Annotated in this window: 221 protein-coding genes, 4 tRNA genes, 2 other RNA genes, 4 pseudogenes and 1 riboswitch (1 of these 232 running past the window's edge); of the genes and pseudogenes, 129 read left to right on the forward strand and 102 right to left on the reverse strand. The window is 55.7% G+C overall.

Going from position 1 to position 224,661, the window contains the following annotated elements:
* Positions 1-194: 194 nt before the first annotated feature.
* Entirely contained in the window at positions 195-344 is a 150-nt protein-coding gene (locus ACR42C_RS08040) for a hypothetical protein (protein WP_163328609.1), read from the forward strand.
* Positions 345-419: 75 nt separating this feature from the next.
* Here ACR42C_RS08040 and asnS read toward each other — a convergent pair whose 3' ends face one another.
* A complete protein-coding gene (asnS, locus tag ACR42C_RS08045) occupies positions 420-1,820 on the reverse strand; it encodes an asparagine--tRNA ligase (protein ID WP_048960458.1) in 1,401 nt (466 codons plus the stop codon).
* Between the two features lie 165 nt (positions 1,821-1,985).
* Positions 1,986-3,188, reverse strand: coding sequence for a nicotinate phosphoribosyltransferase (pncB, locus tag ACR42C_RS08050; protein ID WP_163328611.1), 1,203 nt, complete (start codon positions 3,186-3,188; stop codon positions 1,986-1,988).
* 254 nt (positions 3,189-3,442) lie between these two features.
* Here pncB and pepN point away from each other — a divergent pair, with 254 nt between their 5' ends.
* Entirely contained in the window at positions 3,443-6,055 is a 2,613-nt protein-coding gene (pepN, locus tag ACR42C_RS08055) for an aminopeptidase N (protein WP_479984990.1), read from the forward strand.
* Positions 6,056-6,143: 88 nt separating this feature from the next.
* Here the strand turns inward: pepN and ssuB are convergent, their stop codons facing one another.
* From ssuB to ssuE, 5 genes are read right to left on the reverse strand one after another with little or no spacing between them, the layout of a single operon-like run.
* On the reverse strand, positions 6,144-6,914 hold the full coding sequence (gene ssuB, locus ACR42C_RS08060; RefSeq protein WP_116340924.1) for an aliphatic sulfonates ABC transporter ATP-binding protein: 771 nt from the start codon (positions 6,912-6,914) through the stop codon (positions 6,144-6,146).
* On the reverse strand, positions 6,911-7,702 hold the full coding sequence (gene ssuC, locus ACR42C_RS08065) for an aliphatic sulfonate ABC transporter permease SsuC (RefSeq protein ID WP_116340922.1): 792 nt from the start codon (positions 7,700-7,702) through the stop codon (positions 6,911-6,913). The genes ssuB and ssuC overlap by 4 nt, the downstream gene beginning before the upstream one ends.
* Positions 7,703-7,711: 9 nt before the next feature.
* Positions 7,712-8,857 carry an FMNH2-dependent alkanesulfonate monooxygenase gene (gene ssuD, locus ACR42C_RS08070; RefSeq protein ID WP_116340920.1) on the reverse strand — a complete coding sequence of 382 codons (1,146 nt, stop codon included), beginning with the start codon at positions 8,855-8,857 and terminating at the stop codon, positions 7,712-7,714.
* Positions 8,854-9,816 carry a sulfonate ABC transporter substrate-binding protein gene (locus ACR42C_RS08075; RefSeq protein ID WP_163328619.1) on the reverse strand — a complete coding sequence of 321 codons (963 nt, stop codon included), beginning with the start codon at positions 9,814-9,816 and terminating at the stop codon, positions 8,854-8,856. Before ACR42C_RS08075 ends, ssuD begins: the two co-directional genes overlap by 4 nt.
* Positions 9,809-10,384 carry an NADPH-dependent FMN reductase gene (ssuE, locus tag ACR42C_RS08080; RefSeq protein WP_116340916.1) on the reverse strand — a complete coding sequence of 192 codons (576 nt, stop codon included), beginning with the start codon at positions 10,382-10,384 and terminating at the stop codon, positions 9,809-9,811. The genes ACR42C_RS08075 and ssuE overlap by 8 nt, the downstream gene beginning before the upstream one ends.
* Before the next feature lie 248 nt (positions 10,385-10,632).
* Between ssuE and pyrD the strand changes: the two genes are divergently transcribed.
* Together pyrD and zapC are read left to right on the forward strand one after the other, a co-directional pair.
* On the forward strand, positions 10,633-11,643 hold the full coding sequence (pyrD, locus tag ACR42C_RS08085; RefSeq protein WP_479984991.1) for a quinone-dependent dihydroorotate dehydrogenase: 1,011 nt from the start codon (positions 10,633-10,635) through the stop codon (positions 11,641-11,643).
* A 165-nt stretch (positions 11,644-11,808) separates the two neighbouring features.
* A complete protein-coding gene (zapC, locus tag ACR42C_RS08090; protein ID WP_163328621.1) occupies positions 11,809-12,351 on the forward strand; it encodes a cell division protein ZapC in 543 nt (180 codons plus the stop codon).
* On the opposite strand, the gene ACR42C_RS08095 is transcribed toward zapC, so the two are convergent.
* Positions 12,348-13,457 (reverse strand): YcbX family protein, encoded by a 1,110-nt coding sequence (locus ACR42C_RS08095; protein ID WP_479984992.1) that lies wholly within the window; start codon positions 13,455-13,457, stop codon positions 12,348-12,350. The genes zapC and ACR42C_RS08095 overlap by 4 nt on opposite strands.
* Positions 13,458-13,555: 98 nt before the next feature.
* Here ACR42C_RS08095 and rlmKL point away from each other — a divergent pair, with 98 nt between their 5' ends.
* The 6 genes from rlmKL (at position 13,556) to rmf (ending at position 21,483) form a co-directional block, all read left to right on the forward strand.
* Positions 13,556-15,664 (forward strand): bifunctional 23S rRNA (guanine(2069)-N(7))-methyltransferase RlmK/23S rRNA (guanine(2445)-N(2))-methyltransferase RlmL, encoded by a 2,109-nt coding sequence (rlmKL, locus tag ACR42C_RS08100; RefSeq protein WP_479984993.1) that lies wholly within the window; start codon positions 13,556-13,558, stop codon positions 15,662-15,664.
* Positions 15,665-15,676: 12 nt separating this feature from the next.
* Entirely contained in the window at positions 15,677-17,584 is a 1,908-nt protein-coding gene (locus tag ACR42C_RS08105; RefSeq protein ID WP_028012596.1) for an ABC transporter ATP-binding protein, read from the forward strand.
* Between the two features lie 13 nt (positions 17,585-17,597).
* Entirely contained in the window at positions 17,598-18,851 is a 1,254-nt protein-coding gene (pqiA, locus tag ACR42C_RS08110) for a membrane integrity-associated transporter subunit PqiA (protein WP_479984994.1), read from the forward strand.
* A 4-nt stretch (positions 18,852-18,855) separates the two neighbouring features.
* The gene (gene pqiB / locus ACR42C_RS08115; protein WP_116340907.1) at positions 18,856-20,496 is read left to right on the forward strand and encodes an intermembrane transport protein PqiB; all 1,641 of its coding nucleotides are present in this window, start codon (positions 18,856-18,858) and stop codon (positions 20,494-20,496) included.
* Positions 20,493-21,059, forward strand: a complete 567-nt coding sequence (gene pqiC / locus ACR42C_RS08120) for a membrane integrity-associated transporter subunit PqiC (RefSeq protein WP_316380059.1) — start codon at positions 20,493-20,495, stop codon at positions 21,057-21,059. Before pqiB ends, pqiC begins: the two co-directional genes overlap by 4 nt.
* Before the next feature lie 256 nt (positions 21,060-21,315).
* Positions 21,316-21,483, forward strand: coding sequence for a ribosome modulation factor (rmf, locus tag ACR42C_RS08125; RefSeq protein WP_013097261.1), 168 nt, complete (start codon positions 21,316-21,318; stop codon positions 21,481-21,483).
* Positions 21,484-21,556: 73 nt separating this feature from the next.
* Here rmf and fabA read toward each other — a convergent pair whose 3' ends face one another.
* Positions 21,557-22,075, reverse strand: a complete 519-nt coding sequence (fabA, locus tag ACR42C_RS08130) for a bifunctional 3-hydroxydecanoyl-ACP dehydratase/trans-2-decenoyl-ACP isomerase (protein WP_000227926.1) — start codon at positions 22,073-22,075, stop codon at positions 21,557-21,559.
* Between the two features lie 68 nt (positions 22,076-22,143).
* Positions 22,144-23,904, reverse strand: coding sequence for an AAA family ATPase (locus ACR42C_RS08135; RefSeq protein ID WP_479984995.1), 1,761 nt, complete (start codon positions 23,902-23,904; stop codon positions 22,144-22,146).
* Between the two features lie 186 nt (positions 23,905-24,090).
* Here ACR42C_RS08135 and matP point away from each other — a divergent pair, with 186 nt between their 5' ends.
* Positions 24,091-24,543, forward strand: coding sequence for a macrodomain Ter protein MatP (matP, locus tag ACR42C_RS08140; RefSeq protein WP_023332611.1), 453 nt, complete (start codon positions 24,091-24,093; stop codon positions 24,541-24,543).
* 64 nt (positions 24,544-24,607) lie between these two features.
* On the opposite strand, the gene ompA is transcribed toward matP, so the two are convergent.
* Both ompA and sulA read right to left on the reverse strand, forming a co-directional pair.
* Complete coding sequence (ompA, locus tag ACR42C_RS08145) at positions 24,608-25,663, reverse strand: porin OmpA (protein WP_108780329.1); 1,056 nt, start codon at positions 25,661-25,663, stop codon at positions 24,608-24,610.
* 354 nt (positions 25,664-26,017) lie between these two features.
* Entirely contained in the window at positions 26,018-26,527 is a 510-nt protein-coding gene (sulA, locus tag ACR42C_RS08150; protein WP_116340904.1) for an SOS-induced cell division inhibitor SulA, read from the reverse strand.
* 217 nt (positions 26,528-26,744) lie between these two features.
* Between sulA and ACR42C_RS08155 the strand changes: the two genes are divergently transcribed.
* Positions 26,745-27,371 carry a TfoX/Sxy family DNA transformation protein gene (locus ACR42C_RS08155; protein ID WP_316380061.1) on the forward strand — a complete coding sequence of 209 codons (627 nt, stop codon included), beginning with the start codon at positions 26,745-26,747 and terminating at the stop codon, positions 27,369-27,371.
* Here the strand turns inward: ACR42C_RS08155 and yccS are convergent.
* Complete coding sequence (yccS, locus tag ACR42C_RS08160; protein ID WP_233002307.1) at positions 27,328-29,490, reverse strand: YccS family putative transporter; 2,163 nt, start codon at positions 29,488-29,490, stop codon at positions 27,328-27,330. The genes ACR42C_RS08155 and yccS overlap by 44 nt on opposite strands.
* A gap of 19 nt (positions 29,491-29,509) precedes the next feature.
* A complete protein-coding gene (locus tag ACR42C_RS08165) occupies positions 29,510-29,956 on the reverse strand; it encodes a YccF domain-containing protein (RefSeq protein ID WP_302220859.1) in 447 nt (148 codons plus the stop codon).
* A gap of 123 nt (positions 29,957-30,079) precedes the next feature.
* Here ACR42C_RS08165 and helD point away from each other — a divergent pair, with 123 nt between their 5' ends.
* A complete protein-coding gene (gene helD, locus ACR42C_RS08170; RefSeq protein WP_320720212.1) occupies positions 30,080-32,134 on the forward strand; it encodes a DNA helicase IV in 2,055 nt (684 codons plus the stop codon).
* A gap of 58 nt (positions 32,135-32,192) precedes the next feature.
* On the opposite strand, the gene mgsA is transcribed toward helD, so the two are convergent.
* Together mgsA and csgI are read right to left on the reverse strand one after the other, a co-directional pair.
* The gene (gene mgsA / locus ACR42C_RS08175) at positions 32,193-32,651 is read right to left on the reverse strand and encodes a methylglyoxal synthase (protein ID WP_116340896.1); all 459 of its coding nucleotides are present in this window, start codon (positions 32,649-32,651) and stop codon (positions 32,193-32,195) included.
* Positions 32,652-32,731: 80 nt separating this feature from the next.
* Positions 32,732-33,394, reverse strand: coding sequence for a curli synthesis inhibitor (gene csgI, locus ACR42C_RS08180; RefSeq protein ID WP_116340894.1), 663 nt, complete (start codon positions 33,392-33,394; stop codon positions 32,732-32,734).
* A 173-nt stretch (positions 33,395-33,567) separates the two neighbouring features.
* On the opposite strand from csgI, the gene ACR42C_RS08185 reads away from it, so the two are divergent.
* On the forward strand, positions 33,568-33,981 hold the full coding sequence (locus tag ACR42C_RS08185) for a CoA-binding protein (protein WP_028012609.1): 414 nt from the start codon (positions 33,568-33,570) through the stop codon (positions 33,979-33,981).
* 36 nt (positions 33,982-34,017) lie between these two features.
* Here ACR42C_RS08185 and hspQ read toward each other — a convergent pair whose 3' ends face one another.
* Together hspQ and rlmI are read right to left on the reverse strand one after the other, a co-directional pair.
* Positions 34,018-34,335, reverse strand: coding sequence for a heat shock protein HspQ (gene hspQ / locus ACR42C_RS08190; RefSeq protein ID WP_008499919.1), 318 nt, complete (start codon positions 34,333-34,335; stop codon positions 34,018-34,020).
* A gap of 60 nt (positions 34,336-34,395) precedes the next feature.
* Positions 34,396-35,625, reverse strand: a complete 1,230-nt coding sequence (gene rlmI, locus ACR42C_RS08195) for a 23S rRNA (cytosine(1962)-C(5))-methyltransferase RlmI (RefSeq protein ID WP_116340890.1) — start codon at positions 35,623-35,625, stop codon at positions 34,396-34,398.
* An 11-nt stretch (positions 35,626-35,636) separates the two neighbouring features.
* On the opposite strand from rlmI, the gene ACR42C_RS08200 reads away from it, so the two are divergent.
* Positions 35,637-35,948, forward strand: coding sequence for a recombinase family protein (locus ACR42C_RS08200; protein WP_479984996.1), 312 nt, complete (start codon positions 35,637-35,639; stop codon positions 35,946-35,948).
* A gap of 9 nt (positions 35,949-35,957) precedes the next feature.
* Here ACR42C_RS08200 and ACR42C_RS08205 read toward each other — a convergent pair.
* A pseudogene (locus ACR42C_RS08205) lies at positions 35,958-37,078 on the reverse strand (IS3 family transposase).
* A gap of 172 nt (positions 37,079-37,250) precedes the next feature.
* Between ACR42C_RS08205 and ACR42C_RS08210 the strand changes: the two are divergent.
* From ACR42C_RS08210 to ACR42C_RS08225, 4 genes are all read left to right on the forward strand, one after another.
* Positions 37,251-37,613, forward strand: coding sequence for a hypothetical protein (locus ACR42C_RS08210; protein WP_479984997.1), 363 nt, complete (start codon positions 37,251-37,253; stop codon positions 37,611-37,613).
* A gap of 593 nt (positions 37,614-38,206) precedes the next feature.
* Complete coding sequence (locus ACR42C_RS08215) at positions 38,207-38,497, forward strand: CPBP family intramembrane glutamic endopeptidase (RefSeq protein ID WP_479985182.1); 291 nt, start codon at positions 38,207-38,209, stop codon at positions 38,495-38,497.
* A 2-nt stretch (positions 38,498-38,499) separates the two neighbouring features.
* Positions 38,500-39,753: an HlyD family secretion protein gene (locus ACR42C_RS08220; protein ID WP_320720218.1), complete on the forward strand. Its 1,254-nt coding sequence runs from the start codon at positions 38,500-38,502 to the stop codon at positions 39,751-39,753.
* The gene (locus ACR42C_RS08225) at positions 39,753-41,957 is read left to right on the forward strand and encodes a peptidase domain-containing ABC transporter (protein ID WP_479984998.1); all 2,205 of its coding nucleotides are present in this window, start codon (positions 39,753-39,755) and stop codon (positions 41,955-41,957) included. Before ACR42C_RS08220 ends, ACR42C_RS08225 begins: the two co-directional genes overlap by 1 nt.
* A 129-nt stretch (positions 41,958-42,086) precedes the next feature.
* On the opposite strand, the pseudogene ACR42C_RS08230 reads toward ACR42C_RS08225, so the two are convergent.
* Positions 42,087-42,410, reverse strand: a pseudogene (locus tag ACR42C_RS08230) (recombinase family protein); the annotation flags it as partial.
* A 174-nt stretch (positions 42,411-42,584) separates the two neighbouring features.
* On the opposite strand from ACR42C_RS08230, the gene ACR42C_RS08235 reads away from it, so the two are divergent.
* The 3 genes from ACR42C_RS08235 to yccX are packed head-to-tail and all read left to right on the forward strand — an operon-like array spanning position 42,585 to position 44,234.
* A complete protein-coding gene (locus ACR42C_RS08235; protein ID WP_320720222.1) occupies positions 42,585-43,142 on the forward strand; it encodes a kinase inhibitor in 558 nt (185 codons plus the stop codon).
* Positions 43,143-43,152: 10 nt separating this feature from the next.
* On the forward strand, positions 43,153-43,941 hold the full coding sequence (locus ACR42C_RS08240) for a helix-turn-helix transcriptional regulator (protein ID WP_479984999.1): 789 nt from the start codon (positions 43,153-43,155) through the stop codon (positions 43,939-43,941).
* Positions 43,942-43,952: 11 nt separating this feature from the next.
* Positions 43,953-44,234, forward strand: a complete 282-nt coding sequence (gene yccX / locus ACR42C_RS08245; RefSeq protein ID WP_218728834.1) for an acylphosphatase — start codon at positions 43,953-43,955, stop codon at positions 44,232-44,234.
* On the opposite strand, the gene tusE is transcribed toward yccX, so the two are convergent.
* Positions 44,231-44,560: a sulfurtransferase TusE gene (tusE, locus tag ACR42C_RS08250; RefSeq protein WP_163329600.1), complete on the reverse strand. Its 330-nt coding sequence runs from the start codon at positions 44,558-44,560 to the stop codon at positions 44,231-44,233. The two genes, yccX and tusE, sit on opposite strands and share 4 nt — an antisense overlap.
* An 87-nt stretch (positions 44,561-44,647) precedes the next feature.
* Positions 44,648-45,307 (reverse strand): FtsH protease modulator YccA, encoded by a 660-nt coding sequence (yccA, locus tag ACR42C_RS08255; protein WP_013097244.1) that lies wholly within the window; start codon positions 45,305-45,307, stop codon positions 44,648-44,650.
* Positions 45,308-45,576: 269 nt separating this feature from the next.
* On the opposite strand from yccA, the gene ACR42C_RS08260 reads away from it, so the two are divergent.
* Both ACR42C_RS08260 and ACR42C_RS08265 read left to right on the forward strand, forming a co-directional pair.
* A complete protein-coding gene (locus ACR42C_RS08260) occupies positions 45,577-47,205 on the forward strand; it encodes an ABC transporter substrate-binding protein (protein ID WP_479985000.1) in 1,629 nt (542 codons plus the stop codon).
* Between the two features lie 144 nt (positions 47,206-47,349).
* Positions 47,350-47,437 (forward strand) — tRNA-Ser (locus ACR42C_RS08265).
* Positions 47,438-47,503: 66 nt separating this feature from the next.
* Here ACR42C_RS08265 and ACR42C_RS08270 read toward each other — a convergent pair.
* The 5 genes from ACR42C_RS08270 to ACR42C_RS08290 form a co-directional block, all read right to left on the reverse strand.
* Positions 47,504-48,340 (reverse strand): alpha/beta fold hydrolase, encoded by an 837-nt coding sequence (locus tag ACR42C_RS08270; protein WP_116340858.1) that lies wholly within the window; start codon positions 48,338-48,340, stop codon positions 47,504-47,506.
* A gap of 225 nt (positions 48,341-48,565) precedes the next feature.
* A complete protein-coding gene (locus ACR42C_RS08275; RefSeq protein WP_116340856.1) occupies positions 48,566-48,784 on the reverse strand; it encodes an acyl carrier protein in 219 nt (72 codons plus the stop codon).
* 17 nt (positions 48,785-48,801) lie between these two features.
* The gene (locus ACR42C_RS08280; protein WP_479985001.1) at positions 48,802-50,235 is read right to left on the reverse strand and encodes an AMP-binding protein; all 1,434 of its coding nucleotides are present in this window, start codon (positions 50,233-50,235) and stop codon (positions 48,802-48,804) included.
* Positions 50,232-51,350 carry an MBOAT family O-acyltransferase gene (locus tag ACR42C_RS08285; RefSeq protein ID WP_479985183.1) on the reverse strand — a complete coding sequence of 373 codons (1,119 nt, stop codon included), beginning with the start codon at positions 51,348-51,350 and terminating at the stop codon, positions 50,232-50,234. The genes ACR42C_RS08280 and ACR42C_RS08285 overlap by 4 nt, the downstream gene beginning before the upstream one ends.
* A 128-nt stretch (positions 51,351-51,478) precedes the next feature.
* A complete protein-coding gene (locus ACR42C_RS08290; protein ID WP_479985184.1) occupies positions 51,479-52,615 on the reverse strand; it encodes a D-alanyl-lipoteichoic acid biosynthesis protein DltD in 1,137 nt (378 codons plus the stop codon).
* Positions 52,616-52,893: 278 nt separating this feature from the next.
* On the opposite strand from ACR42C_RS08290, the gene ACR42C_RS08295 reads away from it, so the two are divergent.
* Positions 52,894-52,981 (forward strand) — tRNA-Ser (locus ACR42C_RS08295).
* Positions 52,982-53,113: 132 nt separating this feature from the next.
* Here the strand turns inward: ACR42C_RS08295 and ACR42C_RS08300 are convergent.
* Entirely contained in the window at positions 53,114-53,971 is an 858-nt protein-coding gene (locus ACR42C_RS08300; RefSeq protein ID WP_116340848.1) for an AraC family transcriptional regulator, read from the reverse strand.
* Between the two features lie 228 nt (positions 53,972-54,199).
* Here ACR42C_RS08300 and ACR42C_RS08305 point away from each other — a divergent pair, with 228 nt between their 5' ends.
* Genes ACR42C_RS08305 through ACR42C_RS08320 form a run of 4 tightly spaced genes read left to right on the forward strand, consistent with a single transcriptional unit; the run spans position 54,200 to position 59,114 of the window.
* Positions 54,200-56,038 (forward strand): DUF2264 domain-containing protein, encoded by a 1,839-nt coding sequence (locus ACR42C_RS08305; RefSeq protein ID WP_479985002.1) that lies wholly within the window; start codon positions 54,200-54,202, stop codon positions 56,036-56,038.
* On the forward strand, positions 56,035-57,315 hold the full coding sequence (locus ACR42C_RS08310; protein ID WP_192983003.1) for an oligosaccharide MFS transporter: 1,281 nt from the start codon (positions 56,035-56,037) through the stop codon (positions 57,313-57,315). The genes ACR42C_RS08305 and ACR42C_RS08310 overlap by 4 nt, the downstream gene beginning before the upstream one ends.
* A gap of 13 nt (positions 57,316-57,328) precedes the next feature.
* Positions 57,329-58,519, forward strand: coding sequence for a glycoside hydrolase family 88 protein (locus ACR42C_RS08315; RefSeq protein WP_166710671.1), 1,191 nt, complete (start codon positions 57,329-57,331; stop codon positions 58,517-58,519).
* Between the two features lie 22 nt (positions 58,520-58,541).
* Positions 58,542-59,114 (forward strand): DJ-1/PfpI family protein, encoded by a 573-nt coding sequence (locus ACR42C_RS08320; protein ID WP_316380079.1) that lies wholly within the window; start codon positions 58,542-58,544, stop codon positions 59,112-59,114.
* A gap of 63 nt (positions 59,115-59,177) precedes the next feature.
* On the opposite strand, the gene ACR42C_RS08325 is transcribed toward ACR42C_RS08320, so the two are convergent.
* The 3 genes from ACR42C_RS08325 to hpxO are packed head-to-tail and all read right to left on the reverse strand — an operon-like array spanning position 59,178 to position 62,331.
* Positions 59,178-60,113 (reverse strand): PDR/VanB family oxidoreductase, encoded by a 936-nt coding sequence (locus ACR42C_RS08325; RefSeq protein WP_479985003.1) that lies wholly within the window; start codon positions 60,111-60,113, stop codon positions 59,178-59,180.
* Between the two features lie 11 nt (positions 60,114-60,124).
* Complete coding sequence (hpxD, locus tag ACR42C_RS08330) at positions 60,125-61,159, reverse strand: molybdenum cofactor-independent xanthine hydroxylase subunit HpxD (RefSeq protein ID WP_479985004.1); 1,035 nt, start codon at positions 61,157-61,159, stop codon at positions 60,125-60,127.
* Between the two features lie 17 nt (positions 61,160-61,176).
* Positions 61,177-62,331, reverse strand: coding sequence for an FAD-dependent urate hydroxylase HpxO (hpxO, locus tag ACR42C_RS08335; RefSeq protein ID WP_479985005.1), 1,155 nt, complete (start codon positions 62,329-62,331; stop codon positions 61,177-61,179).
* Positions 62,332-62,570: 239 nt separating this feature from the next.
* Here hpxO and uraD point away from each other — a divergent pair, with 239 nt between their 5' ends.
* Positions 62,571-63,071, forward strand: a complete 501-nt coding sequence (gene uraD, locus ACR42C_RS08340) for a 2-oxo-4-hydroxy-4-carboxy-5-ureidoimidazoline decarboxylase (protein ID WP_479985006.1) — start codon at positions 62,571-62,573, stop codon at positions 63,069-63,071.
* Positions 63,068-63,391 (forward strand): hydroxyisourate hydrolase, encoded by a 324-nt coding sequence (gene uraH / locus ACR42C_RS08345; protein WP_116340830.1) that lies wholly within the window; start codon positions 63,068-63,070, stop codon positions 63,389-63,391. The genes uraD and uraH overlap by 4 nt, the downstream gene beginning before the upstream one ends.
* On the opposite strand, the gene guaD is transcribed toward uraH, so the two are convergent.
* Positions 63,371-64,690 carry a guanine deaminase gene (gene guaD / locus ACR42C_RS08350; protein WP_479985007.1) on the reverse strand — a complete coding sequence of 440 codons (1,320 nt, stop codon included), beginning with the start codon at positions 64,688-64,690 and terminating at the stop codon, positions 63,371-63,373. The genes uraH and guaD overlap by 21 nt on opposite strands.
* A gap of 98 nt (positions 64,691-64,788) precedes the next feature.
* Positions 64,789-66,285 carry an NCS1 family nucleobase:cation symporter-1 gene (locus ACR42C_RS08355; RefSeq protein ID WP_166710685.1) on the reverse strand — a complete coding sequence of 499 codons (1,497 nt, stop codon included), beginning with the start codon at positions 66,283-66,285 and terminating at the stop codon, positions 64,789-64,791.
* Positions 66,286-66,429: 144 nt separating this feature from the next.
* Here ACR42C_RS08355 and ACR42C_RS08360 point away from each other — a divergent pair, with 144 nt between their 5' ends.
* The 3 genes and pseudogenes from ACR42C_RS08360 to puuE all read left to right on the forward strand — a co-directional run bounded on the left by ACR42C_RS08360 (position 66,430) and on the right by puuE (position 68,836).
* Positions 66,430-67,146: a GntR family transcriptional regulator gene (locus ACR42C_RS08360; protein ID WP_116340824.1), complete on the forward strand. Its 717-nt coding sequence runs from the start codon at positions 66,430-66,432 to the stop codon at positions 67,144-67,146.
* Positions 67,146-68,019: pseudogene (hpxA, locus tag ACR42C_RS08365) on the forward strand (allantoin racemase). Before ACR42C_RS08360 ends, hpxA begins: the two are co-directional and overlap by 1 nt.
* Complete coding sequence (puuE, locus tag ACR42C_RS08370; protein ID WP_226857586.1) at positions 67,937-68,836, forward strand: allantoinase PuuE; 900 nt, start codon at positions 67,937-67,939, stop codon at positions 68,834-68,836. Before hpxA ends, puuE begins: the two are co-directional and overlap by 83 nt.
* Before the next feature lie 69 nt (positions 68,837-68,905).
* Here the strand turns inward: puuE and hpxZ are convergent, their stop codons facing one another.
* Genes hpxZ through hpxW form a run of 4 tightly spaced genes read right to left on the reverse strand, consistent with a single transcriptional unit; the run spans position 68,906 to position 72,465 of the window.
* The gene (hpxZ, locus tag ACR42C_RS08375; RefSeq protein WP_116340818.1) at positions 68,906-69,292 is read right to left on the reverse strand and encodes an oxalurate catabolism protein HpxZ; all 387 of its coding nucleotides are present in this window, start codon (positions 69,290-69,292) and stop codon (positions 68,906-68,908) included.
* Complete coding sequence (locus tag ACR42C_RS08380; protein ID WP_479985008.1) at positions 69,289-70,686, reverse strand: AtzE family amidohydrolase; 1,398 nt, start codon at positions 70,684-70,686, stop codon at positions 69,289-69,291. Before ACR42C_RS08380 ends, hpxZ begins: the two co-directional genes overlap by 4 nt.
* Complete coding sequence (gene hpxX, locus ACR42C_RS08385) at positions 70,683-70,871, reverse strand: oxalurate catabolism protein HpxX (RefSeq protein WP_116340814.1); 189 nt, start codon at positions 70,869-70,871, stop codon at positions 70,683-70,685. The genes ACR42C_RS08380 and hpxX overlap by 4 nt, the downstream gene beginning before the upstream one ends.
* Positions 70,872-70,881: 10 nt before the next feature.
* On the reverse strand, positions 70,882-72,465 hold the full coding sequence (gene hpxW / locus ACR42C_RS08390) for an oxamate amidohydrolase (RefSeq protein ID WP_479985009.1): 1,584 nt from the start codon (positions 72,463-72,465) through the stop codon (positions 70,882-70,884).
* Between the two features lie 142 nt (positions 72,466-72,607).
* On the opposite strand from hpxW, the gene hpxU reads away from it, so the two are divergent.
* The 7 genes from hpxU to hpxK all read left to right on the forward strand — a co-directional run bounded on the left by hpxU (position 72,608) and on the right by hpxK (position 78,980).
* Positions 72,608-73,447 carry a MurR/RpiR family transcriptional regulator HpxU gene (hpxU, locus tag ACR42C_RS08395; RefSeq protein WP_302220799.1) on the forward strand — a complete coding sequence of 280 codons (840 nt, stop codon included), beginning with the start codon at positions 72,608-72,610 and terminating at the stop codon, positions 73,445-73,447.
* A 192-nt stretch (positions 73,448-73,639) separates the two neighbouring features.
* Entirely contained in the window at positions 73,640-74,422 is a 783-nt protein-coding gene (locus ACR42C_RS08400; RefSeq protein WP_302220796.1) for a transporter substrate-binding domain-containing protein, read from the forward strand.
* A gap of 4 nt (positions 74,423-74,426) precedes the next feature.
* A complete protein-coding gene (locus ACR42C_RS08405; RefSeq protein ID WP_116340808.1) occupies positions 74,427-75,092 on the forward strand; it encodes an amino acid ABC transporter permease in 666 nt (221 codons plus the stop codon).
* Positions 75,092-75,748, forward strand: coding sequence for an amino acid ABC transporter permease (locus ACR42C_RS08410; RefSeq protein ID WP_302220882.1), 657 nt, complete (start codon positions 75,092-75,094; stop codon positions 75,746-75,748). Before ACR42C_RS08405 ends, ACR42C_RS08410 begins: the two co-directional genes overlap by 1 nt.
* Positions 75,729-76,466 carry an amino acid ABC transporter ATP-binding protein gene (locus ACR42C_RS08415; RefSeq protein WP_008499843.1) on the forward strand — a complete coding sequence of 246 codons (738 nt, stop codon included), beginning with the start codon at positions 75,729-75,731 and terminating at the stop codon, positions 76,464-76,466. The genes ACR42C_RS08410 and ACR42C_RS08415 overlap by 20 nt, the downstream gene beginning before the upstream one ends.
* Before the next feature lie 13 nt (positions 76,467-76,479).
* Positions 76,480-77,721: a pyridoxal-phosphate-dependent aminotransferase family protein gene (locus tag ACR42C_RS08420; protein ID WP_302220794.1), complete on the forward strand. Its 1,242-nt coding sequence runs from the start codon at positions 76,480-76,482 to the stop codon at positions 77,719-77,721.
* Positions 77,718-78,980, forward strand: a complete 1,263-nt coding sequence (gene hpxK / locus ACR42C_RS08425; protein ID WP_479985010.1) for an allantoate amidohydrolase — start codon at positions 77,718-77,720, stop codon at positions 78,978-78,980. Before ACR42C_RS08420 ends, hpxK begins: the two co-directional genes overlap by 4 nt.
* On the opposite strand, the gene ACR42C_RS08430 is transcribed toward hpxK, so the two are convergent.
* On the reverse strand, positions 78,946-79,947 hold the full coding sequence (locus ACR42C_RS08430; protein ID WP_166710703.1) for a magnesium transporter: 1,002 nt from the start codon (positions 79,945-79,947) through the stop codon (positions 78,946-78,948). The genes hpxK and ACR42C_RS08430 overlap by 35 nt on opposite strands.
* Positions 79,948-80,007: 60 nt before the next feature.
* Positions 80,008-80,177: riboswitch (M-box (ykoK) riboswitch) on the reverse strand.
* 155 nt (positions 80,178-80,332) lie between these two features.
* Between ACR42C_RS08430 and ACR42C_RS08435 the strand changes: the two genes are divergently transcribed.
* Positions 80,333-80,836 carry a DedA family protein gene (locus ACR42C_RS08435; RefSeq protein ID WP_163328682.1) on the forward strand — a complete coding sequence of 168 codons (504 nt, stop codon included), beginning with the start codon at positions 80,333-80,335 and terminating at the stop codon, positions 80,834-80,836.
* 1 nt (position 80,837) lies between these two features.
* On the opposite strand, the gene ACR42C_RS08440 is transcribed toward ACR42C_RS08435, so the two are convergent.
* Positions 80,838-81,587 (reverse strand): SDR family oxidoreductase, encoded by a 750-nt coding sequence (locus tag ACR42C_RS08440; RefSeq protein ID WP_163328684.1) that lies wholly within the window; start codon positions 81,585-81,587, stop codon positions 80,838-80,840.
* Between the two features lie 100 nt (positions 81,588-81,687).
* On the opposite strand from ACR42C_RS08440, the gene ACR42C_RS08445 reads away from it, so the two are divergent.
* Positions 81,688-82,047 carry a winged helix-turn-helix transcriptional regulator gene (locus ACR42C_RS08445; RefSeq protein WP_116340796.1) on the forward strand — a complete coding sequence of 120 codons (360 nt, stop codon included), beginning with the start codon at positions 81,688-81,690 and terminating at the stop codon, positions 82,045-82,047.
* 65 nt (positions 82,048-82,112) lie between these two features.
* Here the strand turns inward: ACR42C_RS08445 and ACR42C_RS08450 are convergent, their stop codons facing one another.
* Positions 82,113-82,604: a hypothetical protein gene (locus ACR42C_RS08450; protein WP_162874952.1), complete on the reverse strand. Its 492-nt coding sequence runs from the start codon at positions 82,602-82,604 to the stop codon at positions 82,113-82,115.
* Positions 82,582-83,424, reverse strand: a complete 843-nt coding sequence (locus tag ACR42C_RS08455; RefSeq protein WP_302220780.1) for a winged helix-turn-helix domain-containing protein — start codon at positions 83,422-83,424, stop codon at positions 82,582-82,584. The genes ACR42C_RS08450 and ACR42C_RS08455 overlap by 23 nt, the downstream gene beginning before the upstream one ends.
* A 721-nt stretch (positions 83,425-84,145) precedes the next feature.
* Between ACR42C_RS08455 and ACR42C_RS08460 the strand changes: the two genes are divergently transcribed.
* The 8 genes and pseudogenes from ACR42C_RS08460 to ACR42C_RS08495 all read left to right on the forward strand — a co-directional run bounded on the left by ACR42C_RS08460 (position 84,146) and on the right by ACR42C_RS08495 (position 93,910).
* Positions 84,146-84,580, forward strand: coding sequence for a winged helix-turn-helix domain-containing protein (locus ACR42C_RS08460; protein WP_116340790.1), 435 nt, complete (start codon positions 84,146-84,148; stop codon positions 84,578-84,580).
* A gap of 97 nt (positions 84,581-84,677) precedes the next feature.
* Complete coding sequence (locus tag ACR42C_RS08465) at positions 84,678-85,202, forward strand: OmpH/Skp family outer membrane protein (protein WP_302220777.1); 525 nt, start codon at positions 84,678-84,680, stop codon at positions 85,200-85,202.
* Positions 85,203-85,507: 305 nt separating this feature from the next.
* Positions 85,508-85,924, forward strand: a pseudogene (locus tag ACR42C_RS08470) (hypothetical protein); the annotation flags it as partial.
* 339 nt (positions 85,925-86,263) lie between these two features.
* Positions 86,264-90,958, forward strand: coding sequence for a YadA-like family protein (locus ACR42C_RS08475; RefSeq protein ID WP_479985185.1), 4,695 nt, complete (start codon positions 86,264-86,266; stop codon positions 90,956-90,958).
* A gap of 50 nt (positions 90,959-91,008) precedes the next feature.
* Positions 91,009-91,782 (forward strand): OmpA family protein, encoded by a 774-nt coding sequence (locus tag ACR42C_RS08480; protein WP_116340784.1) that lies wholly within the window; start codon positions 91,009-91,011, stop codon positions 91,780-91,782.
* Positions 91,783-91,792: 10 nt separating this feature from the next.
* Positions 91,793-92,698 carry a hypothetical protein gene (locus ACR42C_RS08485; protein WP_302220011.1) on the forward strand — a complete coding sequence of 302 codons (906 nt, stop codon included), beginning with the start codon at positions 91,793-91,795 and terminating at the stop codon, positions 92,696-92,698.
* 28 nt (positions 92,699-92,726) lie between these two features.
* The gene (locus tag ACR42C_RS08490; RefSeq protein WP_320721038.1) at positions 92,727-93,326 is read left to right on the forward strand and encodes a LuxR C-terminal-related transcriptional regulator; all 600 of its coding nucleotides are present in this window, start codon (positions 92,727-92,729) and stop codon (positions 93,324-93,326) included.
* Positions 93,327-93,355: 29 nt separating this feature from the next.
* Complete coding sequence (locus ACR42C_RS08495; RefSeq protein ID WP_116340778.1) at positions 93,356-93,910, forward strand: hypothetical protein; 555 nt, start codon at positions 93,356-93,358, stop codon at positions 93,908-93,910.
* Between the two features lie 189 nt (positions 93,911-94,099).
* Here ACR42C_RS08495 and ACR42C_RS08500 read toward each other — a convergent pair whose 3' ends face one another.
* Positions 94,100-94,663: an OmpH/Skp family outer membrane protein gene (locus tag ACR42C_RS08500; protein ID WP_320721039.1), complete on the reverse strand. Its 564-nt coding sequence runs from the start codon at positions 94,661-94,663 to the stop codon at positions 94,100-94,102.
* Between the two features lie 397 nt (positions 94,664-95,060).
* Here ACR42C_RS08500 and agp point away from each other — a divergent pair, with 397 nt between their 5' ends.
* Positions 95,061-96,302 (forward strand): bifunctional glucose-1-phosphatase/inositol phosphatase, encoded by a 1,242-nt coding sequence (gene agp, locus ACR42C_RS08505; protein ID WP_116340774.1) that lies wholly within the window; start codon positions 95,061-95,063, stop codon positions 96,300-96,302.
* 33 nt (positions 96,303-96,335) lie between these two features.
* On the opposite strand, the gene ACR42C_RS08510 is transcribed toward agp, so the two are convergent.
* Together ACR42C_RS08510 and wrbA are read right to left on the reverse strand one after the other, a co-directional pair.
* A complete protein-coding gene (locus ACR42C_RS08510) occupies positions 96,336-96,563 on the reverse strand; it encodes a YccJ family protein (protein WP_014883300.1) in 228 nt (75 codons plus the stop codon).
* A 20-nt stretch (positions 96,564-96,583) separates the two neighbouring features.
* Positions 96,584-97,180, reverse strand: a complete 597-nt coding sequence (wrbA, locus tag ACR42C_RS08515) for an NAD(P)H:quinone oxidoreductase (RefSeq protein ID WP_041910554.1) — start codon at positions 97,178-97,180, stop codon at positions 96,584-96,586.
* 390 nt (positions 97,181-97,570) lie between these two features.
* Here wrbA and ACR42C_RS08520 point away from each other — a divergent pair, with 390 nt between their 5' ends.
* From ACR42C_RS08520 to ACR42C_RS08535, 4 genes are all read left to right on the forward strand, one after another.
* Positions 97,571-97,741: a con-10 family general stress protein gene (locus ACR42C_RS08520; protein ID WP_023311077.1), complete on the forward strand. Its 171-nt coding sequence runs from the start codon at positions 97,571-97,573 to the stop codon at positions 97,739-97,741.
* A gap of 118 nt (positions 97,742-97,859) precedes the next feature.
* The gene (locus tag ACR42C_RS08525) at positions 97,860-98,777 is read left to right on the forward strand and encodes a DMT family transporter (RefSeq protein ID WP_320721040.1); all 918 of its coding nucleotides are present in this window, start codon (positions 97,860-97,862) and stop codon (positions 98,775-98,777) included.
* Positions 98,778-98,838: 61 nt separating this feature from the next.
* Entirely contained in the window at positions 98,839-99,108 is a 270-nt protein-coding gene (locus ACR42C_RS08530; RefSeq protein WP_008499829.1) for a type II toxin-antitoxin system TacA family antitoxin, read from the forward strand.
* A gap of 27 nt (positions 99,109-99,135) precedes the next feature.
* On the forward strand, positions 99,136-99,636 hold the full coding sequence (locus ACR42C_RS08535) for a GNAT family N-acetyltransferase (RefSeq protein WP_320721053.1): 501 nt from the start codon (positions 99,136-99,138) through the stop codon (positions 99,634-99,636).
* A 58-nt stretch (positions 99,637-99,694) separates the two neighbouring features.
* Here the strand turns inward: ACR42C_RS08535 and rutG are convergent, their stop codons facing one another.
* From rutG to rutA, 7 genes are read right to left on the reverse strand one after another with little or no spacing between them, the layout of a single operon-like run.
* Complete coding sequence (rutG, locus tag ACR42C_RS08540) at positions 99,695-101,017, reverse strand: pyrimidine utilization transport protein G (RefSeq protein WP_192983046.1); 1,323 nt, start codon at positions 101,015-101,017, stop codon at positions 99,695-99,697.
* Between the two features lie 21 nt (positions 101,018-101,038).
* Positions 101,039-101,530, reverse strand: coding sequence for an NADH-dependent FMN reductase RutF (gene rutF / locus ACR42C_RS08545; protein WP_479985186.1), 492 nt, complete (start codon positions 101,528-101,530; stop codon positions 101,039-101,041).
* A 12-nt stretch (positions 101,531-101,542) separates the two neighbouring features.
* Complete coding sequence (locus tag ACR42C_RS08550; protein WP_163328696.1) at positions 101,543-102,133, reverse strand: malonic semialdehyde reductase; 591 nt, start codon at positions 102,131-102,133, stop codon at positions 101,543-101,545.
* 9 nt (positions 102,134-102,142) lie between these two features.
* Positions 102,143-102,943, reverse strand: a complete 801-nt coding sequence (gene rutD / locus ACR42C_RS08555; protein WP_479985011.1) for a pyrimidine utilization protein D — start codon at positions 102,941-102,943, stop codon at positions 102,143-102,145.
* Between the two features lie 7 nt (positions 102,944-102,950).
* A complete protein-coding gene (rutC, locus tag ACR42C_RS08560; protein WP_008499822.1) occupies positions 102,951-103,337 on the reverse strand; it encodes a pyrimidine utilization protein C in 387 nt (128 codons plus the stop codon).
* A gap of 11 nt (positions 103,338-103,348) precedes the next feature.
* Positions 103,349-104,038, reverse strand: a complete 690-nt coding sequence (rutB, locus tag ACR42C_RS08565) for a pyrimidine utilization protein B (protein WP_320721042.1) — start codon at positions 104,036-104,038, stop codon at positions 103,349-103,351.
* Positions 104,038-105,129 carry a pyrimidine utilization protein A gene (gene rutA / locus ACR42C_RS08570; RefSeq protein WP_116340761.1) on the reverse strand — a complete coding sequence of 364 codons (1,092 nt, stop codon included), beginning with the start codon at positions 105,127-105,129 and terminating at the stop codon, positions 104,038-104,040. The genes rutB and rutA overlap by 1 nt, the downstream gene beginning before the upstream one ends.
* Positions 105,130-105,374: 245 nt before the next feature.
* On the opposite strand from rutA, the gene rutR reads away from it, so the two are divergent.
* Positions 105,375-106,013 (forward strand): HTH-type transcriptional regulator RutR, encoded by a 639-nt coding sequence (rutR, locus tag ACR42C_RS08575; RefSeq protein ID WP_116340759.1) that lies wholly within the window; start codon positions 105,375-105,377, stop codon positions 106,011-106,013.
* 211 nt (positions 106,014-106,224) lie between these two features.
* Here rutR and ACR42C_RS08580 read toward each other — a convergent pair whose 3' ends face one another.
* Both ACR42C_RS08580 and putA read right to left on the reverse strand, forming a co-directional pair.
* Positions 106,225-106,626 (reverse strand): lysozyme inhibitor LprI family protein, encoded by a 402-nt coding sequence (locus ACR42C_RS08580; RefSeq protein WP_163328702.1) that lies wholly within the window; start codon positions 106,624-106,626, stop codon positions 106,225-106,227.
* Positions 106,627-106,677: 51 nt separating this feature from the next.
* On the reverse strand, positions 106,678-110,640 hold the full coding sequence (gene putA, locus ACR42C_RS08585; RefSeq protein WP_479985012.1) for a trifunctional transcriptional regulator/proline dehydrogenase/L-glutamate gamma-semialdehyde dehydrogenase: 3,963 nt from the start codon (positions 110,638-110,640) through the stop codon (positions 106,678-106,680).
* 422 nt (positions 110,641-111,062) lie between these two features.
* Here putA and putP point away from each other — a divergent pair, with 422 nt between their 5' ends.
* Positions 111,063-112,571: a sodium/proline symporter PutP gene (gene putP / locus ACR42C_RS08590; protein WP_316378889.1), complete on the forward strand. Its 1,509-nt coding sequence runs from the start codon at positions 111,063-111,065 to the stop codon at positions 112,569-112,571.
* Between the two features lie 70 nt (positions 112,572-112,641).
* A complete protein-coding gene (locus ACR42C_RS08595; protein ID WP_479985013.1) occupies positions 112,642-113,061 on the forward strand; it encodes a DUF3574 domain-containing protein in 420 nt (139 codons plus the stop codon).
* A 48-nt stretch (positions 113,062-113,109) separates the two neighbouring features.
* On the opposite strand, the gene ACR42C_RS08600 is transcribed toward ACR42C_RS08595, so the two are convergent.
* The gene (locus ACR42C_RS08600; protein WP_479985014.1) at positions 113,110-114,294 is read right to left on the reverse strand and encodes a NupC/NupG family nucleoside CNT transporter; all 1,185 of its coding nucleotides are present in this window, start codon (positions 114,292-114,294) and stop codon (positions 113,110-113,112) included.
* 251 nt (positions 114,295-114,545) lie between these two features.
* Between ACR42C_RS08600 and efeU the strand changes: the two genes are divergently transcribed.
* The 5 genes from efeU (at position 114,546) to ACR42C_RS08625 (ending at position 121,016) form a co-directional block, all read left to right on the forward strand.
* Entirely contained in the window at positions 114,546-115,379 is an 834-nt protein-coding gene (gene efeU, locus ACR42C_RS08605) for an iron uptake transporter permease EfeU (RefSeq protein WP_192983067.1), read from the forward strand.
* A gap of 40 nt (positions 115,380-115,419) precedes the next feature.
* Positions 115,420-116,547, forward strand: coding sequence for an iron uptake system protein EfeO (efeO, locus tag ACR42C_RS08610; RefSeq protein ID WP_479985015.1), 1,128 nt, complete (start codon positions 115,420-115,422; stop codon positions 116,545-116,547).
* Between the two features lie 5 nt (positions 116,548-116,552).
* Positions 116,553-117,836: an iron uptake transporter deferrochelatase/peroxidase subunit gene (gene efeB, locus ACR42C_RS08615; RefSeq protein ID WP_320721048.1), complete on the forward strand. Its 1,284-nt coding sequence runs from the start codon at positions 116,553-116,555 to the stop codon at positions 117,834-117,836.
* A 499-nt stretch (positions 117,837-118,335) separates the two neighbouring features.
* A complete protein-coding gene (phoH, locus tag ACR42C_RS08620) occupies positions 118,336-119,127 on the forward strand; it encodes a phosphate starvation-inducible protein PhoH (RefSeq protein WP_029740192.1) in 792 nt (263 codons plus the stop codon).
* 383 nt (positions 119,128-119,510) lie between these two features.
* Positions 119,511-121,016 (forward strand): alanine/glycine:cation symporter family protein, encoded by a 1,506-nt coding sequence (locus tag ACR42C_RS08625; protein WP_320721049.1) that lies wholly within the window; start codon positions 119,511-119,513, stop codon positions 121,014-121,016.
* 61 nt (positions 121,017-121,077) lie between these two features.
* On the opposite strand, the gene ACR42C_RS08630 is transcribed toward ACR42C_RS08625, so the two are convergent.
* The 4 genes from ACR42C_RS08630 to ACR42C_RS08645 form a co-directional block, all read right to left on the reverse strand.
* A non-coding RNA gene (locus tag ACR42C_RS08630) (RtT sRNA) lies at positions 121,078-121,214 on the reverse strand.
* A gap of 44 nt (positions 121,215-121,258) precedes the next feature.
* A tRNA-Ser gene (locus ACR42C_RS08635) sits at positions 121,259-121,346 on the reverse strand.
* A 147-nt stretch (positions 121,347-121,493) separates the two neighbouring features.
* Positions 121,494-122,171, reverse strand: a complete 678-nt coding sequence (locus ACR42C_RS08640) for an isochorismatase family protein (protein WP_025755865.1) — start codon at positions 122,169-122,171, stop codon at positions 121,494-121,496.
* Positions 122,172-122,191: 20 nt separating this feature from the next.
* The gene (locus tag ACR42C_RS08645; RefSeq protein ID WP_479985016.1) at positions 122,192-123,052 is read right to left on the reverse strand and encodes a pirin family protein; all 861 of its coding nucleotides are present in this window, start codon (positions 123,050-123,052) and stop codon (positions 122,192-122,194) included.
* Positions 123,053-123,161: 109 nt separating this feature from the next.
* On the opposite strand from ACR42C_RS08645, the gene ACR42C_RS08650 reads away from it, so the two are divergent.
* Positions 123,162-124,067: a LysR family transcriptional regulator gene (locus tag ACR42C_RS08650; protein WP_116340736.1), complete on the forward strand. Its 906-nt coding sequence runs from the start codon at positions 123,162-123,164 to the stop codon at positions 124,065-124,067.
* A 297-nt stretch (positions 124,068-124,364) separates the two neighbouring features.
* On the opposite strand, the gene ACR42C_RS08655 is transcribed toward ACR42C_RS08650, so the two are convergent.
* Positions 124,365-124,501, reverse strand: a non-coding RNA gene (locus tag ACR42C_RS08655) — RtT sRNA.
* Positions 124,502-124,545: 44 nt separating this feature from the next.
* Positions 124,546-124,633 (reverse strand) — tRNA-Ser (locus tag ACR42C_RS08660).
* A 232-nt stretch (positions 124,634-124,865) separates the two neighbouring features.
* Here ACR42C_RS08660 and ghrA point away from each other — a divergent pair.
* The 4 genes from ghrA (at position 124,866) to ACR42C_RS08680 (ending at position 127,780) form a co-directional block, all read left to right on the forward strand.
* On the forward strand, positions 124,866-125,804 hold the full coding sequence (gene ghrA, locus ACR42C_RS08665; RefSeq protein WP_479985017.1) for a glyoxylate/hydroxypyruvate reductase GhrA: 939 nt from the start codon (positions 124,866-124,868) through the stop codon (positions 125,802-125,804).
* A gap of 84 nt (positions 125,805-125,888) precedes the next feature.
* Positions 125,889-126,626: a PHP domain-containing protein gene (locus ACR42C_RS08670; RefSeq protein WP_479985018.1), complete on the forward strand. Its 738-nt coding sequence runs from the start codon at positions 125,889-125,891 to the stop codon at positions 126,624-126,626.
* Between the two features lie 20 nt (positions 126,627-126,646).
* Positions 126,647-127,201 (forward strand): TorD/DmsD family molecular chaperone, encoded by a 555-nt coding sequence (locus ACR42C_RS08675; RefSeq protein WP_116340732.1) that lies wholly within the window; start codon positions 126,647-126,649, stop codon positions 127,199-127,201.
* A gap of 96 nt (positions 127,202-127,297) precedes the next feature.
* Complete coding sequence (locus ACR42C_RS08680) at positions 127,298-127,780, forward strand: DUF1097 domain-containing protein (RefSeq protein ID WP_302219980.1); 483 nt, start codon at positions 127,298-127,300, stop codon at positions 127,778-127,780.
* 43 nt (positions 127,781-127,823) lie between these two features.
* Here the strand turns inward: ACR42C_RS08680 and csgG are convergent, their stop codons facing one another.
* Genes csgG through csgD form a run of 4 tightly spaced genes read right to left on the reverse strand, consistent with a single transcriptional unit; the run spans position 127,824 to position 130,165 of the window.
* Positions 127,824-128,657: a curli production assembly/transport protein CsgG gene (gene csgG / locus ACR42C_RS08685; RefSeq protein ID WP_028012674.1), complete on the reverse strand. Its 834-nt coding sequence runs from the start codon at positions 128,655-128,657 to the stop codon at positions 127,824-127,826.
* 26 nt (positions 128,658-128,683) lie between these two features.
* Positions 128,684-129,097 carry a curli production assembly/transport protein CsgF gene (gene csgF, locus ACR42C_RS08690; RefSeq protein ID WP_116340728.1) on the reverse strand — a complete coding sequence of 138 codons (414 nt, stop codon included), beginning with the start codon at positions 129,095-129,097 and terminating at the stop codon, positions 128,684-128,686.
* Positions 129,098-129,120: 23 nt separating this feature from the next.
* Positions 129,121-129,510, reverse strand: a complete 390-nt coding sequence (csgE, locus tag ACR42C_RS08695; protein ID WP_048998812.1) for a curli production assembly/transport protein CsgE — start codon at positions 129,508-129,510, stop codon at positions 129,121-129,123.
* A gap of 4 nt (positions 129,511-129,514) precedes the next feature.
* Positions 129,515-130,165 (reverse strand): biofilm master transcriptional regulator CsgD, encoded by a 651-nt coding sequence (csgD, locus tag ACR42C_RS08700; protein ID WP_233002345.1) that lies wholly within the window; start codon positions 130,163-130,165, stop codon positions 129,515-129,517.
* Between the two features lie 435 nt (positions 130,166-130,600).
* On the opposite strand from csgD, the gene ACR42C_RS08705 reads away from it, so the two are divergent.
* From ACR42C_RS08705 to ymdB, 6 genes are all read left to right on the forward strand, one after another.
* The gene (locus tag ACR42C_RS08705) at positions 130,601-130,774 is read left to right on the forward strand and encodes a hypothetical protein (protein WP_479985019.1); all 174 of its coding nucleotides are present in this window, start codon (positions 130,601-130,603) and stop codon (positions 130,772-130,774) included.
* Positions 130,775-130,920: 146 nt separating this feature from the next.
* Positions 130,921-131,376 carry a curli minor subunit CsgB gene (gene csgB, locus ACR42C_RS08710; protein ID WP_479985020.1) on the forward strand — a complete coding sequence of 152 codons (456 nt, stop codon included), beginning with the start codon at positions 130,921-130,923 and terminating at the stop codon, positions 131,374-131,376.
* Between the two features lie 41 nt (positions 131,377-131,417).
* The gene (csgA, locus tag ACR42C_RS08715) at positions 131,418-131,876 is read left to right on the forward strand and encodes a curli major subunit CsgA (protein WP_080327570.1); all 459 of its coding nucleotides are present in this window, start codon (positions 131,418-131,420) and stop codon (positions 131,874-131,876) included.
* Positions 131,877-131,937: 61 nt separating this feature from the next.
* Positions 131,938-132,270 carry a curli assembly chaperone CsgC gene (csgC, locus tag ACR42C_RS08720; RefSeq protein WP_116340724.1) on the forward strand — a complete coding sequence of 111 codons (333 nt, stop codon included), beginning with the start codon at positions 131,938-131,940 and terminating at the stop codon, positions 132,268-132,270.
* Positions 132,271-132,420: 150 nt separating this feature from the next.
* Positions 132,421-132,741 (forward strand): type 1 fimbrial protein, encoded by a 321-nt coding sequence (locus tag ACR42C_RS08725; RefSeq protein ID WP_479985021.1) that lies wholly within the window; start codon positions 132,421-132,423, stop codon positions 132,739-132,741.
* Positions 132,742-132,843: 102 nt separating this feature from the next.
* Positions 132,844-133,386, forward strand: coding sequence for an O-acetyl-ADP-ribose deacetylase (gene ymdB / locus ACR42C_RS08730; protein ID WP_116340720.1), 543 nt, complete (start codon positions 132,844-132,846; stop codon positions 133,384-133,386).
* A gap of 33 nt (positions 133,387-133,419) precedes the next feature.
* Here ymdB and mdoC read toward each other — a convergent pair whose 3' ends face one another.
* Entirely contained in the window at positions 133,420-134,559 is a 1,140-nt protein-coding gene (gene mdoC / locus ACR42C_RS08735) for a glucans biosynthesis protein MdoC (protein ID WP_163328724.1), read from the reverse strand.
* Positions 134,560-134,813: 254 nt separating this feature from the next.
* On the opposite strand from mdoC, the gene mdoG reads away from it, so the two are divergent.
* From mdoG to ACR42C_RS08750, 3 genes are all read left to right on the forward strand, one after another.
* Positions 134,814-136,367, forward strand: a complete 1,554-nt coding sequence (mdoG, locus tag ACR42C_RS08740; protein ID WP_116340716.1) for a glucans biosynthesis protein MdoG — start codon at positions 134,814-134,816, stop codon at positions 136,365-136,367.
* Complete coding sequence (gene mdoH / locus ACR42C_RS08745; protein WP_116340714.1) at positions 136,360-138,888, forward strand: glucans biosynthesis glucosyltransferase MdoH; 2,529 nt, start codon at positions 136,360-136,362, stop codon at positions 138,886-138,888. The genes mdoG and mdoH overlap by 8 nt, the downstream gene beginning before the upstream one ends.
* A gap of 84 nt (positions 138,889-138,972) precedes the next feature.
* Positions 138,973-139,200, forward strand: coding sequence for a YceK/YidQ family lipoprotein (locus tag ACR42C_RS08750; RefSeq protein WP_116340712.1), 228 nt, complete (start codon positions 138,973-138,975; stop codon positions 139,198-139,200).
* 6 nt (positions 139,201-139,206) lie between these two features.
* Here the strand turns inward: ACR42C_RS08750 and ACR42C_RS08755 are convergent, their stop codons facing one another.
* The 3 genes from ACR42C_RS08755 to ACR42C_RS08765 all read right to left on the reverse strand — a co-directional run bounded on the left by ACR42C_RS08755 (position 139,207) and on the right by ACR42C_RS08765 (position 141,963).
* Entirely contained in the window at positions 139,207-139,581 is a 375-nt protein-coding gene (locus ACR42C_RS08755; protein ID WP_028012687.1) for a MysB family protein, read from the reverse strand.
* A 97-nt stretch (positions 139,582-139,678) separates the two neighbouring features.
* Positions 139,679-140,896 carry a multidrug efflux MFS transporter MdtG gene (mdtG, locus tag ACR42C_RS08760; protein WP_116340710.1) on the reverse strand — a complete coding sequence of 406 codons (1,218 nt, stop codon included), beginning with the start codon at positions 140,894-140,896 and terminating at the stop codon, positions 139,679-139,681.
* A 140-nt stretch (positions 140,897-141,036) separates the two neighbouring features.
* The gene (locus ACR42C_RS08765) at positions 141,037-141,963 is read right to left on the reverse strand and encodes a Kdo(2)-lipid IV(A) acyltransferase (protein ID WP_479985022.1); all 927 of its coding nucleotides are present in this window, start codon (positions 141,961-141,963) and stop codon (positions 141,037-141,039) included.
* Positions 141,964-142,185: 222 nt separating this feature from the next.
* Here ACR42C_RS08765 and trhO point away from each other — a divergent pair, with 222 nt between their 5' ends.
* Positions 142,186-143,235, forward strand: coding sequence for an oxygen-dependent tRNA uridine(34) hydroxylase TrhO (gene trhO / locus ACR42C_RS08770; RefSeq protein ID WP_479985023.1), 1,050 nt, complete (start codon positions 142,186-142,188; stop codon positions 143,233-143,235).
* Positions 143,236-143,276: 41 nt separating this feature from the next.
* Here trhO and ACR42C_RS08775 read toward each other — a convergent pair whose 3' ends face one another.
* The 9 genes from ACR42C_RS08775 to mdtH form a co-directional block, all read right to left on the reverse strand.
* On the reverse strand, positions 143,277-143,855 hold the full coding sequence (locus ACR42C_RS08775) for a YceI family protein (RefSeq protein ID WP_163328728.1): 579 nt from the start codon (positions 143,853-143,855) through the stop codon (positions 143,277-143,279).
* 1 nt (position 143,856) lies between these two features.
* A complete protein-coding gene (locus ACR42C_RS08780) occupies positions 143,857-144,423 on the reverse strand; it encodes a cytochrome b (RefSeq protein ID WP_316378901.1) in 567 nt (188 codons plus the stop codon).
* 218 nt (positions 144,424-144,641) lie between these two features.
* On the reverse strand, positions 144,642-144,755 hold the full coding sequence (locus tag ACR42C_RS08785; protein ID WP_116340701.1) for a YceO family protein: 114 nt from the start codon (positions 144,753-144,755) through the stop codon (positions 144,642-144,644).
* A gap of 60 nt (positions 144,756-144,815) precedes the next feature.
* Complete coding sequence (gene solA / locus ACR42C_RS08790; RefSeq protein WP_479985024.1) at positions 144,816-145,934, reverse strand: N-methyl-L-tryptophan oxidase; 1,119 nt, start codon at positions 145,932-145,934, stop codon at positions 144,816-144,818.
* 116 nt (positions 145,935-146,050) lie between these two features.
* The gene (bssS, locus tag ACR42C_RS08795) at positions 146,051-146,305 is read right to left on the reverse strand and encodes a biofilm formation regulator BssS (protein WP_023299782.1); all 255 of its coding nucleotides are present in this window, start codon (positions 146,303-146,305) and stop codon (positions 146,051-146,053) included.
* A gap of 273 nt (positions 146,306-146,578) precedes the next feature.
* The gene (dinI, locus tag ACR42C_RS08800; protein WP_028012694.1) at positions 146,579-146,824 is read right to left on the reverse strand and encodes a DNA damage-inducible protein I; all 246 of its coding nucleotides are present in this window, start codon (positions 146,822-146,824) and stop codon (positions 146,579-146,581) included.
* 74 nt (positions 146,825-146,898) lie between these two features.
* On the reverse strand, positions 146,899-147,945 hold the full coding sequence (gene pyrC / locus ACR42C_RS08805) for a dihydroorotase (protein WP_163328730.1): 1,047 nt from the start codon (positions 147,943-147,945) through the stop codon (positions 146,899-146,901).
* Between the two features lie 127 nt (positions 147,946-148,072).
* Positions 148,073-148,633 carry a lipoprotein gene (locus ACR42C_RS08810; protein ID WP_320720520.1) on the reverse strand — a complete coding sequence of 187 codons (561 nt, stop codon included), beginning with the start codon at positions 148,631-148,633 and terminating at the stop codon, positions 148,073-148,075.
* 124 nt (positions 148,634-148,757) lie between these two features.
* A complete protein-coding gene (gene mdtH / locus ACR42C_RS08815) occupies positions 148,758-149,966 on the reverse strand; it encodes a multidrug efflux MFS transporter MdtH (RefSeq protein ID WP_166710757.1) in 1,209 nt (402 codons plus the stop codon).
* Positions 149,967-150,202: 236 nt separating this feature from the next.
* On the opposite strand from mdtH, the gene rimJ reads away from it, so the two are divergent.
* The 4 genes from rimJ to murJ all read left to right on the forward strand — a co-directional run bounded on the left by rimJ (position 150,203) and on the right by murJ (position 154,035).
* Entirely contained in the window at positions 150,203-150,787 is a 585-nt protein-coding gene (rimJ, locus tag ACR42C_RS08820; RefSeq protein ID WP_163328734.1) for a ribosomal protein S5-alanine N-acetyltransferase, read from the forward strand.
* Positions 150,788-150,796: 9 nt separating this feature from the next.
* Positions 150,797-151,444, forward strand: coding sequence for a YceH family protein (locus ACR42C_RS08825; protein WP_163328736.1), 648 nt, complete (start codon positions 150,797-150,799; stop codon positions 151,442-151,444).
* Between the two features lie 2 nt (positions 151,445-151,446).
* Positions 151,447-152,370 carry a Gfo/Idh/MocA family protein gene (locus ACR42C_RS08830; protein WP_163328738.1) on the forward strand — a complete coding sequence of 308 codons (924 nt, stop codon included), beginning with the start codon at positions 151,447-151,449 and terminating at the stop codon, positions 152,368-152,370.
* Positions 152,371-152,499: 129 nt separating this feature from the next.
* Positions 152,500-154,035: a murein biosynthesis integral membrane protein MurJ gene (gene murJ / locus ACR42C_RS08835; RefSeq protein WP_116340686.1), complete on the forward strand. Its 1,536-nt coding sequence runs from the start codon at positions 152,500-152,502 to the stop codon at positions 154,033-154,035.
* A 59-nt stretch (positions 154,036-154,094) separates the two neighbouring features.
* On the opposite strand, the gene flgN is transcribed toward murJ, so the two are convergent.
* From flgN to flgA, 3 genes are all read right to left on the reverse strand, one after another.
* The gene (gene flgN, locus ACR42C_RS08840; RefSeq protein ID WP_025755834.1) at positions 154,095-154,520 is read right to left on the reverse strand and encodes a flagella biosynthesis chaperone FlgN; all 426 of its coding nucleotides are present in this window, start codon (positions 154,518-154,520) and stop codon (positions 154,095-154,097) included.
* A 4-nt stretch (positions 154,521-154,524) separates the two neighbouring features.
* On the reverse strand, positions 154,525-154,818 hold the full coding sequence (gene flgM, locus ACR42C_RS08845) for a flagellar biosynthesis anti-sigma factor FlgM (protein WP_014883360.1): 294 nt from the start codon (positions 154,816-154,818) through the stop codon (positions 154,525-154,527).
* Positions 154,819-154,911: 93 nt separating this feature from the next.
* Positions 154,912-155,571 carry a flagellar basal body P-ring formation chaperone FlgA gene (gene flgA, locus ACR42C_RS08850; protein WP_116340684.1) on the reverse strand — a complete coding sequence of 220 codons (660 nt, stop codon included), beginning with the start codon at positions 155,569-155,571 and terminating at the stop codon, positions 154,912-154,914.
* A 157-nt stretch (positions 155,572-155,728) separates the two neighbouring features.
* On the opposite strand from flgA, the gene flgB reads away from it, so the two are divergent.
* The 11 genes from flgB to flgL all read left to right on the forward strand — a co-directional run bounded on the left by flgB (position 155,729) and on the right by flgL (position 165,577).
* Positions 155,729-156,145, forward strand: coding sequence for a flagellar basal body rod protein FlgB (flgB, locus tag ACR42C_RS08855; protein ID WP_008500815.1), 417 nt, complete (start codon positions 155,729-155,731; stop codon positions 156,143-156,145).
* A 3-nt stretch (positions 156,146-156,148) separates the two neighbouring features.
* Positions 156,149-156,553 (forward strand): flagellar basal body rod protein FlgC, encoded by a 405-nt coding sequence (gene flgC / locus ACR42C_RS08860; protein ID WP_013097138.1) that lies wholly within the window; start codon positions 156,149-156,151, stop codon positions 156,551-156,553.
* Between the two features lie 11 nt (positions 156,554-156,564).
* On the forward strand, positions 156,565-157,275 hold the full coding sequence (gene flgD, locus ACR42C_RS08865) for a flagellar hook assembly protein FlgD (protein ID WP_045406631.1): 711 nt from the start codon (positions 156,565-156,567) through the stop codon (positions 157,273-157,275).
* A gap of 26 nt (positions 157,276-157,301) precedes the next feature.
* A complete protein-coding gene (gene flgE, locus ACR42C_RS08870) occupies positions 157,302-158,510 on the forward strand; it encodes a flagellar hook protein FlgE (RefSeq protein ID WP_061098580.1) in 1,209 nt (402 codons plus the stop codon).
* Positions 158,511-158,530: 20 nt separating this feature from the next.
* Positions 158,531-159,286 carry a flagellar basal body rod protein FlgF gene (locus tag ACR42C_RS08875; RefSeq protein WP_116340682.1) on the forward strand — a complete coding sequence of 252 codons (756 nt, stop codon included), beginning with the start codon at positions 158,531-158,533 and terminating at the stop codon, positions 159,284-159,286.
* A gap of 11 nt (positions 159,287-159,297) precedes the next feature.
* Complete coding sequence (gene flgG / locus ACR42C_RS08880) at positions 159,298-160,080, forward strand: flagellar basal-body rod protein FlgG (RefSeq protein ID WP_000625853.1); 783 nt, start codon at positions 159,298-159,300, stop codon at positions 160,078-160,080.
* Positions 160,081-160,137: 57 nt separating this feature from the next.
* Entirely contained in the window at positions 160,138-160,836 is a 699-nt protein-coding gene (gene flgH, locus ACR42C_RS08885; RefSeq protein ID WP_023311139.1) for a flagellar basal body L-ring protein FlgH, read from the forward strand.
* 12 nt (positions 160,837-160,848) lie between these two features.
* Positions 160,849-161,940 (forward strand): flagellar basal body P-ring protein FlgI, encoded by a 1,092-nt coding sequence (locus ACR42C_RS08890; RefSeq protein ID WP_045406630.1) that lies wholly within the window; start codon positions 160,849-160,851, stop codon positions 161,938-161,940.
* Positions 161,940-162,893 carry a flagellar assembly peptidoglycan hydrolase FlgJ gene (gene flgJ, locus ACR42C_RS08895; RefSeq protein ID WP_045406628.1) on the forward strand — a complete coding sequence of 318 codons (954 nt, stop codon included), beginning with the start codon at positions 161,940-161,942 and terminating at the stop codon, positions 162,891-162,893. The genes ACR42C_RS08890 and flgJ overlap by 1 nt, the downstream gene beginning before the upstream one ends.
* A 75-nt stretch (positions 162,894-162,968) precedes the next feature.
* Positions 162,969-164,609, forward strand: a complete 1,641-nt coding sequence (gene flgK / locus ACR42C_RS08900; protein WP_116340680.1) for a flagellar hook-associated protein FlgK — start codon at positions 162,969-162,971, stop codon at positions 164,607-164,609.
* Between the two features lie 14 nt (positions 164,610-164,623).
* Positions 164,624-165,577: a flagellar hook-associated protein FlgL gene (gene flgL, locus ACR42C_RS08905; RefSeq protein WP_116340678.1), complete on the forward strand. Its 954-nt coding sequence runs from the start codon at positions 164,624-164,626 to the stop codon at positions 165,575-165,577.
* Between the two features lie 75 nt (positions 165,578-165,652).
* Here flgL and ACR42C_RS08910 read toward each other — a convergent pair whose 3' ends face one another.
* A complete protein-coding gene (locus ACR42C_RS08910) occupies positions 165,653-166,867 on the reverse strand; it encodes an MFS transporter (RefSeq protein ID WP_320720519.1) in 1,215 nt (404 codons plus the stop codon).
* Between the two features lie 145 nt (positions 166,868-167,012).
* Between ACR42C_RS08910 and ACR42C_RS08915 the strand changes: the two genes are divergently transcribed.
* Positions 167,013-167,915 carry a LysR family transcriptional regulator gene (locus tag ACR42C_RS08915; RefSeq protein ID WP_395312682.1) on the forward strand — a complete coding sequence of 301 codons (903 nt, stop codon included), beginning with the start codon at positions 167,013-167,015 and terminating at the stop codon, positions 167,913-167,915.
* A gap of 40 nt (positions 167,916-167,955) precedes the next feature.
* On the opposite strand, the gene rne is transcribed toward ACR42C_RS08915, so the two are convergent.
* Complete coding sequence (gene rne / locus ACR42C_RS08920) at positions 167,956-171,063, reverse strand: ribonuclease E (protein ID WP_479985025.1); 3,108 nt, start codon at positions 171,061-171,063, stop codon at positions 167,956-167,958.
* Between the two features lie 572 nt (positions 171,064-171,635).
* Here rne and rluC point away from each other — a divergent pair.
* On the forward strand, positions 171,636-172,583 hold the full coding sequence (rluC, locus tag ACR42C_RS08925; protein WP_048999989.1) for a 23S rRNA pseudouridine(955/2504/2580) synthase RluC: 948 nt from the start codon (positions 171,636-171,638) through the stop codon (positions 172,581-172,583).
* A 94-nt stretch (positions 172,584-172,677) separates the two neighbouring features.
* Here the strand turns inward: rluC and ACR42C_RS08930 are convergent, their stop codons facing one another.
* Entirely contained in the window at positions 172,678-173,262 is a 585-nt protein-coding gene (locus tag ACR42C_RS08930) for a Maf family protein (protein ID WP_479985026.1), read from the reverse strand.
* Between the two features lie 140 nt (positions 173,263-173,402).
* Between ACR42C_RS08930 and yceD the strand changes: the two genes are divergently transcribed.
* From yceD to ptsG, 14 genes are all read left to right on the forward strand, one after another.
* The gene (gene yceD, locus ACR42C_RS08935) at positions 173,403-173,924 is read left to right on the forward strand and encodes a 23S rRNA accumulation protein YceD (RefSeq protein WP_021240759.1); all 522 of its coding nucleotides are present in this window, start codon (positions 173,403-173,405) and stop codon (positions 173,922-173,924) included.
* 16 nt (positions 173,925-173,940) lie between these two features.
* Positions 173,941-174,114: a 50S ribosomal protein L32 gene (gene rpmF / locus ACR42C_RS08940; protein WP_003857964.1), complete on the forward strand. Its 174-nt coding sequence runs from the start codon at positions 173,941-173,943 to the stop codon at positions 174,112-174,114.
* Positions 174,115-174,194: 80 nt separating this feature from the next.
* A complete protein-coding gene (plsX, locus tag ACR42C_RS08945) occupies positions 174,195-175,229 on the forward strand; it encodes a phosphate acyltransferase PlsX (RefSeq protein ID WP_116340668.1) in 1,035 nt (344 codons plus the stop codon).
* Positions 175,230-175,235: 6 nt separating this feature from the next.
* Complete coding sequence (locus ACR42C_RS08950; protein WP_116340666.1) at positions 175,236-176,189, forward strand: beta-ketoacyl-ACP synthase III; 954 nt, start codon at positions 175,236-175,238, stop codon at positions 176,187-176,189.
* Between the two features lie 15 nt (positions 176,190-176,204).
* The gene (gene fabD / locus ACR42C_RS08955) at positions 176,205-177,134 is read left to right on the forward strand and encodes an ACP S-malonyltransferase (protein WP_028012717.1); all 930 of its coding nucleotides are present in this window, start codon (positions 176,205-176,207) and stop codon (positions 177,132-177,134) included.
* Positions 177,135-177,146: 12 nt separating this feature from the next.
* Positions 177,147-177,881, forward strand: coding sequence for a 3-oxoacyl-ACP reductase FabG (gene fabG / locus ACR42C_RS08960; RefSeq protein WP_080327518.1), 735 nt, complete (start codon positions 177,147-177,149; stop codon positions 177,879-177,881).
* 154 nt (positions 177,882-178,035) lie between these two features.
* Positions 178,036-178,272, forward strand: a complete 237-nt coding sequence (acpP, locus tag ACR42C_RS08965; protein ID WP_003857954.1) for an acyl carrier protein — start codon at positions 178,036-178,038, stop codon at positions 178,270-178,272.
* A 91-nt stretch (positions 178,273-178,363) separates the two neighbouring features.
* Complete coding sequence (gene fabF / locus ACR42C_RS08970; RefSeq protein WP_045630098.1) at positions 178,364-179,605, forward strand: beta-ketoacyl-ACP synthase II; 1,242 nt, start codon at positions 178,364-178,366, stop codon at positions 179,603-179,605.
* Between the two features lie 121 nt (positions 179,606-179,726).
* Positions 179,727-180,536, forward strand: a complete 810-nt coding sequence (pabC, locus tag ACR42C_RS08975) for an aminodeoxychorismate lyase (protein WP_316378911.1) — start codon at positions 179,727-179,729, stop codon at positions 180,534-180,536.
* 2 nt (positions 180,537-180,538) lie between these two features.
* Positions 180,539-181,561, forward strand: coding sequence for a cell division protein YceG (gene yceG / locus ACR42C_RS08980; protein ID WP_479985027.1), 1,023 nt, complete (start codon positions 180,539-180,541; stop codon positions 181,559-181,561).
* Positions 181,551-182,192 carry a dTMP kinase gene (gene tmk / locus ACR42C_RS08985; protein ID WP_116340658.1) on the forward strand — a complete coding sequence of 214 codons (642 nt, stop codon included), beginning with the start codon at positions 181,551-181,553 and terminating at the stop codon, positions 182,190-182,192. Before yceG ends, tmk begins: the two co-directional genes overlap by 11 nt.
* Entirely contained in the window at positions 182,189-183,193 is a 1,005-nt protein-coding gene (gene holB, locus ACR42C_RS08990; RefSeq protein ID WP_479985028.1) for a DNA polymerase III subunit delta', read from the forward strand. The genes tmk and holB overlap by 4 nt, the downstream gene beginning before the upstream one ends.
* Before the next feature lie 10 nt (positions 183,194-183,203).
* Positions 183,204-183,998 carry a metal-dependent hydrolase gene (locus ACR42C_RS08995; RefSeq protein WP_116340654.1) on the forward strand — a complete coding sequence of 265 codons (795 nt, stop codon included), beginning with the start codon at positions 183,204-183,206 and terminating at the stop codon, positions 183,996-183,998.
* Between the two features lie 297 nt (positions 183,999-184,295).
* Positions 184,296-185,729 (forward strand): PTS glucose transporter subunit IIBC, encoded by a 1,434-nt coding sequence (gene ptsG, locus ACR42C_RS09000; RefSeq protein ID WP_028012724.1) that lies wholly within the window; start codon positions 184,296-184,298, stop codon positions 185,727-185,729.
* An 83-nt stretch (positions 185,730-185,812) separates the two neighbouring features.
* On the opposite strand, the gene fhuE is transcribed toward ptsG, so the two are convergent.
* Positions 185,813-188,002: a ferric-rhodotorulic acid/ferric-coprogen receptor FhuE gene (fhuE, locus tag ACR42C_RS09005; RefSeq protein ID WP_479985029.1), complete on the reverse strand. Its 2,190-nt coding sequence runs from the start codon at positions 188,000-188,002 to the stop codon at positions 185,813-185,815.
* 351 nt (positions 188,003-188,353) lie between these two features.
* On the opposite strand from fhuE, the gene hinT reads away from it, so the two are divergent.
* From hinT to ACR42C_RS09045, 8 genes are all read left to right on the forward strand, one after another.
* The gene (hinT, locus tag ACR42C_RS09010; RefSeq protein ID WP_006809243.1) at positions 188,354-188,713 is read left to right on the forward strand and encodes a purine nucleoside phosphoramidase; all 360 of its coding nucleotides are present in this window, start codon (positions 188,354-188,356) and stop codon (positions 188,711-188,713) included.
* A gap of 1 nt (position 188,714) precedes the next feature.
* Positions 188,715-189,089, forward strand: a complete 375-nt coding sequence (locus tag ACR42C_RS09015; protein ID WP_233002360.1) for a YcfL family putative periplasmic lipoprotein — start codon at positions 188,715-188,717, stop codon at positions 189,087-189,089.
* Between the two features lie 10 nt (positions 189,090-189,099).
* Entirely contained in the window at positions 189,100-189,747 is a 648-nt protein-coding gene (gene lpoB, locus ACR42C_RS09020; RefSeq protein WP_479985030.1) for a penicillin-binding protein activator LpoB, read from the forward strand.
* Entirely contained in the window at positions 189,728-190,552 is an 825-nt protein-coding gene (gene thiK, locus ACR42C_RS09025) for a thiamine kinase (RefSeq protein WP_479985031.1), read from the forward strand. Before lpoB ends, thiK begins: the two co-directional genes overlap by 20 nt.
* 11 nt (positions 190,553-190,563) lie before the next feature.
* On the forward strand, positions 190,564-191,589 hold the full coding sequence (gene nagZ / locus ACR42C_RS09030) for a beta-N-acetylhexosaminidase (RefSeq protein WP_302220016.1): 1,026 nt from the start codon (positions 190,564-190,566) through the stop codon (positions 191,587-191,589).
* Positions 191,590-191,623: 34 nt separating this feature from the next.
* Positions 191,624-192,166 carry an alpha/beta hydrolase YcfP gene (gene ycfP / locus ACR42C_RS09035; RefSeq protein WP_008500781.1) on the forward strand — a complete coding sequence of 181 codons (543 nt, stop codon included), beginning with the start codon at positions 191,624-191,626 and terminating at the stop codon, positions 192,164-192,166.
* Between the two features lie 237 nt (positions 192,167-192,403).
* Positions 192,404-193,708: an NAD(P)/FAD-dependent oxidoreductase gene (locus ACR42C_RS09040; RefSeq protein ID WP_479985032.1), complete on the forward strand. Its 1,305-nt coding sequence runs from the start codon at positions 192,404-192,406 to the stop codon at positions 193,706-193,708.
* Positions 193,709-193,901: 193 nt separating this feature from the next.
* Complete coding sequence (locus ACR42C_RS09045; protein WP_028012731.1) at positions 193,902-194,441, forward strand: glycine zipper 2TM domain-containing protein; 540 nt, start codon at positions 193,902-193,904, stop codon at positions 194,439-194,441.
* A 56-nt stretch (positions 194,442-194,497) separates the two neighbouring features.
* Here ACR42C_RS09045 and ACR42C_RS09050 read toward each other — a convergent pair whose 3' ends face one another.
* A complete protein-coding gene (locus tag ACR42C_RS09050; protein WP_479985033.1) occupies positions 194,498-195,133 on the reverse strand; it encodes a TetR/AcrR family transcriptional regulator in 636 nt (211 codons plus the stop codon).
* A 244-nt stretch (positions 195,134-195,377) separates the two neighbouring features.
* On the opposite strand from ACR42C_RS09050, the gene bhsA reads away from it, so the two are divergent.
* Positions 195,378-195,635 carry a multiple stress resistance protein BhsA gene (gene bhsA, locus ACR42C_RS09055; protein ID WP_023332711.1) on the forward strand — a complete coding sequence of 86 codons (258 nt, stop codon included), beginning with the start codon at positions 195,378-195,380 and terminating at the stop codon, positions 195,633-195,635.
* 74 nt (positions 195,636-195,709) lie between these two features.
* Here bhsA and ldtC read toward each other — a convergent pair whose 3' ends face one another.
* The 3 genes from ldtC to ACR42C_RS09070 all read right to left on the reverse strand — a co-directional run bounded on the left by ldtC (position 195,710) and on the right by ACR42C_RS09070 (position 201,494).
* Positions 195,710-196,675, reverse strand: a complete 966-nt coding sequence (gene ldtC, locus ACR42C_RS09060) for a L,D-transpeptidase LdtC (RefSeq protein ID WP_233002365.1) — start codon at positions 196,673-196,675, stop codon at positions 195,710-195,712.
* 150 nt (positions 196,676-196,825) lie between these two features.
* Positions 196,826-200,272 carry a transcription-repair coupling factor gene (mfd, locus tag ACR42C_RS09065; protein WP_320720512.1) on the reverse strand — a complete coding sequence of 1,149 codons (3,447 nt, stop codon included), beginning with the start codon at positions 200,270-200,272 and terminating at the stop codon, positions 196,826-196,828.
* Positions 200,273-200,420: 148 nt separating this feature from the next.
* Positions 200,421-201,494, reverse strand: a complete 1,074-nt coding sequence (locus ACR42C_RS09070) for an acyltransferase family protein (RefSeq protein WP_316378918.1) — start codon at positions 201,492-201,494, stop codon at positions 200,421-200,423.
* Positions 201,495-201,750: 256 nt separating this feature from the next.
* Here ACR42C_RS09070 and lolC point away from each other — a divergent pair, with 256 nt between their 5' ends.
* Genes lolC through cobB form a run of 5 tightly spaced genes read left to right on the forward strand, consistent with a single transcriptional unit; the run spans position 201,751 to position 206,690 of the window.
* Entirely contained in the window at positions 201,751-202,950 is a 1,200-nt protein-coding gene (gene lolC / locus ACR42C_RS09075; protein WP_479985034.1) for a lipoprotein-releasing ABC transporter permease subunit LolC, read from the forward strand.
* Positions 202,943-203,644 (forward strand): lipoprotein-releasing ABC transporter ATP-binding protein LolD, encoded by a 702-nt coding sequence (gene lolD, locus ACR42C_RS09080; RefSeq protein WP_112781858.1) that lies wholly within the window; start codon positions 202,943-202,945, stop codon positions 203,642-203,644. The genes lolC and lolD overlap by 8 nt, the downstream gene beginning before the upstream one ends.
* A complete protein-coding gene (gene lolE, locus ACR42C_RS09085; protein ID WP_116340629.1) occupies positions 203,644-204,888 on the forward strand; it encodes a lipoprotein-releasing ABC transporter permease subunit LolE in 1,245 nt (414 codons plus the stop codon). Before lolD ends, lolE begins: the two co-directional genes overlap by 1 nt.
* Positions 204,889-204,942: 54 nt before the next feature.
* Complete coding sequence (nagK, locus tag ACR42C_RS09090) at positions 204,943-205,854, forward strand: N-acetylglucosamine kinase (protein WP_116340627.1); 912 nt, start codon at positions 204,943-204,945, stop codon at positions 205,852-205,854.
* Between the two features lie 14 nt (positions 205,855-205,868).
* Positions 205,869-206,690, forward strand: a complete 822-nt coding sequence (gene cobB, locus ACR42C_RS09095) for a Sir2 family NAD+-dependent deacetylase (protein ID WP_041910499.1) — start codon at positions 205,869-205,871, stop codon at positions 206,688-206,690.
* 39 nt (positions 206,691-206,729) lie between these two features.
* Here cobB and potD read toward each other — a convergent pair whose 3' ends face one another.
* From potD to potA, 4 genes are read right to left on the reverse strand one after another with little or no spacing between them, the layout of a single operon-like run.
* A complete protein-coding gene (gene potD / locus ACR42C_RS09100) occupies positions 206,730-207,764 on the reverse strand; it encodes a spermidine/putrescine ABC transporter substrate-binding protein PotD (RefSeq protein ID WP_316378920.1) in 1,035 nt (344 codons plus the stop codon).
* Complete coding sequence (potC, locus tag ACR42C_RS09105) at positions 207,761-208,552, reverse strand: spermidine/putrescine ABC transporter permease PotC (RefSeq protein ID WP_163328777.1); 792 nt, start codon at positions 208,550-208,552, stop codon at positions 207,761-207,763. The genes potD and potC overlap by 4 nt, the downstream gene beginning before the upstream one ends.
* Entirely contained in the window at positions 208,549-209,406 is an 858-nt protein-coding gene (potB, locus tag ACR42C_RS09110; protein WP_316378922.1) for a spermidine/putrescine ABC transporter permease PotB, read from the reverse strand. Before potB ends, potC begins: the two co-directional genes overlap by 4 nt.
* The gene (gene potA, locus ACR42C_RS09115) at positions 209,390-210,538 is read right to left on the reverse strand and encodes a spermidine/putrescine ABC transporter ATP-binding protein PotA (RefSeq protein WP_316379295.1); all 1,149 of its coding nucleotides are present in this window, start codon (positions 210,536-210,538) and stop codon (positions 209,390-209,392) included. Before potA ends, potB begins: the two co-directional genes overlap by 17 nt.
* A gap of 237 nt (positions 210,539-210,775) precedes the next feature.
* On the opposite strand from potA, the gene pepT reads away from it, so the two are divergent.
* Positions 210,776-211,999: a peptidase T gene (gene pepT, locus ACR42C_RS09120; RefSeq protein ID WP_163328783.1), complete on the forward strand. Its 1,224-nt coding sequence runs from the start codon at positions 210,776-210,778 to the stop codon at positions 211,997-211,999.
* Between the two features lie 95 nt (positions 212,000-212,094).
* Complete coding sequence (locus ACR42C_RS09125) at positions 212,095-212,586, forward strand: REP-associated tyrosine transposase (protein WP_116340615.1); 492 nt, start codon at positions 212,095-212,097, stop codon at positions 212,584-212,586.
* 117 nt (positions 212,587-212,703) lie between these two features.
* Here ACR42C_RS09125 and ACR42C_RS09130 read toward each other — a convergent pair whose 3' ends face one another.
* The 9 genes from ACR42C_RS09130 to rluE form a co-directional block, all read right to left on the reverse strand.
* A complete protein-coding gene (locus ACR42C_RS09130; protein WP_316380356.1) occupies positions 212,704-213,861 on the reverse strand; it encodes a DDE-type integrase/transposase/recombinase in 1,158 nt (385 codons plus the stop codon).
* 109 nt (positions 213,862-213,970) lie between these two features.
* Positions 213,971-215,092, reverse strand: a complete 1,122-nt coding sequence (locus ACR42C_RS09135; protein ID WP_116340613.1) for a ribosomal protein uL16 3-hydroxylase — start codon at positions 215,090-215,092, stop codon at positions 213,971-213,973.
* Positions 215,093-215,183: 91 nt separating this feature from the next.
* Positions 215,184-216,647, reverse strand: coding sequence for a two-component system sensor histidine kinase PhoQ (gene phoQ, locus ACR42C_RS09140; protein ID WP_116340611.1), 1,464 nt, complete (start codon positions 216,645-216,647; stop codon positions 215,184-215,186).
* Positions 216,648-217,319 (reverse strand): two-component system response regulator PhoP, encoded by a 672-nt coding sequence (gene phoP, locus ACR42C_RS09145; RefSeq protein WP_116341160.1) that lies wholly within the window; start codon positions 217,317-217,319, stop codon positions 216,648-216,650.
* Between the two features lie 124 nt (positions 217,320-217,443).
* Complete coding sequence (purB, locus tag ACR42C_RS09150) at positions 217,444-218,814, reverse strand: adenylosuccinate lyase (protein WP_014883421.1); 1,371 nt, start codon at positions 218,812-218,814, stop codon at positions 217,444-217,446.
* 19 nt (positions 218,815-218,833) lie between these two features.
* Entirely contained in the window at positions 218,834-219,463 is a 630-nt protein-coding gene (gene hflD, locus ACR42C_RS09155; RefSeq protein ID WP_013097081.1) for a high frequency lysogenization protein HflD, read from the reverse strand.
* Positions 219,464-219,489: 26 nt separating this feature from the next.
* A complete protein-coding gene (gene mnmA / locus ACR42C_RS09160; RefSeq protein ID WP_028012751.1) occupies positions 219,490-220,602 on the reverse strand; it encodes a tRNA 2-thiouridine(34) synthase MnmA in 1,113 nt (370 codons plus the stop codon).
* Between the two features lie 40 nt (positions 220,603-220,642).
* A complete protein-coding gene (locus tag ACR42C_RS09165; RefSeq protein WP_316378925.1) occupies positions 220,643-221,116 on the reverse strand; it encodes an NUDIX hydrolase in 474 nt (157 codons plus the stop codon).
* Between the two features lie 9 nt (positions 221,117-221,125).
* Positions 221,126-221,779, reverse strand: coding sequence for a 23S rRNA pseudouridine(2457) synthase RluE (gene rluE, locus ACR42C_RS09170; RefSeq protein ID WP_163328871.1), 654 nt, complete (start codon positions 221,777-221,779; stop codon positions 221,126-221,128).
* A 117-nt stretch (positions 221,780-221,896) separates the two neighbouring features.
* Here rluE and icd point away from each other — a divergent pair, with 117 nt between their 5' ends.
* From icd to ACR42C_RS09185, 3 genes are all read left to right on the forward strand, one after another.
* Positions 221,897-223,147, forward strand: a complete 1,251-nt coding sequence (gene icd, locus ACR42C_RS09175) for an NADP-dependent isocitrate dehydrogenase (RefSeq protein WP_302218809.1) — start codon at positions 221,897-221,899, stop codon at positions 223,145-223,147.
* Positions 223,148-223,224: 77 nt separating this feature from the next.
* Positions 223,225-223,572, forward strand: a complete 348-nt coding sequence (locus tag ACR42C_RS09180; RefSeq protein WP_302218808.1) for a DUF1304 domain-containing protein — start codon at positions 223,225-223,227, stop codon at positions 223,570-223,572.
* A gap of 69 nt (positions 223,573-223,641) precedes the next feature.
* Entirely contained in the window at positions 223,642-223,887 is a 246-nt protein-coding gene (locus ACR42C_RS09185) for a DUF2543 family protein (protein WP_163328873.1), read from the forward strand.
* A gap of 1 nt (position 223,888) precedes the next feature.
* On the opposite strand, the gene ACR42C_RS09190 is transcribed toward ACR42C_RS09185, so the two are convergent.
* A protein-coding gene (locus ACR42C_RS09190; RefSeq protein WP_479985035.1) for an EAL domain-containing protein crosses the window boundary here: on the reverse strand, positions 223,889-224,661 show its 3' portion. It continues 727 nt past the right edge of the window; 773 of the gene's 1,500 nt are visible here — the last part of the coding sequence; its start codon lies off the right edge, out of view; it ends in the stop codon at positions 223,889-223,891.

Raw genomic sequence — 224,661 nt, forward strand, 5'->3', positions numbered from 1 at the left:
GAAAATATATGTAACTAAATATGTATTTTTAGGAACTTTGTGAACCATCTCAAATTTCAGAGCGGCCTGGCGAACTAAGCAACAGCACCTTTCCTATATATATGAATTCCTTATGTTTAATTTGAATAAAGGCAATTCCTATAAACGAATGTTAAACGACTCGTTTTTTCTTATGACCATAGAAAGACTTCTGGATGGCTGAAAAATTGGTTGAAATTTGTGCTATTACTTCAGGCTGTAATAATCGCAATAAGACTGAGGTTTATTTTTTGTGGCTGGATATTTCGCGGAAACAAAACGTAACAGGTAGTGGTTGTGACGGGGTGGTGGTTTATAAACGCTGACTTTACGCTGACAAAAACTGACAAGGCAGAATAAAATAATGGCCAGCAAATGCTGGCCATTGTCTGTTGTGTTACTTAGAAGCTGGCGTTGCGCGGAGTACGCGGGAACGGAATCACGTCACGCACGTTCTGAACACCGGTTACGTAGGCGATCAGACGCTCGAAGCCCAGACCGAACCCTGCGTGCGGAACGGTGCCATAACGGCGCAGATCGCGATACCAGCTGTAGTCCGCAGGGTTGAGACCCATCTCTTCCATGCGCGCGTCAAGCACGTCCAGACGTTCTTCACGCTGAGAACCACCGATGATTTCACCGATGCCCGGCGCCAGTACGTCCATCGCTGCCACGGTTTTCCCGTCTTCGTTAAGACGCATATAGAAGGCCTTAATGTCTTTCGGGTAGTTTTTAACGACAACCGGCGCTTTGAAATGTTTCTCGGCGAGATAGCGTTCGTGCTCAGACGCCAGATCGACGCCCCAGTAAACCGGGTTCTCGAACTTCTCACCGCATTTTTCAAGGATCGCTACCGCGTCGGTATAGTCCACCTGCGCAAAGTCGGCGGAGACGAAACGCTCCAGACGCGCCACCGCATCGCTGTCTACGCGCTCTGCGAAGAATTTCATGTCGTCAGGACGCTCTTCCAGAACCGCTTTGAATACGTACTTCAGCATCGCTTCTGCGAGACCTGCAACGTCATTCAGATCGGCAAACGCCACTTCCGGCTCCAGCATCCAGAACTCCGCCAGGTGGCGGCTGGTGTTGGAGTTTTCGGCGCGGAAGGTTGGGCCGAAGGTGTAGATCTTAGACAGCGCACAGGCGTAGGTTTCGCCGTTGAGCTGGCCGGATACCGTCAGGAAGGCTTCTTTACCAAAGAAGTCTTTGTCATAGTCCACTTTACCTTCCGGCGTGCGCGGCAGGTTTTCCATGTCCAGCGTCGAGACGCGGAACATTTCGCCTGCACCTTCCGTATCGGATGCGGTGATCAGCGGGGTAGACACCCAGAAATAACCCTGCTCATCGAAGAAGCGATGCAGCGCCTGGGCCAGCGTATGACGCACGCGGGCCACCGCACCAATCAGGTTGGTACGCGGACGCAGGTGCGCCACTTCACGCAGGTATTCAATGCTGTGACGTTTTGCCGCCATCGGGTAGGTGTCTGGATCTTCAACCCAGCCGGTCACTTCAATCGCAGAGGCCTGGATCTCGAAGCTCTGTCCCTGACCCGGGGATGCCACAACCACACCGGTGACGATAACGGAACAGCCCGTCGTCAGGCGCAGAACGTCATCATTGTAATTGGGCAGAGAATTATTAATGACGGCCTGTACAGGATCAAAGCAGGAACCGTCATAGACGGCAAGGAAGGAGATGCCAGCTTTAGAATCTCGGCGAGTACGCACCCATCCGCGCACGGTGACCTCCTGGTCAACGGCGACACGGCCCTGGAGTACGTCGGCTACAGGCACAACGCTCATAATATTCTCTCTGTTAATAGTCGGAAAAAATAAACACTTGTCCACCCTTATGGGGGGATATCTATGTTACCTGCCATCCGCTATCAGACAAGTAAATTTCGCAGTCAAAAGAGAAGAATTGAGAAATAAATAAGGGAAGGGAGCCCTGAAGGCTCCCGTAAGCGCTTAACTGGCTTTTTTGATCTGAGGGAGATCGAACGCTTTGCGCAATGCGCGGACAAACGCTTTGTCATGGCAGATGGTTTTACCCGGGCTGTCGGAAAGCTTTGCCACCGGCTTGCCGTTACATTCCACCAGCTTTATAACGATATTCAGAGGTTTTACCTGAGGAATGTCGCAGGTCAACCGGGTACCGATCCCGAAGCCCAGATTAATTCTGGCATTGAAATGACGATACAGTTCTACGGCTTTCGCCAGGTCGAGATTATCGGAGAAGACCAGCACCTTGCTCATCGGGTCAATACCGAGTTTTTGATAATGGGCAATCGCCTTTTCGCCCCATTCAACCGGATCCCCGGAGTCGTGGCGTAACCCCTGGTAACGTTCAGCGAACTCGGGACCAAAGTCGCGCAGGAAGGCATCCATCGTAATGCAGTCGGTCAGGGCGATCCCGAGTTGATTCGGGTACTCTTCAAGCCAGGCGGCCAGCGCCGCACGCTGGCTGTTAGCCAGGTCAGGGCTAATTTGCTGATGTGCCTGGAACCACTCGTGTGCCTGGGTGCCCATTGGCGTCAGGTTGAGGCGACGCGCCAGATCGTAGTTACTGGTGCCCACGAACCACGGCTCCTGCTGCAGACGTTCAACGATAGCCTGCTGAACCTCGCGAGAGAAGCGGCGACGGGTGCCGAAATCCATCAGGCGGAAGCGGGACATATCCAGCCCTTCGGTCAGGGTAGAGAATGCTGCAAGTTTGTTTTCCAGCGAGGCGACCGCCTGTTCGACGCCGGTTTCAGGCGAACGGTAGCGGTGAGCCAACTCGCTGATAACGGCGAGAAGCGGCACTTCCCACATGATCACTTCCCGCCACGGACCTTCAAGACGAATATCCAGCTTGCCGTTTTCGTTGGTCACGGTGACCTGTTCAGGCTTATAGCGGAAGTCGCGCAGCCAGTTCAGATAGTCCGCTTTGAAGAAAGGCAGGCCAGAAAGCCACTGGTATTCATCGTCCTGCAGCGTCAGATGCTGCATCGCATCGACCTGTTCACGAATGGAGTCTGCGTAGATACCGAGCAAGTCGTCACCACGGCAGCGGAATTCCGCCGCGACGTGAACGTCATAGTAATGGTGGAAAACGGCTTGCTGCATATGCAGTTTATACGCGTCGGTATCCAGCAACGTATGCAGAACCGGAGAAGCGAATTGAGTCATAGGTGCGCTGTAGCATCCTCTCACGGGAGCGTTTAGTACAATAAACAACTCCGGAGTATACCTTGTTTAGTGATTTATTGAACCCCGATCACAACATAAGCACACTTTATGGTCGAGCGCATTTCGTGCCCCGTGTTATACAAATGTAGCGAAAAAGGTGTTTCTGCCTGAAAAGATGAACATTCTGCATAGCGCGTTTTGCGCAACAGGAATATATTGAAACGTTACTCGACAAACGATGCATAAGGTTTTCTATGACACAACAGCCACAAGCCAAATACCGCCACGACTACCGCGCGCCGGAATACCTGATTAGCGATATCGATCTGACTTTTGACCTGGATGCCGCAAAAACCGTTGTGACAGCGATAAGCCAGGTGACGCGCCACAGCGCGACAGCCGTACCGCTGCGTCTGGATGGCGAAGATCTGACGCTGGTCTCCCTGCATATTAATGATGAACCCTGGTCAGACTATAAAGAAGAAGGCAACCAGCTGGTCATCGACAACCTGCCGGAACGCTTTACGCTGCGCATCGTGAATGAAATCAGCCCTGCCGCCAACACGGCGCTGGAAGGGCTTTACCAGTCAGGCGTGGCCCTGTGTACCCAGTGTGAAGCAGAAGGTTTCCGCCACATTACCTGGTATCTGGACCGCCCGGATGTGCTGGCGCGTTTTACGACGAAAATCATTGCCGATAAAACGCTCTACCCGTTCCTGCTCTCCAACGGCAACCGCGTCGGTGAGGGTGAGCTGGAAAATGGCCGTCACTGGGTGCAGTGGCAGGATCCATTCCCGAAACCATGCTACCTGTTTGCGCTGGTGGCCGGTGATTTCGACGTGCTGCGTGATACCTTTAAAACCCGCTCTGGCCGTGAAGTGGCGCTGGAACTGTTCGTTGACCGCGGCAACCTCGACCGCGCGCCGTGGGCGATGACCTCGCTCATCAACTCCATGAAGTGGGACGAAGAGCGCTTTGGTCTCGAATATGACCTCGACATCTATATGATCGTCGCCGTCGACTTCTTCAACATGGGCGCAATGGAGAACAAAGGCCTTAACGTCTTTAACTCCAAGTACGTGCTGGCACGTACGGATACCGCCACCGATAAAGACTACCTCGATATCGAGCGCGTGATCGGCCACGAATATTTCCACAACTGGACCGGTAACCGCGTCACCTGCCGCGACTGGTTCCAGCTGAGCCTGAAAGAGGGCCTGACCGTCTTCCGTGACCAGGAGTTCAGCTCCGATCTCGGCTCGCGGGCGGTCAACCGCATCAACAACGTGCGTACCATGCGCGGCCTGCAGTTTGCGGAAGATGCCAGCCCAATGGCGCACCCAATCCGTCCGGACAAAGTCATCGAGATGAACAACTTCTACACCCTGACGGTGTACGAGAAGGGCGCTGAAATTATCCGCATGATCCACACCCTGCTGGGTGAGGAGAACTTCCAGAAAGGGATGCAGCTCTATTTCGAGCGCCACGACGGCAGCGCGGCCACCTGCGATGACTTTGTGCAGGCGATGGAAGATGCGTCCAATGTTGATCTCTCGCACTTCCGCCGCTGGTACAGCCAGGCCGGGACCCCAATTGTCACCGTTAAGGACGACTACAATCCGGAAACCGAGCAGTACACTCTGACCATCAGCCAGCGCACGCCGCCAACCGCCGAGCAGGAAGAGAAATATCCGCTGCACATTCCGTTCAGCATTGAGCTGTACGACAATGAAGGCAACGTCATCCCGCTGCAGAAGGGCGGCCACCCGGTGCACCACGTGCTGAACGTGACTCAGGCAGAGCAGACCTTTATCTTCGACAACGTCTACTTCCAGCCGGTGCCTGCGCTGCTGTGCGAATTCTCCGCGCCGGTGAAGCTGGAGTACAAGTGGAGCGACCAGCAGCTGACGTTCCTGATGCGTCACGCGCGCAACGATTTCTCCCGCTGGGACGCCGCGCAAAGCCTGCTGGCAACCTACATCAAGCTCAACGTGAACCGCTACCAGCAGGGCCAGCCGCTGACGCTGCCGGTGCATGTGGCAGACGCTTTCCGCGCCATCCTGCTGGATGAGAAGATTGATCCGGCGCTGGCGGCTGAAATTCTGACCCTGCCGTCTGCGACGGAAATTGCGGAGCTGTTTGACATCATTGACCCGATTGCCATCGTGGCCGTGCGTGAAGCGCTGACCCGCACGCTGGCGACCGAACTGGCGGATGAGTTCCTGGCACTCTACAACGCCAACAAGCTTGACGCGTATCGCGTGGAACATGCGGACATCGGTAAACGTTCTCTGCGCAATACCTGCCTGCACTATCTTGCGTTTGGCGAGGCAGAGCTGGCGAACACGTTGGTGAGCAAGCAGTATCACGAAGCGGATAACATGACGGATGCGCTGGCCGCGCTGTCGGCAAGCGTTGCCGCCGAATTGCCGTGCCGCGATGCGCTGATGCAGGAGTACGACGACAGGTGGCACCAGGATGGCCTGGTGATGGACAAGTGGTTCATCCTGCAGGCGACCAGCCCGGCGGCGGATGCCCTCAGCAAGGTCCGCAGCCTGCTGAAGCACCGTTCGTTCACCATGAGCAACCCGAACCGCGTGCGCTCGCTGATTGGCGCATTTGCCAGCAGCAACCCGGCCGCGTTCCACGCCGAAGACGGCAGCGGCTATCAGTTTATGGTAGAAATGCTGACCGAGCTGAACAGCCGTAACCCGCAGGTGGCGTCCCGCCTGATTGAGCCGCTGATCCGTCTGAAACGCTACGACGCGAAGCGTCAGGCGAAGATGCGTGCCGCGCTTGAGCAGCTGAAAGGGCTGGAGAACCTGTCTGGCGATTTGTACGAGAAGATTGCTAAGGCCTTAGCGTAATACGAAAAAGTGCCCGGTGGCGCTACGCTTACCGGGCCTACATATGGTTTTCTCCCTCTCCCCGTGGGAGAGGGCCGGGGTGAGGGCATCAGGCATTAGCCTTAGCTCGTTCTAACTCCGTACCCCCGCGCTTCATCACCCGATCCAACACCTCCGCTTCCAGCTCAGCCAGTCTTGCTGAGCCCACGCGACGAGGCCGCGGAAGATCCACTGTTAGATCAAGACCTATTTTCCCATCCTCTATTAACAGCACCCGGTCAGCCATCGCCACGGCTTCGCTCACGTCATGCGTCACCAGCAGCACCGTAAATCCGTGCGCCTGCCAGAGCGATTCAATCAAATCCTGCATTTCGATCCGCGTCAGGGCGTCCAGCGCACCGAGCGGCTCGTCAAGCAGCAGCAGGCCGGGACGGTGAATCAATGCCCGCGCCAGCGCCACGCGCTGCTTTTGTCCTCCCGAGAGGGCCGCAGGCCATTCACCTGCGCGGTTTTCCAGCCCGACGGCGGCCAACGCCCGACGGGCTTCCTCCCGCCAGTTTCCTTTGAGCCCCAGCCCGACGTTATCAATCACCGTTTTCCACGGCAGCAGGCGCGCGTCCTGAAACATCATGCGGGTATCATCCTGAATATTGGCCAGCGGCGTTGTTCCCGCCAGAATGTCGCCGCCATTGGGGGCTTCCAGTCCGGCCAGAAGACGTAGCAGCGTACTCTTCCCACCGCCGCTTCGCCCGACAACGGCCACAAATTGCCCGGCGGGAATATGCAGATCCAGCCCGTTGAGAATGGTGTTTTCGCCGTAGCGTTTGGTTACGCCGTTCAGCAGCAGCGGCGTGCCCTGATTTAGTCGTGCAGTATTCATGCTTTCGCCTCCTGAAGGGTGTAGGCCGGGTTCCAGCGCAGCCAACTGCGCTCCAGCCACTGGGCGCTAACGTCAGCGAGTTTGCCGAGCAGGGCATAAAGAATAATGGCAACCACCACCACGTCCGTTTGCAGGAATTCGCGGGCGTTCATCGCCAGATACCCGATGCCGGAGTTGGCCGATATAGTTTCCGCCACAATCAGGGTCAGCCACATCAGGCCGAGCGCAAAGCGCACCCCGACCATGATGGAGGGCAGGGCGCCCGGCAGGATCACGTGAGTAAAGAGAGAAAAACCCGACAAGCCGTAGCTTCGTGCCATCTCCACCAGACCGCGATCGATATTGCGGATGCCGTGCCAGGTGTTGATGTAAATCGGGAACAGCGTGCCCAGCGCCACGAGGAAGATCTTGGCGCTTTCATCAATCCCAAACCATAAAATCACCAGCGGGATCAGCGCCAGATGCGGCACGTTGCGCAGCATCTGAATGGAGGTATCCAGCAGCCGCTCGCCCCAGCGGGAAAGGCCGCTGATCAACCCCAGCACCAGACCAATGCTGCCGCCGATGGAAAACCCAATCACCGCGCGCCAGGAGCTGATTGCCAGATGCTGCCACAACTCGCCGCTGACGCTCAGCGACCAGAACGCTTCGATTACGCCCTCGGGAGAGGGCAAAATGCGGCTCGACAACCAGCCGGTGGACGACGCGAGCTGCCAGAGAGCCACGATGCCGACGGGCAAAAACCACGGTGCGGCGCGCAGCAGCCATTTTTGTGAAGTGGCAGACATGGTCACTCCTTAGCTTTGTGCGGCTTTACGTGGAATAAACTCGTTTGCCACCGCTTCGCCCTGCAGCTGGAGCCGCTGCGGCTGCGGAATTTCTGGAATGGCGACGTCCAGATGTGGGAATAACAGCTCGCCCACCTTGTAGGCCTCTTCCAGGTGCGGATAGCCGGAGAGGATAAAGCTGTCGATGCCCAGGTCAGCGTATTCATTAATCCGCGCGGCCACGGTTGGCCCGTCGCCGACCAGCGCCGTGCCCGCGCCGCCGCGTACCAGACCGACGCCCGCCCACAGGTTCGGGCTGATTTCCAGATTCTCGCGCTTGCCGTTGTGCAGAGAGGCCATGCGGTGCTGCCCGACGGAATCGGTTTTGGCAAACGCAGCCTGCGCCTTTGCGATGGTCTCATCGTCCAGGTGGGAGATCAGACGGTCTGCCGCCTGCCAGGCTTCTTCATTGGTTTCACGCACAATCACGTGCAGGCGAATCCCAAAGCGTACCCTGCGGCCATGAGCGGCGGCTTTGGCCCGGACCTGGGCAATTTTCTCTTTCACCAGCTCCGGCGGCTCGCCCCAGGTCAGATAGAGATCGACCTGCTCGGCGGCCAGATCCTGAGCCACATCCGACGATCCGCCAAAATAGAGCGGAGGACGCGGCTGCTGCACCGGCGGGAAGTAAAGCTTCGCGTCGCGAACGTGAATATGCTTGCCTTCGAAGGTGACGGTCTCTCCTTCCAGCAGGCGCCGCCAGACGTGGGTAAACTCGGCGGAGGCTTCATAGCGCTCGGTATGGTCGAGGAACACGCCGTCGCCCGCCAGCTCCTGCGGATCGCTGCCCGTCACCAGGTTAAACAGGGCGCGGCCGTTGGAGAGTCTGTCCAGCGTTGCCGCCTGACGCGCCGCTACGGTGGGTGAAACGACGCTCGGGCGCAATGCAACCAGGAATTTAAGGCGCTGAGTGACCGGGATCATCGACGCAGCCACCAGCCAGGCATCCTCGCACGAGCGTCCGGTCGGGATCAGCACGCCGGTAAAACCTATTCGGTCCGCTGCCTGCGCAATCTGCTGCAGGTAAGCATGGTCAACGGGGCGCGAGCCCTCTTCTGTGCCAAGATAGTGTCCATCGCCGTGGGTGGGTAAAAACCAGAAAAGATTCAGACTCATGATTTAGCTCCTTCTTTGCCTGCGGGCTGCCAGATGCGTTCGCGGATATCGACCTGTTTTGGCACCAGGCGGTTTTGATAGAAGAGGTCAGCGGTTTGTTGCTGAAGCGCGGCGACGTGTGCATCCACGGGCGCAATGGTGGTGGGCGGACGGTGGTTGAGATAGCTCGCGATCACCGGTTCAGGCAAGCCCATGGTCTTCGCCAGCAGGGCAATGCTCGCCTGACGCTGGGTCTGGGTCAGCGCATCGGCCTGGGTAAAGGTATCCAGTACGCCCTGAATAAATGCGCCGTTCTTTTCCGCGTAAGGGCGCGCGGCGAGGTAGAACGAGCCGGTCTGTTTCAGCGTAGTGCCGTCCTTCAGAACCCGAACGCCCCCTTGCAGTAAGGCTGCGGAGTAGTACGGATCCCAGATAGCCCAGGCATCAACGTTCTTCTGCTGGAACGCGGCGCGCGCGTCGGCAGGCGTCAGGTAAACGGGCTGAATGTCCGTGAACTTGAGCCCGGCTTCCTGTAAGGCGCGCAGCAGCAGGTTGTGCGAGCTGGAACCTTTCTGGAAAGCGACCTTATGCCCTTTAAGGTCTGCGACGCTTTTAATCTCACTGTTTTCAGGTACCAGAATGACTTCGGCTTTCGGTTTAGCGGGTTCTACGCCGACATATACCAGGTCTGCCCCGGCAGCCTGAGCAAAAATAGGCGGGATATCGCCCGTGCTGCCCAGATCGATACTGCCGACGTTCAGCGCTTCAAGCATCTGTGGCCCTGCCGGGAACTCTACCCAGGAAAATTTGGTGTCCGGGAAGCGTTTTTCCAGCAGCTGGTGGCTTTTTGCCAGCACCATGCTGACGCTGCCTTTCTGATAGCCAATGCGTAAGCTGTCCGGTGCGGTTTCTGCAGCCTGCGCCAGCGCGGTAAACGCCATCAGGCCAGCCAGTCCGAGGTAGGTTAAGGTTTTAAACATGTGCGACTCCCTGCGGCGGATTAAAAGAAGGAACCTGGATATCCCGGCGATGCAGCGCGTGCCAGAAGGTTTCCAGCGCAGCATCAAGGCGGGTTTGCAGATTCGGCGTAAAGTGCGGCTTATGCTGGTAGTCAATGACCTGTGAATCATCCGCGAAAACCCCGTGGAGGATCTCCTGAGCCTTCAGGGCGTTCAGCACCGGCTTCAGGGCATAATCCACCGCCAGTAAATGGGCAACCGTACCGCCCGTTGCCAGCGGCAGAACCACTTTGCCGTCCAGTGCGCGCTCGGGGAGAAGATCGAGCAGGGTTTTCAGCGCGCCCGAAAAAGAGGCTTTATAAATCGGGGTCGCAACGATGAGGCCGTCCGCTTCCTTGAGCTGCTCAATGAGGGTTTTCAGCGCGGGGCTGTCGAAGCGGGCATACAGCAAATCTTCAGGTTCGAAGTTATGCAGATTCCAGTGGCACACTTCCACGTCGAGGGCGTTGAGCTTTTCACGAGCATATTCCAGCAGGGCGCTGGAGCGCGAAGGGAATCGTGGACTTCCGGCCAGGGTAATGACGCGCATACTTCCTCCTTATAACTAATTGTTTGTTTTTATCTAACATTCATAACAATTTTCAGGAGTGTGACATCGCGCGGTTATTCCACTAAATGATTTATCCGCAATTAAAATGCGAAAAAGCGCATAAGAAATAGACAGGGAGGTAAACGATTGCGTTTTACGCCGATTTTTTGCCGCAGGTCAATTCCCTTTCTGAGCGGGATCGCCCATAATCCCCTCCCGGTTTGCACACCGGGAATCCAGGAGAGTTCATGTACTACCCCTTCGTTCGTAAAGCCCTTTTCCAGCTCGACCCCGAGCGCGCTCATGAATTTACATTCCAGCAATTACGTCGTATTACCGGAACGCCTTTGGCCGCTCTGGTGCGTCAGAATGTGCCGGAAAAACCTGTGCAGTGCATGGGTCTGACCTTTAAAAACCCGCTGGGTCTGGCGGCGGGTCTGGACAAAAATGGCGAGTGCATTGATGCTCTGGGCGCGATGGGCTTTGGCTCTATCGAAATCGGTACCGTCACGCCGCGCCCACAGCCGGGAAATGACAAGCCGCGACTGTTCCGCCTGGTTGAAGCCGAAGGGCTGATCAACCGCATGGGCTTTAATAACCTCGGTGTTGATCACCTTGTTGAGAACGTAAAAAAAGCCCATTTTGACGGGATATTAGGCATCAATATCGGCAAAAATAAAGACACGCCGGTAGAGCAGGGTAAAGATGACTATCTGATTTGTATGGAAAAAGTCTACGCCTATGCCGATTATATTGCGGTGAATATTTCTTCACCCAATACCCCGGGGCTGCGTTCCTTACAATATGGCGAAGCGCTGGACGATCTTCTGAGTGCCATTAAAAATAAGCAAAATGAACTCCAGACGATCCATCATAAATATGTTCCGGTCGCGGTTAAGATCGCCCCGGATCTTTCTGCCGAAGAATTGATCCAGGTTGCCGACAGTTTGGTTCGCCATAATATTGACGGTGTGATTGCAACGAATACCACGCTCGATCGTTCGCTCGTTCAGGGAATGAAAAACTGTGACGAAGCGGGTGGGTTAAGCGGACGTCCGGTACAATTAAAAAGCACCGAAATTATTCGCGCTTTGTCTGCGGAATTAAAAGGCCGTTTACCGATTATCGGCGTCGGCGGTATCGACTCGGTGATTGCTGCGCGCGAGAAGATGGCGGCCGGTGCATCACTGGTGCAAATCTATTCCGGCTTTATTTTTAAAGGACCGCCGCTGATTAAAGAAATCGTTACTCATATCTAATCTTTTCTCTTAATCAGACAACCAGGGCTTTATTTCCAGCCCTGGTTGTTTTATATTCCGTCACTGTTGCTTATTTAGACATTATAGTCTTTTATTACTAATGTTATAAACGAAGCGGCGAACAGGACATTTTTAGTACAGGACGTTTGGGGACGGGAGAGACACATGCGAATTAAACCTGACGATAACTGGCGCTGGTATTTTTGCGACGAGCATGATCGTATGATGCTCGATTTAGCCAATGGCATGCTGTTTCGTTCTCGTTTTGCCCGTCGAATGTTAACCCCGGACGCGTTTTCCCCGTCGGGCTTTTGCGTTGATGATGCAGCGCTTTATTTCTCCTTTGAAGAAAAATGCCGCGATTTGATGCTCTCTAAAGAGCAGCGTGCCGAACTGGTATTAAATGCGCTGGTGGCTATCCGTTTCCTGAAACCGCAAATGCCGAAAAGCTGGCATTTCCTGCCTCACGGCATGGACTGGACGCCAGCAACGGGCGATGCGGCCAGCGTTAACCTGAGCGATACCGCCGAAGAGGTGAGTTTATTAGTCGTTGAGCCGGGCGAAAATGCCGCACTCTGTCTGCTGGCGCAGCCCGGCGTGACGATTGCCGGGCGGGTTATGCAGTTAGGTGATGCTATCAAAGTCATGAATGACAGGCTGAAGCCACAGCTGCGCGTAGATTCCTTCAGCCTCGAACAGGCGGTTTAAGCTTCCAGCTGTACCGACGTTTTCGGTACGCAGCTACAGCACAGAATTGTACCGTCATTTCCAATTGCAGATTTCTTCAGCGCACTCACTTCACCCTCCAGCAGCTTGATGCGGCAGCATCCGCAGATTCCCGCGCGGCAGGAATACGGTACGCGAATACCGGCTTGCTCCAGTTGCTCCAGCAGCACCTGCTGATTGTTGCCGCGAATAATCTTGCCCTGCCAGTGAATATCCACCGCAGAGGCGACGTTCGTCTCGGCCTCGACCATTTCTTCTTCCTGGCCTGCGCCATACACTCTGGCCGGCCCGCGGGCGAGAATTTCAACCTCATCGCCTACGCGAATCACGCCGCTGGAGCGGGGGATCAGGTTCTGGCCGAAATCGACATCACCGTTATCCTGCGCGGTACGGAATGATTGCAGGGTTTTCAGCGGCTCGCCGGAAGGGTGCTTCTGGCCTTTTTCAGGACTTACCGTCGTGAAAATGCAGCGACTGCAGGGCTTCACCACGTCGAAAATAACGCTGCCGATGCGGATCGTTTTCCAGGTGTCTTCTTCCCATGCGTTAGCCCCCGTTACCACCAGGTTTGGGCGGAACTGCTCCATCTGCACGCTGGCTTTGCAGCGGTTTTGTAAATCACGCAGCGACGCCTCATTGGTCAGCAGGAACGGGAAGCCATCGGCGAAGGAGAGCGGTACGGCCTCGTGGCGCTTCACGCGACGCGTCAGTTCCGGACCAACCCAGCGCAGCTGCACGTCGCGGGAGAAGAAACCGCTCAGCCAGCGGTTAATCTCATCCGGGGCGATGCGCGCGGTAAAATGATTACCCCATACTTCCGTTGGCGCGTCGACAGCCGCAAAATCAGCAAAGCGAATCACCGTGCTGGAACCGTCCGGCGCGGTCAGATGCAAACCGTCATGAAGCGGGGAAGGCGTAAAGCGAACCATCTGCGGGAACTGGCGTGCGGTAATGAACGTGCCGTCAGGCTCGGTGACCATAAAAATACGATCGAAGGCGAATCCGCTCATGTCGGCCAGCGCGTGAGAGACGCCGATGCCGCGCATGGATTTCACCGGATGAATAAAAAGCCTGGATAACGTCGCCACTGCACACTCCCACAAATGAAAATAAGCCTTCAACTTTATGACATACACGCCATATTAGCTATAATGCGCGACAATTTTCTAAGAGTAAAAGTGACGATATGAATTCTCTGTTTGCCAGTACGGCCCGTGGGCTGGAAGAGCTGTTAAAAACTGAACTGGAAGCCCTGGGCGCGCAAGAGTGCCAGGTGGTTCAGGGTGGTGTCCATTTTGAGGGCGACACGCGGCTTATTTACCAGAGCCTGATGTGGAGCCGTCTGGCGTCGCGCATCATGCTGCCGATGAAGGAGTGCAAGGTCTATAGCGACCTGGATCTCTACACCGGCGTACAGATGATCGACTGGACAGAGATCTTCACGCCGAACGCCACCTTCGCGGTGCATTTCAACGGCGTGAACGATGAGATCCGCAACAGCCAGTACGGCGCCCTGCGCGTCAAAGACGCCATTGTGGACTGCTTCACGCGTAAAAATAAGGAACGTCCGAACGTCGATCGCGAAAACCCGGACCTGCGCATCAACGTCTGGCTGAACGGCGACACGGCGAGTATTTCTCTCGATCTAAGCGGCGCAGGCCTGCACCTGCGCGGCTACCGCGATCGCACCGGTATGGCGCCGATCAAAGAAACCCTGGCCGCCGCCATCGTAATGCGCTCCGGCTGGCAGCCGGGCACGCCGCTGCTCGATCCGATGTGCGGTTCCGGTACGCTGCTGATTGAAGCGGCCATGCTGGCCACCGACCGTGCGCCGGGGCTGCACCGCGGCCACTGGGGCTTCAAAGGCTGGGCACAGCACGACGAAGCGCTCTGGAAAGAGGTTAAAGACGACGCGCAGACTCGCGCGCGTAAAGGCCTGGCGGAGTACACCTCGCATTTCTACGGTTCGGACAGCGATCCGCGCGTGATTGAACGTGCCCGCAGCAACGCCCGTCGCGCCGGTATCGGCGAGCTGGTGACCTTCGAGGTGAAAGACGTGGCGAACCTGACCAACCCGCTGCCGAAAGGCCCGTACGGTACTGTGATCAGCAACCCGCCATACGGCGAGCGTCTGGACAGCGAGCCGGCGTTGATTGCCCTGCACAGCCTGCTGGGACGCAACATGAAGGACTACTTCGGCGGCTGGAACCTGTCTCTGTTCAGCGCCTCGCCGGAGCTGCTGAGCTGCCTGCAGCTGCGTGCCGATCGCCAGTTTAAAGCGAAAAACGGCCCGCTGGACTGCGTGCAGAAAAACTACCATCTGGCGGAGAAAGCGGCGGACAGCAAGCCTACCGGCGTGGCGGAAGATTACGCCAACCGTCTGCGCAAGAATCTGAAGAAGTTTGAGAAGTGGGCTAAACAGGAAGGGATCGAGTGTTACCGCCTGTACGATGCCGACCTGCCGGAGTACAACGTGGCGGTTGACCGCTACGCGGACTGGGTGGTGATTCAGGAATATGCTCCGCCGAAAACCATTGATGCGCAAAAAGCGCGTCAGCGTATGCTGGACGTTATTGCGGCAACTATCGCCGTGCTGGGCATTGCGCCGAACAAGCTGGTGCTGAAAACCCGCGAGCGTCAGAAGGGTAAAAACCAGTACCAGAAAATGGGCGAAAAGGGCGACTTTATCGAAGTGGGCGAATACAACGCCCGCCTGTGGGTGAACCTGACTGACTATCTTGATACTGGCCTGTTCCTCGACCACCGTATCGCCCGCCGCATGCTCGGCCAGATGAGCAAGGGGAAAGATTTCCTCAACCTGTTCTCCTATACCGGGAGCGCGAGCGTGCACGCCGGTCTCGGCGGCGCGCGCAGCACCACTACGGTGGATATGTCCCGCACCTATCTGGAGTGGGCCGAGCGCAACCTGCGTCTCAATGGCCTGACCGGACGCCAGCATCGCCTGATGCAAGCCGACGTGCTGGGCTGGCTGCGCGATACCGACGAGCAGTTCGATCTGATCTTTATCGATCCGCCGACCTTCTCCAACTCCAAGCGCATGGAGGATAGCTTTGACGTTCAACGCGATCACCTGCGCCTGATGATCGACCTGAAGCGCCTGCTGCGCAAAGGCGGCACCATTATGTTCTCGAACAACAAACGCGGCTTCCGTATGGATCATGACGGCTTAGCGGCTCTGGGCCTGAAAGCACAAGAAATCAGCCAAAAAACGCTGTCTCAGGACTTCGCCCGCAACCGTCAAATTCATAACTGCTGGTTGATTACCGCGGTCTGAAAGGAAAAATAAATGTCATTAATTAGTATGCACGGCGCGTGGCTCTCTTTCAGCGACTCGCCGCTTCTCGATAATGCAGAGCTGCATATCGAAGATAACGAGCGCGTCTGTCTGGTGGGCCGTAACGGTGCGGGTAAATCCACGCTGATGAAAATTCTCAACCGCGAGCAGGGACTGGATGACGGCCGCATCGTGTACGAGCAGGATCTGATTGTCTCCCGCCTCCAGCAGGACCCGCCGCGTCATGTGACCGGCAGCGTGTACGATTTCGTGGCGGAAGGCATCTCTGAGCAGGCGGAATACCTGAAGCGCTATCACGAGATTTCGCATCTGGTGATGACCGACCCGAGCGATAAGAACCTTAACGAACTGGCGAAAGTGCAGGAGATGCTCGATCACCACGGCCTGTGGCAGCTGGAAAACCGCATTAATGAAGTGCTGGCCCAGCTCGGTCTGGAACCGGATATGGAGCTCTCGGCGCTCTCCGGCGGCTGGCTGCGTAAAGCGGCTCTGGGCCGCGCGCTGGTCAGCGGGCCGAAGGTGTTGCTGCTGGACGAACCAACGAACCACCTGGATATCGAAGCGATTGACTGGCTGGAAGGGTTCCTGAAAACCTTCAGTGGCACCATCATCTTTATCTCTCACGACCGTTCGTTTATTCGCAATATGGCGACGCGCATTGTCGACCTCGACCGCGGCAAGCTGGTCACCTATCCAGGCGATTACGACACCTATCTGCTGGAGAAAGAAGAAAACCTGCGCGTGGAAGAATTGCAGAACGCCGAGTTCGACCGCAAGCTGGCGCAGGAAGAGGTGTGGATCCGCCAGGGCATCAAGGCCCGTCGCACCCGTAACGAGGGCCGCGTGCGCGCGCTGAAGGCCATGCGCCGTGAGCGCAGCGAACGCCGTGAAGTGATGGGCAGCGCCAAAATGCAGGTGGAAGAGGCGTCCCGCTCTGGCAAGATCGTCTTCGAAATGGAAAACGTCAACTACCAGGTAGACGGCAAGGTGCTGGTGAAAGATTTCTCCGCGCAGGTTCAGCGCGGCGATAAAATTGCGCTGATTGGTCCGAACGGCTGCGGTAAAACCACGCTGCTTAAGCTAATGCTGGGCCAACTGCAGGCCGACAGCGGCCGCATTCACTGTGGCACGAAGCTGGAAGTGGCCTACTTCGACCAGCACCGCGCGGAGCTGGATCCGGATCGCACGGTAATGGATAACCTCGCTGAAGGTAAGCAGGAAGTGATGGTAAACGGTAAGCCGCGCCACGTGCTGGGCTACCTGCAGGACTTCCTGTTCCACCCGAAACGTGCGATGACGCCGGTGCGCGCGCTCTCCGGCGGGGAGCGTAACCGTCTTCTGCTGGCTCGTCTGTTCCTGAAGCCAAGCAACCTGCTGATCCTCGATGAACCGACGAACGATCTGGATGTCGAAACGCTGGAATTACTGGAAGAGCTGATCGACGGTTATCAGGGAACCGTGATGCTGGTTAGCCACGATCGTCAGTTCGTGGATAACACCGTGACCGAGTGCTGGATCTTCGAAGGTGAAGGGCGAATTGGCCAATACGTCGGCGGTTATCACGATGCAAAAGGCCAGCAGTCGCAGTCTCTGGCGCAGAAACAGTCGAAGTCCAGAACAAGTTCTGAACCTGCTGTAACAAAAGCAGAAACTGTCAAGAAAACCTCGGCTAAACTAAGCTATAACCTGCAGCGCGAACTGGAGGGGCTACCTCAGCGTCTCGAAGAGCTGGAGGCTGCGCTTGAGGAGCTGCAAGCGCAGGTGGCTGATGCGTCATTCTTCACCCAATCGCATGACTATACTCAGAAAGTACTGGCTGAAATGTCCGCGGCTGAAAAAGCCCTGGAAGAAGCATTTGAGCGCTGGGAGTACCTTGAGTCTCTGAAAAACGGCGCATAAACAGGGATTAAATATGTGTGACCAGCACCATGCCGACAGGCATATATTATGCTCGCAATGCGATATGCTCGTGGCGTTGCCAGAGCTTGGTCACGGACATAAAGCCCTGTGTCCACGCTGTGGCGCGACGTTGACAACCGAGTGGGACGCGCCGCGGCAGCGTCCCACTGCCTACGCGCTGGCAGCACTGTTCATGCTGCTGCTCTCCAATCTCTTCCCCTTCATCTATATGAAGATCGGTGGGATGACAAGCCAGGTGAATCTGCTTGAAATCCCGGGCGTGATGTTCTCGGAAGATTACGCCAGCCTCGGCACCTTTTTTCTGCTGTTTGTCCAGATAGTCCCGGCGTTTTGCCTGGTCGTCATCCTTTTGCTGGTCAACCGTGTCAGAATGCCGGCATCACTGAAAATCCGGCTCGCGCGTATCCTTTTTCAGCTCAAAAGCTGGGGGATGGCCGAGATTTTTCTGGCGGGGATACTGGTCAGTTTCGTGAAGCTGATGGCGTACGGCGATGTGGGGATTGGCAGCAGCTTTATTCCCTGGTGTCTGTATTGCGTTCTGCAGCTGCGCGCTTTCCAGTGCGTGGACAGGCGCTGGGCCTGGGATGATATCGCCCCGGCACCGACGCTCGCGCAGACGGTGAAGGTGGGCGTGCCGGGTATTCGTCAGGGGCTCCGTTCTTGTCCGTGCTGTACCGCCGTGCTGCCTGCCGATCTCGAGGTTTGTCCGCGCTGCGAAACGAAGGGCCATGTTCGCCGTAAAAACAGCCTGCAGTGGACGATGGCGCTGCTGGTGACCTCCGTCATGCTGTATCTGCCCGCCAATATTCTGCCGATTATGATCACCGATTTGCTCGGCGACAAAATGCCCTCGACGATCCTCGCCGGGGTCATACTGCTGTGGGGCGAAGGATCCTATCCTGTCGCCGGCGTGATTTTCATCGCCAGTATCATGGTGCCCACCTTGAAAATGATCGCGATTGCCTGGCTCTGCTGGGATGCAAAAGGCCACGGAAAGCGCGACAGCGAACGCATGCACCTGATTTACGAAGTGGTCGAATTTGTCGGTCGTTGGTCAATGATCGACGTGTTTGTAATTGCCGTTCTCTCTGCGCTGGTGCGGATGGGCGGTTTGATGAGTATTTATCCCGCGATGGGGGCTTTAATGTTTGCACTGGTCGTGATTATGACCATGTTTGCGGCCATGACCTTCGACCCTCGTTTATCGTGGGATCGTGAGCCTGAATCAAGCCATGAGGAAGAGTAAGAGCATGGAAAATAAGAGTGGAGAGGCGAAAGTGCAGAAGGTCAAAAACTGGTCGCCGGTGTGGATTTTTCCCATTGTGACTGCGCTGATCGGTGCCTGGATCCTGTTTTATCATTACAGCCATCAGGGGCCGGAAGTGACGCTGATTACCACCAATGCCGAGGGGATTGAGGGCGGTAAAACGACCATCAAAAGCCGTAGCGTGGATGTGGGCGTGGTGGAAAGCGCAACCCTGACCGACGATTTAACCCATGTGGAGATTAAGGCGCGCCTTAATGCCGGCATGGAAAAACTGCTGCACGGCGATTCTGTTTTCTGGGTAGTTAAACCGCAGGTGGGGCGTGAAGGGATCAGCGGCTTAGGGACGCTGCTTTCGGGTGCCTACATCGAGCTGCAGCCAGGTGCAAAAGGCAACCAGCCGGCGCAGTACCAGCTTCTGGATTCACCGCCGCTGGCACCGCCTGATGCAAAAGGTATCCGCGTGATCCTCGACAGTAAAAAAGCGGGCCAACTCACGGCGGGTGACCCGGTACTGTTCCGCGGCTATCGCGTGGGGTCGGTGGAGAAAAGCACGTTCGATCCTCAGAAAAGAGCTATCAGCTATCAGCTGTTCATCAATGCGCCTAACGATCGTCTGGTCACCAGCAACGTTCGTTTCTGGAAAGACAGCGGCATCGCGGTGGATCTGACCTCGGCGGGCATGCGCGTTGAAATGGGATCGCTGACAACGCTGTTTGGCGGCGGCGTGAGCTTTGACGTACCGGAAGGGCTCGACCTGGGGCAGCCGGTTGCGGAGAACACCGCTTTCCGCCTGTTCGACGATCAAAAAAGCATTCAGGATGCGCTCTACACCGATCACGTTGACTTCCTGATGTTCTTCAAAGATTCCGTCCGCGGTCTGCAGCCGGGAGCGCCTGTTGAGTTCCGCGGTATTCGCCTTGGTACGGTTGGACAAGTTCCGTTCTTTGTGCCTGGCCTGCAGCAGGTCCTGGATGATGATTACCGCATACCGGTGCTGATTCGTATTGAACCCGAACGCCTGATCAACCAGATTGGCGAGAATCAGGATATTGCCACCCACATCAGCCAGCTGATGGAACGCGGTCTGCGTGGATCGTTGAAGACGGGTAACCTGGTGACCGGTGCGCTGTATGTGGATATGGATTTCTACCCGAAAGCACCGCCGATTACCGGTATTCGTGAATTCGGTGGCTATAAGATCATCCCAACGGTGAGCAGCGGTCTGGCGCAGATCCAGCAGCGTCTGATGGAGACGCTGGATAAGATCAACAATCTGCCATTGAACCCAATGATTGAAGCAGCGACAGGTTCATTGCATCAAAGCCAGGCGACAATGCAACGCCTGCAGGCCACGCTGGATAACATCAATAAGATCACCGCCAGCCAGAGCATGCAGCAGCTGCCGCAGGATATGCAGAAAACGCTGCGTGAGCTGAACCGCAGTATGCAGGGCTTCCAGCCCGGCTCGGCGGCATACAACAAGATGGTCGCAGATATGCAGCGTCTCGATCAGGTCTTGCGCGAACTGCAGCCGGTTCTGAAAACGCTCAACGAGAAGAGCAATGCGCTGGTGTTCGAAGCGAAAGATAAAAAGGATCCTGAGCCGAAGAGGGCGAAACAATGAAAAAATGGCTAGCGATTGCAGGAGCGATGGTACTCACGGCCTGTAGCTCCGGGAGCGAAACGAAAAGCTACTACCAGCTACCGATGGGGACGCAGGCGGTTACGCAAAGTAGCGCCTCGCAGGGCAACCGTCTGCTGTGGGTTGAGCAGGTCGCCGTGCCAGATTACCTGGCCGGCAACGGAGTGGTCTATCAGACCAGCGATGTGCAGTACGTTATCGCCAACAACAACCTGTGGGCCAGTCCGCTGGATCAGCAGCTACGCAATACGCTGGTGGCGAATCTTGGCAGTCAGCTTCCGGGCTGGGTTGTTGCCTCCCAGCCTCTGGGAAGCGATCAGGACACGCTGAACGTCACGGTAACGGGCTTCCATGGTCGTTATGACGGTGCCGTTGTCATCAGCGGCGAGTGGCTGTTGAATCATCAGGGACAGCTGATTAAGCGTCCTTTCCATCTGGAGCTGAAGCAGCAGAAGGATGGCTATGATGAAATGGTGAAAGTGCTGGCCCAGGGCTGGGCGCAGGAATCAGCCAATATCGCCAGGGAAATTTCCCGGCTGCCATAAGTAAAATTCATCGTCAAAAACCGCAATCGGCCTGGTGCTGATTGCGGTTTTTTTTTCGTTTTGGCGTCAGGTTGTTACTTGTGCCGCGTCACAATTTTTGTACAAATGATCTTCTGGCTAGCTCACAAATATGACACCCGTATGAATTTTGAACATTGACGCTGGGACTAATTCGGGGTATTCGTTATCTGTGCCTGCGCATCTGGCGCAGACACTGTTTTCTTTCCACCAGACAAAAGAATGAGGGAAACGAGGCATGAAGAGACAGAAACGAGATCGCCTGGAACGGGCTCATCAACGTGGTTATCAGGCCGGCATCGCTGGACGTTCGAAAGAAATGTGTCCTTATCAGACGATAAACCAAAGGTCACAATGGCTGGGAGGCTGGCGAGAAGCCATCGGCGACAGGGCACTTATAGCCTGATAACGTCTCTTTAAAAAAAGAAACCTCCGCACTGCGGAGGTTTCGCCTTTCTGGATGGGGCTAAAAGCCGTTATCAGAAAGCAGAGGTATCCTGGAACAGACCCACTTTCAGGTCGTTAGCGGTATAGATCAGACGACCGTCTACCAGCACTTCGCCATCTGCCAGGCCCATAATCAGGCGACGGTTAACGATGCGCTTGAAGTGAATACGATAAGTCACTTTCTTCGCCGTAGGCAGAACCTGACCGGTGAATTTCACTTCGCCCACGCCCAGCGCGCGGCCTTTACCTTCACCACCCAGCCAGCCCAGATAGAAGCCAACCAGCTGCCACATGGCATCCAGGCCCAGGCAGCCAGGCATTACCGGATCGCCAATAAAGTGGCAACCGAAGAACCACAGGTCCGGGTTGATATCGAGTTCTGCTTCTACGTAACCCTTATCGAAGTTGCCGCCGGTTTCGGTCATTTTCACGACACGGTCCATCATCAGCATGTTCGGGGCCGGTAACTGTGGGCCTTTCGCGCCAAACAGTTCTCCGCGACCAGAGGCAAGAAGGTCTTCTTTTGTATAGGATTCGCGTTTATCTACCATGTTCTCAGTAAGCCTTATTTTAGTGAAGGACGCAGGATAGCTAACACGTGTACGCTGAACAAGTCCGATCAGTTCGAACTCAACCAACCCAGCCAGCGTAACGGCCATGGATAACGATGACGAGCATCCTGCTGTGTCGCCTGAGCAATGCGCTCCTGGATAGTCTGCATCAGGGTCGTCTGCCCCTCGCCATCCCATACCAGGTTTGTCAGTAAGGGTAGTGCATCCTCAATCCCTTCGATTGCCCAGATGGCGAATTGTTCCTGTTCAACCGCGTCCAGAATATCCTGGCTCAGGCTGAGATGGCGTACGTTGGGCGCGGGAATAATCACCCCCTGTTTGCCGTTTAAACCACGCTGCTGACAAATAGAGAAGAAGCCTTCAATTTTTTCGTTCAGACCGCCAACGGGCTGAGCACGACCAAACTGATCGACCGAACCGGTGATGGCAATATTCTGGTTGATCGGCACGTCCGCCAGGGCGCTGATTAAGGCGCACAGCTCTGCCATAGAGGCGCTATCGCCATCCACTTCGCTGTAGGACTGTTCGAACGTCAGCGAGGCGGAGAAGGGGATTTGCTGCTCGAGCTGCAGCTCGGACATCAAAAACGCCTGCATGATCATCATGCCTTTGGCGTGAATGTTTCCGCCCAGCTCGGCTTTGCGTTCAATATCGGTAAACTCGCCATCGCCAATATGCACAACGCAGCTGATACGGGACGGTTCACCGAACGCGCGCGGATGGCCGGGAAATTCAATCACCGACAGGGCGTTAATCTGACCGACGCGTTCGCCTTCGGTCTCGACCAGAATTTGTTCCAGCAGAATTTCATCCTGCATGCGGTCAGCAAGATAGCCTTCGCGCCACTCCCGCTGCGCCAGCATCTGGGTGAGCTGTTCGCCAGTAAAGGCGCCGTTACCGCCGATGGTACCCACCTCACGCAGCTGCTTGCCGATCCAGAGCGGGCAGAGCGGCAAGGTCTCCTGGTCACCGGTATAGCGAACGGCTTCACGGATCAAACCCGGCCACGCGTCGGCGGCAGGCGTTGGCAATGCAAAACGTTCCGCCACGGCCATCACCCACTGACACCACTGCGCCATGTCGTCAGCATCGGCAATCTGGATGTTGTCTTCATATTCGCTGTAAACTGCCTGCTCGGCCAGTTCCGGCTCCATTTCCTGGAAGTCCGCCAGCGATTCGCGGTCGCCCGTCAGCACGACGGTCAGCGACAGCGGCATTGACGGCACGGAGACAGGAAGAGGGCGAGACTCATCGTAACCGACCCAGTCAAAGCGCTGTTGGGTCACAATGGTTTTCAGGCGCATCCACAGCAGCGGCTGCGAGAGCAGGGTGCGCAGTGAGATGATGAGCACGCCGCCGTTTGCGCGATGCACCAGCCCCGGCTGCAGGGAAAGCTCGCCGTTAAACTGGCGCAGACAGCCAAAGAGCTGTTCAGCCTCGACCCAATTAGCGGTTATCACCTCGCCTTTAGCAGCAAAACGACCGTCGGCCTGGCCCGCCGGTTCGAAGGTAATATTATTCCCCGCGATACGATACTGGCCGCCAAAGACCGCGTTGGTGTCCGGCTGCAGCTGGCGCATGGCATCCCCAAGCAGCGTCAGATATTCCGCTTCTTCCGGGGCTTTCAGCAGCATGAAGGGCGATGTCGCCCACGGACTTAACGCCTGCTCCAGCGCATAATGTAAGCGTGGTTGCGTATCGCTAAGGATGAATTCGTGTTCTTTTGCGAGATCGGGCTGTGCAAACAGTTCCTGATAGCTCTCGGCATCCGGAACAAGGTCACGCCATGCTAGTTTCGTAATGGTCAAAGTTGATGTTTTTTAGTCAGATGTAAAAGCGTGGAGTATACCGTAAGCGGGGGGCTCTACCCAAGCAGGATCGGGTATTTCAGCAGGCGGATTGGCCGCATTCACTCACAGGATATGATTTCTTTTCAGCAGATTGCTAAAAAACTGATATTCTGAACAGAGTTACGTGGTAACACTGAGATCGCAATGAAATATCAACAACTGGAAAATCTCGAAAGCGGCTGGAAATGGAAGTACCTGGTCAAAAAGCACCGTGAAGGGGAGCTGATCACCTGCTACATCGAAGCCAGCGCTGCGCAAGAAGCCGTGGATATTTTGCTGACCCTCGAAAATGAACCGGTACAGGTTAATGGCTGGATTGAGAAGCACATTAATCCTGCGTTGCTAAACCGGATGAAGCAAACTATCCGCGCGCGACGTAAACGGCATTTTAATGCTGAGCATCAGCATACCCGGAAAAAGTCCATCGATCTTGAATTCGTGGTCTGGCAGCGTCTGGCTGGGCTGGCGCAACGGCGTGGTAAGACCCTGTCGGAAACCATCGTGCAGTTGATTGAGGATGCCGAACATAAAGAGAAGTACGCTAACCAGATGTCGTCGCTGAAAAACGACCTTCAGGCGTTGTTGGGCAAAAAGTAGATTTTTGTTTTCTTAAGACAATAAAAAACCCCGCATGGCGGGGTTTTTTTTATAAGACGATAACTTATGCCGCTGGCTGAGTTACAACGTCTTTAACGCCTTTAACTTCGATCTCTACGCGACGATCTGGTGCCAGGCAGTCGATCAGTGCAGCGCGAGCTTTAACGTTGTCACAGGTGTTGCCAGTAACTGGGTTAGATTCGCCCATACCACGTGGGGAGATCTTGTTAGCTGGGATACCTTTAGAGATCAGGTAATCAACAACAGACTGAGCACGTTTCTCAGACAGTTTCTGGTTGTAAGCGTCAGAACCGATGCGGTCGGTGAAGCCCAGAACCACTACAGAACCGTCTTTAGGATCCAGGTTGCTCAGCTGGGTGTACAGCTGATCCAGTGCCTGCTGACCTTCTGGTTTCAGGGTCGCTTTGTTGAAGTTGAACAGAACGTCAGACTTCAGAGTGAAGTGCTTGGTCTGTACTTCTGGAGCTGGAGCCGGCGCTGGAGCAACAACTGGTGCTGCATCTTCCTGCTGGCCGAAACGGTAGGAAACACCTACGCTCAGCATGCCGTTGTCTGGACGAACGCCAACGGTAGCACCGTCACCGATGTTGTTAACCCACTGGTATTCCAGACGGGTAGCGATGTCACGGGTCATAGCCCACTCAACGCCACCAGCGAATACTGGGGAAACGCCAGTGTCATGGTCGTCGCCAGCGATGTTGTTGCTGGAGTCTGCACGCCATACCATGCCGCCCAGACGGGTGTACACGTCCAGATCGTCAGTTACTGGGTAACCCAGTTTAGCGGTCAGCTGAACGCCCTGAGCTTTGAAAGCGCCATTGATGGTATCGCCTTTGTATGGCATACGACCTAACCAGTCGTAACCCATTTCAAAGCCAACATACGGGTTAACCTGATAGCCACCGAACGCACCTGCACCAAGCTGGCTCTCGTGAGTAGGGCCATCGTTGTTCAGGCTGCTGTTGTACCAGCCAGTGTCATGGAACTGAGACCAGCCCAGTTTACCACCTGCATACCAGGTATTATCTTTCGGAGCGGCCTGCGCTACGGTAGCGAAGCCAGCCAGTGCCACTGCAATCGCGATAGCTGTCTTTTTCATTTTTTGCGCCTCGTTATCATCCAAAATTCGCCATGAAGGTCTCAAGAGAGAATCACGGTTAAATCCTTCACCGGGGGGCGTGGTCAAATATAAATCTACCGATATCTTCGGCTTAGGCCGAGCACCCCTGGCGATGTAAAGTCTACAACGTAGCTGAAAACTTACAAGTGTGAAGTCTGTCAGGCATATGAAAAAAAAAGTTCCGTATACCTATTATTTAACATTTTTAGAACGAATTTTGTGCAATAAAATTAAGGAGAACCGCACCAGACAAGCCTTGCCGGAATTTTGAGGCCGGGAACTAAAACCGCATCTTGCGGTCAAAAAAAATTCCAGGAAAAATCTTAATTTCACTCAATGATACAAATTTGAGTGAATTTTTAGCCCAGAAAGTTGTCCTCTGCGATAAGAATCTGGACGAACCGGGCGCATGATAAACCCGATCGCATTCCCTTCTTCAGCCGCTTCGGTCAGACGAAAATGTTCCTCTTCCGTCAATTCTTCCGGTAACCACCCGATCACCACGCTGTAATTTCCGGTGCGCAACGCTCGAATCATCGACTCGACGGTATCACACGGTGAAAGTTGGTTGATCTGCATCACCTTAGCCAGGGGCAGGCCTGCGGACTGCACCCATTCACGGCTCAGTTTCTGCTGTGGCGTCAGCCAGAGTTGCCAGCGAGATTGCTGACCAAGCTGCTGTAATAGCGGCAGCAGCAGGAGTTGGGTCAACAGGGGCTGGTCTTCACGATAAACCACTTCACTAATAAGCCCCGTCGAAGCACCACCAACGGCGTTTTGCGCGACATTGCCCGCGGTAGAGGTGAGAGAAGTTGAGCGATTTGCATAGCCTGAAGTGTACATTTTCATTCCAGCCCTGTAGTTACTGTATGAATATACAGTAACCCCTGTATGCATAAAGATCAACCTCATTTTCGGAAAGCGACTCGCAAAATTCATTCAATATTGATGCCCTTCGAAAAATCATCTTGCTCAACGACGCTAAGTTGCCTATTTTCCTGCTAACGGATCCGCTAGTAAGAAACTTCGTTGTTACTTTATGATTTTGAAGGGAAATATCATGAAAAAGATATCTTATGAACGGATTTATAAATCCCAGGAATACCTCTCACCGCTGGGTGAAATTCATCATCGTGCGCTGTTCGGCGGCTATACCCTGGCGGTGGATGACGCGGTTTTTGCCATGGTGTCAGATGGCGAGCTTTACCTCCGAGCCTGTGAAGAAAGCGCCAAATACTGTGTAAAAAATGCTGCGTCTTTTTTGACCCTGATGAAGCGGGGTCGCCCGGTGCTTCTCAACTATTACCGGGTGGATGACGGGTTATGGCAGGACAGGGAGCGTCTGCTTCAGCTCTCTTCGTTCGCGCTCAATGCGGCGAGAAAAGAGCGTTATCAGCGCCATCAGCGCAATCGACTTAAAGATCTGCCAAACCTGACCTTTCAGCTGGAAGTGTTGCTCCTTGAAGCGGGCATTGCCAACGAAGAAACGCTGCGGGCGCTTGGTGCCAGGGAGAGCTGGCTGAAAATGCGGGCGAAAAATAAAGCGCTTAGTATCAAAGTGCTTTTCGCGCTGGAAGGGGCTATTGAAGGGCTACATGAGGCGGCACTCCCGGCCGGCATTCGCCGGGAGTTGACGGAGTGGTTTAATGCGCTGCCTGCGCCACAGGAAAATCACTCCTCAAGGTAGCGATTTGCTGTTGCAGCCGGCAAATTTCAGGCAGCAAGGCGATGAGCAGGCCAATCTGCTGTAACACCAGAGGCGCTTTGCTGTCGTTTCCGGGCTCCAGATGCGCTATACGTTGCGTCAGTTCATCCAGCGCTTGTCTCACGCGCGGTTCATCGGCTGGCCGGTGATGCAAAGCGTCATCGACATAACAGACCGCGTCATCCAGCAGGCTGAGGATACCCGGGTTGGTCAGTTTCTCGCGGTGGGCACCCAGCGTCGAAATATAGCTCGTGAAGGTATGGTTCAGGCAGAGCAGCCGGAAAGCCGTCTCACGGATCTCCGCCGTGGCGCGCGGCTCCGTTGACATGTTGGAGACGACCGAGGCCAGCTCGGCATCGCTGTTGTGCGCATCGCGGCGGGCTATACGGTAAGCCAGACGGTTATCGCGACCCTGATGGTATTGCTCAAGGATGGCATCCAGATATCGACAGTTGGCGTTCATGGCCCTGTCTAACACGCGCGGTAAGTTACGGAAACGCCAGTCCGGCCAGATAAAGCTGACCGCGGCCCAGGCGATGGCGCAGCCAATAAGGGTATCGATCACACGGGGCAGGGCGACCTCGAAACCTTCACCCAGCAGGTTAAAGCAGAGCAGAACCAGCAGCGTGATGAACATGGTGGCATGAGCGTACTGTACGTTGCGAAACGCGAAGAACAACACGCCGGTGATCACGATCAGGATCAGCTGTCCTTCAATAGACGGCACGAAATAGAGCACCGGAAGGCCGATTGCGACGCCGACCAGCGTGCCGATAATGCGCAGCGCCAGGCGGTGTCGGGTGGCGTTATAGTTCGGCTGGCAGACGAACAGGCTGGTCAGCAGGATCCAGTAGCCGTGGTGCAAACCGGTTATCTGGATAAAAGCATACCCCACGCATAAGACCACGGACATTCGCACCGCGTGGCGAAACAGCGCCGACTCCGGCGTAAAATTGCGGCTCAGCCGCAGCCACATATCGCTAACGCCATGCACGCTGTCATCAGCGAGCTGGTTGTCTATCTCATTGCCCGGCATTGCCATCGCCTGCTCGGACTCAATCGTCGCCAGCTGTGCATCAATCGCCCGCAGGTTGTTCAGCAGAAAACCCAGCGCTTTGATCTGTTCCGGTGACGTTCCACTGGCCTGCACGCGGTCGAGCGCCGCATCAAGATGGCTAAATACCCGTTCGAAGCGTGAGTCATGCTGATAGGGCGTGCGCAGCAGAATGGATCGTGCGAGCTGCTGGCATGCCTGAGACTGCATGGACAGCAGGCGCTGGAAGCGGAACATCACGTCGCTGTAGCGGAACTTCTCGCGCAGAGCGGCGTACTGAACGTGCGAAGAGCTGGCGCGTTCATGAATATCCTGAGCAGCAAAATAGTAGTGTAAGGTCCTTCGCGTTCCGCGCTGGCCGCGATCCCCGCGCAGACGGGTAAGCAGCGAGGCTTTCGTCTGGTTTAGGGTGGCGACCAGTTGGCCGTTGGCCAGCGCCAGATCGTAAAGCGGCGCCTGGCTTTCTTCCTCGATATCCGGGTCGAACAGTCGGGATTTCAGTTCCAGATAGTGGGCTAACTGCTCAAAGCTGCGGGCGAGATTATCCTGCAGAGGGCGAACCGGGAAGATCAGATGCCCGGTTAACGTCAGCAGGTTATACCAGATGGCCCCCAGCAAGAGCAGAACCGGCTGCTGATACCATTGGTCGTAAAGTGACACTCCCAGCATGGTATAGATGGCGATGAGCAAGGCACCGAAGGCGATAGTGGCATAGCGCTGCCCCAGACCGCCCAGCAAAATAAACCCGCTGGTTGAAAGCGTAAGGCCCAGGGCAAACAGCCAGGGCCAGGGAAAGAGCAACTCAACGGACGCGGAGGCGATAAAAAAACAGACGAGCGTAATCACCAGGTTACGCAAACGGCCAGCCAGGCGATCGTCCAGATCCGCCAGCGCTCCGGCCACCACCCCCAACGTGAGCGGGATGGTGAGTTTCACATCATTCAGCCACCACGGCAGGGCAGCCGTGCCGCAAAGCGCGATAAAAATCCTGACGTTGTAGAGCCAGGCGCTGTTCCAGGTATAACGGCGAAGCAGTGGGCTTAGCATAAACGCGGCCAGTCCTTATTTACTGAAAACGACGACGTGCGTTCGCTTCACGCGCCGCCTGGGCCACTTCGACCGGAACCACCCTGCGACCGACGGGCCAAAGGGCGATGGCGGCGATCTTAAAGTTTGCGAGCCCGACCGGAATACCAATTATTGAGATGCACTGCGCAATACCGGCAAAAATATGCATGATGCACAGCCACCAGCCGAAGAAAATCAGCCACAGAATGTTCAGCAAAGTTCCCCCCGTATTCATCAGGGCGCTCTTGCTCTCCGGGTTCAGTTCGTCTACGTGGATAGCTTCGTTACCGTAGGGGATGAACGAGAGTTTCGTGATTTCCCAGCAGGAACGAGTCAGGGGAAGCGTGAAAATCAGGACGATGCTCACCAGCGTGGCAAAAAGCCAGGAAAGGGTGGTGGCAAAACCGCCCAGCACAAAATTCAACACATTCAGAACGGTACGCATAAACCCTCACTTCCTTTCGATAAAATTAACGCCCAATGATTGTAACGTTTTTTTAGGCTGGAGCACCTTAAAACTGGCAGTTAAACTGTCAGGTAAATTATCTCTTCGTGGATTTGGCGGGACATGGAACTGAAAGCAACTTCATTAGGCAAACGCCTGGCGCAACACCCCTATGACAGAGTTGTTCTGCTCAATGCTGGGGTGAAAGTTACCGGAGAACGCCACGAATACCTTATTCCGTTTAATCAGCTTCTGGCTATTCACTGCAAGCGCGGGCTGGTGTGGGGCGAGCTGGAGTTTGTTCTGCCTGACGATAAAGTCGTGCGTCTTCACGGCACCGAGTGGGCGGAAACCCAGCGTTTCCATCATCACCTGAACGCGCTCTGGCAGCAGTGGAGTCACGACATGAGCGTCATTGCCGCTCAGGTACTGCAGCAGGTGCTGGACGATATTGCCCATAGCAACGCGCAACAAACGTGGCTGACACGTCAGCAGACCGCCGGGCTACAGCAAAAGATCCGGCAGGCGCTCTCGGCGCTGCCGCTCTCCGTGACGCGTCTTGATGAGTTCGACAACTGTCGCGACGCCTGGCGTCAGTGTCAGGCCTGGCTGAACGATATGGATAAAAGCCGGCTGGCGCATAATCAGGCCTGGACAGACGCCATGCTCACCCAATACGCCGACTTTTTCAGCACGGTGGAATCTTCACCGCTCAACCCTGCTCAGGCGCGCGCGGTGGTCAACGGCGAGCAGTCGCTGCTGGTGCTGGCGGGGGCCGGAAGCGGTAAAACGTCGGTGCTGGTGGCGCGTGCGGGCTGGCTTCTCACCACCGGGGAGGCCGTTGCCGAGCAGATCCTGCTTCTGGCCTTTGGCCGCAAGGCGGCACAGGAGATGGATGAACGTATCCAGGAACGCCTGCACACCCGGGATATCACGGCCAGAACCTTCCATGCCCTCGCGCTGCATATCATTCAGCAGGGCAGCAAAAAAGTGCCTGCCATCAGTAAACTGGAAAACGACGCGCAGGCGCGGCAGGCGTTGTTTATTAAAACGTGGCGTCAGCAGTGCAGTGAGAAAAAGGCGCAGGCGAAAGGGTGGCGCCAGTGGCTGGAGGAGGAACTCAACTGGGAGGTGCCGGAGGGCAGTTTCTGGCAGGATGAAAAACTGGCGCGTCGGCTCGGCTCGCGACTTGACCGCTGGGTCAGCCTGATGCGAATGCACGGCGGCTCACAGGCAGAGATGATTGAAAGCGCGCCGGAGGCGATCCGCGATCTGTTTTCGAAGCGGGTCAAGCTGATGGCTCCGCTGCTGAAAGGCTGGAAAACCGCGCTGAAAGAGGAAAATGCCGTCGATTTCTCCGGTTTGATCCATCAGGCTATCATCATTCTTGAGAAGGGGCGCTTTGTCAGCCCATGGAAACATATTCTGGTGGATGAGTTTCAGGACATCTCACCCCAGCGTGCTGCACTGCTCTCGGCGCTGCGGGCGCAAAATAAACATACCTCGCTGTTTGCGGTGGGGGACGACTGGCAGGCCATCTACCGCTTCAGCGGGGCGCAGCTTTCACTGACGACCGCGTTCCACCACTATTTTGGCGAGGGTGACCGCAGCGATCTGGACACGACATACCGCTTCAATTCACGAATTGGTGAGATCGCCAACCGCTTTATCCAGCAGAACCCGCATCAGCTGGCAAAGCCGCTCAATAGCCTGCGCCCGGGGGATAAAAAAGCGGTCACCCTGCTGGCGGATGATCAGCTGGAGCCGCTGCTGGACAAGCTCAGCGGCTATGCGAAGCCCAATGAGCGAATCCTTGTGCTTGCGCGCTACCATCACCTTAAACCCGCGGCGCTGGAAAAAGCCGCCACCCGTTGGCCGAAACTGCAGCTTGAATTTATGACCATTCACGCCAGCAAAGGGCAGCAGGCCGATTATGTGATTGTGGTGGGGCTGAAAGAGGGCAGCGACGGTTTCCCGGCCCCGGCTCGCGAGTCGGTCATGGAAGAGGCCCTGCTGCCGGTGCCGGAAGACTTTCCGGACGCCGAAGAGCGGCGTTTGCTGTACGTGGCCATCACCCGCGCACGTCATCGCGTGTGGCTGCTGTTCAATAAAGAAGAGCCATCCGTGTTTGTCGATATCCTGAAGAGTATTGATGTGCCGGTAGCGCGTAAACCATAACGATGTCAGGCAAGATTTTCCAGGCCGGGTAAGGCGTAGCCGCCGCCCGGCAAAAAAGCTACTTCAGTCTTTCGGACAGATAGCGCTGATAGTCCGGAATAAGGATCTCAACCGGCGAGTTAAACTGCGGCGATTCAATGATGAAATCCGCCGTCGACAGGTTCGTCGCCACCGGAATATTCCACACCGTCGCCAGGCGCAGCAGCGCTTTGACGTCCGGATCGTGCGGAACCGCGTTCAGCGGATCCCAGAAGAAGATCAGCACATCAATTTTCCCTTCGGAAATTTGCGCGCCGACCTGCTGATCGCCGCCCATCGGGCCGCTCAGCATCGCATTCACCTCCAGGCCCGTTTCGCGCTGGATCAGGTTACCGGTGGTACCGGTCGCCGAGAGGGCGTGCTTTTGCAGCAACGGCTGATGGCGGCGAACCCAGTTAAGCAGCATTTGTTTACAGTGATCGTGCGCCACCAGCGCAATGTGTTTACGTTCAGGCAGCGTGCGTGTTGTCAGTTCCATAATCATTTCCATCAGGTTAACTGACTACACGATGACGGGAACCGCCTGACCCTGCAAGAGAAAGGCGTAAAAAATGTGGCTTATGATGAAGGTTGCTGCTTTGCCCACTGTAAAAAGCGGGCCCGCGTGTCGGGATCGGCCTGCTGGAACCAGAATTTAAGACGCTGTTCCGTCAGCGTCTGGGACTGCGGCGGAATAACGTCCAGTTCCGAGACGCCGGATAACAGCGTACTGTCGTCCGCCATCATGGTGGCAAACTGCGGAAGGGAGGCACGTTTGCCGGCTTTGTTATAGACCTGCGTCGCGGCCTCGTAGTCCGGGCTTTTCGGGGAGTGGGTCAATGCCAGAATATCCAGCTTCACCGGAATCGGCATCGCGTTCCCGTCCAGCAGCTCAACGCGCGGCGAGGCGTCAAAGGCCGCTGATTCCTTCTCCGTTTCAAGGCGAGGCAGGGTAATGTTCACCTGACTGATTTGCCGGGTGTTAAAGCTGACAATCAGCGGCGGAGAGATGTACATCCGTTGCTCATGGTTGTTCAGGCCGATCGATTTTTCGACCCGGAACACCAGCTGATGCGGCCCGTTATCTAATTCAATGCTGTCAGCACCGCGCAATAACGAGCTGGAGACCTTTTTTCCGTCCAGTACCAGGAGATCAATATCGCCAGAAAGCCGGAGCGTGGTGGCAAATACGCAGACCGGCATCACTAACGCAATCAGAGCAGTGGCAATACCGGTTTTCATAGAAGGCTCCCGTCAGAAATCCTTTCGCCGCATTAATGTATCTAAATCTTTCTATAATCACGTTTACTAACATATAGACATATTTCGCCGTTTTGCCCTCATACAACTGTATGGGATGGATGGTTGAGATGTGCGCTTTGGCGTACACTTTTAAAAAAGCCAGGAGAAAAACCATGAAAGAGAACGATATTGCCGAGATTCTGACATCCACGCGTACCATTGCGCTGGTGGGCGCGAGCGATAAACCCGACCGTCCAAGCTATCGGGTGATGAAATACCTTCTCGATCAGGGCTATCACGTTATCCCGGTGTCGCCAAAAGTGGCGGGGAAAACATTGCTGGGTCAGCAGGGTTACGCCACGCTCGCTGACGTGCCGGAAAAAATCGATATGGTCGATGTCTTCCGTAATTCCGAGGCTGCATGGGAAGTGGCGCAGGACGCTATCGCCGTAGGGGCGAAAACGCTGTGGATGCAGTTAGGTGTAATTAACGAGCAGGCCGCCGTGCTGGCGCGTGATGCGGGATTGAAGGTCGTCATGGATCGCTGTCCGGCGATCGATATTCCCAGACTGGGTCTGGCGAAATAATAAAAAAAAGCCCGTCATCGGGCTTTTTTTACACGCTTAGTTCCGCAGGCGCGGAGCCTGTAACTGTTTGCGGATAGTCTGAGCAAGTTCATCCATCGTGGGTTGTTCCGGATGCTCTTCCTGCAGCTCGCTACTCAGCTGCGCTTCGGCAAGGTAGGTATGAACGGGTTGTCCGTCGTCACCTTCCATCACCACATGGTACCAGGGCGCAGCGCGAAGCTCTGCGTTCACCGCCAGCTCGTCTGCTGACGGTTCATCAAGGGAATACTCCGGGTCGATATCCACGACCACACCCAAATACCCTAGCAAAGTGTGGCGGACCTGCTGGCCGATACCGAATTTGCTGGCAATCATAGTCACCTCCCGGGAAACACTACTTACACATTACGTGTGGGCAATATTTCTCTTTTCAAGTTACATGACGCGACAGGCAAACCCTTTCAGATACAGTCCTTCCGGGTAGGTAGCAATCACGGGGTGATCGGCTGCCTGACGGAACTGCTCTATAAATTGTACATCACGCCCGGCATCTATTGCGGCATCGGCGATGATTTTTTGGAATAAATCGGTGGTCATCAGGCCGGAGCAGGAGAAGGTGAGCAGAACCCCGCCCGGATTCAGCAGCTGGATAGCCAGCATGTTGATATCTTTATACCCGCGGCACGCGCCCATCAGCTGGCTTTTGTTTTCCACAAACTTTGGCGGATCCATCACGATGACGTCGAACTTCTCGCCCTGATCGCGATATTTACGCAGCAGCTTGAACACATCATCGCGAACAAACTCCGCTTTGCTCAAGTCCAGCTTGTTTAGCTCGACGTTCTGTTTTGCCACGTCCAGCGCTTCCTGCGAGGTGTCCACGCTGACCACCTGAGCACAGCCTCCCATCAGCGCCGAAACGGCAAAACCGCCGGTGTAGGAGAAGCAGTTCAGCACGCGTTTGTCTGCAACGTACTGACGCGTAGCAAGACGGCTGTCGCGCTGGTCAAGGTAGTAACCCGTTTTGTGCCCGCCCTGAATATCCACCAGCAGTTTCATGCCGTGCTCTTCAATTGGCAGCAGGGCAGGCGGCAGCTCGCCAGTTACGGGCCCCTGAGTCAGCTCCATGCCTTCTTTTTTGCGCACCGCCACATCGCTGCGGTCGTAGATAGCGCATTCAGGGAACAGGGTTTGCAGCGCGCTAATCAGCGCGGCACGCTGGTATTCCGCCCCTGCGCTCAGGAGCTGCAGCACGAGGAAGTTACCGAAGCGGTCTATGGTGACGCCCGGCAGGCCGTCGGATTCACCTGCAATCAGGCGGTAGCTGTCCAGACCGTCGCGCTTTGCCAGCCAGTCGCGCCACTGCTGCGCCTGCTGCAGGCGGCGGACGAAGAAGTCGATATCAATGGTTTCATCTTTATCGAAGGTCCAGACGCGAGCACGGATCTGGGACGCTGGCGAGTAGGCGCCTCGCGCTAACCATTTCCCCTGATGGTCAACAATATCAATGGTTTCACCGAGGCTGGCTTTGCCTTCCATACGGGCAACCGCGCCGGAAAAGACCCAGGGATGGCGGCGCAGTAATGATTTCTCGCGCCCTTTGGTTAACACTAAACGGGAAAACCTTGTAAAATCTGTTTTTTGGCTTTCTTCTGATGTATTCATTAGGTACTCCCATGGAAAAACGCAAACTGTATAGTTATATACGTTGGTCAAGTGATAAACAGGCAAAACGTTCATCATTGCAACGACAGTTGGAAACGGCGCGTAGGGTAGCACATGAAAACGGTTTAGAGCTTGTTGAAATCATCGATGCCGGATTGTCTGCGTTTAAATCTAAGCATCTTGAAAAGGGCAGTTTAGGCGCATTTATCGAGGCAGTTAAAGAGGGGGAAGTCGCTAACGATTCATGGCTTACAGTCGAAAGTTTAGATCGGATAAGTCGCAATACAATTCTGAAAGCACAACTGATCTACCCCCAGGTTTAGATACAACCTTCAGTTAGTAATATCGGTTGGTTTTTCTTCATATTTCCTGTTTCGCCAGTCCGTTGCGAATTCAGCTGGTGTCTGGTAATCCAGCGATGAATGGGGACGGCACTCGTTATAATCCTGCCGCCAGTCATTAATCGTTTTCAGGGAATGAAGAATATCGCTGAACCCGTGTTCATTCAGACACTCATCGCGAAAGCGTCCGTTAAAACTCCCAATAAATCCGTTCTGCGTTGGCTTACCTGGCTGGATAAGCCGTAGTTCCACACCATGCTCAAAGGCCTATTGATCGAGCGCGCGGCAGGTAAATTCCGGGCCCTGATCGGTTCTTATTGTCGCCGGATAGCCCCTAAACAGCGCGATGCTGTCAAGAATACGCGTGACCTGAACGCCTGAAATACCGAAAGCAGCGGTGATCGTCAGACACTCCTTCGTGAAATCATCTACACAGGTCAGGCACTTGATCCTCCGACCGTTAGCCAGTGCGTCCATAACAAAATCCATCGACCAAGTTAGGTTCGGCGCATTCGGGCGCAGAAGCGAAAACCGTTCGGTTGCCAGCCCTTTACGGCGTCGTCTGCCTTTTACGCTCAGTCCATTAAGGTGGTAAATACGGTATACCCGCTTGTGATTGACGTGAAGGCCCTCCCGACGCAACCGCTGCCAGATTCGGCGGTAGCCAAAACGCCTGCGCTCCAGTGCCAGCTCAGTGTTGCGCCCTGATAAATGCGCATCAACTGCCGGACGCTGAGCCTCATAGCGGCAGGTCGAAAGGGACAAACCTGTAAGCCTGCAGGCACGACGTTGCGACAGACCGGTCGCATCACACATAAACTCAACGACTTCCCGCTTCTGGCTTGGCGTCAGTACTTTCGACCCAGAGCCACCTGAAGCGCCTCCTTATCCAGCATGGCTTCGGCGAGTAGCTTCCTGAGGCGGGCGTTCTCCTCTTCAAGAGATTTGAGCCGCTTCACCTCAGGAACTTCCATGCCACCAAACTTTTTGCGCCAGGTGTAGAAAGTGGCGTCGGAAAGGGCGTGCTTACGGCAGAGCTCACGGGCAGAAACTCCGGCTTCCGCTTCGCGAAGAATACTGATGATCTGATCGTCGGAAACACGCTTCTTCATGGGGATGTCCTCATGTGGCTTATGAAGAAATAACTAACATCGGGGTATATTAATCAACGGGGAGTAGGTCAGCTGCATTTACATTTATTTACATAAATTCACTTTATCCATACATTTCTGTCGTGTGATAGTGAAATAGCACTTTATGTTAAAATGGAAAAGAGGGATTTTTATGTCAAATATCAGAGAATTAACTTTAAGTGAAATAGAACTGGTCAGTGGTGGTGGAAACTCTGGCGACCATGAACACAACTACAACAAACAATCTCAAACTGGAGCACGTAACACTCTGGGACGGAATGCACCGACACATATTTACAGTGACCCAAGCACAGCTAAATGTGGTGATGCTGTCTTCAGTGGGATGGTAGGTGGTGCAATCAAAGGTGGCCTTGTTGGAATGGCCAGAGGAACTATTGGTGGAGCAGTTGTTGGCCAGTGTCTCTCCGGTGGTGGAAATGGTAACGGAGGGGGAAGCAAAGCTGGTTCCAGTAATTGTTCAGGAGGTAACTTTGGTGGTACCTGTAGCCGATAAGTAAGTATCAACGGAGGATGCTACAATGGTTATTAAAATAATGTCTTTTATCTTAAGTTTATTACTGGGTTTTGCGCTATTAAGTGGCTCCTCCATTATTGACCTATCTTGGTTTTCCTTTCCTGAGGAGTTTTCAAAGATAATAATTACATTGATCACCTTGTTTTCCACTGCTAAATTTACTGATATGATTTTAGCAAAAATAAAAACTTTCATAAAGTGACGCCCTTGTAATGAATGAGCGTACGAGCCAGTTTATATATAGTAAACAAAGCACTATCGTTTTTCTTGTAGTGGTTATTATATCAACCATTGTAACTCTATCCCCAGCCTTTACGCTGCGTTATGTCGGGCTGGACACAGCTTTTACTATTGTTTTCATTACAGAGATTCTAATTTCTACTTTCGTTTATTTGTTTTGCCTGAAAAATATCCCTGGGTGTCGAATAAAAGTAAGTGCAAGCCCAGCCTCAGTAAAATTTTCAGCTGCGTCATTTCTTATAATTATTTTTATACAACTTGCTGTTTATTGCTACAGAGACTATTTATACCATTACGAACCATCACAGATAAACTGGATCACAGTTTTAGTGATGACAATAGTAGTACCCTATTATGAGGAAATTATCTACAGAGGATGTGCCTTCGAAGTTGCATGCTCAATTTACCGGAAGAATCTGGTTATTCCGTGTGTAATAACATCTTTGTTTTTTTGTCTAATGCATGGACAGTATTATGATATGCTGGATCAGATCATTCTGTTTTTTGTTTCGATGTTATTGTTCGCGGTTAAAATAAAAAGCAAATCTCTTTTCTATCCTATATTGATACACTCAGGCATGAATGGGTTTGTTATATTGTTAAATATTCAGAACGTTTTATAACTATGAGTATATTCAGGGAGGAAGCATTAAATCATCATAATGATACCGGGTACGGAGATATTGTTTTACCCGCTTCATTCGGCATGTCAGTATGCGCCGTTACTACAATATTCTTGGTTCTGAGCGTCGCATTATTCGTTTATTTAGGTAGCTATACTCGCAAGGCACATCTTACAGGCATCGTTATGCCTTCATCCGGACTGGTGAAAATAACACCTCAATATGCAGGGTACGTCACCCGACAGACTGTTTCAGAAGGTCAGCACGTCATTGCTGGTGAGTCCGTTTACCATATCAGCGGCGAGCATTATAACGAACAGGGCACAGGTACGCTGGCTGCCATGAGCATATCCTTGAGAACTCAATATGCCATGCTGTCTTCTCAACAGGCTCTGGAATTGCGTGACAACAGTCAGCAGCAGCAAGCCATACAACAGCGAATTGTCTCCCTGAAACCTCAGATTAACAGTGCAGAGCAGCGTTTGTCGCTTGCCGAGCATCAGGTTGCGCTGGCTGTGTCCGTCATGGAGCGCTATAAAAAACTTGCCGGCACGCATTACGTTTCTGATATCGAATACCAGCAGAAACAGATTGACGTCTCCACGGCACAGCAAAACGTTGAGGATCAACGTCAGGGGCTTCTGCAACTACACACAGCAATGGAGTCTGCTGAAGATGATCTTACCCATCTCATCGTACAGGGCGAAAGCCGGAAAGCTGAACTGGACAGGCAGTTGCAGGGTATAAGACAACAGCAGGATGAACTGGCCGGACAGGAGCATTTTACGCTGACCGCTCCAGTATCCGGAACCGTTGCCGCCGTTCTGGTCAGACAGGGACAGTCGGTCAGGGCATCTGAACCTGTCATGACGCTTGTCCCCGACAATGCTCGTCTGCAGATAGAACTCTATGCCACCAGTCAGAACGCTGGCTTCGTCCAGCCGGGGCAACGTGTCGCCCTCCGATTCGCCGCTTTCCCCTATCAGAAGTTTGGTGTTCAGTACGGGACTATTCGAGAGATAAGCCGTACAACGCTGACGCCGTCAGATTTAATCTCCGTATCCCCTGTCACCTGGAAGGAGAATGAAGGGCACTACCGTGTCATTGTCGAACCTGAGAATACTTTTATTCTGGCTTATGGAAAAAAAGAACCTCTTCGACCCGGTATGACCCTTGAGGGGGACGTCAGCTTGGATACGCGTCATTTGTGGGAGTGGCTTACAGAACCGCTCTGGAGCCTGAAAGGAAAACTGTAATGGGATCACTGAACTGGACAGGGAAAAGACGGCTTCCCCTCATCCGCCAGACAGAGTCAGCGGAGTGTGGACTGGCGTGTCTGGCAATGATGGCCAGCTGGCACGGTCTGCAGACGGATCTACCCACGCTCCGTGAACGCTTCAGTATCAGTACTCAGGGAATGACCCTGCAGAGACTGATTGAATGTGCAGCCGGTATCCATTTGTCTTCCCGCGCCGTCAGGCTGGAGCCGGAAGACCTGAAGTCTCTTTCTTTACCCTGTATTCTCCACTGGAACATGAATCATTTCGTTGTACTTCATAAGGTTCGCGGTAGCAGGCTGGTTATACATGATCCCGATAAGGGGAAGGTGACAATTTCCCTGACGGACGCAGGGAAGCACTTCACCGGCGTCGCGCTGGAGCTGATGCCAGCCAGCGATTTCACCGCCAGGGATGAAAGAAAGAAAATTCGTCTGCGCCAGCTGACAGGAAAAACACCCGGCCTGCTGGCGGCAATGTCACGCATCATCGTTTTTGCCCTGGCACTGGAGATACTGACATTAGGAAGTCCTCTTCTCAACCAGTTGGTGATTGATGAGGTCCTGGTTGCCGCCGATCGAAGCCTGTTGACCGTTATTATCATCGCCCTGTTGTTGCTGTCACTTACCCAGATGCTGCTGTCGCTGGCCCGTCAGTGGGCCAGTCTCACCCTGTCTGTTAATTTTAATATGCAGTGGACTGCCCGGGTGTTCCATCATCTGGTCCGTCTCCCTCTCTCCTGGTACGATGCACGCAGTAAGGGGAGTATTAACGCGCGTTTTGATGCGGTAGATACCATCCAGCAGGCGCTGACCACGCAGGTACTTGAAGGCATTCTGGATGTGCTGCTTGTGGTGACTGCACTCTGTATGATGTTGTTATACAGTCCTGAAATGACGCTGATAGCGGTACTGGCAGCCGTCATCTACGGCGTGCTGAGAGTGCTCTGGTATCCGTCTCTTCGACAGTCTGCAGAAGACGCTTGGGATGCTGGTGCCAGGGAATCAGGATATTTTCTTGAAACCCTTAACGGGATCCTAAGCCTGAGAATAAACGGTGTGACTGCATTTCGGGAAGCCGCCTGGCTGAATCTCAACGTCACCCGGAGAAATACGCAGTTGCGCCAGAGTCGTCTGCTGATGTGCTATGACATTGCGCACACCTTGACCGGCAGTGTGGTATCGGCGGTTATTTTGTGGAAAGGTGCTGGCGAGGTGATGAATGGCACTTTTACTGTCGGTATGTTGGTTGCCTATTTGTCTTATCAGATGCGGTTTTCTTCGAGTATTAGCAGCCTTACTGACAAGTTTTTTTCCTGGCGAATGCTTGATGTTTATAATGAGCGTCTGGCTGACATTGTGCTAACCCAAACAGAAGGGCATCAGCAACGGTCCGTTCATGAAGATGTCAGTACTTCTGTCATTACCTCCGTAGTCAGTGGGACTCCGAAAGCTCATCCCCCGTTATCTATCGAGCACATCGTATTCAGCCACAAGGGTGGGAACAAACCGATACTTCGCGGAATTTCACTGGTGCTTCAGCCAGGTGAAGTAGTGGCCATTACGGGTAAATCTGGGTGCGGAAAATCGACGCTGGTAAAACTTATCCTGGGAATTCATATTCCTGATGAAGGGACAATCAGAACATTTGGCATACCGCAAACGCACCCCGATTATTTTCAGGTACGACGGCGGATTGGTACCGTATTGCAGGATGATCACCTTTTCAGAGGATCCATTGCAGATAACATCATTTTCTTCAGCGAAGACCGCAATCAGGAAAGAATGATCCAGTGCGCCCGTCTGGCGCTAATTGACACTGATATCATGGCAATGCCGATGGGATATCAGACATTAATCGGTGAAACCGGTGGTGTACTCTCCGGAGGGCAAAAGCAACGTATTTTGCTGGCAAGAGCGTTGTACAAACAACCGGGGTTTTTGTTACTGGACGAAGCGACCAGCCACCTTGATGTTGAGAGTGAAATACAGATAAGCCAGACACTACGCCAGTTGGGGCTACCTGTCCTGCTGGTTGCCCATCGCCCGGAAACCATTGCCTCTGCCGACCGGGTTCTGTATCTCGCAGATGGATATTTGGAAGAACAAAAATGCCAGTACACAGGTGATAACGATTATATAGTTTATGAAGCCAATGATGATAATGTGGTTAAGGAGACCTGACTATGGAATATGCTATATTCAGCGGGATATTTACACTCGCATGACCAAAAGAAAGTATGCAATATCTGCACCTTGCTCAGGGCGGGCGGTCATATCCGAGAGCATTATTCCGATCTAATTCAAATATAATTAGTTTACTAACTCCTTCTTGATGCGGTAGAACGTTGCACGGCTGATATCTGCAGCTTTCATGATGTGGGCTGGTTTAACATTCTGCGCCAGCATTTCACGCACTGTATCACGGGCTTCCATATCTTTTTCTTTTCCCGTATACAAGCCTGCCTGTTTTGCTCTTTCGATCCCCTGTGCCTGGCGTTTACGGCGGGTTTCATAATCTTGTCGTGCCATTGTCGCAAGGATATCGATCATCATAGCATTGACGGCCCGAAGAATGCCGCTGGTAACGTCGTTACCGTACATTTCAACCATCTGCCAGCTTGTTGGCAAATCCATTATTTGCTGTTCTGTCGATTTCAGGGAGATGGCGCGTAGAGTAGCACATTCAGCCAGGCGCAATCATCTGCGGATGCCGTTGAGCGTTTCGGCACAAAATCAAATCGCTTAAGCACATTACGATATTGCAGCCGGCATTACAGTGGGGCTTCCGGTACAGCAGAGGGAGCACCCATGAAAAAGCGAAGTGTGATCGCATTAGCCGCTCTGGCGGCAATCAGTTTTCAGGTTTCAGCGGCAACGCCTTTCAGCATCACCAGTCAGGATATTTCCGGCGAGCGCCATTTAGCGCAGCCGCAGGTATTCGAGGGATTCGGCTGCCACGGCGGTAACCAGTCCCCGCAACTGGCGTGGAAAAGCCCGCCCGCCGGTACGCAAAGTTTTGCCGTTACGGTCTATGACCCGGATGCCCCCACCGGCAGCGGCTGGTGGCACTGGACCGTAGCCAATATTCCCGCGAAGACAGCGACGCTGCCCGCTGGGGCCGGAAACCCTAATGGCGAGAAATTACCTGCCGGTGCGGTGCAGGGGCGTAATGATTTCGGTTATTCTGGATTCGGCGGCGCATGTCCGCCCGCAGGAGATAAGCCTCACCGTTATCAGATTACCGTCTGGGCGCTGGACGTGGATAAACTGCCTGTCGACAAAAATGCCAGCGGCGCGCTGGTCGGCTTTATGCTTAATAGTCACGTTCTGGCAAAGGCGCAGTTAACCGCAACCTACAGCAGATAAGGATGAACCGGTGCAGGAGTTCCATTTTCGACATAAACACCTGACGGCGGGTGAAGTGACCGCCAGCAAAATGCATCGCCTGCACCAGGTTAAGCTCTTTTTTCCGGCCATTTGTCATATCACGCATGGCAGCAAGGTGATTGTGCAGGACGACAATCGACTGGTGGCAACCCGGGATGAGCTGATTATTATCCCGGCCAATACGGCGATGGAGATTATCAATCAGCCTGTAAACGGTCTGTTTCACTCGGATTTGCTGATGTTGTCCCCGGAGATCGTCGCCGAGTTTAAGACGCATTACCTGAAATCCTGGCCGCGCACTACGCTGCATTCGCTTTGTGCTCCGCTGAGCGAAGGGCTGGCGTTTATGTGGGATAACCTGCTGCACGCCGTGCGTCAGGAGTTACCGGAGGCGCTGCAAAAGCATCAGGCCTTCGGTCTGTTGCTGGCCTTGCTGCATGACGGCATGGCAGGTCCGCTGCTTGTTGAGCGGAGCAGTAACCTGACCGAGCAGGTGCGGCAGTTCATTATGCTGTCGCCCGCCAGAGCCTGGACCGCGCAGGACGTCGCCAGCCGTCTCGCATTAAGCGTACCGACGCTGCGCAGGCGGTTACGCGAGGAGTCGCAGAGTTTTCGCCAGATTGTCGAGGAGGTGAGGATGGCCATTGCTTTGTCGCAGCTACAGTCAACCCGATTACCGATTGGCGAAATCGCATTACAATGTGGGTATCTTTCCAGCTCTCGTTTCACCGCCCGTTTCCGGCAGCACTACGGTTGTTTGCCGAAAACGCTACGTTAAGGAGAAGAAAAATGTCAAAAGTCTGCACCATTGCCTGGGTTCACGGCGTCGTTCAGGGCGTCGGGTTCCGCTACAGCACCCAGCGCGAAGCGATTGAGCTTGGGCTCACGGGATACGCGCGAAATATGGACGACGGCAGCGTTGAGGTGGTCGCCTGCGGCGACGCGGAGCAGGTTGAAAAACTGATGGCGTGGCTGAAAGCGGGCGGGCCGCGCAGCGCGCGGGTTGATAAAGTCTTAACGGAACCACATCAACCCGGCCGGGAGTACGTTAACTTCGGTATACGCTACTAAATGCACTTCACCGGTTTTGGCAGGCCGGCAATTTTGGTGGCCTGTTTTGCCGGGCCCTTCGGGAACAGACGATACAGATAGCGGCTGTTGCCTTTCTCTTCGCCGAACTTGTTGGCCATTGCTTTAACCAGCATGCGGATCGCCGGAGAGGTGTTGAATTCGAGATAGAATTCGCGCACGAAACGCACCACTTCCCAGTGTTCGGGGGAGAGGGTAATCCCTTCTTTCTCAGCAATCACTTCTGCCAGCGCTTCGCTCCACTGGCCACTCTCTTTCAGATAACCGTCATTATCGGTCTCAAACTCTTTGCCTTCAAAACTCAACATAGTCATTCACGCGTCAGTCAAAAACCGCAGCAGTGTACCAAAAAACAAAGCCCCGCATAAGCGGGGCCAGGTTCACAGCGCTGTGGATTAATCCCGGCTGGCGAAGCCCAGGATGCTCAGCAGGCTGACGAAGATATTGTACAGCGACACATAGAGGCTCACGGTCGCGCGAATGTAGTTGGTCTCACCGCCGTGAATGATGTTGCTGGTTTCGTACAGGATCGCGCCGGATGACAGCAGGATAAACACCGCGCTGATTGCCAGATGCAGGGCAGGCAGCTGCAGGAAGATGTTTGCCACCATGCCAATCAGCACCACCACGATACCCGCCATCAGCATACCGCCGAGGAAGGACATGTCCTTGCGCGTAGTCAGCACGTAGGCCGAGCAGCAGAAGAACACCAGCGCGGTGCCGCCCAGCGCCATGCCAATCACGTCACCCATGCCGGCAGACAGGTACGCGTTCAGGATCGGCCCCAGGATGTAGCCCAGGAAGCCGGTGAAGGCGAACGCGGAAAGAATACCGACCGGTTTGTCAGCGGTTTTGTAGGTCAGGAACATCAGACCATACATGCCCACCAGGGTCAGAATCAGCCCCGGAGACGGCAGCATCAGCACGGTGCTGGCGGTAGCGGTGATCGCCGAAAACGCCAGCGTCAGGCTGAGCATGAAGTAGGTGTTGCGCAGCACCTTGTGGGTACTGAGTAGCGATGTGCGGTCGCGTGAGGAAGTAATTATACGATCCATGAGTCACTCTCTTATGACAGATGTAATTAACGGAAAGAATAGGAAACGGCGCGTCAGTCTCAAAGTGGTTTTACCCATCTTTACTCAGCAGGTTAGCGCCGGAGCTGGTTATTTCTTCTGCAGAAATACGTTTCATCAGTATGAACAACGGTTTGTCGAGATTAATCAGATCAACCTCTTATAGGTTACTGAAAAATATTGCTTTATTACCATAAGGCCGCTAAGAGTTATTTCCGGATCGTCACAAAACAGACAATAAGGCGAAGGAAATGAAACCACAAACACGCACGCGCTTTACGCTCACTTTACTCACCGCAGGGATCCTGTGCGCCAGCACGGCGACCTGGGCGGCGAATGTGCCGGCAGGAACCGCGCTGGCCGAAAAACAGGAACTGGTCAGAAACAACGGTAGCGAACCGGCCTCGCTCGACCCGCATAAAGTCGAAAGCGATGTCGAATTTAATATTATCAGCGATTTATTCGAAGGTCTGGTGAGTGTTTCCCCGTCAGGGGAAATTCAACCACGGCTGGCAGAAAAATGGGAGAACAAGGACAACACCGTCTGGACGTTCCACTTGCGTCCGGGCATCACCTGGAGCGACGGCACGGCGATTACCGCAGAGGATGTGGTCTGGAGCTGGCAGCGCCTGATCGACCCTAAAACGGCTTCTCCCTATGCCAGCTATCCGGGCAACATGCATATCGCCAACGCGGCCGATATCGCTCAGGGGAAAAAATCCCCCGACACGCTGGGCGTAAAAGCAATTAACGACACCACGTTGGAAGTGACGCTCACCCAGCCCAACGCGGCGTTTCTGGCGATGCTGGCGCACCCGTCGCTGGTGCCAGTGGATAAAGTGCTGATTGGCCGTTTCGGCGAAAAGTGGACTAAACCGGAGCATTTCGTCAGCAGCGGGGCGTATAAACTGTCTCAGTGGGTGGTCAACGAACGCATTGTGGCGGAGCGTAACCCGCGCTACTGGGATAACGCGCATACCGTCATCAACAAGGTGACCTACCTGCCCATCACCTCGGAGGCCTCCGATGTGAACCGCTACAAAGCGGGCGAAATTGATATTGTGTACACGGTGCCGATTAACCAGTTTGCCCAGCTCAAGAAAAACCTGGGCAGCCAACTGGATGTCTCCCCGCAGTTGGCGACCTATTACTACGAATTCAACACCACCCGGCCGCCGTTCAACGACGCGCGGGTGCGTAAGGCGCTAAATATGGCGCTGGATAAAGACATCATTGCCGGAAAAGTGTTAGGGCAGGGACAGCGCCCGGCGTGGCTGATTAGCCAGCCGGACATTGGCGGGGTCAAGCTGCAGAATCCGGATTACGCCAGCTGGCCGCTGGACAAGCGCATTGCTGAGGCGAAAAAACTGCTCAACGAGGCCGGGTACAACGAAAGCCATCCTCTGCGCTTCAACCTGCTCTATAACACCTCTGAATCGCACCAGCGCATCGCGATTGCAGCCAGCTCTATGTGGAAGAAAAACCTTGGCGTAGACGCGAAGCTGCAAAACCAGGAGTGGAAAACCATGCTGGATACCATGCACACCCACAACTTTGACGCGGTACGTTACGCCTGGATTGCCGACTACGACGACGCGGCGACCTTCCTGAACAACTTCCGTACCGGCGACAGTGAAAATACCAGCCAGTACAGCAACCCGGACTACGATCAAGCCTTGATCAACGCCGCAAAGGCCAAAACGCCGGCAGCGCGGGGTAAGTTCTACCAGCAGGCGGAAGATCTGTTGGGCCGTGATGTGCCGGCCATTCCGGTTTATCACTACGTCCGTACGCACCTGGTCAAACCGTGGGTCGGTGGCTTTACGCCGGATAAGCTGGGGTACTACTTCACAAAAGATATGTACATCAAAAAGCACTAAGCGAGAGGGCTGGATTTTATGCTGATAAAATCGCCGATATGTTGTCAGTTCAACCGATTAAACACGTTTTGGCTATTTTTACAGCGAACGAGTACAGCCGCTCTTTACAGCATGCGGTGAGGTGTTTATAGTTCGCCTCACTCAGGAAGTGTGGCCGAGCGGTTGAAGGCACCGGTCTTGAAAACCGGCGACCCGAAAGGGTTCCAGAGTTCGAATCTCTGCGCTTCCGCCAGATATAAACCCCAGCTTACTCGTTAAGCTGGGGTTTTTCTTTTGCGCTTATCTGTAAACCTGACGTCTAGGAACGAATAAAGGCCAGGATGTCCGCGTTAATGGTATCCGCGTGCGTGGTATGCATCCCGTGCGGGAAGCCCGGATAGATTTTCAGCACGCTGTTCGCCAGCAGCTTATCCTGCAGAAGGGCGGCATTCTTATAAGGCACAACCTGATCGTCGTCGCCCTGCATCACCAGAACGGGAACCGTAATGGTTTTCAAATCCTCTGTCTGATCGGTTTCTGAAAACGCCTTGATCCCCTCATAGTGGGCTTTGGCGCTTCCGATCATCCCCTGACGCCACCAGTTCTGAATCGTACCCTGTGAAACCTCGGCTCCCTCCCGGTTAAAACCGTAAAAAGGACCGCTGGCGACGTCGAGGTAAAACTGGGCGCGATTAGCCGCCAGCGCTTTACGGAAGCCGTCGAAAACCTCAACGGGCGTCCCGCCGGGGTTAGTGTCCGTTTTGACCATCAGAGGAGGAACGGAACTGACGAGCACCGCTTTGGCGACGCGCCCCTGCGGCTGGCCGTACTTCGCAACATAACGGGCAACCTGACCACCGCCGGTCGAGTGGCCGACGTGCACGGCATTGTGCAGGTCCAGGCTTTCAACCACGGCTGACGCGTCGGCCGCATAATGATCCATATCGTGCCCTTCACTGACCTGATCAGAACGGCCGTGACCACGACGATCGATAGCGATAACGCGATAGCCTTCTGCAAGGAAGAAGAGCATCTGGTTATCCCAGTCATCGGCACTCAGCGGCCAGCCGTGATGGAAAACAATGGGCTGAGCCTCTTTCGGACCCCAGTCTTTGTAGTAAATGTTGACGCCGTCTTTCGTTGTTACGAATGCCATACCGCAGACTCCTCTGTGAAAGACACAACGATCGCTGGCTGAACGCATAGCGAACCATTATTGTCCTGATGATGTTGGCTTGTTTTTTTTCCCGTACCGACAGTACCCCTAAAGTGTAGGAGAAATAGTAAAAGCGGTGGGTTTCATTCCTGTGAAAGATATCCAGAAGGGGAGAGCGAATGATGGGCCCCGGTGAGATCCCCGGAGCCATCAGAGGAGCGGGCGTTAACGGTTCTCTTCAATATAGCGGGCGAGATCTGCCGGGGTTTTCAGCACCGTCGCCACGTCGGTCGGCGGGATCGTACAGCCGTAAACGTCCTGCACCTCCAGCACCATGTCGACCGCCAGAATGGAGTCGAGAATGTCAGATTCAATCAGTTCATCGTGAAAGCCCACCTTGCGGGATAACACTTTTTCAAACAGGGCGAGAATATCTTGTTCCATCATTTTTCCTGGGATAATTAATGTGTGCGGGCGTAAGCGTCCAGCAGCTTGCGGTCAATTTTGCCGTTAGGATTCAGCGGCAAAGCGTCTTTTACGATAATTTGTGAAGGCACCATATAGTGGGGAACCACCTTTGCCAGAGAGGTTTTGATCGCATCCGGTGCCATATCCGTCACGCAGAACGCGGCGATGCGCAGCACGCTGCCGCAGGGTTTCATCAGCGGCATCACCACCGCTTCGCTGATGCCGGACATAGCCAGCAGGCGGTTTTCGATCTCGTTGATCTCAATGCGGTAGCCATTCAGCTTGACCTGGCTGTCGTTGCGGCCCTGGCAGTAGATAAGCCCGTCTTCATAGCCCAGATCGCCGGTCCGGTAGCCGCGAAACGCGTCATTTTCCCGACGCAGCAGTTTTGCCGCGTTCTCCTGCGGCAGGCCGAGGTAGCCGCGCATGACGTTTTTGCCCCAGATAATCAGCTCGCCCTCGGCGGAAATTTCCATTCGGCTGTCAGGCATCATGACTCCCACCGGCAGCACGGCGCTGTCGCTATTCAGGATCTCATCCGTGATTTCAACCACGGTCGTTGCGATGGTCGCTTCCGTTGGGCCATAGGAGTTGATGATTCTGGCCAGCGGGAAGCGGCGGCGCAGCTGTTTAACCAGCACTTTATTGAGCACTTCGCCAATAAAGATAAAGACGCTGAGTGCAGGTAAATACTCGCTGTTAAAGTGCGGGGAAAGCAGCTGTTGGTAGGCAAAAGAGGGGGTGGAAACCCAGGCGGAAACCGCGTTGCTTTTCAGCCGCGCCAGCCAGTTCTCTTTCTGGATATCCTCTTTAGCGTTCAGCACGATGTGGCCCCCCATCGCCAGATTCGCCAGTAAAGGGATCAGGGAGAGGTCAAAGCTGAACACCGCGTGGTTCATCAGCACCGGTTTTTCCGGCAGCGAAAAGTCCTGACTGACCCACTTCATGAAGTGCCATACGCTTTCACGACCAATCTGCACGCCTTTCGGTTTGCCGGTGCTGCCTGAGGTAAACATGATATAGGCCAGATCTTGCTCCTCCAGCATCTTGCCCGCCTCGCCGGTGGCGAGGAACTGCCGCGTCGCCACGTCGTAATAGTAAGGGGCGCTGGCCAGATGGCAGATCTCCCGCAGGCGCTCCTGCGGGTAAATGCAGTCCACCGGAATGTACGGAATGTTGTGCAGCAGGCAGCTATAAATCGCCACGGCGAACTCGGCCTGCTGATGTCCGTACAATACGACCGGCGTACCGGCAACAGGCTGGCAACGCTCATAGCGCTGTGCCCAGTCCGTCACGGCAGCGGAAAGCTGCAGCCAGCTTAAGGCCTCGTCGCTGCCGCTGATGGCCAGCTGCTGCGGGGAGGCGGGATCGCATAATGCCGCACGCAAGAAATCCTGCAGTTCCTGCAGATCGGTGTGATTTTTCATAGAGGTGACATTCCACTAAAGATGTAAAGGGAGCCCGCGGCGCTTCCCAGCGTCAGAATTCGCCCTAAAAACGCAACGGCCGGATACTGCAAGCCACGCTGTAACGCCGGGCTGCGTTTGGCTGACCACAACAGCATGTTGTGCGCGACGGAAATCGCGCCAAACAGCGCGCCGCTAATCACGTAATGGCGTTCCAGGCCGTTCCACGCCCCCATGCAGAACAGGGTGCAAAAAATACCGATATTTTGCGCCAGCGTTTTGTTCTGGCGGAAAAAGTTGAACTTCATCAGGTTCATATAAACGGGCATAAAGACCACGTCGCGCAGCCATTCAGACAGGCTGATGTGGAAGCGGCGCCAGAAGTCCTGCGGATTTTTCGCCAGAAGCGGCATATTGAAGTTTGCCGGAATGTTCAACCCAAACAGGCGGCCTGCGCCGATGGCCATATTGCTGTAGCCCGCAAAATCAAAGTAGAGATAGGCGCTATAGGCAATCGACATCACCACGCCCACGGTCAGCGTAAACGGCTTATGGCTCCAGGGCTGCACGACAAGTGAATCAATCAGCATGGCAAACAGGAACTTCTGGATAATGCCGGTAATAATTTGCTCTAACGCGACTAAAAACTGCTCGCGATTAAGGGCAAAGACGGGCTTGCTGACGTCGCTCATCCATGTCCGCCAGCGGTACATTGGGCCAGCCAGAATAATAAAAGGCATAAACAGATAGCAGAAATAGTGCAGGAAATTCTGCCCTTCTTTTTTACTGCGATAGAGCAGAACGTCCACCGCGCGGAACGTCATAAAAGAGAGGCCGATCATGCCGAGATGATGATTAACGTGCAATTTCACCAAAAATAAAGGAAGCAGCGTTAACACAATAGCCTGCCAGGTTTTTAACCATCCTTTTTCTTTTAACGTGGCGACAAGGTAAAAACTGAAAAAAACGACCGCGGGAACACGGTAATCACCCTGAAAAATATAGCCCCAGCCTAGTGCAGCCAGGACGGATAAGGCCGATAAATAAGTCAGACGATGACGTAATACGCGATTGACCAGCGCAAACACCAGGGCAGATGAAAACAAATAGACAAAAAACATTCCTGAGCTATACATCATTCGGCCTCAGAACTTTTGATATTCAAAATGCAGCTGCATACTCATGCTGTCATCGACAGCGGTCCACGCGACGATGGTGATCGCCAGCAGGAGATAAAGGAAAAAAAGACGGATCGCGATTTTCATTATTTAAAGCTCTGTGCAATAAAGCGAATCATAGGAACCCAGGCCAGTTCGGAAGGGTGCAAACGATCCCAGTTCCAGCCATTCTGATAAGGCATGGCGTACATATCTAAATAAGGGATCTGGTTCTCTTTCAGAATGGTTTGAATTTGCTTATCAACCGGGCGGAAGGTGTCGGTATTGTAAAGCGCCCAGGGGTTTACCGGGTCGACGATCGCAATCACCTGCACGTGACGGTCTTTCAGCAGCTGGACGGTTTTTCTGAATGCGGCGATTTGCGCAGGTACGACCGGCGTGTCATCCCACTGCTGCCGTGTACCGTCCTCCTCGTAAATCGTTTTGTCCATCCACAGGGTGGCCGCGCTCTGCTGGCGTTTTTTATTTAACTCGCGGGCATTCGCCAGCTCTTTATCCCAGTCAGGGGCAATGTGGGTGGTTGGCTGCGGCGGCCAGGGTTGCGCCGTTTTTGGCGTAATGTTGAGCAGCGACAGCCAGTCGTTTTTTATCAGGGTGCAAAAATTTGCAAATTGAAAACTGAGTTCATCCCAAATCAGGTCGGGGTGCCAGCCGTAGATACGCATTTGGCCAAAGGTTAAATGGCTTATCCCTTTAGGATCAATATGCTTTACGTCATTCACCAGTATCGGACGCGCTTGCGGATCTTTCATCAGAGGATTAAAAACAGAACCCGGGAAATTATCCGCATAGATAGCGGGCGGCAGACCTTTTGAGTAAAAGGCATCGGGTGCGAGAAGCAATACCACTTTGCTGTTTGCATTAAAGCTATTTTTAAAACGCGAGAGAAGTAAAAATTGCGTTTCGTCATCGACAAACGCATCGCCATAGGCCACGACGGGCTGGTGTAATTGCTTATTAAAATAATTATATACGGCGTAATGTTCATCTTCTGAGGTGGCAACCTCAGACGCGCCGATGAAAAAAATAGCGTTCCCTTCGAGGGCATGAGAAATGGTGGCTATTTTTTCCGCCTGTTCTTTAGCCGTCCCCGCCATGGATTTGATCAACGGCTGGAATGTAAGCGGCGGATCAAAGCTTGTCACCAGCGGGTGAAAGCTCAGGGCTAAAATGGCCAAAACCGCCATCAGGATATGTAAGCAAAACGTATTTTTGATTTTCATCATCAACCAGTAAGGTTATATGGCGGTAATGCGTTAAAACCCGCGTTACCCGGGTTTATTACAATTACACAACAATTGACCGTCTATTTTTGGGGCATTCTATACCACGGTGATTTAAAAGAATGAGCGTTGCTGTGTAACGGTATGTACAAGGTAGGAGGAAGCGATGGAAGGGCGGCGTCCGGGTGACTTTTTGCGCAGTCAAACGCCTGTGGGGAAAAATAGAAAAATTCCTGCTTTACAAGGCGCTAATAGATGTTTATAGTGCGCCTCACTTTGGAAGCGTGGCCGAGCGGTTGAAGGCACCGGTCTTGAAAACCGGCGACCCGAAAGGGTTCTAGAGTTCGAATCTCTACGCTTCCGCCAAATTCGAAACCCAGGTCGTTATGCGACCTGGGTTTTTTTGTGCACAGAAGACCCCCGGCCAGGCTGGAGGTTCAGCAAACCCGTCCGCTTTGATCCAGCGTTCAAAATCCCCTTTGATTTGTTAAAACCGCCCTAACAGGGAATTCTGGTGCAGCGGATACTGCGTCGATACTGCAGTGGCGTCTGACGCATCATCTTTTTAAAGCAGGTGATGAAATAGGTCACCTCGCTAAACCCGACTGCCAGGGCGATGGCGTCAATAGGCTCATCGCTGTACCGTAACAGCTCGCAGCTGCTTTTTATTCGCCGGGTCAGCAAATATTCGTGGATAGTACCGCCGGTCTGCTGGCGGAAAATGCGTGAGGTATAGCTGCGCGAAAGCCCCAGGTCGTGCGCTAGCTGGTCGAGCGAAAACTTGCTGGCATAGTGGGCTTCGACCCAGCTCATAATCCGCGAGGCGACGGTCTGCTGGCGCGGAGGGTAGGGCTGCGGCTGCTCGGGCAGAAACGTCATGAGCTGCATCACCAAAAATGCAACCTCGCAGGCCTCGGTCTGCTCGTTGCCCTCCAGGCGCTGAAACTGTTCAAGGATCCTCTCGATAAACGCCGCGTGATTGCTGAGATCGTAAATCTGTGCTGGCAGATTGCTGGCGGCCAGCGCGGCGAACCGGGCCTGATGGCGCGGGAAGGCGCTGAGCGCACTTTCGACGACCGATTGCTCAATGTGCATGGTAGTGCGGTGATAGGGGTTCTTATCGCTATGATCCACCTGCACTTTGTGCAAGCGGAAGGGTGGGAAGATAAATAATCGCCCCGGACGGGCGGTGTAGTGCTGATTATCCACCACCACGATGCCGTAGCCGCTGGAGATATAGAGCAATTCAACGCATTGATGCCAGTGGTAGTAAATCGCGCTGGTGGTGTACATGCGGTTGAAAGAAATGGCCTGCCGATCGAGCGTAATGCGTTCCAGCAGCTGCGCTTCACCCATTTTACCTCCAGAACAACAGATTTAAATTTTTAGGCCATCATTTGTAATTTATCCCCCTCGCGTTCGACAAAATCCAGTAAAAATGAAATGGCGGTTTAATTTTGTGAGTCGGCTCACTCAGCGCCGGGAATAAAAGCAGATACTCTTCATTCAGACGTCGCCCTCGTGGCTTTAAAAAGCCTAATAACAATAACTTATCTCTACCCTCGTGTAATGCGGGAGGACCCTGTGCAACCTGAAAATATTCATCTGGATAATCCACTGACAAGCCGGGAAGAGGTGCAACGGCTGGTCAACGATATGCTGAACGCGGTGGCGCCCTGGTTTAAAAAAGACGCCAGCCGCATTGATTTAGCGAACTTTACCGCTCACTACGGCCAGCGTGTCGCGAGCATGGAAACGTTTTCCCGCCTGCTGTGGGGCGTGACGCCGCTGTTGGCTGGCGGCAGCGAGCCGCAGCACTTCTCATTCTATTTACAGGCAATAAAAAACGGCACCAATCCGCACCATGCCGATTACTGGGGCGATGTCGGGCCTTACGATCAGCGAATCGTCGAGATGGCGGCCTACGGGCTGCTGCTGGCGCTGGCGGGTGAAACCGTACTGGCACACTTCACCGAGACGGAGAAAGAGAATTTATGGCGCTGGCTAAAGCAGTGCGAGACCCAGGATATCCCCGATAACAACTGGCACTTCTTTCCGATTCTGGTGCAGGTCGGCTTCCATTATTGCGGCATGCCAACCAACCCGCAGGCGCTGGAAGCTCATTTTGCTGCCATGGAGCACTACTACCTCGGCGATGGCTGGTACTCCGATGGTCCGGGCCGGCCGCGCGACTATTACATTTCGATGGGCTTCCATTTCTATGGCCTGATTTACGCGAAGCTCATGGCCGGGGTCGATCCAAAGCGTTGTGCAACGCTGCGTGACCGGGCCGCGCGTTTCTCCTCTGACTTCATCCATTTCTTTGCCGAAGACGGCGCGGCGATCCCGTTTGGCCGCAGCCTGACCTACCGCTTTGCTGAGGCGGCGTTCTGGAGTGCGGCGGCCTTCGCCGGGCTGGAGGTTTTTTCGCCCGGCGTGATTAAGGGCATCGTTCTGCGCCATCTGCGCTGGTGGCTGAAGCAGCCGATGTTCGACCGCGACGGCGTACTTAGCGTTGGCTACAGCTACCCGAATCTGGCGATGGCGGAAGACTACAACGCGCCGGGTTCACCGTACTGGGGCCTGAAGACCCTGCTGGTGCTGGCATTAGATGAGGGCAATGCCTTCTGGCAGGCGGCTGAGCTGCCGCTGCCGCCGTTGCCCGCGCAGCACACGATAGCCCACGCGGATCAGGTGGTGGTGCATCAGGCCGACCACCTGTGGATGCTGACTTCCGGCCAGCTGGAGCTGAACAACTTCGTCAATACCGAAGCGAAATACTGCAAATTTGCCTATTCCACCCGCTTTGGCTTCACCATTGAACGCGGGCGCTACGGCCTGAACCATGCCGCGCCTGATTCGATGCTGCTGCTGGCCGAAAAGGATAACTACTGGCGTGGCCGCCGCGAATGCCAGCACGTGGTCACCGCAAACGGCACCATTTACAGCCGCTGGCTGCCGTGGCGCGATGTGGTGATTGAGACCTGGTTGCTGGCGCTGGGTGACTGGCAGCTGCGCGTCCATCGTATCGATACCCGGCGCGCGCTGGACTGCGCGGAAGGTGGCTTTAGCCTGGCAAACCGCCCGCAGCCGCAGGTCCACGAGAGTGACAGCGCCTGCTGGTTACGCAATGTCCGGGATGTATCAGCCATTTTCTGTCTCCATCCGCACGCCCGCCGCGGCGAGACGGTGTTGACGCCGCCAAACAGCAATCTTTTGTTCGCCGAGCGCGCGGCGGTGCCGCTGCTGCGCGGTGAACTCGACCCCGGCAAGCATGTGTTAATCAGCGCGGTGTGGGCGGGAAATGCCGCCGACTTCGATCCGCAACGCTGCCCACAGGCCATCATTAGCGATGACGCGGTACGCTTCGTGACGGCACGACAAGAAACGACGCTCGTTCTGGCTCCGGAGGCATCACTATGAGCACATCATCGTCCGTACGCGCCGCGCAGTACAAAATGAGTACCTTTATTTTCCTTTACTTCTTCACGTGGTCATCCAGCTTTGGCCTGTATGCCCTGTGGCTGAGCCAGAAAGTGGGCCTTGATAGCGTCACCATCGGCAGCGTGTTCGCTATTAATGGCGTCTTCGCGGTGGTCCTGAAGCCGGTGTACGGCTACATCATGGACAAAATCGGCATGAGCAAGTGGCTGCTCTATTTTGTCTGCGCCATTTCTGCGCTGATGGCGCCGTTTTTTGCGCTGGTATACCAGCCGCTGCTGCAAAGCCATGCGATGGCGGGGATTATCATCGGCGCGCTGTATCTGAGCCTGGGCTGGTACGCCGGCGTGGCGGCGTCTGAATCTTACGCCGACCGCTTTAGCCGCCTGTACGGGCTGGAGTTTGGCCGCATCAGAATGTGGGGCTCGCTGGGCTGGGCGATGGCGGCTTCGGTCTCCGGGCTGTTGTTTAACGTCACGCCGCTGGCCAACTTTCTGCTCAGCAGCGGTACCTCGGTAGTGATGCTGCTGGTGCTGATTAGCCTCAAAATCGGCGACGAGCAGCTGCGCAACAACAGCGTCATTTCCGCCAATAAGATCGTTTTTGCCGACGTGCTGATGCTGCTGAAAAACCGCAAATTCTGGATGTTCAGCCTCTACGTCGCCGGGGTGGCGTGGATGATGTTTATCGCCGAGCAGCAGTTCCCGCGCTACTTCGTGTCGTTCTTCGCCACCAAAGAGCAGGGGAATGCCTGGTACGGCTACCTGAGCACCGTCCAGTCGGGGATGGAGTTCGTGATGATGATGTTTATCCCGTGGCTGGTGAACCACTACGGCGCTAAGCGCGGCCTGCTGTTCTGCGGCTGTGTGGTCGGAGCACGGCTGATCGCCTCCGGACTGACCAGCGACCCGATTGTTATCTCCATCATCAAACCGTTTTATGGCGTCGAGATCGCGCTGCTGCTGATTTCGGTCTTCAAATACATCGCCGAACATTTCCATCGTCGGGTTAACGCCACGATGTACCTGCTGGGCTACCAGGCGATGATTTACGTTGGCTCGATTGTGGTCGCCCCGCCTGCCGGCTACCTGTACGACAGGATAGGCTTTGAGCATACCTATCTGCTGATGGGCTGCTGCGCCCTGATATTTACGCTGATTTCCGCCTTTACGCTGTCGCGCTGCCAGTCGACGCGCGATGACTCACGACCCTTTGCTCCGGCTTTAGATACCGCCCCGGTTGAACCGGCCAAACATTAATTCAGGAGTTGTTATGACCAAATCTGTTATCACCGAAGCGCTGCGGCCGATCGAGCTGCTTCAGGTCGATCGCCTGGCGCTGAGCCAGAAGCTGGAAGCGGCGTTATCCCGCGTCACGCGCAAGCTCGACAAGAATATTGTCGCCTTCGGCGATAAGTTCCCCGGCGAAGCCTGTGAGAAGGGGGTCTGGCCGCGCACCGATAACGTGGAATGGACCACCAGCTTTTGGCCCGGCCAGCTGTGGCTGGCGTGGGAGATGACCGGCAAAGCGCATTATCGCGAAGCCGCCGAGCGCTATTTACCGTCGTTCGCCCGGCGTATTGAGCAGCGTATCGACACCGCCACGCACGATCTCGGGTTCCTCTATTCGCTCTCCTGCATCAGCGCCTGGCGGCTCACCGGCAACGAAGCCGCTCGCCAGTCGGCGCTGCTGGCGGCAGAGCGCCTGATGGAGCGTTTTAATCCGACGGCCAACATTATTCAGGCGTGGGGTGATTTAAACGACCCGGAGCAGCAGGGACGAATGATCATCGACTGCAATATGAACCTGCCGCTGCTGTACTGGGCCAGCGAACAGACCGGGGATCCGCGCTATGCGCAAGCGGCGACGGCGCACGCCGGACAGGCAGCGAAGTATATCGTGCGTGAAGATGCCTCGACTTATCACACTTACTATATGGATGTGCAGACGGGTGAGCCGCGCTTTGGCAATACCCATCAGGGCTACAGCGATACCTCGTGCTGGTCGCGCGGCCAGGCATGGGGCATTTACGGCTTTCTGCTCAGCTATCAGCACACCGGCGATAAGCAGATGGTTGAGCTGTCACGCAGCCTGGCGCATTACTTCCTCAACCGTCTGCCGGAAGATGATATTTGCCACTGGGATCTGGCCCTGCTCGGTACCGACGCCGTGCGCGACAGTTCAGCGGCGGCGATTGCCGCCTGTGGCCTTCTGGAGCTGGTCAAGGCGCTGCCGACGCTCGACGCAAACCGCGCGTATTATGAAGAGATGGCGCTGCGTATTGCGCAGTCGCTGACCGATAACTACCTTGCCCATGACGACGATCCGACCGAAGGGCTGCTGCAGCACTCGGTTTATCACATGGGCAGCGGTAAGGGCGTCGATCAGTGCTGTAGCTGGGGTGACTATTTCTATCTTGAGCTGCTGGCGCGGTTGCGACAGATTTGGCATCCGTACTGGTAAGCCTTAAGCAATGGAGAGCAAGATGAAAAGCGTAGCCGTGCTATTAGCCCCCGGTTTTGAAGAAGGGGAAGCGATCGTCACTGTCGATATCCTGCGCCGCCTGAATATTACGGTGCAGACAATTGCCTGCGGCGAGAGTCGCGAAGTGGTGAGCTATCACGCCATCTCTGTGATGGCGGACAGCACTCTGCAGGTCAGCCTCGACCAGACCTTTGACGCCGTGGTGTTACCGGGAGGCCCGCAAGGCAGCGTTAACCTGGCGAAAAGCGCGGAGGTTATTGCCTTCGTCCGCCGCCACGATGAAGCGGGCAAATATATCTGCCCGATCTGCTCCGCCGCCGCTCGCGTGCTGGGCGGCAACGGACTGCTGAAGGGGCGTCGCTATGTCTGCTCCGGCGAGTTGTGGAAAACGGTCAGCGATGGCATGTACGTCAACGCCGACGTGGTGGAGGATGGCAATCTGCTGAGCGGCCGCGGGCTGGGTAAAGTATTTGATTTCGCTTTTACCCTGGCGGCGCGATTGCAGGGCGATGAAGCGTTGGCGCGCGAGCAGGCCAACCATATTGATTACGCGTGGCAGCCGGGACGCGTCTGATAACAAAGCCTTACCGGCACATCTGAAAAACCTCCGGCTGTGCCGGAGGATATTTATTTCGTTTTACAGCCCAATCACCAGCTCCCTGGAATGGCTCCGAGAACAGCACAGCGCCACCTGCTGGTCCGGCGAGCTTTTTTCCGCCTCCGACTGCACGCTATCCCGGTGATCCACCACGCCGTCAATCACTGGCGTCAGGCAGGCACCGCAGATCCCCATCTCGCAGGACAGCGGCACGTCCACGCCGTTTTCCTGCAGTACCCGGGCGATGGTTTTATCCGCAGGAACCGGCCAGCGCTCCCCGGTGGAGGCGAGTTTGACCGTAAAGATCTCGCCCGCGATACCGCCCGTGACAGGCGCAGCGGGCTGAAACGCCTCGCTGTGGATATGGTCGTCCTCCCATCCCTTCGCCGTCGCCACCTCACGCACTTTTTCCATAAAGCCCGCCGGTCCGCACACCCAGGCGCGCAAACCTGCCTCGGGCGCGGGAAGGTGCTCTGCCAGGGTGGATCGCGGGCTGGCGGTATGAATAATGCACTCACCATGCTGCGAGAGTTCGCGCGCAAACGCCGCGCTTTGACGGTATTTGACGTAATAGTGCAGCGTAAACGGCGTACCGGACGCCTTCAGCTGCAGGGCCATCGCATACAGCGGCGTAATGCCAATCCCCGCCGCCAGCAGCAACACCCGCTCAGCCTGATGTAGCGGAAACAGGTTGCGCGGGGCAGAGATCGAAAGCGTCTGTCCGGGACGCAGCGTCTCGTGAACGTAGCGCGACCCGCCGCGCGAGGCGGCTTCACGCCCCACGCAGATAAGATAGCTCTCGTCCTGACATGCCCCGGTCAGGGAGTACTGGCGTACCACGCCGCTGGGCAGGTGGACATCAATATGCGCGCCGGGCTGCCAGGACGGCAGCGTTTCGCCGTTTTCGGCCACCAGCCTGACGGCAAGGCTTTTATCCCCCTCACGCCACAGCCCGTCGACAATCACGTTCAGCATATCGGCCTCCGTCATACCAGGAAAAATTCGCCAAAGCCCATTTTTTTCAGTCCCCGGCGGTAGGCAATTGAGCTTTTATCGGCGGGAATATGGGCTTCCAGCGTCAGATCCAGCGGCAAACTTTCCGGGCGCTGGGTTTCCACCATCAGTCGATCTTCCTCGAAGATGCGCAGGTTAAAGGCATGCACGTCCTCCACCGGAATATGCAGGTCAAAGTTGCGCGCAATAGGGGCGAACATGCGGGTCACGCGCGATGACACGGGCGAGGCGGCGTTCATAATCACCAGCCGCGATTCACCCGGAAAATGAATCGTCAGCGTGGCGGTAAACGGCAGATGCATCTCGAAATGACGCAGCCACTGGAAGCCGTCCGGAGCCTGCACGTCAGAGCTGGCTGGGTAATTGCTCACGGAGCTCCAGTAATCGGCCTCGAAGCCGAACGGCGTCTCCTGCGGCTGATAGGTGGGAACCAGCTGATTATTGGGATCCGCAAAGGTATCGGTGTGGATCCACGCAAAGTGTGCCACGTCCAGAAACCCCTCCACCTGACGCCCGGCGAAGCCGTTCACCTCAAACGCCGGGCAGTTAATCTGCTGAAATCCATCGTCATCCCAGTGCGGCATGGCGGGCAGCGGCGCAGGATTGTCCGGGTCAAACGCCAGGCAGGTCCAGATCAGGCCGAAGCGCTCCTCCACGGCATAGTTAATCAGGTTCAGCTTCGCCGGAACGGGCTGGTCAGGGCTGGACGGAATACGGTTGCAGCGTCCGTCTTCCCCAAAGCGGAGGCCGTGGTAGGGGCATATAATCCCGTGCTCGTCGTGAAAGCCGAGCGTCAGCGGCACGCCGCGGTGCGGGCACACGTCACGGGCGACCACGACCTGGTCGTGGATCCGGTAAATCACCAGCTGTTCATCCAGCAGGGTCGCTTTGACCGGCGCCGGGCCGACGTCGCAGGCGCGCGCAACCGGGTGCCAGCATTTCGCCAGGCGCAGCCAGTCCTCTGGCTCAAACGTGCAGTGGGCGGGTGGTGTCGGTTCTCTTTTCATCGTTGTCCCTCTTGCGTTCAGCCTAACGGGCCGCCCTGAATGGTCTCGCACAGACCGTTGATAATGCGCTCCCCGGTCTCCTCTTTGAGCTCCTGATACCAGGCCTGCGTCAACGCCATGTCTTTCCCGTGGGTGACGTCGCAGCGTTTACGCGCCTTCAGCACCAGGTCACGCACCCGGTCGCAGCGCAGCGCTTCGTACTGCCGCAGCGCCAGCGTAATGTTGTGGTTTTCACGCAGGCATTCCCCCAGCACCACGGCATCTTCCATCGCCGCACAGCCGCCCTGGCCGATATCAGGCGTGGTGCTGTGCCCGGCATCACCGAGCAGCGCGACGTTGCCGCGCACCAGGCTGTCGAACGGCTCAATGTCGTGGATTTCAATGCGGTTGGTCGTTTCAGGATCCAGCGCCGCGATAAGCCTTTGCACCGGCGGCGCCCAGCCGCGGAAGTAGCCAGTGAGGTCGGCGCGCAGGGTGGTACGATCCTCCGCCAGGCCCGCGGGCAGCGGCACGTCAAAAAAGAAGTAGAAGCGGCCGCCGGAAACGGGCATCAGCGACACGCGCTTACCCTCGCCAACGAAGGTGGTCCACTGGTGCGCCGGGGCAATCTCTTCGTCAATTTTCACCAGCCCGTTCCAGTTCACGTACCCGGCGTAGCGGCGCTCCGGGGTGTATCCCAGCACATACGGGCGAACCGCCGAGTGGCTGCCGTCGGCGGCAATCAGGAAATCCCCGGCTGCCGTGGTGCCATCGGTGAAGGTGACGCTCACGCCCGCGTCGTCTTCATGCACATGTTCCACGCGCTTGCCGAACTGCACCCTGTCGCGTCCCCAGAAGTCCAGCATTTCGCGCTGGAGTTCAGCGCGCGAGACGGGGCAGGGGCGTCCGCCGGTACGCTCAACCAGCGGGGCAAGACTGAAGCGGGTCAGGGTGTCGCCGCGCCGGTAATCCTTGTAGGCCATAAAACGCATCGGCCCGCCGTACGTCTCGATGATGTCGCCCATGCCGAGGTGCTGCATGCATTTCACGCCGTTCGGCCAGATGGAGATGGCCGCCCCGACGGGCCTGATCTCTTTTACGGCTTCAAACACGGTACAGTCGATGCCCGCTCTCTTCAGCGCGACGGCGGCGCTCAGACCGCCAATACCCGCGCCAATCACGATTGCTTTCATGCTTCTCTCCTTTTGCAGGGTGTAAAGGCATTCAGCAATTTGCGTACCAGGCTGCAGAGTGGCGAAAACGGCGTTGTGAGGGAGACGTTTGCACTGCTAAGGTGCGCAAACGCGGTGAGCGTGCCTTTTTATGAATCAAAAATTTCCAGTTGCGCTACAGGGAATCGACTGTTTCACGCCTGCGCTCAAGGTGGCGTGGTTTGTGCAATAGCCTGGAGAAGGACAATAAAGGAGACACTATGATCGCACTGCACGACTTCAATCATCTTCCCCACAAAAAGGCGTTAGCGCTGATTCACCCCTGCGTGGCGCTCCCCGACTGGGTCGATGCGCTGGTTCACGGGCGGCCTTACGCCAGCCGGGACGAATTGTTCAGTACGGCAAAATCGCTGATGCAAAACTGGGACGAAGCGGCGCTGGCGCAAGCCCTGAGCGCCCATCCGCGCATAGGGGAAAAGCCCGCGGGCTCACAGGCGGAGGCGGCGCTGTCGCGCCAGGAGCAGGGCGCGGTGAATGACCGCGATGCTGACCTTGCCCGGGCGCTGCGCGAAGGCAATGCCCGCTACGAGGCCCGCTTCGGACGCGTCTTTCTGATCCGCGCGAAGGGCCGCAGCGGCGAAGAGATTTTACAGGCGCTGCGCGCGCGGCTGGAGAACAGCGACGCTCAGGAAGTTCGTGCCGCGCTGGAACAGTTGCGGGAAATTACGCTGCTACGGCTGGAAGGAGCTATTAGCGAATGAGCACGCTCAGCACCCATATTCTCGATATCTCAACCGGCAAACCCGCAGCGGGTGTGACGGTCCATCTGCAACAGGAGGGGGGCACGCTGGCCACGGGCGTGACCAACGCGCAGGGTCGCATCACTGCGTTCGTTCCCTCTCTGCCCGCGGGCCGCTATCGGCTGGTGGCGGAGATCGGCGCGTGGTTTAGCGAAACCGGTCGCGATACGCTCTATCCCTGCGCGCAAATTGATTTTGTGACGGGAGAGGCGGCAGACGAACACTACCATCTGCCTTTTGTGATTGCCCCTGGCGGGTGGTCAACCTACCGGGGTAGCTGACCACACCCGCTCGCCGTTGACCCAGGTCTCGCTGATGTTGCGCTCGTCGCCCAGGGTCATCAGCACGAAAAGCTGCTCGTAAATATCCTTGCAGCGGGAGTTGCGCAGGCGCTGCAGCGGCGTTACGTCAGGGTCGATAACCACAAAATCCGCCTCTTTGCCGGGCGCGAAGTTGCCAATCTTATCGTCCAGCCTGAGGGCATGCGCGCCGCCCAGCGTGGCGTGGTAAAACGCCTCGCTGGCGCGCAGGCGGTAGCTCTGCAGCTGGCCCACCTTGTAGGCTTCCCCCAGAGTGCGCAGCATGCTGAAGGTGGTGCCCGCGCCGACGTCGGTACCGATGCCCATCCGCACCCTGTGCTGCCAGCAGGCGGGCAGGCGAAACAGCCCGCTGCCGAGAAACAGGTTAGAGGTGGGGCAAAACGCTACCGCCGAACCGGTGTCATGCAGGCACTGCCACTCGCTGTGGTGAAGGTGAATCGCGTGGGCAAATACGCTGCGCTCGCCGGTCAGGCCGTAGTGGTGATACACGTCCAGATAGCGCTCATGCTCCGGCCAGAGATCGCTTACCCAGGCCACTTCGTTGGGGTTTTCGCTCAGATGGGTCTGCAGCCAGGTATCCGGGAACTCCTCTCTGAGCAGGCTGACCGCGGCAAGCAGCTCGGGGGATGAGGTCGGGGCAAAGCGCGGCGTGATGGCATACCCCAGCCGCCCCCGGTGATGCCAGCGCTGGATCAGCGCCCGCGTCTGCCGGTAGCTCTGCTTCGCGTCTTCGCTCAGGTAGTCCGGCGTGTGTCTGTCCATCATCACCTTTCCGGCGATAAGGCGCATGTTCAGGCGCAGGGCCTCGGTAAACAGCGCCTCGACCGATTCCGGATGCAGCGTGCAAAACACCAGCGCGGTAGTGGTGCCGTTGCTCACCAGCTGCTGAATGAAAAATTCGGCGATCTCTTTCGCGTAGGCTTCATCGGCAAACTGGCTCTCCACCGGGAAGGTGTAGGTAGTCAGCCACTCCAGCAGCTGTTCGCCAAAGGCACCGATCATCTCCGTTTGCGGATAATGGACGTGGGTGTCTACAAAACCGGGCAGCAGCAGCCTGCCGCGCAGGTCGGTGTAGCCCTTGCGGGGGTCAAGGTACTGCTCGCCCTCCTGCCACGGCACGTGCGCCAGAATTTTTCCGTGCTGGATAAACAGCAGGCCGTCCTCAAGGTAGCGCGCGTGTTGGGCGATGGCGTCTGCGCTGTCGCAGACCCGGGCAATATCGAAAAATGCACCGCGTATCGCAGTCTGGTATTCCATCATGGTTCCTGCCTTAGTGTTTGCGTAGCGGGGTAAGAAGGCTCAGCAAGAACGGTGCCAGAATGAACGGGCCGCAGATAAACTGCGGCCGGAGGAAGGGGTTACTCTTTTTGCGTCGCCACGCGGGAGCTGAACGAGGTCGCGCCTGCCGTCTCGCGCTCTTCCCGCGCCAGCCAGCGGTAGGTCACGCCGCCCAGGAAGACGCCGATAAACCAGCTGAAGTTTGCCACCTCATGCAGGGCCGGGATAAAGCCAATCACCAGCCCCACGGCAACGGACGGGATTAGCGCGCCAATGGCTTTCGGGTTGAAACCGTTGCGGTACCAGTATTTGCCCTTTGGCGTGTCGTCGAACAGATCGTCCACCGACACCTTGCCGCGCTTAATCAGGTAGAAATCGGCAATCAGAATGCCGAACAGCGGGCCGATAAACGCCCCGAGCACGTCCAGGGTGTAGTGAATAAGCTCCGGCGAGTTGAACAGGTTCCACGGGGTGAGCAGGATCGAGCCGACGGCGGCAATCATCCCCCCGGTGCGGAAGCTGATTTTCTGCGGCGAGCAGTTAGAGAAATCAAACGCCGGGGAGACGAAGTTCGCGACGATGTTAATCCCGATGGTGGCGGTGATCATCGTCAGCAGGCCAATCGCCACGGCCAGATCGTTACCCACGCGGCTGACGGTTTCAATTGGGTCGGTGATCATGCGGCCAAACAGCGACTGGGTGCCGGAGACAATGACCACGGTGACGATGGAGAACAGCAGGAAGTTAAACGGCAGGCCCCAGCGGTTGCCGCGGCGGATCTCGCCCATGCTTTTGCCGTAGCGGGAGAAGTCGCCAAAGTTGAGCAGCGGGCCGGAGAAGTAAGAAACCACCAGCGCGGTCGCGGTGATCATCTGCCAGGTCTGCTCGCCCGCGCTAAGGGATTTGCTGGCGAGGGTGAAGGAAATGCCGTCAAAGCCGGTCTTGTATACAATCCAGCCTGCGAGGGCCAGCATCACCACATAAACCGCCGGACCGGCGATATCAATAAAGCGCTTGATGGCGCTCATGCCGTGCCAGAAGACCATCGCCTGGAGTACCCACATGATGGCAAAGCAGATCCAGCCCAGCGGCGACAGGCCCAGGAAGGCACCGATGGTAAGGCTCGCCAGAGAAGGCCAAAACTTCAGCACCACCAGCATCAGCGCGTTGGCGGCCAGCCAGGTCTGGATGCCGTACCACGCAAAGGCAATTAGCCCGCGGATGACCGCCGGAATATTGGCCCCGAAGACGCCAAAGGCCTGACGGCTGATCACCGCGTAGGGCACGCCCGCCATCTGGCTCGGTTTGGCTACCAGGTTAGCGCACAGCTGCACGATGCAGATCCCCACCAGCAGGCAGAGCAGCACCTGCCAGCTTGCCAGCCCGAGCGTGAAGAAGCTCGCGGCGACAACATAACCCCCCATGCTGTGGACGTCCGACATCCAGAACGAAAAGATGTTGTACCAGCTCCAGTTCTGGTCACGCGTCGGTGCCAGATCCTCATTGCAAAGACGTGGGCTGTAAACCGCACCGGAATCAGCGGCCGTACCTTGCTGCGCGTTTTGACTGTTTGGCATGAAACCTGCTCCTGTGTGTGAAAACCCGTTAAGTGGGAGTGGAATCGGTGTTGCAGGATCCAGGCCAAAATATTAAATCTTGTATGCAATATTTTAATTTTATGTATACGATTCGATAAAGAAGAGTAAAAGACGGAGTGGTGAATGAATAACGTAAATGCCCTGCAGACCGCGCCAGACCTGCATGACAAAGACGAATCGATCTTTCAGGCGCTGATGACCGCGATTGTCGAACATCAGCTGCTGCCGGGGAGCAAACTGCCGGAAGAGGCGCTGGCCGAGGTGTTTGGCGTAAGCCGCACGGGCATCCGTAAGGTGCTGCAGCGACTCGCCGCTGTGCAAATGGTCACCTTAACGCCCAAGCGTGGTGCACACGTCGCCAGCCCGACGGTGGAAGAGGCGCAGCACATCTTTCGCACCCGCGCCCTGCTGGAGGTCGCCAACCTGCCGGACGTGCTGGCCCACTGTCAGCCGCCGCATCTCGCCGCGCTGGAGGCCATTATTCGCCAGGAGCAGCAGGCGCACGAGGCGTACGACGGGCCGGCGGCGATCCGTCACTCCGCCAATTTCCACATACAGCTGCAGGCCATCTCCGGCAACCAGGTGCTGACGGAGATGGTGACAAGCCTGAGCCAGCGATCCTCGCTGGTGATTGCCGCCTGGGGCGCGCCGTGGCGCCAGGGCTGCCGCTGCAACGACCACGAAAAGCTGGTGGAACTGTTGCGCCAGAAGGCGCTTGAGCCGCTCAGCGATGCCTTAATGCACCATTTTGAACATATCGTCGCCAGCCTCTGCTTCGAGCGGGCGGGCGAGTGCCTGCCGGATTTTGCCCGGCTGTTTGCCGGCCACAAGGAGTCGTAATGTCGTCTGTCTGTATACAAGTGATCAACCCCAACACCAGCCTCGCGATGACGGAAACCATCGGCGCGGCGGCCCGCGCGGTGGCGGCGCCAGGTACGGAGATCCTCGCGGTCTGTCCGGGCGCGGGCGTGCCGTCTATCGAGGGCCACTTTGATGAAGCCATCGCCGCCGTGGGGGTTCTTGAGCAGGTCAGGCTCGGCAGAGAGCAGGGCGTGGACGGTCACGTCATCGCCTGCTTTGGCGATCCGGGCCTGCTGGCGGCGCGTGAGCTGGCGCACGGGCCGGTGGTGGGCATTGCGGAAGCCGCCATGCATATGGCGACGCTGGTGGCGACGCGCTTTTCGGTGGTGACCACGCTGCCGCGCACGCTGATTATTGCCCGTCATCTGCTGCACCAGTATGGCTTTCACGATCGCTGCGCGGCGCTGCACGCTATCGATCTCCCGGTGCTGGCGCTGGAAGACGGCAGCGGTCTGGCGCAGGAGAAGGTGCGCGCGCGCTGTATTCAGGCGCTGAAAGAGGATGGCTGCGGCGCCATCGTGCTCGGCTGCGGCGGCATGGCGACGCTGGCGCAGGAGCTGACCCGCGAGCTGCGCGTGCCGGTGATCGACGGCGTCAGCGCGGCGGTGAAGATGGTGGAGTCGCTGGTGGCGCTGGGGCTCTCGACCAGCAAGCACGGGGATCTGGCATTTCCGGAGAAAAAAGCGTTAAGCGGACATTTTCAGGCATTGAATCCATTTTAATTTTTGGGGGGGCAATGGGACTTTTTGAACAGGATTACCCGCGGGATCTGCGCGGCTACGCGGGCAACCCGCCGCACGCGCGGTGGCCAAATCAGGCGCGCATCGCCGTGCAGTTTGTGCTCAATTATGAGGAAGGGGCGGAAAACCATGTTCTGCACGGCGATGCCGGATCCGAGCAGTTCCTGTCGGACATCATCGGCGCGGCCAGCTACCCGGACAAACACATGTCGATGGACTCCCTCTACGAATACGGCAGCCGCGCCGGATTCTGGCGGATCCACAGTGAATTTCAAAAGCGTGGCCTGCCGCTGACGGTCTTCGGCGTGGCGATGGCGCTGGCGCGTCACCCGGAGATCGTCGAGGCAATCAGGGCAGCGGATTACGACGTGGTGAGCCACGGCTGGCGCTGGATCCACTATCAGCACATGGATATCCAACAGGAGCGCGAACATCTGCACAAGGCGGTGCACGTGCTGACCGACCTGTTCGGCAAGCCGCCGACGGGCTGGTACACCGGACGCGACAGCCCCAACACGCGCCAGCTGGTGGTGGAGCACGGCGGCTTCGACTACGACAGCGACTACTATGGCGACGACCTGCCCTTCTGGACGGAAGTGGCCTGCGGTGACGGCACCCAAAAACCTCACCTGATCGTGCCGTATACGCTGGATGCTAACGACATGCGCTTCGCGACCGCGCAGGGGTTTAACACCGCCGAGCAGTTTTACACTTATCTGAAGGACAGTTTTGACGTGCTGTACGAAGAGGGGGAAAGCGCGCCGAAGATGATGTCCATCGGCATGCACTGCCGTCTGCTGGGGCGGCCGGGGCGTTTTCGCGCGCTGCAGCGCTTCCTGGATTACGTGCAGCAGCATGAGCAGGTGTGGGTCTGTACCCGCCAGCAGATTGCCGACCACTGGCGGGAGGTGCATCCGTTTCAGAAGTAAGTGTGCCGTGTTTAGCCGGGAGGCGGCTGCGCCTTGCCCGGCCTACGGAACCATGTATTCCCGGTGGGGTTACACCATCAAACTCACCTGCGCTGCAACAATGCGCCACCCGTAGGCAAACCGCACCCACGTCTGCTGCTGGCGGCCAATCCGCTCCGTGCCCTCCCGGGTAAACTCGGTGCTGCACACCGCGTAATCCTCCCCGAAGGTGGTGATGACGGTGTGGCGCAACGTCCGCTGCAACCCGGCGGCGGGGCGCGCCGCCCGGAAGGCGCGAATTTCATCAATCCCGTACAGGTTTTCACCCGCCCCCAGACGCACCGTGTTTTTGTCGTGCCAGAACAGCTCGTCCAGCACCGCAATGTTGTTGCTCACCAGCGCGTCTTCATAGCGGTAAAACGCGGCGGTCACCTCGGCGACTACCCACGGCAGGTTAATGTCATCGTGATTCATCATGCGGCCACCTCCGCCGGACGCGCGTCGGCGATGCCGCTCTCTTCCAGCACGTGCGCGACGCGCAGGCAGGCCTGCTCGTTAAACGGCGCGGCAATCAGTTGCAGGCCAATAGGCGCACCCTGCGCGGTACGCAGCGGAACGGTGGTCACGGGCAGACCCAAAAATGATATCGGCTGGGTCAGCATGCCCATGCTGGCGCGAATGGGAAGCGGCTGACCGTTAATCTCCATGGTTTGTTCGCCAATCCGCGTGGCGCTGCGCGGCGTCGCGGGGGCGATCAGCACGTCGGCCTGGGCAAACAGCGTGTGAAACGCCTGCCGGGCCTGCGCGCGGAACCGCTGGGCCTGAATATACCAGGCGGAGGGGATCATCGCCCCGGCCAGCAGTCGTTCGCGGGAGTGCGGCTCAAAACGCTCGGGCTCGCGGCGAAGCGCGGGCAGATACTGATTTCCGCCCTCGGAGGCGCTGATGATAAACGCCGCCGAGCGCGCCAGTTCCGCGTCCGGGAACTGCAGCTCATCCTGCACGTCCATCGCCTTCGCCACCCGCGCCACGGCGTCTCTGGCATCCGTGTCGCACCAGGTGGTGAAGTAGCCGCCGAGCACCGCGCAGCGCAGGCCGTCAAGCCCGCGATCGAGCAGGGGGCGCGTCTGCTCGCGCGAGCTCTCTGCCTGAAAACCGTCGCTGCTGTCCCGACCCTGCAGCGCGTCGTACACGGACGCCAGGTCGCACACGCGGCGGGCGAAGGGCCCGATATGATCCAGGCTCGCGACAAATGGATGGCTGCCGGAGCGCGACAGGCGGCCAAAGGTGGGCTTCAGGCCGTAGATGCCGCACAGGGAGGCCGGAACGCGAATCGACCCGTTGGTATCGGTGCCGAGCGAAAAGTTCACCAGCCCGGCGGCCACGGCGGCAGCTGAACCGCCGGAGGACCCGCCCGCAATGCGTGTCAGGTCGTGTGGGTTACGCGTCGCGCCGTAGCGGCTGTTCTCGGTGGTAAAGCCGTAGGCGTAGGCGTCCATATTCACCATCCCGGACAGCAGCCCACCCGCGCTGCGCAACTGGCGCACGGCGAAGCTGTCGGCGGCCGCGGCGGGGCGCTGGCTGAACAGCTCTGCCCCCGCGAGGGTGGTGTGTCCGGCAACGTCGAACAGGTTTTTCACCGCGTAGGGCACGCCCGCCAGCGGCGGCAGGGGGCGCTTCTCGCGCCGCAGGGTGTCGATGTTCTCAGCCTCGGCGAGCATGCGTGCTTCCGTCACGGCGGTCCAGGCGTTGATCTGCGGGTTAACGCGCGCAATGGCCTCCAGCGTCTGGCGGGCAATCTCATGGGCGCTCAGCTCGCCCGCGCTCAGCGCCTGCTGAATGTCGCTGATACTCATCTCATGTAGCGTCATGCTTTATACACTCCTGCGATCTCCAGACGGTCGTCGAGCGGCAGCGCCATCAGTGGGGCGGCCATGCTGGCAATGCGGCTGAACTGCACATGCAGCTCGGCGCGGCGGGCATCGTCCAGCTCTACGCCTAGCACAGACTCCATTTGCGCAAGATAGGCCTGCCAGTTGGGTTGTGGTGTCGTCATTTTTTTCTCCTCAGAATCCGGCGGCTGCGCCGTTGCTGCGCGGGTCAAATGCCCCTTCGAACAGCCCGTTGGGATGGCGGACAATCGCGCCCGCGTGGCCCATCGCTTCACTGAAATCAGGGAATATTTCCACCTCATGTCCCCGCGAGCGGAGCTGCGAGACCGTCTCAGCGGTAAAGCGTCCTTCCAGCTTTAACGTGTCAGAGGTTTGTCCCCAGGTGCGCCCCAGCAGCCAGCGCGGGCGGGAAATGCTTTCCTGTAAAGGCACGCCCTGAACCACGTAGCGGGTAAAAAGCGCGGCCTGGGTTTGCGGCTGTCCGTCACCGCCCATCGATCCGTAGACCATCACGCGCCCGTCCTTAAGACGCGCCGCCGCCGGGTTCAGGGTATGGAAAGGCTGCTTGCCCGGCGCGAGTGCCAGAAGATGATTGGGATCGAGGCTGAACGATGCCCCCCGGTTCTGCCAGACGATGCCGGTGTCGGGCAGCACCACGCCGCTGCCGAACTCGTGATAGATACTCTGGATAAACGACACGGCGAGCCCGCTGTTATCCATTACCCCCATCCACACCGTATCGCCGGGGCCTTTTCCGGTGCCCCACGGCGCGGCGCGGCCGTCGTCAACCCTCCCGGCAAGCGCCTGCAGAGCGGCGGGATCCAGCAGACCCTGAATATCGGTTTTCAGCTCGCGCGGGTCGGTGATGTGGGCATCGCGCAGGCCAAAGGCCAGCTTGGTGGCTTCAACGATGCGGTGAATGGTGTCGGCGTCGTCTGCCTCCGCCATGTTCAGGCGGTCGGTGATGCCGAGTATTGCCAGCGAGACCAGCCCCTGCGTCGGCGGGGCGTGGTTAAAGATCTCGCCCTGCTGATGTAGTAGCTTCAGCGGCGCGGTGCGCCGGGCTGCGTGCGCGTTAAGATCGGCCAGCGTCACGGGCAGGCCCAGCGTCTCCATGCCGTGCGCCAGCACGTCCGCCAGCGGGCCGCGGTAAAAGCTGTCCAGGCCGTCTTCCGCCAGGCGCGTCAGGGTTGAGGCCATGGCGGGCTGATAAAAGCGGCTCCCGACCTGCGGCGGCCTACCGTCCACCAGCCAGGTTTCCGCGAAGCCGGGGACGTCTTTCAGCTCGTCGAATTTGCTGGCCGTGGCATGGGCCTGTGAGGCCGTGACCGGCGTGCCGTTCTGCGCATACTCAATGGCGTCGGCCAGCAGGCGAGCCAGCGGCAGCGACTTGCCGGTCATCTCGCGGGAGACCTTCAGCGCCTCGTCCCAGCCGCTTACCGTGCCGGCGACGGTCAGCGCCGCCTGCGGCCCGCGATGGGGAATATGCGTTAGCCCCTCGTAGGCGGCGAGCGTTGCCCGCGAACCCGCCGCGCCGCTGGCATCAATGGCGACAGGTTCGCCTTCCGGCGGCACGATAAGCCAGAAGCCATCGCCGCCCAGCCCGTTCATGTGTGGATACACCACGGCGATGGTGGCCGCCGCGGCGACCATCGCTTCTATCGCGCTGCCGCCTTCGCGCAGCACCGCCAGCGCGCTCTGGCTGGCAAGATGATGGGGCGCTACGGCCATGCCGTGCGTGGAGACATTACTTTGCATGAGGAGTCCTCGTAACCCTGAAAGTCACAAGGTGCTGCAAAAGCTGTTCCAGTTCTGAAAGAAAAGTTTCAGTAAACTGGCACGTATAATGAAAGGTAGAATGAAAGGCAAAATGTGATGAAACAAAAGTTACAGAGGCGCTATGGAACAACTGGATGAACGTCTGAAAGCACAGTACCCGTCGCTGTCGCCGCAGGAGCAGCGGGTGGCGGATTTTATATTCGACCATTTTGACGACCTGATCAGCTACAACAGCGCCGAGCTGGCGCAGCTGAGCGGGGTGTCGAAAGCCACGGTCAGCCGTCTGTTTAAGCGTCTGGGCTACGAGAAATATAAGGATATGCGCGACGAGCTGCGCACCCTGCGCCAGAGCGGGATGCCGCTCACCGATAACCGCGACGCGGTGCAGGGCAACACGCTGCTGGCGCGCCACTATAAGCAGGAGATGGCGAACCTGACCCAGTGGGTCAATGCCCTCGACGCGCAGCAGTTTGCCGACGCCATGGCCTGCATGGTCAAGGCGCGGCGCATCGTCATTATCGGCATGCGTAACGCCTATCCTGCGGCACTCCACCTGCGCCAGCAGCTGCTGCAGGCGCGCGGTCAGGTGCTGGTCCTGCCGCAGCCGGGGCAGAGCCTGAGCGAGGAGATGGTGGACTTAACGCCGGACGATCTGGTGGTGATGATGGCCTTTCGCCGCCGCCCACGCATTATCCGTCCGCTGATGCAGCAGCTTCAGAGCAGCGGTATTCCGGTGCTGCTGATGTGCGAGCCGCAGGCGCACAGCCTGTTTCCGCTGGCGAGCTGGCAGCTCTGCGCCCCGCTGGACAGCGTCTCGGCCTATGACAGCTACTCCTCGGTCAACAGCCTGATTAACCTGCTGGCGAATGCCTTCCTGCATGAAATTCTCGATAAAGGGCGCCCGCGTATTCACGAGATTGCCTCCCTCTATCAGCAGCTGGACGAACTCGAACAACGATAATGGGGCATCAGGCTGGTGCTTTTGCATTGAAATGGTGCAGATGACGGATCGGGGAAAAGCACATTTTTCCGACCCGTCCGTGTTTTATCAGGCTTCACAAGAATATTCCCCGCTTCGCCTTATCTGGCACATTAGTTGCAAAAACACATTCAAAGAATCTTTTGTTTCATGTTAACGTTACGGGGAAGCACCATGAAAAAATTGTTAATTGCACTGGCCGGGGCCGCATGTCTCTTCACACAGCTGTCGGCAAAGGCTGACCAGCTTCAGGATATCGAGAAGCGCGGCACTATCCGCATTGCCGTTCCGCAGGACTTCCCGCCGTTTGGCTCGGTGGGGACCGATCTGCAGCCGCAGGGCTATGACATCGACATGGCGCGCTATCTGGCCAAACAGATGAAGCTCAAGCTGCAGCTGGTGCCGGTGACCAGCGCCAACCGCGTGCCGTACCTGCAAACCGATAAGGTGGATCTGGTTATTTCAAGCCTCGGTAAAAACCCGGAGCGCGAGAAGGTGATCGACTTCAGCCGCGCCTACGCGCCGTTCTTCCTCGGCGTGTTTGGTCCGAAAGGGGCCGAGCTGAAGGACGCCGCCGCGCTGAGCGGAAAAACCATCGGCGTGACGCGCGGGGCGGTGGAGGACATGGTGCTGACCGGCCTGGCGCCGAAAGATGCCAACGTGAAACGCTACGAAGACAACAACACCACGCTCTCCGCCTACCTCTCCGGCCAGGTGCAGTATGTGGCAACAGGTAACCTCGTGGTGGCAGCCATTTCGCGCCAGAACGCGGATAAAGCCCCGGTGCCGAGCTTTATGCTGAAAGACTCGCCGTGCTTTATCGGCCTGAAGAAAAACGAACCGGCTCTGAAGGCAAAAGTGGATGCGCTGATTGAGCAGGGCATCAAGGACGGCACGCTGAACGGCCTGTCTGAGCAATGGCTGAAGGCCCCGCTGCCGGCAAACCTTGGCGCCTGAGCCGATGACGGAGCAACTTGATTTTTCAGCCCTCTGGCCGCACTGGCCGGAGCTGCTGGCGGGATTGTGGGTCACCATTCAGCTGACGGTAATGGCGACCGTCGGCGGGCTGGCAATCGGGATTTTCGGGGCGGCGATCCGCAGCGGACGCACCACCTGGTACAGCCGGATCTGGGGCGCGTACGTGGAAATCATCCGCAACACGCCGTTTGTGGTGCAGCTGTTTTTCATCGTCTTCGGTCTGCCGAATCTTGGCCTGAAGATGACGGCGGGGGAAGCGGCGCTATTGGCAATGGTGGTGAACCTGGGCGCGTACAGCACCGAAATTATCCGCGCGGGCATTCAGGTCACGCCGAAAGGGCAGTGGGAGGCCGGGCGCGTGCTGGGGCTGACCCGTCTGCAGACCTTTATTCGCGTGGTGCTGCCGCCCGCGCTGCAGCGCATTTATCCGGCGCTGGTGAGCCAGTGCATCATCGTGATGCTCGGCTCGTCGGTGGTGTCGCAGGTCTCGTATGAAGAGCTGACCTTCGCCGCCAACCTGATCCAGTCCAGAACGTTTCTGAGCTTTGAGGTTTATCTGGTGACAACCGGGATTTACTTAGCGCTGTCGATTACCCTGCGCCAACTGATGATGGCGGCGGGACGCAAATGGCTGGGGGTGCAGGCATGATGACCACCTTTACCGACTGGGACATTATTCGCAACCTGCTGCTGGCCGGACGCTGGACGGTGCTGCTGTCGCTGGTGGCGTTTGTCGGCGGGGCGGTGGTAACGCTGCCGCTCCTGCTGCTGCGCCTGACGGGCGGACGCACGGTGAAGCGCATCATCCGCGGCTATATTGAGCTCTTTCAGGGCACGCCGCTGCTGATGCAGTTGTTCCTGGCCTTCTTCGGCGTGGCGCTGTTCGGCATCGACGTCTCGCCGTGGACCGCCGCCTCGCTGGCGCTGACGTTTTACACCAGCGCGTTTCTGCTCGATATCTGGTACGGCAGCATTCGCGCGCTGCCGAAGGGGCAGTGGGAAGCCTCGCGCTGTCTGGGGCTGACCTTTGCCCAGACCCTGTTTCGCGTGGTCGCCCCGCAGGCGCTGCGCATCGGCATTGCGCCGACGGTCGGCTTTGCCGTGCAGGTGATCAAGGGGACCGCGCTGGCGTCGATTATCGGCTTTATCGAGCTGACCAAGGCCGGGACCATGCTGACCAACGTGACGTATCAGCCGTTTAAGGTCTTTGCGCTGGTGGCGCTCGGCTACTTTATTCTGTGTTATCCGCTGTCGCGCTACAGCCGCTATCTGGAGACGAAATTCAATGCCTCTCATCACCATTAATCAGGTGCAGAAATACTACGGTGATAACCACGTGCTCAAGGGCGTCGATCTGGATATCGACATGGGCCAGGTGATCTCCATTATCGGGCGCAGCGGGTCGGGCAAAAGCACGCTGCTGCGCTGCATCAACGGGCTGGAAGGCTATCAGGACGGCAGCATCAAGCTGGGCGGTATGACCATTACCGACCGGGATTCCCAGGCGCGTGAAATCAGCCGCTCGGTCGGGATGGTGTTCCAGAGCTTCAACCTGTTCCCGCACATGACGGCGCTGGAAAACGTAATGCTCGCCCCGCGTCGGGTGCTGAAGAAAAGCGCCGCTGAATGCCGCGAGCTGGCGCAGCGCATGCTGGAGAAAGTGGGCTTAGGCGATCGTCTGGATTACTACCCGTCGAGCCTCTCCGGCGGCCAGCAGCAGCGCGTGGCGATTGCCCGCGCGCTGGCGATGTCGCCTAAAGTTTTACTCTGTGACGAGATCACCTCCGCGCTCGACCCGGAGCTGGTGGGCGAAGTGCTCAAGGTGCTGGAGCAGCTGGCGGCCGAGGGGATGACCCTGATCCTCGTGACCCATGAAATGAATTTTGCCCGCGAAGTGGGCGACCGCGTGGTGTTTATGCACCAGGGGAAAGTCTGGGAGCAGGGCGACAGCAAAACGCTGTTCGCCAACCCGCAGACCACGGAACTGAAGCAGTTCATCTCCTCCGTGCGCGGCCTCAACTGATAAGGACTGATAAATGGATATCGCACGCTTTCCGCAAATCAACCCGCCCCAGCGTCTGCTGATGGGGCCGGGCCCGATCAACGCCGACCCGCGCGTGCTGCGCGCCATGTCGAGCCAGCTGATCGGCCAGTACGATCCGGCTATGACCCACTACATGAACGAGGTGATGGCGCTCTACCGGGGGGTGTTCCGCACCGAGAACCGCTGGACGATGCTGGTGGACGGCACCTCCCGCGCGGGGATTGAAGCCATTCTGGTCTCCGCCATCCGCCCGGGAGATAAGGTGCTGGTGCCGGTCTTTGGCCGCTTTGGTCATCTGCTGTGCGAAATTGCCCGCCGCTGCCGCGCGGAGGTGCATACCATTGAGGTGCCGTGGGGCGAGGTGTTTACCCCGGATCAGGTCGAGGATGCGATTAAGCGCATTCGTCCGCGCCTGCTGCTGACCGTGCAGGGCGACACCTCCACCACCATGCTGCAGCCGCTCGCCGAGCTTGGCGCCATCTGCCGCCGCTACGACGTGCTGTTTTACACCGACGCCACCGCGTCGCTCGGCGGCAACGCGCTGGAGACCGACGCCTGGGGGCTGGATGCTGTGTCAGCCGGGATGCAGAAGTGCCTCGGCGGCCCGTCGGGCACGTCGCCGATCACCCTGAGCGCGCGCATGGAGGAGGCGATCCGCCGCCGCAAATGCGTTGAGGAGGGCATTCGCACCGACGCCCACCGCGACGGGGACGAGGAGATGATTTACTCCAACTATTTCGATCTCGGCATGGTGATGGACTACTGGGGGCCAGAGCGTCTTAACCACCACACCGAAGCCACCACCGCGCTGTTTGGCGCCCGCGAATGTGCGCGTCTGATCCTACAGGAAGGGCTGGATAACGGCATCGCCCGCCACAAGCTGCACGGCGATGCGCTGCTGAAAGGCATTCAGGCGATGGGGCTGGAGACCTTCGGCGCTCTGAAGCACAAGATGAACAACGTGTTGGGCGTGGTAATCCCGCAGGGCGTCAATGGCGACCAGGTGCGTAAGCTGATGCTGGAGGATTTCGGGATTGAAATCGGCACCTCGTTTGGCCCGCTGCACGGCAAAGTGTGGCGCATCGGCACTATGGGCTATAACGCGCGCAAGGACTGCGTGATGACCACCCTGAGCGCGCTGGAGTCGGTGCTCAACTACCTGAAATTCACCACTACGCAGGGGGCCGCCATGCAGGCCGCGTGGGACCACTATCACCGCGAGACGCCGCAATGAGCCCGGCGGCAGAACGGGTGATGGCCCGCGCCGACGCGCTGGCCGCCATCAGCGAAACCCCGGATGCGCTGACAAGGGTCTATCTCTCCACGCAGCATCTGCAGGCCAACCAGCTGGTGGGGCAATGGATGAGCCAGGCGGGAATGACCGTCTGGCAGGACAGCGTGGGCAATATCTGCGGCCGCTATGAGGGCGCGCAGGAAGGGGCGCAGGCGGTGCTGCTCGGCTCGCATCTGGATACCGTGCGCAACGCCGGGCGCTACGACGGCATGCTCGGGGTACTCACCGCCATCGAAGTGGTGGACAGCCTGCACCAGCAGGGTGTGCATCTGGCACAGGCCATCGAGATTGTCGGCTTTTGCGACGAAGAGGGCACCCGCTTCGGCATTACGCTGTTAGGCAGCCGGGGGCTGACGGGCACCTGGCCGCAGGGCTGGCTGGAAAAAGCCGACGCCAGCGGCATCAGCGTGGCGCAGGCGATGACCGAGGTGGGGCTCGATCCCGCCCGCGTGTCGAATGCCGCGCGCCGTCAGGAGGATTTCAGCGCCTATCTGGAGCTGCATATTGAGCAGGGGCCGTGTCTTGAGCAGGAGACGCTCGCGCTTGGCGTGGTGGAAGCCATTAACGGCGCGCGTCGTCTGAACTGCCGCTTCACCGGCGAGGCCGGGCACGCGGGAACCGTGCCGATGCACCACCGCAGGGACGCGCTGGCCGCCGCCGCCGAGTGGATGGTTATCATTGAAAACGCTACCCGACAGCAGGGCGGCAACCTGGTGGCGACGGTCGGGGAATTGCGCTGCCTGCCGGGGGCGGTGAACGTGATCCCCGGCGAGGTTGCGCTCTCGCTGGATATTCGCGGCCCGCAGGATGTGCCGCTGGATCGGTTGCTTGACGACCTGCTGGAACATGCCCAGGCGATCGCATCGCGCCGCGGGCTGGCGTTTAGCGCCGAGGAGTTTTACCGCATTGCTGCCACGCCGTGCGATCGCCACCTGCAGAGCGTGCTGGGGGAGGCCGTTAAATCGGTACAGGAGCGGTCGCTCTCGCTGCCAAGCGGTGCGGGCCACGATGCGATTGCTATCGCGGAACGCTGGCCGGTAGGCATGCTCTTCGTACGCTGCAGGGGAGGCGTCAGCCACCATCCGGCGGAATCGGTGATGGCTGAGGATGTCGCGCTGGCGATTGAGGCGTTTTCGCGCGCGGTGATTCAGCTGGCGGACCGCGTTACTCCAGCCCCAGCGTATATTGCGCGATCTTGAAGTAGATAATCAGCCCGGTACCGTCGATAAGCGTCGCGATAAACGGCGCGGAGACGACCGCCGGGTCAATGCCGCAGCGCTTGAGCACCATTGGAATGACGGACGACACGATCGCGCTCCAGAGCGTAATGCACACCAGCGTCAGGCTGACGATAAGCGTAATTTCCAGCCCAATCCCCATCATCCAGGCGCGGATACACCCGGCGATACCGAGCGTCACGGCAATCATTAGCGAGGTGGTCATCTCTTTGCGCAGCACGCGGCCCACGTCGCGCAGACGCACTTCACCCAGCGCCATGGCGCGCACCAGCGTGGAGGTGATCTGCGTTCCGCTGTTGCCGCCCGTGCCGATCAGCAGCGGAATAAAGAACGCCAGCGCGATGGCGGACTCCAGCGCCTCTTCAAAGTGCTGGATCACCGAGCTGGTGTAGGCTTCCGCGACAAACAGCAGCAGCAGCCAGACGGAGCGTTTCTTCCACAGGCTGAAGGCGCTGGTTTCCAGATAGGGCTTCTCCAGCGGCAGCGTCGCCCCCTGAAGCTGGGCGTCTTCGGTGACGTCGTCTTCCAGCAGGTGGGCGATTTCGCGCTCGGTCAGGCAACCGACGAGCTTGCCGTGGGTGACCACGGGCACGACGTCCGCCTCGCCGTGGGCCAGCAGCCCGGCAACATCGGCACGTTCATCCTCCGGTTTAACCTGCAAAAACTGCGAAATCATCAGGCTTTTAATTGGCTGCACGGTATCCGTGACCTGCAATAATTTGCGCACGGCAATCATGCCCGCCAGGCGTCCATGGTCTTCAATAAAAATATGCGACGGAATATCATCGTCTTTTAATTTTTCGAAGAATTGCTCGCGCGCCAGCGCGACGCATAATGAAATGTCGAGGACGATAAAATCGGTATTCATATATTGCGCGACCGCGCTGTCATTGAATGCCAGGTTCTGGTTGTGAATAGCGTAAGACATAGTGAATTCCCTTTGAATAATAACATCTCTCAGGGGCGAGCAAGACAGGGCATGTCGGAGAGGAGATCCCCACGTCCTGGGTTCAGCACTGTACACCGTATCCCGCAAGGGAAGTTATACTGACAAAGCCTTGATTCGACAGTGCCTGTTTTACCCTGTGCCGGTTCTCTCGAACCCACCAGAGCGATAACGTGTATTTGTACAGGAGCCTCGCCATAACGAGATCGTTGTAAAACGTGAGAAATAATACGCTTATTTGATATTACCGCTTGGGAAATTAAATAATGTTTAAGAATGGTTTAGATAAATCTTATTAGTAAAATGTTGAGGGTTTATTTAAGGTTATTCCTTTTAAATGGAGGATTAATTAACGGGGGGACGGAAAATGGCGTGGTTTGATAATCTGCTGAATCATTTTGCGCTGTATCCGGCACATCTGTTCGCGCTGTTATTCGTGATGGCGCTGAGCAAGTCGACGGTGCTGGTCTCCTCCGTGTTGCCGCCCGCCTCGGTGATGCTGCTGGCGGGCATAACCGTCAGCCACGGGAGCATGCATCCTGCGCTGGCGTGGCTCGCCGTGGTGCTGGGGGCAACGGCGGGGTCGGTGCTGAATTACCATATCGGCCAGCTGATGGGGCACACCCGGCTGGTCACGCGTTTCACCTCAAAGCATGCCGATAAGTTCTTGCGGGTACAGCATCAGCTGCAAAAGAACGGCGTTGTTGTGCTGTTTACGTCGCGCTTTCTGGCGGTGTTGCGTTATATCGTGCCGCTGGCGGCGGGGATGCTCAGGCTGAACGCCGTCAAGGTCTACGCCGTCAGCCTGCTTTCCGCCTGCGCGTGGGCGGCGCTGTATGTCGGCGCGGTCACCGGCATCAGCGCCTTTTGAGTTACAGACTTCCCATACCGCCGTCCACCAGCAGCTCCGTCCCTACCGTGTAGCTCGACTCGTCTGACGCCAGATAGAGCGCGGCTTTCGCCAGCTCCGTCGTCGAGCCCATTCTGCCGAGCGGCACCAGCTTGATGATGTCTGCCATCATCGCGCTAAGCGTCTCTTCGCTTAAGCCCGTCTTCGTAAACGCCGGGGTTTCCACCGGGCCGGGGCTCAGGCCGTTGACGCGGATCCCGCGCGGCAGCAGCTCCGCCGACAGGGTGCGCGCCAGCGACAGCAGGGCGGCCTTGCTCGCGGCATACACGCTGCTGGTGGGCAGGCCGATGCGCGCGCTCACGGAGCCGCAGAGGATCACCGACGACGGGTTATTCAGCAGCGGCAGCAGCGCCTGAATTAAAAAGAACGGTCCCTTCAGGTTGATGCCCATCAGGCGGTCCCAGGCTTCTTCCTGCCACGCTTCCAGCGGCGCGTGCGTCACGTCGCCTGCGTTGAGAAACACCGCGTCCAGGCGCGGCCAGCGGGCGGCGAGGGTTTCCGCCAGCGCGCGTTGCGCTGTGATATCTCCCGCATCGGTCGGGATCACCCAGGCCTTATCGCCCAGAATACGTTCTGCTTCGGCAAGGGTGGCCGGGTTGCGTCCGGTCACGGCGACGTGCGCCCCTTCGGCGATAAACGCCTGCGCGGTGGCAAGACCAATACCGCTGGTGCCGCCGGTAATCAGCGTATATTTATCTGTTAAACGACCCATGTTCTTCTCCTGAAAAGTCACTGGAGAAAGCACTATAGAAACGTTAGTATCGAAAGGAAACCAGGTACCAAATGGATACTAAAGAGGCAAGAGGTGTGCTATGGCGGAAATGCTGACTGAGTGCTGTGAAAAAAAATCTGAGGTTTATACCTGCCCGATGACGCAGTTTGTCAACCTGATTTCCGGCAAGTGGGCAATCCCGATCCTCTATCGCCTGATTGTGATCAACGCGCCCGTCCGCTTCGGCGATCTGCTGCGGGCGGCTGCCCCCATCACCCAGAAAGAGCTGACGAAGCAGCTGCGCCTGTTTGAACAGCGCGGGCTGGTGACGCGGACGGTCTACCCGGAGATCCCGCCGCGCGTGGAGTATCAGATAACCGGGCTGGGGTTAACCCTTCAGGACGCACTCTCCCCGCTGGCCGCCTGGATGAGCGAGTACGGCGACCAGCTGGAGCGTTAGCCAGCGTTTCTGGAGTGGGGGTGGTGATGTAGCGTAAGAACCGGCCCCCTTGGGGGCTGGTATCGTTACCGCATTTTATTAATGCATAGAGCAAAAGGCGACTGCACGTTGCCGATTAGCCACGCGTTTTTCAACGGGCTGAGCCGCAGCTGTCTGCTGGCCCCTTTCGGAGCATATAAAAAGCTTTTTTTGAATATTTCATCCCTTGCACTGTCTTTGATGTTCTTTATATAGGCAAAACTGTGCAAGGTAATTTCATCGGGAGAGAGTGCGTCCCAGGCAAACGCAATGCTGCGGGAAATTGTCTGCCTCTCTCCTGGAGTGTTGATCGTGCCCGATAGCGTTGCTCTGCCCGTATTATTTTTAAATAGGCGAAAATTAACTTCAACGACAGACGTAAAGTCCGGTTCCCGGTGGTCATACTGGATTAAGGCAGAGCAGTTAACCCTTATGCCAGGAGAGGTATGGTGGTGATAAAGAACCGCACCGCAGCCAGCTAACAATATGGCTGTCAGGGCGGCTATAAAAGCGTATTTAAATCTCATCATTACTTTCATGCCCGGACCAGTAGAAGTTGAGGCACGAGAGATAGTTATTTTCATCAGAAGTGCAGCTACTGATGAACGCTCGTCCTTTTTTTCCAAAAATATAAGACTCTGAAGCCTGATAAAGAAAAGAGGTGCCGCTCAGGCATAATATATTTTCTTTCGCAGCAAGTTCGAGGAAAAGCTTCTTTTTCTTTTCAGAAAGGGCCACTGAGTTTTTTTGCACGGTATAGACAGGGCAGCTTTGATAGTTAAATAAGAAAAAGCGCGGAATATCCTCTCTGTTGATCACAACGGACTGCGAGAGCAGATAGCCACAAGCGGTTAATAAAACGCCCATAGCGGCGATCGACAAGATGAAGATCAAATAGTTTAGGGAGGAATAACGCGCGAAGTTGCTTACCTTGTCTGCAAATCCGGATTCACTCTTCCCGGCGTTGTCTTGCTTTTCCGAAGAGAGCACGGGTATTTGTGCGTCTGCCTTGCTCGTCTCACTCAGTTGAAACTGTACATCAATATCTGCATTAAACATAAACCCTACGCGGGGTATGGTTACAATGCATTCGCGCCTCATTCCTAACTGCGTTAAGTACTTTCTTAACTCAGAAATATATTTATTCAGCGTATGGCCTGAAGAGCGAAGGCCGTTTGCATCCCAGACGCACTCCAGCAGTTTGTCCCGGGTCAGCGTGTGACCTCGCATTTCCAGCAGCAGCGTGAGGAGGCGCTTCATGGTCAGGGTCAGAACGATAGCTGAACTCTCGTCTTCGTAAGACCACAAACACCCATCCTCCGGGCGAAATCGTACCGTCGAATCAATCCAGAAAACCATTCCAGCGTCCTGTTTGCCCGTTAAGGGGGGTTAAAAAAAATGCTTTATCTGATTATTAAAGCGCCAAATTCAAGATTGCGGCAGTTTAGCACAATCTGAATATCCCCCCTTATACCAGAGTTAATTTTTGTAAAAATCCGTTTTACTGGATTATTTATTTGTAAATTAATCAATTGGCGATACATGTAGCTTTATGACATCTGACGTTGCTAGGCTAGGTCGCAGAAGTGATTGAACGCGAGGCACTAGCGGAACTGGTGGGATGCATTAGCCCCTGCCAGCAACGGAATATCGACTTATCACTGTGGCTTCGGACTTATTGACCAAAACCGTGGTAACCGATCTAAACAGGAGGGGATAAAAACCGTGTTAATAAACTGTGGGATGTGGAGCTGTTATGCATGTTAATAGCCGACGTTATTATAAAACATTCTTCTTTTTTTGAGATGAATAAAGGAGATAGAACTTCATGATTATAACTGGAGGTTTAACTGCAATGAATTTACGTTAATGCTACTTATTGGAATAATGTACTGGTTTTTTGTTTTTAAATGGTGTTATGTGCTGTTTTTGGCGTTGGGTGTTAACATTTAGACTTATGGTTTACATAAATTGATGTTTTGATTCTCCCAGATCTATATTAGCCGCATAGCATCTAAAGGTTTTATTAAAACGGAATGAACACTGTAATTTTCCAGCGGTTTAGTGGAGGTGCAGCACAATGAAACGATTAGGTTATTTACTGGGGAGCGATTCTGAAGGGGTGTTCTTCATGAAAGAGCAGTCCCTGTTGATACCTTTAAACATTGTATCAAAACCCGTTCGTTTGAGAAGGACGATGTTTCATTTGCTGGATTTTATCCTGGAGAAAGCAAATACGGGTCTCATACCTGATGACGAGATCATGCGCAATGTCTGGGAGGGGTATGGCCTTAAAGCATCCACTCCACGTTTATGGCAAGTCATGAACGAATTAAAGAAAAAACTGACGAATCTGGGGGTTGAACCAAATTTTATCACCCGCGTAGAAGGTAAAGGCTATATTGCAAACCGTGCAATTATGGAACCTGTTTACATCAGGGCATCCTTTATCTGGCAAAGCAGTATGGTGAGTGATAATAAAGAATCGTTATTACTGAAATCTTCAATAAATTAGCGTCTTCTGCATGAAGTTATCACCGTTACGGTTAATCGTACAAGGTGAGGGGTTAGCATGCCTGGCTGATGCGAAGGCGAATATTTCAAGAGTGTGAATGATGAAAAAATACAATTCTGGATTTATTAAGATCTATATTTTGACCCTGGTTATCATCGGCCTGATTACAGGCTGGTGTTTTGTAAACTTCAAAAAACCGACGTTCGTGATTGTTGATACCGACAGGGTGCTTGCGTCCTCCTCACTGAGTGAACAGGAACAGGCGCGAATGAATGCGGTACTCGATTCGGTGCGTAATTCTGAGCAGGAGGCTGAAAGCCTCTACTCCACGCTGTCGGCTGACGTAGCCAGAGAGACAAAAATGGTCGATCAGCAGATTTTGCGTCAGGTCATTGAAAAAAACCGTCAGCTGGCCCGGCAGGCGACGATGCTTGAAATTAACAAGGCCGTTAAAAACGTTATCACTGCCAGGGGTTATCCGTTGGCGGTAGACAGTTCGCTGGTGCTAACCAACGATCAAAGCCTGGATATTACCGATCAGGTTATTGCGGCGTTATCTGTTACCGAAGTCAATTTTGGACCATTGCCTGAAATTAAAGTCACTCGCTCTGAGGAGGAGTAATTCCTGCAACTGATGAACAGGGCCGCGCCAATCCGTTGTTGGCGCGTTTCAGGGTATTTAACGCGGAGTATAACGAACGTAATAAAGTTAATTATTTAGCCACCAATATTAGCGGTATCCGGTCTGACAGCACTTTTGTATGAGCGATGCAATGCCTGGCATTACGCATCTGCACGCATGTGTTGTGAGTTTGTATTTATCTGTACTAACGCATGGCAGGGATATTTCTCTGCCCTCAGGGATTTTTTAATCGAGAATAAGCTATGAATAAAATATATAGACTCGTCTGGGATAGTTCTCGTCAAATGTTAATACCGGTTAGTGAACTTTCTCCCTCTCATGGTAAAAGCAGCGTTGTGGGTGCCGTTAAGGAAAAAGGGCACGCAGTATTCCGTCTGAAGAAATTATATATTGTACTGGCTGCATTGCAGGGGCTGCTGTTTGTGCCTCAGACTCAGGCGTTTGTGCAATCCGGAGGGGCATATTGCACAAATGGTACTCAAGATAAGGGGGGGACTACAGTAACTGCTGGAAATTGTGTACTCTCAAATACAGCCGATGCAAATGCGAGCATCGCTATTGGTACCGGTGCACGCTCTTCAAATTTATCTGTAGCACTTGGATTAAATGCTCTGGCCGGTAACACGCGTACAATTGCATTTGGTGATAATGCGCAAGCTCTGGGACAAGAGTCTGTTGCCATCGGATATAATTCTACAGCCAGAGGTACCAAGAGCGTTGTAATTGGAGCGGGTGCTTCAAGCGTATTAACGGATGCGGGTGTTTCTATTGGCTACCATAACCAACTTTTAAATACCGTATCCTCAACGGCAGATGATTACAATTCTAATATGCTCGCAGTAGGTAATGAAAATACCATTGATGCCCCGGGCAGGAGCATGACGTTTGGCTCATGGAATAAAATTAGTGACTCTTCTTTACATGGTGGGCCTACAGACGGCGGTAGCCTTGTGATGGGGTTCCAGAATACTGTTACAAATTCGCATAACGCCTACGTTTTTTCTGGTCAGGGGCTAGTGAATAATTCCGCCAAGAGTGTTGTGATAGGTCAACACGCAACGGTTGAAAATTCAGACAGCGCAATTGTTATCGGCGGCGGGACTTTCGATGTAGCAACGCAAAAAGCGATCTCCAGTAAGGTATCCAACTCCGCGAAAGGTATTGCTGTTGGCGAACTGAGTGAGCTTACGAATGCCAGCGGCGGTATTATCCTCGGTAATAATGGTGCGGTTACGGCATCTAACGGATTGATCCTCGGAAACAGCGGTAGCGTCTCAGCTGCCAGTGGAGTACTGCTGGGGAATAACGGTAAAGTAACCGCTGCCAACGGTCTGGCGCTGGGCAACAATACCAGTGTAGCTAATGCCAATTCCGTGGCTTTAGGATCCGGGTCTGTAACGAGTGCTGCAATTAAAACTGCCAGCGTCACGCTGGGCGGTAAGAGCTATTCTTTTGCGGGGGCGGCCCCCGGCAGTACAGTGAGTATTGGCACATCCGGGATGGAAAGAACGCTGACAAATCTCGCGGCGGGTCAATTGACTGCAGCGAGTACTGACGGTGTAAACGGCTCGCAGCTTTACGCCACTAACACGGCGCTCAACACCCTGTATGGTGACGTCAACGCTCTGGCCGACGACGCCCTGCTCTGGGATGCCAGTAAAAATGCCTACAGCGCTACGCATGGTACTGCGACCACAAATAAAATAACCAATGTGGCTGCTGGGGCGCTTAACAGTTCCAGTACCGACGCAGTGAATGGGTCCCAGCTGTTCACAACAAATCAGAACGTGGCGACGAACACGACCAATATTACAAAAAATACCCAGGCGATCTCCACACTCGCAGATACGCCGTTAACATTCAAAGGTAATACCGGTTCGGTGATAAAAAAACTGGGCGATACGGTAAACATTGTTGGCGGTGCGTCAACGGCGGGGTCATTCTCTTCCGCAAATATCAGTACGAGCGTTGATAACCAGACGGGTAATCTGATTATACAGATGGCAGATAATCCGGTATTTACCTCCGCAACGATCGGCGGAACTGCAGGTAATACCAAACTGGATAATACAGGTCTGACTATTAGCAACGGGCCGACTGTCACAACGTCTGGAATTAGTGCAGGCAGTAAGAAGATTACTAACGTTGCCGCTGCCGCACTGAATAGTAACAGTACGGAAGGGGTCAATGGTTCCCAGCTTTATGCCACGAATCAAAATGTAGCAAGCAATACAACCAATATTACCAACCTTGGTAACACGATTCAGAATATTAATAACACAGGCACTAAATACTTCCATGCAAATTCAACGGGTACTGATTCAAACGCCACAGGTAATGATTCCGTTGCTATTGGCATGGGGGCAATAGCGACTAACGCGAACGACGTTGCTCTGGGGGCCGGCTCCGTTACGGCCAGTGCTGTAGGAACGTCTGGGGCGACAATCGCCGGTAGCAGCTACACGTTTGCAGGGGTGTCGCCAAAAAGCACCGTAAGTGTCGGCACGTTAAACAATGAGCGCACCATCACCAACGTGGCTGCCGGGCGCCTGACGGATACCAGCACCGATGCCGTCAACGGTTCACAGCTGTATGCCACTAATTCAGCGCTGAATACGCTCAATAACAACGTGAGCGGATTGCAGAACGATGCGCTGCTGTGGGACCCGACTCTGAATGCGTTCAGCGCCAGCCACGGCACCACTGCGGTCAACAAGATCACCAACGTAAAGGACGGCGATCTGACGGCTAACAGTACCGATGCGGTAAACGGTTCGCAGCTTAAGGCCACCAACGATCAGGTTGCGACCAATACGCAGAATATTACGCAAAACACGAAGGATATCGGCGATGTCGATAACCGGGTGACCAATATCTACGACACGGGTACGAAGTACTTCCATGCTAATTCCGTTGGTAGTGACTCCAGCGCGCAGGGGCTGGACTCCGTCGCCATTGGTATGGGGGCCGTCGCCCTGCACGCTAACGATATTGCGTTGGGAGCAGGCTCAAAGACGGCGAAGGCTGTAGGAACGGATAAAACCACCCTGGCAGGTACTGAATATACATTTGCCGGTACCAATCCGCTAAGCACGCTAAGTATCGGCGACGTTGGCAGCGAACGTACCATCACCAACGTGGCTGCCGGGCGCCTGACGGATACCAGCACCGATGCCGTCAACGGTTCACAGCTGTATGCCACTAATTCAGCGCTGAATACGCTCAATAACAACGTGAGCGGATTGCAGAACGATGCGCTGCTGTGGGACCCGACTCTGAATGCGTTCAGCGCCAGCCACGGCACCACTGCGGTCAACAAGATCACCAACGTGAAGGACGGCGATCTGACGGCTAACAGTACCGATGCGGTAAACGGTTCGCAGCTTAAGGCCACCAACGATCAGGTTGCGACCAATACGCAGAATATTACGCAAAACACGAAGGATATCGGCGATGTCGATAACCGGGTGACCAATATCTACGACACGGGTACGAAGTACTTCCATGCTAATTCCGTTGGTAGTGACTCCAGCGCGCAGGGGCTGGACTCCGTCGCCATTGGTATGGGGGCCGTCGCCCTGCACGCTAACGATATTGCGTTGGGAGCAGGCTCAAAGACGGCGAAGGCTGTAGGAACGGATAAAACCACCCTGGCAGGTACTGAATATACATTTGCCGGTACCAATCCGCTAAGCACGCTAAGTATCGGCGACGTTGGCAGCGAACGTACCATCACCAACGTGGCTGCCGGGCGCCTGACGGATACCAGCACCGATGCCGTCAACGGTTCACAGCTGTATGCCACTAATTCAGCGCTGAATACGCTCAATAACAACGTGAGCGGATTGCAGAACGATGCGCTGCTGTGGGACCCGACTCTGAATGCGTTCAGCGCCAGCCACGGCACCACTGCGGTCAACAAGATCACCAACGTCATGGACGGTGAGCTGTCGGATACCAGTACCGATGCGGTGAACGGTTCGCAGCTTAAGGCCACCAACGATCAGGTTGCGACCAATACGCAAAATATCACACAAAACACGCAGGATATCGCCAACGTTGATAACAGAGTAACGAATATCTACGACACGGGTACGAAGTACTTCCATGCTAACTCGACCGGGAAGGATTCCAGCGCCTTAGGTGATGATTCCGTTGCTATCGGTATGGGCGCCGTTGCTAACAACGATAATGATATTGCGTTGGGAGCAGGCTCAAAGACGGCGAAGGCGGTTAAAACGGAAAAAACGACCCTGGCAGGAACCGAGTACTATTTTGCTGGAATAGACCCGCAAAGCACGCTCAGCATTGGCGACGTCGGCAGCGAGCGTACCATCACCAACGTGGCTGCCGGGCGGCTGACGGAGACCAGCACCGATGCCGTCAACGGTTCGCAGCTGTTCGCAACGAACAGCGCTATTGAGAACATTTATGGCGATGTGCAGGGCCTGCAAAATGATGCCTTACTGTGGGATCCCGCCCTGAATGCCTTCAGTGCCAGCCACGGCAGCAAGGTGATCAACAAGATCACTAACGTGGCTGAAGGCGAACTGTCTGCAACCAGTACCGATGCCGTCAATGGTTCACAGCTTTATGCGACCAACGTCAAGGTAGAAAATATTGATAACCGTCTGATTGGCGTCGAAGACGTTGTCTACGGCAGCATCGTACCGACAATGCGCTATCTGAAGGTGAACTCGACGGGAACAGAAGCGATGGCGATCGGCGCCGATGCCGTGGCGCTGGGTCAAGGAACCCTGGCATCGGGTGATAATTCGGTGGCGACGGGTAATGGTGCCCAGGCCACCGGAAATGGGGCAATTGCTAATGGCCACAACGCGAATGCCGCAGGTGAAGGAAGCGTGGCGATAGGTGAAAACGCCAGCGTGATGGCCAACAACTCCGTCGCCCTCGGTGCGGGATCCGTTGCCGATCGCGACAATACCGTTTCTGTAGGCGCTAAAGATAATGAACGTCAGATTACCAATGTTGCCGCCGGTACCGAAGATACCGACGCGGTAAACGTTGCGCAGCTGAAAGAGGTAAGTGGCGATGTCTCCAACATCGGCAACACGGTGAATAATATTGCCAACGGAACGGAAGGGATGTTCCAGGTGAATAATACCGATAACTACGCCAAGCCAGTGGTTAAAGGGAATAACGCCGTCGCAGGGGGGGCGGGCTCGAAAGCGTCGGGAAGCAATAGCATGGCAATCGGCACGCTCGCATCTTCGACGGCGGAAAATAGCGTTGCGCTGGGTAACGGTTCTTCCGCTACGGCCACCAACTCAGTGGCCCTGGGCGCAAACTCGGTTGCCGATCGCATGAATACAGTATCCGTAGGGGTTGCCGGGGGGGAACGTCAAATCACGAACGTTGCCGCCGGTACGGAACTAACGGATGCCGTAAACGTAGGCCAGCTTAAGCAGACGGAAGCGAATGCTAACCAGTATACGAACAACCAGTTCAAAGCCTTAAAAAATATGGTGAACGACCAGAAGGATAAATTAAGCGCGGGTATTGCAGGCGCGATGGCGATGTCTGGTCTGCCTCAGCCTTATTCTCCTGGCGCCAGCATGGTCGGTATGGCGGGGGGGACCTATCAGGGGCAGTCTGCCATTGCCTTAGGTGTTTCCACGATTTCTGATAACGGCAAATGGGTAACAAAATTGTCTGGCTCGACAAACAGTCAGGGTGATTTTGGCGCGGCTATCGGCGTAGGCTATCAGTGGTAATTATATTTCCCCGCCTCCGGGCGGGGAATATAAAAATTAAAGGACACAAAATGAAACTGCACATTAATAAACTGGCCATTGCCTTTTCAATGGCGCTGGTCGGCTGTACTCACTCTATCAGCGACGTGGATAAAGCAGGAAAAACGGCTTCACCTATTTTCCCGGATTTAAACCAGGCGGTAGTCGGAGAGGGGAGTTACGTTACGCTGGAGAATATTTCCAGAATAAAACCCGGCATGACCAAGCATAATTTATATGAAATGATTGGCGTTCCACATTTCAATGAGGGTGTATTAGGCGTAAAAGAATGGGATTACATTGTCCATATTCCCAACGCTGAAGGCGAAGAAATTACATGCCAATATAAGGTTCTATTTGATTCCCGTATGAAAATTGGCAGCACCTGGTTTAAACCAGAAAATTGCCTGACGTTAGCGGGCCAAAAAACAAAAGGCAATACGTATAATAAAGATATCTCGGCGGAAGCCTTGTTCGCCTTCGCAGAGAGCAGATTAAGCCCGCAGGGTGTGCGTACAATTCGCCAGGTTGCGGAGGAGATTCAACAGACGAGTAACAAGCCTCAGAGTATCAAGGTCACTGGCCATACGGACAGAATTGGTTCGCAGGAGAAAAATTACCTGCTTTCAATGGCCCGTGCGCAGGCAGTAAAAGAAATTCTTATCGAACAAGGCATTTCTCCTTCTGTGATCGCGATTGAAGGTATGGGATCGATGATGCCACGCGTGATGTGTCCAGGGCCTGTATCACCAACCGTGATCGCCTGCCTGGCAGAAAACCGTCGAATTACAATAGAAGTAAAATAAGGAATAGCATATGAGCGCAAAAATGGCCTTGATTTCATCACAATTACTGTTAAATCCTGCGAATGCCGTTGCTGAGCAGGATTACAGACCGTTCAATACGATCAGCATGCCGGCCTATACGGTAATCAATGATGCACTCAAGAGCGCCTTTCCGCTGGTTAATGGAAAAGAGAATAAGCCACTGATGCGCCTCATATGCGATCTTGCCCGCGGTGTAAAACGTCAGGATGAGATCAATTTCATCCTGACGAAAAATAATGTCAATATCTCTTCCATTCCCGCTTCGGGGAACCCGCTTTCGCTGCTGGTGAATAGAGACAGTAAACATCAGCAAAAAGCTTGTGCATCGTGGCTTGCGATCTCCCTGCACAATAAAATGAATCTGGATGCATATAAGATCAAAAAGACGAAAGACGCAGATAATAATAAGAGCAAAACGTGGTCATTCTGGCCACTGATGAATCAAAGCAATAAACAGGAACCATCCGTGACTATCGAATGGGATAAAGCACGTTTCAACGAACTGGCCATCGATCAAATGGCCGTGGCGAAATCCACGGCCCAGTTTTATTCGTTAATAGCCAATGATTTGCAACAGAAATCTGAATATTCTTTTTCTGAGCTTAAAAAAGATCTTGATACGTCAATTGCTAGCTACGCCGCCCAATATTTAAATGCGATTAAAATTAATGCTGAAACACTTCGGTCTGCTGGTGTTGAAGTGAGTGAACTCTCAAGCGCAGGGTACAAAATAACTGATAATCAAGGGACTTCCCTTTCAAAAGAAGGTGACGGTTTTCTTCTGGCTTATCAGCAAATCCCATGGCTTGGGAACGGGAAAATCATGGGTAAAGATTATTACATAACCGTTAATCTGGCTGCTGACGCAAAAGTGACTACGATACCCGCTGAATGATTATGTTTCATTCCATACAGGAAGTTTTATGAACCGTTCAATACTCATAGCCATACATTGCAAAAATCCCTATTTTACGCATGGGTTGAAATGCTTAATTGAGGAGCGCATCGCACCGAAATTAAGCCGCGATGGCCTGAAGATTGCCGTGGCCGAGAACCCTGCATTGTTAACGAAGCACCATGGGGCCTCGCGAATTATCAACCTTATTGATGTGCGTTACAATGGGGTAAATGAATTTATTACACCCCGCAGTGTCACCAGGGAGTCATTTATATTCGCAATCATTCGTGATATTGTCAGGATTCAGGTTAGAGGCAATGTCTACCTAATCAAAAATACCTTAAATTGTTTTCTGAAGGCAATCTGTAATGTATTAACCAATAAGGTAATAGCTTCAGATCACATTACTTCGTTTGCAAGTTTGTACTTAACATTTACAGAGCGATACATCATGAATGCGATCATCGCGGGAAGGAGTATTCATGATATTGCACGAAGTCTGAATATGTGTGTGAAAACCGTCTATACCTACAAATATAGAGTCTTCACCAAGTGTGGAATCAAGACCCTGGCTGATGTTTTCATTGTTAAGAACACGATATTAAATACTGACAGTAAGCTGTAAATATTTTCTCTAACAGGGAGATCGATCCGATGTACGATGAAGATAAAAACATTGAGTTAACGGTTTCTGGAATAGACAGGGATGTGCTTTACGCCCTAAGTGCTATATCCAGAACCTTAGGCAAGACCAAGAATGAAGTTATTCTGGGATTGATAAACAAGGAGTTTCTCAATCCGATTACCACCTACGCAAAAAACAGTTTGCTCGTAAAGGCTATGGACAAGGATCTGTGTGAAAGGTTTGGCTGTACGTTAATGAGTGCCGATACCGTAAATGAACATGCGATTATCTCTGACCGATTTTACAAGGAAATTTTAGATTTGAAGACCGAGAGAGATGTTGATCTCCTCTTCAAAAAGAATATCTCTCTTATCGAGTTCAGGGCTAACCAGGTATGTAGTCGAAGAGCTTACACCCATCTGCCTGAAGGGATTTCACTTATCTTTGCACTGTTTATTGAGGTTGCCGTTTCCACGCCAGAGGTCATTAACCAGATTTGGGAAAATATTTTCAAACCGACTGACGTGGAAGGATATTTCCACAGCGACCTGCAGGAGATTGAGATGAAGATCGCATCCGTTTAAAGCCTGATGAGTAAGCCATCATTACCGCCGGCGCTGACCTACAAGGCACGTCAACCTACCCGCTTTCAAAGGATTTCTGAGTCGACCGTTTGTACCCCCGTAGGAAGCGGGGTTATCCGGGACGGGGCACATGACCAACCTCATACTGGTGCTGCTGGAGTCGAAAGGGCTTAAGGCTCCAGCATATTTTTACCACATTGAGTGCGAAGCCTTATAGTTGATGAAATCAGTTTCACCCGAGAAATAGGGGAGAGGACCAAATTCAATTTTACTCTCTTTTAATTCATTAATGACCAGGTCGGTAATATCAATATCATCAGAACCTGACAAAATCAGAGAACCATATCTGACAAGGCGTAATCCATTTATATTACCGATCGCCTCGGCTGTCTCAATGGCCTGGTTGATAATCCTGGTTTTCGCCGTCCGTTTGGCCGTCGTCAACAGCTTATGAAGCCTTATCGCATTAGATTCCAGAGCCGCTATACGTGCTTCTTCTTCCAGATTTTCGTACCGTTTCAAGGCATTTATCTCTTCTTGCTTTACGACTTCTATAACTGAATCTAGCCACGCCCTCTCCTGCTGCCTAAGTTCTGGCAAACTCATAACCTTCGCCAGATCAAAATAAGCAACGTTCTGCTCCGCCTGGCTCTTGCCGCAGCCAGAAAAAAGAGAGAGCAGTAGTACTATAGTTGTTGCGTAAAAAGAGTATGATTTATTTATCATCTTTATTCCCTGTTTGTGGGCGATCATGTTAAATAAAATCCTGTGGCTTCCTGAGTATTATTTTCATGGTAAGCCTGAAGGCCCTTGTATATTACTTTTATGCTGAATTAAATTTCAAAAAACCTGTTTCATAAAAACAATTGACCAGCAGAGTAGGGTGAGGCAGTACTACGCTCTGAAAGAATGAAGTTTATGCATGTTAAGGTCTGAATAGCCTTGCATTTCACGCGCGGTAAGTTGGTGAAAGGAAATTTATTAATGAAGCGTTTTATTCTTATTATTCCTGTCTGCTGATGTTTTATATCCTTCATACCGTTTTCGTTGCACTGGCGCACCCAACTCCGCACTTTGCGACCCCCATCCGCGCAATCTGTCACAAACCTGTCACACTCATTACGATGATTAAAAAAGCGAGGAATGAGGGATGAAAAAAGCACTACTGGCGATCGCCGTGGCAAGCAGCGTCGCGCTCAGCTCCGGGGTACAGGCGCAAACCGCGCCGGAAGGCTATCAACTGGAGCAGGTGTTAATCATGAGCCGTCACAACCTGCGTGCGCCGCTCGCCAATAACGGCAGTGTGCTGGAGCAGTCCACGCCGAAGCAGTGGCCGGAGTGGGAAGTGCCGGGCGGTCAGCTCACTACCAAGGGTGGCGTGCTGGAAGTCTATATGGGCCATTACATGCGCGAGTGGCTGGCGCAGCAGGGGATGGTGAAGACGGGAGAGTGCCCGCCAGCAGATAGCGTGTATGCTTACGCCAACAGCCTGCAGCGTACCGTCGCGACCGCGCAGTTCTTCATTACCGGTGCGTTCCCGGGCTGCGACGTTCCCGTGCATCATCAGGAAAAAATGGGCACCATGGACCCGACCTTTAATCCGGTGATTACCGACAACTCGCCGGAATTCCGCGAAAAAGCGCTCAAGGCGATGGAGACGGAACGGCAGAAAATGCAGCTTGGTGAAAGCTATAAGCTGCTTGAGCAGATGACGAACTACGCGGATTCCCCGTCCTGCAAGGAGAAAAAGGTCTGCTCGCTGGCAGACGCGAAAGATGCCTTCAGCGCCGACTATGAAAAAGAGCCTGGCGTGTCCGGGCCGCTGAAGGTGGGTAACTCGCTGGTGGACGCGTTCACGCTGCAGTATTACGAAGGCTTCCCGGCCGACCAGGTGGCCTGGGGCGAAATCAAAACCGACCAGCAGTGGCGCGTGCTGTCGAAGCTGAAGAACGGTTATCAGGACTCGCTGTTTACCTCGACCGAGGTGGCGCAAAACGTGGCGAAGCCGCTGGTGAAATATATCGATAAAACCCTGGTCACCGAACAGGCAAAAGCGCCGAAAATCACCCTGCTGGTGGGGCACGATTCGAACATCGCTTCCCTGCTCACCGCGCTGGATTTCAAGCCGTATCAGCTGCACGACCAGCAGGAGCGTACCCCGATTGGCGGCAAAATTGTCTTCCAGCGCTGGCATGACAAAAACAGCAATCAGGAGCTGATGAAAATTGAGTATGTCTATCAGAGCTCGGAGCAGCTGCGAAACGCCAGCGTGCTGTCGCTGCAGTCGCCCGCGCAGCGCGTGACGCTGGAGCTGAAGGGCTGCCCGGTGGATGCGAACGGCTTCTGTCCTGTCGATAAATTCAATGCGGTGATGAATAACGCGGCGAAGTAAAAGAGAACCCCCCGCTGCGGCGGGGGGAAACGCTTAGACGTTTTTACGTTCGATGGTTTGCTCGCCCCAGAAGAGCGAATCTTTGTCCGTTTTTTCGAAGGCGCGCACCAGCACTTCATCGCTGCCTTCTTCCCAAATCTGCTCCGCCAGCTTTTCATCGTACTTCGCGACTTCAAAGATAGCTTCGGCAATCTCCGGAGAGGTATTGCGTAAACTTGCCCATTCGCCCACGCGGTGGGCTTTGGATTCTTGAGTTGGCATGCTTGTCCTCCTGTTGGGTATTAGCCGTTGAGTTTTTTGGCGAGACCCGCGACGTATTCACCCTGATAGCGGGCGATAGAGAGTTCTTCATTGCTTGGCTGACGCGAGCCATCCCCACCGGCAATGGTGGTTGCGCCGTACGGCGTACCGCCGCGCACCTGGGAAACGTCAAACAGCTCCTGCGCGCCGTAGCCAATCGGCACGATTACCATCCCGTGATGGGCAAGGGTAGTCCAGGTTGAGGTAATCGTCTGCTCCTGGCCACCGCCGGTGCCGGTAGAGCTGAATACGCTGGCGAGTTTGCCGTAGAGCGCCCCGGACGCCCAAAGCCCGCCGGTTTGATCGAGGAAGGTTCGCATCTGGCCTGACATATTGCCGAAGCGGGTCGGGGTGCCGAAGATAATCGCATCATACTCCGCCAGCTCCTGCGGAGTGGCGACCGGGGCGTTTTGTGTTTTTCCCCCGGCTTTGGCGAAGGCTTCCGCCTGCATGGTTTCCGGTACGCGCTTCACCACAACCTCAACGCCGTCCACCCTGTTTGCGCCTTCTGCTACCGCGTGAGCCATGGTTTCAATGTGTCCATACATGGAATAATAGAGCACCAGAACTTTTGCCATTTTGCATCACTCCTCGTTGGTTTTTCTGACAGCGGATCGCTGCGTTCTTTTAAAGATATGTCATCACGGCCAGACTGCAAAAATGAACGGCATTTCTTTGATTTATAACAATATGGTGGGTAAACAGGTTTGTAGCAAAATGAAACAACTTTCTCGCCGCCGTTTTTTGAAATGATAAGAAAGGTTTATGAGTCTCCGTCGCGTCAACTCACCCGAAAGACTGAGATCATGTTGCAGGATATTACCTGTGACTTGCCGGATAGCCTCAGTCCACTAAGCTTAGTTTCACGCGGCACAGATAAAGGCGCTGTCCTTGAGCCGCGAGGTGAAAGAATCCTCTTTTACTGAATGCAATATGATGTCTAATGTTTCACACTCTGGAGGTTAGAGATGGCAAACCATCGTGGTGGTTCAGGTAATTTCGCTGAAGACCGTGAAAGAGCATCAGAAGCAGGTCGTAAAGGTGGCCAGCACAGCGGGGGGAACTTCAAAAATGACCCTCAGCGCGCATCAGAGGCTGGTAAAAAAGGGGGGAAAAACAGCCACGGCAGCAGTAAGTAACACGCCGGGTTGAATCCCTGCCGCCGGGTTTCCCCCGGCGGTTTTTTTATTTCTGCAACATTGAACTGTAACCAAAGGCGACGCACACTAGAGAATTGATCTCACTTGCTGGTGCCGCATGTCCGTCTCACGCTTTAAATTTTCCGTAAAACCGCAGGAAGCTATCCTCATTCTCATCACCATGTTCTGGGGCGGGACCTTTCTGGCCGTCCAGTACGCGGTGACCCTCAGCGATCCCTTCTTTTTCGTTGGCCTGCGCTTCGCGACGGCGGCGATAGCCGTGGGGCTGATATCCCTTAAAACGCTGCGGGGCCTGACGCTGAAAGAGCTCAAGGCGGGCGTGGCGATTGGGGTGGCAATAGCGATGGGCTACAGCCTGCAGACGTGGGGGTTGCAGACCATCTCCAGCAGCAAATCCGCGTTTATCACAGCGATGTATGTTCCGCTGGTGCCGCTTTTGCAGTGGCTCTGTCTCGGCAGAATTCCGGGTTTGATGTCCTGTATTGGCATCGTGCTGGCGTTTATCGGCCTGATCCTGCTGGCCGGGCCGGAAAATAATCTGCTGGCGCTGGGGCCGGGCGAAATCATCACCCTGATTGGGGCGATTGCCATTGCGGCGGAAATTATTCTGATTAGCGCCTGGGCGGGCAAGGTCGACGTCAAACGGGTGACGGTGGTGCAGCTCGCCACCGCGTCGCTGGTGGCGTTTGCGACGATGGTGCCGGCAGGGGAGTCCGTACCGCCGATCTCCACCGGGCTGGTGGTGGTCGCGCTTGGGTTGGGTATCTTCAGCGCCATTATTCAGGTCACCATGAACTGGGCGCAGCGCAGCGTATCGCCAACCCGCGCGACGGTGATTTATACCGGAGAACCGGTCTGGGCGGGGATTTTCGGACGTATTGCAGGTGAGCGTTTACCGCTGCTCGCGCTGGTGGGCGCGGCATTTATTGTCGCCGGGGTGCTGGTGAGCGAGTTAAAGCTCAGAAAGCGTCGGAGTGAAGCGAGTCATTTGACTGCTGAAAAAGGTTTAGATTGAAAAAAAGCGCAACGTTACTTAGGATATGTACGGATAAATACCGTACACGGTGAAGTAAACCATGCCAGCACTTAAAAAACAGCGTATCGATCTTCGCTTAACGGACGAAGACAAAACAATGATTGAAGAAGCGGCGGCGATGACGAATCAAACGATCACCCAATTTATGGTGAACAGCGCGTCAGAGCGTGCTGCTGAGGTCATCGAGCAGCACCGTCGTCTCGTATTAAACGAAGCCTCATGGAATGCGGTGATGGATGCCATCGACAATCCGCCTGAGCCAAATGAACGCCTGAAACGAGCAGCAAAACGTCTTCGAAACATGGAGTGAAGCGTCGTGGCAAATCTCACGATCGAAATGTTATCTGAGGGAACCGATTACGACTTCGAGGATTTTGATTGTGGTGAACCCTCGCTAAATGCCTTCCTTGCAGAACACCTGGTGCGTCAGCACAATGGGCGTATTTTACGAGCCTACCTGCTTAAAGAGCGCGATCGTCCGCGCGTCCTGGGCTATTACACGCTATCGGGAAGCTGCTTTGAAAGAGCGATGCTTCCTTCAAAGACTCAGCAGCGTCGGATCCCTTATAGCAACGTACCCAGCGTGACGCTGGGACGTCTGGCTATTCATAAAGAACTACAGGGAAACGAGTGGGGAACAACGCTTGTTGCACACGCTATGCGCGTGGTTTACCTGGCGTCGCAGGCTGTGGGAGTACACGGAATATTTGTTGATGCCCTTAGCGAGCAGGCTAAACGATTTTATCTGAAGCTGGGGTTTATCCCGCTGGCAGGCGACAACAGCCATTCTTTGTTCTTCCCGACAAAATCTATCGAACGGCTGTTTGAGCAGGCGTGATCGCTCTTAAGGAGCATGCAGGTCGGGTAAGGCGTAGCCGTCACCCGACATATCGATTTCACGAATCCTGATGTACCACCTCGCCCTGCGGCGCAGCGGCCATCCGGCGGCTCAACAGGGCGTTAAGCAGGATCGCGCCGAAGGTCGCCGTACCAATTCCGCCAATCGTAAACCCGCCCAGCGTCAGGGCAAAATCGCCCGCGCCCAGCACCAGCGTGACGGCCACCATGATCAGGTTGCTGTTCTGGCTGAGGTCGACCCGATGCTGCACCCAGATACGCGCGCCGGCCACGGCGATCAGCCCGAACACCACAATCGACGCGCCGCCGATGACCGGTGACGGAATGGTGTGGATCAGCGCGCCGAACTTCGGTGAGAAGCCGAGCAGCATCGCCATCACCGCCGCCGCCACGAAGACCAGCGTGGAGTAAACTTTGGTTACCGCCATCACGCCGATGTTTTCGGCATAGGTGGTGACGCCGCTGCCGCCCACGGAACCGGAGAGCATAGTCGCCAGCCCGTCGCCGACGAACGCGCGGCCCATGTACGGGTCCATGCTGCGCCCGGTCATCCCCGCCACAGCTTTCAGGTGCCCCAGGTTTTCCGCCACCAGGATCACCGCCACCGGGGCGATAAGCATCATCGCCTGGGTGTTAAAGGTGGGTGAGGTCACCTTCGGCAGGCCGAACCAGGCGGCCTGGTGAAGCAGGGTAAAATCAACCGGCTTGCCGAGGCCAAAAACGTTGGCCAGCAGCGCATAAACCAGACAGGCAACAATCAGCCCGACCAGAATCAGCAGCCGCTGGATCATCCCCCGCGTAAATACCGCCACCAGGCCAATGCACAGCACCGTGATCACCGCCATCCAGCTTTCAAACGGCGAGGCGGAGACGCTTTTTACCGCAATTGGCGCAAGGTTCAGGCCAATCGCCATCACCACGGCGCCCGTCACGACGGGGGGCATCATCCGTTCGATCCAGCGCGTGCCGATCTTCATTACCACCAGACCAATCAGGGTGTACACCAGACCGCAGGCGATGATGCCGCCGAGGGCCACGCTCAGGTTGGGGTTGATCCCCTGGCCGTTAAACCCGGTAGTGGCGATGACAACGCCGACAAAGGCGGCGCTGGATCCGAGGTAGCTGGGCACGCGCCCGCCGGTGACGAAAAAGAACAGCAGCGTGCCGATACCCGACATCAGAATAGAGAGGTTGGGGTCCAGCCCCATCAGCATTGGCATCAGTACCGTGGCGCCAAACATGGCGACCGCGTGCTGAACGCCCATCACCATCGTCTGCCCGAGCGGGAGGCGTTCATCCGGCGCGACCACGCCTGCTTCTGTAGAGGTCGATTTCAACTGCCAGTGGGGAAATCCGAACATGGTCTGTCTCCTTAGAGCGGGTTAACAGGCGGGTCGCATAAGCGCGTGGTAGCCGCGGTCAAACCACACCAGCCCTTGCGGCGCGGGGTGGCGAACAATCGAAACAATGTCGCAAAACAGAATGTCGTGGGTGCCGACGCTCACCACCTGGCTGATGCGGCAGTCAAACGAGGCCAGCGCATCCTCCAGGCGCGGGCAGCCCGTGTCGCCCGTCTGCCAGCGGGCAGCGGCAAAGCGTTCCTCCATCGGCGTTTTCCTGCCAAACAGATTGGACAGCGGCTCCTGCCCGGCGCTCAGGGTATTCACGCAAAGGGTGCGGTTTTCGCTAAACGTTGGCCAGACGGATGCGCCGCGGTTCAGGCACACCAGCAGGGTGGGCGGTGAATCCGTGACGCTGCACACCGCGCTGGCGGTGAAGCCTGCCATCCCCGCCGGGCCGTCGGTGGTGATGATGTTGACCGCCGCGCCAACGCAGGCCATGGCGTCGCGAAAGGTTTGTTTATCCGGTGTCATCACGATCGCTCCTTACGCCAGTCCGCAGGCATCGTCGAAGGCCAGGCGCGGCAGGCGCCCGTAGAGTTTGCGGGTATCGCCGTAGCCAATGTTGATCAGCAGATTGCTTTTAAGCGTTGTGCCGGTGAAAAAGGCCTCGTCAACCTTTTGGCGGTCAAAGCCCGACATCGGGCCGGTGTCCAGCCCCAGGGCGCGACAGGCGAAAATCAGGTAGGCGGCCTGCATTGAGCTGTTGCGAAAGGCGGTCTCTTCCGCCAGCGCGTGGCTTGCGGTAAACCAGCTTCTGGCATCGCCGTGCGGGAACAGTTCAGGCAGGCGCTCGTAGAATTCACCGTCCCAGGCGACAATTGCCGTAACCGGGGCGGTGAGCGTTTTCTCCAGGTTGCCGCTGGAGAGCGCCGGGCGCAGCTTCTCTTTTCCCTCTGCGCTTCGCACAAACACAATCCGTGCCGGGGAGCAGTTGGCGGATGTTGGCCCCCATTTCATCAGATGGTAGATCTCGCGCAGCGTCTCGTCGCTGACCGGAATATCCAGCCAGCCGTTGTGGGTGCGGGCGCTGGTAAACAGGGTTTCCAGCGCAGCGGGCGTAATGGCTTCGCTCATCAAGGCTCCTTATAAAGCGGGTTCAGGGCTGTGCAGCAGGCTGGCAAGCCCGTTCAGCAGCAGGGTGTTAAAGGTGTCCGGCTCGGTAACGTTGCAGGCATGCCCGCCCTGGCGCATTACCGCGCTGTGGCTGTGCGGGATCGCCGCCTGCAGCTCGGACGAGCAGACAGAGGGCACCAGCATGTCGTCGGCGGAACAGATGATCTGTACCGGGCAGCGGATCCGCGCGGCATGGCGGCTGAAGTCGGCCTTTTTCAGGGCGCTGAGCCTGTGCAGCAGGTTGTCTTTGCCCTGGAAATGGGCCAGCGCCAGCGCTTCTTCTGCCTCCAGGCGTGGCGCGCGGGCCGCCATCCAGTCTGCCGGATAAAGAAACAGCGGCTGCGCCTCGACCCACGCCTGGGCGCCGCCATAATGGAGCAGGCGCTCGCGGATCTGAAAGCAGCGGCGAGTGTGGGCGTTGAGGGTCAGCCAGCCGTTGACGCACACCAGCGCGGTGAGTGCTTCGGGCCTGTCGATGGCCAGCTGCAGGCCGACCAGCGCCCCCAGCGCGTGACCCACGACGCTGTAGCGGGCAATCCCGGCATCAGCCAGCGCCTGGGCCAGCTCGTCCGCCATCTGCGCAAGGCTGTACCCGTCCGGCAGGGTGTCAGGGTTATTGCCCGTTCCCCGCTGGTCATAGCACACCACCTGATACTCCGGCTCCAGCGCGGCCAGTTGGGGCAGCCAGTAGCTGCCGCTGCCGCCGAGACCGGAAATAAAGACCACTACTGGCGCGCCCTCATACGGGGGCGGCGAGACGGAGAGTTTCATGGCTGCCTCACTTCGCGATGTGCGCAACGGTGGCGATTTCAACCAGCGCGTCCGGCTTCACCAGCCCGCACTGAATGCAGAACCGGGCCGGTTTATCGCCGGGGAAGAACTCGGCGTAAATCTCGTTAATCGCGGCGTAGTTTTTCCAGTCGGTGATAAAGATGCTGTTGAAGGTCACGTCCTCCATGGTGCCACCCGCCGTTTCGATCACGGTTTTGATCGTCTCCAGCACGTGGCGGGTTTGCGCCTTTGGGTCGTTGATAAACACCACGTTGTTGTCTTTATCAAACGGCAGCGTGCCGGAGACATACACCACGCCGTCGGCGAGGGTGCCGGGAACAAACGGGGCAATCGGGGTGCTGGTCCCCGGCGGAATAATCACGGATTTTGGCATCAGGTGTCTCCTCAGGCGATACGGGCGAGCGGGGGATTCAGGGCGTCGCAAAAATCACTGACGTTACTGACCCAGCCAAAAAAGGTTTCGATATTGAACAGGGCCGCTTTCTGGGCGAATTCCGGCCCGGCCTGATGGGTCGCGTCTTCCAGCACCACGCCAAAATATTCGAGGAAAAAGCCGTCGCGCAGGGTCGACTCCACGCAGACGTTGGTGGCGATCCCGGTGAAGACCAGATGGCGAATGCCCCGGCTGCGCAGCAGGCTGTCGAGCGGGGTGTTAAAAAAGCCGCTATAGCGCGGTTTCGGCAGGACGAGATCACCCGCCTGCGGTACCAGTTCGTCCACCAGCTGATAGTCCCAGCCGCCTTTTGCCAACAGCTTGCCCTGCAGTTCGGGCCGCCTGCGCATGGTTTTCAGGGCGTTCGACTTGTGGAAGTTGGGCGAGCCGGGGCCGCCGGCCTCGACGTACTGGTCATCCCAGCCGTTCTGAAACCAGATGATGAGCATCCCCGCTTCGCGCGCGGCGGCGACGGCGGTTTTGATGTTCTCGATCACAGGCCTTGTGGCGGAGACGTCGAACCCCGCCAGGTCCAGATAGCCGCCTTTACTGGCGTAGGCGTTTTGCATATCCACCACGATCAGCGCGCTCTGCTCAGGCGCAAAGGTGATGGCTTCCGGGCGTGCGTTAAGGGTCGTCATTACGCCACCTCCTTCGTGACGGCAGGGATGTGGGCGCGGCACTGCATCAGCGGCTGGACGCGCTCGCCGAAGGTCTCCACGCCGGTGAGAAAATCATCGAAGGTAAGCAGGACGCCCTCGGCACCGGGCACGGCCGCCACTTCGTCAAGCATTCTGGCGACGCTGGCATACGAGCCAACCAGGGTGCCCATGTTGATATTGACGGCAGAGGTCGGGTCGGCCATCTGGCGCACGTTGGTATCCGCGCCGGAGCGGGTATCCTTCTGGCTCTGCTCCGTAAGCCAACTCAGGGCCTCCTCGTCGGCGCCGTCCTTATAGCGCTGCCATTTGGCGCGCGCGGCCTCGTCGGTTTCGTCGGCAATGACCATAAACAGCACGTAGGAGCCCACGTCGCGCCCGGTCCTGTCGGCGGCCTCTTTCATTCGCGCGGCGGTCGGTGCGAAGGCGGCAGGGGTGTTGACCCCTTTACCGAAGCAGAAATTGAAGTCGGCGTATTTGGCGGAAAATTCCATCCCCGCGTCGCTCTGCCCGGCGCAAATCACCTTCATCGGCACAGACGGCTGCGGGCTGACGCGACAGTCGTTCATGGTGAAGAAGTCGCCCTTGAAATCGCTTTTGCCGGTGCCCCACAGATCGCGCAGCACCTGCACGTATTCGGTCAGGTAGTCGTAGCGCCGGGAAAAGTAATCGTCACCCGGCCAGAGCCCCATCTGCTCGTACTCCGGTTTTTGCCAGCCGGTGACCAGGTTAACACCAAAGCGCCCGCCGGAGATGGAGTCGATGGTGGACGCCATGCGCGCCACGATCGCCGGGGGGAGAGTGAGGGTGGCGGCGGTGGCGTAGATTTGGATCCGCGAGGTGACCGCGGCCAGCCCGGCCATCAGGGTAAAGGACTCCAGGTTGTGATCCCAGAATTCGGTTTTACCGCCAAAGCCGCGCAGCTTGATCATCGAAAGCGCAAAGTCGAAATGGTAGTGCTCCGCTTTCTGCACGATGGCTTTATTCAGCTCGAAGGTCGGCATGTATTGCGGTGCAGTGGTCGAGATAAGCCAGCCGTTGTTGCCGATGGGTACAAATACGCCAATTTTCATCACGAACCTCTCTTCATTACGTCGCAGGTGTAACGGTGGTTTTGCAAAGGCGGTGCCAGTTTTGAAAATGGCTGTGTTATTAATGTGTTAATCAGAGGTTGGGGAATTGATGTCGGCAAATGTGGACTAACTGGTCAAAAACGTTGCACAGAAAACAGGCATTCATGCGCGATGGGAGTGCAGAATGTCGTGGCGAGACGGGGGTTTTGCTATGCTGAGGGCAACGCAGAATAAGGAGAGCGGGAATGGCACAAGGCGCAGTGAAAACACCAGGTAAACGTTCGCAGGCGGTGAGCGCCAAGAAGCAGGCGATCCTCAGCGCGGCGCTGGAGACCTTTTCGCAGTTTGGCATTCACGGCACGCGCCTGGAGCAGGTGGCGGAGCAGTCCGGGGTATCCAAAACCAATCTGCTCTACTATTACCCGTCGAAAGAGGCGCTGTACGTGGCGGTGATGCAGCAGATCCTCGATATCTGGCTGGCACCGCTGAAGGCCTTCCGTGAAGAGCTGGCCCCGCTGGTGGCGATCGAAGAGTATATTCGCCTGAAGCTGGAGGTGTCGCGCGATTACCCGCAGGCATCAAGGCTGTTCTGTCTTGAGATGCTACAGGGCGCGCCGCTGCTGCAGGCGGAATTAACCGGAGATTTAAAGCAGCTGGTTGACGATAAGTCGGCGATTATTGCCGGATGGGTAGCCAGCGGTAAGCTGGCCCCGGTCGACCCGCAGCACCTGATCTTTATGATTTGGGCCGCCACCCAGCATTACGCTGACTTTGCGGCCCAGGTTGAGGCGGTGACCGGCAAAACGCTCCAGGACGAGGCGTTTTTCCAGAGTACGCTGGAAAACGTGCAGCGGATGATTATTGAAGGGATCCGCGCGCGCTAGTTCTCCCCTCACCCTAACCCTCTCCCCAAAGGGGAGAGGGGACTGTTCTGTGCTGTCTTTTAGCCCTCGCCCCTATGGAGAGAGGGGGACTGCTCTGAGCTGTCTTTTCTCCCTCGCCCCTATGGGGAGAGGGGACTGTTCTGTGCTGTCTTTTAGCCCTCGCCCCTATGGAGAGAGGGAACTGCTCTGAGCTGTCTTTTCTCCCTCGCCCCTATGGGGAGAGGGCCGGGGTGAGGGGGCAGCTTAAGTCGCCCTCTTCACACTGCATCAGAGAGGCCAGAAACGCTTCACGCTCCACGGTTTTCTCCGCCAGGCACTGGTTAACAATCATTGGCTGGACGCTCCCGCCTTCCGTCCCCGAACCGATAAACGCGCAGTCCGCGTCGCGCAGGGCAATCCAGGCCTGCTGCGCCTTTTTCAGCAGGTCGCGCTGGGGAGCCGCTGCACGTTTAATGGCGGCCTGATAGGTCTGGTTGAGCTTTTTATCGGCAGCCTGGTACTGCTGCGCGCTACAGGTATTCATTTCAAGCTGGGTGGTGGCTTTGTCGCACTCGTTGGCCAGCGCGCTGGCGCTCAGCAGCAGTGCGGCACCGGCGATAAGATATCGTTTCATATACTCCCCAATAAAATAAGGCTCCGTCTCCGGAGCCTTATTAGCACAGCGTTAGCCGATTGTCATCAGGCTGGCGTTACCCCCCGCCGCCGCGGTGTTGACGCTGAGCGAGCGCTCCACGTACAGGCGCTCCAGCAGCAGGTTGGTTTCCCCGCGCGCAAAGCCCTGCACGGAAACGATGGCCCCGCTGCGAGCCGCAACCTGCTCGCACAGTTCGCGCAGCTGGTCGGAATCGCCGTGGTAAATCACGGCATCAAACGGCTGCGTCAGCAGCGCATCGGCCTTCGCAAAGCGAATACGGGCCGAGACCGCTTTCGGCAGCTGTTTGGCGAGATCGCGATGCAGCGCGTCTTCCGGCCACAGCACCTCACAGCCGGTTGCCATCGCCGCGGCCAGCTGCACCAGCGCGTCCTGCTCGTTATCGGCCACGCACAGCACGCGCTCGCGCGGCATCAGCGTCCAGGTGTTGCGCTCGCCGGTTGGCCCCGGCAGCAGGCGCTGGGTGCCCGCCTGCGCCAGCTCCCCGTACTGCCGGGCAACCGCACGCAGCTCAGGACGTTTTTCCGCCCAGGCGATCATCGCCTCCAGCGGCTGCGTCAGCACGGTTTTCACCTGCGTATCCACCGGATAACTTGCGTCCTGGCGCGCCAGGGTGACGCCCAGGGCGTTTTCCGGACGGTTCGCCAGCAGACGGTACAGGTAGAGCGGACCGCCCGCTTTTGGACCGGTGCCGGAGAGGCCTTCGCCGCCGAACGGCTGCACGCCCACGACCGCGCCAACCATGTTGCGGTTAACGTACAGGTTGCCGACTTTGGCATTGCCGGTGACCTGCGCAATGGTTTCGTCGATACGGGTATGCACGCCGAGCGTCAGACCATAGCCGGAGGCGTTGATCTGATCGATAAGCTCCTTGAGATTGTTACGGCTGTAGCGCACCACGTGCAGCACCGGGCCGAAGACCTCTTTTTTCAGCTCGTCGAAGCTTGCCAGCTCAATCAGCGTTGGTGGCACAAAGGTGCCGGTCCGCCATTCGCGGGCATCTTCGCTGTTCTCGCGCACCGCCTGGAACACCGGACGGCCTTTCGCGCGCATGGCCTGAATGTGGTTTTCAATGTTGGCTTTGGCTTCCGCGTCGATCACCGGCCCAATGTCGGTGGTGAGACGGCCCGGGTTGCCCATGCGGCATTCGGCCATCGCGCCGCGCAGCATCTTCAGCGTGTGGTCCGCCACGTCGTCCTGCAGGCACAGCACGCGCAGGGCGGAGCAGCGCTGACCAGCGCTGTCGAACGCGGAGGCCAGCACGTCGACCACTACCTGCTCGGTGAGGGCAGAGGAGTCAACGATCATGGCGTTCATGCCGCCGGTTTCCGCGATGAGCGGGGTAGGACGGCCCTGCGCATCCAGACGGGTGGCAATATTGCGCTGCAGCAGGGAGGCCACTTCGGTCGAACCGGTAAACATCACGCCACGCACGCGGTTATCGGAGGTCAGCTTAGCGCCGACGGTTTCACCGCGGCCCGGCAGCAACTGGACCACGCCCGCCGGCACGCCGGCTTCCAGAAGAATGTTGATGCCCTGCGCGGCAATCAGCGGGGTTTGCTCTGCCGGTTTTGCCAGCACGCTGTTGCCTGCGGCCAGAGCGGCGGCAATCTGGCCGGTGAAGATCGCCAGCGGGAAGTTCCACGGGCTGATACAGACGACCGGACCCAGCGGACGGTGGGTTTCGTTATCGAAATCATCGCGCACCTGACCGGCGTAGTAGTGCAGGAAGTCAACGGCCTCGCGCACTTCGGCGATGGCGTTGCTGAAGGTTTTACCCGCTTCGCGCACCAGAATGCCGATGAGCGACTGCATCTGATCTTCCATCAGCACCGCGGCGCGTTCCAGAATGGCGGCACGCTCCTGCGGCGGCGTGGCGAACCAGATTGGCGCGTTGTTCACCGCGCTGTCCAGCGCCTGGTCAACCTCCGCTTCGGTGGCTTCACGCACGTAGCCGACGATATCTTTTGGCTCTGCCGGGTTAATGACCGGCTGCATTTCGCCGTCCTCGACGGACTGCTCAAGGATCGGTTTGGCCTGCCATTTCTGCAATGCGCTGTTGAGCAGGGCAGAGGAGAGTGACGCCAGGCGGTGTTCGTTGGCGAGATCCAGACCCGCCGAGTTGACGCGGCCTGCGCCATACAGTTCGCGCGGCAGGGCAATCTTCGGATGCGGCAGGCCAATCTGGCCTTCCTGCGCCGCCATCTTCTCTACGGCCTGCACCGGATCGGCCACCAGCTCGTCCAGCGGCAGGGTGGTGTCGGCGATGCGGTTAACGAAGGAGGTGTTCGCGCCGTTTTCCAGCAGACGACGCACCAGGTACGCCAGCAGGGTTTCGTGGGTACCCACCGGAGCATAGATACGGCACGGGCGGTTCAGCTTGCCGTCCGCCACTTTACCGGTGACCTGCTCGTACAGCGGTTCACCCATGCCGTGCAGGCACTGGAACTCGTACTGGCCAGGATAGTAGTTTTGACCCGCGAGGCTGTAAATGGCGGCCAGGGTGTGGGCGTTGTGGGTGGCGAACTGCGGATAGATCAGGTTCGGCACGCCAAGCAGCTTTTTCGCACAGGCGAGGTAAGATACGTCGGTGTAAACCTTGCGGGTATAAACCGGATAGCCTTCCAGCCCTTCCATCTGGGCGCGTTTGATTTCGCTGTCCCAGTAGGCGCCCTTCACCAGACGGATCATCAGGCGACGGCGGCTGCGGCTGGCCAGGTCAATCAGGTAATCAATGACGAACGGGCAGCGCTTCTGGTAGGCCTGGATAACGAAACCAATGCCGTTCCAGCCTGCCAGCTCCGGCTCGAAGCACAGTTTTTCCAGCAGATCGAGAGAGATCTCCAGACGGTCGGCCTCTTCGGCGTCGATGTTAATGCCGATGTCATACTGGCGAGCCAGCAGTGTCAAAGACTTCAGGCGCGGGTAGAGCTCTTCCATTACGCGGTCATATTGCGCGCGGCTGTAGCGCGGGTGCAGGGCGGAGAGCTTAATAGAGATGCCCGGGCCTTCATAAATACCGCGACCGTTGGACGCTTTACCGATGGCGTGGATCGCCTGCTGGTAAGAGACCATGTAGGCCTGCGCGTCGGCGGCGGTCAGCGCCGCTTCGCCCAGCATGTCGTAAGAGTAGCGGAAACCTTTATCTTCCAGCTTGCGGGCGTTTGCCAGCGCTTCGGCAATGGTTTCCCCGGTGACGAACTGCTCGCCCATCAGGCGCATCGCCATGTCCACGCCCTTGCGGATCAGCGGCTCGCCGCTCTTGCCGATGATGCGGTTCAGGGAGCGGGAGAGGTTGGCTTCGTTATGGGTGGAGACCAGCTTGCCGGTAAACAGCAGGCCCCAGGTCGCCGCGTTGACGAACAGCGACGGGCTGCGGCCAATGTGGGAGTGCCAGTTGCCGTTGCTGATCTTGTCGCGGATCAGCGCGTCGCGGGTGGCTTTATCCGGAATACGCAGCAGCGCTTCCGCCAGACACATCAGCGCCACGCCTTCCTGTGAAGAGAGGGAAAACTCCTGCAGCAGACCCTGAACCATCCCGGCGCGGCCGGTGGCGGTTTTCTGGTTGCGCAGCTTGTCGGCTAACTGATACGCCAGGCTGTGCGCCTGGGCGGCAATGGCTTCCGGCAGGCGGGCCTGCTCCAGCAGCATCGGCACGGCATCGGTTTCTGCACGGCGGTAGGCGCCGGTAATGGCGGCGCGGCTGACGGACTGCGGCAGGATCTGCTCGGCAAATTCGAGGAACGGCTGGTGATTCTCTTCCACCGCCGTCGCGGCGTCGTCGCTTTCGTTCGCTGCGCCCGCCAGCAGTGCAGGCAGCTCCGGCAGACCTTCTTCGCTCTCCAGCCTTTCCAGATAGTTGAAAATCGCCTGCTTGATTAACCAGTGCGGTGTGCGGTCAATGCGGGTTGCTGCGGTCTTAATCCGTTCGCGGGTCGCGTCATCCAGCTTAACCCCCATGGTGGTCATCCCCATGCCAAAACTCCTGTTGTTCTGTAATAGCGTTCTGTAGATAGCGTGAAATATCCACCATGTTGCAACTTTGTGCAACCGTGTTAAATGTGACCTGGTTTGCAACCCGGAAAATGAATGGATTGTTAACGAATGGTTAGCTGGAAAAACGCGCTGGCTTTTGTGCGGGAAGCCTGTTTTTATGCGGGAGTTAACACTTTTCAAAGGTGCAACCCGTAAAAGCGTGAGCGAGTGCAACCTATAGGAAACTCGTATCAAACCGGGGATGAATTTGATGTAAATGCAGTGTTAAATCGTTTGTCAGCGGGATGCGCATACGGCAGGATAGCGCGCCCAACTGAAACACATACACACATCACTACGTTCCGGTGATGACATAACAAGGCAGCCCGGACGGCTGTCGCTCGACATTTTGGAGAATTTGAATGGCTATTAGCACACCGATGCTGGTGACATTTCTCGTTTATATTTTTGGCATGATCCTGATAGGGTTTTTGGCATGGCGTTCGACGAAGAACTTTGACGACTACATCCTGGGCGGCCGCAGTTTAGGCCCGATGGTGACCGCACTCTCTGCGGGCGCCTCCGACATGAGCGGCTGGCTGCTGATGGGGCTGCCGGGCGCGATTTTCATCTCTGGTATTTCCGAAAGCTGGATCGCCATCGGCCTGACCGTCGGCGCGTGGATCAACTGGAAGCTGGTGGCAGGCCGTCTGCGCGTGCATACCGAGGCCAACAACAACGCCCTGACGCTGCCGGACTACTTCACCGGACGTTTTGAAGACAACAGCCGCATCCTGCGCATTATCTCTGCGGTAGTCATCCTGCTGTTCTTCACCATCTACTGTGCCTCCGGCATTGTGGCCGGCGCGCGTCTGTTCGAAAGCACCTTCGGCATGAGTTACGAAACCGCCCTGTGGGCCGGTGCCGCGGCGACCATCCTCTATACCTTCGTGGGCGGTTTCCTGGCGGTAAGCTGGACCGATACCGTGCAGGCGAGCCTGATGATCTTCGCCCTGATCCTGACCCCGGTGATTGTGATTTTCACCGTCGGCGGCTTTGGCGAGTCGCTGGAAGTGATCAAGCAGAAGAGCATCGAAAACGTCGACATGCTGAAAGGGCTGAACTTCGTGGCCATCGTCTCCCTGATGGGCTGGGGGCTGGGCTACTTCGGTCAGCCGCACATTCTGGCGCGCTTTATGGCGGCGGATTCTCACCACACCATCGTGCATGCCCGTCGCATCAGCATGACGTGGATGATCCTGTGTCTGGCGGGGGCGTGCGCGGTCGGCTTCTTCGGTATCGCGTACTTCAACAACAACCCGGCGCAGGCGGGCGCGGTGAACCAGAACGCCGAACGCGTGTTCATCGAGCTGGCGCAAATTCTGTTCAACCCGTGGATTGCCGGCATTTTGCTCTCCGCGATCCTGGCGGCGGTGATGTCCACCCTGAGCTGCCAGCTGCTGGTCTGCTCCAGCGCAATCACCGAAGACCTCTACAAGGCCTTCCTGCGTAAAAACGCGAGCCAGAAAGAGCTGGTGTGGGTAGGGCGCTTTATGGTGCTGGTGGTGGCGCTGGTGGCGATTGCGCTGGCGGCCAACCCGGAAAACCGCGTGCTGGGACTCGTGAGCTACGCGTGGGCGGGCTTTGGCGCCGCGTTTGGTCCGGTCGTGCTGTTCTCCGTGCTGTGGTCACGCATGACCCGCAACGGCGCGCTGGCCGGGATGATTATCGGTGCGGTCACTGTTATCGTCTGGAAACAGTTCGCATGGCTGGGCCTGTACGAAATCATTCCGGGCTTCCTCTTCGGCAGCATCGGTATTGTGGTGTTCAGCCTGCTGGGTAAAGCGCCGTCAGCCTCCATGCAGAAGCGCTTTGCGGAAGCGGACGCGCATTACCACACTGCGCCGCCGACTAAGCTTCAGGCAGAGTAATTTTCCCCTCACCCTAACCCTCTCCCCAAAGGGGAGAGGGGACAGACCGTTCACCAGTTCGAGATGATAAATGATGATTAAAACAGGGTTAATGGTGGCAGCATTAGTGATGCTGGCGGGTTGTAACGCTCCCACGCAGCACGCGGCGGTAGAGATCTGCAAAGCGGATAACCAGATGCAGCAGACCACGCTCTATTTTGGCTTAAATCGGCCTGCAGGGGCGCAGATTACCGGCAGCGAGTGGCAGCAGTTTGTCGACCAGGACGTGACGCCGCGCTTTCGCGATGGCTTAACGGTGTTTGATGCGCGCGGCCAGTGGCTGGGGAATGATGGGAAAGTGGCGCGCGAGCCGAGCAAGGCGCTGATGCTGATCCACGGGAAAGATGCCCAGAGCGAGAAGAACATCGAAGCGTTGCGCGGGATTTATAAGTCACGCTTCGCGCAGGAGTCGGTGATGCGCGTCGACCAGCCGGTGTGCGTGCAGTTTTAATAAAAAACGGCGGGAAATCCCGCCGTTGTTGTTTTGTAGCAAAGCAATTTACAGCACTAATCCCGCAAAGCTCGCCGACAGCAGGCTCACCAGCGTCGCACCGTACACCAGGCGCAGACCAAACCGCGACACCACGTTGCCCTGCTGCTCGTTCAGCCCCTTAATCGCCCCGGCGACGATGCCGATGGAGGCGAAGTTCGCGAACGACACCAGGAAGACGGACAAAATGCCCAGCCCGCGCGGTGACATTTCATGGGCAATTTTTTGCAGCTCAATCATTGCCACAAATTCATTTGCCACCAGCTTGGTTGCCATAATGCTGCCCGCATTGAGCGCATCGCTCAGCGGAATACCGACAAGCCACGCCAGCGGATAAAACACATAGCCCAGGATCTGCTGGAAGCTCATGCCGAATACGCTGGAGAAGAGGGCGTTAACCGCGCTGATGAGGGCGATAAAGCCAATCAGCATTGCCAGAATAATCATCGCTACCTTAAAACCGGCCAGAATATACTCGCCGAGCATTTCAAAGAAGCTCTGGGATTCGTGCAGCTTCTCCAGCTTGATATCCGGCTCGGCTTCCGGACGCACCGGGTTAATAACCGAGAGAATAATAAAGGTGCTGAACATGTTCAGGATCAGCGCGGCAACGACAAATTTGGCGTCGAGCATGGTCATATAGGCGCCGACAATCGACAGGGAGACCGTCGACATGGCCGTGGCCGCCATGGTGAACAGGCGACGTGAGGAGAGATCCCCCAGCACGCCTTTGTAGGCAATAAAGTTTTCCGACTGGCCGAGGATCAGCGAGCTCACCGCATTGAAGGATTCCAGCTTGCCCATGCCGTTCAGTTTTGACAGCAGCGTCCCGATGATTCGAATAAAAATCGGCAGGATCCGCCAGTGCTGGAGAATACCAATCAGCGCCGAAATGAAAATAATCGGGCAAAGCACGCCGAGGAAAATAAACGCCAGCCCTTTTTCACCCATTCCGCCAAAGACGAAATTCGTCCCTTCCGAGGCAAATTTCAGCAGTGACTCAAAGAAGCCGGAAACATATTTAATCAGGAAAAGCCCGCTTTCGGCGTGCAGGAAAAAGAACGCCAGCGCAATTTCAATAATTATCAGCTGTAAAACATAACGAATGCGAATTTTTCGGCGGTCGAAACTCACCAGCCAGGCGAGCGCAAGAATAATCACCAGCGCCAGCAGGAAATGGACAATCTTAAACATGGGTTATTTTCAGTTGGTTTTTGAGGCGGATATTTAGCCACAGCGATGGTTAACCGTAAATGGGCATTTTTATTATAACTTATAAACTTAACGGTAACGGTGGTAACTATTAACAGGCTTTGCGTTTACAACTCGTCATCAAATCACCACACATTTCGCTTGTGTTTCTTTTCGCCGTAATGATAATCACTATCACAAGAATTTACCTTTCTTTGCATCAGTTGACCGCGATAAACATTTAAGGTGTCGGCATGTTTGTTCCATTTCTCATTATGTTACGTGAAGGCCTTGAAGCGGCCCTGATTGTCAGCCTTATCGCCAGTTATCTGAAGCGCACCCAGCGAGGGCGCTGGATTGGCGTGATGTGGGTTGGCGTTTTCCTTGCCGCGGCGCTCTGCCTGGGTTTAGGTATCCTCATCAATGAAACCACCGGCGAATTCCCGCAGAAAGAGCAAGAGCTGTTTGAAGGTATCGTCGCCGTGATTGCGGTGTTCATCCTGACGTGGATGGTGTTCTGGATGCGCAAAGTATCCCGCAACGTGAAGGTGCAGCTGGAGCAGGCGGTGGATAACGCCCTGCAGAAGGGGAATCACCACGGCTGGGCGCTGATTATGATGGTCTTTTTCGCCGTTGCGCGCGAGGGGCTGGAATCGGTCTTCTTCCTGCTGGCGGCATTCCAGCAGGACGTGGGTATCTGGCCGCCGCTGGGCGCCATGCTCGGTCTGGCAACGGCGGTGGTGCTGGGCTTCCTGCTCTACTGGGGCGGCATTCGCCTTAACCTGGGCGCCTTCTTTAAATGGACCAGCCTGTTCATTCTGCTGGTGGCCGCGGGGCTGGCGGCAGGGGCGATCCGCGCCTTCCACGAGGCGGGCCTGTGGAACCACTTCCAGGGCGTGGCGTTCGATCTCAGCAACGTCCTCTCCACCCATTCACTGACTGGCACCCTGCTTGAAGGGATTTTCGGCTACCAGGAAACGCCGAGCGTCAGCGAAGTGGCGATGTACTTTATCTATCTGGTTCCGGCGCTGGTGCTGTTTGCAATGCCGCCGCGTACCGGTTCGCAGACGTCGCGCGTTGCGCCGTAATTATCGTTTTAGTTACAACATACTTTTTAAGGGAAGAGTCATGGCAATTCAGTTTCGTCGTAGTGCATTGTGCGCAGGCATTGCCGCGCTGTTCGCTTCTGCCTTCACCGCGCAGGCTGCGGATATTCCGCAGGTGAAAGTCACCGTCAACGATAAGCAGTGCGATCCGATGACCATCACGGTTAAGAGCGGGAAAACCCAGTTTATCATTCAGAACCATAGCCAGAAGGCACTGGAGTGGGAGATCCTCAAAGGCGTGATGGTGGTGGAAGAGCGCGAGAATATCGCCCCGGGCTTCAGCCAGAAGATGACCGCCAACCTGCAGCCGGGTGAATACGACATGACCTGCGGCCTGCTGACCAATCCGAAAGGCAAGCTGATCGTCAAAGGTGCAGCGACGGCGGACGCCGCCAAAGGCACGGCCCTGCTGAGCCTGGGCGACGCCATCACCGCCTATAAATCCTACGTCACCAAACAGACGGCGGACCTGGTTACGGGCACCAAAGCCTTCACCGACGCGGTGAAAGCGGGCGATATCGAAAAAGCGAAATCCCTGTATGCGCCAACCCGCCAGCACTACGAGCGCATCGAGCCGATTGCCGAACTGTTCTCTGACCTTGACGGCAGCATTGATGCCCGTGAAGACGACTACGAGCAGAAGGCCGCCGATCCGAAATTCACCGGCTTCCACCGTCTGGAAAAAGCCCTGTTTGGCGATAACACCACCAAAGGAATGGAGAAATATGCCGGGCAGCTGAACGCCGACGTGCTGGAGCTGCAAAAGCGCATCAGCGAGCTGGCCTTCCCGCCGTCGAAAGTGGTGGGCGGCGCGGCGGGGCTGATTGAAGAAGTGGCCGCGAGCAAAATCAGCGGGGAAGAAGATCGCTACAGCCATACTGACCTGTGGGACTTCCAGGCCAACGTCGACGGCGCGCAGAAAATTGTCGACCTGCTGCGTCCTCAACTGCAGAAAGAGAACGGCGAACTGCTGGCGAAAGTGGATGCCAACTTCAAAAAAGTGGACACCATTCTGGCGAAATACCGCACCAAAGACGGGTTCGAAACCTACGACAAGTTGACCGACGCTGACCGTAATGCGCTGAAAGGCCCGATTACGACCCTGGCGGAAGATCTCTCCCTGCTGCGCGGCGTACTGGGTCTGGACTAAGCACGATGAACAAGCATGACGAGCACGACGTGGCGGAACCTTCCCGACGTCGTTTGTTAAAAGGGGTCGGGGCGCTGGGCGGCGCGCTTGCCCTGGCAGGTGGCTGCCCGGTTGCGCATGCGGCGAAACCGCAAAGCGCTCCCGGCACGCTGTCGCCGGATGCCCGGATGGAGACGCAGCCGTTTTACGGTGAGCACCAGGCGGGCATTCTGACGCCGCAGCAGGCTTCCATGATGCTGGTGGCCTTTGATTCGCTGGCCAGCGATAAGGCGGATCTGGAGCGGCTGTTCCGCCTGCTGACGGCGCGCATCGCGTTTCTTACCGCGGGCGGTCCGGCACCGGAGACGCCAAATCCGCGCCTGCCGCCGATGGATTCCGGTATCCTCGGGGCGTTTATCGCGCCGGATAACCTGACCATCACCGTGTCGGTGGGGGAGTCGATGTTTGATGGCCGCTATGGCCTGGCAAAGCAGAAGCCAAAAGCGCTGCAAAAAATGACGCGCTTCCCGAATGACTCCCTCGACGCGGCGCTGTGCCACGGCGACCTGCTCCTGCAAATTTGTGCCAATACCCAGGATACGGTGATCCACGCCCTGCGCGATATCATCAAGCACACGCCGGATCTGCTGAGCGTGCGCTGGAAGCGGGAAGGGTTTATCTCCGATCACGCCGCCCGCAGCAAGGGGAAAGAGACCCCGGTGAACCTGCTGGGCTTTAAGGACGGTACGGCCAACCCGGACAGTCACGATGGTGCGCTCATGAAGGAGGTGGTGTGGGTCACTGCCAATCAGGGCGAACCGGCGTGGGCGGTGGGCGGCAGCTACCAGGCGGTGCGGATTATCCAGTTCCACGTGGAGTTCTGGGACCGCACGCCGCTGAAAGAGCAGCAGACGATTTTCGGCCGCGACAAGCAGAGCGGGGCACCGCTGGGTATGAAGCACGAGCATGATGTGCCTGACTATGCGAGCGATCCGGATGGCGACGTTATCGCGCTCGACAGCCATATTCGCCTTGCTAACCCGCGCACCAAAGAGACGCAGTCCAGCCTGATGATGCGCCGTGGTTACAGCTATTCACTGGGCGTGACCAACTCCGGGCAGCTTGATATGGGGCTGCTGTTCGTCTGCTATCAGCACGATCTGGAGAAAGGTTTCCTGACGGTGCAGAAGCGGTTAAACGGTGAAGCGCTGGAAGAGTACATTAAGCCCATCGGCGGCGGGTATTTCTTTGCCCTGCCCGGCGCGCGCGATGCTGGTGCGTATCTCGCTCAAGGGCTGCTCGAAGCCTGATAATTGTCCCTGCGATAGTTCGCAGGGACATTATTTTTTCATATGACTAACATATTGTTATATTTCTGTAATATTTCTATATAAGACTGAATCCGCTGCAGGAGCAGTCTGAAAAGTTGCATTCAGGTAAAATAAATGTTGCATTTATGATAACTCCTGATGTACTTAAGATAAGACAGCGGTAGTTCCCGGCAGTGATGCTGAATCACTATGGAGATCGCGAATGGTTGCGTCCTGTACTGGACATGGTAAACATAACAACCGCAGCACCCGGCGCGGAGGCTCAGACTCCGGCAGCGATTTCCTCACCACTAAATTCTCCCCCACACCTCAAGAATCTGATTCGACCGACGTGCAGACCGGTGCGCGTAGCCGTTCTGTATCGTCATCTGATAAAGCAAGCAATGGCTTACAAGGAAGCCAACCCTCTGATGTTCGTGCGCATAATCGTGCCGAAGCTGGCGCGTGTGATGAATACCAACAACTCAAGGTGCTATCCATGGGAAGACAAAAAGCAGTGATCAAAGCTCGTCGCGAAGCAAAACGTGTGCTGAGACGGGACTCACGTAGCCATAAACAGCGTGAAGAAGAATCGGTCACCTCGCTTGTGCAGATGAGTGGCGTAGAAGCAATTGGCATGGCCCGAGACAGCCGTGATAATTCTCCAATTGTGGCGCGCAATGAGGCTCAGGCGCACTACCTGAATGCTATCGAGAGTAAACAGCTCATCTTTGCAACCGGTGAAGCCGGATGCGGGAAAACGTGGATCAGTGCGGCCAAAGCGGCGGAAGCGCTGATTCATAAGGACGTGGAGCGCATTATTGTTACCCGTCCGGTACTGCAGGCGGATGAAGATCTCGGCTTCCTGCCCGGAGACATTTCGGAGAAGTTTGCCCCTTACTTCAGGCCCGTCTATGACGTGCTGGTGAAGCGACTGGGTGCATCCTTTATGCAGTACTGCCTGCGGCCAGAGATTGGCAAGGTGGAAATCGCGCCGTTCGCCTATATGCGCGGACGTACATTTGAAAATGCGGTCGTCATTCTTGACGAGGCTCAGAACGTGACCGCTGCGCAAATGAAGATGTTCTTAACGCGCCTCGGGGAGAACGTGACGGTTATCGTTAACGGCGATATTACCCAGTGTGACCTGCCGTCCGGCGTAAAATCCGGGCTGAGCGACGCCATGTCACGTTTTGAGGAAGATGAGATGATTGGGGTGGTACGCTTCACCAAAGAGGACTGCGTGCGTTCAGCGCTGTGTCAGCGCACGCTGCAGGTCTATTCCGACTAAAGGTAAAGCATTATCGTTTTGCCGCTTTCCTGTAATTTCTTCCCGGCGTCATGCCGGGAAGCGTCTTTTATTCTTTGCAGAATTCACCTGTTATTGATAATTAACCATTTCGATTATTAATTTTTTTACGGCTGCTTTTTATTTGAGCGGTAGAAGTGTGACATGTGTTTATAATACCCACAAAATATCTATGAATATAATGATCCCGCTAATTGTTAGTTAAAAATTAAACGTGAATGTTGTCACAGATCATTACTACGAAGTAAAAATTAAGTTGGTGTCTGAAGGGGAGTTATCTATGTTTCGTACTTGTTCGAACAAAATTCTAAGAAGAAACACAACAGGGGATCCGTTCCCCCGAAACATCACGCTGAGGGTCATACATGAACGAACTGGTTGGTGCTATTAATGGTGTAATCTGGAGCCCTGCGTTAATATTTTTATGTCTGGGTGTTGGCCTCTATTTCTCACTGCGTAGTCGCTTTCTGCAATTACGTCATATCAAGCACATGATTACCCTGATGTTCCAGGGGCGTCCTACGGATGCAGGCGTGTCGTCGTTTCAGGCACTGACGATGACGCTGGCAGGCCGTGTGGGGACAGGGAATATCGCTGGTGTGGCCACGGCAATTACTTTTGGCGGTCCGGGCGCGCTTTTCTGGATGTGGATAGTCGCTTTTTTAGGCGCCAGTTCAGCATTTGTCGAATCCACCCTGGGCCAGGTTTATAAAGAAAAAATTAACGGCGAATATCGTGGTGGTCCTGCCTTTTATATTGAAAAAGGTTTAGGCGTTAAGTGGTACGCATGGTTATTTGCCATTGTGACTATTTTCTCCTGCGGGTTATTACTTCCGGGCGTGCAGGCAAACTCAATTGGTGCGAGCCTGGATATTGCCTTTGGTCTGAGTCCGAACGTGACGGCGGCATTACTTGCTGTGCTGTTAAGCTTTATTATTTTCGGCGGCGTGAAAAGGATCGCCAGCTTTAGCAGTATGGTCGTTCCATTTATGGCGCTGGGCTATATTATTGTCGCCTGCGTGATTATCGCCATTAATATTAACCAGCTCCCTTCGGTTATTCTGCTGATCTGGAAAAGCGCGTTCGGCCTGGAAGCAGGCTTTGGCGCCATCCTCGGTCAGGCGATTATGTGGGGTGTTAAGCGTGGCGTCTATTCTAACGAAGCGGCGCAGGGGACCGGGCCGCATGCGTCATCCGCGGCGGCGGTAAGCCATCCGGTGAAGCAGGGGCTGGTTCAGGCATTCTCGGTCTATATCGACACGCTGTTTGTCTGCTCCGCGACCGGGTTTATGCTGCTAATTACCGGGCTGTATAACGTCCAGGGCGTCGACGGCGCCGCGCTTTATACGGGAATTGCAGGCGTGGCCGCAGGTCCTGGCTACGTGCAGACGGCAATGGAAAGTATGATGCCGGGCTTTGGTAATTACTTTGTTGCTATTGCGCTGTTCTTCTTTGCCTTCACTACGATTATTGCTTACTACTATATTGCCGAAACCAATATCGCCTACATCAACCGCAAAATTCACCGCCCGTGGCTGACGTTCCTGCTTAAGTTATGTCTGATGGCGTCCACGGTCTACGGCACGGTTCGTACCGCGGATCTGGCCTGGGGACTGGGGGATATTGGCGTAGGGCTGATGGCATGGCTCAACATTATTGCCATTGTTCTGCTGCATAAAAAAGCGTTTGCCAGCCTGAAGGATTATGAAATCCAGAACGCGCAGGGGCTGGATCCACAGTTTGATCCGGTGCGTCTGGGGATTAAAAATGCGGATTACTGGCTGGAGGAGCGCAAGGATGAAGAGGGTTTGAATATCGGCCAGAGACCTGCTCCCGAGGGAAAGCAACCGGCTGGAAAGCTGAATAGCTGAGGAATGGTTGAGACCGGCCCGTGCTTTTGTACGGGCTTTTTTTTGTAGGTGGGGCAGCTCGTGTCGCACCGGGGGGGATTGACTCGCTTCGCTCGCCCTTCGGGCAGCCTGTTCGCTACGTTCTCAGTCTGTCCAACTGGCTGCGCCAGTTGTCGAACCCCAGTCGGGGGTTCTCATCCCCCCCTTACGGAGAATATAAAAGAAAAAAGCCCGTACTTTCGTACGAGCTCTCATCTCAAATATGGCGGTGAGGGGGGGATTCGAACCCCCGATACGTTGCCGTATACACACTTTCCAGGCGTGCTCCTTCAGCCACTCGGACACCTCACCATATTGTTTTGCTGCCTGACCGCTTGGGGGGCAACGGGGCGCTACTATAGGGAGTTGCGCTAACACGGTCAAGCAGATTTTCAGCTTTAGTGCCTGTTCGGTTAAGCATTAATCAGCTCCACGGTTTTTACGCCGTGGAGCAGGGGATTAACGCTGTGAATCGAGTACTTCGCTGTTTTTAACCACTTCCTGTGCTTTGCCGTAGCTTTCGATCAACAGCTGGTAAGCCGGGAAGATGTGGGTATACACCTCAGCCCATTCAGCCGCGTCCTCACGGTTCCAGGTGCGCTGGATCTCAGAGGCCACCGCGGCGGTATCCATTGGTACCACACCGGCCTGGACCACGCGTGCCAGGGTGATCTCCTGCGCCATTTTGCTGTAGGTGCCGGAAGCATCAATCACCGCAAACACTTTATAGCCGTCCGCCACCGCGCTGATGGACGGGAAGGCCATGCAGACGCTGGTGATTGTGCCGGCAATAATTAACGTCTTGCGACCGGTGGCTTTTACCGCCGCCACGAACTCCGGATTATCCCAGGCGTTGATCTCACCTTTGCGGGCCACATACTGCGCATGCGGCGCGTTGGCGTGGATCTCCGGGATAAGCGGGCCGTTCGGTCCCTGTGGAACGGAGGCCGTGGTGATCACCGGGATCTTCGCCAGCGTAGCAATTTTTGCCAGCGCCGCCGCACGGGCGCGCAGCTCCGGCATGGGCATGTCGCCGACGGTCTGGAACAGCCCGCTCTGGTGGTCGATAAGCAGCATGACGGCATCATTTACGTCAATGACCGGACGTGCACCGTTGAAGTTTGCAGGGGTAGACATATTGCGCTCCTTTATTACGTTCAGATCTGGCCGAAGCGGCCGGAATTGAAATCACGAATGGCTTCCGCGATCTCGGTTTTACTGTTCATCACAAACGGGCCGTAGCCCACAATCGGTTCATTCAGCGGCTCGCCGGCCATCAGCAGCACTTTCGCGTCGCTGTTCGCTTCCAGATGCAGCCTGTCACCGCTCTGGCTCAGCACGACCAGCTGCGCTTCACCCGCGGTCGTAGTGCCGTTCACCGCCACGCTGCCCTCAAGCACCACCAGCGCCGTGCTCCAGCCTTCGGGCTGATTGAGCGTCAGATGGCTGCCCTGGCGTAGCGTCAGATCCCACACGTTCAGCGGTGAGTAGGTATGTGCCGGGCCCGTCACGTCCTCAAAGCGACCGGCGATGACCCGCAGCGTGCCGCTGTTATCCGGCAGCGTAACCACCGGGATCTCCGCTTTGGTGATGCTCTGGTAGCCAGGCGTCGCCATTTTGTCTTTGGCAGGCAGGTTGACCCACAGCTGCATCATTTTCAGCTCGCCACCTTTCTGCGCGAAGGCGCTGGAGTGGAACTCCTCGTGCAGGATGCCTGCGCCTGCCGTCATCCACTGCACGTCGCCCGGGCCAATGACGCCGCCTCTGCCGGTTGAGTCGCGGTGCTCCACTTCCCCGGAGTAGACGATAGTGACCGTTTCAAAGCCGCGATGAGGATGCTCGCCCACGCCGCGTTTCGCGCCGTCCGCCGGGAAGGTGTACGGTCCGGCGTAGTCCAACAGCAGGAACGGGCTCAGCGGCTCGCCGTGCGTCTGGTAAGAAAACATTGAACGAACCGGGAAACCGTCACCGACCCAGTGCGGACGAGGTGCGGTATAAACGCCTGTTACGTTTTTCATGATGAGCTCCTGATGTTCTGTTGATGTAATTAGCTTATATTCAGGGTTAATATCCCGGTAGATAGTGAAATTGACATTCACTGTTCTGAAAATGGAACGATGAGGGCGTATGCAGGATCTCAATGATTTCGCGTGGTTTGTGAAGGTGGTGGACCATGGTGGGTTTGCGGCGGCGGGTCGGGCGCTCGATCAGCCCAAGTCGAAACTGAGCCGCCGGATTGCTCAGCTGGAAGAGCGCCTTGGCGTGCGGTTGATCCAGCGCACTACGCGGCAGTTTACGGTGACCGAAGTCGGGCAGACCTTCTATCAGCACTGTAAAGCGATGATGGTGGAGGCCGAAGCTGCGCAAGAGGCGGTGGCGGCTTTACAGGCCGAGCCGCGCGGTGTGGTCAGGATCACCTGCCCGGTAACCTTGCTGCACGTTCACGTGGGGCCGATGCTGGCACGGTTTATGGCACGCTATCCGGGGATCAATCTTCAGCTTGAGGCCACCAACCGGCGAGTCGATCTGGTGGGCGAGGGCATTGACGTGGCGATCCGCGTTCGTCCACGTCCCTTTGACGACAGCGATCTGGTGTTAAGAGTGCTGGCAGACAGGGGGCACTGCCTGGTGGCGAGCCCTGCGCTGATTGAGCAGATGGGCAACCCTGCCGTGCCCTCTGAGCTGAGCGAATGGCCGGGGTTGAGCATGGGGGCGGGAAAGCAGCTGCATAAATGGGAACTGGGCGGGCCGGACGGGGCAAAAGCGGAGATTCACTTTACGCCGCGCTTGATTACCACCGACATGCTGGCGCTGCGTGAAGCGGCAATGGCGGGGGTAGGGGTCGTGCAGCTGCCGATTTTGATGGTCAAGGATCAGCTGGCATCAGGGGAACTGGTGCGGGTGCTGGATGCATGGGAACCCAGACGGGAAGTGATTCACGCGGTTTATCCTTCCCGGCGTGGTTTACTGCCGTCGGTCAGAACGCTGGTGGATTTTCTTACCGAAGAATATGCCCGGATGGTGGAGGAGTAACAATCCCCTCGCCTTGCGGGCTGAGGAATCCCCCGAAACTAATGCGAGCAGTAAATAATTCCCTCGCCCCTTTGGGGAGAGGGTTAGGGTGAGGGGCTCAGGCCGCACCGAGCTGCTTATAGCTCAGGGGGGATTGACTCGCTTCGCTCGCCCTGCGGGCAGCCTGTTCGCTACGCTCTCAGTCTGTCCAACTGGCTGCGCCAGTTGTCGAACCCCGGTCGGGGATTCTCATCCTCCCCTTATGGAGAATATAAAAGAAAAAAGCCCGTACTTTCGTACGAGCTCTCATCTCAAATATGGCGGTGAGGGGGGGATTGACTCGCTTCGCTCGCCCTTCGGGCAGCCTGTTCGCTACGCTCTCAGTCTGTCCAACTGGCTGCGCCAGTTGTCGAACCCCGGTCGGGGGTTCTCATCCCCCCCTTATGGAGAATATAAAAGAAAAAAGCCCGTACTTTCGTACGAGCTCTCATCTCAAATATGGCGGTGAGGGGGGGATTCGAACCCCCGATACGTTGCCGTATACACACTTTCCAGGCGTGCTCCTTCAGCCACTCGGACACCTCACCATATTGTCATCCCGTTGTTGTCGGGACGGGCGCTAATGTAAGGAAAAGCCGAACTGCCGTCAACTCACTTTTTCAGTAATTTAGCGCGTTTAGACAAACTTCAGGCAACATGATTCTTAAATGTGCTGAAAGCGTCTTTTTTATCAACAACACAGTCGCGCAATAAATTTGCTATGCTGACCGTCCAGTTAAAAAGCAAACTAAATCAGCGCAATAAAAGGCAGGAATGACTATGGATATACTCTTCTATCACCCCACTTTTGATACGGCTTACTGGATTGAAGCACTTTCTGCGGCGCTGCCGGGCGCTCGCGTTCGTGAATGGAAGCGGGGTGATAACGAACATGCCGACTACGCGCTGGTCTGGCATCCTCCGGTGGAAATGCTTCAGGGCCGTAAGCTGAAGGCCGTTTTCGCGCTCGGGGCTGGCGTGGATTCCATTCTGAGCAAACTGAAGGCACACCCTGAAATGCTGCCGGAAGAGATCCCTCTGTTCCGCCTGGAAGATACCGGAATGGGGCAGCAAATGCAGGAATATGCCGTGAGCCAGGTGCTGCACTGGTTCCGCCGCTTCGACGATTATCAAGCCTTTAAACAGCAGGCCCACTGGGAGCCGCTGCCGGATTACCGTCGCGAAGATTTTACAATCGGCATCCTCGGCGCGGGTGTGCTCGGCTCAAAAGTGGCTGAAGCGCTTGCCCCGTGGGGCTTCCCGCTGCGCTGCTGGAGCCGCAGCCGTAAAGATTATCCGGGCGTTGAGAGTTTTGCCGGAACGGATGAGCTTCCGGCCTTCCTGAGCGGCACGCGCGTGCTGATCAACCTGCTTCCCAATACGGCGGAAACGGTAGGGATCATCAATGAAGCCTTGCTCAATCAGCTGGTCGATCAGAGCTACCTGATGAACCTGGCGCGCGGGGTTCATCTGGTCGAGCCGGATCTGCTGAGGGCACTGGACAGCGGGAAGCTTAAAGGCGCCATGCTGGATGTTTACAGCCGTGAACCGCTGCCGGAGGAAAGCCCGCTGTGGCGACATCCGCGCGTGGCCATGACGCCGCACGTGGCCGCCGTCACGCGACCGGCCGAGGCGGTGGCCTATATCTCGCACACGATCGGTGAAATAGAGAAGGGTAACCCGGTTACCGGACAGGTCGACAGACAGCGCGGCTACTGAGAGAAACCCGGCGTTCGCCGGGTTTTTGCTAATATTCGCCGCTGATAACTGCTATCCTTTGGAAAAAACGCAGAGGAGAGAAAGATGTATCCCGTTGACCTGCATATGCACACCGTCGCCAGTACCCACGCGTATAGCAACCTCCATGATTATATCGCTCAGGCGAAGCTTAAAGGCATCAAGCTATTTGCGATAACCGATCACGGCCCGGATATGGCGGATGCGCCGCACTACTGGCATTTTGTGAATATGCGTATCTGGCCGCGTCTGGTGGATGGCATCGGGATACTGCGCGGCATTGAGGCGAACATCAAAAACACCGACGGTGAAATTGACTGCACCGGCCCGATGCTGACCTCCTTAGATCTGATCCTCGCCGGTTTCCATGAGCCGGTTTTCCCGCCGCAGGATAAAGAGACCAATACCGCGGCGATGATTGCCACCATTGACAGCGGCAATGTGCATATCATTAGCCACCCGGGCAACCCGAAGTACCCGATTGATATTCAGGCCGTGGCGCAGGCCGCGGCGAAACACCGCGTGGCGCTGGAGATTAATAACTCCTCGTTCGTGCACTCGCGTAAGGGCAGTGAAGCCAACTGTCGCGAAGTGGCTGCCGCCGTGCGTGATGCGGGTGGCATGGTGGCGCTGGGCTCTGATTCGCACACGGCCTTCACGCTGGGGGATTTCAGCGAGTGCCTGAAAATATTGCAGGATGTGGATTTCCCGGAAGAACGCATCCTGAACGTCACGCCGCGTCGTATGCTCGATTTCCTTGAGTCGCGCGGCATGGCGCCGATTGATGAATTTGCCGATCTTTAATTGAATAACGGAATAAAATAATGAATGAATTCTCCATCCTTTGCCGCGTGCTGGGCTCCCTCTATTATCGCCAGCCGCAGGATCCGCTGCTGGTTCCGCTGTTTACGCTGATTCGCGAAGGTAAGCTGGCGCAGAACTGGCCGCTGGAACAGGATGAGTTACTGGAACGCCTGCAGAAAAGCTGCGATATGCAGCAGATCTCAACGGACTACAACGCGCTGTTCGTAGGCGAAGAGTGCCGCGTGTCGCCGTATCGTTCGGCCTGGCAGGAAGGGGCGACCGAAGCGGAAGTGCGGGCATTTCTCTCCGAACGCGGGATGCCGCTGAGCGATACGCCAGCCGATCATATCGGTACGCTGCTGCTGGCAGCCTCCTGGATCGAAGACAACGCAGGCGACGATGAAAATGAAGCCATCGGGATCCTCTTCGAGACGTATCTGCTGCCGTGGGTCGGAACCTTTCTGGGTAAAGTGGAAGCCCATGCCACCTCTCCGTTCTGGAGAACGCTGGCCCCGCTGACGCGTGACGCCATCGCAGCAATGTGGGACGAGCTGGAAGAAGAAGCTGAAGAGTGATTTTCATCACAAAAATCCTGCAACGATACATTTCCGCATGTGCGTAATGTGCTTCCGATCTCATTTCTATGGCGCGCATCTGTTAAGATGCGCGCCATGAACATATTACTTTGTATTGCGATCACGACAGGCATTCTCTCCGGTGTTTGGGGATGGGTAGCGGTGTCTCTCGGTTTATTAAGCTGGGCCGGTTTCCTGGGCTGCACGGCCTATTTCGCCTGTCCTCAGGGCGGGCTGAAAGGGCTCTTTATCTCAGGCTGCACGCTGATGAGCGGCGTGATCTGGGCGCTGGTCATCATGAAGGGCAGCGCGCTGGCGCCGCATCTGGAGATGCTGGGGTACGTCATGACGGGTGTGGTCGCCTTCCTGATGTGCATCCAGGCGAAGCATCTGCTGCTGTCGTTCGTGCCGGGCACCTTTATGGGGGCCTGCGCAACCTTCGCCGGGCAGGGGGACTGGAAGCTGGTGGTTCCTTCCCTGGCGCTGGGACTGCTGTTTGGCTACGCCATGAAGAACTGCGGTCTTTGGCTGGCGGCGCGACGGGAAAAAACGCAAAACATCACCGCGGTGAGTGAATAAAAAAAGGCGAGATAATCATCTCGCCTTTTTTATGCGCTGCCTGTCAGGATTCCGGAGGCACCGACATATCACGGTATTTCACCAGGATCGGGTTCTGCACGTCCGCTTTGTTTTGCAGATCCCACAGCCCGCGATCGATACCATCGTTAATTAAGAAGATCACGCCGGTTTCAATGGCTGACATCAGACACATCATGACCGGTTCGTTAGAGGTGTAGCCAATTTCACCCTCCAGCAGACGCTGGTAGTCGATGAAGCGGAATACCCCAGCCTGAACTTCGTAAGACAGTATCGTTTTGCTGGTGTTGACCGAAGAGAGCACTTCACCGGTACTGACGTTAACGACGCGCAGGTTAACCGCAATTTGGTCGAGCTGGTACTGGGTATCCGCGCCGATACCGAAGTAGCGCGCCCCAACACCGCCCGATTTTACGTTACTCTCGTAACCGATAATCGAACCCTCAATCATCACGTTTGCGGCGGCCAGAGACTGCAGAGGCATCCGGTTATTGTCCGCGACGGTGCCATTCTCCTGCGCGGCGCGAATGATTTTGCGTTCATTTAACAGGTTCTGAAGCCCCTGGCGTTCCAGCGGTATAAACCAGTGCGAATCCTTCAGTGCGGTCACCAGCATGGCGGTGGCGCTTTGCGGCACCGCGGTGGAGAAGTTACTTGCCGGGTAAGGCTTAAATTGCCCGGTTTCATCCTGAATGTTGTATACCGAGACAAATATCTTGCCCGTAGGTGAAGGCAAATGGGTTAAATCACGATAACTCTGGGCCCGGGGCATTAATGTTGGTTTTGCAGCTTCTTTAGGTGGAGCAGTTAAACAACCGCTCAATAAGCACACTGCAACAAATATCAGGAAGCGCTGCATGATCGTTGTCCTTATTTAGCTATTGTTTAAAAGTCAGTTGAATTATTTTGCAGGCCGGAAACCTCTATGGTGGAGGTTTTTCCGGTTTTACGATCGGTCACATTCAACTGGAGCTGTCCGTCCCTGTTGGCGATGTCGACAATAAAGTCGTTGGTCATCATTCGGCCGGGTTTGCCGGTATTAATGTTGGTCAGCAATCCCCCTAAAATCTGCGACTGGATAGCCTGGGTGAAGTTATCCAGTGCGGAAGGGGTATCAACGGTAAAATCCTGATAGCTCGGATCTTTATAAGAGTTTTGTGCCTGGGCTTGATTCAGCAGAAAGGCACCGTTGTTGGGGTTGCCGCCAAAGTTAGGGTTACGGAACTGGAAGGTCATATTTCCGGCCCAGCTCAGGGGAGCAATAAGCATGATCGAAACAACTGCATATGCAATACGCATGACAGCCTCCGCATATCGGTTCGCTAGAACTCATCTTTTGCTAAATCGCTGGTGCTTAATAGGGCTTTATCTATTTGCAGGCGATTAATAGCGTCTTCAGTTTGAGCCAGTGCTAAGGCTACGTTTTTATCGAAGTCTGTTTTCGAGGGGAATAAAAACGTTTGATAAATAACGTCCTGATTGGCCGTTATGGTTATCCAGCTTCCCCAACGTGCACTGGGCCGCTCGTTGATTGTTAAATTACCCGTGTAGGGACTGTCCCATTTATCGCTGAAGGCCCGGTAAAAACTGTGCCCGATCGATGAGACCGTGTGGTCAGTTAACAATCCGGGAACTTCGACCTCAACGGCCTGCAGGTTCCCAGCAGCGAGCAGGAGACTCGCTGCGGCGATCCAACTCAACGTGCGCTTCATGTCATTAACGCCTGAGGTTATCGTTTGCCCATGAAACAGCCTGAGTTCGGTTTTTAACAGCTATCTTCTTGAAAAGATTATAAAGGTGCGTCTTCACCGTATTTTCGCTGATAAATAACGAACGGGCGATTTCAATATTTGAAGCACCAATGCGTAATTTGTTCAGGATCTCTTTCTCACGGTGGGTGAGCAGCGCTGATTCCGAACTGTTATAGCGGTAATTTCCGGAGTGCGTGATGAGGTAGCTGGCCAGCTTTTGCGAGAAATAGCATTCGCCGCGCAATATGCCTTGCAGACCATCTACCACCCGAACCTCTTCTTCAGTGACGTAGAACACGCCATTGATATGCGGCCAGTTTTCAATATCTCTGAAAGGATATTCATCAGGCGTATTCAATAATAACACGCGGATATTATTGTTTTTCCTGCTTAAGTTATCTTGCCAGTAATGGATAAGCTTTTTATCGGCTTCCATCATATCAAACAGAATGATGCTGCCAGGCGCAATATCATCAAAAGAACGTTGAATATTATGCAATTTTCCGTTCAGTGATAAAGATTGCTTTAAATGTTGTAATAAAGCTGTCGCTTGCAGAGAAGGTTTTGTGATCAACAGTAATGTATGACCATGTAAACTATGGACTTCATTATACATGATGAAACCCCACTTATTTTTGGCACCTGACAGCCGCCCTCTCTGTAAAGAAGAGGGCACCAGAAGTACTGACAGATGTTGCACTGCTGTGTGTAGAAACAGAACATAACCTCCACAGGGAGGTAAATATAAAACCAATTTCGTACATCTAATTTCAATCTAGCTTTTACGAGTTTTAAAGCAAGTGTTAATCATGTAACAAGATGTAAAAATCAATATTAATTTGTGTAAATTACAGATTTTTAATGTTGTTATTTGATATGAAAGTTGTACATGTAAATAGTTGTGCATAGATTTTAAAAATCATACAAATATTATCAATCAATTGATATTTAAAAGTATTTATTATTTTCTTTGGTATGTGTCAAGGTATGAGTAACTGATACTTTCTAAGTCATACCGCTCTGGTTTTTCTGGCTTAAGAAAACTCGCCTTGTGTCACGCACTGAAGAAAATGTCATCCTGGCGTTACGCTTAAACAACGCGGGAAGGGGCATGGGCGGCTTTCTCGCCGTTGTACAGCATGCCACGCATAAATATTTCATAAAAAATAAAACCGGCCTGAGTAATGCCTTTTATGGTGCAAATTACAACTTTGTGGTGACCTGAAAAATAAAAATAAGCCGCGCGGGTGAGATATTTAAAATGTTTCAGCGGACATACTCTTCACCGTAACGACGCGTTAACAAAAAACGAGTCGTTTAATACGAAATACGATCAAGGTGTTTTCAGGTAGCCGGGTCCAGGGTGACAACATGAAAAACACAGCGTTATTTTTGATGTTTACATTACTGGGTGCGCCTGGATTTGTAACCGCATCGAATTCAGATTTGGCAAACGCTGAATATAATTTTGCGGTTAATGAATTAAGTCATTCATCATTAAATCAGGCAGCCATTATTGGTCAACAGGGCGTGTTTAATGACGCTCAGCTTCGCCAGGAAGGATCGAAACTCTTGTCCGTCATTTCCCAGGATGGGGCAGGCAACAGAGCGAGAGTTGATCAATCAGGGACTTATAATATTGCCTGGATCGATCAGAGCGGTAACGGGAACGGTGCAGGCATTACGCAGGATGGATATGGTAATAGTGCGAAAATTATCCAGAAAGGGTCGGGTAATAGAGCAAATATTACGCAGTACGGTACGCAGAAAACCGCAGTTGTAGTGCAGAAACAGTCGCAGATGGCAATTCGCGTTATTCAGCGCTAGTTATTTCGCGACGACGTTAATCAATCCGATGGGGGTTTACCATGAAATTTATCAAAGTGGCAGCACTTGCAGCAATCGTAGTTTCTGGTAGTGCTATGGCTGGTATGATTAATCAGGGCGGATGGGGTCATGGACACGGTCATGGTCAGGGCGGATACAGTGGTCCAAATTCAACTCTGAATATTTACCAGAACGGTGGCGGTAACTCAGCGCTGGCCCTGCAGACGGATGCCAGAAATTCCGTTCTGAATATTAGCCAGACCGGTGGTGGTAACGGGGCTGATGTCGGTCAGGGTTCTGACGACAGTAAAATCAACCTGACCCAGAACGGTTTCGGCAACAGTGCGACACTCGACCAGTGGAACAGCAAAAAATCCGTTATGAATGTTAGCCAGTACGGCGGCCTTAACGGTGCGCTCGTAGACCAGACGGCGTCTAACTCCACTGTCAACGTGACCCAGATTGGCTTTGGTAACCACGCGACAGCGCATCAGTACTGATACTGAAATCTGGAATACAAAAAAACAGGGCCGATGCCCTGTTTTTTTTCGGGAGTTCCTCATGAATACCTTCATTCTCCTTGCCGCGCTTTCCGGGCAGATCGCTTTTAAAACGTCACAGCAGGGAAATATGACAACCATTATTCCGCAGGTCATTTTGTCGGAACCGTGTGATTGTCAGGTTCAGATCCTCTCACTGAAAGAAGGGCAGAGTGGGCAAAGTGCTTCACGGCAGCAAAATACCCTTTTTATCCCCGCTAATCAGGCGATTGATTTAACGCGGTTGAGTTTAACTATTTCTGCGGGAGACACGGTAAAAATCGTCGTCACCGTCACGGATGGAAAAGCGCTTCATTTATCACAGCAGTGGTCGCCAGCCGGGGGTACGCTGTAAATATTCATGAAATCAATGCATTGCGAATATTTGCCGTTGAACTAAGCTGTTATCAGGAACTGCGTTGTTTGGTTCCGTAACGTCAGCCTTCGTTTGCATAATGAAGCGCGTTTGCCCCTCATGGACGATTTTCATTGAGGAGTACATATCGTGACCCACTATTTTGCTCATCTTATTTCAGGTCTGGGCCTGCTCGTTTCTGCTTTAATCGCTCCAGCTTATTCAGCCACTATTGCGGAAGGTGGTGTTATTCACTTTCGCGGTGCAATCGTTGCTGACCCTTGTGAAGTCACACCACAACAGCGGCAGCTTGCGCTGTCATGCCCGGAAAAAAACCGTATGCAAACGCGTACGATCAGTTTTGACGATGCGCTGAACGGCAAGTCGACTGCTTCCAGCCTGGCGACGGTCAATATGACGTACCTGAATCCTGAAAAAACGCTCGCGGTTGTTCAGATCCAGTACCGTTAATACCCGTGCGCGCCCGTCGGTGGGCGCGGTTTTATGCCTGTCATTTTTCTCAATAACCCCTCTGCGATACACTTATAAAAAAGCGGACAGCAGAGGGGCTTTATGAAACCGCAAATTGAAATTATTCATGGCGATATTACGACCGTCCATGTCGACGTCATCGTCAATGCGGCCAATCCTTCCCTGATGGGGGGAGGAGGAGTAGACGGCGCTATTCATCGGGCTGCCGGACCGCAGTTACTGGAAGCCTGTAAAATCGTGCGTCAGCAACAGGGTGAATGCCCTCCGGGACATGCGGTGATTACGCTTGCGGGCAACCTTCCCGCCAACGCGGTGATTCATGCTGTCGGGCCCGTGTGGCATGGCGGCGATCGGCATGAAGCGAGTCTTCTGGAAGAGGCATACCGGAACTGTCTGCGGCTTGCCGCCGACAACGGCTTCAAAACGATGGCGTTTCCGGCCATCAGCACCGGCGTGTATGGTTATCCAAAGGCGGCTGCGGCAGCCATCGCCGTAGATACCGTCTACCGTTATCTGTCACTCAAGCCGCTGCCAGAGAAGGTGATTTTTGTCTGCTTCGATGAAGACACCACGCATCTGTATCAGCGTCTTTTGACTCAGCGCAGGCAAGAGCTGGAAAGCTGAAGCAAGGGCGGCGCACGGAGTGCGCCGCGCTGCTCAGGCGGCTTTCGGCTGTGGTTTTCCTGAAAACAGGAAGCGCAGGAGAGGGATCCGCAGATGGATCTCATAGAGTACGACGGCAATCCCCACCACAAACACCAGCCCGGTAAAGAAGCCCAGCGTGTTGGATGCGATATGCGGCGTGATGTATGCCCCGAAGAACAGCGTCAGAGGATGATGCACCAGATAGATAAACAGTGAAGCGTTGACGAAGTAGGTCACGCGGCTGGACTTGAAGTTCAGCAAACGGTGGCCGAGGGCGAACACCACATTCACCATCCACAGGCCCAACAGCATAGTGATCACGCTTTCCGTTTCATACATCCAGGCATCGCCGCTCCCGTATCGCTGGTTCAGCAGATAGGCCACGAAGGCGATGGCAGCACCTACCGCGCACCACGGTGACGGGGTAGTAAACAGCGCTTTAAGCTTCGGATGAATAAAGGCCAGTGCGCCGATTAAAAAGAACGGAATGTAGAACAGCGACTGCATCACCACAAAATTGAACAGGCCGTCGCTTAGTATCGGTGGATAGACGATAAACAGCGTGCGTCTCACCGCGGCATAAGCGATCCCCAGCAGTAAGAAGAGCACCGACAGTCTGCCCAGCGTGATGTTGGTGAAGAAAGAGTCGGCCGTCGTGCTGAGATGGCGGCGCAGGCGGCTGAAAATCACCAGACTGACCGTGGTCAGCACCACCAGAACCAGCAGGAACCAGAGGTGAGACACCAGTTCCCAGACCAGCGTGTTGTACTTTTCGTACAGCGAGAGATTCGGCCAGTTTTCCGCCTTGCCTTTAACGTACTGCAGCATAATGAACTGCGGCAGCGTTAGCAGCGGGATGGCGGTTAACATGGGAATACCGACGCGCTCCACGCGCACTTTCCACCAGCGCTTAAGCGGGTAGCGTAAAAAAAGCATGTACGAAAAATAGCCGGATATGACAAAAAACACCTGCATGCGGAAAGCGTGAATAAAGTCATTAAACAGCGTCAGCCACCAGGAGGGCATCTGGCTATTAACATGCCACGTGTGGCTGGAGTAAATCAGTGAAATATGAAAGGGGATCCCCAATAGCATCAGCCATGCCCGGATCGAGTCGAGGAAATATTCCCGTTGTATCGGTGTTGTGCTCATATAACGTTGTGCATTCTCAGACTTTTCGCCTTATCCCTAAGACTCATATTGGTTACATTCGAAGCCAACCCTACACCAAGACCGACACACTGTCTCCAGGATAAGCACGCAAAGTGAATAGCGGGTTCTTTCATTTGCTTAATCCATGAGCCAGCAGCTGAACAAAGCAGTGATTATGTTGTCGGATTGCCTGAGTTTCCATTAAAATGGATCGGATCGATATAAGCACACAAAGGGGGAAGTGCTTACTTATTATGAAACATAAACCACAGATGATGAAAATGCGTTGGTTGGGTGCTGCAGTGGTGTTATCACTGTATACCTCATCGGCACTGGCCTTTAACATCGACGATGTCGCAAAACAGGCAAAATCGATGGCAGGCAAGAGCTACGAAGCGCCGAAAAGTAACTTGCCCTCCGTTTTCCGCGACATGAAGTATGCGGACTATCAGCAGATCCAGTTCAACCACGATAAAGCGTACTGGAACAACATTAAAACCCCGTTCAAGCTTGAATTTTATCATCAGGGTATGTACTTCGACACGCCTGTTGCCATCAATGAAGTGACGGCAACCGCGGTACGCAAGATCAAGTACAGCCCGGATTACTTCAATTTTGGCAATGTGCAACACGACAAAGATACGGTGAAAGACCTGGGCTTCGCAGGCTTCAAAGTCCTTTACCCGATCAACAGCAAAGATAAAAACGACGAAATCGTCAGCATGCTTGGCGCCAGCTACTTCCGCGTGATTGGCGCGGGTCAGGTGTACGGGCTTTCTGCGCGCGGTCTGGCTATTGATACCGCGCTGCCATCAGGTGAAGAGTTCCCGCGTTTCCGTGAGTTCTGGATTGAACGTCCAAAACCAACGGACAAACGTCTGACTATTTATGCGCTGCTCGACTCTCCGCGTGCAACCGGTGCCTATCGCTTTGTGATTATGCCGGGTCGTGACACGGTCGTTGACGTGCAGTCTAAGGTTTACCTGCGTGACAAAGTGGGCAAACTTGGCGTTGCACCGCTGACCAGTATGTTCCTGTTTGGGCCGAACCAGCCGTCACCAGCCACCAACTTCCGCCCGGAACTGCATGACTCCAACGGTCTGTCTATTCATGCCGGCAACGGTGAGTGGATCTGGCGTCCGCTGAATAACCCGAAACATCTGGCGGTCAGCAGCTTTGCGATGGAAAACCCGCAGGGCTTTGGCCTGCTGCAACGTGGCCGTCAGTTCTCTCGCTTTGAAGATCTTGACGACCGCTATGACCTGCGTCCAAGCGCCTGGGTTACGCCGAAAGGTGACTGGGGTAAAGGCAAGGTAGAGCTGGTTGAAATTCCAACCAACGACGAAACCAACGACAACATCGTTGCATACTGGACGCCGGATCAACTGCCGGAAGCCGGTAAAGAGATGAACTTCAAGTACACCATTACCTTCAGCCGCGACGAAGATAAGCTGCATGCGCCGGATAACGCGTATGTGACGCAGACTCGCCGCTCTACGGGGGACGTGAAGCAGTCTAACCTTATCCGTCAGCCTGACGGTACGGTGGCGTTTGTCGTGGACTTCACCGGCCAGGATATGAAGAAACTGGCTCCGGATACTGCGGTGTCGGCCCAGGCCAGCATCGGTGACAACGGTGAAATCGTAGAGAATACCGTGCGTTACAACCCGGTAACCAAAGGCTGGCGTCTGACCCTGCGCGTGAAAGTGAAAGATCCGAAACAGACCACTGAAATGCGTGCTGCGCTGGTCAGTGAAGATCAGCCGCTGAGTGAAACCTGGAGCTACCAGCTACCTGCCAATGAATAATACATCTGAATATATTGATGCCATGCCGCTGACGGATATCGAAAAAGCGGCGCTGCCTAAGAGCGACATCCGCGCGGTTCATACCGCGCTGGATGGCGAACATCGTCAGTTTTCCCGTGATGATGATACGCCGCTGGGGTCAGTCAAGGCTCGTCTGGAGCAGGCCTGGCCGGACTCGCTGGCAGAAGGGCAGTTGATTAAAGACGACGAAGGACGCGATCAGCTTCAGGCCATGCCGAAGGCGACGCGTTCCTCAATGTTCCCCGATCCATGGCGCACCAACCCGGTTGGTCGCTTCTGGGATCGCCTGCGCGGGCGTGACGTCACGCCGCGCTATCTGTCGCGCCTGACGAAAGAAGAGCAGGCCTCTGAACAGAAATGGCGTACCGTGGGCACAATCCGCCGTTATATCCTGCTGCTTCTGACGCTGGCGCAGACGGTTGTCGCGACCTGGTACATGAAAACCATTCTGCCTTACCAGGGCTGGGCGTTTATCAACCCCACTGACATGATGGGCCAGGATCTCTGGGTCTCCTTCATGCAGCTGCTGCCGTACATTCTGCAAAGCGGCATTCTCCTGCTGTTCGCGGTTCTCTTCTGCTGGGTATCGGCCGGTTTCTGGACCGCGCTGATGGGCTTCCTGCAGCTGCTGATGGGACGGGACAAATACAGCATTTCGGCGTCAACGGTCGGGGATGAACCCCTCAATCCTGAGCACCGTACCGCGCTAATTATGCCTATCTGTAACGAAGACGTTGACCGCGTATTTGCGGGCCTGCGTGCGACCTGGGAGTCGGTAAAGGCGACCGGTAACGCGGAGCATTTCGACGTTTACATCCTGAGCGACAGCTACAACCCGGATATCTGCGTGGCAGAGCAAAAAGCCTGGATGGAGCTGATTGCGGAAGTGCAGGGCGAAGGGCAGATCTTCTATCGCCGCCGCCGCCGTCGCGTGAAGCGTAAAAGCGGCAACATCGATGACTTCTGCCGTCGCTGGGGTAACCAGTATAGCTACATGGTCGTGCTGGATGCTGACTCCGTCATGAGCGGTGACTGCCTGAGCGGTCTGGTACGCCTGATGGAAGCCAACCCGAACGCGGGCATCATTCAGTCTTCGCCAAAAGCGTCCGGTATGGACACCCTGTACGCGCGCTGCCAGCAGTTCGCCACCCGTGTTTACGGGCCGCTATTTACCGCCGGTCTGCACTTCTGGCAGTTGGGTGAATCGCACTACTGGGGCCACAACGCTATTATCCGTGTGAAGCCGTTCATTGAGCACTGTGCGCTGGCGCCGCTGCCGGGCGAGGGTTCGTTTGCCGGTTCGATTCTGTCGCATGACTTCGTGGAAGCGGCGCTGATGCGTCGTGCTGGCTGGGGAGTCTGGATTGCCTACGACCTGCCGGGATCGTACGAAGAGCTGCCGCCGAACCTGCTGGACGAGCTCAAGCGAGACCGCCGCTGGTGTCACGGTAACCTGATGAACTTCCGCCTGTTCCTCGTGAAAGGGATGCACCCGGTTCACCGTGCGGTGTTCCTGACGGGCGTGATGTCTTATCTCTCCGCACCGCTGTGGTTTATGTTCCTCGCGCTCTCCACTGCGCTGCAGGTCGTCCATGCCCTGACGGAGCCGCAATACTTCCTGCAACCGCGCCAGCTGTTCCCGGTGTGGCCGCAGTGGCGTCCTGAGCTGGCGATTGCGCTGTTTGCTTCTACCATGGTGCTGCTGTTCCTGCCTAAACTGCTCAGTATCATCCTGATCTGGTGCAAAGGCTCGAAAGAGTATGGCGGTTTCTTCCGCGTGACCCTTTCTCTGCTGCTGGAAGTGCTGTTCTCCGTGCTGCTGGCGCCGGTGCGTATGCTGTTCCACACCGTTTTTGTGGTCAGTGCGTTCCTGGGCTGGGAAGTGGTCTGGAACTCACCGCAGCGTGATGACGACTCCACGCCATGGAGTGAAGCCTTTATGCGCCACGGTTCTCAGCTGCTGCTGGGGCTGGTGTGGGCGGCCGGAATGGCCTGGCTGGATCTGCGCTTCCTGTTCTGGCTGGCGCCGATTGTCTTCTCGCTGATCCTGTCGCCGTTTGTGTCCGTGATCTCCAGCCGGTCAACGGTGGGGCTGCGTACCAAGCGCTGGAAATTGTTCCTGATCCCGGAAGAGTATTCCCCGCCGCAGGTGCTGGTGGATACCGATACCTACCTGGAGCAGAACCGCAGCCGCACGCTGGATGATGGCTTTATGCACGCCGTGTTTAACCCGTCATTCAACGCCCTGGCGACGGCGATGGCCACTGCGCGCCACCGCGCAAGCCAGGTGCTGGAGATTGCCCGCGATCGTCACGTTGAGCAGGCGCTTAACGAGACCCCGGAAAAACTCAATCGCGACCGTCGTCTGGTGCTGCTGAGCGATCCGGTCACGATGGCAAGGCTTCACTATCGCGTATGGTCCGCTCCGGAGAAGTATTCTTCGTGGGTGAACTACTACAAAGAGCTGAAGCTGAACCCGCTGGCGCTGAAGGCCAAGTAAGTGGTTAAGCAGGGTGGGTAAGCATAGCGCCACCCTCCAGATAAAATACCGGCTGCGAGGCCGGTATTTTTTTAGAGGTTACTGATGAAAATAATCATCGTCGTTATGATGACATGCCTGCTAAGCGGCTGCGGCAGCATCATCAGCCGCACCATTCCAGGGCAGGGCCATGGCAACCAGTACTATCCGGGCGTGAAATGGGATGTACGCGATTCCGCATGGCGCTATCTGACGGTGCTCGATCTGCCGTTTTCGCTGATTTTCGACACGCTGTTGCTGCCGATTGATGCCAGCCACGGCCCGTACGAGTAGCGTAAATTAACGCTCGTCCCACTCATCGGCTGCGGTTTGACCTTCTTCCGTATCCAAAGGTGGCTCGAGCTGAAATTCGCCTTCATCCCACTCGTGCAGCGTATTCTCCTCCAGCCATTCCTGGCGTAACTCGATTTCGTCATAGTCGCCATCAAAGACGGCCTGCGCACCTGCACCGCTCAGGACCGGCAAACATTCCCCTTCTTCGCCTTCATCGGCAAAGAATTCGGCCTGCCACATAATATCCCCATCCTGCAGAACGTATTTTTGGATATTAAGTTGTTGCACGTCAGCATCTTCTTCCTCAACACCGGGATTATCGGCAAGGAACTCTTCACGAGCGGCATCAATAGCTTCTTCCAGCGTGGCGTACATGGTCATTGGTGTCTCCCTGTTTTCCAGAAGGTTTCAGGGAAAGAATAGCTGAATATCAGATTCTGCAAGTATGAATGCGAAAATAAGCCGTCAGGCGTTCGTCTTATTCCGTCACCGGCCGTAACGCGCGGGATAAACTGAACCACGAATAAATCGCGTTGAACAGCACCACGCCAGCCGTCACGATAAAGACGGCGCGAAAACCGAAGCTGGCGGAAATACCCGCGCCGAGAAGCGGCCCGGTGACGTTACCGATATCGCGAAATGACTGGTTATAGCTAAAGATTCGCCCGGCAATCTGGTTCGTGGAGTTGTAGACCAGCAGGGTCTGTACGGCGGGCAGCAACGCCCCGTCGGCGGCGCCCAGCAAAAAGCGAAGCACGCCCAGCTGCCACGGAGAGTGCACCATCGACATGGGGATGAGCAGCAGGACGGAGATAACCAGCGCACAAATCAGGATCTTCTCAGGACCCACGCGGTCCCCCAGCTTCCCCAGCCGCGGCGCACTAAGCAGTGCCGCCACGCCGGGCACGGAGGCAATTAGCCCGCTGATAAAGGCAATATTGCTAACGTTACCCGCCAGGTCGCGAACGTACAGGGTCAGAATAGGGGCAATCGATCCGGTTGCTACCTGAATGATCATTGTCGTTACGAACAGGCTCAGCACCAGCCTGGGATTTTTAAGCGAGGTCAGCACGTCTCTGGCGTGAAGCAGCTCTTTTTTGGCGACGGGCGTAAATTTTTCACGGATGCAGAGCAGGGTGACAATAAAGCACAGAAACAAAACGCTCGCGGTGATGAAAAAAACCGGGCGCAGGCCGTAGTTATCCGCCAGTAACCCCCCCGCCAGCGGCCCCAGCAGGGCACCGCTCACGCCACCGGTTGAGAGCGTTCCAAGCGCCCAGCCGCTCTTATGGCGAGGCATTTGCGTGGCGATCAGGGCGTTCGCGTTGGGAATAAATCCGCCCAATAAGCCCAGCAATGCGCGCAATATCAGAAACTGCCAGACGTTCTGCGCCACGCCCATCAGCGCCATGATAATGGCCATCCCCAGTGCCGAACGCAGCAGCATGATTTTACGTCCCTTGCGGTCAGCAAGGCCGCCCCAGAAGGGCGAGGCAATGGCGGAAAAGAGAAACGTGATGCTGAATACCAGGCCAGACCACATGTTGAGCGCGCCGTGGCCCGTCACGCCCAGCTGCTCGACGTAGAGCGGCAGGAAAGGCATGACCAGGCTAAACGCCGCGCCGGTAAGAAAACAGCCAAGCCACGCAACCGTGAGGTTACGCTTCCAGTTTATGGGGGCATCTGAGGGTGACATAACAATCCGCATAGTGAGGTGCAGAGCACCTGAAGCATGAAGTAATAAGCCTGCTAATTATGCGCCTGGGTTATGATTGCCGCAATGAGGGGGAGCTTTTAAAGCTAAAACAGCATGCGGCCCTGAAGGCCGCATAAGGATTAATAGCGGGACGGCGTGCCTTCTGGCCGCGTTTTAAAGCGGCGATGCAGCCACATGTATTGCTCTGGCGCCAGCATAATGCACTTCTCCACAACGCCGTTCATCCAGCGCGCGGTGGTTTCCGCATCTTCCAGCGGCGGCGCGAGTTCCGGCTCAAGCATCATCAGCTCGTAGCCTGAGCCATCCGGCATACGGCGGGGAACAAAGGGAACAATAGCGGCTTTGGACATCCGCGCCAGCATCCAGGTGCCGGTCGTGGTGGCGGCCTCGTCGACGGCGAAGAAGGGAACAAAGACGCTGGCCTGTGGGCCATAGTCGTGATCGGGGGCATACCAGACTACTTCACCGGACTTTAGCGCGCGGATCATGCCCTTCAGATCCTTACGGTCGATCATGCTTTTGTTGGAGCGCATGCGGCCGTTGGTCTGAATGAGATCGATAACCGGGTTGTCGTTAGGACGATAAACCCCGATGCCGGGCGCCTGCATGCCGAACATGCGCGCCCCGATTTCCAGCGTCAGGAAATGGACGCCGATCAGCAGCACGCCGGTCTGATTGGCCTGAAGGGTATGCACCGGCTCCATGCCGGTTCCGGTCACCTTGCTCCAGCGCGCCATGCGTTTGTCCGGCCAGAACCACGCCATGCCAGTTTCCATGAGCCCCATGCCGACGGATTCGAAATTCTTCGAGACCAAATCATGACGTTCTGCCTCGCTCATCTGCGGAAAGCACAGCTCAAGGTTACGATACGCGATGCGGGCGCGGCGCTTCATAAAGATTTGCGCGAGTCGGCCTAATGATTTACCTAACCGGAAGATAACAGGGTAGGGAAGCTGTACCAGTAGCCATAAAAAGCCAATGCCAAGCCAGGTCATCCAATAGCGGGGGTGCAAAAGGGCGACGGTAAATTTTGGTAACTGGGTCATGTCTTTCCTGTGTTCAAACGTCCTGTTTCGCTATTGTCGCATTTTTTGAGACGTAGCCAAAATATCTGCCGCCGAAACCTGCGCGACGACGGCAATTGTTAAGCCTGATTCATCAGGGTGTGTGAAATGTAGCGTAAATTGTGTGGATGTAAATTGGTTTTGTTTGCTATATGATGCCGACCGATTTTTCATTCTCTCTGACGATTGCAGGACTTGTACACCATGCCAGTGTTACACAACCGCGTTTCGAATGAGATGTTAAAGGCGCGTATGTTGGCTGAAACCGAACCGCGCACAACCATCTCTTTCTACAAATATTTCACGATCGACGATCCGCAGGCGACCCGCGATGCGCTTTATCAGGCCTTCACGGCGCTGAACGTCTTCGGGCGCGTCTATCTTGCCCGCGAAGGCATTAACGCACAGATTAGCGTACCGGAAAGCAAGGTGAACGCATTCCGTGACGTACTTTACAGCTTCGATCCGGCCCTCAACGGCCTGCGCCTGAACATTGCCCTGGATGACGACGGGAAATCGTTCTGGGTGCTGCGCATGAAGGTGCGTGAACGCATCGTGGCGGACGGTATCGACGATCCTGAGTTTAATCCGGCGGATGTCGGTGAATATCTGAAGGCCGCGGAAGTGAATGCGATGCTGGACGATCCGGATGCCGTATTCATTGATATGCGTAACCACTATGAGTACGAAGTGGGGCATTTCGAGAACGCGATGGAAATTCCGGCCGATACCTTCCGCGAGCAGCTGCCGAAAGCGGTGGAGATGATGCAGGAGCATAAGGATAAAAAAATCGTTATGTACTGCACCGGCGGTATCCGCTGCGAGAAGGCCAGCGCGTGGATGAAGCACAATGGGTTCAACAAGGTCTGGCACATTGAAGGCGGTATTATCGAGTACGCCCGCCGCGCCCGCGAGCAGGGCTTACCGGTACGCTTTATCGGTAAAAACTTCGTCTTTGACGAGCGCATGGGCGAGCGTATTTCTGAAGACGTGATTGCCCAGTGCCACCAGTGCGGCGCGCCGTGCGATACCCACACCAACTGCAAAAACGACGGTTGCCACCTGCTGTTTATCCAGTGTCCGGCCTGTGCCGAGAAGTTTAACGGCTGCTGTAGCGAGCTTTGCAGCGAGGAGAGTATCCTGCCGGAAGAAGAGCAGCGTCGTCGTCGCGCAGGACGTGAAAACGGCAATAAGATTTTTAATAAATCACGCGGCCGTCTGAATACTAAACTGGGCATTCCTGACCCGGAATAATAATAACGCCCGGCGCGGCGAGAGCCTGCCGGGCGAATCTATTACGACTTCTGTTGCACACCTTCAACGGAAATAACCAGCTCAACGTCCTGAGACGCCGGGCCTAAATCCGTTGTGATATTAAAATCTTTCAGGTGAATTTTACCCGCCGCTTCAAAACCTGCGCGTTTACCGCCCCACGGATCGTCACCCTGACCGATCAATTTTGCGTCCAGAGTGACGGGTTTGGTTACGCCATTCAGCGTCAGATTACCGGTAATAGCCAATTTATCACCCTCTTTCTTCACTTCCGTTGAGGTGAAGGTGGCCTGCGGGAATTTTGTGACGTTCAGGAACTCTGCGCTGCGCAGGTGTTTATCGCGCTCAGCATGGTTTGTGTCGACGCTGTTCGTATTAATGGTCACATTGACTTTATCTGCCGCAGGGTTTTTCTCATCAAAAGTGAATGTGCCGTCGAAATCTTTAAAGGTACCGTACAGCCAGCTGTATCCCAGATGCTGAATGCGGAAATTGACGAAAGCGTGCTGGCCCTCTTTATCAATTTTATAGTCAGCCGCCACGGCAGAACCGGCGGTGAATAACAGAGAGCCCAGGGCGATACCCAGCAGGTGTTTTTTCATTTTATGCTCCAGAGTCAACTGACGAGCGGCCAAGCATGCGCTTAAGCGTATCGTCTTTATCAATAAAATGGTGTTTAAGGGCGGCGAGCCCGTGCAGTACGGACAGGATCACCACGCTCCAGGCAAGCCAGAGGTGAACGACGCCCGCCGTGTCGGCCTGAGCCCCGGCATCGCTGAGCGTTGCCGGAACCTCGAACAGGCCAAAAACGCTAATCGGCTTACCGTCTGCCGTTGAAATGAGATAGCCGCTGATCAGAATGGCGAAGAGCAGTGCATACAGCACAATATGCGCGGCGACAGCGCTAACGCGGGTTATTTTACCGTATGTCTTTAGTGGCGCGGGCGGTGGAGAAACATGTCGCCAGATTACGCGAAATACCAGCCCCAGCATCAGGAGGACGCCAATGCTTTTATGCAGCTCGGGTGCCTGATGATACCAGCCATCGTAATAGCTGAGCGTGACCATCCAGAGTCCAAGTCCGAACATACCATAGACGGCAATGGCAAATATCCAGTGCAAGCTTATGGATATTATTCCGTAGCGCCGGGAGGAGTTACGCAATTGCATCAGAATGTCCATTTTCAAATTAACCGAAAGATAAAAATGAACGGGAAGGCGCGATATTGCAACTAAAATAATTGACTATTGATTTTTATTTTATTTATTTCAGCGATTTTGAAAAGGAACCGCAAATTTAATTCAGTGGCTTCGTGCAAGACGTATTTAGAAGAAGAAAAAAGCTTAAATAAACATAAAGTAACGTCAGCTAATGTCAGTTATCGCTTTCAATAAAACACAATGTAAATAACATCGACGATAGCGAGCAGCGCCCACAATAAGATATAGAGCATAAAGTGCTCGCGAATGTTATTGACGAGAAAACCCACGATCCTGCGCATATCGCCCCACAGTTGAGTACGAAAAAAACGGGTCCCGGTACCGCCGGAGCCCGTGGCCGATTATCCGTTAAAACGCGATAGTGAGAACGGTGTCAGATCAAACTGCGACGTGATACCCTGGGCAAACTGCGCGGCGATTTCACCCAACACCGAAGCGAACTTAAAGCCATGGCCGCTCAGCCCGGTAATCAGCAGGGTGTTGTCATGGCCCGGCAGCGTATCAATGATAAAATCTTCATCCGGGGTGTTGTCGTAGGTGCAGGCCGCGCCATAAAGCAGTCCACCGACGCCCGGGAGAATATTGCGCAGGAACGAGAAGGCTTCTGAGCCGTCCTGCGGGCACGCGCCAAAGGGTTTGCGCTCCTCCGGTGAGGAGATGACCTGCCCGCCGTTGTGTTTACCAATCTTGAGGGCGTCCTTCTCGGAAGGGAAACCGTAGAACTGATCGCCGTTGGGTAACTCGCCGGTAAACGCCGGGAATTTGTTTTGCGCGCTGTAACGCCCGTCCGACTGGAACCAGGAGAAGACCTTGCGCACTGGCTGGATCGGCAGGTCCGGGAGCAGGCGGGTAACCCAGGTTCCTGCGCTGATAAGCAGGCGGGAAGCCGAATACTCTCCGTCTACGGTTTTCACCGTAACGCCGTTTGCATTATGCGTGATAGCCTCTACGGGGCAATTGAACAGCTGCGCGCAGCCCGCTTTGGCGGCAAGATCGATCCAGGTTTTGATCGCCGTTTCACAGTGCAGGACGCCGGAGTTGGCTTCAAAGAGGCCGATATAATCCTCCGGGACGGTAATCTCAGGCCAGCGCGAGGTAATGGCTGCCACGTCCAGCTTCTCAACGTCAAGATTAAACGCCTTCGCGCTGCGTTCGACGTTGGCGAGAAATTCCGAACGAGCCGGACCAAGGTTGATGACTCCCGTCCGCTCGAAAACACGCTCTTCGGTCTGTTTTGCCAGCTCGTCCCACAACGTCTGGGCGCGAAGCACCAGCGGAACGTAGCGCTCGCCCTCGCCATAGGCGTGGCGAATGAGGCGGGTGTCGCCATGATGGCTGCCTTCGCTGTGCGGCGGCAGGTGGGCGTCAATCATCAGGACGTTTAGCCCTGCCTGCGTTGCGTAATAACCGGCGGCCGAACCAACGGAGCCGCTACCAATAATGATTAAGTCGTATCTCATATGCATCTCGTAAACTTACGGTTTGTTAGCAGAGTAATTAACAACGCGGGCGTAAACAAGCGGGAAATAAATAAGGCACCGCGAGGGTGCCTGTTGAGTGAAAAGTGGGCATACGGTTAGTGCCGTTTATACTCATTTTCCTGATAGTCGCCAGATTCTATTTTTGCAATGCCTGCCTCTAAAATAGAAATAAACTGACGGGCGACGTCTGTTGTTAGCCACAGCGTCTGTCCAACTTCCGCTTCGTCACGGTTGAGTTGATTTGGGGTCTGGTAGTGCAAACGCAGCATCAGCGCATCGTAGCTATCTACGGTACTGATATCCCAGCCTACAAGCGGATGGGTCTGGATGACTTCGTTATTCTTTTCCATTATAACCCCCTAAATGCGTGTTAGAAGACAACGGCTCTGAGGTTCAATGCATGTTTTTCTGAAAGCTTCTTCAGTATACCAAGTAATAAGGGTTCCAACGGGAAAAATAAACAGGTAGCAACACATTTTTCTGCTTTTTAGGATTGTTCGAACAATAAAACACCATATCGTTCACGATTTTCTAAGAAGATGCTGAATTAATTTGAACGTCAGGAATGACAGGCAAAAAAAAGCCGGGGCGACCCGGCAAAAAAACACAATGAGGGAGCAGTGTTAATCGGTAATGAACCAGTCGTCTGCGCTTTCCCACGTTTCCTGCAGGATTTCGCTTATGCGATCTTTATCTTCTTTTGCGGCACCCATGACGGAGAGGTTGTTCGCTGCGGCGTAACGAACCGTTACGGCGCCCGCGTTATCGGGAAAAGTGTTGTTAATACGACGGGATAATTCGCCTGCCAGTGCATCAAGCGCGCCGGCAGGCAGAACGGTAGTTTTGGCTATGGTGACTTCAATACGCATAAATGCCCCCTGTGTAATATACTGTTTATTTATACAGGCATATTATCGGTTTGACAACAAGGGGCGTTGATTTTTTAGCGTTTTACCGTCCAGTTTACGGTTTCACCTGCCAGGAAGGGGATCAGTGCGTCATCCGTCAGCGCAATGGACTCCTCAACCTGGCTCGCTTTGCGCTCCAGCTCAATGAAGGTCTCATTGACCGGCAGGCCGTAGAAGCGCGGGCCGTTGAGGGAGCAGAACGCTTCGAAATGCTCCAGCGCGTTCATCTCTTCAAATACGGTTGCGTAGCTGGCAAGGGCGGTTGGAGCGTTGAAACAGCCCGCGCAGCCGCAGCTTGCCTCTTTGCGATGGCGGGCGTGAGGCGCGGAGTCTGTGCCAAGGAACGCACGCGTGAATCCGCTGGCGACCAGCTCGCGCAGCGCCTGCTGGTGAACATTGCGCTTGAGGATCGGCAGGCAGTACAGGTGAGGGCGCACCCCGCCCACCAGCATATGGTTACGGTTAAACATCAGATGCTGTGGGGTGATGGTCGCGGCGATCAGCTCGTTGCCGTCGCGAACATACTCTGCCGCGTCTTTGGTGGTGATATGCTCAAAGACGACCTTAAGCGCCGGCAGACGCTGGCGCAGAGGCTCCATCACGGTCTCGATGAAACGGGCTTCACGGTCAAAGATGTCAATCTCCGCATGCGTTACTTCGCCGTGTACCAGCAGTGGCATGCCCAGCTTCTGCATACGCTCCAGCACCGGCATGATGGCATCAATGCTGGTGACGCCGTGGCTGGAGTTGGTGGTGGCGTTCGCCGGGTAGAGTTTCGCCGCCGTAAATACGCCTTCGTTAAACCCGCGTTCCACCTCGTTCGGGTCCAGCGAATCGGTCAGGTAGCAGGTCATCAACGGGGTGAAATCATGTCCTGCCGGAACGGCATCCAGGATGCGCTGGCGGTAGGCTATCGCGGCATCGACGGTGGTGACTGGCGGAACCAGGTTTGGCATGACAATCGCGCGGCCATAAATTTCACTGGTATAGGGCACGACGGTTTTCAGCATATCGCCATCACGCAGATGGATATGCCAGTCGTCAGGGCGGCGGATTTTAAGAACCTGGGGTTGTGCAGTCATGGAAGCTCCGGCTTGTCAGGAATCAGTCATAAGGATGGCTGTTTTTGCCGGACACAAATCATAAGCGGAAACGTTTTCGTTTGCACACTTTTCCGTAAAAAAAAAGGGCGCCGCAGCGCCCTTCAGGTTAATCGGTGAAAGGAATGATGATCTCTCCCGGCTTCACCTCTATCCCTTTTGCGTATTTCTTCGCGAGGGCTTCACCCTTGCTTTTGTCTTCGCTTAAGACGTACGCCGGCTGCTGATTAAAGTAGTTACGCAGCGACTGGTTCAGATAGGGCATCAGGGTTTGCAGAACCGGTGCCATCTTGTCCGGCGAAACCTGCGCATCGACCACTTCCATCTCCTGCAGGAAAATCGCCCCTTTCTCTTTATTGAAAACGGGGAGCGCCTTCAGCTTGAGCTTGATGTTGGCTTTCTGATTGCCAAATAGAGACGTCATATCAAGCGCGGCATCGCCTGCCAGCGTGACTTTATTCGGCTCTTCACGACCAATCTGGCTGGTGAGATTGGTGAGAACGATGTGGGCATCGGCCAGCCCCGGCACGCCAATGTCTTTAGAGAAATTGTTATGTTTTTCCAGCGCCTGATTAATTTCCTGCTCACTGACGGTATATTGCGTAAGCTGGTTACAGCCCACCAGCAGACCGCTGATGATAAGTGCGGCGGCAATGACAATTTTCTTCATAGTGTTCCTCAACGAAAAATCGGCGCTACTGTCCTGTTTCGTCAGTATGTCAGTGTGAAATGGCAGAAACCAGCAGAAAATACTGAGAAGTGTGGCGGGAGCATTCTCCCGCCGGAGGGAAGGGCTACGCGCCGGGTTCGAGCATGCCGCTCGCGCTGCGCTTCTGGCTGAACTGCCACCACAGGGCGAGAAGCGTCATGACGCCCACCACGCCGAGCATCATCCAGGGGAGCTCCGGCTGGTTCAGCGCTTTGCCGGCATCGAACAGCCAGCCGCCGCCGGCGTAACCCAGCGCACCGCCAAAGGCCAGTCCCAGGCGGCTGAAGCCCATATAGCTGCCGCGCGCACGCGCATCCGCAAGCGAGGCGCTCAGCGTTTCCCGGGCGGGCTCGGCGATGATAGAGCCGATGTAGAAGGTGCAGATCAGCATAAAAAGCTGCTGGAGCGTGTTTACCAGACCGATAGGCATCATGCTCAGCGTCATCAGAAACAGACCGGCCATCAGGCGATGCTCCAGGCGAAAACGCCGTTCACTCCAGCGGGCGATGGGGTAAAGCAGCGTCAGCGACAGGCAGGCTTCGATGGCGTACATCCATTTCACGGCGGCAGGCGTGCCCGCAATATCGTTCACCATGATTGGCAGCATCAGCATCACCTGTACGGCCAGCATGTAATAGCCGGTCAGGGTCAACACGTAGGTGACAAAACGCCTGTCGCGAAGCACCCTTCCGAGCCCCTCGCGTACCGGCGCTTTTACCGTAGACAGCTTCCAGGCCGGGAGATAGAGACCGTTAAACAGTGCGCACAGAATAAACAGCACCGCCCCGGCCGCGCAGACCAGACGGAAATCGTACTGCAGCAGCCAGCTGCCCAGCAGGGCGCCAACAACCGCCCCGGCGCTGTCCTGCATCATCAGAATGGAGAAGAAGCGGCCGCGGTGCTGCGGACGAATAAGCTTTACCACCAGCGCGGTGCGCGGCGGGTCAAACAGGGTGCCCCCGATTCCGGAGAGGAAGCAGGAGAACCACAGCAGCCAGGGCTCGTGGGCAACCGCCATCGTGGCAAAGCCTGCCGCGCGGAGCAGCATACCGGTAACGATCATCGGTTTAGCGCCAAAGCGGTCAGCAATCGCGCCGCCAAAGACGCCAAGACCCTGCTGGACAAACTGGCGTAGCCCCAGCGCAATGCCGACCATCAGCGCCGCCCAGCCCATTTGATCGACAAAGCGGATCGAGATGAGGGGGAACACGACAAAAAAGCCGAGCACGACCAGCATGTTATCGACGAGCAGGAAATATTTACCCAGGCTCCTGGCCTGTGATACGCGGGACATTTTCCCTCCAGGGAAAATAAGAAGGTGAGCACGCTAACATTCTGCGGTGTCGCCGCGCTTTTTCCCACCCCTGAGCGCGACAATATTTTTTTATCAAAACGGTGCTTTGATAGAGAGTTCTCATCGAAAAATGTGAAAAGAGGTCAAAATGGTATGTCACTGTTTTCACAGACGGCACAGGCGCAGGTATAGTAAAGCTAATGGGTAAGCTGAAGCGACGGGAAGGAGTGGTATTGATGTTTGGCTATCGCAGTAATGTGCCAAAAGTGCGTCTGACAACGGACAGGCTGGTCGTTCGTCTTGTGCATGAGCGTGATGCCTGGCGTCTGGCGGATTATTACGCCGAGAATCGCCAGTTTTTAAAACCCTGGGAACCCGTTCGGGATGAGAGCCATTGTTACCCCTCCGGCTGGCAGGCGCGCCTCAGCATGATCGCTGAATTTCATAAGCAGGGCAGCGCGTTTTATTTCGCGCTGCTCGATCCGGAAGAGAAAGAGATTATCGGAATTGCCAATTTTTCAAACGTGGTGCGGGGTTCGTTCCACGCTTGCTACCTTGGCTACTCTATCGGCCAGAAATGGCAGGGGCAGGGGATGATGTACGAGGCGTTAACGGTGGCCATTCGCTATATGCAGCGCACGCAGCATATCCATCGCATTATGGCGAACTACATGCCGCATAATCAGCGCAGCGGCAATTTGCTGGCGCGTTTAGGGTTCGAGAAAGAGGGTTATGCCAAAGATTATCTGCTGATAGACGGAGAGTGGCGCGACCACGTTCTGACGGCGTTAACCACCCGAGACTGGACCGCAGGTCGTTAAGGAGAAAAGATGAAGTATCAGCTAAACGGTACGGAAGCGCGCGTGATTGGGTGCTTACTCGAAAAACAGGTCACCACGCCGGAGCAGTATCCGCTCTCAGTTAACGCCGTGACCATGGCCTGCAACCAGAAGACCAACCGCGAGCCGGTGATGAACCTCAGCGAGCATGACGTTCAGGACGTGCTGGACGCGCTGGTAAAGCGCCACTATTTGCGCACCGTCAGCGGCTTTGGCAACCGCGTGACCAAATACGAGCAGCGCTTCTGTAACTCTGAATTTGGCGACCTGAAGCTGAGCAGTGCGGAAGTGGCGATTATCACCACGCTGCTGCTGCGCGGGGCGCAGACGCCGGGGGAACTGCGAACGCGCGCTTCCCGCATGCATGAGTTCAGCGACATGCAGGAGGTCGAGCAGACGCTGGAAGGGCTGGCCGCGCGTGAGGATGGCCCCTTTGTGGTGCGTATGGCGCGCGAGCCGGGCAAACGTGAAAGCCGCTATATGCACCTTTTCAGCGGTGACGTTGACGCCGCAAGCGTGGCGACGGAATCGGGCCCCGCAATCAGCGACGACCTTTCAGCACGCGTAGAGGCGCTGGAAGAAGAGGTAGCCGGGCTGAAGCAGCGGCTGGACGCGTTGCTCGCACATCTGGGAGACTGACGGTGAAAAAATTACGTATTGGCGTGGTGGGGCTGGGCGGTATTGCGCAAAAAGCCTGGCTGCCTGTTTTAGGTGCGGCGACAGACTGGACCCTGCAAGGGGCCTGGTCACCCACGCGCGAGAAGGCAGAGCGTATCTGCGAAACCTGGCGCATCCCGTATGCCGCCTCCCTGCAGGATCTGGCCCGCGAGTGCGATGCGGTATTCGTGCATACCTCAACGGCAACCCACTATCAGGTGGTGAGCGAGCTGCTCAATGCGGGTGTTCACGTCTGCGTGGATAAACCGCTGGCGGAAAACGTTCAGGACGCGGAGCGGCTGATTGAGCTGGCGGCACGTAAAAACCTGACGCTGATGGTCGGTTTCAACCGCCGCTTCGCGCCGCTTTATCAGCAACTGAAGGCGCGGTCAGGCACGCTCGCCTCGCTGCGGATGGATAAGCACCGTACCGACAGCGTGGGCCCGAACGATCTGCGCTTTACCCTTCTTGATGACTACCTTCACGTGGTGGATACCGCGCTGTGGCTGACCAACGGCGAAGCGCTGCTGAAAAGCGGCACTCTGGTCACTAACGAACAGGGGCAGATGGTGTATGCGGAACACCATTTTGCCGTTGAGCACCTTCAGGTCACCACCAGCATGCACCGCCGCGCAGGCAGCCAGCGGGAATCCGTTCAGGCGGTGACAGACGGCGCGCTGTACGACGTTACCGACATGCGGGAGTGGCGGGAAGAGAAGGGCAGCGGCGTGGTGACGCTCCCGGCGCCAGGCTGGCAAAGCACCCTCGAGCAGCGCGGTTTCGCGGGATGTGCCCGCCACTTTATCACCTGTGTGCAAAATCAGACGGTTCCTGAAACGTCCGGCGAGCAGGCCATTCTGGCGCAGCGCATTGTGGAAAGACTCTGGCGCGATGCCATGAGCGAATAACTCGCTGTAACATCTGCGGATAGTAATTCGTTGAAATCCGGTTAGACTAAGCGCCGCCTGTTGGCTTTGCCGGGTGGCGCTTACGCTTACCCGTCCTGGAAATCCGTATGGTTCTGGAAATTCACGTTAATGAACTTATTAAAATCGCTGGCGGCCGTCAGCTCGATGACCATGTTCTCTCGCGTACTCGGTTTTGCGCGCGATGCCATTGTGGCAAGGGTCTTTGGTGCAGGGATGGCAACGGACGCCTTTTTCGTTGCGTTCAAGCTGCCGAACCTGCTGCGTCGCATTTTTGCTGAAGGGGCGTTCTCCCAGGCGTTCGTTCCCATTCTGGCGGAATATAAAAGCAAGCAGGGTGAAGATGCGACGCGCGTATTTGTCTCTTATGTCTCCGGGTTGCTGACCCTGGCGCTGGCCGTGGTGACCGTCGTCGGTATGCTGGCCGCGCCCTGGGTGATTATGGTGACCGCACCCGGTTTTGCCGACACGGCAGATAAATTTGCCCTGACCTCGCAGCTGCTGCGCATTACCTTCCCCTATATTCTGCTGATCTCGCTGGCCTCGCTGGTGGGGGCGATCCTGAACACCTGGAACCGCTTCTCCGTTCCGGCGTTTGCGCCGACGTTTCTCAACGTCAGCATGATCGGTTTTGCGCTGTTCGCCGCGCCGCACTTCAACCCGCCGGTGCTGGCGCTGGCCTGGGCGGTCACCGTGGGCGGCGTGCTGCAGCTGGCGTATCAGCTGCCGCATCTGAAGAAAATCGGCATGCTGGTGCTGCCGCGCATCAATCTTAAAGATGCCGGGGCGATGCGCGTGATTAAGCAGATGGGGCCCGCCATTCTTGGCGTCTCCGTCAGCCAGATCTCGCTTATCATCAACACCATCTTTGCCTCTTTCCTGGTGTCGGGTTCCGTCTCGTGGATGTACTACGCTGACCGTCTGATGGAGTTCCCGTCCGGCGTGCTGGGTGTGGCGCTGGGGACCATCCTGCTGCCGTCGCTGTCGAAAAGCTTTGCAAGTGGCAACCATGATGAGTACTGCCGCCTGATGGACTGGGGCCTGCGTCTCTGCTTCCTGCTGGCCCTTCCCAGCGCGGTGGCGCTGGGGATCCTCGCTAAGCCGCTGACGGTGTCGCTGTTCCAGTACGGGAAATTCACCGCGTTTGACGCCGCGATGACCCAGCGCGCGCTGATAGCCTACTCGGTGGGATTGATGGGGCTGATTGTCGTCAAAGTGCTGGCGCCGGGGTTCTATTCGCGTCAGGACATTAAAACGCCGGTGAAAATTGCCATCGTGACGCTGATTATGACCCAGCTGATGAACCTGGCATTTATCGGCCCGCTGAAGCATGCCGGACTGTCGCTGTCTATTGGTCTGGCGGCCTGCCTGAATGCCGGGCTGCTTTACTGGCAGCTGCGCAAGCAGGATATCTTTACGCCGCAGCCAGGCTGGGCAAGTTTTCTCGTGCGTTTGGTTGTGGCGGTGCTGGTGATGTCTGCGGCACTCATCGGGATGATGTACGTCATGCCGGAGTGGTCCCTGGGCACGATGCCCTATCGTCTGATGCGGCTGATGGCCGTGGTGGGCGTCGGGGTGGTAGCGTATTTCGCCACGCTCGCCGTGCTGGGCTTCAAAGTGAAAGAGTTTACCCGCCGTACGGCATAAACGCCAAAAGGGGAGTTCACCTTAGGGTGCTCCCCACTGCATGATTTGTCGCTGATGCGTCAAATCGAAATCTTTTTTACACCCGCAATACGCGCAGTCGCCGTCTGACCATCCGCGCCGTACAGTCCGGTTTCTTTATGCGGCTTCAGCACCTCAAGCGCCTGCTGATTGCGCTCAATCTGCCCTTCAAGCAGCCAGCCGTTATGCTGATTGAGATCGCGCAGATGCTGGGTTTTTTCGGTAATGGTCTGCCAGCGCTCAACAATATCGTCATTGGCGCTGCGCTTCGGATCCTGCTCGGCGCGGCGCTGCTGCTCCAGATAATCCAGCGTCGCCAGCAGCGAACTCTTATCTTCAGTAATACGCTGCAGCGCGCTGCCGTTGATGTGGCCGGAAGAGAGATGCTGCTGTTCAGCGTCCATTACCGTTTTCAGGTCGTTCAGGACAACCGTCATTTGATCCAGTATTTCTGACAGTCGACTCATACGGTTAATTACTCTGTAAGAAACTCTGTGCTTCCTGAATCAGGGCGTCAGCGATTTTGCTGGTGTCCATTTTCAGCTCACCGTTGCGAATAGCCGTTTTCAGCGCTTCAACACGTTCCATATTGATATCGTTGCTGCCTGGCTGCATCAGTTTTGCCTGGGCATCGCTCAGGGTCACGCTGGTGCTGTTAGACGTTGACGGTTTTTCCAGACGCGTTTTCTGAGGGGTAGCGTCGTTCGTTTCGCGAGGCTGTACAGCGCTTACCGGCTTCAGGGCTGATGTACGATCAATGCTCATAGTGTTGTCCTCATCGAGGGTTCGCGGCGTTTGCGCCTGACATCATCATTAGTTGAATATTTATCGGCACGCGCCGCGGAATCTTTAAAAAGATTATAGGTTAATCAGAATATTCCCATCAGAATCGACGGTTCCGCTAACCACCTGGCCCGAGGACATTCTGACACGGGCGTTTTGCGCCACCGCAGCATTGTTTAACGCTTTCCCTTCACTGTTGATGCTAAAGCCATCTCCGTTGGCGACCACCATCACCTGCTGTCCTGCTTTAACACGCCACGCCTGGCGAAGCATGGAGAGCTGAATCGGCTGGCCCGGGGCCACGTCGCGCAGGCTGACGGCGTCCTGTGCCTGATTCATTTCCAGCATTGTCCGTGGCGGAAGCTGGTCCAGACGCCCGCGCTTCAGCGTCACGCTGTTTGCCTGGAGTGTGCTGCCACGCGCAATGGGGACGGCGGCGACAACATAATTGCCCGTCGCCTGAACTGCAACCTGTAAATAGCGTTTTTCGTTGGCGCAGCGTGCCAGCACGTTCACATTGCCCCATAGCTTCGTGGTCCCCGTCACGCTGAATGACGGTTGCTCGCAGGTCGGATACAGATTCGGCGGCGTACGGATGGTCACGTTAACTTCGTCGCTAAAGCCCGCCAGCTTCTGGGCAAAAAAATTCGTCAGCGCATTCTGTAAATCCCCGGCCTGCACCAGAGGGCTAAACAGCAAGACGGTTGCCATCAGGCCACGTTTTAACGTTTGCATCGCAAGTTCCACCGTTTCCAGAGTTGGGTGAATTCTACCTGCAGTGGTTTTGCATCAACGGAATAAATAGCGACGCATTTTGCGCTTATTCCGTCGATAGGGGAGACCGGGTGAGATTTAAGCTGTGAACTGAAATTTTGCCATCAGCGGAGGAGACATGCTCGATAAACTCGACGCCGCGTTACGTTTTCAGCAGGAAGCGCTCAATTTACGCGCCCAGCGGCAGGAGATTTTAGCCGCCAACATCGCTAACGCCGATACGCCCGGGTATCAGGCGCGCGATATTGATTTTTCCAGTGAACTCAAAAAGGTGATGGAGCGTGGACGTGCCGAAGGAACGGGTGTTGCACTCGCCATGACATCCTCTCGCCATATTCCTGCTCAGGCGATGACCGCGCCAGCGACCGATTTACTTTATCGCATCCCCGACCAGCCTTCACTCGACGGTAACACCGTGGATATGGACCGGGAGCGTACGCAGTTTGCCGATAACAGCCTGAAATACCAGACGGGCCTGACCGTACTCGGCGGACAAATCAAAGGCATGATGAACGTCCTGCAGGGGGGCAACTGATAAATGGCCTTGCTGAATATTTTTGATATCGCCGGCTCGGCGTTAACCGCTCAGTCAAAACGGCTGAACGTGGCAGCCAGTAACCTGGCGAACGCCGACAGCGTGACCGGACCTGACGGTCAGCCTTATCGTGCTAAACAGGTTGTGTTTCAGGTCGACGCTGCGCCAGGTGCGGCAACGGGCGGCGTGAAGGTGTCTGACGTGGTAGAGAGCCAGGCACCGGACAAGCTGGTGTACGAGCCCGGTAACCCGCTTGCGGACGCTAACGGATACGTGAAGATGCCTAACGTGGACGTGGTGGGCGAGATGGTGAACTCCATGTCGGCGTCCCGTAGCTACCAGGCGAACGTCGAAGTGCTTAATACCGTGAAGAGCATGATGCTCAAAACACTGACTCTCGGCCAGTAAAGGAGACATGCATGTCCATCGCCGTAAATGTGAATGATCCTACGAACACAGGTGTTAACAACACCAAAAGTTCGACAAGCTCCAGCTCCCTGACGGGAAGCAATGCCTCCGATTTGCAGAGCAGCTTCCTGACGCTGCTGGTAGCGCAGCTTAAGAACCAGGATCCGACTAACCCAATGCAGAACAACGAACTGACCACGCAGCTTGCGCAGATCAGCACCGTGAGCGGCATTGAGAAACTGAACACCACCCTGGGTTCCGTCTCCGGTCAGATTAATAGCGCCCAGTCCCTGCAGGCTGCAAGCCTGATCGGTCACGGCGTGATGATCCCGGGTACCACTATTCTTGCGGGTACCAGCACCACCGAGGGTACATCGACCACCACCACTACGCCGTTCGGCGTGGAATTGCAGCAGGCGGCTGACAAAGTGACCGCGACGATCACCGACTCAACCGGCGCCGTGGTTCGCACCATCGACATTGGCGAGCTGAAGGCGGGCGTTCACACCTTTACCTGGGACGGCAGCCTGACCGACGGCACGAAAGCACCAAATGGCTCCTACAAAGTCGCGATTAGCGCCAGCAACGGGACAACCCAGCTGGTGGCGCAGCCGCTGCAGTTCGCGCTGGTTCAGGGCGTGATTAAAGGGGGCGACGGCAACAAACTGGATTTGGGTACCTCCGGTACCACCACACTCGACGAAGTTCGGCAGATTATCTAAGCCTTAACACTTATCAGGAGTAAGTCATGGCCTTTTCTCAAGCGGTCAGCGGCCTGAATGCTGCGGCCACCAACCTGGACGTCATTGGCAACAACATCGCCAACTCCGCGACCTATGGTTTTAAATCCGGTTCTGCTTCCTTTGCAGACATGTTTGCCGGTTCCAAAGTGGGTCTGGGCGTAAAAGTTGCGGGCATCACTCAGGACTTTACCGACGGTACTACCACCAACACCGGTCGCGGCCTGGACGTTGCCATCAGCCAGAACGGTTTCTTCCGTATGGTCGATGCAAACGGCTCGGTGTTCTACAGCCGTAACGGCCAGTTCAAGCTGGACGAAAACCGTAACCTGGTGAACATGCAGGGGATGCAATTAACGGGTTATCCGGTTGCCGGAACGCCATCAACGGTTCAGACCGGTGCGAATCCACAGGCGATTAATATCCCGACCACGCTGATGGCCGCGAAATCCACCACCACGGCTTCCCAGCAGATTAACCTCAACTCCACCGATGCCGCACCGACCGCCGCCTTCGATCCGGCTAACCCGGATACCTACAACAAAAAAGGTACGGTAACCGTCTTTGATAGCCAGGGTAATGCGCACAACATGAACCTGTTTTACGTCAAAGATGCGACCCCGGCTAACTCCTGGAAAGTGTATGCCCAGGACGGCAGCGTAGCAGGCAGCACGGCGGCAGTGGCCACGACGTTGACCTTCGATAATAACGGTACGTTGATTGGTGGTGGAAACATCAACATCACTACCGCGACTATCCCAGGTGCGGACCCGGCGACCTTCGCCATGAGTTTTGCAAACTCCATGCAGCAGAACACCGGTGCGAACAATATCGTGGCGACCAACCAGAACGGCTTCAAGCCGGGCGACCTGGTGAGCTATCAGATCAACGATGACGGCACCGTCGTCGGGAACTACTCCAACGAGCAGACTCAGGTGCTGGGCCAGATCGTGCTGGCGAACTTTGCCAACAACGAAGGCCTGAAATCTGAAGGCGATAACGTCTGGTCGGCTACCCAGTCCTCCGGCGTGGCGCTGCTGGGTACGGCGGGAACCGGTAACTTCGGCACGTTGACCAACGGCGCGCTGGAAGCCTCTAACGTGGACCTGAGTAAAGAACTGGTGAACATGATCGTCGCGCAGCGTAACTATCAATCGAACGCGCAGACCATCAAGACCCAGGATCAGATCCTCAACACGCTGGTTAACCTGCGTTAAGCGGCTAACAGGAAAGCGCAATGGATCACGCAATATATACCGCGATGGGCGCGGCAAGTCAGACGCTCAGCCAGCAGGCCGTTACTGCCAGCAACCTGGCAAACGCCTCGACGCCGGGCTTTCGCGCGCAGCTGAATGCGCTGCGCGCGGTGCCGGTGGAAGGGCTCTCCCTGCCGACCCGTACGCTGGTGGCGGCATCGACCCCGGGCGCAGACATGACGCCAGGGCAGATGGATTACACCTCACGCCCGCTGGACGTTGCCCTGCAGCAGGACGGCTGGCTGGCGGTGCAAACGGCGGACGGCGGTGAAGGCTATACCCGTAACGGGAATATCCAGGTCAGCGCGACCGGCCAGCTGACGATTCAGGGGCATCCGGTGATGGGTGAAGCGGGCCCGCTGACCGTGCCGGAAGGCTCTGAGCTGACCATTGCCGCGGACGGCACCATCTCGGCGCTGAACCCGGGCGACCCGGCCAATACCGTTGCCCCTGTTGGTCGTCTGAAGCTGGTCAAAGCGGAAGGCAAAGAGGTGCAGCGCGGCGACGACGGCATGTTCCGTCTGACCCAGGCGGCCCAGGCTACTCGTGGCGCCACGTTACAGGCCGATCCGAGCATCCGCGTGATGTCCGGCGTTCTGGAAGGCAGCAACGTCAAGCCGGTCGAAGCGATGACCGACATGATCGCCAGCGCCCGTCGTTTTGAAATGCAGATGAAAATTATCAGCAGCGTGGATGAAAACGCGGGCAAGGCTAACCAACTTCTGTCTATGAGTTAACAGGACTCTTTATGATCAGCTCCTTATGGATCGCGAAAACTGGCCTGGACGCGCAGCAAACCAACATGGATGTGATTGCCAACAACCTGGCAAACGTCAGCACCAATGGTTTCAAGCGTCAGCGCGCCGTTTTCGAAGATTTGCTTTATCAAACCATCCGCCAGCCGGGCGCGCAGTCTTCTGAACAGACGACGCTGCCGTCAGGTCTGCAGATCGGTACCGGCGTTCGCCCGGTGGCGACCGAGCGTCTGCACAGCCAGGGCAACCTGTCTCAGACCAACAACAGCAAAGACGTGGCAATCAAAGGTCAGGGTTTCTTCCAGGTGCAGCTGCCTGACGGAACCTCTGCCTATACCCGTGACGGTTCCTTCCAGGTCGATCAGAACGGTCAGCTGGTGACGGCGGGCGGTTTCCAGGTTCAACCTGCGATCACCATTCCGGCGAACGCCCTGAGCATTACCATCGGCCGTGACGGCATCGTGAGCGTGACCCAGCAGGGGCAGGCCGCGCCGGTCCAGGTCGGACAGCTCAACCTGACCACCTTCATGAACGATACCGGCCTGGAAAGCATTGGTGAGAACCTCTACACCGAAACGCAATCCTCCGGTACGCCAAATGAAAGTACGCCGGGCCTGAACGGTGCCGGTCTGCTGTATCAGGGGTATGTAGAAACCTCCAACGTGAACGTGGCGGAAGAGCTGGTAAATATGATCCAGGTCCAGCGCGCGTATGAAATTAACAGTAAAGCAGTCTCGACGACCGATCAGATGCTGCAGAAACTGACGCAACTCTAAGGCGTAGCCCGGTGCGGTAAACCCCGCACCGGCTCCCTGTTTTCGAAGATGAAGGCAATGCAAAAAAACGCGGCGTTTCGTTATCCGATACTGACTGTTCTGGCTGTCACTCTCAGCGGGTGCGCTTTGATCCCGTCTAAACCATTGGTCCAGGGTGCGACGACTGCCCAACCCGTTCCTGGCCCTGCGCCAGTGGTAAACGGCTCCATTTTCCAGACCGCGCAGCCGATTAACTACGGCTATCAGCCGCTGTTTGAAGATCGCCGCCCGCGCAATGTTGGCGATACATTGACCATTGTGCTGCAGGAAAACGTCAGCGCGAGCAAGAGCTCGTCGGCGAACGCCAGCCGCGATGGCAAAACCAATTTTGGCTTCGACACCGTTCCACGCTATCTGCAGGGCCTGTTCGGCAATGCCCGTGCGGATGTTGAGGCTTCCGGCGGCAACACCTTTAACGGTAAAGGTGGCGCAAACGCCAGCAATACCTTCAGCGGTACGCTGACGGTTACGGTTGACCAGGTGCTGGTTAACGGCAATTTACACGTCGTGGGTGAAAAACAGATCGCCATTAACCAGGGCACTGAATTCATTCGCTTCTCGGGCGTGGTGAATCCACGCACCATCAGCGGCACCAACACCGTTCCGTCCACCCAGGTGGCGGATGCGCGCATTGAGTACGTCGGTAACGGCTACATTAATGAAGCGCAGAATATGGGTTGGCTGCAGCGCTTCTTCCTTAATTTATCGCCGATGTAAGCGAGGTGACCCATGTTTAAATCGATCTTCGCCGTGGCGCTGGTTCTTGTAGCAACGTTTGCCCAGGCTGACCGCATCCGCGATCTCACCAGCGTTCAGGGCGTCCGCCAGAACTCGCTGATTGGCTATGGCCTGGTGGTGGGGCTGGACGGTACCGGTGACCAAACGACCCAGACGCCGTTTACCACCCAAAGCTTGAACAACATGCTTTCCCAGCTCGGCATTACCGTGCCGGCAGGAACCAACATGCAGCTGAAAAACGTGGCCGCGGTAATGGTCACTGCCTCTTACCCGGCGTTTGCGCGCCAGGGGCAGACCATTGACGTGGTGGTCTCCTCAATGGGTAATGCCAAAAGCCTGCGCGGCGGTACGCTGCTGATGACCCCGCTGAAAGGCGTCGACAGCCAGGTCTATGCTCTGGCGCAGGGTAACATTCTGGTTGGCGGTGCGGGTGCATCGGCAGGCGGAAGCAGCGTGCAGGTGAACCAGTTGAACGGCGGACGTATTACCAACGGCGCGATCATCGAGCGTGAGTTGCCGACCCAGTTTGGCGCAGGCAACACCATCAACCTGCAGCTGAATAATGAAGACTTCACGATGGCGCAGCAGATTGCCGACACCATCAACCGCAGCTATGGCAATGCCACGGCGCTGGATGCGCGTACCGTGCAGATCCGCACCTCTACCGGCAGCAGCAACCAGGTGCGCATGCTGGCGGATATCCAGAATCTGGAAGTGAACGTGCCGGTGCAGGATGCCAAAGTGATCATCAACTCCCGTACGGGCTCCGTGGTGATGAACCGGGAAGTGTCGCTGGATAGCTGCGCCGTGGCGCAGGGTAACCTGTCGGTGACGGTTAACCGTTCTGCCAACGTCAGCCAGCCGGATACGCCATTTGGTGGCGGCCAGACGGTGGTGACGCCACAAACGCAGATTGATTTACGCCAGAGCGGCGGCTCTCTGCAGAGCGTGCGCTCCAGCGCCAACCTGAACAGCGTGGTGCGTGCCCTGAACGCGCTGGGCGCGACGCCGATGGATCTGATGTCCATTCTGCAATCCATGCAAAGCGCGGGCTGCCTGCGCGCCAAACTGGAAATCATCTGATGCTGACCGATAGCAAACTGTTGACCAGTGCCGCCTGGGACGCCCAGTCGCTCAACGAACTGAAAACCAAAGCAGGTAAAGACCCGGCGGCGAATATCCGCCCGGTCGCCCGCCAGGTAGAGGGGATGTTTGTCCAGATGATGCTGAAAAGCATGCGCGAAACCCTGCCGAAAGACGGGATGTTCAGCAGCGATTCAACGCGTCTTTACACCAGCATGTATGACCAGCAGATTGCGCAGCAGATGACCGCCGGTAAAGGCCTCGGTCTGGCTGACATGATTGTCAAACAGACCGCCGCCGCACAGGGTGTTCAGCCAGAAGAGCAGCCGCAGCAGGTGCCGATGAAGTTCGATCTGGAAACGGTGACCAGTTATCAGAACCAGGCGCTGACGCAGATGGTGCGTAAAGCGATACCGAAGGCAACGGGCAGCGGCGACGAGGCGCTCTCCGGTGACAGCAAAGACTTCCTGGCGCAGCTATCTCTGCCTGCGCGACTGGCCAGTGAACAGAGCGGCGTGCCTCACCATCTTATTCTCGCCCAGGCCGCGCTGGAGTCGGGCTGGGGCCAGCGCCAGATCCGCAAGGAAAACGGCGACCCGAGCTTTAACATCTTCGGCGTGAAGGCCACCTCCAGCTGGAAAGGGCCGACCACGGAGATCACCACCACCGAATACGAGAACGGTGCGGCGGTGAAGGTGAAAGCGAAATTCCGCGTTTACAGCTCTTATCTGGAAGCACTGTCCGATTATGTCGGGCTGCTGAGTCGAAATCCGCGTTACACCGCCGTTACGCAGGCGGCGACGGCGGAGCAGGGCGCGCAGGCCCTGCAAAACGCGGGCTACGCGACCGACCCGAACTACGCGCGCAAGCTTACCAGCATGATCCAGCAGCTGAAATCCATGGGCGAGAAAGTCAGCAAAGCCTATAGCGCAGATATTGAAAATCTGTTCTGAAAGTTCTCAAGTCCCGGTGGAGGTTGCCGATAACCTTCATCAGGACTCGTGTCTGAACGTATAAAAGGAACCCCCATGTCCAGTTTGATTAACAGCGCCATGAGTGGCCTCAGTGCCGCGCAGTCGGCACTCAATACCGTCAGTAATAATATTTCAAGCTACAACGTGGCAGGTTACACCCGCCAGACGACGGTGCTGGGTGCATCTAACAGCACGCTGACCGGCGGTGGCTGGGTGGGTAACGGGGTGTATGTCTCCGGTGTCCAGCGTGAATATGACGCTTTTATCACCAACCAGCTTCGCGCCGCGCAGACGCAGAGCAGCGGCCTGACCACACGCTATCAGCAGATGTCAAAAATTGACGATGTGCTCTCCGATACTACCAACTCGCTTTCCACCACCCTGCAGGATTTCTTTAAAAGCCTGCAAACGCTGGTGAGCAACGCGGAAGACCCGGCTGCGCGTCAGACGGTGCTGGGAAAAGCGGGCGGCCTGGTCAATCAGTTCAAAACTAACGATCAGTATCTCCGCGATCAGGATACGCAAGTCAATACCGCAATTGCGACCAGCGTTTCGCAGATCAACAACTACGCCAAACAGATTGCCAATCTGAACGATCAGATTTCCCGCCTCACCGGCGTCGGCGCGGGCGCATCGCCTAACGATCTGCTCGACCAGCGCGATCAGCTTGTCAATGAGCTGAACAAAATCGTGGGCGTGGAAGTCTCTGTTCAGGATAGCGGCACGTTTAACATCTCTTTCGGCAACGGCTACAGCCTGGTGCAGGGCAGCAAAGCTAACCAGCTGGCGGCCGTGAAGTCCAGCGCCGATCCTTCCCGTACCACTATCGCCTACGTCGATGAGGTTGCGGGCAATGTCGAGATCCCGGAAAAGATGGTTACCACCGGCTCGTTAGGCGGCTTGCTGACGTTCCGCGCTGAAGATCTGGATAAGGCCCGTAACACTCTGAACCAGATGGCGCTGGCGTTTGCTGACGCGATGAACAAACAGCATGAGGCCGGCTTTGATGCCAACGGCGATGCGGGCGGCAAGCTGTTCGGCTTTGGTTCTCCGGCTGTGCTTTCTAACAGCAAAAATAGCGGTTCGGCGGTCGTCAATGCCACCGTTGCGGACAGCACCAAAGTTCAGGCAACGGACTATAAGCTGCAGTTTAACGGTACCGACTGGACCATTACCCGTACCTCGGACAAGACCAGCTTTACAATGAGCCCGGATGCCAGCGGCAATCTGTCGTTTGATGGTCTCAACGTGAACGTCAGCGGTTCGGCAAACGCTAAAGACAGTTTTACCGTGAAGCCTGTGTCCGACGTCATCATGAATATGGAACTGTCCATCAGCGACGAGTCCAAACTGGCCATGGCCGCGGTGCAGAACGGCGGTGAGAGCGACAACCGCAACGGGCAGAAAATGCTCGATCTGCAAAACAGTAAAGTGGTTGGCGGAAACAAAACCTTCAACGATGCCTATGCCTCACTGGTCAGCACCGTGGGTAGCACCACCGCTTCACTGAAAGTAAGCAGCCAGACGAAAGCCAACGTGGAAACGCAGTTAATCAAGCAGCAGCAGACCATCTCCGGGGTAAACCTTGACGAAGAGTATGGCAACCTGCAGCGTTATCAGCAGTATTACCTCGCCAACGCGCAGGTGCTTCAGACTGCCAGTACGCTCTTCGATGCAATTATCAACATTCGTTAAGGTTGAGGTGAAAAATGCGTATTAGCACCCAGATGATGTACGAACAGAACATGCGCGGGATCACCGATTCCCAGAGCAGATGGCTGAGCTACGGTGAGCAGATGTCCACCGGCAAACGCGTTAATCGTCCGTCGGACGATCCTATCGCGGCTTCGCAGTCTATTGTTCTGTCGCAATCTCAGTCACAAAACAGCCAGTTCGCGTTAGCGCGCACCTTTGCCACGCAAAAAGTGTCGCTGGAAGACAACGTGCTGACCCAGGTGAACACCGCGTTATCAAGCGTGCGTGAGAAGCTGGTCTACGCGTCAAACGGCACCTTAAGCGATGACGACCGTCTCTCTCTGGCGACCGATATCCAGGGGATCCGCGACCAGCTCATGAACCTGGCTAACACGACGGATGGCAATGGTCGCTTTATCTTTGCGGGTTACAAAACCGAGAGCGCACCGTTTGATGCCGCAACCGGCACCTACAATGGCGGCACTGAGGCGATCACCCAGCAGGTTGATACGGCGCGAAACATGGCAATCAGCCATACCGGCCAGCAGATTTTCGAAAGCATTACCAGCAATGCGCAAGAGCTGCCGGGCGGAGGCTATGGCGAAACAAACATGTTTAAAATCCTTGATTCCGCCATTGCTTCGCTGAAGACGCCGATTGAAAACGATCCGGCCGCGGCTGCCGCACAAAGCCAGACAATTTCCAACGCGCAGATCGGTATTAAAAACGCGCAGAACAACGTCCTGACGGTCGTTGCGGATGTCGGCACCAAGATGAACGAACTGGAAAAACTCGATACCCTTGGTGACGACCGCGCGCTGGGCCAGACTAAGCAGATGAGTGATTTGGTGGACGTGGACTGGAATGAAGCGATTTCCTCTTACACCATGCAGCAGGCGGCCCTGCAGGCCTCTTATAAAGCGTTTAGCGATATGCAGGGCATGTCTCTGTTCCAGCTGAACAAATAACATCTTGACCTCTTGGAACATGTCTTGAAACTGGGCATGTTTTAGTGCCCAATCCGTCTGGATTGGGCATTTTTTTTATGCCATTTCTGCTGGTGCTGAGGCGACGCGCGCGCTTTCAATCAGGCGGATTGCCAGCGCAATGATGCCGCAGACCGTTGCCAGCGCGACCACACCCGTCCAGCCAGCCAGCGTGTAGATATTGCTGCCTAACGCGGAACCCAACGCCATGCCGATAAAGATCACGGTAAAGAGCAGGGCGTTCAGGCGGCCACGAGCCTGCGGCTCAAGGCTGTAGACCAGGTTCTGGTGCGCGACCAGGCTGGACTGCAGGCCCAGATCGAACCCGATGGCAGAGACGGCAATCAGAATCAGCTGTCCGTGAACCCCCAGAGCAGGCATCAGGAACATCAGGGCAAACGAGACGGTCACAAGGATTGCGCCAAGCTGCGTCACTTTCCCGGCACCCAGTTTATCCGCCAGGCCGCCCGCCAGCGGTGCGGCTAATGCACCGGCAGCACCTGCAATACCAAAACCACCGGCGACGGCACTGCCGAGGTGATAGCGTTCCAGCAGCATGACTGCAAGCGTTGACCAGAAGGCGCTAAAGGCAATCGACAGAAAACCCTGGGCCAGCGCCGCACGGCGCAGAGCGGGATAACGACGCCACAGATGTTCCATCGAGCGCATCAGTGCGGGATAGCTCAGCGTGGAGTGAATAGCGAAACGAGGGAGCACGGCCCACATCACCACCCCGATAAACGCAATACTTGCCGCAGCCAGCTGGTACATCACGCGCCAGCCAAACGCTTCGCCCACCACGCCGCTGACGGTTCTGGAGAGCAAAATGCCCAGCAGCAGACCGGTCATCACCGTACCGACGGTTTTTCCCTGTTTACCTTCCGGCGCAAGAATCGCCGCTGCCGGGACAATATCCTGCGCCATGGTGGCGGCCATGCCGATGAGCAGACTTGCCAGCAGCAGGGAGTGGATCTGTCCGGTCAGGCTACAGCCCAGGAGAAACAACGCCAGCGCCGCACTCTTTATCAGGATTAACGTTCTGCGGTCGTGGCGATCGCCGAGCGGCAGCAGGAACAGGATCCCTAAGGCGTATCCCGCCTGGGTGAGCGTCGGGACCAGGCCCATTCCTTCGATACTCAGGTGAAGGTCAGCGCCCATCAGGGGCAGCAGCGGCTGGGCATAATAGATGGAAGCCACGCTGAAGCCTGCGCCGAGCGCCAGCATTAAGATGACCCAGCGGCTTACGGCATGGGCGGCAGTTGTTGTGTTCATAAGACGTTCCTCATTCATCGTGTGAGGCTATTTTTTATCAGTACGCCTTGCGACGGTAGCGGGTGCGGTGGTAAAACGCTTATACGTTGAACGTATAAATGAAAATAAGATGAAAAGAACTGAGCGTATAGACAGGGTGGAGCTAATGCGGACGTTTGTCCGCATTGTGGAGGCAGGGTCACTCTCTGCGGCGGCACGGCAGCTGGACACAACCCAGGCCACGGTGAGCAGGCGGCTGCAGTCGCTTGAGACAATGCTGGGCGTGCGCCTGATGTTGCGAACGACCCACACGACGCGGCTCACGGATGACGGCGAGCGCTGTTATCAGCACGCCCGTCGGGTGATTGACAGCTGGCTGGCGCTGGAAGATGAGGTGGGACAGACGGAAGATGAACCTGTAGGCGTGCTGCGGGTGCGGGCACCGCACGCGTTTGGTCAGGATCAGCTCCTGAAACCGCTAACCGAGTTTTTGCAGCGTTACCCGCAACTTTCGATTGAGTGGATGCTCAACGATCGGTCGGCTGATTTCCTGGGCGACAACCTTGACTGTGCTATTCGGGTGGGAATGGAAGTCGATCCGGCGACCGTATCCGTGCTGCTGGCCGAAGTGCCGCGTTCGGTGGTGGCTTCTCCGGCACTGCTGGACCGTTTTCCGACGGTTAATACGCCGGAGGATCTGCAGCAGCTGCCGTGGATTGCTATCAGCTCTTTCTACCAGCGCCATGTGGAGCTCTTTCACGAGGCATCATCCGCTACCGCGCGAGTGAATATTACCCCACGCCTCAGTACCGACAGCCTGTATGTCGCACGCAATACGGCACTCACCGGGCTTGGCGTGGCGGTCGTATCCAGCTGGACGGTTCAGGACGATATTCGTGAAGGGCGGCTGGTGCATTTACTGCCAGAGTGGCAGCCGGCGGCGTTACCGGTGCATCTGGTTTACCCCTGGTCCCGCTATTATCCGGCGCGCTTGCGGCGATTTCTGGAACTGATGCGGCAGATCATGCCGGAGGTCACCGGGATGAGAAAGCCCGTGCAGCAGGCATAAAAAAGCCGACCCGAAGGTCGGCTTTTTACTTTCTGTGTCGTTATTCGACAGACTGCGGACGCGTCGCCGGTGCAGTCGCCTGATGCGTTGCACTGTGGCCGCCTGCAGCGCCTTTACCGTCGAAGCTGAACGCCGGGCGAACCCAGTCGCTGTGGCGCGGGGCTTCAGGCACATACTCTGGTGCCGGAGCACGCGTCATTGGCGCTGTCGCAACGTGAGCTGGCGCAGGCGCGGCAACAACCTTAACCGGCTCAGGCTTCACTTCAGGCGCTTTCACTTCTTCGACAACCGGCTCAACCTGAATCTCAACGTCCTGAACGACTTCTTCAGTGGTGGTTTCGACGAGGGTTTCAGCGGCTTCTTCTACCGCGGCTACAGGTTCAGCCTCTTCAGCGACTTCCTCAGCCACCACGACATCCTCTTCAGCGATAATCTGCGGTGCGGCATCAACCGGCGCGGCAATCACTTCAGGGTGGGTGGTTTCGACGTCCACTGCGTGTGGTTCTGCCGCTTCAACAACCTGAGGTTCAACCACGGTTGCTGCTTCGGTCACCGCGTCTTCAACCGGTGCTACAGGGGCAATTACCTCTTCGGTCACAGTCTGTTCTTCAACAGCTTGCTCCAGGCGAGCGACCGGGTAACGGATCCAGACTTTGCCGGATGCCATTTCTGGCGACGCGCACGCCACGGTCAACGGCATTGGAGACTGAGTCGGGTAACGCTCGTCACGATAGCGACGACGACGCTGGCCGCTGACGCGCAGATGACGTGGAGAACGGCGGGAGCGACGCGGCATACCTGCGTTGTCACGGTTTTCACCGTTTTCATCCTGCTCAACGTTATTGTCCACGACGGCTGGCAGGTCAACTTTTGCAACCTGAGTACCTGTTGCGGTTTCTGCCGCTTCAGCCGCCACAACTGCAGTTTCTTCTACCGGAGCCGCACCGATGCGCACTTTCTGCGCCAGCTGGCGCTGCTTACGACGTGGCATAACCTGAGTACGTTCTTCCTGCTCGACGTCCTGCTGCTCAGCAGGCTCTTCCCGGTTCAGGTTTTTAACTTCCTGCTGCGCCTGACGCTTCTCGTCGTTACGACGACGGTTGCGTTCGCGGCGTGGCTGCTGCTCGTCGCGCTGTTTGCTCTTCTCGGACTCATCGCCCGCCTGCTGGCGAATTTCACGATCTTCAACATTCTGCTGCTGTTTCTCGCGACGGTTGCGACGGTTGTCTTCGCGCGGCTCACGGCCTTCGTTGTTATCTGAACGGCTGTCGCGACGCTCGTTACGGTCGCTGCGGTCGTTACGATCGCGGCGGTTGTTCTGACGTTTGCGACGGTCCTGCTGACGCTCAGGTTTGGCTGCTTTTGGTTCTTCCTTCGGCTGCTCTGGCTGAACGTCTTCACCCGCAAACATCTTCTTCAGCGCGCCGAAGAAGCGGCTCAGCAGACCCGGTTGCGCCGGCTGGGCCTTCGCGGCCGCGGCTTCTGGTTTCTGCGCTGCAGGCTTGGCCGCCGGTTTTTCCAGGGCTGCTTCCGGTGGAGCTTCAGGCATGATGAAGGTCGCTAACGCTGGCTGCTCTGGCAGTTTGCGCTCTGCGGGTTCTTCATCGGAAGGCAGCGCCATCTCTTCTTCATGCAGCTTCGGCAGCAGGTAGCTGAGGGTGCTGGTCTCTTCGCCTTTACGGACACGCAGCACGTGATAGTGCGGGGTTTCCATCTGATCGTTCGGTACGATGATGCAGCGAACGCCGCCCTGACGCGCTTCAATCGCACTGACAGCTGCACGTTTTTCGTTCAGCAGGTAGGAGGCGATTGGCACAGGCACAATGGCGTGAACCTCTTTGGTATTCTCTTTCAGCGCTTCTTCTTCAATCAGACGCAGGATAGAGAGAGACAGCGATTCGTTGTCACGCACGGTACCGGTGCCGGAACAGCGCGGGCAGACGTGATGGCTGGACTCACCCAGCGACGGGCTCAGACGCTGGCGGGACATCTCCAGCAGGCCAAAGCGCGAGATATGGCTAATCTGGATACGCGCGCGATCCTGACGCACCGCTTCACGCAGGCGGTTTTCAACCGCACGCTGGTGGCGAACAGGGGTCATGTCGATGAAGTCGATAACAATCAGACCGCCCAGGTCGCGCAGGCGAAGCTGGCGGGCGATTTCATCAGCGGCTTCAAGGTTGGTGTTGAAGGCCGTCTCTTCGATGTCGCCGCCGCGGGTTGCACGCGCGGAGTTGATGTCGATAGCGGTCAGCGCTTCCGTGGTATCGATGACGATAGAACCGCCGGACGGCAGGCGCACTTCACGCTGGAAGGCGGACTCGATCTGAGATTCGATCTGATAGTGGCTGAACAGCGGGATTTCACCGGTGTACAGCTTGATTTTGCTGGTGAAATCCGGACGACCCAGCGCGGCGATGTGCTGGCGAGCCAGCTCAAGCACTTTCGGGTTATCGATCAGAATCTCACCGATGTCCTGACGCAGGTAGTCACGGAAGGCACGCACGATAACGTTGCTTTCCTGGTGAATCAGGAACGGAGCAGGGCGGCTTTCAGCGGCTTTCTGGATCGCTTCCCAGTGCTTCAGACGGAAGCTCAGGTCCCACTGCAGCGCTTCGGCTGATTTGCCGACGCCTGCGGTGCGTACGATAAGTCCCATGCCGTCCGGCAGTTCGAGACTTGCCAGAGCTTCTTTCAGCTCGGTACGGTCATCACCTTCGATACGGCGAGAGATGCCACCCGCACGCGGGTTGTTTGGCATCAGCACCAGATAGCTCCCCGCCAGGCTGATAAAGGTGGTCAGTGCGGCACCTTTGTTGCCACGCTCTTCTTTATCAATCTGTACGATAACTTCCTGACCTTCACGCAGAACATCTTTGATGTTTGGGCGGCCATGGGCGTTGTAGTTTGCAGGGAAATATTCGCGAGCGATTTCTTTCAGAGGGAGGAAACCATGACGCTCAGCACCGTAGTCGACAAATGCAGCTTCAAGGCTTGGTTCAATGCGGGTGATTTTACCTTTGTAAATGTTCGCTTTTTTCTGTTCGTGTCCAGGACTTTCGATATCCAGATCGTACAGGCGCTGCCCATCCACAAGGGCGACACGCAACTCTTCTTGCTGAGTTGCGTTGATTAACATTCTTTTCATCGTAACTTACTCGTTATTCTTACATTGACGACAAAGCTGCGGGCAAGGTGACGCTTTCCGGGGTATGAACCGATGGCCTCGTGTCTGTTCACGTCGCCAACCTCACGGTTGTCGCTCGCTTAAGAGGCGCAGAGTGTCGGTTGCCTGTGTTTCATACGGAAACACAGCGCAATTATCAGGGGAATTGCCTGGGTAGAACTCTCCAGAGAACAATCCTTATACCGGGAAGTACTGCAACCCGCAGCCCGCTAACTGCCTGAAAGATCAATACGTCTTACGCCATTGCTGCGTTGATGATCGGTCAGACAAAATTGGTCATTCCGTCGACATCCTTACAAAACCCGGATTTAACGCGGAAAACAGCCTCATTATTCCACTGCTCGCCAGGTTATAGCAAGATGACTTTTACCAATTATCACCCGGTTACTCACAGTTTCTTCACCTCAAGGTGGTGATTGGTTTAATAACCACCAAATCGATTGCGTGAAACAGGGCGCAGGCCGGATAAAAGTAAATATAAGCATAGAAAAATGAGTGGCGCTAATGGCTGACGATATTTAGAATCGCCAACCATGAAAACAGAGACTCCAGCCGTAAAAATGGTTGCTATCGCGGATGACTACGCGGGGCAACGTATCGATAACTTCTTGCGCACCCAACTGAAGGGTGTGCCAAAGAGTATGATTTACCGCATCCTGCGTAAGGGCGAGGTGCGGGTGAACAAAAAACGCGTGAAGCCTGAGTATAAGCTCGAAGCGGGCGATGAAGTGCGTATTCCACCGGTGCGCGTGGCAGAACGCGAAGAAGAGGTGGTTTCTCCTAAGCTGCAAAAAGTCGCGGCCCTGAGCGATGTTATCCTTTATGAGGACGATCATATTCTGGTGCTCAATAAGCCATCGGGTACCGCCGTCCACGGTGGTAGCGGTCTGAGCTTCGGCGTGATTGAAGGGTTACGTGCGCTGCGTCCGGAAGCCCGTTTCCTCGAACTGGTTCACCGTCTGGACCGTGATACCTCAGGCGTGCTGCTGGTAGCGAAAAAGCGTTCTGCGCTGCGTTCCCTGCACGAGCAGCTGCGCGAGAAGGGAATGCAGAAAGATTATCTGGCGCTGGTGCGTGGTCAGTGGCAGTCCCACGTGAAGGTGGTGCAGGCGCCGCTGCTGAAGAACATTCTGCAAAGCGGCGAGCGCATTGTCCGCGTGAGCCAGGAAGGGAAACCGTCTGAGACGCGCTTTAAGGTTGAAGAGCGCTATGAGTTTGCCACGCTGGTGCGCTGCAGTCCGGTGACGGGACGTACTCACCAGATTCGCGTCCATACGCAGTTTGCGGGCCATCCGATTGCGTTTGATGATCGCTACGGCGACCGCGAATTTGATAAACAGCTGGCGGGCACGGGGCTGTCGCGTCTGTTCCTGCATGCGGCCGCGCTAAAGTTTACCCATCCTAATACCGGTGAAATTATCCGTATTGAAGCGCCGCTGGATGAGCAGTTGAAACGCTGCCTGAAGGTTCTGCGCGGCTAAGGTAAAAGCAAAACGGCAACGAAGTTGTCGTTTTTAATGTTTGCACCCTCTCCCTGTGGGAGAGGGCCGGGGTGAGGGCATCAGGCCGCAACGCTCACGCCGTCAGCGGATTACACTCTTCACGCCTTAACATCTGGCACAAGGCAATCAGCGGCAATCCCACCAGTGTGTTCGGATCCCGACCGTCCAGCTTGTCGAACAGCGCAATCCCCAGTCCTTCACTTTTAAAGCTCCCCGCACAGTTCAGTGGACGTTCCCGGCGCACGTAGTCCGTAATCTCCTGCTCGCTTAAATGGCGGAAGTGCACGTCGAACGGCTCGCATTCGGTTTGCAGATGGCCGGAGGCGGAGTTATAAAGCGCCAGGCCCGTATAAAAGGTCACGATACTGCCTCGCGCACGCAGAAGCTGCTGGCAGGCGTTCTCTTCCGTATGGGGCTTGCCGGTGATTTCGCCATCCAGCACGCAAACCTGATCGGAGCCTATAATCAGATGTGCAGGATAACGTGCGGCCAGCGATTGTGCTTTCTCCTTCGCAAGACGCGTCACCAGATGACGCGGCGACTCGCCCGGCTGCGGCGTCTCATCAACGTCCGGCGCGGCGCATTCAAACGGGAACCCGAGCTTTTCCAGCAGCATTCGACGGTAGGGGGACGTGGAAGCAAGTACGAGATTTGGCATATTTTTATCACCAGATATAGCGTATCGATGCCAGCCATTTTAAACTACAGGCCGCAATGTGTGCGAATAATTGGCAAAAGGCAGCTCTGGTTGCCTTTTTCTTTGACTCTATGACGTTACAAAGTTAATATGCGCGCCCTATGCAAAAGGTAAAATTACCCCTGACTCTTGATCCGGTTCGTACGGCTCAAAAACGCCTCGATTACGAAGGTATCTATACTTCCGATCAGGCCGAGCGTATTGCCGAATCTGTAGTCAGTGTGGACAGTGATGTAGAATGCTCCATGTCGTTCGCTATCGACAACCAGCGTCTCGCCGTTTTAACCGGTGATGCGAAGGTAACGGTAACGCTCGAGTGTCAGCGTTGCGGGAAACCGTTTGTACAGCATGTTCACACAACGTATTGTTTCAGTCCGGTTCGTTCTGACGAACAGGCTGAAGCACTCCCGGAAGCGTACGAGCCGATTGAGGTTAACGAATTCGGTGAAATCGATCTTCTGGCTCTGGTTGAAGATGAAATCATCCTCTCCTTGCCAGTAGTTCCGGTGCATGATTCTGAACACTGTGAAGTGTCCGAGGCGGACATGGTCTTTGGGGAACTGCCTGATGAAGCGCAAAAACCAAACCCATTTGCCGTATTAGCCAGCTTAAAGCGTAAGTAATTGAGGAGTAAGGTCCATGGCCGTACAACAGAATAAACCAACCCGTTCCAAACGTGGCATGCGTCGTTCCCATGACGCGCTGACCGCAGTTACCAGCCTGTCTGTAGACAAGACTTCTGGTGAGAAACACCTGCGTCACCACATCACCGCTGACGGTTTCTACCGCGGCCGCAAGGTTATCACTAAGTAATCACGCGTCAGCGTGATTAGGCTTAGTGAGGATTTCCCCGTGCAAACGGGGAAGTTACCGAACCAGGCTGCGACGATACCTTGACACGTCTAACCCTGGCGTTAGATGTCATGGGGGGAGATTTCGGCCCTTCCGTGACAGTGCCTGCAGCATTGCAGGCACTGAATTCTAATTCGCAACTCACACTTCTTTTAGTCGGCAATCCCGACACAATCACGCCATTACTTGCAAAAGCTGACTTTGAACAACGTTCGCGTCTGCAGATTATTCCTGCGCAGTCAGTTATTGCCAGTGATGCCCGGCCCTCGCAGGCGATTCGCAATAGCCGCGGCAGTTCTATGCGCACCGCGCTGGAACTGGTGAAAGAAGGGCGAGCGCAGGCTTGCGTCAGTGCCGGCAATACCGGCGCGCTGATGGGGCTGTCGAAATTACTGCTCAAGCCGATTGAGGGCATTGAGCGACCGGCGCTGGTGACAGTGTTACCGCATCAGCAGAAGGGAAAGACGGTGGTGCTCGATTTGGGCGCTAACGTGGATTGTGATAGTACCATGCTGGCTCAGTTCGCCGTGATGGGGTCGGTGCTGGCAGAAGACGTGGTCGGGATTAGCAATCCCCGCGTTGCGTTATTGAATATTGGTGAAGAAGAGACCAAAGGCCTGGACAGCATTCGCGAAGCTGCTGAAATGCTCAAACAGGTTCCCTCCATCAACTATATTGGATATCTCGAAGCCAATGAGTTGCTGACGGGAAAAACGGATGTTCTGGTGTGCGATGGCTTCACCGGAAACGTAACGTTGAAGACCATGGAAGGGGTCGTGCGCATGTTCCTTTCTCTGCTGAAATCTCAGGGAGAAGGCAAAAAAAGCGCCTGGTGGTTGATTTTATTGAAGCGTTGGTTACAAAAGAGCCTGACGCGGCGATTCAGTCACCTCAACCCCGACCAGTATAATGGCGCCTGTCTGTTAGGATTGCGCGGCATCGTGATTAAGAGTCATGGCGCCGCCAATCAGCGAGCATTTTCTGTCGCCATTGAACAGGCAGTGCAGGCGGTGCAGCGACAAGTCCCTCAGCGGATTGCCGCTCGCCTGGAATCTGTATTAGCTAAAAGTGACTGAGCGTACATGTATACGAAGATTTTAGGTACCGGCAGCTACCTGCCAAAACAAGTGCGTACCAACGCCGATCTGGAAAAAATGGTAGATACGTCTGACGAGTGGATTGTCACGCGCACAGGTATCCGCGAACGTCGTATCGCCGCGCCAGACGAAACCGTATCCACTATGGGTTACGAAGCCGCACAGCGCGCTATCGAAATGGCGGGTATCGATAAAGAAGAGATTGGCTTAATCGTGGTTGCCACGACGTCTGCCACGCATGCTTTCCCAAGCGCGGCGTGTCAGGTGCAGAACATGCTCGGCATTAAAGGCTGTCCGGCATTTGACGTCGCTGCCGCGTGCGCTGGCTTCACCTATGCCCTGAGCGTTGCCGATCAGTACGTGAAATCCGGTGCCGTTAAATATGCGTTGGTAATCGGTGCTGACGTGCTGGCGCGCACCTGCGATCCAACCGATCGTGGAACGATCATTATTTTCGGTGATGGTGCCGGTGCTGTGCTGCTGGGGCAGTCCGAAGAGCCGGGTATCATCTCTACGCATCTGCATGCCGATGGCAGCTATGGCGAACTGCTGACCCTGCCTAACGCCGATCGCGTTAATCCGGACAACTCGATTTACCTGACCATGGCAGGGAACGAGGTGTTCAAGGTTGCGGTGACAGAGCTTGCACACATCGTTGATGAAACGCTGGAAGCGAATAACCTTGAGCGTTCCGCGCTTGACTGGCTGGTACCGCATCAGGCGAACCTGCGTATCATCAGTGCGACCGCCAAAAAGCTGGGCATGTCGATGGATAACGTTGTGGTGACGCTGGATCGTCACGGCAACACCTCTGCGGCGTCGGTACCGTGCGCATTTGATGAAGCGGTACGCGACGGACGAATCAAACGGGGCCAGCTGGTCTTGCTTGAAGCCTTCGGTGGCGGGTTCACCTGGGGTTCCGCGCTGGTTCGTTTCTAGGATAAGGAATAAAAAATGACGCAATTTGCTTTTGTGTTCCCGGGCCAGGGTTCTCAAACCGTTGGGATGTTGTCTGAAATGGCAGCAAACTACCCGGTCATTGAAGAGACTTTTCGTGAAGCTTCTGATGCGCTGGGTTATGATCTGTGGGCACTTACCCAACAGGGGCCGGCCGAAGAGCTGAACAAAACCTGGCAGACTCAGCCAGCGCTGCTGACCGCGTCCGTTGCGCTGTGGCGAGTATGGCAGCAGCAGGGTGGTAAAGCGCCAGCGCTGCTTGCGGGTCACAGCCTGGGTGAATACTCTGCGCTGGTGTGCGCCGGTGTGATCGCGTTTGCTGACGCGGTGCGCCTGGTAGAACTGCGTGGTAAGTTCATGCAGGAAGCGGTGCCAGAGGGTACCGGCGGCATGTCTGCCATTATTGGTCTGGATGATGCCGCGATTGCAAAAGCGTGTGAAGAATCCGCTGAAGGTCAGGTGGTTTCTCCGGTTAACTTCAACTCGCCGGGCCAGGTCGTTATCGCTGGTCATAAAGAAGCGGTTGAACGTGCCGGCGCTGCCTGTAAAGCCGCTGGCGCGAAACGCGCGCTGCCTCTGCCGGTCAGCGTACCGTCTCACTGTGCGCTGATGAAGCCCGCCGCTGAGAAACTGGCGGCTGAGCTGGAAAAAATTACCTTTAACGCACCGACGATTTCCGTTGTGAACAACGTCGATGTGAAATGCGAAACCGCGCCGGAGGCTATCCGTGACGCACTGGTTCGCCAGCTCTACAGCCCTGTACAGTGGACCAAAACCGTTGAGTTTATGGCCTCTCAGGGCGTTGAGCACCTGTATGAAGTCGGCCCTGGTAAAGTCCTCACCGGTCTGACAAAACGTATTGTTGACACCCTGACTGCCTCGGCGATTAACGAGCCGGAAGCGATGTCAGCGGCACTCTCGCAATAAAAGAGGAATACCATGAGTTTTGAAGGAAAAATCGCCCTGGTGACTGGCGCAAGCCGCGGTATCGGGCGCGCAATTGCTGAAACACTGGTTGCGCGCGGCGCGAAGGTGATTGGTACAGCAACCAGCGAGAAGGGCGCTCAGGCCATCAGCGAGTATCTGGGTGCGAACGGTAAAGGTCTGGTACTGAATGTGACCGAACCTGCATCTATCGAATCTGTTCTGGAAAATATTCGCGCAGAGTTTGGCGAAGTGGATATTCTGGTCAATAATGCCGGGATCACACGCGACAACCTTCTGATGCGAATGAAAGATGATGAGTGGAACGATATTATCGAAACCAACCTGTCATCTGTATTCCGTCTGTCAAAAGCGGTAATGCGCGCTATGATGAAAAAGCGTCATGGTCGTATTATCACTGTTGGTTCTGTGGTTGGTACCATGGGAAATGCTGGTCAGGCTAACTACGCTGCGGCGAAAGCGGGTCTGATTGGTTTCAGTAAGTCGCTGGCGCGTGAAGTCGCGTCCCGCGGTATTACTGTAAACGTTGTTGCTCCGGGCTTTATTGAAACGGACATGACGCGTGCGCTGACTGATGATCAGCGTGCGGGTACGCTGGCGGCAGTTCCGGCGGGTCGTCTTGGCGACCCTAAAGAAATCGCCAGTGCGGTTGCATTTTTAGCCTCTGACGAAGCGGGTTACATCACTGGTGAGACCCTCCACGTCAACGGCGGGATGTACATGGTTTAATCACGATCGAAAATATTTGCGTTATTAGGGCAAATGGCCTCAAAATAACGTAAAATCGTGGTAAGACCTGCCGGGATTTAGTTGCAAATTTTTCAACATTTTATACACTACGAAAACCATCGCGAAAGCGAGTTTTGATAGGAAATTTAAGAGTATGAGCACTATCGAAGAACGCGTTAAGAAAATTATCGGCGAACAGCTGGGCGTTAAGCAGGAAGAAGTTGTGAACTCCGCTTCCTTCGTTGAAGACCTGGGCGCAGATTCTCTTGACACCGTTGAGCTGGTAATGGCTCTGGAAGAAGAGTTTGATACTGAGATTCCGGACGAAGAAGCTGAGAAAATCACCACCGTTCAGGCTGCCATTGATTACATCAACGGCCACCAGGCGTAAGTGAACATCTCCAGGCGGTCATTCGACCGCCTGAGTTTTATCTTTTTTAGTCCCACGAATCTCTTTTTTTATCCCTCCCTGGAGGACAAACGTGTCTAAGCGTCGTGTAGTTGTGACCGGACTTGGCATGTTGTCTCCTGTCGGCAATACCGTAGAGTCCACCTGGAAAGCTCTCCTTGCCGGTCAGAGCGGCATCAGCCTAATCGACCATTTCGATACTAGCGCCTATGCAACGAAATTTGCTGGCTTAGTAAAGGATTTTAACTGTGAAGAGATCATCTCGCGCAAAGAACAGCGCAAGATGGATGCCTTCATTCAATATGGAATTGTCGCTGGCGTTCAGGCCATGCAGGATTCTGGCCTTGAGATTACGGAAGAGAACGCAACCCGTATCGGCGCTGCTATCGGCTCCGGGATTGGCGGTCTTGGCCTGATTGAGGAAAACCATACATCACTGATGAATGGCGGACCGCGTAAGATCAGCCCGTTCTTCGTTCCGTCCACGATTGTTAACATGGTGGCAGGTCACCTGACCATTATGTTCGGCCTGCGTGGGCCAAGCATTTCTATCGCTACCGCGTGTACGTCTGGCGTGCATAACATCGGCCAGGCCGCGCGTATTATTGCGTACGGCGATGCAGATGCTATGGTTGCGGGCGGTGCTGAAAAAGCCAGTACCCCATTGGGTGTCGGTGGTTTCGGCGCGGCGCGTGCGCTCTCTACCCGTAACGATAACCCTCAGGCGGCGAGCCGTCCGTGGGATAAAGACCGCGATGGTTTCGTGCTGGGTGACGGCGCAGGTATGCTCGTGCTCGAAGAGTACGAACATGCGAAAAAACGTGGCGCAAAAATTTATGCTGAAGTCGTTGGCTTCGGTATGAGCAGCGATGCTTACCACATGACGTCTCCTCCGGAGAACGGCGCGGGCGCTGCGCTGGCGATGGAAAACGCGATCCGTGATGCGGGTATTACCCCGGCGCAGATTGGCTACGTTAACGCGCACGGCACTTCTACGCCGGCAGGCGACAAAGCAGAAGCTCAGGCGGTTAAGTCTATCTTCGGCGAGGCTGCCAGCCGCGTAATGGTCAGCTCCACGAAATCCATGACCGGTCACCTGTTGGGTGCGGCGGGTGCAGTAGAGTCTATTTACTCTATCCTTGCGCTGCGCGATCAGGCTGTTCCGCCAACCATCAACCTGGATAACCCGGATGAAGGTTGCGATCTGGACTTCGTTCCGCACGAAGCGCGCCAGGTTAGCGGTATGGAGTACACCCTGTGTAACTCCTTCGGCTTTGGCGGCACGAATGGTTCTCTGATCTTCAAAAAGGTCTGAGCCTGACTGCCCGAAAGCTATAAAAAAAGGTCCGCTTGCCGGGCCTTTTTTATTAGGGAAAATCCCCTTGTCCGGCTTATAACATCCTGCCAGACTGAGCCTCCACGCATAAGGAGCCACCATGTTTTTAATTAATGGCCTTGAGCAAGAAACGCTGCCGGCAAGCGACAGGGCAATTCAGTTTGGCGATGGCTGTTTCACCACTGCGCGTATTCTTGACGGTGAGGTATGTCTGCCTGACGCCCACATCCGTCGTTTACAAAAAGCCTGCGAGAAATTGCTGATTCCCTTCATCCAGTGGGACATTCTCGAACGCGAGATGCGTCGGCTGGCGTCAGGCAAAACAAGCGGCGTCTTAAAAGTTATCATCAGCCGCGGCAGCGGCGGGCGAGGGTACAGCGGGTCCGCCTGTCAGCATCCCACGCGTATTCTTTCTGTTTCAGCTTATCCCGCTCACTATGCGCGCTGGCGTGAGGAGGGGGTGACGCTGACGCTGAGCCCGGTACGCCTGGGGCGAAACCCGATGCTCGCCGGAATAAAACATCTTAATCGCCTTGAACAGGTACTTATTCGTACTCATCTTGAACAGACGGACGCCGATGAGGCGCTAGTTCTTGACAGCGAAGGGTTCATTACGGAATGCTGTGCGGCTAATTTATTCTGGCGGAAGGGCCGGGACGTATTCACGCCTTCGCTGGAACAGGCTGGGGTTAACGGCATCATGCGCCAGTTTTGTTTGCAACAGCTGGCACGTGCGGGCTTTAACGGTGTCGAAGTACACGCAAAGGAAGAGGCGCTGCTGACCGCCGATGAGGTCGTTATCTGCAATGCGTTGATGCCTGTTATACCCGTCCGGGCGTATGGGCAACAACGCTGGTCTTCGCGCGAGCTGTTTACGTTTTTAGCCCCGATATGTGAGCAAATCAGATAGTCATGAAGAAAATGTTGCGCTTTGTCCTTCTCCTGATCGTTGCGCTGGGTATCGCCGGCGGAGCGGGAGTATGGAAGGTTCGCCAGCTGGCGGACAGTAAAATCCTGATTAAAGACGAGACGATTTTTACCCTGAAAGCAGGTACCGGGCGGATGGCGCTGGGCGAGCAGCTTTACGGGGATAAAATCATCAACCGTCCACGCGTGTTCCAGTGGTTATTGCGTATTGAGCCTGAACTGTCTCACTTCAAGGCTGGCACCTATCGCTTTACGCCCGGCATGACCGTCAGAGAGATGCTACAGCTGCTGGAAAGTGGTAAAGAGGCACAGTTCCCGCTGCGTTTTGTCGAAGGGATGCGCCTGAGCGATTACCTTAAAAAATTACGTGATGCGCCTTACATCAAGCATACGCTCAAAGATGACCGTTACGAGACGGTCGCCGAGGTGCTGAAATTTGAACATCCTGAGTGGGTAGAAGGCTGGTTCTGGCCAGACACCTGGATGTATACGGCAGGCACGACCGATGTGGCGATTCTTAAACGGGCACACAAAAAGATGGTTGCGGCGGTTGATTCCGCCTGGGAAGGGCGCATGGACGGGCTGCCTTATCAAGATCAAAACCAGTTTGTGACAATGGCCTCGATCATCGAGAAAGAGACTGCCGTTGCTGCCGAGCGCGATCGTGTCGCTTCGGTATTCATCAACCGTCTGCGCATCGGCATGCGTCTGCAAACCGACCCGACCGTCATCTACGGCATGGGCGAGAGCTACGCCGGCAAGATCTCCAGAAAAGATCTGGAAACGCCAACGGCGTATAATACCTACGTGATTAACGGTTTACCGCCGGGCCCGATAGCCACGCCGAGCGAGGCTTCGCTCAAAGCCGCGGCGCATCCGGCCAAAACTCCGTACCTCTATTTTGTGGCTGATGGAAAAGGGGGGCACACCTTTAACACCAACCTTGCCAGCCATAATCGCTCTGTTCAGGACTATCTGAAGGCACTTAAGGAAAAAAATGCGCAGTAAATACATTGTCATTGAGGGACTCGAAGGGGCGGGTAAAACCACAGCCCGCAACGTGGTGGTCGATACGCTGAAATCGCTCGGCATTTCCGACATGGTTTTCACCCGCGAGCCGGGCGGTACTCAGCTGGCGGAGAAACTGCGTAGCCTGGTGCTGGACATTAAATCCGTTGGCGACGAAGTTATCACTGACAAAGCCGAAGTGCTGATGTTTTACGCGGCCCGCGTCCAGCTGGTTGAGACCGTTATTAAACCTGCTCTGGCCGAAGGCAAGTGGGTGATTGGCGACCGTCACGATCTGTCGACTCAGGCCTATCAGGGCGGTGGGCGCGGTATTGACCAGACGATGCTGGCAACCCTGCGTGATGCCGTACTGGGGGATTTTCGCCCGGACCTGACGCTCTATCTGGATGTGACCCCGGAAGTGGGCCTCAAACGCGCCCGCGCGCGCGGCGAACTGGATCGCATTGAACAGGAATCTTTCGACTTCTTTAACCGCACGCGCGCACGCTATCTTGAACTGGCCGCACAGGACAGCGCAATTCGTACCATTGATGCAACGCAATCTCTGGAAAACGTGACGCGAGATATCCGGCAGACCGTTACGCAGTGGCTACAGGAGCAGCAGGCATGAAATGGTATCCATGGTTGCGCCCGCATTTTGAACAGCTCATCGGCAGCTATCAGGCCGGGCGGGGGCATCATGCGCTACTGATTCAGGCGTTGCCGGGAATGGGGGATGATGCATTGATCTACGCCATCACCCGCTTCCTGATGTGCCAGCAGCCGGAAGGGCACAAAAGCTGCGGTAAATGCCGCGGCTGCCAGCTGATGCAAGCGGGCACGCATCCTGACTACTATATGCTTGAGCCTGAGAAGGGCAAAAGCGCGCTCGGTATTGATGCCGTGCGTGAAGTCAGCGAGAAACTGTATGAACATGCGCGACTGGGCGGGGCGAAGGTTGTCTGGCTCAACGACGCTGCGCTGCTCACCGAGGCGGCGGCGAACGCTCTGCTTAAAACCCTGGAAGAGCCGCCGGAAAAAACGTGGTTCTTCCTCTCATGCCGGGATCCGGGACGATTGCTGGCGACGCTGCGCAGCCGTTGCCGCCTTCATCACCTGACGGTGCCCCAGGAATCGTGGGCGCTGAGCTGGCTGGAACGAGAGGTGACAACGTCACAGGAGAGCGCGCTGTCTGCGCTGCGCCTCAGCAGCGGCGCACCCGCGGCGGCGCTGGCGTTACTGCAGCCTGACGTCTGGTCGCAGCGAGAAGCGCTCTGCCGGGCCCTTGAGGCTTCACTTAACACCCAGGACTGGCTGGGTTTACTGCCTGCGCTGAATAGCGATCGGGCCGTTGAGCGTCTGCACTGGCTGGCCTCCCTGCTTCTGGATGCGCTAAAAATCCAGCAAGGGGCAACGCTGCTGACTAACCCGGACGAGTGGCCCCTGGTGAACATGCTGGCGAGCCGCCTTACAGGCGCGTCTCTGCACGCTATCCTTCATGATGTTTGCGAGAGCCGCGAACAGCTTTTAACCGTGACGGGCCTTAATCGCGAGCTTTTGCTGACAGACCAGCTGTTGCGTATCGAACATTACCTGCAACCAGGCGTTACGCCGCCTGTTTCCCATCTCTGAGAGAGACATTATGTTTTTAGTCGACTCACACTGCCATCTTGATGGCCTGGATTATCAATCCCTGCACAACGACGTGGATGACGTGCTGGCGAAAGCCGCTGCCCGCGATGTGAAATTTTGTCTTGCGGTGGCGACGACGCTGCCGGGGTATCGCTCAATGCGTGAGCTGGTGGGCGTTCGCGATAACGTGGTGTTCTCCTGCGGCGTTCATCCGCTGAACCAGGATGAAGAGTATGACGTAGAAGATCTGCGCCGACTGGCAGCAGAAGAGGGCGTCGTGGCGATGGGGGAAACCGGGCTGGATTATTTTTACACGCCGGAAACGAAACCGCGTCAGCAGGCGTCCTTCCGCAACCATATCCGCATTGGCCGCGAACTGAACAAGCCCGTCATCGTGCATACCCGCGACGCGCGCGCCGATACGCTGGCGATCCTCCGGGAAGAAAACGTGACGGATTGCGGTGGCGTACTACACTGTTTCACAGAAGACAGAGAAACGGCGGGTAAACTGCTTGATTTGGGGTTTTATATTTCGTTTTCCGGGATCGTGACGTTCCGTAACGCTGAGCAACTCCGTGATGCTGCGCGTTATGTTCCGCTCGATCGCATTCTGGTGGAAACAGACTCTCCGTATCTGGCGCCGGTACCGCATCGCGGTAAAGAGAACCAGCCGGCCATGACGCGAGACGTAGCGGAGTACATGGCCGTGCTTAAAGGCGTCAGTATTGAAGAACTGGCCCGCGTCACGACGCAAAACTTCTCTGCGCTGTTCCATATTGACCCCGCCCGCCTGCAATCCGTCTGATAAGCCTGTTTTTTTTAGGCTCGTAATTAATAAATAAAACGAGTAAAGTTCACCGCCTCATTTGGGGCGGTAACGGTCTTCTTAGAAACATCCAGACATGCTTTTTGTAAATTACTGAAAGTTTTTCGACCGCCTTAAGCTGAAACGTGATAGCCGTCAAACAAACTCAGAGGGAATTATTTTACTCTGTGTAATAAATAAAGGGCGCTTAGATGTCCTGTCCACGGCACGGTACTCCCCCCGGGCCAATGCGTGAAAGCGTAAAAAAAGCACAAATACTCAGGAGCACTCTCAATTATGTTTAAGAATGCATTTGCTAACCTGCAAAAGGTCGGTAAATCGCTGATGCTGCCAGTATCCGTACTGCCTATCGCAGGTATCCTGCTGGGTGTCGGTTCTGCTAACTTCAGCTGGCTGCCAGCCGTAGTTTCCCATGTGATGGCTGAAGCAGGCGGTTCCGTCTTTGCTAATATGCCTCTGATCTTCGCTATCGGTGTTGCGCTGGGCTTCACCAATAACGACGGCGTTTCTGCGCTGGCTGCAGTGGTTGCTTACGGCATTATGGTGAAAACCATGGCCGTGGTTGCGCCACTGGTTCTGCATTTACCGGCAGAAGAGATTGCCGCGAAACACCTGGCAGATACTGGTGTTCTGGGCGGTATCATCTCCGGTGCGATTGCAGCGTATATGTTCAACCGCTTCTATCGCATCAAGCTGCCTGAGTATCTGGGCTTCTTCGCGGGCAAGCGTTTTGTTCCGATCATCTCTGGTCTGGCAGCGATTTTCACTGGCGTGATCCTGTCCTTCATCTGGCCACCAATCGGTTCCGCTATCCAGACCTTCTCTCAGTGGGCTGCTTACCAGAACCCGGTTGTCGCGTTCGGTATCTACGGCTTCATCGAGCGTTGCCTGGTGCCATTCGGTCTGCACCACATCTGGAACGTTCCATTCCAGATGCAGATTGGTGAATTCACCAACGCAGCGGGTCAGGTGTTCCACGGCGATATCCCACGTTACATGGCGGGTGACCCAACTGCAGGTAAACTGTCTGGTGGCTTCCTGTTCAAAATGTACGGCCTGCCGGCTGCTGCGATTGCTATCTGGCACTCTGCTAAGCCAGAAAACCGTGCAAAAGTGGGCGGTATCATGATCTCCGCAGCGCTGACCTCGTTCCTGACCGGTATCACCGAGCCGATCGAGTTCTCCTTCATGTTCGTTGCGCCGATCCTGTACATCATCCACGCTGTACTGGCTGGCCTGGCGTTCCCAATCTGTATCCTGCTGGGTATGCGTGACGGTACGTCCTTCTCTCACGGCCTGATCGACTTCATCGTTCTGTCCGGTAACAGCAGCAAGCTGTGGCTGTTCCCAATCGTGGGTGCGTGCTATGCCGTTGTTTACTACACCATCTTCCGCGTGCTGATCAAAGCACTGGACCTGAAAACTCCGGGTCGTGAAGATGCAACAGAAGACAGCAAAGCAGGTGCGACCAGCGAAATGGCTCCGGCACTGGTTGCCGCGTTCGGCGGTAAAGAGAACATCACTAACCTGGACGCGTGCATCACTCGTCTGCGTGTGAGCGTTGCTGACGTTGCGAAAGTAGACCAGCCGGGTCTGAAAAAACTGGGCGCAGCAGGCGTGGTTGTTGCAGGTTCGGGCGTTCAGGCAATCTTCGGTACTAAATCCGATAACCTGAAAACCGAAATGGATGAGTACATCCGCAACAGCTAAGCTGTGACCTGGGGAGACTAAGGCAGCCGAATGGCTGCCTTTTTTTTTGCTGTAGTTTGTTGTGCCAGGTGGCGGCTTAACGCTCAGAAGTCGTAGCTTGCGCTCAACGAGACGTTCAGCGGCGCGCCATAAACCACGTAAGAGCCGACGTAGTCGTAATACTCTTTGTCGAACAGGTTGTTAACGTTCGCCTGAACAGCAAAATCTTTGGTCACCTGATAACGGCTGAACAGGTTAACCAGCCCGTAGCTGCCTTGCTCTGCGCGGGATTGTCCCGCCGGGCCACCGTCCACATCTGTCCACACTTTGTTCTGCCAGTTTACGCCACCGCCTACCGTCAGCGCTGGCAGCATTGGCAGTTGATAACGGGTAAACAGCTTCAGTGTCGTGCGCGGCTGATCGGAACTGACAGCGTTGCCGTTCTTATCTTCCGCAATGTAGCGGGTTGCGCCGAACGTCAGCTGCCAGTTATCGGTCAGGGCGCCGTTTAGCTCGAACTCAATCCCTTTGCTGACCACGCCGTCCAGCGATTCATAAATCGACTCACCGCTCGGCATGTAGGTATAGGTGTTGCTCGCCACGTTATCCTGTTCAATGCGGAAAATCGCCAGCGAGGTGGTGAGGCGGGTATTGAACCAATCCGCTTTTACGCCGGCTTCATAGCTTTTGCCCGTCGTTGGGTCGAGATAGCGTCCGCTGGCGTCACGCTTGTCCTGTGGCTGGAAGATGGAGGTATAGCTGACGTAGGTCGACCAGTCTTCGTTGATATCGTAGACCAGGCCCGCGTAAGGCGTTACGTCATCTTTGGTGCTTTCAAGACGGGTGTCAGGAGAGCCCGCCGGGTTATAGCGAATGTTGTAGTTGGTGTAGCGCGCCCCGAGGATCAGGTGCAGCGGGTCGGCCAGCGAGAAGCGGGCGGAAGTATAGGCCGATGACTGGCGGATGTCGTCCTGGCTGTAGAGCTTCCACGGCGTCCACTGCGGATCGGCGATATTCCCGTTCCAGTTTTTGAAATTCCCCACGTCAACCATGCCGTACAGCGCATCCGGCATTCTGTTGTCATAATGGTTGCGCTGTCGGCTGAAGCTGCCGCCAAACATCATCTCGTGCTGACGGCCGAAAAGATCGAAGCCGCCGCGCAGGAAGGCATCAACCGCATCCTGTTTGCGTTCACCTTTGTTCCAGCCGCCGTAGCCCACCATGCCCGCACCGGTCTGTTTATCGGGATAGCCGGACATATACATCAGCTTGCTGTCGAAGTTGGTCTCCGCGTGCATGCCGTTGACGTGCGCTTCCCAGCCGTTATCGAAACGCTGCGTCAGGTTAGCGAAGATGCGGGTGCTGTCCTTGTCCGAGTAGGCCCAGTCAGGCGCGACGGTCTGGCTACGGCTGTAATCGGTTTTACTGCCGTCGCTGTACCAGGTCGGCAGCCCGCCCCAGGTCGGATCGGCGGTGTGGCTTTCCTGATACTCATACCCCACTGAGAGGGTCGTGCTGTCGGTGACGTCAGCATCCATCACGCCGTAAAGGAACTTCTTCCGGTAGTGATAGTTGTCCACGAAGCTGTCGTTGTCCTGATAGCCCGTAATCAGGCGTCCCCGCACCTTCCCGGACTCTACCAGCGGTGCCTGCAGATCCAGCACGTAGCGCTGTTTGTCCCAGCTGCCGTAGCTGACGGAGACATTGCCTTTGAATTCATTGCTGTCTGCATGTTTACGCACCATATTGACGTACGCCGCCGGATTACCGGTACCGGACATCAGCCCGGTTGCGCCGCGGACCACTTCGATACGGTCGTAAATCGCGGTATCGGCGGCGGTGTCGCCGAAGTTCCACACTTCGCTGATGGAGGTTGGCAGGTCGTCAAAGGCGTAGTTGCTGACGAAAAATCCGCGTGAATAAAATACGGTACGGTCGCTGTCCTGGACCTGCGCCGTTACGCCAGTCGTGTTGTTTAACACCTGGCCGATAGACTGCAGGTTCTGATCCGCCATGCGCTGTTGGCTAATGACGCTAACGGACTGCGGAATATCGCGGGGCACGAGGAGCAGTTTGGTCCCCGTGGTAGTGGTCTTTACGCTGTAATCCCGATCCTGCCCGCTGGAGGCATCCGGGACGCTATCGAAACCGCCATCAACCACAACGGTATCTTCGCCTGTGGCGGCGGCAAAACTCACGGCTGGCATCAATGCCATGGCAATACAGGCTGCCAGCAACGAAGGCGTTGCGACAGACTGACGTTGCCCATCCCTGGTGTGATGATTGAAAGACATTATCAAACCCTTAATGAACGGTGAAGGTTAGCTGCGTCAGTCCCGAAGACACGGTCTGACGTCGTTTTCTATGTTAAAAATGCGCATGAAAATGCAAATGCGAAATATACGCATTGCTATTAATGCTGTAAACAGATGTGTCGAGCGGAACTGAAATAATGTTTCAGCTCGTTTAGACGCGCGAGCGGTCACTCTTCAGTCAGCTGATGAATATTCAACAAAGAATTCGGGGGAGGAGGTTGAAAGGACAGGAGAAACTCGCTCATACTCATGAATTGTGTCGCGCACTCATTCATAGAGTGTGTTAACAGCGGACGCACCACGCCAGATTTAACAAAAAAGGAAAAGGTCATGGCCGAAGAAACGATTTTCAGTAAAATTATTCGCCGCGAAATCCCGTCGGATATCGTCTATCAGGATGAACTGGTAACGGCTTTCCGGGACATTTCCCCTCAGGCACCGACACACATCCTTATCATTCCCAATATTCTGATTCCGACCGTAAACGACGTAAAAACCGAGCATGAAGTGGCATTAGGTCGTATGCTGACGGTGGCTGCGAAAATTGCCGAGCAGGAAGGCATAGCGGAAGACGGCTATCGTCTGATCATGAACTGTAATCGTCACGGCGGCCAGGAAGTTTATCATATTCACATGCATCTGCTGGGTGGACGTCCGCTGGGACCGATGCTGGCTCACAAAGGTCTGTAACATGTTTAAAGGGCGTATTGCAGCGCTGGTAATGACGATGATGATTGTAGGATGCAGCACGCGTCCGGCGATCCCCGTGAGCGATGAACAGACGCTGGTGATGGAATCCTCCGTGCTGGCCGCGGGCGTTACGGCGCAACAGCCTGCGTTAACGATCAGTGAAATTAAGTCTTCTGCTTCCTCTGCGCTCTTTAACGAAAGAAATGAACCTGTAACGGTCCACTACCGTTTTTTCTGGTATGACATAAGAGGTCTTGAGATGCATCCGCTGGAGGCGCCGCGCAGCGTCACCCTTCCGGCAAGGTCGTCGGTAACGCTCTATGACAGCGCCAGCTATCTGGGTGCGCATAAGGTGAGACTTTATCTTTATCTCTAAGGGGTGAACCTTGATTAAAAATTTGAGCCGTTATGCGCTCGTGACAGCTTTCGCTCTGTTCCTTGCAGGGTGTGTGACCCGTACTGAACAGCCTGCGCCCGTGGAAGAGGCTAAACCGGGTACTGAACAGCCGACGACGCCAACGCAGCCGCAGCCAACCGTGCCGTCGGTACCGTCGATTCCGTCCCAGCCTGGCCCGATTGAACATCCGAACCAGACGTCACAGCCTGCGCCGCGCGTGCGCCACTATGACTGGAACGGTGCGATGCAGCCGATGGTCGGCAAAATGCTGCAGGCTCAGGGCGTGACGGCAGGCAGCGTGCTGCTGGTCGATAGCGTGAACAACCGTACCAACGGTTCGCTGAACGCGGGCGAAGCGACAGAAACGCTGCGCAACGCTCTGGCAAACAACGGTAAATTTACGCTGGTCTCTGCTCAGCAGCTCGCGGTAGCCAAACAGCAGCTGGGGCTGTCGCCGCAGGATAGCCTCGGCACCCGCAGCAAGGCGATTGGCATTGCCCGCAACGTTGGCGCACAGTATGTGCTGTACTCTAACGCGACCGGCAACGTGAATTCCCCAGCCCTGCAAATGCAGCTGATGCTGGTTCAGACAGGCGAAATTATCTGGTCAGGTAAAGGTGCGGTTACGCAACAATGACAGCACGCGTGAAGACATTCTGACGCGCTTTTTTCCGCAGTACCGCCTTATCGCGCCGCAGGCCCACTCCGGGCTTGGCGGCGCGAGTTGCATTATAGCGCAGGGCGAGCACCGCCTGGTCTTGCGGCAGAATCACGATCCCTTCGCGCCCGCTTTCCATTTTCGCCGTCAGTTTCGAGCCCTCAGGCGTCTTCCGTCGGATCTCGTGCCGGAACCCCGTTTTTTCAGGCAGGGCTGGATGGCCGTCGACTATCTGGAGGGGGAGGTGAAAAGCGCGCTACCGGACACCCCAGCGCTTGCGGCGATGCTGTATCATCTGCACCAGCAACAGCGTCTGGGATGGCGAATCACCTTACTTCCGCTGCTGGAAAACTACTGGCAGCAAGCCTCTCCAGCAAGACGTACCCCAGTGTGGCTTGCGCATCTCAAACGGCTGCGTAAAACGGGCGAGCCGCAACCGATTCGGCTCTCCCCGTTGCATATGGATGTGCATGCCGGGAACATCGTGCATACACCACAAGGAGCCAGGCTTATCGACTGGGAATATGCCGGAGACGGCGATGTGGCGCTGGAGCTGGCCGCGGTCTGGACGGAAAGTGAGGCCGCGCGGCAGAAACTCATCACAGAGTATGCCAGAGTGGCGCACTTTGACGCCGATGCGCTGGCGCGCCAGGTAAGACGCTGGCGGCCATGGGTCATCATGCTGATGGCGGGCTGGTTTGAGATGCGTTTACAGCAGTCTGAAGATAAACAATTTATTGCGCTGGCAGACGATGCCTGGCGCCGGTTACAAACGAAAGGATAAGAGAGGTGAGTGTGGGTCCAGTCATGTTGGATGTTGAAGGGTTTGAGCTGGATGCGGAGGAGCGTGAAATTCTGGCGCATCCGCTGGTGGGTGGCCTGATCCTGTTTACCCGCAACTATCACGATCCGGCGCAGCTGCGTGAACTGGTGCGCCAGATCCGCGCCGCGTCGCGCAATCATCTGGTGGTGGCCGTCGATCAGGAAGGCGGCCGCGTGCAGCGTTTTCGCGACGGTTTTACCCGCCTGCCTGCAGCCCAGTCTTTTGCCGCGCTGCTCGGCACGGAAGAGGGGGCAAATCTGGCTCAGGAAGCCGGCTGGCTGATGGCCAGTGAAATGATTTCCATGGATATCGACATCAGCTTTGCACCGGTGCTGGACGTGGGACATATCAGCGCCGCGATTGGCGAGCGCTCCTACCATGAAGATCCGCGTATTGCGCTGGCCATGGCGACCCGCTTCATTGACGGCATGCACGATGCCGGGATGAAAACTACCGGGAAACACTTCCCGGGCCACGGGGCGGTAACAGCGGACTCGCATAAAGAGACCCCGCGCGATCCGCGCCCGGAAGCGGAGATTCGCGCGAAAGATATGTCGGTGTTCCGCTCGCTTATCACCGATAACAAGCTGGACGCCATCATGCCTGCGCATGTGATTTATAGCGACGTCGACCCGCGTCCGGCCAGCGGCTCTCCGCACTGGCTGAAGACCGTTCTGCGTCAGGAGCTGGGCTTCAACGGCGTGATTTTCTCTGACGATTTATCGATGGAAGGGGCGGCGATCATGGGCAGTTACGCTGAACGCGGTCAGGCGTCGCTGGATGCAGGTTGCGATATGATCCTGGTCTGCAATAATCGTAAAGGTGCCGTTAGCGTGCTGGATAACCTGTCGCCGATCAATGCAGAGCGTGTTACACAATTGTATCATAAAGGTTCATTTAGCCGTCAGGAGCTGATGGATTCGGCGCGCTGGAAGACGGTCAACGCCCGGCTTGAAGACCTGAACGAGCGCTGGCAGGCACATAAAGCCAGCCTGTAAACCCTCCCGGAAGGCGTAACGTGGTGAGAAGACAATGATCATCTATTTACACGGTTTTGACTCAAACAGTCCTGGTAATCATGAGAAAGTGCTGCAGCTGCAGTTTATCGATCCTGATGTACGGTTGATCAGCTACAGCACGCGCCATCCAAAGCATGATATGCAGCATCTGCTCAAAGAGGTGGACAAAATGCTGCAGCTCAACGTTGACGACCGCCCGTTGATTTGCGGCGTGGGGCTGGGTGGCTACTGGGCGGAGCGGATTGGTTTCCTGTGCGACATCCGCCAGGTGGTCTTCAATCCTAACCTTTTCCCGAACGAGAACATGGAAGGCAAGATCGATCGCCCGGAAGAGTATGTCGATATTGCGACCAAATGCGTCAGCAATTTTCGGGAGAAGAACCGTGACCGCTGCCTGGTGATCCTGTCGCGTAATGATGAGGCTCTCAACAGCCACCGGGCTGCAGAACTCCTGCATCATTACTATGAGATCGTCTGGGACGAAGAACAGACCCACAAGTTCAAAAACATCTCCCCGCACCTCCAGCGCATCAAAGCCTTTAAAACACTGGGCTAAACCACAGCCTGCCACTTCAGAAACCCGGTCGCGAACGCGCACCGGGTTTCTTTTTGTCCAGAATTGTCTACTTTTAAGCCATCAAAACTTGATGCATATCAATTTTGGTATGACCATTGCGCCTGACGTGTTATTCTCAATGCACCTGAATGGTTTCAGTGCTGTAACCTGTTGTTAATTAAGGGTTATTTTCATAACTTTTAATTAACAATTGGTTAATAATTTGAGGGGGTCACGTTGACTACGCCATTGAAAAAGATAGTGATTGTAGGCGGTGGTGCTGGCGGGCTGGAGCTGGCGACACAGTTAGGCAAGAAGCTGGGGCGCGGTAAAAAAGCCAAAATTACGCTGGTGGATCGTAACCACAGCCACCTGTGGAAACCGCTGCTGCATGAAGTGGCGACCGGTTCTCTGGATGAGGGCGTGGACGCGCTGAGCTATCTGGCGCACGCGCGCAACCATCATTTCCAGTTCCAGCTGGGCTCGGTGGTGGATATCAACCGTGAAAGCAAAACCATCACCCTGGCAGAGCTGCGTGATGAAAAAGGCGAGCTGCTGGTTCCTGAGCGTAAACTGCCGTATGACACGCTGGTGATGGCGCTCGGCAGTACCTCCAACGACTTCAACACGCCGGGTGTTAAAGAGCACTGCATCTTCCTCGATAACCCGCACCAGGCGCGTCGTTTCCACCAGGAAATGCTGAACCTGTTCCTGAAGTACACCAGTAACATGGGTGCGAACGGCAAGGTTAACATTGCCATTGTCGGCGGCGGCGCGACGGGCGTAGAGCTGTCCGCGGAGCTGCACAATGCGGTGAAACAGCTGCACAGCTACGGTTACAAAGGGTTAACTAACGAAGCGCTGAACGTCACGCTGGTTGAAGCGGGTGAGCGTATTCTGCCTGCGCTACCTCCGCGCATTTCCGGCGCAGCGCACAATGAACTGACGAAACTGGGCGTGCGCGTCCTGACGCAGACCATGGTGACCAGCGCTGACGAAGGTGGACTGCACACCAAAGACGGCGAGTACATCAAAGCGGATCTGATGGTCTGGGCGGCAGGTATCAAAGCGCCTGACTTTATGAAAGATATCGGTGGTCTGGAGACGAACCGCATTAACCAGCTGGTTACGGAGCCAACGCTGCAAACCACGCGTGACCCTGATATTTTTGCTATTGGTGACTGTGCCTCCTGCGCGCGTCCTGAAGGGGGCTTCGTGCCGCCGCGCGCTCAGGCCGCTCACCAGATGGCAAGCCTGGTGCTGCACAATATTCTGGCGCAGTACAAAGGTAAGCCAATGAAGGCGTATGTCTATAAAGACCACGGTTCCCTGGTATCGCTGTCAAACTTCTCTACCGTCGGTAGCCTGATGGGTAACCTGATGCGTGGCTCGATGATGGTGGAAGGGCGCATTGCACGCTTCGTGTATATCTCCCTGTACCGTATGCACCAGATCGCGTTGCACGGCTATTTTAAAACGGGCCTGATGATGCTGGTGGGCCGAATCAACCGCGTCATTCGTCCGCGTCTGAAGCTGCACTAATCTTTCACTCCCTCCGGGCCCTCCGGGGGGAGTTTTTAGCATATCATGCTGCTCGTCGTGGATTAGGGACTTAAGAGTTCTCCTAAACACGATATATCTCTCCCCGATGTCCCCTTTTTGATCCTTTGTCTTATTGGCGAAGCCGCGCCTCCATTGCAGAATTGTTACCAATAGCAACAAAGGAGGAAGTCCCGTGAATAAATCAATGTTGGCGGGTATAGGGATTGGTGTCGCAGCTGCGTTAGGTGTGGCAGCTGTTGCCAGTCTCAACGTTTTAGATCGCGGCCCGCAGTATGCGCAGGTGGTTTCCGCAACGCCTATTAAAGAAACCGTAAAAACCCCTCGTCAGGAGTGTCGTAACGTCTCCGTAACCCATCGTCGTCCGGTACAGGATGAAAACCGTATTGCCGGCTCTGTTCTCGGCGCGGTAGCGGGTGGGGTGATTGGTCACCAGTTCGGCGGCGGCCGGGGCAAAGATGTGGCGACTGTGGTCGGCGCGCTGGGTGGCGGCTATGCCGGTAACCAGGTGCAGGGCGCGATGCAGGATAATGATACCTACACTACGACTCAGCAGCGCTGCAAAACCGTCTATGACAAGTCGGAGAAAATGCTGGGCTATGACGTGACGTATAAAATTGGCGATCAGCAGGGCAAAATCCGCATGGATAAAGACCCGGGTACCCAAATTCCACTGGATGGAAATGGTCAGCTGGTACTGAACAACAAAGCGTAAAAAAGATGTTCTCTGAATTTAGCTCCTCATGCGCTCAGGCTGAGGAGCTTTTTTTTTCAGATTTTCAGTAGCTCAGGCCACAGCCGCAGCGTGGTGTCGCTAATATTCTGCAGTTTTTCCAGCGTCGCCCCTTCACGGGCGCTGATCGACATCCCCTGCAAAATACAGCTCAGGTATTGCGCCAACAGCTGAGGATTGCATTGCGCAGGGATTTCACCGCGCTGCTGGCGCTGAGCCAGAAATGCGCTGAGCGTTTCTTCCTGCATTGCATGACGCGATTTCACCGTATTGGCGATCTCTTTCGACGCCGCCGCCAGGGTGGCAGAGGTGTTAATCATAAAGCAGCCCGCGGGCGTCTCTTTACTGGTGAAACAGGTGGCAACGGCGGTGAAGTAATCCCGTAGCGCCTGTTCAACACTTTTCTCTTCACAAAATAGCTGCGCTTCGTGTTTCGCCGCAAAGCGCGAAATGTACCTGTCCAGCACCGCCCTGAACAGCCCCTCTTTATTGGTAAATTCAGCATAAAGCGTCGGCGCTTTGGCTCCGGTGGCTTCTACCAGATCGGAAAGCGAGGTCGCTTCATACCCATGTTGCCAGAAGAGAGTCATGGCCTTATCAAGCGCTGCATCCCTGTCAAACACTTTTGGTCGGCCACGGCTTTTCTTCGTACAACTCGTGACGTCGGTTGTCATTTGCCGTTGGTCCTCTGTTGGTTTGTTGAATGACCATTATAAAAATAAACGCTACCCACCACCAGTGCAGAATGCTTAAAAATAAATTAATCATATATGTATGAAAAATAACGACTTTAAAATTTAATTAATGCTCGTTATAAAAATATGTTGACGCGTGAGCTGGATCACACTTATGATTTACCTATCGATCGTTAACTTAATAGATAACGACCTCTAAATTCATCTGCCAAAGGTAAACATTATGAAAAACGTAAAAACCCTCATCGCTGCTGCTGTCCTGAGTTCACTCTCTTTCGCAAGCTTTGCTGCTGTACAGGTACAATCCACTCCAGCCGATCAGCATAAAGTCGGGACGATCTCTGCGTCTGCCGGGACTAACCTGGGCTCACTGGAAGATCAGCTGGCGCAAAAAGCGGAAGCAATGGGTGCAAAATCTTACCGCATCACCTCTGTGACCGGCCCTAACACCCTGCACGGCACCGCTGTAATCTACAAATAAGCCGGGCATAAACCCTCATTTATGCCACTGCAATAAAAAACGCCCTGCTCAGCAGGGCGTTTTTTATTTCTGATTTACATCGGCTGCGGGACGACATCGTGATGCCGGGTGACATCGGTCGGCATGCCTGACCGTGCCTCCATCGCGCGCTCCATCACCAGACTATCGGTATTCGCATTCGTTTTGAAGCTCACCATCGCGGCATTCAGGTTAATGGGTAACGTCTGCGGATCGTCGCCGATATTTTTTGAAAGCGGCTGGTGAATCTCAACCAGCCGCACGCCGCCTGGCTCTTCAGAGACCTTAATCGGCGTATTGATAATATTCACCTTCGTTCCCGGCGTAACGACGTTAAAAAGCGTTTTGATATCGTTATCGCGCAGACGAATACAGCCGGAGCTGACGCGCATGCCGATGCCAAAATCCGCGTTCGTCCCGTGCAGCAGGTAAACGCCGCCGTACGCGGCAAGGCGGATCGCGTGGTGACCCATCGGGTTATCCGGGCCTGCCGGCACCACGGCAGGAAGATCGATGCCCTGGGCCTTATACCGGGCGCGAATGTTGGCCGTCGGCGTCCAGGTTGGGTTGGCGCGTTTATCCGAGACGGTCGTGACCATCGTCGGCGTCAGCGTATCGCCGCCCAGCTGACCAATACCGATAGGATAGACGGTAACCTCATTTTTACCCGGCGGGTAATAGTACAGACGCAGCTCCGCCAGGTTGATCACGATCCCTTCGCGCGGGGCATCCGGCAGGATAGTCTGTAACGGGATGGTCAGCACGCTGCCCGCGCGCGGGACGTACGGGTCGACGCCGGGGTTCGCCTGCAGCAGGGCCAGAAAACCGACGTTATATTTTTTGGCTATCGCTTCCAGTGAACCGCCATTGTTTTCAACCACATGAAAGCGGTTCTCACCCACCACCTTGCTGCCGGGCGGGGGAAGGGGCCAGGTGTTTGCGCGCGCAGGAAGCGCAACCGCGACGGTGGCCGCCAGCGCAAACAGGGTTATCCAGCGGGTAAAACGCGAAGAGGTCATCATCACCATAATCCATGCAAACGATAAGGTTATTGTTTTATAAGAAGTTAATGATAATTATGGCGAATGGGTGTGTCGGGAAGATCGGATGAAGTGCAAAGAATTTGTAAATTGTCCCCCCGGCAGCACTGCACTGACGGGGGGAAGGGCGAGTTATGCGACGGCGTTCTCTTCCAACTGACGCATAAAGTTACGCACCCAGTCCATGCGGGTTTTGCGCTCCGTCAGCTCCTGGGTAAATTTCAGACGGGTTGGACCATCCAGACGGAAATGCTGCGGCTGTTTTTGCAGCAGACCGATCAGCCACATCGGGTTGACGTGATTCTTCTCGGCAAATTCAATTACGCCGCCTTTTTCGTTGCCTTCAAGTTTGCGAATGCCCAGCTTCTGCGCCTGCTGGCGCAGGCGCGCGATATCCAGCAGGTTTCTCGCCGCATCTGGCAGCAGGCCGAAGCGGTCAATCAGCTCCACCTTAATCTCTTCCAGCTCGTTCTCATTTTTCGCACTGGCGATACGCTTGTAGAACGACAGCCGGGTATTCACATCCGGAATGAAATCGTCCGGCAGCAGGGAAGGCATGCGGAGTTCAACCTCGGTCTGCTGGCTGGTCAAATCTTCCAGAGACGGTTCACGTCCGGCCTTCAGGGCATCGACCGCGTTTTCCAGCAGCTCCATATAGAGCGAGAAGCCGATGGTCTCCATGGAGCCGCTCTGATCTTCACCCAGCAGTTCGCCGGCACCGCGGATCTCAAGATCGTGCGTGGCCAGCGCGAAGCCTGCGCCGAGATCTTCCAGCGAGGCGATGGCTTCCAGGCGCTTTTGCGCGTCGGTGGTCATCGCTTTCGGATGCGGTGTCAACAGCCACGCGTAGGCCTGATGGTGCGAACGCCCGACGCGGCCGCGCAGCTGGTGAAGCTGGGCCAGACCAAAGTGATCCGCGCGTTCGATAATAATCGTGTTCGCGGTCGGAATGTCGATCCCGGTCTCAATGATGGTGGTACACACCAGCACGTTAAAGCGCTGGTGGTGGAAGTCGTTCATCACCCGTTCCAGCTCGCGTTCGCGCATCTGCCCGTGCCCGATGGCAACGCGCGCCTCCGGTACCAGTTCCGCCAGCCTGTCGGCGGCTTTCTGGATATTTTCGACGTCGTTATACAGGTAATACACCTGGCCGCCGCGCAGCACTTCACGCAGGATCGCCTCACGCACCACCAGATTGTCATACTCGCGGACAAAGGTTTTTACCGCCAGACGGCGCGCCGGCGGCGTGGCGATAATCGACAGATCGCGCATGCCGCTCATCGCCATGTTCAGCGTGCGCGGGATCGGCGTTGCGGTCAGGGTCAGGATGTCGACGTCCGCGCGCATCGCTTTGATGCGCTCTTTATGACGCACCCCGAAGCGGTGCTCCTCGTCGACGATCAGCAGCCCCAGATCTTTCCACTTCACGTCGCTTTGCAGCAGCTTGTGGGTGCCGATCAGAATGTCGATTTTGCCTTCGCTTGCCTGCTCCAGGATCTGTGTTTGCTCTTTAGTGCTGCGAAAACGCGACAGCATCTCTATACGTACCGGCCAGTTGGCGAAACGGTCCCGGAAGTTGTCGAAGTGCTGCTGGGCGAGCAGGGTGGTCGGCACCAGCACTGCCACCTGCTTGTTGTTTTCCACCGCAAGGAAGGCGGCGCGCATCGCCACTTCGGTTTTGCCGAAGCCGACGTCGCCGCAGACTAAGCGGTCCATTGCCAGCGGCTGGCACATGTCGCTCAGCACGGCATTAATGGCCTGGGCCTGATCCGGCGTGGTTTCAAACGGGAAGCTGTCGCAGAACAGCTGGTACTGTTCTTTGTCGTGCTTAAAGGCGAAGCCCTCTTTGGCCGCGCGCTGGGCGTAGATATCCAGCAGCTCGGCCGCCACGTCGCGCACTTTCTCCGCTGCCTTCTGGCGCGCACGCGCCCAGGCATCTCCGCCCAGCTTGTGCAGCGGCGCGTTCTCCTCCGCACCGCCCGCGTAGCGGCTGATAAGGTGCAGGGACGAAACAGGCACATAGAGTTTGGCGTCGTTGGCGTAGGTCAGCATCAGGTACTCACCTTTGATACCGCCCGCTTCCAGCGTGGTCATCCCCTGATAGCGTCCGACGCCGTGCTCCAGGTGAACAATCGGCTGGCCCGGATGCAGCTCGGCCAGGTTACGGATCAGCGTGTCCGGGTTGATGGTCCGACGACTGTCCTGCCGACGGCGCGCGACGCGCTCGCCTAGCAGGTCGCTTTCGCAAATCAGCGCCAGGTTTTTGAGCGTGTCAATGAACCCGTGCTCGGCGGCGCCAATCATCAGGTAACGACCATTCCCGGTCGCTTCGCTTAACCGCAGAATGCGCTTCGGCGCAACTTTGATGCGTCCCAGCAGCTCACCGAGCGCTTCGCGGCGGCCTTCACTCTCAACGGAAAACACGACCGGGCCGGTAAAGGACTCCAGGAACTTGCGCAGATTATCCAGCGGCGATTTCTGCTGCGCCTGAACGGCCAGGTCCGGCAGCGTCCGGAAGGCGAGGTTCGTATTGGCGGCTTTATCGGCGAGCGAGTCGGTTTTGAGCTGCATGCGCGGCCAGCGCTTCAGCTCGGCGTTAAGCTCGTCGGTGCGCAGCCACAGCGCTTCCGGCGGCAGGAGCGGACGCATCGGGTCAACGCCCCGGTTTTCGAAGCGCGCGCGGGTTTCGCTTTCAAAGCGGCTGGCGCTGGCGTCGATATCGCCGGTGTTTACAATCAGCGTATTCGCCGGGAAATAGCTGAACAGGGCAGGCAGCGGCTCGTTGAAGAACAGCGGCTGCCAGTATTCGATCCCGGCCGGGAGCGTGCCTTTGCTGACCTGCTGATAGATATGTTCTGCATCACGCTTCACGTCGAACCTGTCGCGCCACTGGCTGCGGAACAGTTCGATGGCGGTTTTGTCCGTCGGGAACTCATGCGCGGGCAGTAAATTGATAGACTCCACTTCCTCCAGCGTGCGCTGGGTGTCGGCATCGAACACGCGCAGGCTGTCGATTTCATCATCAAAGAAATCCAGACGATACGGCTGGTCGCTGCCCATCGGGTAAAGGTCGAGCAACGCGCCGCGGGTCGCGTATTCCCCGTGTTCCATGACCTGATCGACATGGCGATAGCCGGCACCGTCAAGCTGGTCGCGCAGGGTGTCGCGAGACAGGCGCTGGCCTTTTTTCATCACCAGCGCGTGACCGTGCAGATAGCTGTGCGGGCAGACGCGTTGCATCAGGGTATTGACCGGCACAATCAGCACGCCGCGCTGCATAGTCGGGAGTTGATACAGGGTCGACAGGCGCGAGGAGATGATCTCCTGATGCGGAGAGAAGCTGTCATAAGGCAGCGTTTCCCAGTCGGCCAGGCTGAACACCAGGCTATCGGTGAACTGGCGGATTTCGTCGTGCAGGCGCAGGGCGTTTTGCATATCCGGGGCAACCAGTACCACCGGGCCAGGGTGCCGCTCGGCGATTTCTGCCACCAGCGTGGCGCACGCCGCGCCCGTGAGTTCACCCAGCTGACGCTGGTCGCCCGCTTTGACGGGCAAGGAATAACGATAGTGTTCAGGCATGGCTATGTCAGAGTCTCTTATGGATATACCAACAGTATTGGGGCATATCACTGATACGCAATGTCTTTATTATCCTCGATCGTTTTACATAAGCAAATCGTAACCGCACGGCAGGGCTAAACGCCCCCAAAACGGGGGCGGAGGGGCATTAACGGGTGGCAGGTGACAGGCTCCGCGTAGACGGAGGAGAGAAGAAAACGTCCCCGAACAGCGCGGTGGAGATTTTACGCACCCCGAGCCCGGCAAGGGTACAGATAAGCAGGCTGGCAAACGGGTAGACCAGTATTAAGCACAGTTCTGCCCAGATCGGCCACAGGGCGGCATTCATCTCGCCAATCAGGATCAGGCTGAAGGCCTCTATTAATATGCGGTGGGTGGTATAGATCGCAATGGTGTTTGAGCCAATCACGTTCAGCAGGTTGTTAGGATGCACGGCATAGCGCTGCTCGAAGCTATAGAACAGCTTCATGATCAACACAATCGACAGCAGGGAAAGCAGGAGAGGAACGTTTGCAAACCACAGCACCACGGAGACGGCCGCGAAAGCGCCAGTTGCCAGCCAGGTGCGGCGCAGGTTGAAGCTTTTCATCCACGTCATCAGCTCCGCGCCATACCACGCCCCCATGCTGTAGTAGATCATGTTGCGTACCACGCTGTTCATTCCCCACCACGGCAGAGGCAGGAAGTTGATCGCGATGCTCGCCAGCGCCAGCAGTCCGAGTACCGGCAGCTTCCAGCGGCTCAGCAGTTTACACAGCGTGAAGTAGACCACCAGAGCATACAGATACCACAGGCTGGTGCTGGCGGTGACCATCCCCAGCACAAAGCCTGAGAACGAGTCGGCGTAGGCCGCATTCGACGAGGTGGCAAGCTCGCGGTCAGGCGCCAGCCAGGCATTCAGGTGGGTCAGCGCTTGCCATTGCAGGACGCCCCACAGCGCCAGAACCCAGACAATGCTCCAGATCCGCTTGTCGAGGCTGGTGCGCCAGTCTACCTCATCAATATAACGACGGATCAGATAGCCGGAGATAAAGAAGAAGACCGGCATACGGAACGGGGCGAGATAGAGGTTAAAATAGACCCAGCATTTGGCGAGAAGAGCGGAGAGCGGGTGTTGCAGCCCGCTCAGATGCGGGTAAAAGGTGATGACCGAATGATAGATAACCACCAGGCAGATACAGAGCCCTTTTATCTGGTTAATCCATAATGCTTTTTGCTTCATTGTTCGCGACTACCTTATTGCCATAAACGAACGAGCAATTGTTGTTAAACGAAGCCGGGATGTAACGGGTAACAGTCTGTATCAGGTGGTTTTTCGGAAAAGGTGGAGGCTGTATGGTGACGATTCAGACAATAGCACTCTGATTTATCTGAATTTTTCAGAAAAATGATTACCAAAGCTTACGGTTTCAGTCATTTACCCTTAACGGATTCGCTTATATACTCGTGGGTCTGCTATCAGCAAACAGACGGACTTCATGTATCAACCTGTCGCACTCTTCATAGGCTTACGTTACATGCGTGGGCGCGCCGCGGACCGCTTCGGTCGCTTTGTCTCCTGGCTTTCGACTATTGGCATTACGCTTGGCGTGATGGCACTGGTGACGGTACTTTCCGTTATGAATGGCTTCGAGCGCGAGCTGCAAAACAACATCCTGGGGCTGATGCCGCAGGCCGTTCTCTCCTCCACCAACGGTTCGGTGAACCCGCAACAGCTGCCGGAAAGCGCGGCGAAGCTACAGGGCGTCACGCGCGTTGCGCCGCTCACAACGGGCGACGTGGTGCTGCAAAGTACCCGCAGCGTGGCGGTCGGCGTGATGCTGGGAATTGACCCGGTGCAAAAAGACCCGCTGACGCCGTTCCTGGTTAACGTCAAGCAGACCGATCTGGAAGCCGGAAAGTACAACGTGATTCTGGGTGAGCAGCTTGCCGGACAGCTTGGCGTCAACCGTGGCGACCAGCTGCGCGTGATGGTGCCGTCCGCAAGCCAGTTTACGCCGATGGGACGTTTGCCAAGCCAGCGCCTGTTTAACGTGGTCGGCACCTTTGCCGCCAACAGCGAAGTTGACGGCTATCAGATGCTGGTGAATATCCAGGACGCGTCACGTCTGATGCGTTACCCGGCGGGAAACATCACCGGCTGGCGCCTGTGGCTCGATCAGCCGCTGAAGGTCGATACCCTCAGCCAGCAGAAACTGCCGGACGGCACCAAATGGCAGGACTGGCGCGAGCGTAAAGGCGAACTGTTCCAGGCCGTGCGAATGGAAAAAAACATGATGGGGCTGCTGCTGAGCCTGATCGTCGCCGTGGCTGCATTTAACATTATCACCTCGCTGGGCCTGATGGTGATGGAGAAGCAGGGCGAAGTCGCCATTCTGCAAACTCAGGGGCTCACGCCGCGCCAGATCATGGCGGTGTTTATGGTGCAGGGGGCCAGTGCCGGTATCATCGGCGCGCTGCTCGGCGCCGTGCTGGGGGCACTGCTTGCCAGCCAGCTTAATAACTTAATGCCGATCATCGGCGCGCTGCTTGACGGCGCGGCGCTGCCGGTGGCTATCGAGCCGCTGCAGGTGGTCGGGATTGCGCTGGCCGCGATGGCCATTGCGCTGCTTTCTACGCTTTATCCTTCCTGGCGCGCTGCCGCCACCCAACCCGCTGAGGCTTTACGTTATGAATAAGATCCTGTTGCAATGCGACAACCTGTCCAAACGCTATCAGGAAGGCACTGTGCAGACCGACGTGCTGCACAATGTGAGCTTTAGCGTGGGTGAGGGCGAGATGATGGCGATTGTCGGCAGCTCCGGCTCGGGCAAAAGTACGCTGCTGCACCTGCTGGGCGGGCTCGATACGCCAACCAGCGGCGACGTGATCTTTTCCGGCCAGCCGATGAGCAAAATGTCCTCTGCAGCGAAGGCCGAGCTGCGTAACCGCGAGCTGGGCTTCATCTACCAGTTCCACCACCTGCTGCCGGATTTCACGGCGCTGGAAAACGTGGCGATGCCGCTGCTGATTGGCAAAAAGAAACCGGCAGAAATTAATGCCCGCGCCAGCGACATGCTGAAAGCGGTAGGGCTGGGGCATCGCGGTAACCATCGTCCGTCAGAGCTTTCCGGCGGCGAGCGCCAGCGCGTGGCGATTGCCCGCGCGCTGGTCAATAATCCGCGCCTGGTGCTGGCGGATGAACCGACCGGTAACCTGGACGCGCGCAATGCGGACAGTATTTTCCAGCTTCTCGGCGAGCTGAACGCCTCGCAGGGGACTGCGTTTCTGGTGGTGACCCACGATCTGCAGCTGGCAAAACGCATGGGGCGCCAGCTTGAGATGCGCGACGGTCATCTGAACGCGGAACTAACCCTGATGGGGGCGGAGTAATGGCGTCACCGTTATCGTTACTTATCGGGTTACGCTTTAGCCGCGGCCGCCGTCGCGGCGGCATGGTGTCGCTCATCTCCGTCATTTCGACCATCGGTATTGCGCTGGGCGTGGCGGTGCTGATTGTGGGCTTAAGCGCCATGAACGGCTTTGAGCGGGAGCTGAATAACCGCATTCTGGCGGTGGTGCCGCACGGGGAAATCGAGCCGGTTAACCAGCCGTGGGCCAACTGGAGCGACGCCCTGACTAAAGTGGAAAAAGTGCCCGGCATTGCGGCGGCCGCGCCCTACATTAACTTTACCGGGCTGGTAGAGAGCGGGGTAAACCTGCGCGCCATCCAGGTGAAAGGGGTCAACCCCGCCCAGGAAGCGCGACTGAGCGCGCTGCCGAACTATGTGCAGAACGGCGCGTGGGCGAACTTTAAGGCCGGCGAGCAGCAGATCATCATGGGCAAAGGCGTTGCCGATGCCCTGAAGGTGAAGCAGGGCGACTGGGTGTCAATCATGATCCCCAACGCCAGCGCTGACCACAAACTGCAGCAGCCCAAGCGCGTGCGCCTGCACGTCACCGGTATTCTCCAGCTGAGCGGCCAGCTTGACCATAGCTTTGCGATGGTGCCGCTGGAAGATGCGCGCCAGTATCTCGACATGGGTGACAGCGTGACGGGCATTGCCATTAAGGTGAACGACGTCTTTAACGCCAACAAACTGGTGCGCGATGCCGGCAGCGTCACCAATAACTATGTCTATATCAAAAGCTGGATCGGTACTTACGGGTATATGTACCGTGATATCCAGATGATCCGCGCGATTATGTATCTGGCGATGGTGCTGGTGATTGGCGTGGCGTGCTTTAATATCGTCTCGACGCTGGTGATGGCGGTTAAGGACAAGAGCGGCGACATCGCCGTGCTGCGTACCCTCGGGGCAAAAGACGGTCTTATTCGCGCCATCTTCGTCTGGTATGGTTTGCTGGCGGGGCTGTTCGGCAGCCTGTGCGGCGTGGTGATTGGCGTGGTGGTTTCCCTGCAGCTGACGCCGATTATCAACGGAATTGAAAAGCTAATCGGCCACCAGTTCCTGTCCGGTGACATCTATTTTATTGACTTCCTGCCGTCTGAACTGCACTGGCTGGACGTTTTTTATGTGCTGCTTACAGCACTTTTACTGAGTCTGCTGGCAAGCTGGTATCCGGCGCGTCGCGCAAGCCGAATCGATCCGGCGAGGGTATTAAGTGGCCAGTAATTACGTCATGGTGTAGCGGTCCTGAGGCCGCTATGTCAGAAAGAGGAATGCACTATGTATTATGGATTTGATATTGGCGGCACCAAGATTGCGCTCGGCGTGTTTGATAAAAACCTCAAACTGCAGTGGGAAACCCGCGTTCCCACCCCGCGCGAAAGCTACGATGAATTTTTAACCGCCATTGCCGCGCTGGTTGCGCAGGCGGATGAACGCTTTGGCGTGAAAGGTAGCGTCGGTATCGGGATCCCGGGGATGCCCGAAACCGATGACGGCACGCTGTATGCCGCCAACGTGCCTGCCGCCAGCGGTAAACCGCTGCGCGCCGATCTTTCAGCCCTCCTTGAACGCGACGTGCGTTTAGACAACGATGCCAACTGCTTTGCCCTCTCTGAAGCCTGGGACGATGAGTTCCGTCAATATCCGCTGGTGATGGGGCTGATCCTCGGTACCGGCGTCGGCGGGGGGATTGTCATCAACGGTAAGCCGATTACCGGGCGCAGCTACATCACCGGGGAATTTGGTCATATCCGCCTGCCGGTGGATGCGCTGGAGGTGGTGGGGCGCGATTTTCCGCTGACCCGCTGCGGCTGCGGCCAGCACGGCTGTATTGAGAACTACCTCTCCGGCCGCGGGTTTGCATGGCTTTACGAACACTTCTATCATCAGAAACTTGAGGCCCCTCAAATCATTACCCTGTGGGAGCAGGGGGATGCGCAGGCGCGTGAACACGTCGAGCGCTATCTGGATCTGCTGGCGGTGTGTCTGGGAAATATTCTCACCATCGTCGACCCGGATCTGCTAGTGATCGGGGGAGGGCTATCAAACTTTACCGCGATTACGGAAAGGTTGTCCGGGCGTCTGCCCCGACATTTATTGCCGGTCGCCCGCGTGCCGCGTATTGAACGTGCGCGCCACGGGGACGCAGGAGGCATGCGCGGAGCCGCATTCCTTCATCTCACCGATTAGTTTACGAGGTCTTTATGCTGTCGCGTCGCCAGGGTCGACTCAGCCGTTTTCGCAAAAACAAACGCCGCTTACGAGAGCGCTTGCGCCAGCGGATCTTTTTCAGAGACAGAATAATGCCAGAAGCGATGGATAAACCCAGAGTGGTGGTGCTGACCGGCGCGGGGATCTCCGCCGAGTCAGGAATTCAGACCTTCCGTGCAGCGGACGGGCTGTGGGAAGAGCACCGTGTCGAGGACGTGGCGACGCCGGAAGGCTTTGCCCGCGACCCGGATCTCGTGCAGGCGTTTTACAACGCTCGCCGCCGGCAGCTTCAGCAGCCTGAGATTGCGCCGAACGCGGCGCATCTGGCGCTGGCGAAGCTGGAAGAGGCGCTGGGGGATCGTTTTCTGCTGGTGACGCAGAATATCGATAACCTGCACGAGCGGGCCGGCAACAAGAACATCATCCACATGCACGGTGAGCTGCTCAAGGTTCGCTGCGCCTGGAGCGGTCAGGTGCTGGACTGGAAAGAGGACGTGCTGCCGGAAGACAAATGCCACTGCTGCCAGTTCCCGTCGCGCCTGCGTCCGCACGTGGTCTGGTTTGGCGAAATGCCGCTGGGGATGGATGAGATCTACAGCGCGCTGGCGATGGCGGACGTGTTTATTGCTATTGGCACATCGGGTCACGTTTACCCGGCGGCGGGGTTTGTTCACGAAGCGCGACTGCACGGGGCGCATACGGTCGAGCTCAATCTGGAGCCAAGCCAGGTGGGCAGCGAGTTTGAAGAGAAGCAATACGGCCTGGCGAGTGAAGTCGTGCCGGCCTTTGTGGATAAGCTTCTGAAGGGGCTGTAAGAGTAACGGGCGACGCTGCGTCGCCCGTTATGTATTGCATTAACGACCTGCTTTTAACTTCTGATAATACTCTTCGTAAAGGCGGCTCGCGTCGCCAACGTCATTCTGCCATTCGCCTTTGCTGATGGTTTCGGCATCCGGATAGAGTGACTTATCGTTAGCCACGTCAGGCTTCAGCAGCTTGCGGGCGGCCAGGTTTGGCGTCGGGTAGCCAATCGTCTCGGCAACCTGTTTCGCCACGTCCGGGCGCAGCAGGAAGTTGATCAACTTCAGCGCGCCGTCCACGTTTTTCGCGTTGGCCGGGATCGCGAGGCTATCCATCCAGAAGATGCCGCCTTCCTTCGGCCAGACCACCTCCAGCGGCGTACCGGCCTGGCGGGCAACATACGCAGAGCCGTTCCATACCATTCCCAGGTTCACTTCGCCTTCCATATACGGGTTTGCCGGGTTATCTGAGTTGAATGCCGCCACGTTAGGCATCAGCTTTTTCAGCTCGTTGTAAGCCGCATCGATCTCTTTCGGATCGGTGGTATTACCGGAAAAGCCGAGTTTACGCAGCGCGATCTGGAATACTTCGCGCGCATCGTCGGTTAACAACAGGCTGCCTTTGTATTCCGGTTTCCACAGGTCGGCCCAGCCGGTGACCGTTTTCGGATCGATGGCCTCGCTGTTAACGCCAATCGCCGTTGCGCCCCAGATGTACGGAATGGAGTAGTCGTTATTCGGGTCGAACGGCTTGTTGAGCATCTCCGGATCGAGGTTTGAAAAATGGGTTAGCTTCGTTTTATCGATCTTCTGGATCATCCCCTCTTTGCGCATTTTGTCGACAAAGTAGGTGGAGGGAACGACCAGATCGTATGCACCGTCTTTATAGGTTTTCAGCTTGGCATACATGGTTTCATTCGACTCGTAGGTCGAGTAGATAACCTTAATGCCAGTCTCTTTGGTGAACTGCTCCAGCAGGCCTGGCGGCACATACTCGGTCCAGTTGTAGAAGTAGAGCGTTTTGCTGTCATCAGCGTGCGCCGCTCCCATGCCAAGCACCAGCGCCGCAGCGGCGAGCATTTTTTTCATTTCATTGTCCCCTGAGATTTTGTTTTATCACGAGCAATAACCTGGCTGGCTATCACCAGAACCAGCGAAAACACCAACAGAATGGTCGCCAGCGCATTCACCTCTGGCGAGACGCCGACTTTGACCATCGAATAGATCTTCAACGGCAGAATTTCATAGCTCGGCCCGGTCACGAAGGAGGAGACCACCACGTCATCCATCGACAGCGTAAAGCTGAGCAGCCATCCGGCCGCCACGGCGGGCATCGCCAGCGGCAGGATGATTTTGCGCAGGATGGTCATTTCGCTGGCGCCCAGATCCTTCGCCGCCTCCAGCATGCGCACGTCGAACCCTTTCAGGCGCGCGAAAACAGTCACCACCACAAACGGCAGGCAGAAGGTGATATGGGAAAACAGCAGCGACCAGAAGCCAAGCTGTACGCCCAGCAGCATAAACAGCACCAGCAGCGAAATCGCCATCACGATGTCCGGCGACATCATCACCACAAACAGCATGCCGCTGACGAACGGCTTGCCGCGAAAGCGATAGCGGTACAGCGCCACGGCGGTGAGGGAGCCAATCAGCGTGGCGAAGGTGGCGGAGACGATCGCCATCGTCAGCGAGTGCTGGGCTGCCTGCAGCAGGCTGTCGTTGTTCATCAGCAGGCTGTACCAGCTGGTGGTAAATCCCTGCCAGTTAATCCCGAACCGCGAGCTGTTAAAAGAGTTCACGATTAAAATGATAATCGGGATATAAAGATAGGCGTAGATGGCGGTCATAAAACCGCCGCGAAGCAGTCGACCGATCATTCGAGTTCCACCCTTTTATTCAGCAGGCGCGAGGCGCGCCAGTAGACCAGCAGCATCAGCCCCATCACTACCGTCAGCGTAATGCTTGTCGCGGAACCGAACGGCCAGTCGCGGATGTTCAGGAACTGACTCTTAATCACGTTACCGATCAGCAGGTTTTTCGCTCCGCCCATCAGGTCGGACACGTAGAACAGGCCCATCGCCGGAAGCATTACCAGCAGACAGCCGGCAATAATGCCGGGCATGGTCAGCGGAATAATAATGCGGATGAAGGTCTGAAGCTTGTTAGCCCCCAGGTCTTTTGCCGCCTCCAGCAGCGGTTTATCAAGCTTCTCGATGCTGGAGTAGAGCGGCATCACCATAAACGGCAGCAGGATATAGACCAGACCAACGATCACCGCGCTCGGGGTAAACATGATGCGTATCGGCGTATCAATCACCCCCAGCCACAGCAGAAATTCATTGAGGTAGCCTTTGGTGCTGAGGAAGATTTTCAGCCCGTAGATGCGAATCAGCGAGTTAGTCCAGAACGGCACAATCAGCAGAAACAGCAGCAGCGGGCGCACCTTTTGTGGCAGCCTGGCCAGGAACCATGCGAAAGGGTACCCCAGCAGCAGGCAGGCGACGGTGGCGATCAGCGCCATATTAAGCGAGTGCAGCAGCACGTCGAAATAGAGCGGATCGAGCAGGCGCGCGTAGTTGTCCAGCGTAAAGACCAGCGAAACGAAGTTTGTATCGTCCCGGGTCAGGAAGCTGGTGGCAACGATCATCAGGTTGGGTAAAAAGACAAACAGCACAAGCCACCCGACGATAGTGGCAATCACCACCTTCTGGAACTTACTTGTGTTCTTCATCGGCCAGCACAACCTCCCAGCTTTCTACCCAGTTGATAACCATTTTCTGGTCGAGAGAGTGGTCGAAGTCAGGATCGTCCTCGTTAAAGAATTCGCTGACCATTACCATTTTGCCGTTCTCCAGCTCGACGACAGATTCCAGCGTCATCCCTTTGTAGTTGCGCTCGCGGATATAGCCGATTAACCCTTCGGCCTCGGTATTGCCGTGAATTTCATCGACGCGCAGATCTTCCGGGCGCAGCAGAACGTTGAGCTTTTGTCCCTTTTCGACGGGGAAATTCACCGTGATATTGCACTCGCGTCCTTCAACGCTGGCGCGCACGCGCTTGTCGCCCAGACGCTCAATCACCGTGGCGTTAAAGATATTGATTTCGCCAATGAAGCTGGCGACAAACAGGTTTTTCGGCTCTTCGTAGATTTCGCGCGGCGTACCGTCCTGTTCAATCTTGCCGTCGCGCATCACCACAATACGGTCTGACATGGTCAGTGCCTCTTCCTGGTCGTGGGTGACGAAGACAAAGGTGATGCCAAGCTTGCGCTGTAGCGCTTTCAGCTCGTTCTGCATCTGCTTGCGCAGCTTGTAGTCCAGCGCGGAGAGGGATTCATCCAGCAGAAGCAGGCGCGGTTTATTGACCACGGCGCGGGCAATCGCCACGCGCTGCTGCTGACCGCCGGAGAGCTGGTGGGGCTTACGCTGGGCAAACGCTTCCAGCTGTACCATGCGCAGGGCGTCGGTGACGCGCGGTTCAATCTCATTAGCCGGGGTCTTTTGCATCCGCAGGCCAAACGCCACGTTCTCAAACACGGTCATGTGCGGGAACAGGGCATAGCTCTGAAAGACGGTATTGACGTGGCGATCTTCGGCAGGAACCTGGGTTATGTCCTGGTTCTCAAGATGGATGCGGCCATTATCAACGCTTTCCAGCCCGGCGATAAGGCGCAGTACGGTGGTTTTGCCGCAGCCGGAAGGGCCAAGCAGCGTAAGAAACTCACCATCATTGATGGTCAGGTTGAGGTCGGAAATGACGTCTTTGCCATCAAAGCTTTTACGAATTCGTTCCAGTTGCACCAGCGGTGAACGAGAACGGGATTGTGTATTCAATTTTTGCGCTGTCCCATATAGACGCCTCAGGCAGCAGACTGAAGCGGGGTTTGTGTGTAACCACCTTGGTGACTCGTAATGAGGGCGGACATTCTACGGCAATCCCCCGTAATCGCCAATCCTTGTCACTGATTCATAAGCTACATTTATTAACGTATAAAGATATAAACGTAAAAAGTTCTCGTTTGCGGGATAAAAGTGACCTGACGCAATATTTGCGTTTTGATGCTTACTGATAATGTTGTCACAAAAAGTGAGGGTGACTGCATGGATAAATTACTTGAGCGTTTTTTACAGTATGTTTCGCTGGATACCCAATCTAAGCCGGGTGTCCGCCAGGTGCCGAGCACCGAAGGCCAGTGGAAGTTGTTAAACCTGCTTAAAGAGCAGCTTGACGCCATGGGGCTGGTCAACGTCACGTTAAGCGAAAAAGGCACTGTGATGGGAACGCTGCCGGCGAATATGCCGGGTGATATTCCGGCGATTGGCTTTATCTCCCATGTCGACACCTCTCCGGATTTTAGCGGTAAGCATGTTAACCCGCAGATCGTGGAAAACTACCGCGGCGGCGATATTGCGCTGGGTATTGGCGACGAAGTGCTGTCTCCGGTGATGTTCCCGGTGCTGCACCAGCTGCTCGGTCAGACGCTGATCACCACCGACGGTAAAACGCTGCTGGGAGCGGATGACAAGGCGGGCATCGCGGAGATCATGACCGCGCTGGCGGTGCTGAAAGAGAAAAATATCCCGCACGGAGATATCCGCGTGGCCTTTACGCCGGACGAAGAGGTCGGCAAAGGCGCGAAGCACTTCGACGTGGAAGCCTTTAACGCGCAGTGGGCCTATACCGTTGACGGCGGCGGCGTCGGTGAACTGGAGTATGAAAACTTCAATGCCGCGTCCGTTACGATCAAAATTGTCGGTAACAACGTTCACCCCGGTTCGGCGAAAGGCGTCATGGTGAACGCCCTGTCGCTGGCGTCGCGTATTCATGCGGAAGTCCCGGCGGAAGAGAGCCCTGAACAGACCGAAGGTTACGAGGGTTTTTATCACCTCACCAGCATCAAAGGCACCGTGGACAGCGCGCAGATGCACTACATCATCCGCGATTTCGACCGCAAAGCCTTTGAAGCCCGCAAGCGCAAGATGATGGAGATCGCTAAGAAGGTTGGTAAAGGATTACACCCTGATTGCTATATTGAGCTCATTATCGAAGATAGCTATTACAATATGCGCGAGAAGGTGATGGCCCATCCGCACATTCTTGATATCGCCCAGCAGGCGATGCGCGACTGTGATATTGAACCGCAGCTGAAGCCGATTCGCGGCGGCACCGACGGTTCTCAGCTGTCGTTTATGGGACTGCCGTGCCCGAACCTGTTTACCGGTGGCTATAACTACCACGGCAAGCATGAGTTTGTGACTCTGGAAGGGATGGAAAAAGCAGTGAAGGTGATAGTGCGGATAGCGGAACTTACTGCTAAAGGCTAAAAAACGCCCGGTGGCGCTACGCTTACCGGGCCTACATTCGGATCGTAGGTCGGGTAAGGCGAAGCCGCCACCCGACAATGAGGCAAGGAGTGCCCATGTCAAACTATCGTCGCCACTATATCCCCGGCGGTACATGGTTTTTCACCGTCAACTTGCAAAACCGCCAGAGCGATTTGCTTACCCGTTATATCGACAGTCTGCGCGCTGCCACCTCTTTGGTTAAACGTGCAAAGCCGTTCACAATCAACGCATGGGTTATTCTGCCTGAGCATATGCACTGTATCTGGACCTTACCGGAAGGAGATAGCGACTTTTCGGCACGCTGGCGTGATATCAAAAAAACGTTTAGCCGCAACATCGACATGCGCCACGTATGGCAGCCGCGTTTCTGGGAGCACACCATTCGCAATGAAAAGGATTACCTGCGACATATGGATTACGTCTACATCAATCCGGTGAAGCATGGCTATGTCAGTAAGGTTATTGACTGGCCTTTTTCAACGTTTCATCGCGATGTGGCTGAAGGGTTGTATCCGGTGGATTGGGCGGGAGAGATCGAGGATTTTGCGGCGGGTGAGCGGAAGTGAAAAGCCGGGTGGCGGCTACGCCTTACCCGGCCTACATTCGGATCGTAGGCCCGGTAAGCGAAGGGTATGACCGGATACAAAGGTGACAGATCAGACCGGGAACATAGGTAACACTTTTTAGTCTATCCGGAGCACACTCTGGGTTTTTCGGTCATAGTACGCAAGCGTTATTCCGTTAAAGATGATGGCCTCAAGGCCATCATCTTGTTCTTCCAGCATGATGTACTCATCAGTCAGCGCTTCACTCAGGAACACCGTCCCCTTTTTCCCCATATAGAGTGTCCCCCTTGATTTCACCCTGTAGACCGTACCTCCTTCCGGATAAGCATATTCAGGAACCCTGCCATCCCAGTGACGGCCTGAAGGCTTCCACACCGTTCCGGGCGTTGCACCCGCCAGGGCTTCATGCGGCCTTTCGTAGTTAAACTCTTCCCGGTAGTCACTGAACCACCGCTGTTGTTCTTCCATCGTCATGAAGGTGTTGCCCTGTTTCACTGCACTTTTCAGCGAGCGGTGCATTCGCTCATGACGGCCGTTTTCTTCCGGATGCCCCTTTCTGATACGTTCCGGTCTGATGCCCAGCTTTATCAGCCAGACTGCAAGGCGACTTAACCCGGCGATACCTGTTCCCGCGAACGGCTGACCATTATCCGTTCTCAGGACTTCCGGCAGACCGTACTCCAGGAACGCATCCGTCAGGCACTGCCTGACGAAGGGCTCGCTCTCCCGGTCCGTTCCCCGGCAGCTCAGAAGATACCGGCTGTGATTGTCGGTCAGGGTGAAGGGATGGCAGTATTCCCGGCTCAGCAGCCTGAACTTGCCTTTAAAATCAGCACTCCAGACCTGATTGTTCTCACTGATGATGGTCAGAGGCTGCCGATTACCCGGTGTTCTGCGTTTTCGCTTTTTATCCGGAACCAGGCCTTCACGCTTGAGGATATCGCCGATAGTGCTGGCAGCAGGTACGGTAAAATCGACGTGATGATTGAGCAGCCACATCCGCAGTTTTTTAGGGCCCCAGTCAGGGTGTTTTTGACGCAGGGCAGTCAGGTGTCCGGCAATATCATCAGGAACCGTCCGGGAGTGGGAGTGTGGTGCACGCGATCGGTCAGAGAGAGATGACAGGTCAGAGGGGTCAAAACGCTGAAGCCATTTATAGCCGGTTTTACGGCTGATGCCAAAAAGGCGGCAAAGAGCGGAGAATGAGTCCGTACCTGCATGGCAGGCACGGATAAAATCAAGGCGTTGCATAGGTCGGGTCTCAGTCCAGGGCATAGCGAGTCTCCTCTTCTATGCCAGTTATAACTGTTACCCATGTATCCGGTCTAAAGTGTTACCCATGTTTCCGGTTCATACCTAGCCGCCACCCGGCACATATCATAACTCAGTCCTCAAAGAACCAGTACCCGCTGTTGACCAGCGCGGCCAGCATCGCGAGGAAGGACGGATCTTCCAGCGCATCGCCAAAGGTGTCGGCAGTCAACACCAGATGGCTGGCAATGGCTTCCAGCGCCGGTCGGTGCGGAGAGTCCAGCTTCTCGCCGTTGACGAACACCTCTTCACCGATGCGCAGCACGCGCAATCCGCCCAGACGTACCAGCTTGTCGCCTTGCTGGAGCGCATCGTAAATCTCGTCCGCCTGATACGGCGGCTCCGGTGGCGCAACGTCCAGCTCGTGGCGGGACTGGCTGATAAACTCGCCAAACCATTGTTTAAAGTGTTCCGGCTCGTTGATCAGATCCAGCATCATGCCGCGCAGTTTATCCAGCTCTTCTGGCACGATATCTGCCGGATGCTCTCGCGCAGGTACATCCGGATCGCTGTAGCGATAGCTGCCCAGCTCGCGCTGCAGAACATAGTCGGCAAAGCCGCTGATCATCTCGCGGCCGCTCGGCGCGCGGAATCCAACGGAGTAGTTCAGCGAGTTCTCCAGGGAGTAACCTTCGTGAGGGAATCCCGGCGGAATGTAGAGGATATCGCCCGGCTCCAGCTCTTCGTCGATAATTCCTTCGAACGGATCCACCTGAAGCAGATCCGGGTGCGGGCAGTGCTGTTTCATTGGCACTTTTTCGCCCACGCGCCAGCGGCGGCGGCCCGTACCCTGAATGATAAACACGTCGTACTGGTCCAGATGCGGACCCACGCCGCCGCCCGGTACAGAGAAGGAGATCATCAGATCGTCCATTCGCCAGTCGGGCAGGGCGCGGAACGGGCGCATTAGCGCGGCAGTTGGCTCGTGCCAGTGGTTGACCGCCTGTACCAGCAGCGACCAGTTGCTTTCGCCGAGGTGATCGTAGCTTTCGAAAGGACCGTGGCTGACCTGCCATTTCCCGTCCTGGTGGCTGACCAGGCGGCTGTCGACTTCGTTTTCCATGGCCAGACCGGCCAGCTCGTCAGGCGAGATAGGGTCGACAAAGTTGCTGAACCCGCGTTTCAGAACCACCGGGCGCTTTTGCCAGTAACGTTCGATAAATTCGGGCCAGTTAAGTGTTAAGTGATAATCCATATTTTTTTATTCCGCAGGCTCTTACTGACTCGGATTATAACGGAAGCTCAGGCCCCCGGCTGCGAGATCCTCGCATTTTTCACATAACGGGTTAACTATCGTCCGAAGTGGGCTGCTGTCGACCAAAAATCACTTCCATTCTGGCCCCACCCAGCAAGCTTTCGCTGGTTTCGATTTTGCCATCGTACTGGTCGACAATCTCGCGGGCCACGGCTAATCCCACCCCCTGACCGGGACGCAGCGTATCCGCACGCTGACCGCGATCGAACACCACATCACGTTTATTGCGCGGGATCCCCGGGCCATCATCCTCGACGATAATATGTAATTCGTTATCCGTCTGGCGCGCCGACACTTCCACAAACTCCAGGCAGTACTTGCAGGCGTTATCCAACAGGTTGCCCATCACTTCCATAAAGTCATTTTTTTCGCCGACAAAGCTAATCTCAGGCGAAATATCGAGGCTGATATTCACCCCTTTACGCTGATACACCTTGTTGAGCGCGGACGTGAGATTATCCAGCAGCGGGGCTACCGGGTGCAGCTCGCGGCTCAGGAGCGCGCTGCCGGAACGCATGCTGGCGCGGTGCAGATAATAGCCAATTTGCTGCGAGATTCGGCTGATCTGTTCCAGCATCACCGGCTCGGCATCATCGACGCTCAGCTTTGAGCTGCGCATTGAACGCAGAGTGCTTTGCATCACGGCCAGCGGCGTTTTCAGGCTGTGCGTGAGGTCGGTCAGGGTCGTACGGTACTTATCATAGCGTTCACGCTCGCTTTTCAGCAGGCGATTGAGGTTACGCACCAGGCTGGTCAGCTCACGGGTGGTCTCCGGGTTGAGCTTTTCACGATGATGTTCCTCAAGCTCGCGCACCTCTCGCGCCAGGGACTCAATAGGACGCAAGCTCCACCACGCCGCCACCCAAAGCAGCGGGATCACCAGCAGCAGGTTTGCGGCGAGAACATAAACGAACCAGCCCCAGACCTTATAGGAACGTTTTAGCTCAACCGGGATGGTGTCAATCACCACAATGGTCAACTGCGGCATGTTCATGGTCGCCGGGTAGATATTGATCGCCACCGAGTGCGTCATCTCCGTCTCGGCATCGTCAGCGCGGATTTCATTGAGCTTTTGCTGCATTGAGCGATCTTCGCGGATCAGGGTGCTGGTGGTGTTGAGATCGGCTTCAATCTCATGAAATCCGTTGGTTTTGAGCCATTCAGGACGAATGCTATTGACCAGCCACGGAATATCGCGCTGCGCCCAAAGCAACTTTCCCTTTTCGTTATAAATCATGGCCAGGGTTGGACTCTGCTGATTCAGATTTTCCGGCATTTCAACGGTGATGTGGTTGTCTTCCCATTTCGCCAGGGTATAAAACAGATTGCTTTCGCCGCGTAACAGACGAAAGGTCGTTTTATCGAAGCTGACGCTGTACCCTACGAGGGCGACCATACCGTAGGAGAGCGACAGCACCAACACCACCGCGGCCGTAGCCAGTAAAAAGCGAACCCGCAGCGAGAGGGGCAGAATATGGCGCAAAATCCGTCTCATTTAGCGTAATTCAAACAGGTAGCCCTGACCGCGGACGGTGGTAATCACATCCTGCGGATACTGCGCCTGAATTTTCTTACGCAAACGCCCCATCAGCACGTCGATGGTGTGACTCTCGCGCAGCTCAGCGTCAGGGTAGAGCTGGAGCATTAAGGAGTCTTTGCTCACTACCTTGCCGCTGTTACGGATCAGCGTTTCCATAATGGTGTATTCGAATGCGGTCAGCTTGATCGCTTCATCGTTAATTGAGAGCTCGCGCCGGGAGAGATCCACCTGGAAAGGCGGAATGGAGATAACCTGTGAAGCCAGCCCGCTGTTGCGGCGTAACAGCGCCTGCATGCGCGCCGCCACTTCTTCAATATGGAACGGTTTGGTGACGTAATCATCCGCACCGGCGCTGAGCACTTCAACTTTGTCCTGCCAGCCTTCGCGTGCCGTCAGAACCAGAACCGGCAGAGAAACATCATGGCTGCGCCAGCGACGAATTAACGACAGGCCGTCTTCATCAGGCAGGCCTAAATCGACAATGGCGATGTCCGGCAGGTGTTCATTGAGATAATAATCGGCTTCTTTTGCATCTTCAGCATCGTCCACCTGATGTCCCATCTCCTGAAGCTGAACCTTCAGGTGGTGGCGTAGCAATGCGTTATCCTCAACAACCAGTACGCGCATCATCTTTTCTCCGGGAATAAATAGTATGAATAGTTTAACGCTGATTATGTTGCTGTGGGGATAAACATTCAGTAAACCGGGGAAAAGCAACCCCCTTTCCGGGCGGAAAGGGGGGGGAAGGACGTTATTTCAGCTCGTCAACCATGGTGATGGCGCGGCCAATGTAATTCGCCGGGGTCATGGCTTTCAGGCGGGTTTTCTCTTCTTCCGGCAGTGCCAGACCGTCGATAAACTGCTTCATGCCTTCGGCGTCAACGCGTTTACCGCGGGTCAGCTCTTTCAGCTTCTCGTACGGCTTTTCGATACCGTAACGGCGCATCACGGTCTGAATCGGCTCTGCCAGCACTTCCCAGTTGTGATCCAGTTCGTCCAGCAGACGATCGCGGTTCACTTCCAGTTTGCTCACGCCTTTCAGGGTGGACTGATACGCGATCAGCGCGTAGCCGATGCCCACGCCCAGGTTACGCAGTACGGTGGAGTCGGTCAGGTCGCGCTGCCAGCGGGAAACCGGCAGTTTGCTCGCCATATGCTGCAGCACGGCATTCGCCAGGCCCAGGTTGCCTTCAGAGTTTTCGAAGTCGATGGGGTTCACTTTGTGCGGCATGGTGGAGGAGCCGATTTCACCGGCGATGGTTTTCTGCTTGAAGTGGTTCAGCGCGATGTAGCCCCAAACGTCACGATCGAAGTCGATCAGGATGGTGTTGAAGCGCGCGATGCAGTCAAACAGCTCGGCGATGTAGTCGTGCGGCTCAATCTGGGTGGTGTACGGGTTCCACTGAATGCCCAGCGAGGTCACGAACTCTTCGCTGAACTGGTGCCAGTCCACTTCCGGGTAAGCGGCGATGTGGGCGTTATAGTTACCGACCGCGCCGTTGATTTTGCCCAGAATCTCAACCTGTTCCAGCTGACGATACTGGCGCTCCATGCGGTACGCCACGTTCGCCATCTCTTTACCCATGGTGGATGGGGTGGCCGGCTGGCCATGGGTACGGGAAAGCAGTGGAATATCGCGGTATTCCACGGAGAGTGCTTTCACCGCGTCGATGATTTTACGCCAGTAAGGCAACACAACCTCTTTACGCGCGGTGGAGAGCATCAGCGCGTGAGACAGGTTGTTGATATCTTCGGAAGTACAGGCGAAGTGAATGAATTCGGATACCGCGTGCAGGGCAGGGACGCTTTCCACTTTCTCTTTCAGGAAGTACTCAACCGCTTTCACGTCGTGGTTGGTGGTGCGTTCAATGGTCTTAATACGCGCGGCGTCTTCTTCGCTAAATTCAGCAACGATTTTATCAAGGTAATCGTTTGCCTTTTCATCAAAAGCAGGAACTTCCTTGATTGCTGCCTGGGCGGCCAGCTTCTGCAGCCAGCGTACTTCAACCTGAACACGGAACTTCAGCAAACCATATTCGCTGAAGATCCCGCGCAGCGCGCTGACTTTATCGCCGTAGCGTCCATCGACAGGGGATACGGCGGTCAGTGAGGATAATTCCATAATTCGCAACTCCGGGAGGTTAACAATGAGCAAGAATTTGTTTTGCCTGAGTGGTCAGGCGATTACGAGAAAACATTAACTGCAGGCGGCCACCGCCAACCTGGTGCCACAGCACGGCAGCGCGGATCCCTGCCAGCAGGGACGCGCGCACTTTTGCCTGTACCTGCGGACTTTGCAGTACGGCAGGGGATCCGGTGACCTGAATACGCGGGCCCAGCGGGCTGATGACATCAACGTAAATGCCCGCCATGGCGCTCAGCAGCGTTTCGGACTGCAGGTCGAAATGGTCGAGCTGACGCTGTAACCCGGCGATGCGATCGCCCAGGGTATTAAGCGCGCCTTTCGCGGCGCTCAGCTTACGCTCCAGCACCATCAGGCTTAAGGTGTAGCGGGTCAGCTCCGCGTTTAACCCCTGACGGCTGCTGGCGTTAAGTACGCCAAGCAGGGTTTCAAGACCGAGACGAAGATTGGTTTCACTGCCGCCGAACACACCCAGAGTTGAACCGGGGTTGAGGTCGATAACGCTGTTGAGCGAAACGTGCAGGGCGTCAGCGTCGCAGTGACCCTGATGCGCCAGCTGTTGCACCAGACGAGCTGACTGGCAAATTCCCGCCAGCGCCAGGGTGATGTCATAGTAATTCTTCGCCACACGGTCTCCTTTATGTGTGCAATCGTTTAAACAGCGGGCAGCGGCAGGCGCTGTTCAATGATCCCGCCGCCCAGGCAGATCTCACCGCTGTAGAAGACAGCAGACTGGCCCGGGGTAACGGCGGCGACCGGCTCGTCGAAACGCACGTCAATACGGTCATCATCAAGCGCGGTGATGGTGCAAGGAATATCGGTCTGGCGGTAGCGCGTTTTCACCGTGCAGCGCAGCGTGCCTTTCAGCGGCTCGCGATCGACCCAGTGCAGCTGCTGTGCGATAAGGCCAACGGACATCAGACGCGGGTGGTCGTGACCCTGAGCCACCACCAGAATATTGTTTTCGACGTCTTTGTCGACCACGTACCACGGATCTTCGCTGCCTTCTTTGGTCCCGCCAATACCCAGGCCTTTACGCTGGCCTAAGGTGTGGTACATCAGCCCCTGATGCTGACCAATCTCGTCGCCATCAACGGTGACAATTTTACCCGGCTGCGCAGGGAGGTAGCGGCCAAGGAAATCACGGAACTTTCGCTCGCCGATAAAGCAGATACCGGTAGAGTCTTTTTTCTTCGCGGTGATCAGGTCCAGCTCTTCAGCGATTTTACGCACTTCCGGTTTTTCCAGTTCGCCAACCGGGAACAGGCTTTGCGCAATCTGTTCGTGGCTCAGCGTATAAAGGAAGTAGCTCTGATCTTTGTTGCCGTCCAGGCCGCGCAGCAGCTGGCTTTTGCCATTCACGTCTGCACGACGCACGTAGTGACCGGTCGCAATGTAGTCTGCGCCCAGATCTTCCGCGGCGAATTCCAGGAAGGCTTTAAATTTGATCTCTTTGTTGCACAGAATATCCGGGTTCGGGGTGCGGCCTGCTTTGTACTCTTCAAGGAACAGTTCAAAGACGTTATCCCAGTATTCTGCGGCAAAGTTAACGGTATGCAGTTCAATGCCGAGCTTATCGCATACGGCCTGCGCATCGGCGAGATCCGCAGCGGCAGTGCAGTATTCCTCGCCATCGTCTTCCTCCCAGTTCTTCATGAACAGGCCCTCCACCTTATAGCCCTGTTGCTGTAACAGGTAGGCGGAAACGGAGGAATCGACACCGCCGGACATGCCGACGATCACTTTTTTCTGGCTGTTATCTGACATGGAATACTCACGACATTGAACTTCAAGGCGGCGTATTCTATCACGCCCCCCCACCGATGACACCCTCTGTAAACGGCCAGTTAAATTCTCCGATGACACCCAGCGGCAAGCGCGCGTCTGACTGCCAGCAGCGGATGCTTTCCGCAACCAGCGGTGAGCGCAGGTTTGGCGCGTTCAGGATCTCCTCGGCGGTGACCCACAGGCAGCGATCGATATCGTCATCGTGCGGTTCAGTGGCGCACGTTTCGCTAAGCTCAACGGCAAATAAAAAGCGCAGGAATGGGGTGCTGTCGGGAGCAATCCACTGGTGCATGCGGATGAAGTGCTGCGGTTCAGCGTGAATGCCCGTCTCTTCCCAGAGCTCGCGCTTCGCGGCCTGCAGCAACGTTTCATTGGCTTCAAGATGCCCGGCAGGCTGATTCCACAGCGCCTTGCCGTTGATGCTCTCTTCCACAACGAGGAATTTTCCCTGCGCATGCACCACGCAGGCGACCGTAACATGAGGTTTAAACATCGTTTCTCCTTAAGGGGCAACGTCGCGCCATTCGCCGTTTGCCAGCGTATCCAGCGTATAGCTGCCCATGGCATAGCGAATCAGACGCAGGGTAGGGAAGCCGACGTGTGCGGTCATGCGCCTCACCTGACGGTTGCGGCCTTCATACAGGGTGATTTTGAGCCAGCTTGTCGGGATGGATTTGCGCTCGCGAATGGGTGGGTTACGCGGCCACAGCCACTCCGGCTCATTCACGCGTTCAATACCGGCGGGCAGGGTGGGGCCGTCGTTCAGCGTCACGCCGCTGCGTAATTTTGCCAGCGTCTCTTCGTCCGGCTCGCCCTCGACCTGCACGAAGTAAATTTTTCCGGTGCGTTTGCCCGGCTGCGTGAGCTTCGCCTGCAGAGCGCCGTCATTGGTTAAGACCAAAAGTCCTTCGCTGTCCCGGTCCAGACGCCCGGCGGCGTAAACACCCTGAACGGGGATGTAATCCTTCAGCGTGCTGCGCCCGGCCTCATCGGTGAACTGCGGCAAAACATCGTAGGGTTTATTGAACAAAATCACCCGCTTCGGCTGGGTTTGCTGGGGTCGTCTGGTGGCTTGTCGCGAGCTGAATCGCTCAACCCGGTGTTTTGTAAAAGAAGTTTTCTTCATGGTATTTTCAGGCGTTATCAATTGCCGCATTATAGCCTAATAACGAAGACCTTTCATGGCGCAGGACAATCAGGTACTATCGAAGGGCTCATTACAATTTATTAACATAAGATCAGTAACAACCAGAAGCGCTCGAAGGAGAGGTTAATGGAAAGCAAAGTAGTTGTTCCGGCGGAAGGTAAAAAGATCACCCTGCAAAACGGCAAGATTAACGTTCCTCACAATCCGATTATCCCGTTCATCGAAGGTGATGGTATCGGCGTAGACGTTACCCCGGCAATGCTGAAAGTGGTTGATGCCGCTGTTGAGAAAGCCTACAAAGGCGAGCGTAAAATTTCCTGGATGGAAATTTACACCGGTGAGAAATCGACTCAAGTTTATGGCCAGGACGTCTGGCTGCCAGCGGAAACGCTGGACCTGATCCGCGAATACCGCGTTGCTATTAAAGGCCCACTGACTACCCCAGTTGGTGGCGGCATCCGTTCACTGAACGTGGCACTGCGTCAGGAGCTTGACCTGTACGTGTGTCTGCGTCCGGTTCGTTACTATCAGGGCACCCCAAGCCCGGTTAAGCACCCTGAACTGACCGACATGGTTATCTTCCGCGAAAACTCAGAAGACATCTACGCGGGTATCGAATGGAAAGCGGACTCTGCTGACGCAGAAAAAGTGATTAAATTCCTGCGCGAAGAGATGGGCGTGAAGAAAATTCGCTTCCCTGAGCATTGCGGTATCGGCATCAAGCCGTGCTCCGAAGAAGGGACCAAACGTCTGGTGCGTGCGGCCATCGAATATGCGATCACCAACGACCGTGACTCTGTGACCCTGGTTCACAAGGGCAACATCATGAAGTTCACCGAAGGCGCGTTCAAAGACTGGGGCTACCAGCTGGCGACCGAAGAGTTCGGCGGTGAGTTGATCGACGGCGGCCCGTGGCAGAAGATTAAGAACCCGAACACCGGCAAAGAGATCATCATTAAAGATGTGATCGCCGATGCGTTCCTGCAGCAGATCCTGCTGCGTCCTGCAGAATACGACGTCATTGCCTGTATGAACCTGAACGGTGACTACATTTCTGACGCCCTGGCAGCGCAGGTTGGCGGTATCGGTATCGCCCCTGGTGCGAACATCGGTGACGAGTGCGCCCTGTTCGAAGCGACCCACGGTACTGCGCCTAAATATGCCGGGCAGGACAAAGTGAACCCAGGCTCTATCATCCTGTCCGCAGAGATGATGCTGCGTCATATGGAATGGTTCGAAGCCGCAGACCTGATCGTTAAAGGTATGGAAGGCGCGATTAACGCCAAAACCGTCACCTATGACTTCGAACGTCTGATGGAAGGCGCTAAGCTGCTGAAATGTTCAGAGTTTGGCGACGCGATCATCGCGAACATGTAATCCAGATTCTGGGTTTAACAAGAGCGGGGGCCTGAGGGTTCCCGTTTTTTTTGCCTCTGCCTGCAGGAAATAACACGATGCTCGCTACTGTTCTTATTGCTGTCGTTGCATTCATCCATGTCTACATTCTTGTGCTGGAAATGTTCCTGTGGAACACCAGAACAGGGCACAAGGCCTTTAATTTGCGTCCCGACTTTGCGCGGGAAACCCGCGTGCTGGCCGCGAATCAGGGGCTCTATAATGGTTTTCTGGCGGCGGGCCTGGTCTGGAGCCTCTGGCTTGGCGAAAAAGGCGTCCATGTGGCCATCTTCTTCCTGGTCTGCGTGCTGATTGCCGGTCTCTTTGGCGCAGTGACGGCCAGCCGGAAGATACTGTACGTTCAGGCATTACCTGCTCTCGCGGCCCTGCTTGCGCTGCTTCTCTGACGCAACGCGTTGGTCAACCGTCCGTCGTCGGATATACTTTTGGCTTCACCCTGAGAGGTTAACACTGTTATGAATAACGAAATCCCACTGAAGTATTATGACATCGTCGAAGAATACGCGACGGAAGCGACAAAGCCCGTGAGTGAATCGGAGCAGGACCCGCTGGCGCATTATTTCCAGCTGCTTCTCACGCGTTTGTCGAATAATGAGGAGATTGATGAGGAAGCCCAGCAAGAGATGGCGCGTGAAGCTGGAGTACATGCCGAACGTATTGATGATATTGCGAATTTCCTCAATCAGTGGGGAAATGAATAACCTACCGAGCGATACCAGTGAGCTGCTTCGCAAGCTCACTCCGGGTGACCGATTTTGAGAAATACCATCCCTGAACGAAAGCCTCGGGATATCTTTCTGCAATAAAGCGATACTGTATTTCGCTCTCAACGCCTTCGAAAACAAGCGTTTTATTCAGTTTTGCGAGGGCGTCACAAAAGATAACAAAAATATTCTGCTTATAATGCTCGCTGATGCCGTCGACCAGCGACTTGTCGATTTTGATCTCATCATATTCCAGAAGAGAGAGTCGGGCCAGGTTTGAGTTTTGCACCCCGAAGTCATCAATGGATATCTTTACGCCAAGCGATTTTAACTCCTTACAAAAATCCTCCAGAATAGTCTCCGTGGAAACGGCTTTTTCAGAAAGCTCGATTTTAACCAGAGACAGGGGAATGTTATTAGCTAAACACAGACGGCGTAAGATGCTGATAAATTGTCCATCTTCTATTTCCGTTCTTCCTACATTGAGTGAAACCACCAGTCGATGTTTAATAACAAGCGGTGCGATATCCGCAAGGGATTTTTCGAGAATGTTAATGTAGTATTTTTTATACAGGCCTATTTTTTTGATTAGTGGAATAAACAGCTCCGGGGAGACGTCACCGTATTTTACATCACGCCATCGGGACAAAACTTCCACACCCACTATTTTTTTATCCTGAATCCTGACAATAGGCTGGTAGTGCACGCCGATAGTGTTGGTAAAAACGGCTTTAACCAGCGTCCGCTCCAGTGAGAATCGATCTTCATTGA

Source organism: Enterobacter sp. MG-EB028 (assembly GCF_056673305.1).

What these genes read in the sequence shown, in the direction of transcription:
- mdtH (WP_166710757.1), bottom strand. Translation starts at nt 149,966, where the DNA reads ATGTCCCGCGTATCACAGGCCAGGAGCCTGGGTAAATATTTCCTGCTC.
- ACR42C_RS09180 (WP_302218808.1), top strand. Translation starts at nt 223,225, where the DNA reads ATGCTCGCTACTGTTCTTATTGCTGTCGTTGCATTCATCCATGTCTAC.
- ACR42C_RS08455 (WP_302220780.1), bottom strand. Translation starts at nt 83,424, where the DNA reads ATGGTTTTCTGGATTGATTCGACGGTACGATTTCGCCCGGAGGATGGG.
- ACR42C_RS08105 (WP_028012596.1), top strand. Translation starts at nt 15,677, where the DNA reads ATGTCATTAATTAGTATGCACGGCGCGTGGCTCTCTTTCAGCGACTCG.
- agp (WP_116340774.1), top strand. Translation starts at nt 95,061, where the DNA reads ATGAAAAAAGCACTACTGGCGATCGCCGTGGCAAGCAGCGTCGCGCTC.
- ACR42C_RS08260 (WP_479985000.1), top strand. Translation starts at nt 45,577, where the DNA reads ATGAAACCACAAACACGCACGCGCTTTACGCTCACTTTACTCACCGCA.
- flgK (WP_116340680.1), top strand. Translation starts at nt 162,969, where the DNA reads ATGTCCAGTTTGATTAACAGCGCCATGAGTGGCCTCAGTGCCGCGCAG.
- ACR42C_RS08645 (WP_479985016.1), bottom strand. Translation starts at nt 123,052, where the DNA reads ATGAAAAACGTAACAGGCGTTTATACCGCACCTCGTCCGCACTGGGTC.
- ACR42C_RS08445 (WP_116340796.1), top strand. Translation starts at nt 81,688, where the DNA reads ATGGCGGAAATGCTGACTGAGTGCTGTGAAAAAAAATCTGAGGTTTAT.
- pyrD (WP_479984991.1), top strand. Translation starts at nt 10,633, where the DNA reads ATGTACTACCCCTTCGTTCGTAAAGCCCTTTTCCAGCTCGACCCCGAG.
- cobB (WP_041910499.1), top strand. Translation starts at nt 205,869, where the DNA reads ATGCTGTCGCGTCGCCAGGGTCGACTCAGCCGTTTTCGCAAAAACAAA.
- ACR42C_RS08875 (WP_116340682.1), top strand. Translation starts at nt 158,531, where the DNA reads ATGGATCACGCAATATATACCGCGATGGGCGCGGCAAGTCAGACGCTC.
- rutF (WP_479985186.1), bottom strand. Translation starts at nt 101,530, where the DNA reads ATGACACCGGATAAACAAACCTTTCGCGACGCCATGGCCTGCGTTGGC.
- potC (WP_163328777.1), bottom strand. Translation starts at nt 208,552, where the DNA reads ATGATCGGTCGACTGCTTCGCGGCGGTTTTATGACCGCCATCTACGCC.
- ACR42C_RS09185 (WP_163328873.1), top strand. Translation starts at nt 223,642, where the DNA reads ATGAATAACGAAATCCCACTGAAGTATTATGACATCGTCGAAGAATAC.
- ACR42C_RS08220 (WP_320720218.1), top strand. Translation starts at nt 38,500, where the DNA reads ATGAGTATATTCAGGGAGGAAGCATTAAATCATCATAATGATACCGGG.
- flgJ (WP_045406628.1), top strand. Translation starts at nt 161,940, where the DNA reads ATGCTGACCGATAGCAAACTGTTGACCAGTGCCGCCTGGGACGCCCAG.
- ssuB (WP_116340924.1), bottom strand. Translation starts at nt 6,914, where the DNA reads ATGAATACTGCACGACTAAATCAGGGCACGCCGCTGCTGCTGAACGGC.
- ACR42C_RS08950 (WP_116340666.1), top strand. Translation starts at nt 175,236, where the DNA reads ATGTATACGAAGATTTTAGGTACCGGCAGCTACCTGCCAAAACAAGTG.
- wrbA (WP_041910554.1), bottom strand. Translation starts at nt 97,180, where the DNA reads ATGGCAAAAGTTCTGGTGCTCTATTATTCCATGTATGGACACATTGAA.
- ACR42C_RS08595 (WP_479985013.1), top strand. Translation starts at nt 112,642, where the DNA reads ATGATGATTAAAACAGGGTTAATGGTGGCAGCATTAGTGATGCTGGCG.
- ACR42C_RS08775 (WP_163328728.1), bottom strand. Translation starts at nt 143,855, where the DNA reads ATGAAAAAACACCTGCTGGGTATCGCCCTGGGCTCTCTGTTATTCACC.
- efeU (WP_192983067.1), top strand. Translation starts at nt 114,546, where the DNA reads ATGTTTGTTCCATTTCTCATTATGTTACGTGAAGGCCTTGAAGCGGCC.
- ACR42C_RS08670 (WP_479985018.1), top strand. Translation starts at nt 125,889, where the DNA reads ATGTATCCCGTTGACCTGCATATGCACACCGTCGCCAGTACCCACGCG.
- ACR42C_RS08500 (WP_320721039.1), bottom strand. Translation starts at nt 94,663, where the DNA reads ATGATCGCCCACAAACAGGGAATAAAGATGATAAATAAATCATACTCT.
- mdoH (WP_116340714.1), top strand. Translation starts at nt 136,360, where the DNA reads ATGAATAATACATCTGAATATATTGATGCCATGCCGCTGACGGATATC.
- rutG (WP_192983046.1), bottom strand. Translation starts at nt 101,017, where the DNA reads ATGTTCGGATTTCCCCACTGGCAGTTGAAATCGACCTCTACAGAAGCA.
- flgB (WP_008500815.1), top strand. Translation starts at nt 155,729, where the DNA reads ATGCTCGATAAACTCGACGCCGCGTTACGTTTTCAGCAGGAAGCGCTC.
- hpxX (WP_116340814.1), bottom strand. Translation starts at nt 70,871, where the DNA reads ATGACGACACCACAACCCAACTGGCAGGCCTATCTTGCGCAAATGGAG.
- ACR42C_RS08225 (WP_479984998.1), top strand. Translation starts at nt 39,753, where the DNA reads ATGGGATCACTGAACTGGACAGGGAAAAGACGGCTTCCCCTCATCCGC.
- nagK (WP_116340627.1), top strand. Translation starts at nt 204,943, where the DNA reads ATGTATTATGGATTTGATATTGGCGGCACCAAGATTGCGCTCGGCGTG.
- pabC (WP_316378911.1), top strand. Translation starts at nt 179,727, where the DNA reads ATGTTTTTAATTAATGGCCTTGAGCAAGAAACGCTGCCGGCAAGCGAC.
- ssuE (WP_116340916.1), bottom strand. Translation starts at nt 10,384, where the DNA reads ATGCGCGTCATTACCCTGGCCGGAAGTCCACGATTCCCTTCGCGCTCC.
- csgI (WP_116340894.1), bottom strand. Translation starts at nt 33,394, where the DNA reads ATGAAAACCGGTATTGCCACTGCTCTGATTGCGTTAGTGATGCCGGTC.
- yceG (WP_479985027.1), top strand. Translation starts at nt 180,539, where the DNA reads ATGAAGAAAATGTTGCGCTTTGTCCTTCTCCTGATCGTTGCGCTGGGT.
- ACR42C_RS09130 (WP_316380356.1), bottom strand. Translation starts at nt 213,861, where the DNA reads ATGCCCTGGACTGAGACCCGACCTATGCAACGCCTTGATTTTATCCGT.
- zapC (WP_163328621.1), top strand. Translation starts at nt 11,809, where the DNA reads ATGCGAATTAAACCTGACGATAACTGGCGCTGGTATTTTTGCGACGAG.
- hpxK (WP_479985010.1), top strand. Translation starts at nt 77,718, where the DNA reads ATGAGCCCGGCGGCAGAACGGGTGATGGCCCGCGCCGACGCGCTGGCC.
- flgA (WP_116340684.1), bottom strand. Translation starts at nt 155,571, where the DNA reads ATGCAAACGTTAAAACGTGGCCTGATGGCAACCGTCTTGCTGTTTAGC.
- ACR42C_RS08785 (WP_116340701.1), bottom strand. Translation starts at nt 144,755, where the DNA reads ATGCGCAGGATCGTGGGTTTTCTCGTCAATAACATTCGCGAGCACTTT.
- bhsA (WP_023332711.1), top strand. Translation starts at nt 195,378, where the DNA reads ATGAAAAACGTAAAAACCCTCATCGCTGCTGCTGTCCTGAGTTCACTC.
- tusE (WP_163329600.1), bottom strand. Translation starts at nt 44,560, where the DNA reads ATGTTGAGTTTTGAAGGCAAAGAGTTTGAGACCGATAATGACGGTTAT.
- ACR42C_RS09125 (WP_116340615.1), top strand. Translation starts at nt 212,095, where the DNA reads ATGTCAAACTATCGTCGCCACTATATCCCCGGCGGTACATGGTTTTTC.
- csgG (WP_028012674.1), bottom strand. Translation starts at nt 128,657, where the DNA reads ATGCAGCGCTTCCTGATATTTGTTGCAGTGTGCTTATTGAGCGGTTGT.
- guaD (WP_479985007.1), bottom strand. Translation starts at nt 64,690, where the DNA reads ATGATGGAATACCAGACTGCGATACGCGGTGCATTTTTCGATATTGCC.
- ACR42C_RS08450 (WP_162874952.1), bottom strand. Translation starts at nt 82,604, where the DNA reads ATGAAAGTAATGATGAGATTTAAATACGCTTTTATAGCCGCCCTGACA.
- icd (WP_302218809.1), top strand. Translation starts at nt 221,897, where the DNA reads ATGGAAAGCAAAGTAGTTGTTCCGGCGGAAGGTAAAAAGATCACCCTG.
- ACR42C_RS08680 (WP_302219980.1), top strand. Translation starts at nt 127,298, where the DNA reads ATGAACATATTACTTTGTATTGCGATCACGACAGGCATTCTCTCCGGT.
- ACR42C_RS08825 (WP_163328736.1), top strand. Translation starts at nt 150,797, where the DNA reads ATGAAGTATCAGCTAAACGGTACGGAAGCGCGCGTGATTGGGTGCTTA.
- ACR42C_RS08510 (WP_014883300.1), bottom strand. Translation starts at nt 96,563, where the DNA reads ATGCCAACTCAAGAATCCAAAGCCCACCGCGTGGGCGAATGGGCAAGT.
- sulA (WP_116340904.1), bottom strand. Translation starts at nt 26,527, where the DNA reads ATGTACACTTCAGGCTATGCAAATCGCTCAACTTCTCTCACCTCTACC.
- ACR42C_RS08520 (WP_023311077.1), top strand. Translation starts at nt 97,571, where the DNA reads ATGGCAAACCATCGTGGTGGTTCAGGTAATTTCGCTGAAGACCGTGAA.
- holB (WP_479985028.1), top strand. Translation starts at nt 182,189, where the DNA reads ATGAAATGGTATCCATGGTTGCGCCCGCATTTTGAACAGCTCATCGGC.
- csgF (WP_116340728.1), bottom strand. Translation starts at nt 129,097, where the DNA reads ATGCGTATTGCATATGCAGTTGTTTCGATCATGCTTATTGCTCCCCTG.
- ycfP (WP_008500781.1), top strand. Translation starts at nt 191,624, where the DNA reads ATGATCATCTATTTACACGGTTTTGACTCAAACAGTCCTGGTAATCAT.
- ACR42C_RS08275 (WP_116340856.1), bottom strand. Translation starts at nt 48,784, where the DNA reads ATGGAACAAGATATTCTCGCCCTGTTTGAAAAAGTGTTATCCCGCAAG.
- csgD (WP_233002345.1), bottom strand. Translation starts at nt 130,165, where the DNA reads ATGTATAATGAAGTCCATAGTTTACATGGTCATACATTACTGTTGATC.
- helD (WP_320720212.1), top strand. Translation starts at nt 30,080, where the DNA reads ATGGAACTGAAAGCAACTTCATTAGGCAAACGCCTGGCGCAACACCCC.
- ACR42C_RS08650 (WP_116340736.1), top strand. Translation starts at nt 123,162, where the DNA reads ATGCAGGATCTCAATGATTTCGCGTGGTTTGTGAAGGTGGTGGACCAT.
- ACR42C_RS09070 (WP_316378918.1), bottom strand. Translation starts at nt 201,494, where the DNA reads ATGAAGCAAAAAGCATTATGGATTAACCAGATAAAAGGGCTCTGTATC.
- hspQ (WP_008499919.1), bottom strand. Translation starts at nt 34,335, where the DNA reads ATGATTGCCAGCAAATTCGGTATCGGCCAGCAGGTCCGCCACACTTTG.
- hpxO (WP_479985005.1), bottom strand. Translation starts at nt 62,331, where the DNA reads ATGAAAGCAATCGTGATTGGCGCGGGTATTGGCGGTCTGAGCGCCGCC.
- ACR42C_RS09135 (WP_116340613.1), bottom strand. Translation starts at nt 215,092, where the DNA reads ATGGATTATCACTTAACACTTAACTGGCCCGAATTTATCGAACGTTAC.
- flgG (WP_000625853.1), top strand. Translation starts at nt 159,298, where the DNA reads ATGATCAGCTCCTTATGGATCGCGAAAACTGGCCTGGACGCGCAGCAA.
- ACR42C_RS08460 (WP_116340790.1), top strand. Translation starts at nt 84,146, where the DNA reads ATGAAACGATTAGGTTATTTACTGGGGAGCGATTCTGAAGGGGTGTTC.
- asnS (WP_048960458.1), bottom strand. Translation starts at nt 1,820, where the DNA reads ATGAGCGTTGTGCCTGTAGCCGACGTACTCCAGGGCCGTGTCGCCGTT.
- pyrC (WP_163328730.1), bottom strand. Translation starts at nt 147,945, where the DNA reads ATGACTGCACAACCCCAGGTTCTTAAAATCCGCCGCCCTGACGACTGG.
- ACR42C_RS08235 (WP_320720222.1), top strand. Translation starts at nt 42,585, where the DNA reads ATGAAAAAGCGAAGTGTGATCGCATTAGCCGCTCTGGCGGCAATCAGT.
- ACR42C_RS08155 (WP_316380061.1), top strand. Translation starts at nt 26,745, where the DNA reads ATGAAAAAGATATCTTATGAACGGATTTATAAATCCCAGGAATACCTC.
- dinI (WP_028012694.1), bottom strand. Translation starts at nt 146,824, where the DNA reads ATGCGTATTGAAGTCACCATAGCCAAAACTACCGTTCTGCCTGCCGGC.
- rluC (WP_048999989.1), top strand. Translation starts at nt 171,636, where the DNA reads ATGAAAACAGAGACTCCAGCCGTAAAAATGGTTGCTATCGCGGATGAC.
- hpxZ (WP_116340818.1), bottom strand. Translation starts at nt 69,292, where the DNA reads ATGATGAATCACGATGACATTAACCTGCCGTGGGTAGTCGCCGAGGTG.
- phoQ (WP_116340611.1), bottom strand. Translation starts at nt 216,647, where the DNA reads ATGAGACGGATTTTGCGCCATATTCTGCCCCTCTCGCTGCGGGTTCGC.
- mdoG (WP_116340716.1), top strand. Translation starts at nt 134,814, where the DNA reads ATGAAACATAAACCACAGATGATGAAAATGCGTTGGTTGGGTGCTGCA.
- rlmI (WP_116340890.1), bottom strand. Translation starts at nt 35,625, where the DNA reads ATGAATACATCAGAAGAAAGCCAAAAAACAGATTTTACAAGGTTTTCC.
- fhuE (WP_479985029.1), bottom strand. Translation starts at nt 188,002, where the DNA reads ATGTCTTTCAATCATCACACCAGGGATGGGCAACGTCAGTCTGTCGCA.
- pqiC (WP_316380059.1), top strand. Translation starts at nt 20,493, where the DNA reads ATGAAAAAATGGCTAGCGATTGCAGGAGCGATGGTACTCACGGCCTGT.
- mgsA (WP_116340896.1), bottom strand. Translation starts at nt 32,651, where the DNA reads ATGGAACTGACAACACGCACGCTGCCTGAACGTAAACACATTGCGCTG.
- ACR42C_RS08750 (WP_116340712.1), top strand. Translation starts at nt 138,973, where the DNA reads ATGAAAATAATCATCGTCGTTATGATGACATGCCTGCTAAGCGGCTGC.
- ACR42C_RS08430 (WP_166710703.1), bottom strand. Translation starts at nt 79,947, where the DNA reads ATGTCTTACGCTATTCACAACCAGAACCTGGCATTCAATGACAGCGCG.
- efeO (WP_479985015.1), top strand. Translation starts at nt 115,420, where the DNA reads ATGGCAATTCAGTTTCGTCGTAGTGCATTGTGCGCAGGCATTGCCGCG.
- flgN (WP_025755834.1), bottom strand. Translation starts at nt 154,520, where the DNA reads ATGAGTCGACTGTCAGAAATACTGGATCAAATGACGGTTGTCCTGAAC.
- ACR42C_RS08200 (WP_479984996.1), top strand. Translation starts at nt 35,637, where the DNA reads ATGGAAAAACGCAAACTGTATAGTTATATACGTTGGTCAAGTGATAAA.
- uraH (WP_116340830.1), top strand. Translation starts at nt 63,068, where the DNA reads ATGAGCACGCTCAGCACCCATATTCTCGATATCTCAACCGGCAAACCC.
- phoP (WP_116341160.1), bottom strand. Translation starts at nt 217,319, where the DNA reads ATGCGCGTACTGGTTGTTGAGGATAACGCATTGCTACGCCACCACCTG.
- ACR42C_RS08485 (WP_302220011.1), top strand. Translation starts at nt 91,793, where the DNA reads ATGAGCGCAAAAATGGCCTTGATTTCATCACAATTACTGTTAAATCCT.
- ompA (WP_108780329.1), bottom strand. Translation starts at nt 25,663, where the DNA reads ATGAAAAAGACAGCTATCGCGATTGCAGTGGCACTGGCTGGCTTCGCT.
- ACR42C_RS08405 (WP_116340808.1), top strand. Translation starts at nt 74,427, where the DNA reads ATGACGGAGCAACTTGATTTTTCAGCCCTCTGGCCGCACTGGCCGGAG.
- rimJ (WP_163328734.1), top strand. Translation starts at nt 150,203, where the DNA reads ATGTTTGGCTATCGCAGTAATGTGCCAAAAGTGCGTCTGACAACGGAC.
- ssuC (WP_116340922.1), bottom strand. Translation starts at nt 7,702, where the DNA reads ATGTCTGCCACTTCACAAAAATGGCTGCTGCGCGCCGCACCGTGGTTT.
- ACR42C_RS08410 (WP_302220882.1), top strand. Translation starts at nt 75,092, where the DNA reads ATGACCACCTTTACCGACTGGGACATTATTCGCAACCTGCTGCTGGCC.
- flgC (WP_013097138.1), top strand. Translation starts at nt 156,149, where the DNA reads ATGGCCTTGCTGAATATTTTTGATATCGCCGGCTCGGCGTTAACCGCT.
- ACR42C_RS08550 (WP_163328696.1), bottom strand. Translation starts at nt 102,133, where the DNA reads ATGAGCGAAGCCATTACGCCCGCTGCGCTGGAAACCCTGTTTACCAGC.
- ACR42C_RS08675 (WP_116340732.1), top strand. Translation starts at nt 126,647, where the DNA reads ATGAATGAATTCTCCATCCTTTGCCGCGTGCTGGGCTCCCTCTATTAT.
- csgC (WP_116340724.1), top strand. Translation starts at nt 131,938, where the DNA reads ATGAATACCTTCATTCTCCTTGCCGCGCTTTCCGGGCAGATCGCTTTT.
- uraD (WP_479985006.1), top strand. Translation starts at nt 62,571, where the DNA reads ATGATCGCACTGCACGACTTCAATCATCTTCCCCACAAAAAGGCGTTA.
- rutR (WP_116340759.1), top strand. Translation starts at nt 105,375, where the DNA reads ATGGCACAAGGCGCAGTGAAAACACCAGGTAAACGTTCGCAGGCGGTG.
- flgL (WP_116340678.1), top strand. Translation starts at nt 164,624, where the DNA reads ATGCGTATTAGCACCCAGATGATGTACGAACAGAACATGCGCGGGATC.
- flgH (WP_023311139.1), top strand. Translation starts at nt 160,138, where the DNA reads ATGCAAAAAAACGCGGCGTTTCGTTATCCGATACTGACTGTTCTGGCT.
- flgM (WP_014883360.1), bottom strand. Translation starts at nt 154,818, where the DNA reads ATGAGCATTGATCGTACATCAGCCCTGAAGCCGGTAAGCGCTGTACAG.
- ghrA (WP_479985017.1), top strand. Translation starts at nt 124,866, where the DNA reads ATGGATATACTCTTCTATCACCCCACTTTTGATACGGCTTACTGGATT.
- ACR42C_RS08215 (WP_479985182.1), top strand. Translation starts at nt 38,207, where the DNA reads ATGACAATAGTAGTACCCTATTATGAGGAAATTATCTACAGAGGATGT.
- ACR42C_RS08780 (WP_316378901.1), bottom strand. Translation starts at nt 144,423, where the DNA reads ATGCAATTGCGTAACTCCTCCCGGCGCTACGGAATAATATCCATAAGC.
- rpmF (WP_003857964.1), top strand. Translation starts at nt 173,941, where the DNA reads ATGGCCGTACAACAGAATAAACCAACCCGTTCCAAACGTGGCATGCGT.
- ACR42C_RS08040 (WP_163328609.1), top strand. Translation starts at nt 195, where the DNA reads ATGGCTGAAAAATTGGTTGAAATTTGTGCTATTACTTCAGGCTGTAAT.
- mdtG (WP_116340710.1), bottom strand. Translation starts at nt 140,896, where the DNA reads ATGTCACCCTCAGATGCCCCCATAAACTGGAAGCGTAACCTCACGGTT.
- hpxD (WP_479985004.1), bottom strand. Translation starts at nt 61,159, where the DNA reads ATGAAAAGAGAACCGACACCACCCGCCCACTGCACGTTTGAGCCAGAG.
- ACR42C_RS08480 (WP_116340784.1), top strand. Translation starts at nt 91,009, where the DNA reads ATGAAACTGCACATTAATAAACTGGCCATTGCCTTTTCAATGGCGCTG.
- ACR42C_RS08755 (WP_028012687.1), bottom strand. Translation starts at nt 139,581, where the DNA reads ATGACCATGTACGCCACGCTGGAAGAAGCTATTGATGCCGCTCGTGAA.
- csgB (WP_479985020.1), top strand. Translation starts at nt 130,921, where the DNA reads ATGAAAAACACAGCGTTATTTTTGATGTTTACATTACTGGGTGCGCCT.
- ssuD (WP_116340920.1), bottom strand. Translation starts at nt 8,857, where the DNA reads ATGAGTCTGAATCTTTTCTGGTTTTTACCCACCCACGGCGATGGACAC.
- csgE (WP_048998812.1), bottom strand. Translation starts at nt 129,510, where the DNA reads ATGAAGCGCACGTTGAGTTGGATCGCCGCAGCGAGTCTCCTGCTCGCT.
- lolC (WP_479985034.1), top strand. Translation starts at nt 201,751, where the DNA reads ATGTATCAACCTGTCGCACTCTTCATAGGCTTACGTTACATGCGTGGG.
- fabG (WP_080327518.1), top strand. Translation starts at nt 177,147, where the DNA reads ATGAGTTTTGAAGGAAAAATCGCCCTGGTGACTGGCGCAAGCCGCGGT.
- ACR42C_RS08280 (WP_479985001.1), bottom strand. Translation starts at nt 50,235, where the DNA reads ATGAAAAATCACACCGATCTGCAGGAACTGCAGGATTTCTTGCGTGCG.
- ACR42C_RS08325 (WP_479985003.1), bottom strand. Translation starts at nt 60,113, where the DNA reads ATGCTGAACGTGATTGTCGACGGGCTGTGGCGTGAGGGGGATAAAAGC.
- ldtC (WP_233002365.1), bottom strand. Translation starts at nt 196,675, where the DNA reads ATGATGACCTCTTCGCGTTTTACCCGCTGGATAACCCTGTTTGCGCTG.
- ACR42C_RS08465 (WP_302220777.1), top strand. Translation starts at nt 84,678, where the DNA reads ATGATGAAAAAATACAATTCTGGATTTATTAAGATCTATATTTTGACC.
- pepN (WP_479984990.1), top strand. Translation starts at nt 3,443, where the DNA reads ATGACACAACAGCCACAAGCCAAATACCGCCACGACTACCGCGCGCCG.
- ACR42C_RS08995 (WP_116340654.1), top strand. Translation starts at nt 183,204, where the DNA reads ATGTTTTTAGTCGACTCACACTGCCATCTTGATGGCCTGGATTATCAA.
- ACR42C_RS08360 (WP_116340824.1), top strand. Translation starts at nt 66,430, where the DNA reads ATGAATAACGTAAATGCCCTGCAGACCGCGCCAGACCTGCATGACAAA.
- rutC (WP_008499822.1), bottom strand. Translation starts at nt 103,337, where the DNA reads ATGCCAAAATCCGTGATTATTCCGCCGGGGACCAGCACCCCGATTGCC.
- murJ (WP_116340686.1), top strand. Translation starts at nt 152,500, where the DNA reads ATGAACTTATTAAAATCGCTGGCGGCCGTCAGCTCGATGACCATGTTC.
- ACR42C_RS08320 (WP_316380079.1), top strand. Translation starts at nt 58,542, where the DNA reads ATGAAAAGCGTAGCCGTGCTATTAGCCCCCGGTTTTGAAGAAGGGGAA.
- ACR42C_RS09015 (WP_233002360.1), top strand. Translation starts at nt 188,715, where the DNA reads ATGTTTAAAGGGCGTATTGCAGCGCTGGTAATGACGATGATGATTGTA.
- ACR42C_RS08355 (WP_166710685.1), bottom strand. Translation starts at nt 66,285, where the DNA reads ATGCCAAACAGTCAAAACGCGCAGCAAGGTACGGCCGCTGATTCCGGT.
- potB (WP_316378922.1), bottom strand. Translation starts at nt 209,406, where the DNA reads ATGAAGAACACAAGTAAGTTCCAGAAGGTGGTGATTGCCACTATCGTC.
- yceD (WP_021240759.1), top strand. Translation starts at nt 173,403, where the DNA reads ATGCAAAAGGTAAAATTACCCCTGACTCTTGATCCGGTTCGTACGGCT.
- yccX (WP_218728834.1), top strand. Translation starts at nt 43,953, where the DNA reads ATGTCAAAAGTCTGCACCATTGCCTGGGTTCACGGCGTCGTTCAGGGC.
- lolE (WP_116340629.1), top strand. Translation starts at nt 203,644, where the DNA reads ATGGCGTCACCGTTATCGTTACTTATCGGGTTACGCTTTAGCCGCGGC.
- matP (WP_023332611.1), top strand. Translation starts at nt 24,091, where the DNA reads ATGAAATATCAACAACTGGAAAATCTCGAAAGCGGCTGGAAATGGAAG.
- ACR42C_RS08625 (WP_320721049.1), top strand. Translation starts at nt 119,511, where the DNA reads ATGAACGAACTGGTTGGTGCTATTAATGGTGTAATCTGGAGCCCTGCG.
- yccA (WP_013097244.1), bottom strand. Translation starts at nt 45,307, where the DNA reads ATGGATCGTATAATTACTTCCTCACGCGACCGCACATCGCTACTCAGT.
- trhO (WP_479985023.1), top strand. Translation starts at nt 142,186, where the DNA reads ATGCCAGTGTTACACAACCGCGTTTCGAATGAGATGTTAAAGGCGCGT.
- putA (WP_479985012.1), bottom strand. Translation starts at nt 110,640, where the DNA reads ATGGGGATGACCACCATGGGGGTTAAGCTGGATGACGCGACCCGCGAA.
- ACR42C_RS08420 (WP_302220794.1), top strand. Translation starts at nt 76,480, where the DNA reads ATGGATATCGCACGCTTTCCGCAAATCAACCCGCCCCAGCGTCTGCTG.
- ACR42C_RS08290 (WP_479985184.1), bottom strand. Translation starts at nt 52,615, where the DNA reads ATGAAAATCAAAAATACGTTTTGCTTACATATCCTGATGGCGGTTTTG.
- fabD (WP_028012717.1), top strand. Translation starts at nt 176,205, where the DNA reads ATGACGCAATTTGCTTTTGTGTTCCCGGGCCAGGGTTCTCAAACCGTT.
- ACR42C_RS08490 (WP_320721038.1), top strand. Translation starts at nt 92,727, where the DNA reads ATGAACCGTTCAATACTCATAGCCATACATTGCAAAAATCCCTATTTT.
- fabA (WP_000227926.1), bottom strand. Translation starts at nt 22,075, where the DNA reads ATGGTAGATAAACGCGAATCCTATACAAAAGAAGACCTTCTTGCCTCT.
- ACR42C_RS08580 (WP_163328702.1), bottom strand. Translation starts at nt 106,626, where the DNA reads ATGAAACGATATCTTATCGCCGGTGCCGCACTGCTGCTGAGCGCCAGC.
- ACR42C_RS08435 (WP_163328682.1), top strand. Translation starts at nt 80,333, where the DNA reads ATGGCGTGGTTTGATAATCTGCTGAATCATTTTGCGCTGTATCCGGCA.
- ACR42C_RS08185 (WP_028012609.1), top strand. Translation starts at nt 33,568, where the DNA reads ATGAAAGAGAACGATATTGCCGAGATTCTGACATCCACGCGTACCATT.
- pncB (WP_163328611.1), bottom strand. Translation starts at nt 3,188, where the DNA reads ATGACTCAATTCGCTTCTCCGGTTCTGCATACGTTGCTGGATACCGAC.
- solA (WP_479985024.1), bottom strand. Translation starts at nt 145,934, where the DNA reads ATGAGATACGACTTAATCATTATTGGTAGCGGCTCCGTTGGTTCGGCC.
- putP (WP_316378889.1), top strand. Translation starts at nt 111,063, where the DNA reads ATGGCTATTAGCACACCGATGCTGGTGACATTTCTCGTTTATATTTTT.
- ACR42C_RS08285 (WP_479985183.1), bottom strand. Translation starts at nt 51,350, where the DNA reads ATGTATAGCTCAGGAATGTTTTTTGTCTATTTGTTTTCATCTGCCCTG.
- ACR42C_RS08495 (WP_116340778.1), top strand. Translation starts at nt 93,356, where the DNA reads ATGTACGATGAAGATAAAAACATTGAGTTAACGGTTTCTGGAATAGAC.
- csgA (WP_080327570.1), top strand. Translation starts at nt 131,418, where the DNA reads ATGAAATTTATCAAAGTGGCAGCACTTGCAGCAATCGTAGTTTCTGGT.
- flgE (WP_061098580.1), top strand. Translation starts at nt 157,302, where the DNA reads ATGGCCTTTTCTCAAGCGGTCAGCGGCCTGAATGCTGCGGCCACCAAC.
- acpP (WP_003857954.1), top strand. Translation starts at nt 178,036, where the DNA reads ATGAGCACTATCGAAGAACGCGTTAAGAAAATTATCGGCGAACAGCTG.
- purB (WP_014883421.1), bottom strand. Translation starts at nt 218,814, where the DNA reads ATGGAATTATCCTCACTGACCGCCGTATCCCCTGTCGATGGACGCTAC.
- ACR42C_RS08165 (WP_302220859.1), bottom strand. Translation starts at nt 29,956, where the DNA reads ATGCGTACCGTTCTGAATGTGTTGAATTTTGTGCTGGGCGGTTTTGCC.
- ACR42C_RS08440 (WP_163328684.1), bottom strand. Translation starts at nt 81,587, where the DNA reads ATGGGTCGTTTAACAGATAAATATACGCTGATTACCGGCGGCACCAGC.
- rne (WP_479985025.1), bottom strand. Translation starts at nt 171,063, where the DNA reads ATGAAAAGAATGTTAATCAACGCAACTCAGCAAGAAGAGTTGCGTGTC.
- ACR42C_RS08300 (WP_116340848.1), bottom strand. Translation starts at nt 53,971, where the DNA reads ATGGGTGAAGCGCAGCTGCTGGAACGCATTACGCTCGATCGGCAGGCC.
- rlmKL (WP_479984993.1), top strand. Translation starts at nt 13,556, where the DNA reads ATGAATTCTCTGTTTGCCAGTACGGCCCGTGGGCTGGAAGAGCTGTTA.
- rmf (WP_013097261.1), top strand. Translation starts at nt 21,316, where the DNA reads ATGAAGAGACAGAAACGAGATCGCCTGGAACGGGCTCATCAACGTGGT.
- hpxU (WP_302220799.1), top strand. Translation starts at nt 72,608, where the DNA reads ATGGAACAACTGGATGAACGTCTGAAAGCACAGTACCCGTCGCTGTCG.
- lolD (WP_112781858.1), top strand. Translation starts at nt 202,943, where the DNA reads ATGAATAAGATCCTGTTGCAATGCGACAACCTGTCCAAACGCTATCAG.
- tmk (WP_116340658.1), top strand. Translation starts at nt 181,551, where the DNA reads ATGCGCAGTAAATACATTGTCATTGAGGGACTCGAAGGGGCGGGTAAA.
- phoH (WP_029740192.1), top strand. Translation starts at nt 118,336, where the DNA reads ATGGGAAGACAAAAAGCAGTGATCAAAGCTCGTCGCGAAGCAAAACGT.
- ACR42C_RS08535 (WP_320721053.1), top strand. Translation starts at nt 99,136, where the DNA reads ATGTTATCTGAGGGAACCGATTACGACTTCGAGGATTTTGATTGTGGT.
- ACR42C_RS08915 (WP_395312682.1), top strand. Translation starts at nt 167,013, where the DNA reads ATGCGGACGTTTGTCCGCATTGTGGAGGCAGGGTCACTCTCTGCGGCG.
- rutA (WP_116340761.1), bottom strand. Translation starts at nt 105,129, where the DNA reads ATGAAAATTGGCGTATTTGTACCCATCGGCAACAACGGCTGGCTTATC.
- ACR42C_RS08400 (WP_302220796.1), top strand. Translation starts at nt 73,640, where the DNA reads ATGAAAAAATTGTTAATTGCACTGGCCGGGGCCGCATGTCTCTTCACA.
- ACR42C_RS08600 (WP_479985014.1), bottom strand. Translation starts at nt 114,294, where the DNA reads ATGTTTAAGATTGTCCATTTCCTGCTGGCGCTGGTGATTATTCTTGCG.
- yccS (WP_233002307.1), bottom strand. Translation starts at nt 29,490, where the DNA reads ATGCTAAGCCCACTGCTTCGCCGTTATACCTGGAACAGCGCCTGGCTC.
- ACR42C_RS09165 (WP_316378925.1), bottom strand. Translation starts at nt 221,116, where the DNA reads ATGTTTAAACCTCATGTTACGGTCGCCTGCGTGGTGCATGCGCAGGGA.
- ymdB (WP_116340720.1), top strand. Translation starts at nt 132,844, where the DNA reads ATGAAACCGCAAATTGAAATTATTCATGGCGATATTACGACCGTCCAT.
- ACR42C_RS08380 (WP_479985008.1), bottom strand. Translation starts at nt 70,686, where the DNA reads ATGACGCTACATGAGATGAGTATCAGCGACATTCAGCAGGCGCTGAGC.
- ACR42C_RS08810 (WP_320720520.1), bottom strand. Translation starts at nt 148,633, where the DNA reads ATGAAGAAAATTGTCATTGCCGCCGCACTTATCATCAGCGGTCTGCTG.
- bssS (WP_023299782.1), bottom strand. Translation starts at nt 146,305, where the DNA reads ATGGAAAAGAATAACGAAGTCATCCAGACCCATCCGCTTGTAGGCTGG.
- ACR42C_RS08075 (WP_163328619.1), bottom strand. Translation starts at nt 9,816, where the DNA reads ATGTTTAAAACCTTAACCTACCTCGGACTGGCTGGCCTGATGGCGTTT.
- ACR42C_RS08910 (WP_320720519.1), bottom strand. Translation starts at nt 166,867, where the DNA reads ATGAACACAACAACTGCCGCCCATGCCGTAAGCCGCTGGGTCATCTTA.
- ACR42C_RS09050 (WP_479985033.1), bottom strand. Translation starts at nt 195,133, where the DNA reads ATGACAACCGACGTCACGAGTTGTACGAAGAAAAGCCGTGGCCGACCA.
- potD (WP_316378920.1), bottom strand. Translation starts at nt 207,764, where the DNA reads ATGAAAAAAATGCTCGCCGCTGCGGCGCTGGTGCTTGGCATGGGAGCG.
- ACR42C_RS08930 (WP_479985026.1), bottom strand. Translation starts at nt 173,262, where the DNA reads ATGCCAAATCTCGTACTTGCTTCCACGTCCCCCTACCGTCGAATGCTG.
- ACR42C_RS08525 (WP_320721040.1), top strand. Translation starts at nt 97,860, where the DNA reads ATGTCCGTCTCACGCTTTAAATTTTCCGTAAAACCGCAGGAAGCTATC.
- ACR42C_RS08765 (WP_479985022.1), bottom strand. Translation starts at nt 141,963, where the DNA reads ATGACCCAGTTACCAAAATTTACCGTCGCCCTTTTGCACCCCCGCTAT.
- ACR42C_RS08530 (WP_008499829.1), top strand. Translation starts at nt 98,839, where the DNA reads ATGCCAGCACTTAAAAAACAGCGTATCGATCTTCGCTTAACGGACGAA.
- ACR42C_RS08890 (WP_045406630.1), top strand. Translation starts at nt 160,849, where the DNA reads ATGTTTAAATCGATCTTCGCCGTGGCGCTGGTTCTTGTAGCAACGTTT.
- ACR42C_RS08210 (WP_479984997.1), top strand. Translation starts at nt 37,251, where the DNA reads ATGTCAAATATCAGAGAATTAACTTTAAGTGAAATAGAACTGGTCAGT.
- mdoC (WP_163328724.1), bottom strand. Translation starts at nt 134,559, where the DNA reads ATGAGCACAACACCGATACAACGGGAATATTTCCTCGACTCGATCCGG.
- ACR42C_RS08415 (WP_008499843.1), top strand. Translation starts at nt 75,729, where the DNA reads ATGCCTCTCATCACCATTAATCAGGTGCAGAAATACTACGGTGATAAC.
- rutB (WP_320721042.1), bottom strand. Translation starts at nt 104,038, where the DNA reads ATGACGACCCTTAACGCACGCCCGGAAGCCATCACCTTTGCGCCTGAG.
- flgD (WP_045406631.1), top strand. Translation starts at nt 156,565, where the DNA reads ATGTCCATCGCCGTAAATGTGAATGATCCTACGAACACAGGTGTTAAC.
- rutD (WP_479985011.1), bottom strand. Translation starts at nt 102,943, where the DNA reads ATGAAACTCTCCGTCTCGCCGCCCCCGTATGAGGGCGCGCCAGTAGTG.
- ACR42C_RS08640 (WP_025755865.1), bottom strand. Translation starts at nt 122,171, where the DNA reads ATGTCTACCCCTGCAAACTTCAACGGTGCACGTCCGGTCATTGACGTA.
- pqiB (WP_116340907.1), top strand. Translation starts at nt 18,856, where the DNA reads ATGGAAAATAAGAGTGGAGAGGCGAAAGTGCAGAAGGTCAAAAACTGG.
- efeB (WP_320721048.1), top strand. Translation starts at nt 116,553, where the DNA reads ATGAACAAGCATGACGAGCACGACGTGGCGGAACCTTCCCGACGTCGT.
- mfd (WP_320720512.1), bottom strand. Translation starts at nt 200,272, where the DNA reads ATGCCTGAACACTATCGTTATTCCTTGCCCGTCAAAGCGGGCGACCAG.
- pqiA (WP_479984994.1), top strand. Translation starts at nt 17,598, where the DNA reads ATGTGTGACCAGCACCATGCCGACAGGCATATATTATGCTCGCAATGC.
- rluE (WP_163328871.1), bottom strand. Translation starts at nt 221,779, where the DNA reads ATGCGGCAATTGATAACGCCTGAAAATACCATGAAGAAAACTTCTTTT.
- ptsG (WP_028012724.1), top strand. Translation starts at nt 184,296, where the DNA reads ATGTTTAAGAATGCATTTGCTAACCTGCAAAAGGTCGGTAAATCGCTG.
- mnmA (WP_028012751.1), bottom strand. Translation starts at nt 220,602, where the DNA reads ATGTCAGATAACAGCCAGAAAAAAGTGATCGTCGGCATGTCCGGCGGT.
- ACR42C_RS08315 (WP_166710671.1), top strand. Translation starts at nt 57,329, where the DNA reads ATGACCAAATCTGTTATCACCGAAGCGCTGCGGCCGATCGAGCTGCTT.
- hpxW (WP_479985009.1), bottom strand. Translation starts at nt 72,465, where the DNA reads ATGCAAAGTAATGTCTCCACGCACGGCATGGCCGTAGCGCCCCATCAT.
- ACR42C_RS08270 (WP_116340858.1), bottom strand. Translation starts at nt 48,340, where the DNA reads ATGGCATTCGTAACAACGAAAGACGGCGTCAACATTTACTACAAAGAC.
- ACR42C_RS08310 (WP_192983003.1), top strand. Translation starts at nt 56,035, where the DNA reads ATGAGCACATCATCGTCCGTACGCGCCGCGCAGTACAAAATGAGTACC.
- pepT (WP_163328783.1), top strand. Translation starts at nt 210,776, where the DNA reads ATGGATAAATTACTTGAGCGTTTTTTACAGTATGTTTCGCTGGATACC.
- hinT (WP_006809243.1), top strand. Translation starts at nt 188,354, where the DNA reads ATGGCCGAAGAAACGATTTTCAGTAAAATTATTCGCCGCGAAATCCCG.